Origin of the sequence: Parabacteroides sp. 20_3 (genome assembly GCF_964238835.1) — a bacterium.
Taxonomy (GTDB): Bacteria; Bacteroidota; Bacteroidia; order Bacteroidales; family Tannerellaceae; genus Parabacteroides; species Parabacteroides distasonis.
In genome coordinates, this window is record NZ_CAXSNO010000003.1 from 57,672 (window position 1) to 288,357 (window position 230,686).

The 230,686-nt window shown below is 43.2% G+C and carries 168 protein-coding genes and 3 pseudogenes (2 of these 171 only partly in view); 123 read left to right on the forward strand and 48 right to left on the reverse strand.

Features of this window, described 5'->3' with window-relative positions:
* Nucleotides 1-672, forward strand: the 3' portion of a protein-coding gene (locus tag ACESPU_RS07220) for an ATP-binding protein (protein ID WP_122144405.1). It extends 306 nt beyond the left edge of the window; 672 of the gene's 978 nt are visible here — the last part of the coding sequence; the start codon falls outside the window, past its left edge; the stop codon is at nucleotides 670-672.
* On the opposite strand, the gene ACESPU_RS07225 is transcribed toward ACESPU_RS07220, so the two are convergent.
* Nucleotides 669-1,889 (reverse strand): pitrilysin family protein, encoded by a 1,221-nt coding sequence (locus tag ACESPU_RS07225; RefSeq protein ID WP_057327054.1) that lies wholly within the window; start codon nucleotides 1,887-1,889, stop codon nucleotides 669-671. The genes ACESPU_RS07220 and ACESPU_RS07225 overlap by 4 nt on opposite strands.
* 174 nt (nucleotides 1,890-2,063) lie before the next feature.
* On the opposite strand from ACESPU_RS07225, the gene ACESPU_RS07230 reads away from it, so the two are divergent.
* The 9 genes from ACESPU_RS07230 to ACESPU_RS07270 all read left to right on the forward strand — a co-directional run bounded on the left by ACESPU_RS07230 (nucleotide 2,064) and on the right by ACESPU_RS07270 (nucleotide 14,003).
* Nucleotides 2,064-3,632: an ATP-binding protein gene (locus ACESPU_RS07230; protein WP_373133229.1), complete on the forward strand. Its 1,569-nt coding sequence runs from the start codon at nucleotides 2,064-2,066 to the stop codon at nucleotides 3,630-3,632.
* A gap of 4 nt (nucleotides 3,633-3,636) precedes the next feature.
* Nucleotides 3,637-5,283 carry a M20/M25/M40 family metallo-hydrolase gene (locus ACESPU_RS07235; protein ID WP_373133230.1) on the forward strand — a complete coding sequence of 549 codons (1,647 nt, stop codon included), beginning with the start codon at nucleotides 3,637-3,639 and terminating at the stop codon, nucleotides 5,281-5,283.
* A 94-nt stretch (nucleotides 5,284-5,377) separates the two neighbouring features.
* Nucleotides 5,378-5,989, forward strand: coding sequence for an SIS domain-containing protein (locus ACESPU_RS07240; RefSeq protein ID WP_005860581.1), 612 nt, complete (start codon nucleotides 5,378-5,380; stop codon nucleotides 5,987-5,989).
* Between the two features lie 17 nt (nucleotides 5,990-6,006).
* Nucleotides 6,007-6,936 carry a carbohydrate kinase gene (locus ACESPU_RS07245; RefSeq protein ID WP_005860579.1) on the forward strand — a complete coding sequence of 310 codons (930 nt, stop codon included), beginning with the start codon at nucleotides 6,007-6,009 and terminating at the stop codon, nucleotides 6,934-6,936.
* Nucleotides 6,937-7,009: 73 nt separating this feature from the next.
* Nucleotides 7,010-8,065, forward strand: coding sequence for a tyrosine-protein phosphatase (locus tag ACESPU_RS07250; RefSeq protein ID WP_008773268.1), 1,056 nt, complete (start codon nucleotides 7,010-7,012; stop codon nucleotides 8,063-8,065).
* Nucleotides 8,066-8,188: 123 nt separating this feature from the next.
* On the forward strand, nucleotides 8,189-9,961 hold the full coding sequence (locus ACESPU_RS07255; RefSeq protein ID WP_122379030.1) for a DEAD/DEAH box helicase: 1,773 nt from the start codon (nucleotides 8,189-8,191) through the stop codon (nucleotides 9,959-9,961).
* Nucleotides 9,962-10,081: 120 nt separating this feature from the next.
* Nucleotides 10,082-11,122, forward strand: coding sequence for a S9 family peptidase (locus tag ACESPU_RS07260; RefSeq protein WP_048926900.1), 1,041 nt, complete (start codon nucleotides 10,082-10,084; stop codon nucleotides 11,120-11,122).
* A gap of 27 nt (nucleotides 11,123-11,149) precedes the next feature.
* A complete protein-coding gene (locus ACESPU_RS07265) occupies nucleotides 11,150-12,760 on the forward strand; it encodes a dipeptidase (protein WP_005863888.1) in 1,611 nt (536 codons plus the stop codon).
* 73 nt (nucleotides 12,761-12,833) lie between these two features.
* Nucleotides 12,834-14,003, forward strand: a complete 1,170-nt coding sequence (locus ACESPU_RS07270) for an aminopeptidase C (protein WP_005863886.1) — start codon at nucleotides 12,834-12,836, stop codon at nucleotides 14,001-14,003.
* A gap of 139 nt (nucleotides 14,004-14,142) precedes the next feature.
* Here ACESPU_RS07270 and ACESPU_RS07275 read toward each other — a convergent pair whose 3' ends face one another.
* On the reverse strand, nucleotides 14,143-16,275 hold the full coding sequence (locus tag ACESPU_RS07275) for a S46 family peptidase (protein ID WP_373133294.1): 2,133 nt from the start codon (nucleotides 16,273-16,275) through the stop codon (nucleotides 14,143-14,145).
* Nucleotides 16,276-16,304: 29 nt separating this feature from the next.
* Nucleotides 16,305-17,663 carry a TIGR00341 family protein gene (locus ACESPU_RS07280; RefSeq protein WP_373133231.1) on the reverse strand — a complete coding sequence of 453 codons (1,359 nt, stop codon included), beginning with the start codon at nucleotides 17,661-17,663 and terminating at the stop codon, nucleotides 16,305-16,307.
* Nucleotides 17,664-17,795: 132 nt separating this feature from the next.
* On the opposite strand from ACESPU_RS07280, the gene ACESPU_RS07285 reads away from it, so the two are divergent.
* Entirely contained in the window at nucleotides 17,796-19,883 is a 2,088-nt protein-coding gene (locus ACESPU_RS07285; RefSeq protein WP_217935068.1) for a sensor histidine kinase KdpD, read from the forward strand.
* Here ACESPU_RS07285 and ACESPU_RS07290 read toward each other — a convergent pair.
* Together ACESPU_RS07290 and ruvB are read right to left on the reverse strand one after the other, a co-directional pair.
* A complete protein-coding gene (locus tag ACESPU_RS07290; protein ID WP_287564794.1) occupies nucleotides 19,880-21,376 on the reverse strand; it encodes a lipopolysaccharide biosynthesis protein in 1,497 nt (498 codons plus the stop codon). The genes ACESPU_RS07285 and ACESPU_RS07290 overlap by 4 nt on opposite strands.
* A gap of 11 nt (nucleotides 21,377-21,387) precedes the next feature.
* Nucleotides 21,388-22,413, reverse strand: coding sequence for a Holliday junction branch migration DNA helicase RuvB (ruvB, locus tag ACESPU_RS07295; RefSeq protein ID WP_011967062.1), 1,026 nt, complete (start codon nucleotides 22,411-22,413; stop codon nucleotides 21,388-21,390).
* 128 nt (nucleotides 22,414-22,541) lie between these two features.
* On the opposite strand from ruvB, the gene ACESPU_RS07300 reads away from it, so the two are divergent.
* The 17 genes from ACESPU_RS07300 (at nucleotide 22,542) to ACESPU_RS07380 (ending at nucleotide 44,402) form a co-directional block, all read left to right on the forward strand.
* A complete protein-coding gene (locus ACESPU_RS07300) occupies nucleotides 22,542-23,717 on the forward strand; it encodes a 6-bladed beta-propeller (RefSeq protein WP_373133232.1) in 1,176 nt (391 codons plus the stop codon).
* A 282-nt stretch (nucleotides 23,718-23,999) separates the two neighbouring features.
* The gene (locus ACESPU_RS07305) at nucleotides 24,000-25,568 is read left to right on the forward strand and encodes an ATP-binding protein (protein ID WP_373133233.1); all 1,569 of its coding nucleotides are present in this window, start codon (nucleotides 24,000-24,002) and stop codon (nucleotides 25,566-25,568) included.
* 361 nt (nucleotides 25,569-25,929) lie between these two features.
* Nucleotides 25,930-27,657, forward strand: coding sequence for a tetratricopeptide repeat protein (locus ACESPU_RS07310; protein WP_373133234.1), 1,728 nt, complete (start codon nucleotides 25,930-25,932; stop codon nucleotides 27,655-27,657).
* A gap of 104 nt (nucleotides 27,658-27,761) precedes the next feature.
* On the forward strand, nucleotides 27,762-28,127 hold the full coding sequence (locus ACESPU_RS07315; protein WP_008773255.1) for a DUF3244 domain-containing protein: 366 nt from the start codon (nucleotides 27,762-27,764) through the stop codon (nucleotides 28,125-28,127).
* A 199-nt stretch (nucleotides 28,128-28,326) separates the two neighbouring features.
* The gene (locus ACESPU_RS07320) at nucleotides 28,327-29,979 is read left to right on the forward strand and encodes a glycosyltransferase (RefSeq protein ID WP_373133235.1); all 1,653 of its coding nucleotides are present in this window, start codon (nucleotides 28,327-28,329) and stop codon (nucleotides 29,977-29,979) included.
* A gap of 13 nt (nucleotides 29,980-29,992) precedes the next feature.
* The gene (locus tag ACESPU_RS07325) at nucleotides 29,993-30,748 is read left to right on the forward strand and encodes a response regulator transcription factor (RefSeq protein ID WP_192922584.1); all 756 of its coding nucleotides are present in this window, start codon (nucleotides 29,993-29,995) and stop codon (nucleotides 30,746-30,748) included.
* A 74-nt stretch (nucleotides 30,749-30,822) separates the two neighbouring features.
* Nucleotides 30,823-30,990 carry a TIGR04149 family rSAM-modified RiPP gene (locus ACESPU_RS07330; RefSeq protein WP_122379014.1) on the forward strand — a complete coding sequence of 56 codons (168 nt, stop codon included), beginning with the start codon at nucleotides 30,823-30,825 and terminating at the stop codon, nucleotides 30,988-30,990.
* 62 nt (nucleotides 30,991-31,052) lie between these two features.
* Nucleotides 31,053-32,492, forward strand: a complete 1,440-nt coding sequence (locus ACESPU_RS07335; protein ID WP_229033054.1) for a radical SAM peptide maturase — start codon at nucleotides 31,053-31,055, stop codon at nucleotides 32,490-32,492.
* 5 nt (nucleotides 32,493-32,497) lie between these two features.
* Nucleotides 32,498-33,658: a TIGR04150 pseudo-rSAM protein gene (locus tag ACESPU_RS07340; RefSeq protein ID WP_195205236.1), complete on the forward strand. Its 1,161-nt coding sequence runs from the start codon at nucleotides 32,498-32,500 to the stop codon at nucleotides 33,656-33,658.
* Between the two features lie 18 nt (nucleotides 33,659-33,676).
* The gene (locus ACESPU_RS07345; RefSeq protein ID WP_158532675.1) at nucleotides 33,677-34,852 is read left to right on the forward strand and encodes a 6-bladed beta-propeller; all 1,176 of its coding nucleotides are present in this window, start codon (nucleotides 33,677-33,679) and stop codon (nucleotides 34,850-34,852) included.
* An 8-nt stretch (nucleotides 34,853-34,860) separates the two neighbouring features.
* Nucleotides 34,861-35,718 (forward strand): lanthionine synthetase LanC family protein, encoded by an 858-nt coding sequence (locus tag ACESPU_RS07350; RefSeq protein ID WP_122378770.1) that lies wholly within the window; start codon nucleotides 34,861-34,863, stop codon nucleotides 35,716-35,718.
* Between the two features lie 22 nt (nucleotides 35,719-35,740).
* Complete coding sequence (locus ACESPU_RS07355) at nucleotides 35,741-36,979, forward strand: TIGR04157 family glycosyltransferase (protein ID WP_195205235.1); 1,239 nt, start codon at nucleotides 35,741-35,743, stop codon at nucleotides 36,977-36,979.
* A 25-nt stretch (nucleotides 36,980-37,004) separates the two neighbouring features.
* Nucleotides 37,005-38,384, forward strand: coding sequence for a glycosyltransferase (locus tag ACESPU_RS07360; RefSeq protein ID WP_158532673.1), 1,380 nt, complete (start codon nucleotides 37,005-37,007; stop codon nucleotides 38,382-38,384).
* Nucleotides 38,385-38,512: 128 nt separating this feature from the next.
* The gene (locus ACESPU_RS07365; protein ID WP_158532672.1) at nucleotides 38,513-39,706 is read left to right on the forward strand and encodes a 6-bladed beta-propeller; all 1,194 of its coding nucleotides are present in this window, start codon (nucleotides 38,513-38,515) and stop codon (nucleotides 39,704-39,706) included.
* Between the two features lies 1 nt (nucleotide 39,707).
* The gene (locus ACESPU_RS07370; RefSeq protein WP_057317666.1) at nucleotides 39,708-40,853 is read left to right on the forward strand and encodes a 6-bladed beta-propeller; all 1,146 of its coding nucleotides are present in this window, start codon (nucleotides 39,708-39,710) and stop codon (nucleotides 40,851-40,853) included.
* Between the two features lie 36 nt (nucleotides 40,854-40,889).
* Entirely contained in the window at nucleotides 40,890-43,085 is a 2,196-nt protein-coding gene (locus ACESPU_RS07375; RefSeq protein ID WP_270215465.1) for a peptidase domain-containing ABC transporter, read from the forward strand.
* A 21-nt stretch (nucleotides 43,086-43,106) separates the two neighbouring features.
* Nucleotides 43,107-44,402, forward strand: coding sequence for an HlyD family secretion protein (locus tag ACESPU_RS07380; RefSeq protein WP_122144418.1), 1,296 nt, complete (start codon nucleotides 43,107-43,109; stop codon nucleotides 44,400-44,402).
* 55 nt (nucleotides 44,403-44,457) lie between these two features.
* On the opposite strand, the pseudogene ACESPU_RS07385 reads toward ACESPU_RS07380, so the two are convergent.
* From ACESPU_RS07385 to ACESPU_RS07400, 4 genes and pseudogenes are all read right to left on the reverse strand, one after another.
* Nucleotides 44,458-44,601: pseudogene (locus ACESPU_RS07385) on the reverse strand (MFS transporter); the annotation flags it as partial.
* Nucleotides 44,602-44,704: 103 nt separating this feature from the next.
* Entirely contained in the window at nucleotides 44,705-45,907 is a 1,203-nt protein-coding gene (locus ACESPU_RS07390; RefSeq protein ID WP_122144419.1) for an AGE family epimerase/isomerase, read from the reverse strand.
* Between the two features lie 3 nt (nucleotides 45,908-45,910).
* Entirely contained in the window at nucleotides 45,911-46,828 is a 918-nt protein-coding gene (locus ACESPU_RS07395) for a dihydrodipicolinate synthase family protein (protein ID WP_008773239.1), read from the reverse strand.
* Nucleotides 46,829-46,969: 141 nt separating this feature from the next.
* Nucleotides 46,970-48,178: an ROK family transcriptional regulator gene (locus ACESPU_RS07400; protein WP_121962055.1), complete on the reverse strand. Its 1,209-nt coding sequence runs from the start codon at nucleotides 48,176-48,178 to the stop codon at nucleotides 46,970-46,972.
* Nucleotides 48,179-48,311: 133 nt separating this feature from the next.
* On the opposite strand from ACESPU_RS07400, the pseudogene ACESPU_RS07405 reads away from it, so the two are divergent.
* From ACESPU_RS07405 to ACESPU_RS07440, 8 genes and pseudogenes are all read left to right on the forward strand, one after another.
* Nucleotides 48,312-49,430, forward strand: a pseudogene (locus ACESPU_RS07405) (MFS transporter); the annotation flags it as partial.
* Nucleotides 49,431-49,477: 47 nt separating this feature from the next.
* Nucleotides 49,478-52,753, forward strand: coding sequence for a TonB-dependent receptor (locus ACESPU_RS07410; protein ID WP_122115116.1), 3,276 nt, complete (start codon nucleotides 49,478-49,480; stop codon nucleotides 52,751-52,753).
* A 25-nt stretch (nucleotides 52,754-52,778) separates the two neighbouring features.
* A complete protein-coding gene (gene nanU, locus ACESPU_RS07415; protein WP_005863837.1) occupies nucleotides 52,779-54,344 on the forward strand; it encodes a SusD family outer membrane lipoprotein NanU in 1,566 nt (521 codons plus the stop codon).
* 137 nt (nucleotides 54,345-54,481) lie between these two features.
* Nucleotides 54,482-56,104, forward strand: coding sequence for a sialidase family protein (locus ACESPU_RS07420; RefSeq protein WP_005863836.1), 1,623 nt, complete (start codon nucleotides 54,482-54,484; stop codon nucleotides 56,102-56,104).
* 11 nt (nucleotides 56,105-56,115) lie between these two features.
* Entirely contained in the window at nucleotides 56,116-58,134 is a 2,019-nt protein-coding gene (locus ACESPU_RS07425; RefSeq protein WP_005863835.1) for a family 20 glycosylhydrolase, read from the forward strand.
* Nucleotides 58,135-58,155: 21 nt separating this feature from the next.
* Nucleotides 58,156-60,231: a GDSL-type esterase/lipase family protein gene (locus ACESPU_RS07430; protein WP_005863834.1), complete on the forward strand. Its 2,076-nt coding sequence runs from the start codon at nucleotides 58,156-58,158 to the stop codon at nucleotides 60,229-60,231.
* Between the two features lie 3 nt (nucleotides 60,232-60,234).
* Complete coding sequence (locus ACESPU_RS07435) at nucleotides 60,235-61,425, forward strand: cyclically-permuted mutarotase family protein (protein ID WP_122115119.1); 1,191 nt, start codon at nucleotides 60,235-60,237, stop codon at nucleotides 61,423-61,425.
* A gap of 790 nt (nucleotides 61,426-62,215) precedes the next feature.
* A complete protein-coding gene (locus tag ACESPU_RS07440) occupies nucleotides 62,216-62,413 on the forward strand; it encodes a hypothetical protein (protein WP_227154305.1) in 198 nt (65 codons plus the stop codon).
* Nucleotides 62,414-62,421: 8 nt separating this feature from the next.
* On the opposite strand, the gene ACESPU_RS07445 is transcribed toward ACESPU_RS07440, so the two are convergent.
* The 5 genes from ACESPU_RS07445 to ACESPU_RS07465 form a co-directional block, all read right to left on the reverse strand.
* Complete coding sequence (locus tag ACESPU_RS07445; protein WP_057317288.1) at nucleotides 62,422-63,252, reverse strand: MBL fold metallo-hydrolase; 831 nt, start codon at nucleotides 63,250-63,252, stop codon at nucleotides 62,422-62,424.
* 61 nt (nucleotides 63,253-63,313) lie between these two features.
* Nucleotides 63,314-63,916, reverse strand: coding sequence for a TIGR00730 family Rossman fold protein (locus ACESPU_RS07450; protein WP_158532670.1), 603 nt, complete (start codon nucleotides 63,914-63,916; stop codon nucleotides 63,314-63,316).
* 6 nt (nucleotides 63,917-63,922) lie between these two features.
* Nucleotides 63,923-64,669: a TIGR02757 family protein gene (locus ACESPU_RS07455; protein WP_158532669.1), complete on the reverse strand. Its 747-nt coding sequence runs from the start codon at nucleotides 64,667-64,669 to the stop codon at nucleotides 63,923-63,925.
* A 1-nt stretch (nucleotide 64,670) separates the two neighbouring features.
* Nucleotides 64,671-65,378 (reverse strand): DNA alkylation repair protein, encoded by a 708-nt coding sequence (locus ACESPU_RS07460; protein ID WP_158532698.1) that lies wholly within the window; start codon nucleotides 65,376-65,378, stop codon nucleotides 64,671-64,673.
* Nucleotides 65,375-66,334 carry a 2-hydroxyacid dehydrogenase family protein gene (locus ACESPU_RS07465; RefSeq protein WP_005860460.1) on the reverse strand — a complete coding sequence of 320 codons (960 nt, stop codon included), beginning with the start codon at nucleotides 66,332-66,334 and terminating at the stop codon, nucleotides 65,375-65,377. The genes ACESPU_RS07460 and ACESPU_RS07465 overlap by 4 nt, the downstream gene beginning before the upstream one ends.
* A gap of 84 nt (nucleotides 66,335-66,418) precedes the next feature.
* Between ACESPU_RS07465 and ACESPU_RS07470 the strand changes: the two genes are divergently transcribed.
* From ACESPU_RS07470 to ACESPU_RS07480, 3 genes are all read left to right on the forward strand, one after another.
* Nucleotides 66,419-67,648, forward strand: coding sequence for a nucleoside recognition domain-containing protein (locus ACESPU_RS07470; protein ID WP_005863819.1), 1,230 nt, complete (start codon nucleotides 66,419-66,421; stop codon nucleotides 67,646-67,648).
* A 90-nt stretch (nucleotides 67,649-67,738) separates the two neighbouring features.
* Nucleotides 67,739-68,170 (forward strand): rRNA maturation RNase YbeY, encoded by a 432-nt coding sequence (ybeY, locus tag ACESPU_RS07475; protein WP_044545705.1) that lies wholly within the window; start codon nucleotides 67,739-67,741, stop codon nucleotides 68,168-68,170.
* 28 nt (nucleotides 68,171-68,198) lie between these two features.
* A complete protein-coding gene (locus ACESPU_RS07480) occupies nucleotides 68,199-68,372 on the forward strand; it encodes a hypothetical protein (protein WP_005863815.1) in 174 nt (57 codons plus the stop codon).
* Here ACESPU_RS07480 and ACESPU_RS07485 read toward each other — a convergent pair.
* Both ACESPU_RS07485 and ACESPU_RS07490 read right to left on the reverse strand, forming a co-directional pair.
* Nucleotides 68,345-68,983 (reverse strand): porin family protein, encoded by a 639-nt coding sequence (locus ACESPU_RS07485; RefSeq protein ID WP_048926922.1) that lies wholly within the window; start codon nucleotides 68,981-68,983, stop codon nucleotides 68,345-68,347. The genes ACESPU_RS07480 and ACESPU_RS07485 overlap by 28 nt on opposite strands.
* A gap of 145 nt (nucleotides 68,984-69,128) precedes the next feature.
* Nucleotides 69,129-70,277 (reverse strand): metallophosphoesterase, encoded by a 1,149-nt coding sequence (locus tag ACESPU_RS07490; protein WP_048926923.1) that lies wholly within the window; start codon nucleotides 70,275-70,277, stop codon nucleotides 69,129-69,131.
* A 118-nt stretch (nucleotides 70,278-70,395) separates the two neighbouring features.
* On the opposite strand from ACESPU_RS07490, the gene mnmG reads away from it, so the two are divergent.
* Genes mnmG through deoC form a run of 6 tightly spaced genes read left to right on the forward strand, consistent with a single transcriptional unit; the run spans nucleotide 70,396 to nucleotide 77,545 of the window.
* Nucleotides 70,396-72,273, forward strand: coding sequence for a tRNA uridine-5-carboxymethylaminomethyl(34) synthesis enzyme MnmG (gene mnmG / locus ACESPU_RS07495; protein ID WP_373133236.1), 1,878 nt, complete (start codon nucleotides 70,396-70,398; stop codon nucleotides 72,271-72,273).
* A 44-nt stretch (nucleotides 72,274-72,317) separates the two neighbouring features.
* Nucleotides 72,318-73,955, forward strand: coding sequence for an adenine deaminase (gene ade, locus ACESPU_RS07500; protein WP_048927205.1), 1,638 nt, complete (start codon nucleotides 72,318-72,320; stop codon nucleotides 73,953-73,955).
* Complete coding sequence (gene uvrC / locus ACESPU_RS07505) at nucleotides 73,952-75,787, forward strand: excinuclease ABC subunit UvrC (protein ID WP_048926925.1); 1,836 nt, start codon at nucleotides 73,952-73,954, stop codon at nucleotides 75,785-75,787. The genes ade and uvrC overlap by 4 nt, the downstream gene beginning before the upstream one ends.
* Before the next feature lie 27 nt (nucleotides 75,788-75,814).
* Nucleotides 75,815-76,267, forward strand: coding sequence for a D-aminoacyl-tRNA deacylase (gene dtd / locus ACESPU_RS07510; protein ID WP_005860440.1), 453 nt, complete (start codon nucleotides 75,815-75,817; stop codon nucleotides 76,265-76,267).
* Between the two features lie 2 nt (nucleotides 76,268-76,269).
* The gene (locus ACESPU_RS07515; RefSeq protein WP_005860438.1) at nucleotides 76,270-76,602 is read left to right on the forward strand and encodes a nucleotide pyrophosphohydrolase; all 333 of its coding nucleotides are present in this window, start codon (nucleotides 76,270-76,272) and stop codon (nucleotides 76,600-76,602) included.
* 4 nt (nucleotides 76,603-76,606) lie between these two features.
* On the forward strand, nucleotides 76,607-77,545 hold the full coding sequence (gene deoC, locus ACESPU_RS07520) for a deoxyribose-phosphate aldolase (protein ID WP_057327042.1): 939 nt from the start codon (nucleotides 76,607-76,609) through the stop codon (nucleotides 77,543-77,545).
* A 192-nt stretch (nucleotides 77,546-77,737) separates the two neighbouring features.
* Here the strand turns inward: deoC and ACESPU_RS07525 are convergent, their stop codons facing one another.
* The gene (locus ACESPU_RS07525) at nucleotides 77,738-78,712 is read right to left on the reverse strand and encodes a polyprenyl synthetase family protein (protein WP_057327041.1); all 975 of its coding nucleotides are present in this window, start codon (nucleotides 78,710-78,712) and stop codon (nucleotides 77,738-77,740) included.
* Nucleotides 78,713-78,813: 101 nt separating this feature from the next.
* On the opposite strand from ACESPU_RS07525, the gene polA reads away from it, so the two are divergent.
* Nucleotides 78,814-81,579 (forward strand): DNA polymerase I, encoded by a 2,766-nt coding sequence (gene polA / locus ACESPU_RS07530; RefSeq protein ID WP_158532667.1) that lies wholly within the window; start codon nucleotides 78,814-78,816, stop codon nucleotides 81,577-81,579.
* A 182-nt stretch (nucleotides 81,580-81,761) separates the two neighbouring features.
* Here the strand turns inward: polA and ACESPU_RS07535 are convergent, their stop codons facing one another.
* Complete coding sequence (locus tag ACESPU_RS07535) at nucleotides 81,762-83,939, reverse strand: thiol protease/hemagglutinin PrtT (RefSeq protein ID WP_227154302.1); 2,178 nt, start codon at nucleotides 83,937-83,939, stop codon at nucleotides 81,762-81,764.
* Nucleotides 83,940-84,131: 192 nt separating this feature from the next.
* On the opposite strand from ACESPU_RS07535, the gene ACESPU_RS07540 reads away from it, so the two are divergent.
* From ACESPU_RS07540 to ACESPU_RS07575, 8 genes are all read left to right on the forward strand, one after another.
* Nucleotides 84,132-84,680 carry an RNA polymerase sigma-70 factor gene (locus ACESPU_RS07540; protein ID WP_008773220.1) on the forward strand — a complete coding sequence of 183 codons (549 nt, stop codon included), beginning with the start codon at nucleotides 84,132-84,134 and terminating at the stop codon, nucleotides 84,678-84,680.
* Between the two features lie 73 nt (nucleotides 84,681-84,753).
* Nucleotides 84,754-85,734, forward strand: a complete 981-nt coding sequence (locus ACESPU_RS07545; protein WP_087345158.1) for a FecR family protein — start codon at nucleotides 84,754-84,756, stop codon at nucleotides 85,732-85,734.
* Nucleotides 85,735-85,896: 162 nt separating this feature from the next.
* Complete coding sequence (locus tag ACESPU_RS07550; RefSeq protein WP_005863792.1) at nucleotides 85,897-89,190, forward strand: TonB-dependent receptor; 3,294 nt, start codon at nucleotides 85,897-85,899, stop codon at nucleotides 89,188-89,190.
* 21 nt (nucleotides 89,191-89,211) lie between these two features.
* Nucleotides 89,212-90,735 (forward strand): RagB/SusD family nutrient uptake outer membrane protein, encoded by a 1,524-nt coding sequence (locus ACESPU_RS07555; protein ID WP_373133237.1) that lies wholly within the window; start codon nucleotides 89,212-89,214, stop codon nucleotides 90,733-90,735.
* Between the two features lie 37 nt (nucleotides 90,736-90,772).
* Nucleotides 90,773-93,157, forward strand: a complete 2,385-nt coding sequence (locus ACESPU_RS07560; protein ID WP_158532665.1) for a hypothetical protein — start codon at nucleotides 90,773-90,775, stop codon at nucleotides 93,155-93,157.
* Between the two features lie 137 nt (nucleotides 93,158-93,294).
* Nucleotides 93,295-94,374 (forward strand): acyltransferase, encoded by a 1,080-nt coding sequence (locus ACESPU_RS07565; protein WP_005863786.1) that lies wholly within the window; start codon nucleotides 93,295-93,297, stop codon nucleotides 94,372-94,374.
* 103 nt (nucleotides 94,375-94,477) lie between these two features.
* The gene (gene ychF / locus ACESPU_RS07570; protein WP_373133238.1) at nucleotides 94,478-95,581 is read left to right on the forward strand and encodes a redox-regulated ATPase YchF; all 1,104 of its coding nucleotides are present in this window, start codon (nucleotides 94,478-94,480) and stop codon (nucleotides 95,579-95,581) included.
* 95 nt (nucleotides 95,582-95,676) lie between these two features.
* Complete coding sequence (locus ACESPU_RS07575; protein ID WP_158533063.1) at nucleotides 95,677-96,591, forward strand: TolB family protein; 915 nt, start codon at nucleotides 95,677-95,679, stop codon at nucleotides 96,589-96,591.
* On the opposite strand, the gene ACESPU_RS07580 is transcribed toward ACESPU_RS07575, so the two are convergent.
* Nucleotides 96,583-97,728, reverse strand: a complete 1,146-nt coding sequence (locus tag ACESPU_RS07580) for a helix-turn-helix domain-containing protein (protein WP_373133239.1) — start codon at nucleotides 97,726-97,728, stop codon at nucleotides 96,583-96,585. The two genes, ACESPU_RS07575 and ACESPU_RS07580, sit on opposite strands and share 9 nt — an antisense overlap.
* Nucleotides 97,729-97,931: 203 nt before the next feature.
* On the opposite strand from ACESPU_RS07580, the gene ACESPU_RS07585 reads away from it, so the two are divergent.
* The 7 genes from ACESPU_RS07585 to ACESPU_RS07615 all read left to right on the forward strand — a co-directional run bounded on the left by ACESPU_RS07585 (nucleotide 97,932) and on the right by ACESPU_RS07615 (nucleotide 103,554).
* Nucleotides 97,932-98,900, forward strand: coding sequence for a fimbrillin family protein (locus ACESPU_RS07585; RefSeq protein ID WP_005860423.1), 969 nt, complete (start codon nucleotides 97,932-97,934; stop codon nucleotides 98,898-98,900).
* Between the two features lie 502 nt (nucleotides 98,901-99,402).
* Nucleotides 99,403-100,350 (forward strand): fimbrillin family protein, encoded by a 948-nt coding sequence (locus tag ACESPU_RS07590; RefSeq protein ID WP_048926929.1) that lies wholly within the window; start codon nucleotides 99,403-99,405, stop codon nucleotides 100,348-100,350.
* Between the two features lie 127 nt (nucleotides 100,351-100,477).
* The gene (locus tag ACESPU_RS07595; protein WP_029257165.1) at nucleotides 100,478-100,933 is read left to right on the forward strand and encodes a DUF4252 domain-containing protein; all 456 of its coding nucleotides are present in this window, start codon (nucleotides 100,478-100,480) and stop codon (nucleotides 100,931-100,933) included.
* A gap of 11 nt (nucleotides 100,934-100,944) precedes the next feature.
* Entirely contained in the window at nucleotides 100,945-101,457 is a 513-nt protein-coding gene (locus ACESPU_RS07600) for an RNA polymerase sigma factor (RefSeq protein WP_005863772.1), read from the forward strand.
* Nucleotides 101,450-101,842 (forward strand): hypothetical protein, encoded by a 393-nt coding sequence (locus ACESPU_RS07605; protein WP_048926931.1) that lies wholly within the window; start codon nucleotides 101,450-101,452, stop codon nucleotides 101,840-101,842. The genes ACESPU_RS07600 and ACESPU_RS07605 overlap by 8 nt, the downstream gene beginning before the upstream one ends.
* Complete coding sequence (locus tag ACESPU_RS07610) at nucleotides 101,835-102,311, forward strand: DUF4252 domain-containing protein (protein ID WP_081024254.1); 477 nt, start codon at nucleotides 101,835-101,837, stop codon at nucleotides 102,309-102,311. The genes ACESPU_RS07605 and ACESPU_RS07610 overlap by 8 nt, the downstream gene beginning before the upstream one ends.
* Nucleotides 102,312-102,387: 76 nt before the next feature.
* Nucleotides 102,388-103,554 (forward strand): 6-bladed beta-propeller, encoded by a 1,167-nt coding sequence (locus tag ACESPU_RS07615; RefSeq protein ID WP_048926932.1) that lies wholly within the window; start codon nucleotides 102,388-102,390, stop codon nucleotides 103,552-103,554.
* Nucleotides 103,555-103,589: 35 nt separating this feature from the next.
* Here the strand turns inward: ACESPU_RS07615 and mutS are convergent, their stop codons facing one another.
* From mutS to ACESPU_RS07670, 11 genes are all read right to left on the reverse strand, one after another.
* Entirely contained in the window at nucleotides 103,590-106,175 is a 2,586-nt protein-coding gene (gene mutS / locus ACESPU_RS07620) for a DNA mismatch repair protein MutS (protein ID WP_154396195.1), read from the reverse strand.
* 84 nt (nucleotides 106,176-106,259) lie between these two features.
* On the reverse strand, nucleotides 106,260-106,916 hold the full coding sequence (fsa, locus tag ACESPU_RS07625) for a fructose-6-phosphate aldolase (protein ID WP_005860406.1): 657 nt from the start codon (nucleotides 106,914-106,916) through the stop codon (nucleotides 106,260-106,262).
* 69 nt (nucleotides 106,917-106,985) lie between these two features.
* Nucleotides 106,986-107,549 carry an RNA polymerase sigma factor gene (locus ACESPU_RS07630; RefSeq protein ID WP_048926934.1) on the reverse strand — a complete coding sequence of 188 codons (564 nt, stop codon included), beginning with the start codon at nucleotides 107,547-107,549 and terminating at the stop codon, nucleotides 106,986-106,988.
* Nucleotides 107,546-107,875, reverse strand: coding sequence for a hypothetical protein (locus ACESPU_RS07635; protein ID WP_122370241.1), 330 nt, complete (start codon nucleotides 107,873-107,875; stop codon nucleotides 107,546-107,548). Before ACESPU_RS07635 ends, ACESPU_RS07630 begins: the two co-directional genes overlap by 4 nt.
* A gap of 27 nt (nucleotides 107,876-107,902) precedes the next feature.
* On the reverse strand, nucleotides 107,903-108,127 hold the full coding sequence (locus tag ACESPU_RS07640) for an ATP-binding protein (RefSeq protein ID WP_048926936.1): 225 nt from the start codon (nucleotides 108,125-108,127) through the stop codon (nucleotides 107,903-107,905).
* A gap of 98 nt (nucleotides 108,128-108,225) precedes the next feature.
* Complete coding sequence (locus ACESPU_RS07645; protein ID WP_122370239.1) at nucleotides 108,226-109,377, reverse strand: hypothetical protein; 1,152 nt, start codon at nucleotides 109,375-109,377, stop codon at nucleotides 108,226-108,228.
* A gap of 1 nt (nucleotide 109,378) precedes the next feature.
* Entirely contained in the window at nucleotides 109,379-110,650 is a 1,272-nt protein-coding gene (locus ACESPU_RS07650) for a DNA cytosine methyltransferase (protein WP_009275478.1), read from the reverse strand.
* A gap of 336 nt (nucleotides 110,651-110,986) precedes the next feature.
* A complete protein-coding gene (locus tag ACESPU_RS07655; RefSeq protein ID WP_005860400.1) occupies nucleotides 110,987-111,613 on the reverse strand; it encodes a hypothetical protein in 627 nt (208 codons plus the stop codon).
* 6 nt (nucleotides 111,614-111,619) lie between these two features.
* Complete coding sequence (locus tag ACESPU_RS07660; RefSeq protein ID WP_005863763.1) at nucleotides 111,620-112,693, reverse strand: DUF4848 domain-containing protein; 1,074 nt, start codon at nucleotides 112,691-112,693, stop codon at nucleotides 111,620-111,622.
* 20 nt (nucleotides 112,694-112,713) lie between these two features.
* Nucleotides 112,714-113,076: a DUF3244 domain-containing protein gene (locus ACESPU_RS07665; RefSeq protein ID WP_005860396.1), complete on the reverse strand. Its 363-nt coding sequence runs from the start codon at nucleotides 113,074-113,076 to the stop codon at nucleotides 112,714-112,716.
* A gap of 182 nt (nucleotides 113,077-113,258) precedes the next feature.
* Entirely contained in the window at nucleotides 113,259-114,968 is a 1,710-nt protein-coding gene (locus tag ACESPU_RS07670; RefSeq protein WP_373133240.1) for a tetratricopeptide repeat protein, read from the reverse strand.
* Between the two features lie 412 nt (nucleotides 114,969-115,380).
* On the opposite strand from ACESPU_RS07670, the gene ACESPU_RS07675 reads away from it, so the two are divergent.
* From ACESPU_RS07675 to ACESPU_RS07705, 7 genes are all read left to right on the forward strand, one after another.
* Entirely contained in the window at nucleotides 115,381-115,944 is a 564-nt protein-coding gene (locus ACESPU_RS07675; RefSeq protein WP_087345186.1) for an ORF6N domain-containing protein, read from the forward strand.
* A 24-nt stretch (nucleotides 115,945-115,968) separates the two neighbouring features.
* Nucleotides 115,969-116,526: an ORF6N domain-containing protein gene (locus ACESPU_RS07680; protein WP_008773200.1), complete on the forward strand. Its 558-nt coding sequence runs from the start codon at nucleotides 115,969-115,971 to the stop codon at nucleotides 116,524-116,526.
* A gap of 89 nt (nucleotides 116,527-116,615) precedes the next feature.
* Nucleotides 116,616-119,456, forward strand: coding sequence for a leucine--tRNA ligase (leuS, locus tag ACESPU_RS07685; RefSeq protein ID WP_121956133.1), 2,841 nt, complete (start codon nucleotides 116,616-116,618; stop codon nucleotides 119,454-119,456).
* Nucleotides 119,453-120,331 carry a YitT family protein gene (locus ACESPU_RS07690; protein WP_005860386.1) on the forward strand — a complete coding sequence of 293 codons (879 nt, stop codon included), beginning with the start codon at nucleotides 119,453-119,455 and terminating at the stop codon, nucleotides 120,329-120,331. The genes leuS and ACESPU_RS07690 overlap by 4 nt, the downstream gene beginning before the upstream one ends.
* A gap of 87 nt (nucleotides 120,332-120,418) precedes the next feature.
* Nucleotides 120,419-121,000, forward strand: coding sequence for a non-canonical purine NTP diphosphatase (locus tag ACESPU_RS07695; protein ID WP_009016536.1), 582 nt, complete (start codon nucleotides 120,419-120,421; stop codon nucleotides 120,998-121,000).
* 1 nt (nucleotide 121,001) lies between these two features.
* Nucleotides 121,002-123,332: a two-component regulator propeller domain-containing protein gene (locus tag ACESPU_RS07700; protein WP_373133241.1), complete on the forward strand. Its 2,331-nt coding sequence runs from the start codon at nucleotides 121,002-121,004 to the stop codon at nucleotides 123,330-123,332.
* A 4-nt stretch (nucleotides 123,333-123,336) separates the two neighbouring features.
* On the forward strand, nucleotides 123,337-124,410 hold the full coding sequence (locus ACESPU_RS07705; RefSeq protein ID WP_373133242.1) for an acyltransferase family protein: 1,074 nt from the start codon (nucleotides 123,337-123,339) through the stop codon (nucleotides 124,408-124,410).
* On the opposite strand, the gene ACESPU_RS07710 is transcribed toward ACESPU_RS07705, so the two are convergent.
* From ACESPU_RS07710 to nadA, 4 genes are all read right to left on the reverse strand, one after another.
* The gene (locus ACESPU_RS07710) at nucleotides 124,373-125,332 is read right to left on the reverse strand and encodes a hypothetical protein (protein WP_005863746.1); all 960 of its coding nucleotides are present in this window, start codon (nucleotides 125,330-125,332) and stop codon (nucleotides 124,373-124,375) included. The two genes, ACESPU_RS07705 and ACESPU_RS07710, sit on opposite strands and share 38 nt — an antisense overlap.
* A gap of 35 nt (nucleotides 125,333-125,367) precedes the next feature.
* On the reverse strand, nucleotides 125,368-126,810 hold the full coding sequence (locus tag ACESPU_RS07715) for an MBOAT family protein (RefSeq protein ID WP_272026061.1): 1,443 nt from the start codon (nucleotides 126,808-126,810) through the stop codon (nucleotides 125,368-125,370).
* Nucleotides 126,811-126,831: 21 nt separating this feature from the next.
* Nucleotides 126,832-129,252, reverse strand: a complete 2,421-nt coding sequence (locus tag ACESPU_RS07720; RefSeq protein ID WP_272026057.1) for a TonB-dependent receptor — start codon at nucleotides 129,250-129,252, stop codon at nucleotides 126,832-126,834.
* A gap of 581 nt (nucleotides 129,253-129,833) precedes the next feature.
* On the reverse strand, nucleotides 129,834-130,820 hold the full coding sequence (gene nadA / locus ACESPU_RS07725; protein WP_217773040.1) for a quinolinate synthase NadA: 987 nt from the start codon (nucleotides 130,818-130,820) through the stop codon (nucleotides 129,834-129,836).
* Between the two features lie 696 nt (nucleotides 130,821-131,516).
* Between nadA and ACESPU_RS07730 the strand changes: the two genes are divergently transcribed.
* Nucleotides 131,517-132,047 (forward strand): RNA methyltransferase, encoded by a 531-nt coding sequence (locus tag ACESPU_RS07730; protein WP_005863736.1) that lies wholly within the window; start codon nucleotides 131,517-131,519, stop codon nucleotides 132,045-132,047.
* Here ACESPU_RS07730 and ACESPU_RS07735 read toward each other — a convergent pair.
* Nucleotides 132,039-132,644 carry a DUF4294 domain-containing protein gene (locus ACESPU_RS07735; RefSeq protein ID WP_008778681.1) on the reverse strand — a complete coding sequence of 202 codons (606 nt, stop codon included), beginning with the start codon at nucleotides 132,642-132,644 and terminating at the stop codon, nucleotides 132,039-132,041. The two genes, ACESPU_RS07730 and ACESPU_RS07735, sit on opposite strands and share 9 nt — an antisense overlap.
* Before the next feature lie 119 nt (nucleotides 132,645-132,763).
* On the opposite strand from ACESPU_RS07735, the gene dinD reads away from it, so the two are divergent.
* The 7 genes from dinD (at nucleotide 132,764) to ACESPU_RS07770 (ending at nucleotide 144,409) form a co-directional block, all read left to right on the forward strand.
* On the forward strand, nucleotides 132,764-133,591 hold the full coding sequence (dinD, locus tag ACESPU_RS07740) for a DNA damage-inducible protein D (RefSeq protein WP_005863734.1): 828 nt from the start codon (nucleotides 132,764-132,766) through the stop codon (nucleotides 133,589-133,591).
* A 21-nt stretch (nucleotides 133,592-133,612) separates the two neighbouring features.
* On the forward strand, nucleotides 133,613-134,422 hold the full coding sequence (locus ACESPU_RS07745) for a hypothetical protein (RefSeq protein ID WP_009016541.1): 810 nt from the start codon (nucleotides 133,613-133,615) through the stop codon (nucleotides 134,420-134,422).
* Nucleotides 134,423-134,435: 13 nt separating this feature from the next.
* A complete protein-coding gene (locus ACESPU_RS07750; protein WP_373133243.1) occupies nucleotides 134,436-136,496 on the forward strand; it encodes a ComEA family DNA-binding protein in 2,061 nt (686 codons plus the stop codon).
* A gap of 33 nt (nucleotides 136,497-136,529) precedes the next feature.
* Entirely contained in the window at nucleotides 136,530-137,309 is a 780-nt protein-coding gene (locus tag ACESPU_RS07755; RefSeq protein WP_172514247.1) for a radical SAM protein, read from the forward strand.
* 32 nt (nucleotides 137,310-137,341) lie between these two features.
* Nucleotides 137,342-140,965, forward strand: coding sequence for a sugar-binding domain-containing protein (locus tag ACESPU_RS07760; protein ID WP_373133244.1), 3,624 nt, complete (start codon nucleotides 137,342-137,344; stop codon nucleotides 140,963-140,965).
* A gap of 108 nt (nucleotides 140,966-141,073) precedes the next feature.
* Entirely contained in the window at nucleotides 141,074-141,961 is an 888-nt protein-coding gene (locus ACESPU_RS07765; RefSeq protein ID WP_048926950.1) for a LytTR family DNA-binding domain-containing protein, read from the forward strand.
* Nucleotides 141,962-142,105: 144 nt separating this feature from the next.
* Entirely contained in the window at nucleotides 142,106-144,409 is a 2,304-nt protein-coding gene (locus tag ACESPU_RS07770; protein ID WP_122297652.1) for an outer membrane beta-barrel protein, read from the forward strand.
* 77 nt (nucleotides 144,410-144,486) lie between these two features.
* Here the strand turns inward: ACESPU_RS07770 and ACESPU_RS07775 are convergent, their stop codons facing one another.
* On the reverse strand, nucleotides 144,487-145,593 hold the full coding sequence (locus tag ACESPU_RS07775) for an acyltransferase family protein (RefSeq protein ID WP_158532969.1): 1,107 nt from the start codon (nucleotides 145,591-145,593) through the stop codon (nucleotides 144,487-144,489).
* A gap of 486 nt (nucleotides 145,594-146,079) precedes the next feature.
* Here ACESPU_RS07775 and ACESPU_RS07780 point away from each other — a divergent pair, with 486 nt between their 5' ends.
* The 7 genes from ACESPU_RS07780 (at nucleotide 146,080) to ACESPU_RS07810 (ending at nucleotide 152,864) form a co-directional block, all read left to right on the forward strand.
* Nucleotides 146,080-147,660 (forward strand): hypothetical protein, encoded by a 1,581-nt coding sequence (locus tag ACESPU_RS07780; RefSeq protein WP_227154459.1) that lies wholly within the window; start codon nucleotides 146,080-146,082, stop codon nucleotides 147,658-147,660.
* A 184-nt stretch (nucleotides 147,661-147,844) separates the two neighbouring features.
* Complete coding sequence (locus tag ACESPU_RS07785; RefSeq protein ID WP_048926953.1) at nucleotides 147,845-148,198, forward strand: DUF3244 domain-containing protein; 354 nt, start codon at nucleotides 147,845-147,847, stop codon at nucleotides 148,196-148,198.
* Nucleotides 148,199-148,258: 60 nt separating this feature from the next.
* Nucleotides 148,259-149,818: a hypothetical protein gene (locus tag ACESPU_RS07790; RefSeq protein ID WP_008778942.1), complete on the forward strand. Its 1,560-nt coding sequence runs from the start codon at nucleotides 148,259-148,261 to the stop codon at nucleotides 149,816-149,818.
* A gap of 146 nt (nucleotides 149,819-149,964) precedes the next feature.
* Entirely contained in the window at nucleotides 149,965-150,519 is a 555-nt protein-coding gene (locus tag ACESPU_RS07795) for a DUF5025 domain-containing protein (RefSeq protein ID WP_008778943.1), read from the forward strand.
* Nucleotides 150,520-150,631: 112 nt separating this feature from the next.
* Nucleotides 150,632-151,087, forward strand: coding sequence for a hypothetical protein (locus tag ACESPU_RS07800; RefSeq protein ID WP_005863718.1), 456 nt, complete (start codon nucleotides 150,632-150,634; stop codon nucleotides 151,085-151,087).
* Nucleotides 151,088-151,155: 68 nt separating this feature from the next.
* Complete coding sequence (locus tag ACESPU_RS07805) at nucleotides 151,156-151,314, forward strand: hypothetical protein (RefSeq protein WP_005860331.1); 159 nt, start codon at nucleotides 151,156-151,158, stop codon at nucleotides 151,312-151,314.
* A gap of 104 nt (nucleotides 151,315-151,418) precedes the next feature.
* Nucleotides 151,419-152,864, forward strand: a complete 1,446-nt coding sequence (locus tag ACESPU_RS07810; protein ID WP_048926955.1) for a PA14 domain-containing protein — start codon at nucleotides 151,419-151,421, stop codon at nucleotides 152,862-152,864.
* A gap of 53 nt (nucleotides 152,865-152,917) precedes the next feature.
* Here the strand turns inward: ACESPU_RS07810 and ACESPU_RS07815 are convergent, their stop codons facing one another.
* Nucleotides 152,918-154,597, reverse strand: a complete 1,680-nt coding sequence (locus ACESPU_RS07815; protein ID WP_005860327.1) for a SulP family inorganic anion transporter — start codon at nucleotides 154,595-154,597, stop codon at nucleotides 152,918-152,920.
* Nucleotides 154,598-154,886: 289 nt separating this feature from the next.
* Between ACESPU_RS07815 and rbr the strand changes: the two genes are divergently transcribed.
* A complete protein-coding gene (gene rbr, locus ACESPU_RS07820) occupies nucleotides 154,887-155,465 on the forward strand; it encodes a rubrerythrin (RefSeq protein ID WP_008777696.1) in 579 nt (192 codons plus the stop codon).
* Nucleotides 155,466-155,540: 75 nt separating this feature from the next.
* Here rbr and nadB read toward each other — a convergent pair whose 3' ends face one another.
* From nadB to ACESPU_RS07845, 5 genes are all read right to left on the reverse strand, one after another.
* On the reverse strand, nucleotides 155,541-157,112 hold the full coding sequence (gene nadB, locus ACESPU_RS07825; protein WP_057327032.1) for an L-aspartate oxidase: 1,572 nt from the start codon (nucleotides 157,110-157,112) through the stop codon (nucleotides 155,541-155,543).
* 153 nt (nucleotides 157,113-157,265) lie between these two features.
* Entirely contained in the window at nucleotides 157,266-160,454 is a 3,189-nt protein-coding gene (locus tag ACESPU_RS07830; protein ID WP_373133245.1) for a SusC/RagA family TonB-linked outer membrane protein, read from the reverse strand.
* 16 nt (nucleotides 160,455-160,470) lie between these two features.
* Entirely contained in the window at nucleotides 160,471-162,219 is a 1,749-nt protein-coding gene (locus ACESPU_RS07835; protein ID WP_122378748.1) for a RagB/SusD family nutrient uptake outer membrane protein, read from the reverse strand.
* The gene (locus tag ACESPU_RS07840; protein WP_259013260.1) at nucleotides 162,216-163,217 is read right to left on the reverse strand and encodes a FecR family protein; all 1,002 of its coding nucleotides are present in this window, start codon (nucleotides 163,215-163,217) and stop codon (nucleotides 162,216-162,218) included. Before ACESPU_RS07840 ends, ACESPU_RS07835 begins: the two co-directional genes overlap by 4 nt.
* Before the next feature lie 23 nt (nucleotides 163,218-163,240).
* Complete coding sequence (locus ACESPU_RS07845) at nucleotides 163,241-163,852, reverse strand: RNA polymerase sigma-70 factor (protein ID WP_008778949.1); 612 nt, start codon at nucleotides 163,850-163,852, stop codon at nucleotides 163,241-163,243.
* Between the two features lie 213 nt (nucleotides 163,853-164,065).
* On the opposite strand from ACESPU_RS07845, the gene ACESPU_RS07850 reads away from it, so the two are divergent.
* Nucleotides 164,066-167,080 (forward strand): TonB-dependent receptor, encoded by a 3,015-nt coding sequence (locus tag ACESPU_RS07850; protein WP_005863703.1) that lies wholly within the window; start codon nucleotides 164,066-164,068, stop codon nucleotides 167,078-167,080.
* 16 nt (nucleotides 167,081-167,096) lie between these two features.
* A complete protein-coding gene (locus tag ACESPU_RS07855; RefSeq protein ID WP_036616454.1) occupies nucleotides 167,097-168,764 on the forward strand; it encodes a RagB/SusD family nutrient uptake outer membrane protein in 1,668 nt (555 codons plus the stop codon).
* A gap of 44 nt (nucleotides 168,765-168,808) precedes the next feature.
* On the opposite strand, the pseudogene ACESPU_RS07860 reads toward ACESPU_RS07855, so the two are convergent.
* Nucleotides 168,809-170,186, reverse strand: a pseudogene (locus ACESPU_RS07860) (MATE family efflux transporter).
* A 560-nt stretch (nucleotides 170,187-170,746) separates the two neighbouring features.
* Here ACESPU_RS07860 and ACESPU_RS07865 point away from each other — a divergent pair.
* From ACESPU_RS07865 to ACESPU_RS07915, 11 genes are all read left to right on the forward strand, one after another.
* Nucleotides 170,747-172,516 carry a tetratricopeptide repeat protein gene (locus ACESPU_RS07865; RefSeq protein ID WP_121960721.1) on the forward strand — a complete coding sequence of 590 codons (1,770 nt, stop codon included), beginning with the start codon at nucleotides 170,747-170,749 and terminating at the stop codon, nucleotides 172,514-172,516.
* A 134-nt stretch (nucleotides 172,517-172,650) separates the two neighbouring features.
* Nucleotides 172,651-173,589 carry a glycosyltransferase family 2 protein gene (locus ACESPU_RS07870; RefSeq protein ID WP_129984326.1) on the forward strand — a complete coding sequence of 313 codons (939 nt, stop codon included), beginning with the start codon at nucleotides 172,651-172,653 and terminating at the stop codon, nucleotides 173,587-173,589.
* 179 nt (nucleotides 173,590-173,768) lie between these two features.
* Nucleotides 173,769-175,508 carry a lipopolysaccharide assembly protein LapB gene (locus tag ACESPU_RS07875; protein WP_008778955.1) on the forward strand — a complete coding sequence of 580 codons (1,740 nt, stop codon included), beginning with the start codon at nucleotides 173,769-173,771 and terminating at the stop codon, nucleotides 175,506-175,508.
* 96 nt (nucleotides 175,509-175,604) lie between these two features.
* Entirely contained in the window at nucleotides 175,605-175,967 is a 363-nt protein-coding gene (locus ACESPU_RS07880; protein WP_005863687.1) for a DUF3244 domain-containing protein, read from the forward strand.
* A 26-nt stretch (nucleotides 175,968-175,993) separates the two neighbouring features.
* Nucleotides 175,994-176,872, forward strand: coding sequence for a tail fiber domain-containing protein (locus ACESPU_RS07885; protein ID WP_005863685.1), 879 nt, complete (start codon nucleotides 175,994-175,996; stop codon nucleotides 176,870-176,872).
* Between the two features lie 90 nt (nucleotides 176,873-176,962).
* Nucleotides 176,963-177,901, forward strand: a complete 939-nt coding sequence (locus ACESPU_RS07890) for a glycosyltransferase family 2 protein (RefSeq protein ID WP_373133246.1) — start codon at nucleotides 176,963-176,965, stop codon at nucleotides 177,899-177,901.
* A gap of 177 nt (nucleotides 177,902-178,078) precedes the next feature.
* The gene (locus ACESPU_RS07895; RefSeq protein ID WP_224201869.1) at nucleotides 178,079-179,116 is read left to right on the forward strand and encodes a tail fiber domain-containing protein; all 1,038 of its coding nucleotides are present in this window, start codon (nucleotides 178,079-178,081) and stop codon (nucleotides 179,114-179,116) included.
* 47 nt (nucleotides 179,117-179,163) lie between these two features.
* A complete protein-coding gene (locus ACESPU_RS07900; RefSeq protein WP_008778959.1) occupies nucleotides 179,164-179,550 on the forward strand; it encodes a hypothetical protein in 387 nt (128 codons plus the stop codon).
* Between the two features lie 28 nt (nucleotides 179,551-179,578).
* Complete coding sequence (locus tag ACESPU_RS07905; protein WP_057327369.1) at nucleotides 179,579-185,734, forward strand: RHS repeat-associated core domain-containing protein; 6,156 nt, start codon at nucleotides 179,579-179,581, stop codon at nucleotides 185,732-185,734.
* Nucleotides 185,735-185,780: 46 nt separating this feature from the next.
* Nucleotides 185,781-186,296 (forward strand): hypothetical protein, encoded by a 516-nt coding sequence (locus ACESPU_RS07910; protein ID WP_022193033.1) that lies wholly within the window; start codon nucleotides 185,781-185,783, stop codon nucleotides 186,294-186,296.
* Nucleotides 186,297-186,793: 497 nt separating this feature from the next.
* Nucleotides 186,794-188,371: a PQQ-binding-like beta-propeller repeat protein gene (locus ACESPU_RS07915; protein ID WP_008778962.1), complete on the forward strand. Its 1,578-nt coding sequence runs from the start codon at nucleotides 186,794-186,796 to the stop codon at nucleotides 188,369-188,371.
* Nucleotides 188,372-188,420: 49 nt separating this feature from the next.
* Here the strand turns inward: ACESPU_RS07915 and ACESPU_RS07920 are convergent, their stop codons facing one another.
* Nucleotides 188,421-189,620 (reverse strand): hypothetical protein, encoded by a 1,200-nt coding sequence (locus ACESPU_RS07920; protein WP_008778963.1) that lies wholly within the window; start codon nucleotides 189,618-189,620, stop codon nucleotides 188,421-188,423.
* A gap of 237 nt (nucleotides 189,621-189,857) precedes the next feature.
* On the opposite strand from ACESPU_RS07920, the gene ACESPU_RS07925 reads away from it, so the two are divergent.
* From ACESPU_RS07925 to ACESPU_RS08015, 19 genes are all read left to right on the forward strand, one after another.
* The gene (locus ACESPU_RS07925; RefSeq protein WP_005860303.1) at nucleotides 189,858-190,562 is read left to right on the forward strand and encodes a hypothetical protein; all 705 of its coding nucleotides are present in this window, start codon (nucleotides 189,858-189,860) and stop codon (nucleotides 190,560-190,562) included.
* A 150-nt stretch (nucleotides 190,563-190,712) separates the two neighbouring features.
* A complete protein-coding gene (locus ACESPU_RS07930) occupies nucleotides 190,713-191,117 on the forward strand; it encodes a PH domain-containing protein (RefSeq protein WP_057326764.1) in 405 nt (134 codons plus the stop codon).
* 10 nt (nucleotides 191,118-191,127) lie between these two features.
* A complete protein-coding gene (gene lpdA / locus ACESPU_RS07935; protein WP_122114988.1) occupies nucleotides 191,128-192,474 on the forward strand; it encodes a dihydrolipoyl dehydrogenase in 1,347 nt (448 codons plus the stop codon).
* 36 nt (nucleotides 192,475-192,510) lie between these two features.
* The gene (locus ACESPU_RS07940) at nucleotides 192,511-193,236 is read left to right on the forward strand and encodes a DUF4271 domain-containing protein (RefSeq protein ID WP_008773164.1); all 726 of its coding nucleotides are present in this window, start codon (nucleotides 192,511-192,513) and stop codon (nucleotides 193,234-193,236) included.
* Nucleotides 193,233-193,988, forward strand: a complete 756-nt coding sequence (locus tag ACESPU_RS07945; RefSeq protein WP_029257164.1) for a uroporphyrinogen-III synthase — start codon at nucleotides 193,233-193,235, stop codon at nucleotides 193,986-193,988. Before ACESPU_RS07940 ends, ACESPU_RS07945 begins: the two co-directional genes overlap by 4 nt.
* Entirely contained in the window at nucleotides 193,988-194,374 is a 387-nt protein-coding gene (gene rnpA, locus ACESPU_RS07950; protein ID WP_036630613.1) for a ribonuclease P protein component, read from the forward strand. Before ACESPU_RS07945 ends, rnpA begins: the two co-directional genes overlap by 1 nt.
* Entirely contained in the window at nucleotides 194,374-194,595 is a 222-nt protein-coding gene (gene yidD, locus ACESPU_RS07955; protein ID WP_005863660.1) for a membrane protein insertion efficiency factor YidD, read from the forward strand. The genes rnpA and yidD overlap by 1 nt, the downstream gene beginning before the upstream one ends.
* The gene (locus ACESPU_RS07960) at nucleotides 194,579-195,250 is read left to right on the forward strand and encodes a TatD family hydrolase (RefSeq protein WP_122114989.1); all 672 of its coding nucleotides are present in this window, start codon (nucleotides 194,579-194,581) and stop codon (nucleotides 195,248-195,250) included. Before yidD ends, ACESPU_RS07960 begins: the two co-directional genes overlap by 17 nt.
* A gap of 103 nt (nucleotides 195,251-195,353) precedes the next feature.
* Complete coding sequence (gene tyrS / locus ACESPU_RS07965; protein ID WP_008778966.1) at nucleotides 195,354-196,646, forward strand: tyrosine--tRNA ligase; 1,293 nt, start codon at nucleotides 195,354-195,356, stop codon at nucleotides 196,644-196,646.
* A gap of 413 nt (nucleotides 196,647-197,059) precedes the next feature.
* Nucleotides 197,060-197,890 (forward strand): family 16 glycosylhydrolase, encoded by an 831-nt coding sequence (locus ACESPU_RS07970; RefSeq protein WP_009275446.1) that lies wholly within the window; start codon nucleotides 197,060-197,062, stop codon nucleotides 197,888-197,890.
* Nucleotides 197,891-197,981: 91 nt separating this feature from the next.
* Nucleotides 197,982-200,840, forward strand: coding sequence for a triple tyrosine motif-containing protein (locus ACESPU_RS07975; protein ID WP_008773160.1), 2,859 nt, complete (start codon nucleotides 197,982-197,984; stop codon nucleotides 200,838-200,840).
* A 334-nt stretch (nucleotides 200,841-201,174) separates the two neighbouring features.
* Entirely contained in the window at nucleotides 201,175-204,216 is a 3,042-nt protein-coding gene (locus ACESPU_RS07980) for a TonB-dependent receptor (protein WP_122114990.1), read from the forward strand.
* A 24-nt stretch (nucleotides 204,217-204,240) separates the two neighbouring features.
* Complete coding sequence (locus ACESPU_RS07985) at nucleotides 204,241-205,737, forward strand: RagB/SusD family nutrient uptake outer membrane protein (RefSeq protein WP_005860289.1); 1,497 nt, start codon at nucleotides 204,241-204,243, stop codon at nucleotides 205,735-205,737.
* Nucleotides 205,738-205,851: 114 nt separating this feature from the next.
* On the forward strand, nucleotides 205,852-208,017 hold the full coding sequence (locus ACESPU_RS07990; protein ID WP_373133248.1) for a glucoamylase family protein: 2,166 nt from the start codon (nucleotides 205,852-205,854) through the stop codon (nucleotides 208,015-208,017).
* Between the two features lie 140 nt (nucleotides 208,018-208,157).
* Nucleotides 208,158-210,314, forward strand: a complete 2,157-nt coding sequence (locus tag ACESPU_RS07995) for a family 43 glycosylhydrolase (protein ID WP_048927210.1) — start codon at nucleotides 208,158-208,160, stop codon at nucleotides 210,312-210,314.
* Nucleotides 210,315-210,323: 9 nt separating this feature from the next.
* Nucleotides 210,324-211,718 (forward strand): glucoamylase family protein, encoded by a 1,395-nt coding sequence (locus tag ACESPU_RS08000; protein ID WP_373133249.1) that lies wholly within the window; start codon nucleotides 210,324-210,326, stop codon nucleotides 211,716-211,718.
* 12 nt (nucleotides 211,719-211,730) lie between these two features.
* Entirely contained in the window at nucleotides 211,731-213,986 is a 2,256-nt protein-coding gene (bglX, locus tag ACESPU_RS08005) for a beta-glucosidase BglX (protein WP_373133250.1), read from the forward strand.
* Nucleotides 213,987-214,006: 20 nt separating this feature from the next.
* Nucleotides 214,007-216,283, forward strand: coding sequence for a beta-glucosidase BglX (gene bglX, locus ACESPU_RS08010; RefSeq protein WP_373133251.1), 2,277 nt, complete (start codon nucleotides 214,007-214,009; stop codon nucleotides 216,281-216,283).
* 18 nt (nucleotides 216,284-216,301) lie between these two features.
* Nucleotides 216,302-218,095 carry a family 43 glycosylhydrolase gene (locus ACESPU_RS08015; RefSeq protein ID WP_005860281.1) on the forward strand — a complete coding sequence of 598 codons (1,794 nt, stop codon included), beginning with the start codon at nucleotides 216,302-216,304 and terminating at the stop codon, nucleotides 218,093-218,095.
* Nucleotides 218,096-218,170: 75 nt separating this feature from the next.
* Here ACESPU_RS08015 and ACESPU_RS08020 read toward each other — a convergent pair whose 3' ends face one another.
* Complete coding sequence (locus ACESPU_RS08020) at nucleotides 218,171-218,446, reverse strand: DUF2442 domain-containing protein (RefSeq protein WP_005860279.1); 276 nt, start codon at nucleotides 218,444-218,446, stop codon at nucleotides 218,171-218,173.
* A gap of 179 nt (nucleotides 218,447-218,625) precedes the next feature.
* Here ACESPU_RS08020 and ACESPU_RS08025 point away from each other — a divergent pair, with 179 nt between their 5' ends.
* The 3 genes from ACESPU_RS08025 (at nucleotide 218,626) to ACESPU_RS08035 (ending at nucleotide 221,771) form a co-directional block, all read left to right on the forward strand.
* The gene (locus ACESPU_RS08025) at nucleotides 218,626-219,423 is read left to right on the forward strand and encodes a prolyl oligopeptidase family serine peptidase (RefSeq protein ID WP_009016761.1); all 798 of its coding nucleotides are present in this window, start codon (nucleotides 218,626-218,628) and stop codon (nucleotides 219,421-219,423) included.
* Nucleotides 219,424-219,716: 293 nt separating this feature from the next.
* Nucleotides 219,717-220,172: a hypothetical protein gene (locus ACESPU_RS08030; protein WP_008773145.1), complete on the forward strand. Its 456-nt coding sequence runs from the start codon at nucleotides 219,717-219,719 to the stop codon at nucleotides 220,170-220,172.
* A gap of 696 nt (nucleotides 220,173-220,868) precedes the next feature.
* Entirely contained in the window at nucleotides 220,869-221,771 is a 903-nt protein-coding gene (locus ACESPU_RS08035; protein WP_005860273.1) for a YitT family protein, read from the forward strand.
* Between the two features lie 39 nt (nucleotides 221,772-221,810).
* Here the strand turns inward: ACESPU_RS08035 and ACESPU_RS08040 are convergent, their stop codons facing one another.
* The 3 genes from ACESPU_RS08040 to ACESPU_RS08050 form a co-directional block, all read right to left on the reverse strand.
* The gene (locus ACESPU_RS08040) at nucleotides 221,811-224,633 is read right to left on the reverse strand and encodes a M16 family metallopeptidase (protein WP_373133252.1); all 2,823 of its coding nucleotides are present in this window, start codon (nucleotides 224,631-224,633) and stop codon (nucleotides 221,811-221,813) included.
* Between the two features lie 132 nt (nucleotides 224,634-224,765).
* Entirely contained in the window at nucleotides 224,766-224,990 is a 225-nt protein-coding gene (locus ACESPU_RS08045; protein ID WP_057317236.1) for a (4Fe-4S)-binding protein, read from the reverse strand.
* A gap of 18 nt (nucleotides 224,991-225,008) precedes the next feature.
* Nucleotides 225,009-225,308, reverse strand: a complete 300-nt coding sequence (locus ACESPU_RS08050) for a GNAT family N-acetyltransferase (RefSeq protein WP_036614495.1) — start codon at nucleotides 225,306-225,308, stop codon at nucleotides 225,009-225,011.
* Between the two features lie 195 nt (nucleotides 225,309-225,503).
* Between ACESPU_RS08050 and ACESPU_RS08055 the strand changes: the two genes are divergently transcribed.
* The 4 genes in view from ACESPU_RS08055 to ACESPU_RS08070 are tightly spaced (at most 6 nt apart) and all read left to right on the forward strand, a layout consistent with a single transcriptional unit that may run on beyond the window.
* Nucleotides 225,504-228,761 carry a DUF2723 domain-containing protein gene (locus tag ACESPU_RS08055; RefSeq protein ID WP_008773141.1) on the forward strand — a complete coding sequence of 1,086 codons (3,258 nt, stop codon included), beginning with the start codon at nucleotides 225,504-225,506 and terminating at the stop codon, nucleotides 228,759-228,761.
* Nucleotides 228,762-228,767: 6 nt separating this feature from the next.
* On the forward strand, nucleotides 228,768-229,379 hold the full coding sequence (locus ACESPU_RS08060) for a polysaccharide deacetylase family protein (RefSeq protein WP_349194700.1): 612 nt from the start codon (nucleotides 228,768-228,770) through the stop codon (nucleotides 229,377-229,379).
* The gene (queG, locus tag ACESPU_RS08065) at nucleotides 229,379-230,296 is read left to right on the forward strand and encodes a tRNA epoxyqueuosine(34) reductase QueG (protein WP_121962016.1); all 918 of its coding nucleotides are present in this window, start codon (nucleotides 229,379-229,381) and stop codon (nucleotides 230,294-230,296) included. Before ACESPU_RS08060 ends, queG begins: the two co-directional genes overlap by 1 nt.
* Before the next feature lie 6 nt (nucleotides 230,297-230,302).
* A protein-coding gene (locus tag ACESPU_RS08070) for a S28 family serine protease (protein WP_349194702.1) crosses the window boundary here: on the forward strand, nucleotides 230,303-230,686 show its 5' end (the start). Its footprint extends 906 nt past the window's final position; 384 of the gene's 1,290 nt are visible here — the first part of the coding sequence; the start codon lies at nucleotides 230,303-230,305; the stop codon falls past the right edge of the window.

The following is a 230,686-nucleotide window of genomic DNA, read 5'->3' on the forward strand; positions in this document are numbered from 1 at the left end:
ATCGCTATCGACGAGTTTCAACAAATAGCCAACTACCCGGAAACCAATACGGAAGCATTATTACGCTCCTATATCCAGCAACTGAAGAATGTACGGTTTATTTTCAGCGGCAGCAACAAGCATATGATGAACGAACTGTTCAACAGTGCCAAACGCCCGTTCTTCTCCAGTACGCAAATGATGCCGCTAGCCGCCATTCCCAATAACTTTTACGCTACTTTCATCAAGAATAAATTTACAGAGTCAAATCGTGAGATTAGTGACGAAGCCATTCATTTTCTTCTCACGTGGACACGCACTCATACTTATTATACCCAAACATTATGTAATCATTTATATGCGTCTTTCTTAAAACGCATCCAAGAAGAAGATGTAAGAAACATTTGTAGCGACCTCTTGTCTTCCCAACAAGCTACCTATATCCAATACAGACGATTGCTAAGCCCGGTACAATGGCAATTGCTGATAGCCATCGCGAAAGAAGAGCGAGTGTTCCAGCCCCAGTCTAAAGCCTTTCTCGCCAAATACAAGATCGGCACACCCGCTAATTCCAAGCGGGCGCTAGAGGCTTTGTTGGACAAAGAGATGATCTTCAAGGAAGAGGATTTGCGAAATAGCTGGTATCAAGTGTATGACGTATTCTTGTCCCGATGGCTGCAACTGACGTTTTAATCATAGATTAAGCTAAACAACCGTTCCGGAGCGAACACCTCATTCGCCACGTCTAGGATTTGCTCGGCGGTCAGTTTCTCGATCTGGGCAAAAACCTCGGGGAGAGTATCGTAACGGTTGTAATGGAGGTAGCTTTTTCCTAAGCCAAGGAAAAGGCCCTCCCGGTTATCGCCCGACACACCCAGTTGACCGATTACCTGCTTCTTGGCGGCGGCTAATTGAGTGGCGGACAGTTTTACGTCACGTAAACGGGCTAATTCCTTATGCACCAAACGCATCGCTTTCTCACGGTTCTTCGGGTCTGTCCCGAAATAGATACTGGCTAGTCCGGTATCGGTATAAGAGGTTATATTGGATTCTACGTTATAGACCAAGCCATGCTTTTCCCGCAAGGAGACATTCAAGCGGTTATTCATGCCCGGACCACCCAAAATATTATTCAACAAAAATAAAGGAATGCGCTTTTTATCGTGCATACTGAAAGCCCGGCCACCGATCAGTACATGGGCTTGATGGGTATCTTTATGGATCTGGCGTACGCAAGCCTCGATGGGGTCCGGAGCTTTCCGGATCCGTTCAGCCATAGGGAAAGAGATATCGCTTAAAGCGGATTCCGCTGATTTCAAGATCTTCTTGAAGTCTTTTCGTCCCATCGAGAAGAACACCATATTCTCCGGGGCGTAGAAACGACGCATGAAAGAACGACCGGACTCGGAGTCAAAGCGAAGAAGAGATTCCTCATCCCCTAAGATATTATGCCCGAGGGCATGACCCTTATAAAGCAAGTTCTCAAACTCGTCGAATATAAGTTCCGAAGGACTATCCTCATACGAATTGATCTCATCCAAGATGACATCTACCTCCTTCTCGATCTCCTGTTTGGGGAATTGGGAATGGAAAACCAGATCGGTCAATAGCTCAAACGCCCGGCCGAAATCCTCCTCCATAAAAATGGAATAAACAAAGGTCTCTTCCTTCGTAGTATAGGCATTCAACTCCCCTCCTACGTTCTCCATACGGTTCAGGATATGCCACGCTTTCCGTTTCTCCGTACCTTTGAAGATCATGTGTTCAACGAAATGCGCCAAGCCAAACTCATCCTCGTTCTCATCCCGTGTACCGGCGTTCACGGCGAAACCGCAGTAAGAGACCGGGGAATTAACCGGGAGATGTACCATGCGAAGTCCATTCGGCAATGTATGAGCGATATAATCCATTTTCCTTCTTGTTTGTATCAGCCCGCAAAGGTACGAAAGACTTTCCGGAAAAACATGTACGTCTTTTTCAAAAAACATGTACGTGTTTCCGGAAAAAGACGTACGTGTTTTTTTCGATCTATTTGCCTCCTTGGAAAAAATACCTACATTTGTGTAAATTAAACAGATAAGGCTATGGGAAATATCGTCCGAAAATTACCGATAGGCATACAGAGTTTTGACAAACTACGTACAGAGAACTATTTGTATGTTGACAAGACCGAGTTCATTTATCAAATGGCATACCAAGGTGTCCCTTATTTCCTAAGCCGCCCCCGGCGATTCGGGAAAAGCTTGCTGCTATCGACATTCAAGGCTTATTTCGAGGGGAAGAAAGAATTGTTCCGGGGATTAGCCATAGAGAAACTAGAGACCGAGTGGAAAGAGCATCCGGTACTTCATTTCAGCCTCAACGCCGAGTTGTACGATAGCCGCAAGGCATTGGAGAATATGCTGGAACGCCAGTTGAGGGAATGGGAAAAAATATATGATACCGGAGGAGAGGGTATCACCTATTCCGGACGGTTCATGACCATCATACGAAGGGCGGCGGAGATAACCGGAAGGAAGGTGGTCGTACTGATCGACGAGTACGATAAGCCATTACTTAGGAACCTGCACAACGAAGAGCTACAGAACGAGTTCCGGGAATTATTGACCGCCTTCTATACGGTCCTCAAAGATGCCGATCCTTGGCTGCGCTTCGTATTCATAACCGGTGTCACCAAGTTCGCCCAGGTCGGTATTTTTAGCAACCTGAATCATTTGAACGACATCAGCCTAGCCCCGCAATACGCGGCCCTTTGTGGCATGACATTGCCCGAGATCGAGGCGACTTTCCAGCCGGAGCTTCATGCCTTGGCCGAGGCGAATAAGCTTTCATACGAAGGTACCATCGAGAAAATTACACGCCGGTACGACGGCTACCATTTTGATTTCCGCAGCGGTATCGCCCTTTATAACCCGTTTAGCGTATTGAACGTGTTGAGTAAACAGGTCTTTTACGACTATTGGTTTGCTTCCGGTACCCCGACATTCTTGGCGGAGATGTTACGGAAAACGAATTACGATATACGGGAGCTGGACGGGATCGAGGTGTCCGAGGTATCCCTTTCCGACGATCGGGCGAACATCAATAACCCGGTTCCCATGATTTATCAAAGTGGATATTTGACGATTAAAAGTTACGATGAACGTTTCCGGTTATATACGTTAGGATACCCGAATGAGGAAGTTAAATATGGATTTTTGAATTTTGTCGCCTCCATGTATGCGCATTTACCGGAAACCGAGACTCCTTTTTATATCGGGAAGTTCATCCAAGAGCTGGAGAACGGAAACGCCGAGGCTTTCCTCACCCGCCTAAAGGCTTTCTTCGCCGATATCCCTTACGAGTTGAACGACCGGACCGAGCGTCATTACCAAGTGGTCTTCTACATCGTATTCAAGCTACTAGGGCAATTCACCGAGGCCGAGGTACGTTCGGCCCAAGGACGTGCCGATGCCATCGTAAAAACTCCTCGCTACATCTACGTATTCGAGTTCAAGCTGAAAGGAACAGCGGAAGAAGCGATCCGGCAAATCGACGATCGAGGCGATCTGATTCCTTATACGGCCGACGAACGGGAAGTAGTCAAAGTGGGTGTCGCTTTCGACGCAGCCACTCGCAACTTAGGTGAATGGCTGATTGAAAAAACATTGTAATTCTATGAGAAACATGAAAATAATAACCTGTTTACTAACAATCACTTCCTTGGTTTTTACCGCTTGTGGAGGAGGAAGTAATGATATAGAGAAAGCGAAAAGCGTAGCGACCACGGAACATTTAAAGCGATACACCGAGGCCATCTCGCATGACTCCTGCCAAGGCCGTAAACCATTCTCGGAAGGGGCCGAACGAGCGGTGAACTATATCGCCCGCCAAATGAAGGAAGTCGGCCTGAAACCCATCAACGGAGATTCTTATCTCCAACAGGTTAATATCATATCCTCACGTACGCAATGCCCGAAGCCGATGGTCTTGAGTACCCCGGAAGGAAAGATCTCATTGGATTGGCTAGAGGGCTATACCGCTTTCTCCGCACGGATCGAGCCGGAGATCGATATAGACAACGCGGAACTGGTATTCGCCGGCTATGGGATCGTAGCCCCCGAGTATGGGAAAAATGATTTCGAGGGAATCGAGAACCCGCGGGATAAAGTAGCGGTCGTTATCGTAAATGACCCGGGACTCGGAAGCGACAACACGGATTATTTTAACGGTGATATCATGACCTATTACGGCCGTTGGATGTATAAATTCGAGGAGGGCGCCCGACAGGGATTAAAAGGAGTCTTGATCATCCATGAAGACCGGGGAGCAGGCTACCCTTGGTCGGTCGTACGAGCTTCCGCCCAATCTAAGATGTATGTGGACAGCGACAGCGATGCTTATCATTGCCCGCTAAACGGCTGGATCCAATTCAATGCCGCCAAGCAATTGCTAGCCGATAACGGCTACGACATTGACCAACTAATCGAGCAATCTAAATCGCCGGACTTCAAGCCCATCTCCTTGAAATCTACGGTAACCGTCTCGATGAGGAACACCTTCGACCGCCAGCAAAGCCCCAACGTAATCGGTTATATTCCCGGTAGCGGGAACACGGATGAGAGTGTTATTTATCTAGGCCATTGGGACCATCTAGGCTATGGAGCACCGATCAACGGCGACAGTATCATCAACGGCGCTACCGATAACGCCGTAGCCATCGCATGGATGCTCGAGATGGCACGTTGTTTCAATGCCTTGAAAGAGAAACCCCGCCGGAATATCGTCTTCCTCTCCCCTACTTGCGAGGAGACCGGATTCCTCGGTACGAAATACTATGTGGAGCACCCGTTGTTCCCGATCGATAAGATAGCCGCCGTAATCAATCTGGATGTCTTCCCGCTATGGGGCGAGAACAACGATGTCACGATCACCGGATACGGCAACTCCGAGCTGGATGATACTCTAGCCGAGCTAGCGAAGAAATACAACCGTTACATCATGCCCGACCCCGACGCTTATAACGGGATGTTCTACCGCTCCGACCATTTCCCTTTCGTACAAAAAGGCATCCCGGCCATGTTCGCCAAAGGTTGGAACGACAACCGCAAACAGGGTAAGGAGTGGGCCAAAGAGCATATCGCACGCTATTGGGCGGAAACGTACCACAAACCGACCGACCAGACCCACCCCGACACGGATGATTACAGTGGTCTGTTACAAGAAGTACAATTATTCTTCGACCTCGGTTATAAACTGGCGCAAGATACCGGATACCCGAAATGGAAACCGAAGTCAGAGTTCGCAAACGTCTTAAAAAGATAAATTGTCTGATATAGATGATGCCAATATCAGTAAATATAAATACTTTCGCGATCGTTATTCAGGCAGGAATGCCGTAAAACAATCAATCAACAATATGGTAAACGAAAATATCACCTCTTTATTGGAGCAGGAAGCGGAAGCGGTTCGCAACATACCCGTTACGCCCGGATATGAGGAAGCGGTATCGCTTATAGTGAAACATGTACACGACCTAGGTGGAAAACTGATCATGAGTGGAATGGGTAAAGCCGGGCAAATCGCCTTGAATATCGCTACCACCTTTAGCTCGACCGGTACACCTGCTTTTTTCTTACATCCCAGCGAGGCACAACACGGAGATCTGGGAATCGTATGCAAGAACGATATCATGTTATTGATCTCCAACTCAGGAAAGACACGTGAACTGGTGGAATTGGTAGATCTCACGAGGGGTTTGGTGCCAGACATGAAATTTATCGTTATCACCAGTAACCCGGATAGTCCTCTAGCCGCCGAGGCGAACGTATGCCTGTTGACCGGCGCTCCCAAGGAAGTTTGCCCGTTAGGCCTTACGCCGACTACCTCCACGACCGTTATGACGGTAATAGGCGATATCCTCGTGGTCGGAACCATGAAGCGTATCCATTTCACCAACAAGGATTACGCCAAGCGCCATCACGGGGGCTACTTAGGCTCCAAGAGCCGTGAGCTAAGCAAGAATGAATAACAAACCAGTATATAGTCATGAGAAAAGTCTTTGGTATAGGAGAAACCATCCTCGATATCATTTTCAGGAACGACCAGCCACAGAAGGCCGTTCCCGGTGGTTCCGTTTTCAACGGATTGATATCATTAGGTCGATTGAATGTCCCCGTATCCTTTATCAGCGAGCTGGGCAACGACCGGGTTGGCGACATGATTCGGGATTTCATGGAAGATAACCACATCACGACCGAGTTCGTAGACCGTTTCCCCGATGGGAAAAGTCCTATATCACTCGCTTTTCTGGACGATGATAAGAACGCTAATTATATCTTCTACAAGGATTACCCGGCGCAACGGCTGGAGGTGCCCCTGCCTAAGATCGAGAAAGACGATATTTTCGTGTTTGGCTCTTATTATTCCCTGAACCCGGTCTTGCGGACTCGTATGGTAGAATTTCTGCAATACGCCCAAGAACGGAAAGCGATCATCTATTACGATCCCAATTTTCGCAAGGCACACGCTCATGAGGCGATCCGCCTCATGCCTACCGTACTGGAAAATCTGGAATTCGCCGACATCGTCCGGGGCTCGGACGAGGACTTCCAGAACCTTTATGGCAAGAGCGACGCACAGGAGGTTTACAAAGAGCATATTCAGTTTTATTGTGATCGTTTCTTAACAACTCACGGGGCAAACGGAGTCAATCTCCACACCCGTAATTTCACACGACATTTCGATTCCCCGCAAATCCAGCCGCTTAGTACCATCGGCGCCGGCGACAATTTTAACGCGGGTATTATCTACGGACTTCTAAAGTATGACGTACGCCATGCCGACCTTCCCTCTCTGGATCAGGATACTTGGGGAAAAATCATCCGCTGCGGAATGGACCTCGCCTCCGAGGTTTGCCAAAGCTATGATAATTATATATCCAAGGAGTTCGCGGCGAAGTATGTTAGTCAGTCTTAAATATCATTAATGAAGAAGCGGGAAAAACTTGTTTTACTATCTTTGTAAGGAAAGCTTATTATAATAGAAGACAATGTTAGGAAAGATTCTCTCTCTATTCGCCAGTGTGATCCTGTTAGTGGGTTGTTCCTCTAACGCGCCCGACATACGAGCTATTTGCCTACGTGATGACATCGGAAATTACGTGATAAAATGGGAAACCGATCCGGTAATGGAGGGGATTGTCAAGATGACCGTGTCCGACAACCCGGATCTTTTCACCAACGAGTCCCCGATCATTTACGCCAACATCAAGGATGGCGTGGCTACTTACATCACGAACGATAATATATCACGTAAGTATTTCCGCCTTTCTTTTAATGATAAATACGCACGGATCATCGGGGCACGCTCGGCGGTTATGGATAGTGTACAGAATTTCCGGGATCTAGGCGGTTATACCTCTACAAACGGGAAGACGGTGAAATGGGGCAAGGTATTTCGCTCCGGCGAGTTAAGCAGCTTGAGCGAATGGGACTCCATCCGATTGGATAATCTAGGGATCAAGACCATCATCGACCTCCGTACGAACCAAGAAACCCTCACCGCCCCTATCAAATATACGAAAGCAAATATCCTGCAAATCCCCATCTCGGTCGGCAAGATCGCCGATGCCCCCCAACGTGTTATCGAGGGACGAATGCGGAAAGGAGACGCCGGGGTATATATGGAAGACGAGTACCTGCAATTCGTGACAGATAATACCGATCAGTTCGCCAAGGTACTGGAACAGTTCCAGAACGAGGATAATTACCCCATTCTCATCAGTTGTTCCTACGGAAAGGATCGTACCGGGTTTCTCACCGCCATGTTACTCGCCGCCTTGGATATTCCCCGGGACGCCATCATGGAAGACTACTTGACATCCAATCAATATATCGATACGAGTCATTTAGCTGATATCGTGAAACATCTCTCCACAGACGCCCAAGAAAGCATTACGGTCTTCCTTACGGCCAACGAGGGACTCATGGACTTGGTTTTTAACAAAATCAAGAAAGAGTATGGCTCTACCGAAAAATATTTATCCAAAGGATTACGTCTTACTGATAAGAAACGTGAAAGGCTAAAAGATATATTACTTTATTGATATGAATCCGAATTATTTACGTACCTTTGCGGCCACTGAATATTATCATATATACACAATCGCATTTTGAAAACATTTGAAGAATTAGGAGTTGCCGCACCGATATTAAAGGCAATTCAAGAGATGGGCTATGAATCGCCCATGCCCGTACAGGAAGAAGTGATTCCTTTCTTACTGGGAGAAGATAACGACGTAATCGCATTGGCACAAACAGGAACCGGTAAGACAGCCGCTTACGGCCTGCCGATCCTGCAAAAGATCAATGTATCTCAATATCAACCTCAAGCGCTTATCCTTTGTCCGACACGCGAGCTTTGCCTACAGATAGCGGACGATTTGAACGATTATTCTAAATACATCGATAACCTGAAGGTTCTCCCTGTATACGGAGGTTCCAGTATAGAGAGCCAGATCAAGGCACTGAAGAGAGGCGTACACGTGGTAGTGGCTACCCCGGGACGTTTGATCGACTTGATGAACCGCAAGACGGTTGATTTAAGCAACGTAAAGAACGTCATCCTCGACGAGGCGGACGAGATGTTGAACATGGGTTTCACCGACAGTATCAACGAGATCTTGGCGGCTATACCGGAAAACCGAAATATGCTGCTCTTCTCCGCTACCATGCCGAAAGAGATCGCTTCTATCACCAAGAAATACATGAAGGACCCGAAAGAGATCGTCATTGGCAGGAAGAACGAGGGAAACAAAAATATCCGCGATATCTATTACATGGTTCGTGCGCAGGATAAATATCTCGCGTTGAAACGTCTAGCCGATTATTACCCGAACATCTACGGTATCATCTTCTGCCGTACCCGTAAGGAGACACAGGAGATCGCCGATAAATTGATTCAAGACGGTTATAACGCCGACTCCTTGCACGGCGAGCTGAGCCAAGCGCAACGTGACTACGTGATGCAGAAGTTCCGTATCAAGAATATCCAGTTATTGGTCGCTACGGACGTAGCCGCACGTGGTTTGGACGTGGATGACTTAACCCATGTAATCAATTACGGTCTGCCGGATGAGGTAGAATCTTATACCCACCGCCGCGGACGTACGGGCCGTGCGGGAAAAACGGGTATCGCTATCTCTATCTGCCACGTAAGGGAAAAAGGCAAGATTCGCGAGATCGAACGGATCATCAACAAGAAATTCGACAGGGGCGAGATGCCTACCGGTGAGCAAATCTGTGAGAAGCAATTGTTCAACTTGGTAGACCAAATCGAGAAAGTGAAAGTGAACGAGGAGGAAATCGCCAGTTTGATGCCTTCTATCTACCGTAAATTGGAATGGCTGGATAAGGAAGATATCATCAAACGTGTCGTATCCTTGGAGTTCAACCGGATGATCGACTATTATAAAGATAACGATGATATCGAGGTTGTAGACGAGAACGCTCCCCGAGAGAGAGGTAAACGGGGTGGCAGAGGCGAAGCGGAAGAAGGTTACACCCGTTTCTTTATCAACTTCGGAAAGACAGACGAGCTTACGCCTCCTCAACTTATCGAGTTAGTCAACAAGTGCGTACCAGGCAAGGTTCGTATCGGTCGTATCGACTTACGTGATAATTTCTCATTCTTTGAGGTAGAAGAGGGAGAAGCCAACCGTGTCATGGACTCGATGAACGGCTTCGAGGTAGACGGACGACGTATCTCCGTGGAACCGGCGCAAGCGAAAGGCGAGGGAGGAAAAGGTGGACGTAGTCCTCGTGGAGGCAGTCGTGGAGGCAATGGCTTCCGAGACAGACGGGATAGCGGTAGAGGAGGCAGAGACAGCCGCCGGGAAAGTGACCGTGGAGACCGTGGCGGCAGACGTTCCAGCCGTAGTGACGACAAACCGAAGCGCAAATTCTATGAGGACACTCCTCGTAGCAGGAAGAAACGCAAGTAACATACAACTTATACATAATTTATCAAAGAAGCGTGGTTCGTTTATTACGGATCACGCTTCTTTTATTGTATATTTACAGCCGGAAAATCACAGTCAATCACAAATTCAAAGATAAGTCACATGAAGACACTGCTTAAACATCTTTCCTGCTTTTGCCTCTTCTTTATATTCGGAGCAAACTATGCCATAGCGCAAAACTACCAACATGATTTTGACCAAGTCGTAAAGAAGGTAGATGACCTCCTATGGTACGAGAAAGTGGGCGACATCGCCCATATCGACAAAGTCTACCTTTGCGGCCCCGCCCGCTGGAAAGAAACGAATCCTACCGGGATGAGCGCCGGAAACGAACTGAAATTCTGGACTTATATCTTCATCCCTAAAAGTGTGGATCCCGACAAGAAATATCCTTTGATCGTTCTCCCGCATAGTGGTGTACATGCGGATTTCAACACGTATTACGCCCATATCGTCCGGGAACTGATCGCCCAGGAATACATCGTGGTCTCCGCTGAATACCGGGGTAGCACGGGGTATGGCAAGGCTACTTACGATAATATCGATTACGGAGGATTGGAAAACGAGGATGTCTACGTTAGTCGTAATTATATGGTAGAGAATTTCGATATCGTAGATGCCAATCGTATCGGTATCATGGGATGGAGCCACGGGGGAATGATCACACTGATGAACCTCTTCACCTACCCCGGTAAATATAAATGCGGTTTCGCCGGAGTACCGGTAAGCGACGTGATCATGCGCATGGGATATTCCACCGATGATTATCGGAAAATCTTCTCCGACGAGGGCCATATTGGGAAGACTCCCCGGGAGGATATGGCGGAATACAAACGCCGCTCACCGGTCTGGCACGCGGAAAAACTACAAGATCCCCTGCTCATCCATACCAATACTAGCGACGATGACGTGAACGTAGTGGAAGTAGAGCATATGATACGCGCTCTCAAGGCCGAAGGAAAGAAGTTCGACTACAAAATATTCGACCGTGCTCCCGGTGCCCATAGCTTCGACCGGACCGACACGAAACAAGCTTCCGAGATACGACTCGGCATCTACCAGTTCCTCGCCAAGCATCTAAAACCCAATAAGCCATTCAAATCCGTAAAAGACGTACGAAAAGCGGCCTACAAATTTAATTGATACAAACATCTAAATAACACAAGAAAGATGAAGAAACTTTTTACCTATGTTCTTATGCTTTGCGCCAGCCTATCCGTTTCGGTAGCGCAACAAATCCAGTATCCGGAGCCGATCTTGAACCCGGAGAGTTGTACGAGTATCATGGTCGGCAAAAAAGCCTCGGCGGATGGCTCCGTGATGACTAGCCACACCTGCGATAGCAATTACCGCACTTGGATGGATATCGTACCTTCCGCCTCGTACGATCACGATACGACAACCACGGTCTATACCGGACGTATGCATACCGAATATGCCGAGGGAACCCGGGGGATGATTGCGAAAGGAACACTGCCCGAAGCGCGGTCTACGTATCAATTCCTCAACACGGCCTATCCTTGCCTGAACGAGAAGCAACTAGGCATCGGGGAAACAACAATCACCGGCCGGAAAGCCCTTGTCAACAAGAAAGGTATGTTCATGATCGAGGAACTTCAGCGAATCGTCTTACAACGTTGCACGACCGCCCGTGATGCCATCCGTGTGATGGGCGAGTTGATCGAGAAATACGGATATGGCGACTGGGGCGAGTGCCTTACGATAGCGGATCCAAAAGAGGTATGGCATTTCGAGGTCTTCGGCGAGGGTCCGGATAAGATCGGTGGCGTATGGGCGGCGATCCGTATCCCCGACGATCATGTAGGCGTATCGGCGAATATCCCGCGTATCTCTAAGGTCGATCCGAAAGATACGGACAATTGCATGGCTTCCGCCAACGTATTCGAGGTAGCCAAGCGCATGGGCTTCTGGGACGGAAAGAAACCGTTCCGCTTCTGGGAAGCATATGGAGGCGGAAATTATTCCGGTGAGATGAAATCCTTCAGTATCCGTGAGTTCTTTATATTGAATAAATTAGCGCCTTCCTTACGTTTATCGTATGACGCGGAAGAACTTCCCATCAGCGTAAAGCCGGACCGGCAAGTATCCGTAACGGATGTGATGGCTCTCCTCTCCGAAACGTACGAGGGTACGGAATACGATATGACCCAGAACTTGAAAGTAGCCGTAAAGAAAAAAGATAGTAACGAGACCGATACGGTTATCAGTCCGGTAGCCAATCCTTGGATGACTCGGGATATGGTGAACATGTTGAATGGGTTAAAACCGGACGCCGTAAAAAGCTACCGTTTGGTTGCCGTACCACAATGCTCCTACTCTACCGTGATCCAGTTACGTGACTGGTTACCCAATGCAGTAGGCGGCGTGGTTTGGATGGCCTATGATAATCCCGGACAAAGCCCCCGCATCCCCATCTTCTGTGGGACGAAAGATCTCCCGGCTTGCTTCAAGGTTTGCGGACAGCACCGTTACCGGGAAGATGCCGCCGTATGGGCTTTCCGTCGTGCCAATAAACTCGCTACCGTACGTTGGGGAGCGACTAAAGATCGTATGAAAGCATCTATCGCCCATTTTACGGAGAAAGGGCAGACAGAACTTCCTTTCGTAGAGAGCCGTTACAAAGAGATTCTTACCCAACAAGGTGAGGAGGCCGCAAAAGAATACCTAACCGGATATACCGCCGATTTCGCCGGAGCCACGATGCTACGCTGGAGAGAAATGGGAGACTCATTCTGGACCCAATTCGAAAGAGGCTTCTAATCACCACATCCGATAGTAGAGACGAGGCACACCCCGTCTCTACAATAATAATATAAACTTAAATTCATATACAATGAGAACATTCATTCTATCATGCGCCTTAGCGTTAGGTTCCTTGAGCACATTCGCTCAAGGCTACCAATTTACGGATGTAGTAAAGGTACCCGCCACGCCAGTCAAGAATCAAGCATCCACGGGAACCTGCTGGTGCTTCGCCACGACCTCTTTCATGGAGTCGGAATTACTCCGTATGGGAAAAGGGACGTACGATCTCTCTGAGATGTTTATCGTCCGCCAGAAATACATGAACCAGTTGCAGGATAATTATGTCCGCCAAGGCAGAGGTAATATCGGTCAAGGAAGTCTCTCCCACACCTTCATGAACGCTTTCAACCAAGTAGGTATCGTTCCGGAAGAGGTGTACTCGGGTATCAACTACGATTCCGACCGGCACAATCATGCCGAGATGGTAAAATACATCAAGGCGATCGCAACGACAGCCGTGGACATGAAGAAACGCAGCCCGGAATATTACAAACTAATCGATAACCTATTCGATACCTACCTAGGCAAGCTTCCGGAGAAATTCACTTATCAAGGCAAGGAATATACCCCGAAGACATTCGCCGCCTCCCTAGGGTTGAATATGGACGATTATATCGAGCTGACAAGCTTCACGCATCATCCGTATTACCAGAAATTCGAGGTAGAGGTTCCCGATAACTGGGAACATGCGCAAATGTATAACCTCCCGTTGGATGAGATGATGCAAGTCGCGGATTATGCTTTAAATAATGGTTACACGGTATGTTGGGATGGCGATGTGAGCGAGAAAGGCTTCTCTTTCAAGAATGGCGTGGCGATCAACCCGGAGGTAAAGAAGGTGGAAGATTACTCGACTACCGACCGTGCCCGCTTCGAGAAAATGGACGAGAAGGAACGTCTGGAGGAAGTCTACAAATTCGAGAAACCTTTCCCGGAAGTAAACGTCACCCCGCAGGTCCGTCAAGAAGGCTTCGAGGCATTCGTCACCACCGATGACCATTTGATGCACCTTACCGGCATCGCCAAGGATCAAAACGGCACGAAATATTATATCACGAAGAACTCTTGGGGAACCGAGCGTAATACTTTCGGCGGATACTTGAACATGTCCGATAGTTTTGTCCGTGCCAAGACGATCTATATCATGGTACATAAGGATGCGATACCAAAGGCAATCAAGTCTAAATTAGGCATTTAGAACTTTCCTATCGTATAGGATATTACAATGCCCATCGTAAGGTTGTTAGAATAGGCATTCAAAGCACCTTACAATGGGCATTATTAGCTCCTTAGAATGGGCATCTGCGGAAATCACGGATGCCCATCTCTTTTTTCTCTCATCGAACCAGCTTCAACTCCTCAATCAACCTTGGGCATTTACCCCATTTATCGATCATGAAAAGGACATAGCGGATATCTACGCCGATGCAACGTTGCAAATCCGGTTCAAAAGCGATATCACCACTCATCGCCTCCCAGTTACCGTCGAAAGCAAGTCCGATCAAACGGGCGTTTTTATCGAATACCGGGCTACCGGAATTACCACCAGTGATATCATTGTTCGAGAGGAAGCACAGCTGCAATTCCCCTTTTTCATTCGCGTAAGGTCCGAAATCACGGCTACGAACCAGATCCAGTATCTCCGGTTGTACCCAGAACTCATCGCTCGTCGGGTCCTCTTTCTCTAGGATACCTTTATCCGTTGAGTAATAATTGTACCATGCGGCATCATAAGGACGATACCCTCCGATAGAACCATAGCTTAAACGCATCGTGAAATTAGCGTCGGAAGACAAAGCTTTCTCCGGATACATCTCCTTCAAGCCAGCGAAATACAAACGTTCTCCCTTAGCGATATCATACTCCGCATCGCCCATCAACTGCTGTAACTGGAAGATAGACACCAATACGGACAAGCTCAGTTCCGCCGCCGGGTCTTTTCTCAATTTCTCATATTGCTTCGGATTTCTCAACATCTCGGCGATCTTGTCGTATGACAATAAGGAAGTCTTCTTAAATACATCCGCCGCATATTTCTCATAATTTCCTTTATACTTCTTATCAATGCTCGTATAAATATCCGGCAAGAACTCCGAAGATACACGTTCTTTCGCGATCTTAATCATCGCGGCCAATACCTTCTGATCCAAAGACGGTTCGTAATCCTTGAAGAACGGTTGGATACGATCCTCTAAAAAGACAGTAATCTCTTCCGGAGTAGCTCCGTTTATATCCACCGATTGCACCATACGAGCCAAACGAATAATCTCCGCTCCACTGGAAAACGCCTCATTCAAATAGGTCAACGCCTCCCTATACTTATTGGTCGAGGTATATCCTTTTTCCAACAAATTCAAGACCTCGCCATATTTAGCGCCCCGGGCTTGATCTTTCGCTACCCAATCAGCAAAAGCCGTCTCTTCCGCACGTTTACGTTCGATCACGTTTAGATTCGCCAATCCTTTATTCATACCGATCGAGTTCTTCCAATAATTGGAGCTTCCCGCATATTTGGAGGCATATTTGATACGTACGGCGTCGCTAGCCGACATAGCCTCTTTCCAGATGCCCTGCTTGATGCCACGCACCTCGATACGGGGCTTATTACTATTCTCGATACGCTGTTGTACGCCCCAAGAACACAAATAACGATCCGTGCTTCCCGGAAAACCGATTGTCATGGCATAATCCTTATCTTGATAACCTTGCATAGACACCTCAGCTACATATCTCGGGGTATAAGGCTTATTATTCGCATTGTATTCCGCCGGTTTATTATCTGCGTTGGCGTACACACGGAATACGGAAAAATCACCGGTATGGCGGGGCCACATCCAATTATCCGTATCCCCACCGAACTTACCGATAGAACTAGGCGGAGCGAAAACCATACGCACGTCACGATAAACATCGTATACCACTAAAAAATATTTGTTATTGCTATAGAAAGGAACGACATCAGCCGCTAGGAACTCATTATTTCCCACAGAGTCACAAATCACACGACCGATAGAATCGGCGGCGGATAAACGCTGGAACTCGTCCTCTATACCGGCGATCTGGCTGTTAATACGATCGCTCACGTCTACCGTCTCTTTCAAATAACGTACCGACAAACCCGGGACCGGCAACTCCTCTTGCTTGCTTTGGGATACAAAACCATCCTTCAAATAATCATGTTCCACGCTGCTCAATTGCTGGATAGAACCGAAACCACAATGGTGGTTCGTAAAGATCAAGCCCTCGTCCGAAACCGTAATACCCGTGCATCCGCCACCGAAGATTACCACGGCGTTCGCCACGCAAGGATCCGTCTCACTATACAACTGATCATAGGATGGGGTAAAACCCAACTCGGCCATTCTCGCCAAATTCTGCTTATTCAATTCCTTCAGCACCCACATGCCCTCATCGGCATATAACTGGCCGGAAGCGGCTAAAAGCAACAAAGCCGCCCACACTCTTTTCATCAACTTCATTCTTCTCTTATTAGTCTAAATTATTCGATTAGTAACTTAATGTTTTTTACCTCGACACGGGCCGACAACCATTCTGTAATCTTTTTACGCTCAACCTCTTTCACCTTCGTCTTACTCTTCAGATAAACCAGCATGACCGTATCCGGTTTCGCCGTCTCCGTATTCACGATATAGGTATGCGAGCAAGAAGCCTCTGCCACAAAGGGGAACAACACTTTCATTTCCGGGATCAACTCGGATGTCAGACGCCCATAACTCTGATATTTGTCAACCTGCCGTTTTAAAGAATCGATCTGGATGGTTTGCACACGCAACACTTCTTCGCTATTCTTATACAAATCCTGCATCAACAGGCTCTTCAGCTCGTTGATATCCGTCGCTTCCTGGCCAAAGCCCTGCTGTACGATCAAATGGACATTTTTCAATCCGTATTTTGGCATCTTGGCTTTTGCGTTCGCGATCATCTCGTCTGGTACGGTTTGTCCGATCAACACCACTTTTACCTCTTTCTTCTCGCTTGTATCCGTAATCACCTTACTCAATATTTGCGTATTCGGGAAACTCAGTTCTTCGGTGACAAACGTTCGTACCCTCTCATTAAAATAACTGCTACGGATTAAGTTATAACTCAAGAAAAGACTGGGTACGATCGTAAAGAATACGATAATACCGACATAGCGGGTCACGATCTTTTCCCGTTGTTTATCCAAGAATACTTTCTTCGGATACTTCAATAAACGTACCACCACATAAGTAGCCAAGCTAATAAATACCGTATTGATAAAATACAGATAGAAAGCGCCGAAAAAGTAATATAAATTACCACTCGCCAAACCGAATCCAGCCGTACAAAGCGGAGGCATCAACGCCGTGGCGATAGCCACACCCGGGATCACGTTTCCCTTGCTTTTCGTAGAGCTAGCGACAATTCCCGCCAGACCGCCAAAGAAAGCGATCAACACGTCGTATACCGTGGGCTGCGTACGGGCAAGCAACTCGCTTTGGGCCTCACTGATCGGTGATATAAGAAAATACAAGGTAGACGTTATTACGCTGAAGACCGTAGCCGTGGCAAAATTACGGAACGATCGCTTGATCAAGTCGAAATCGGAGATACCCAATCCCAAGCCGAATCCCATGATCGGTCCCATCAGCGGCGAGATCAACATCGCGCCAATAATCACGGCCGTAGAGTTGGTATTTAACCCAAGAGAAGCGACAAACGTAGCGAAAATAAGTACCCATAAGTTCGTCCCCTTAAACTCTATCCCCTTTTTAATGGATTCTATCGTCTCCAGCTCATCTTCCTTTTCCTGCCGGACATCAAAATTACGGACGAAAAAATCCATAATCTGTTTATGTAGCAATCCTTTTTCCATGCGGTATTAATCTTGTCCCATATTTATGCAAAGATATTCCAATTGTTTGTTTTTCTAACTATTTAATAGCTTTTTTATGGTGAGATTACGTATATTTGCATTTACAATACAACAACAAGAGATCCTATTTGTATGAAACGATATCTAATGCTTTTATGCTTATTGTTTACGTCCTTTGTCGTTTCATCTCAAACGACAACGCCAGACTCGCTTAAAAGCGCCTTGCAAAAAGCAACCTCCGAACGCTCTAGACTGGAAATCCTTACCAATTTAATGGATATCTCACGAAACGATGACATATTAGTAAACGCTAAACAACTCTATCAGGAGGCCTTAAAAGCGAATGACAATTACTATAAGGAAGCGGCGTTGACCGAGATTCTCCGATGTTATATCAACACGGACCAAACCGATAGCGCTAATACCTACATCGCCAAGGCCGAGCAGGAGCTAAAAGGAGAAGCCAGAGCCAGCCTCGTGTCGTTCATGAAAATGATCCAAGATACGCGCGTCATATTCTACACATCCGGTGAACCGAGAAAGAAAGTCCTCATGAATTGCCTATTCAAGCTGGAAGAACCTGATAAATTATCTCCCTACGAGAAAATAGCCTGCAATTATATACTTGGTATGGCTGTCAGCAACAGCATTATGGAAGAAAATATGCTTAAGGAGGACTTTAAGCAAGGAAGAGAATATTTCGACAATGTTCTGGCCGAGGCGGAAAAACTGCCCCTACGATATGCGTACAATTTCTTGCCTAACACCTATTTCATGCTATGCGCTTATGCGAGTAACCCTCAAGAACGAGGACAATATGCTACCCGTTACCTAAATACGATCTTAGGTTACTCTAACATCCCGGAGATGAGGAAACGTCCTTACGCAGTCAACAAACGTCAATTATTAAGCGCTTATTCAAACCTTGCCATTAGCGCCGAGGCTATTGGAAAGGATTTGGCGACCTCTTATTACCGTAAGTTCATGAATCTGCTGAAGGCTTATCCGGAATCAGCTAGCGCCGCCCCGGAGTATGAGCTCTACTACACCTCATCGAATTATTACCTAGGTATTAAGGACTATAAGAAATTCATTGAGTTCAGTGACTCTTTGATCAATTTCTCCAAACAGATACCGCTTTACAAGGAACATGTAATCGCCTATGTGTCCGCGAAAGCTGCCGCTTACGACAGCCTCCGGATGTACAAGGAAGCCTATGAGACATCCAAGGAATACGCTGTATTGCTAGACACCTTACGTATGCAAGAACTCAGGAAGAAAATGGAAAATCTGGAGATCGAGAAAGGGGCGAACGAGTTGGTGATCGAAAAGAGATCATTGGAATTGGAATTACAGAAAAGCAAGAAAGAGAATTACCTGTATATATCCTTATTGCTTCTAGCTTTATGCGCCGTGTTCTATATCTTTTTCCGGCTAGGCAAAATGAGATCCCTCTATCGGGCATTGCAGAAGTCTAACGAGCTGGTCTTGATAGCGAACCAGAAAGCACAAGAAAGCGAGGAGATGAAGACCGCCTTCATCCGGAATATGTCGCATGAGATACGGACTCCCTTAAACGCAATCAACGGTTTCTCGGAACTCATCACCAACGACGATATCTCCATGGACGAGAAACAGGCTTTCAGCCGTATTATCTATGAAAACTGTTACCACTTGACTTCCATGCTGAACAATCTCCTTGAGATCGCCCAGCTCGATAGCGGCAATGATTCCCTTCCTCTTGTTCCCACACGTATCCATGAGCTTTGTTTACATGAGATGCAACAGGTAAAGAAATATCAAGAGAAGCCGGAGATCAACTATGTGGTGGAAGGCGATAAGGAGAATGATATGATCTTGACCAACCGTGCTTATTTCAGTTTGATCATCTCGCATCTGCTGGCAAACGCGAATAAATTCACGGAGAAAGGAAGCATCACGCTTTCATACCATCTGGATAGCGGAGCCAATTTAGTGACCTTGTCGGTAACAGATACGGGTTGCGGCATCCCTCAAGACAAACAGGAATGGATATTCGAGCGTTTCACGAAGACCAATGATTTCATTCCCGGCTCTGGCCTGGGGCTTTACCTATGTCGCTTGATCGTTAACCGGCTAAACGGTAAGATAAAGACAGATCCGTCTTATACGAAAGGCTCACGCTTCGTTATCACAATGCCAATCGCCACGCCGTCCAAGCCCTCCGAACCTACCGATTAACGGAAGAAACGTCCTACGTACGGAAGTTCTCGTAAAGGTAAATCCCTTTTAACCATAAATGCGATGAATACGCCTAATAAGATCGTGCGGTATCCCAACCGGAGCCATTCAGACTGTATCGGCAGTGCCATGCCTGCCACGTATAACACCGTCGCCACTCCGAAATAAAGAAATGCGGATTTCAAGTCGTACTCGATCGGGAATTTCTTTTGTCCTACAAAATAGGATAAAAGCATCATCAATAAATTACAAAAGAACGATGCCCACGCACAAGCCATATAACCGTACGAGGGACCGAACAGCAAGATAATAGAGACCGTGGCCACACATCCGATCGTGGAGAAATAGGCGCCCCATCGTGTCTGGTCAATCAGCTTATACCATAAGGAGAGGTTGAAATAAATACCGAAGAACAACTCGCCCAGCATCACGATCGGCACCACCCGTAATCCGGGATAATAGGCCGGCCCGACAAAGTACTTCAAGATATCGATATAGAACATTACCCCGAGGAAGATAAACAAGGCGAATATGATGAAATATTTCATCGCTTCCGAGTAGGCTTTCTTATTATCATCGCTCTTGTTTTTAGCGAAAATAAACGGCTCATAGGCATACCGGAAAGCCTGCGTGAACATCACCATCACCACGGCGATCTTGAAGCATGCGCCGTATATACCCAATTGCTCGTTCGCGTACTCCTTATCATCAAACAAGAATGGAAACAGGATCTTATCTGCCGTCTGGTTAAAGATACCGGCAATACCTAGAATGAGGATCGGGAAGGAATAACGCAAGATTTGTTTCAATACCGTTCCGTCTACTTTCGCCCGTATGCCCGGCAAGATATCCGGGATCAAAAGCAATAAGGTTATCAGTGTCGTAAACACGTTCGCCACGAATACATAGCCTACCCCATAATCCGGACGATAGAACCAGCTTATCGCCTCCGGATAGTGCGAATGCAACCACGGACAAGTGATCAAGAAGAATATATTCAAGATAATATTCAAGAAAATACTCAGCAACTTAATCCCGGCGAAACGCCATGCTTTCCCCTTATACCGAAGATAAGCGAACGGAATGCAACAAAAAGCGTCTACCGCCACGATACCCGCCATCATCCCGATATACTCCGGATGGTCGCCATATCCCAAGCCGGCACTAATAGATGGTAACAAAGCGAAAACCGCTACGCTAAACAGCGCCGAACTTCCCAGCAAGCAATACAGCACGGAAGCATACACCCGCATCGGCTCTTGCTCCTCTTTCTTATTGATGAAACGGAAGAACCCCGTCTCCATGCCATAAGTAAGCAAGACCAGCAACAGGGCTGTCCAACCATATAAATTCGTCACGATCCCATAATCCCCTGTTCCGGCCAACACACGTGTGTACATCGGCACCAACATCCAATTCAGGAAACGCCCCACTATACTACTCAACCCATAAACCGCTGTCTCTTTAGCGAGCCGCTTCATTCCTCCTGCCATATCGTATCTGTCTAATCAAATAAAAAACCTTGTTCCCCCACCCGGCTACGTCCCAGATGGGTATAAGCTAAATCGGTGACCTCACGGCCACGGGGCGTGCGTTTGATAAAGCCCTCTTTGATCAAGAAAGGCTCGTACACTTCTTCTAGCGTTCCGGGGTCCTCGCCCAAAGCCGTGGCGATCGTCGTTAATCCGACCGGGCCTCCCTTGAATTTATCAATGATCGTCGTCAGCAACTTATTATCGATCTGATCCAAGCCATACCGGTCTATATTCAACGCCTCCAGAGAGAAGCAAGCGATCGCCTTATCGATATCTCCGTTCCCCTTCACTTGAGCGAAATCACGCACACGGCGCAATAAAGCGTTGGCGATACGAGGCGTACCCCGGCTACGGGAAGCGATCTCCCTTGCGGCGTTCAACTCACATTTTACATTCAAGATATTAGCACTACGGAGCACGATCTTCGTCAGCGTCTCCATATCATAATACTCCAAGTGCATATTGATACCGAAACGGGCACGCAGCGGACTAGTCAGCAAGCCGCTACGGGTCGTAGCGCCAATCAATGTAAACGGAGCCAAATCGATCTGTATCGAGCGGGCGCTCGGTCCTTTATCGATCACGATATCGATCCGGTAATCCTCCATAGCGGAATACAGGTATTCCTCCACGATCGGGCTCAACCGGTGAATCTCATCGATAAAAAGCACGTCGTTCTTCTCCAGCGAGGTCAATACCCCGGCCAGATCTCCCGGCTTATCCAGCACCGGCCCCGACGTGACCTTGAAACCAACCCCCAACTCGTTCGCTATAATATTCGACAACGTCGTCTTTCCCAACCCGGGAGGTCCATGCAAAAGCACATGATCCAGCGCCTCCTTACGCATGCGGGCAGCCATGACGAACACCTTCAGGTTCTCCACCACCTTCGCCTGCCCGCTGAAGTCACGGAGCGAAAGCGGCCGAAGCACGTTCTCGTACTCTCGCTCGTTTTCCGGCATCCGGGCATCCCTTATATCAAAATCATCTTCCATATTCACGTTCATTGTCTTGCAAAGATAATGTTAAACAACACATTCACGAAAATAGATGTATAAAATATTTTTCTGACAGTGAGAAAAGCATATGTTTGCTAAAGGGACACCTTTAAAAACATACTACCATGAAACTTATACTCACAATCTCTGCGATGATCCTGTTCCTGATAACGGGATGCGAAAGTGGCAAGCAACCGGCTAACGACTTTTTAACCGTGGATATCACGGCAAATTATCCGAAGAAGGAACTGATTCTTCAAGACTTTTTGGATGTGGAATACATCCCATTAGAAACGAATGAGGAGTTCATAACCTCAGCCAGCATGCAAGCCATCGGCAAAAATCTCATAATCCTTAGAAACAAGAACGGACAAGACGGAGATATATTTATCTTCGACCGGACCGGAAAAGGCCAGAGAAAAATCAACCGCAGCGGCCAAGGTAGCCAAGAATACACGAATATCGGGTCTATTGCCCTCGATGAGGAGAAAGGTGAGCTGTTTATCAACAACTACTACTCGAGCCAGTTTATCGTATACGATCTGTCCGGAAACTTTAAGCGAACTTTAAAGTACGATAAAGATTTTAATTTCAATAGCGGGAAGATATACAATTTCGATCAAGACAACTTAATCTGCTACGATGAGATTGGTAATTATAAAAATCTGAGAAAAAGCGCATTTTGGCTCCTGTCCAAACAAGACGGAAGCATTGTCAAGGAAATCGAACTCTCTTATGAGCATAAGATATCACCGTTTTTATCGAAAGGAGGTTGGGCCGCAGGACCTCGTAATACCGAATTAATTTCCCAAAATGGAAGTTGGGTCTTAGTAGAGCCATCTACAGATACGATTTATAGTTATTCGCAAGATCACTCTATCAAACCCTTTATCGTAAGGACTCCACCTATCCGCTCGATGGCCCCGGAAGTATTTCTTTATCCAAGTATTCTTACCGACCGGTATTATTTCATGCAAACAACAAAGAAACAATGGGATTTTGAGAAAGAAACCGGATTCCCCAGAACCGACTTGGTATATGATAAACAAGAGGACGCTATCTTTGAGTGTGTCGTATATAATAACGATTTCGTAGATCAGACACCCGTTGATATGTGGTACGAACACGGAATACTAAAGATCATCAATAACGATGGGATCGCTTTCATAAAGAAACTAGAAGCCAATGAGTTGGTGGAAGCCTACGGGAAAGGTAAGCTGAAAGGCCGCTTGAATGAGATCGCAGCGGGATTGAATGAGGAATCCAACCCCGTGATTATGGTGGCTAAGTATAAGGAATAAAAACTTCTTACTTATTGTCTATTTTTCCAGACTTGTTTTTTATTCGTACATGTTTTTCGGAAAACACGTACGTGAATTCCCAAAAACACGTACGTGAATCCGTGAAAACATGTACGTGTTTTTACGGAAATCCGACAAGCACATTTATCCATCTTACTATCAGTGAGTTATAAATCGACTTCATAGTAAGATATTATTGTTGAAAATTTACTTCTAAAGATACGGTTCCTCTCCTATATTTTATGTAACTTTGCTTATAAGTCGCATAAAATATAGGACGATATGAACCAGACAATTTATCCCATCGGCATACAGAACTTCGAGAGCCTTCGCAAAGATGGTTATCTCTATATTGATAAGACCGCCCTAATCTACCAATTAGTAACAACCGGACGATATTATTTCCTCAGCCGCCCCCGACGCTTCGGGAAAAGCCTGTTGCTGTCCACGCTGGAGGCCTATTTCCAAGGAAAGAAGGAGCTGTTCGAGGGACTGGCAATGGAGAAATTGGAAAAAGACTGGATAAGATACCCCATCTTACATTTGGATTTAAATGCGGAGAGATATTCTGACCCTGAGGCATTAGAGAGTATATTACGACGTTATCTGAACCTTTGGGAAGACCTGTGGGGGAAAGACGAGAGAGAGATAACACCATCCGATCGTTTCACCGGCGTGATACGCCGTGCCTATGAGAGAACAGGACGGAGAGTGGTCATACTGGTAGACGAGTATGACAAGCCTTTGCTACAGGCGATCGGGAATCTGGAGTTACAGGAGGCCTACCGCTCTATACTGAAAGCGTTTTACGGCGTTCTGAAGAGCATGGACGGATATATCCGCCTAGCGTTCCTGACCGGCGTGACCAAGTTCGGCAAGGTAAGCGTATTCAGCGACCTCAACAACCTCATGGACCTGTCGATGGATAATCGGTACGTCGAGATATGCGGCATCACAGAGAAAGAGATACATGCCTATCTGGATGACGAAGTGAAGGAACTGGCTGATACCCAAATGACGACCTACGAGGAAACCTGCCTAAAACTCAAGCAACGCTATGACGGATACCATTTCACCGCCAAGTCCGAGGGTATATACAATCCATTCAGCCTATTGAATACCTTCGCTAAGATGGAATTCGGAGACTACTGGTTCGAGACCGGAACACCCTCCTACCTCGTGGAGCTGCTCAAGCACACCCATTACGACCTCTACGAGATGGCCAACACGGAGACCGACGCCGATGTGCTGAACAGCATCGACTCCGCCTCGAACAATCCCATACCCGTCATCTACCAAAGCGGGTATCTGACCATCAAGGGCTATGATCCTGAGTTTGGCATTTATCGACTGGGTTTCCCGAACAAGGAGGTGGAAGAAGGTTTCGTCAAATACCTACTTCCTTTCTATACGAGCATACAAGCCTCTAAGACCCCCTTCGAGATCGGACAGTTCGTACGGGAGATACGGTCTGGCAATTACGACGCCTTCTTCCACCGCCTCCAAAGCTTCTTCGCCGACACACCCTACGAGGTGATCGCCGGGCAAAAGCCGGAGCGAGACACGGAGCTGCATTACCGGAACGTCCTCTTCATCGTCTTCAAGCTGGTCGGCCTGTACACGCAAGTGGAGTACCATACCTCGAACGGGCGTATAGACCTCGTATTGCAAACCAACCAATACATCTATATCATGGAGTTCAAGCTCAACGGAACCGCCGAGGAGGCCCTGCGGCAGATCGAGGAGAAAGGCTACGCCCTACCCTTCGCCGGAGACGACCGGGAAGTCTTCAAGATCGGCGTGAACTTCTCTTCCGAGACCCGCAATATCGAGAAGTGGCTGGTTGGGTGAAAAAGTCATGTTTTTATCCAGATATACTTACTTTGCCGATACAGTATATATCCTATGCCCGGAGAAGATATACTTCAAGTGGCATCGAAGTATATCTTCTCCCCCAAAAGGCTCCTCAAGTGAATAACTAATCATTTCCCAACTCGTAAGCTTACGGCTACCCCTACTCGTAAGTTATTCACTTGACAAACCGTAAGTTATTCATTTGACAAGCCATACGCAGATGGTTTACATCTAGCGCAACAATCTGTTATTCAATGCATTTACAACAGAAATAAAAACCGTTCAAAAAAGTCGGACTTTCCAGCCGGAATATCCTCGCCTTTTTGTATTATCTTTATCGCCAACAAATAATACGCAGATGAAGAAAAACATTGTTTCCTTGTTAATTCTAATACCTATTATATGGATCTCTTGCGACGGGATGGGCCATCAAACCATAGACTTCCGAAAAATAGAGAACCTTATGCCCCAACATCCGGATAGCGCCTTAATGCTCCTTGAACAAATAGAGAACAAAGAAAAGCTATCCCGAAAAGATAAGGCACATTATTATTTATTGCTGACGGAAGCGCAAGACAAAACTTTTGTTAAGCATGAAACCGACTCGCTGATCACGATCGCAACGGATTATTATGAGGAAACAGACGATCTGGAACGAAAAGCGAAAGCTTGGTTCTATAAGGGACGGATCAATCAAAACCTAAATCATCCATTGAAAGCGCAAGAGTGTTTCTTAAATGCCTTACAGAATGAGGAGCAGATTGAAGACCATGCATTACTGGGGAGGATTAATAACGGTATAGGAATGCTTTATACCCAACAAGATGTATATGAACGAGCCTTGCTTTATCAGCAAAAGGCGGTCATGCATTTCAAGGCAATATCGGATTCTATCGGTCAAGTCTATGCACTTCGAGATCTGGGACGCATTTATGAGATAATCCACCAAAAAGACAGCGCTATCGCCTGTTATTCTAAAACTCTCGATTTGATGGTGAGCAGGAAGGTGCTCTCTGTTTATTCCGAATTATCGAGTCTATATGTACAAACAAAGACATACCCGGAAGCGGAACGTCTACTCCGTGAGATCATGGCAAACAAGCAGGCATTGGGAAATGATATTTATCCGTTCTATTTGACACTAGGCGAATATTATTATCAATGCGGTCAATTAGATTCAGCAAAGATCTATTTAGAACAATGCTTGGAAAAAGCGGTGCGATTGGACACGAGAGCGGGGGCTGTTTATCATCTATCCCAAATAGCCCTATCGACAAAACAATGGATCCTTTATGCGGAGTTGAGTCAACAATATGAAAAGATGCGTGACACACTCAACCAAGCAGAAGTCACGAATATGATTAGAAGCAAACAAGCTCTTTATGATGAACAGGATAAACAAAAATCCTTAGCGGAGGAACGAGTAAGAACGGCCTATGCGAACCTACGGATGGCCGTAATCAGTCTTATTGCTCTCTGCATAATTCTACCAACCACTTATCTTTTGTTTAAGTACAAGAAAAGACAAAAAGACCTATTGAAAATCCAAGAAGAAAACCGGGAAAAGATTTTCTCTTATGATAAAACAGTCCTAGCATATGAAAAACAGATAGAGCATAATGAACAAATCATAGAGACATTAAACAAATCTTTACAAGAGAAAGATCGAGAACAGGAAGAACTCAAGAAAGAGCTGCGGCAGGAGTTCGAACAAAAGAACCAAGCATTGTATGCCCAAAAAGAACATCAGATTGAATTATTACAGAACCTAAAAAATTCATCTGTTTATAAAAACTTTCATGAAAACGAGGAATGGAAACCGTCTACCGAGGATTGGGAAGAGCTGTTTCAGCTTATAAACGCTATTTATCCGTCTTTTGCACAAAAACTTCAAGAAGCTTACCCTAAAATACCGATACAAATGGAACGGTTATGCTATTTAGTGAGAATCCATGTGAAACCCTCACGTCTTTCTATGTTATTAAACCATAGTAATATATCAGTCTTACGGAAAAGACTTTATCTGAAGATGAGCGGCAAAACAGGAAAAGCCTCCGATTTCGATCTATATATCAATGACCTATAGTCAGTGTTAGAAAATGAACAAAAACGAAAATGCCAATTGTTCATCCATGTTCATTGTTATTAGAGAATAAAGCTTTTCTTTTGCAAAAAGAAAAACAAAATATTATGAAAACAAAATTATTAACCTTATTGATGCTATTTGGCCTCTTTTCGCCACTGTCTGTTTATGGAGATAATGTACCAACTAAAGGCAAATGGCATGACGATTATTATCGCTCTGTCACTCCTGCTCCTCCAACAGTATCCATCGACGGAAATCTATTGAGCATACATTTTATCGATGCTCTAGATGATTTGACTGTTCAAGTTGTAAATGAACAAGGAGCTATCCTATATAACGAAGTAGTCTCCGGCGAAGCAGGTGAATGTGTATCCATCTCTTTAGATCAGGCTGGCACAGGATGCTTTTATGTAGTGTTAGAACATCGCCTAGGGCAGCTTATGGGAGAATTCATCATACAAAATAATTAGGTATTATTCTTTATCATATGCAAGCTTCAGGATTAAACAGTATTATATAGTTGATCCATCACTATTGTGATAATCACTGTACAGTGCCCCCAATGATACGTTTTTCCTGGATGCTTGCATTGAATTATGTTATTAGGAACTCTAAGTGTAACCTTACAGAAATACTAAGTTTGTCATTAATCAAGAACTAATACATATTATGATAATCTACGACCCCAAAATAGCGATTCTCCTTATAGCCTTTAATCGATCAAATATAAAGCAAGTATTTGATCGTATCAAAGAGGTGAAACCGAGAAGACTATATATAGCAGTAGATGGATCAACTAATGACACACAGTGTAAAATATGTAAGGAAACAACGTCCATTGTTTCCCACATTGATTGGGAATGCCAAGTATTTAAACTATATCAGGGAAAAAATCAAGGATACGACAAACACTGTTTTCATTCGATTTCTTGGTTCTTCGAGCAAGAGCCCGAAGGAATCATACTAGAAGATGACTGTGTACCCTCTCTTTCATTCTTTGATTTTTGTACGACATTACTAAAAAAATTCAGAAATGACGAACGCATCGGACATATATCCGGAAGTAATTATCAATTCGGTAAAAACAGGGGAGACGGAACTTACTATTATTCTAACTTAACCCACGTATCCGGATGGGCTGGTTGGAGACGAGTTTGGCAAGAGCACTGCCTTAACGAAAACAAGTACGATCTTTTTAACCAACTGGATTACTTATCAAATTTACCTTCTCACGCTCCATTCCAATATCGCTGGAACAGGCTCTTCAATATAGCAAATCACAGTAATGAACATTTTTGGGAGGTAAAATACGCATACACGAACCTTATCAATAATCGATTATCGATCATTCCAAACAAAAATTTAATAACAAAGATCGCATATTATGACAAAATGCCCCATGCTATAAAAAATCATCCATTTACCAACATCAAAAACGAGGAAATCGACCATATTGTTCATCCATCTTTCATCTGTCCGGACATAGAAGCCGATTTATATTCACAAACCAAAGAATATAATACATCTTTCGAGGAACTGTATATGCCTAAAGAATACTTTTACTTAAAAGAGCACTTTGTCGCCGCAATCCGAAATAATCATATACATCCTAAAATTCCACAGATCATTCATCAGATCTATGAGGATTTAGCGGGACCACCTCCTTCTTTAGTCGAGATCTCCCAATCATGGAAAGAGCTAAATCCCGATTGGGAGTATCGGTTTTGGAATAAAAATGATATTGAGACATTTTTGAAAACCTATTATCCGGAATTTATTCCGGCCTATAATGCTTTTTCACATAATGTACAACGCTGGGACGCAATCCGGTATTTAATACTTTATAAGTTTGGTGGTCTATATGTAGACATGGATTATGAATGTACGGAAAATATCACCCCTATATTATGTAATACAGAATGTGCCATGGGATTGGAACCGGAAGCTCACGCTGTCCGTATCCATGTACCTTACATTGTTGGAAATGCTTTTATGGCAACAGTTCCGGAGCATCCTTATTTCAAAGAGTTGATCGATGCAGTTTTTTATGATAACACAAAAGCCGGAACATACACTGATTCAGTAGAATTAATACTTAACACCACAGGCCCATTTCTAACAACTCGGATATATGATAATAGTAAATATCAGGAACGGATTACGTTAATTCCGGCAGAACTCATCGCTCCTATAACTCATTCAGATATAAGAAAAATCATGAAAGAGGAAACATCTATGACTATTGAGAGCAAAGTTGAAAAATCATTTGCGATACATTATTTCTTCGGCAGTTGGCATGAGCAAACTAAAGAATTAACCTAAAAATAATATGATTATGAATACCTTTGAAGATCTTTTTTCCGAATATGCTGGGAGAATAACAGATACCGTTAATGAGCAAGAGTCTGTATTTATTCAATACTGTAAACTATTCTCTTCTATTATCACCGATAGCTTCTACGTATTGGATATAGTTCAAAAGCAATTTTGCTATATCAAACCCGATAATCTATTCTTATGTGATCATTCTGTGGAAGAAGCGATGAGGCTTGGCCATGATTTCTATACACAGATAATCCATCCTGATGACTTGCCTTTATGGACAAACATACTTAAGATCATTCCTCAATACCTAGACCGAAAAGATAAATGGAATGAAATAGATTATTTTTCTTGTACCCTTCGTTTGCTTCGCAAATATTCTTTTTCATCACACTTCCTATCACAAATGGTATATCAACGGATGAAACCTATTTGTCTAAATAACAATTTACGTTACCTTATTTGTATTGTAGAAAACTCTACAGATAAAAAGGCTGGAAATTTATTCTTACATAACAAAGACAAATCAACATACGAAGAATACAATTTCATTACCAGACGATGGAAACAAGATAAAATAGAAATACTTACAGAACGTGAGAAAGCAATACTTATGCTTGCTCAACAATGTAAAAACACTGTAGAGATCGCAAATGAATTATGCAAAGGGCAACATACTATAAGAAATCAAATAAAAGCATTATTTAACAAACTAAAAGTTCACTCTATGCAGGAAGCATTACAAATATCAAAAAATAGACTTAAGTAGGCTATTTTTACATGAAACAACACTATTAATTTTACGAACGATAATAGTATCGTCTAACTTAACAAATCAAGAAAATGAAAAATTTAGGTAAGCTTAAATTAAAACAGCTAAAAAAAGAAGAATTAGAGCGTCGAGAAATGAATGCATTAAAAGGTGGATGTAGTTGTGGAACGGCCTGTGGATGTGGTTCCGATGGTTCATGGTCTGGAGGTAGTAGTTACCAAAATAATTACGGATACTAATCTAATTTCATCGATAACCGTTAAAATTATCGGTTATCGATGAAACTTTAAACATTACAGCCATGATTAAAACACTGATTTACACAACAGAAAATAATAACTCTTATATATATGATCACAAATCTAGATTATCTATGCTGATCCACCCTGATCTTAAAAAAGCTCATGAAAATCCAGCAGAAGCGGATACATATTACTTAAAAAAATACGAATATTTAAAAAGACATGGTCTTTTTTCGGAACCTAAACCGAGTACCTTTGGTTCTTTAAACGAATCTATGATAAAAGAAAGTATAACTAAAACCTCACAAATCACATTTGAAGTAACAGATTTTTGCAATTTAAATTGTCTATATTGTTCATTTGGAGAACTATACGAAGGTTTTGATGAAAGAAATATAAAAAATATAGACATCAATTATGCAGAAAAAATGTTGAAATATATTTTTAAACTCAAATCTACAAGTAAAACAAAAAATTTAATTATTGCTTTTTACGGAGGAGAGCCATTGTTTAATGGAAAATTCATAGAGAACATAATCAATATTGTAAACACTTTAAATTACAAAAAAGAAATAAAGGTAGAATATAGCATGACAACAAATGCTACATTAATTCACAAATATGTTAAATTACTCGTAAAGTATAACTTTGAATTACTTATTAGCTTAGATGGTAATGAAAAAAATCATAGCTATAGATATTACCGAAACAACAAAAAAAATTCATTCCATAAAGTAATTGAAAATATAGACATGATTCAAAAGGAATATCCCGAATATTTTAAGAATCATATAAGATTTAATGCTGTATTACATAACAGAAACTCAGTAAAAGAAATATATGAATTTATATATGGAAGATATAAAAAAATACCACGTATAGCTGAATTAGCATTTGATGATTTAAAATCAGATAAAAAAAGTGATTATAATAAATTATTTCACAATAAACTTGAAAGCGAAAATGTTTTTAAAAATGAAAATACAGATCTTTTAGACATAATGCATACAGAATTATCCACCTATAAAGAACTCACTAATTTTTTAAAATACAATTCTTTAAATTTTTATATATCAAATATAATATCTTTATTATATGGAGTAGAAAAATATTTACCGACAAGCACTTGTCTACCAGGAGGTAAAAAAATATTGATGACAACTAATAATAAGTTATTACCCTGCGAAAGAGTTAACTATAAATATGCAATTGGAGAGATTAATAAAGAAGTAATATTAGATATTCCAAAAATAACACAACGATATAAATTTTATTTTGACCATATCAAAAATGTTTGCAAACATTGTTATTCAAATAAATTTTGCAATACATGTTTATTTCATATAAAAGGTATAGACAATGTAGATTCCAAAGAATTTATTTGTGAATATTTTTGTAATTCAAAAGAATTTACAAATAGATTACATCGAATTTTTTCTTTCTTAGAAAAATATCCAAATGATTTTTATCAAATAATAGAAAACGAAGTAATTTTATAACATTCATGGACATAGAAAATGATTATTGGTTTACAATCGAACCATATGTATTTATCAATATTGCTAATAATTGCGCATTACTATATAATACATATGATGGAAAAATATTAATAAGCAAAAAAGCAAAAGTAATTGAATTACTAAATACTTTTTTACAAAAAAAAGACTGTGGAGTTATTCTATTAAAACGAGATCTTTATCACAATTCTGATATTTTTGATTTCATCACTGATCTGAGAAATAAGTATATGGGAGATATTATTGACATTAGTTTTTCAAAAGGAAAACCTATTCAGATATTACCATATTACAACCTTAATTACAAAAATGAATTATACAAAATACACAATTTTTCACCTTATAAAAGTATCTTAGAAAAACTATCTGAGATTAGTATTTATATAGATCAAACAAGTAAAGCTGTAGATCTTGTTTCTTTTTTACAAACATTACCAGAAAATGTAATCATTAATATTATCAGTAACAATAATGAAATAGATGATAATCAATACTTTTCTTCTTTTTTAGAAAAACACAATTCATCTATAAATATTGTATGCTCATATTCAAATATTACATTATTAAACTTATCAAATACAGATAATTTATATTACAAAATAACAGTAAATTTCCCAATAAATACGAAAGAATGGGATAATTCTATACAAATATTATCCAACAAGAATTTCTCATTTGAGTATATATTAAATATATCATCTTTAGAAGATTATGAAATGGCAGAAAGACTTATTGATCAATTCCAAATCAAAAAATATATCTTCAAACCAATATATACAGGAGGTAATATTGATTTCTTCAAAGAATATGTTTTTCTTACGGAAGATGATATTTTATCAACTACTATGTCTATAAAAGATTTTTTTGCTAATCAATCTATAAATATTTACGAATTTGGAAAAATTAGTATTTTACCAAATGGTGATGCTTTTGCCAATTTAAATCATCCAGTATTAGGTAATATATACACACACAGTATTTCTGAAATAGTACAAAAAGAAGTAGAAGAAGGTATTTCTTGGTTTAATATTCGCAATAAAATTCCATGTAATACCTGCATTTATCAATGGCTTTGCCCACCACCATCAAATTATGAAATAGAAATTGGACGTATGAATTTGTGTCATATAAATACGAATTGCAACTAACATTCAAAAAATTCAATCATGAGATATTCTTATATATTTTTAGGATTATTTTTATTTATCATATCTGGATGTATAAAAGAAAAAGAACAATCAGATAATGATTTTATAACAATAGATATTACAGATAATTATCCCTTAAAAGAGCTAATCCTACAAGATATTATGGATGTAGAATATATAGCTTTAGAAACAAATGAAACTTTTATATGCCAAGGTTTTGTACAAAATATTGGTAAAAATATCATATTGGTAAGAAATTACAACAGAGATGGAGATATTTTTATTTTCAACAGAAAAGGTAAAGCATTAAAAAAAATAAACCACTTAGGACAAGGGGGTGAAGAGTATACTTTTATTTTAGGAATCACATTAGATGAAGATAATAATGAGATGTTTATTAATGACAATCTTAGCAGAAAAATATTGGTTTATGATTTAGAAGGGAATTTCAAACGAAGTTTTAAACATAAAGAAGGTACTATGTATGATAAAATATATAATTTTGACCAAGATAATTTATTATGTCACGATGGATATTCTAGTAATAATGGAGAAGCAAATGAACAATCTTTTATGCTTATATCAAAATCCAATGGAAATATTACTAAAGAAATTAGAATTCCATTTAATAAAAAAATACTAACTGCTGTACTTTTACAAGACCCAAAAAATGGAATGACATATGGAGCTACCCCATCTTCTGACTATCCAATAATTCCTATTCACAATAATTGGATACTTATAGAACCTTCATCAGATACATTATTCACATTTTCTTCTGATTTACAATTAAAACCATTTATCATAAGAAAACCATCTATTGAATCTATGAATCCGGAAACATTTCTTTTCATAAGCAGTGTCACTGATCGCTACTGCTTTATGGAAATTGTAGAAAAAAAATATGATTTTGGATTACAAAAAGGCTTTCCTCGCACTAATATAGTATATGACAAACAAGATAATTCTTTGTTTAAATGCATTGTATATAATAAAGATTTCTCAGACAAAAAACAAGTATATATGAACTCAATCCCTGTAAATTGCGACATATTAACTTGGCAATCTTTAAATACTGAACAACTAATTGAGTCTTATAATAAAGGTAAATTAAAAGGTAAATTAAAAGAAATAGCTGCAAATTTAGAAGAAGATTCAAATCCAGTAATCATGTTATTAAAACATAAAAAATAATTTAAACAATGACATCAAAAACAGAAATAGAATACGATTTACAGAAAACATCAGATATACTTATACTCAATGGAACATTAACAGAATCTCCCGGATTAATACATGGAAAAACAGGGATTGCTATATTTTTTTTCCATTATTCACAATACACAAAAAACATGTTATTTGCAGATTATGCTATGGATATAATTTATGAAATACAAAATCAAATTCATTCTAATAGTCTTGCTAATTACGAAAATGGAATAGCTGGTATAGGTGTAGGAATTGATTATCTAATTCAAAATAATTTTTTGACTTCAGAGGATGATATTTATGAAGATATTGATGAAAGAATGTATAGAGCAGTCATGTATGATCCTTGGCAATCTTTCAATATGTATGATGGATTGACTGGGTATGGAAGATATTGGATTATGCGATTAGGTTATCAATCACCCTCTAAATACGCAAAAGAGTGCTTAACGCATATAATAATAAAAATCAAAGACAATTTATCCAATATTTCTCCAGATGAACAAACAGATATATACTGTTTTTTACATGATTTACAAAAAACATCAAGCTTTAGTAATTGTACCGACATTTTAAAGCAATGTTACAAATGGGATCTATTCTCATCAAAACATATTAATAGATACTTTCCTCATCTAAAAAATCATATAATAGGCAACAAAGCACGAATAATTAAATATTATAACTATTTCACAAATCCACAGCATAATGACAATATCAATAACAACTTTTATTTAGATACAGAAATATCACCAAAATCAATGGGTATTCTTGACGGTTTTGCAGGTAAAGGATTGTTGCAATTAACAACATTAAATTCATTAAATACCAGATGGATGCAATTATTATAAACTACTAATAAAAATATCATTTATGAATTTATACATATTTAACGAAACCCGTAGAGGAGCTATTTTTGGTATAGGAACCTATATTAGAGAATTAGTCATTGCCTTAAAAGATAGCGACATTCATATTTCTATAATAAATTTAATGTCAGATAAACCACAAATACAAATAGATAATATCGATGGAATAAATTACTGGTATTTTCCAAATCCAATATTAGAATTGAGAACATTAGACAATCAGAAGCAAAGGGAATTATATTTCAAAAATATAGTTTACTTGCTAAAAATACATATAACAAATGAAAAAGAATTGATATTTCACATAAATTATCATCAATGTACAAGCCTTGCAATTGAATTAAAAAAAATGTTTAATTGCAAAATAATTTCAGTTGCACATTTTTCCGAATGGGGATTTATTATTTTTGACAACAAGTACCAATTAGAACACCTATTAAACAAAAATAACACAGATAATTTTGCTCTAAATTTCAAAAAAACAATTGAAGAAGAAAAGAAAGACTATTTAGTAACGGATCATACTATTTGTTTATCAAATTATATGCAAAATATATTATGTCAATATTACAAAATAAAACCATCAAAAATATCCGTAATTCAAAATGGATTAAGCAACATTAAAAACATATCAATAAAAAACAATTCTTTACGCAAAAAATGGCATTTACAAAGTAAAGAAAAAGTAGTCCTCTTTGTAGGTAGAATTGATCAAGTAAAAGGAATACGTTATTTAATAAGGGCTTTTTATGAGGTATTAAAAACAGATCTTAATTGCCATCTGATAATAGTTGGGAATGGTGATTATGATACCTTTTTTCAAGAAGCTAAGAATATTTGTACAAGAATCACATTCACTGGGCTCTTAGAAAGAACAGATCTATATGAATTATACCAAATAGCCAATGTCGGTGTCGTACCTTCCCTATTCGAGCCTTTTGGTTATGTACCTGTCGAAATGATGATGCATGAATTACCCATCGTCGCAACCGCCACATCAGGATTGAACGAGGTAGTAGACGAATCTTGCGGATTGAAAGTACCATTAATAGTATCTCCTAATAATGTAGAGATCGACACCTCTTTGTTAGCACAGAAGATCATCTACCTATTACAGAACCCGAAAGAAGCGAAACGACTCGGGAAGAACGGTCGTAAACGGTATTTGGAGAAATATTCCTCGGAAGTATTCGGGAAAAACATGATCGCATTTTATAAATCCTTATTCCAAGAATGTAAGTAATAAACAACTAGCTTGATACTATTATATGAATACGCTCAATCAAATCGACATATCGATCATTATCCCGATATATAACGTAGAAAAATATTTGACGGTTTGTATCGACTCGTTGATGAACCAAGGTGATCTACGCATGGAGATTATCTTGGTTAATGACGGCTCGACTGATTTGTCAGGGGAAATTGCTGATGAATACGCTAAAAAAGAGGAGCGTATCAAAGTGATTCATCAAGAGAACGGGGGAGCATCCGCAGCCCGCAACGTTGGTTTGGATATTGCCACGGGAAAGTACATCGCTTTTTTGGATAGTGATGACTGGATTAAAGATGAATCATTATCTCTTTTATATGATGAGGCCGTGAAATATCATGCCGATGTCGTGATGGGAAATATGTGGCTATGCCATCAAGACGGAAGTATGGATAAACCTTTTAAATGTATTTCCAACGGATCTATAAAAGAATTGCTTTCCGGTAAAGAAGGTTTCATAGAATTAGTCAAAACGTGTTTCTATTTGCCTACACCCGTCAGATACATATACAATAGGAAATATCTGCATAAAATACAGGCTCGTTTTGAGGAAGGCATCATGCATGAGGATGAATTATGGTGTCCCATCGTCCTTTGCCAAGCGGAGAGGATGGTTATCACCAACATTGAGTTTTATTATTACCGCCAGAACGAAGAATCGGTCATGCATACGACAAGCCTAGCCCGAAGGCTGAAATCATTATTTCAAGTTACTGAGGGATTGATTAAATTCTCTGATCAATTTGTTTCCTCTAAGACGAGCGTTGACTTGAGAAGCTGGTGGTATGTAAACATCCTCAGGCTTTATTCCATGGCCTTCACACTACTTCCCAACATAAAAGATTCCTCATACATAGTACACAAACATTATCTGGATCGATTTTGGAGGGATTGCGGGCAAATGATTCCGGAATCTATACAAAGATGCAGAAATTATTACTACAAGGCAGAAGCCGGGCTGAAAGAATATACGGATTGGCGTGTGTCTGATTGGGTAGCAGGCGTAGATTGCCAAATAAAGGCTGGTAAAAAAGTGATGCTCGTATTCAACACGATAAATGGGGAAGATCTACAGTTGAAAATAGAGGATGTACCCGTTGATTGGGTGATAACCACCGACAGGAAATATTTCCAACAGGCGACTATAGTCGTTTTCCACCTTCCCACATTGCATTATGAGCTAGAGAATGATCTGGATAAGTTGGAAGGACAAACATGGGTCAGCTGGCATCTGGAGTCCGAAAAGGATGATCCGGGAATTAACGACCCGGAAATAAGCGAACTATTCGATCTTTCGATAAGTGACCCACAAGATAGCGAGGGTGAACAACATCCATTGCTAAGACTGTGCCGAAATTATGTAAATAATGGATAGAATTCCATTCATCGCTATAAGTTTTGAGCAAAAAGAAGAGATCACGAGAAAAAATAACCTATTTTTGTAATTAGGCATGATTGAGCGAATGTATCGCCCTAAGTGTTTAACCTTAAATCGTAAGAATAATGAAATGGATAATCACAATTTCAGCGATCCTTCTCTTTGCGTTAGCGGGATGTGGAAAAGATAAACAATCAACAAATGAACTCATCACAGTTGATGTTACAAAGAATTATCCTGAAAAGGAATTGACACTACAGGATTTCATGGATGTGGAATACATCCCGTTGGAAACAAATGATGAGTTTGTTACCCAAGGCAAAGTAATGGCCATTGGTGCAGAAGTTATATTAATAACCAACTGGGCCAACGACGGGAATTTGTTTGTTTTTGACAGAAAAACCGGCAAAGCCTTGAAGAAGATAAACAGGAAAGGGCAAGGTGGCGAGGAATATATAGGTATTACGGAGATTGTTCTGGATGAAGCAAACAAGGAAATATTTGTCATAGCCTATACCGGAAGTAAAATCTCAGTATATGATCTAGACGGAAATTTTAAAAGGAGTTTCAAAGCCGCAGGTACGGAATCTCATGTAAATACATTTAATTACGACCGGGAAAATTTGATCTCTTATGTACCGGATAATAGTCTGGAAAACCCGTCAAACGCCATACCTCCATATTATTTAATCTTTTCCAAACAGGATGGAAGTATCACCCGGAAAATATCAATTCCTTTTGATGAAGTTAAAAGCCCGGTCGCAAGAGACGGGGAAAACTGGGAGAACTGGGCCGCTCCAGTTCCAACCGCCATGTATCAAATAGTTCCAGATCATACCAATTGGGTACTTATGGAGACATCATCCGATACCATATACCACTATTTGCCGGATGCTAATACGACAATCCCCCTTATCGTAAGAACCCCCTCCATACACTCCATGGATCCTCCTGAAGTATTTCTTATACCAACCGTTTTTACCGACCGTTATTATTTCATGAGCCTGTTGAAAGCGGAATTTAATTTTGAAACAGGGAGAGGGTTTCCAATTTCCGGTTTGATGTACGATAGACTGGAAAATTCTTTATTCATACCTAAAATATACAATGGTGATTATACCAGCAAAAGAGAAGTGGATATGACGTCGAGACCTTTAGATCCGGAATTCGTAATCGGACAGTCATTGCAAGCCCACGAACTTGCCGAGGCTTACGGGAGAGGAGTACTGAAGGGCAAACTGAAAGAGATTGCGGCTAAATTGGATGAAGAGTCCAATCCGGTGATTATGCTGATAAAACACAAGAAAAATAAATACTAGCATGAAAGTAAATTTAATTTCAGCAGTCCTCCTCTTTGCCTTAGCGGGATGTGGAAAAGATAAGCAATCGACAGACGAGCTTGTCACGATCAATGTTAGCAAAGATTACCCAGAAAAGGAGCTAATCCTTCAGGATATTATGGATGTAGAATATATTGCGCTGGAAACAACTGACGAATTTATCACACATGGTAATGTCATGGATATCGGCGAAAAATTTATAATAGTAAAAAACAACACAAACGACGGGAACATATTCATTTTTGACCGGAAAACGGGGAAAGCTATACGGAAAATAAACCGTTTAGGACAAGGTGTCGAGGAATATCCGGGGATTGCAGGAATTACACTAGATGAGGAAAACAATGAGCTATTTGTTACACATACAGGGAAAATATCAGTATATGATTTAAACGGGGACTTTAAAAGAAGCTTTAATTTCCTAGACCCCGAGAGTGACTACCTTAAGGTTTTTAATTATGACAAGGATAATCTGATCACTTATGATAACAAAGGCTATGGAATGGTGGCAGACCAACAGCCTTATCATTTGATTATCTCAAAGTATGACGGAAGTATTATCCAGAAAATTACAATTCCTTCTAAAGAACAGAAAACACTGGTTATATTCGGAGATAATGATCAAAAAGTAATTCCTACTTTTTTTGCTACAACCGCCACTTCCGATAATTGGATACTTATGAATCTCTCATCCGATACCCTATATTCCTATTCGCCAAACGGTCATATTAAGCCTTTTATCGTGAGGACACCCTCTATATATTCCATGGATACAGAAATATTTCTTTTTGTAGAGGGGGTGACAAGCCGTTATTATTTTATGAGAACCGTAGAAAAAAAACTCGATATTAAAACGAGAAAAATACCGGTGAGTAGGTTGGTATACGACAAACAGGAAGATTCTATATTCAAATATCAAATATATAATACTGATTTTTTATATCAAAGACCGATCTATTGGATTTCATCTATTAATCAAGATATTGCGAACTGGTATCCCTTTGATGCGCCTGAATTGATTGAGGCTTATAAAGAAGGGAAGCTCAAAGGCAGGCTAAACGAAATCGCAGCGAAATTAAATGAGGATTCCAATCCCGTCATAATGCTGATCAAGTATAAGAAATAAGAACTAAATCATGTCTATATCCTAATGTTTTAATTTATGCTAAGATCGTTTCCACATTATCAGCAATTGGATTCTATGGACTGTGGTCCTAGCTGCCTCCGTATGATCGCCAAGTTCTATGGCCGTGTGTACTCGATCCAGAACTTACGGGAGAAAGCCTTCATCACCCGGGAAGGAGTCTCCATGCTGGGTATCAGCGAGGCGGCGGAAGCGATCGGGTTCCGAACACAGGGCGTGCGGATCACGGTGGAGGAATTGGAAAAGGAATGTCCCCTACCCTGCATACTGCACTGGAACCAATGGCATTTCGTGGTTTGCTACAAGATAAAGAAAGGGAAGTTCTACATAGCGGACCCGGCGGCGGGACTTATCACCTATACGAGGGAGGAGTTCAAGCGGTGCTGGGTCAGTACCAAGGTGGACGGGCAGGATACCGGGACGGCGCTCTTGCTGGAACCGGGGCCGGAGTTCTACGGGATGGAGGACGAGGAGAGAGACAGGAAACGTAACCTCGGATTCTTTTTCCGATATATATCGCCCTACAGAAGGGAGATGGCACAGCTCGTGCTGGGCATGGTGACAGCCAGCGTACTGCAACTCATCCTGCCTTTCCTCACGCAGAGCTTGGTAGATACCGGTATACGGGACAACAACCTAGGTTTCATAACCTTGATCCTTATATCGCAATTGGTGATCTTTATCGCCAAGCTATCCGTGGACTTCATACGGAGCTGGATATTGCTGCACGTAAACACGAGGATCAATATCGCCTTGATCTCCGATTTCCTCGCCAAGCTGATGCGCCTGCCCCTGCATTTCTTCGATACCAAGATGGTGGGCGATATCATGCAGCGCATCGGAGACCATGACCGCGTCGAGGCTTTCATGACGGGGACATCCATCAATACGCTCTTCTCTTTCGTTAACTTCATCGTGTTCGGGTTCGTACTGGCCTATTACGACTGGACGATACTGGGACTCTTCTTGGTAGGTAACGGGTTATACGTGGCGTGGGTACTCGCCTTCATGAGATGGAGGAGGGAGCTGGACGTAAAGCGTTTCTCGCAGGCGGCCGGGGAGCAGAGCAACCTATTCCAGCTTATCACCGGAATGCAGGAGATCAAGCTCAATAATTGCGAGACCAAGATGCGCTGGAAATGGGAACGGATACAGGTAAAACTTTTCAAGATAGGGATCAAGGGATTGGCGTTACAACAATATCAGCAACTCGGGGCGGTCTTTTTCAACCAGACCACGAACATACTCATCTCCTTCATCGCCGCACGGGCCGTCGTGCAAGGGGATATGACGCTGGGTATGATGATGTCGGTGACCTACATCGTGGGGCAGCTCTCTTCGCCTATCGAGCAATTGATCGATTTCTCACGGTCCTTGCAGGATGCGAAGATCAGTCTGGAGCGGCTCGGCGAGATACACGGGAAGGAGGACGAGGAACAGGCAGGCGGGATAAGGCTGAATGTTCTCCCCGATGACAGGACGCTGCGGCTGGAAAATCTCAGCTTCAGCTATGACGGGGCGGACAGGGATTACGTGCTGGAGGATATCAACCTGACGATACCCCATAACAGGGTGACCGCCATCGTAGGGGCCAGCGGGAGCGGGAAGACAACTATAGTAAAACTTCTGCTCGGTTTTTACAACCCCAACAAGGGGGACGTGAGGATCGGCGATACCTCCCTCAGGAACCTAAACCCGCACGTATGGCGTAGCAAGACCGGTTCGGTTATGCAGGATGGTTTTATCTTCTCGGATACGATCGCCAACAACATCGCCCCCGGCGAAGAGGTGGTGGACAAGGAACGCCTGCTTCATGCCGTGACGGTGGCGAATATCCGGGATTTCATCGATTCGCTCCCGCTGGGCTATAATACGAAGATCGGCATGGAGGGCAATGGAGTAAGCCAAGGGCAGAGGCAACGGATCCTGATCGCCCGGGCGGTGTACAAGAATCCCGACTTCATCTTCCTGGACGAGGCCACGAACGCCTTGGACGCAAACAACGAGCGGGAGATCATGGAGCAGTTGCACGCCTTCTACAAAGGACGGACGGTGGTGGTCGTGGCGCATCGACTAAGCACGGTACGTGACGCGGACAAGATCGTGGTGCTGGACAAGGGACGCATCGTGGAGGAAGGGACGCATCAGGAACTCACGGCCTTGCGGGGGACTTATTATAAGTTGGTGAAGAATCAGTTGGAGCTTGGGAATTGAGAATTGAAAATTGAAAATTAGTTGGAGAAGAGAAATAAGGACATAGAACTGAGGAGCGAGGAGGTACAGGAGGTGATGGGGCAAGTGCCGGCCTGGATCGTACGGTGGGGGATAACGCTGTTATTCCTCGTGGTCGTGACATTGCTGGTGGGAAGCTGTTTCTTCAAATATCCTGACGTGATCACGGCAGACATGACATTGACGGGGCAACATCCCGCGACGGCGGTAGTGACACGGGCGGCGGGAAAGATACAGGAGCTGCTCGTCAGGGATAATCGCCCGGTAAGGCAGGGGGATTGGCTGGCGGTCATAGAGAATCACGCCGACACGGACGATGCCATCTATCTGGATAAGGCGTTGGAACGATCCGGAAGCGACGTGGATAGCTTGGACAAGGCATTATCAAAGTACAAGGAGCTATCGCTGGGTGATATGCAAGCGGCTTACTCGGGACTACTCTCGGCGCTCCATGCCTGCGTCAATTACAGGGAGATCGATTATTATCCGCAAAAAATGACCTCCATCCGCAAACAGATAGCGTTGTATAAGGCTTACTATAACGAGACCGAACGGCAGCGGAAGACCCTCTCGGAGCAATTCGCCTTGACAAGGCGGCAATACGCCCGGGATTCATTATTGTATAGCCGGTCCGTGATTTCCTCCTACGAGCATGAGACCGCACGGGCTTCCCTGCTGCAAAGCCGTTATTCGCTGGAAGGGGCGGCAGCCTCGGCCGAGAATCTCCGGATACAGATCGGGGAGCAAGAGCAATCCTTGCTGGATCTGACGCTGGAGCGGAGCGAGAAAGAATTTACGCTACGGCAGGAATTACAGACCGCCCGGGAACAATTGCTGAACAGCATGAACGAGTGGAGGTTACGTTATTGCCTCATCGCCCCGGTAGGGGGTGTCGTAACTTTCACTAAGTACTGGAATGAGAACCAGTATATCCCATCCGGAGAGGTGGCTTTCACCGTCGTGCCGCAAGGCGAGGGCCGGCTGGTGGGGAAGGTGCGCATACCGATAGCACGCTCGGGAAAAGTCCGGAGAGGCCAGCGGGCGATCGTCCGTTTCTCCAATTTCCCGGATCAGGAGTTTGGAGTGGTAAATGGCGTGGTATCGAATATCTCATTGGTCCCCACCGACGAGTACTATACGGCGGATATCGATTTTCCAGAGGGTCTGAGAACCAATTACGGTATCGACCTGCCCGTCTCGCCCGAGACGCAAGCCTCCGCGGAGATCGTAACGGAAGAATTACGCCTGATCGAACGATTCTTCCTCCCGATCAAACGGATCGTGAAAGAAGGATTTTAGTGTAATATTATCCTTTCTTTCCTATGCGTTTATCACAGATGTCACGAGTGACAGAGTTCGCCGCAGACTCTAGTTCCACGATATCCACCATCATAGCTGATTTCATGGTTGATAGCATCTGGCGATCCATATAGTTCAGTAAGGCGACAACCCATAGTAAACCGACTACGATCCAAGGATATAATTTCTTATTTTTCATTTGATTGAGGAAAATAAAAAGGAAAACAAAGCCTTAGAAACATCAGGAGCCACGGTTGTGACCCCTGATGTCAATTGACCAATTTTCAGTATTTTAGATAAAGTTATTTAGAAAGAATTTCGTCGCAGAGTAAACTACATTTGAGAAGCATTCTAGGAATGTGGAACGGACCTTTGAATAGATTGCCTTTGGCAGATTGAGAGACACTACCATCGAAGTGTAGGTAGCCATACCATTCCCCATATTCTTTGTCGGGGAGATGATTAAATGTGTAATCGTTTATTAGTTTGTGCATTTCGAGATATTTGGCGTCGCCAGTCGCTTGGTAGGCGTAAAGCGTAGCGATAACCGCCTCGCATTGTGGCCACCAAAACTTCATGTCGTGCCAATACTCTTGGGGAGGGAAGTTTTTGCAATCCTTGAAATAGTTGATTCCGCCGTACGTCTTATCCCAGCCCCAGTCCCAAGACCAGTTGAGGATTTGTAAACCCATCTCTTTCAGTTGGGGGTCCCATCCTCGGTATTTGGCCTCTTCCAAGATAAACCATGCGGTCTCGATGGAGTGGCCGGGATTGATGGTACGCCCGGCGATAGAGTCGATAAACTCACCGTTGGGTCCTACTGTCTCCAAGATAGCCTTGAATTCGGGATGCATGAAATCACGGCGTAACTCGGCTATGGAATCATCGATTTGTTGTGTAAGTATGGGATCGTTTATGGCCTCACGGATGCGTGCCGCCGTATCGATCAGTATCATGCAGAAAGAGTGGCCTTTCGCCACGAGACCTTCACGAAATTTAGGCTCCAATAATCCCGGGGTATTCTTATAGTGCAATACTTGCTTGAATAAGTTCACGGCCTTCTCGGCATAGCCTTTGTCGCCTGATGCCAATGCATAGTGGGCCATGGCGATCGCCGCGAAAGTCTCGGAGAATACGTAACGGCGTTTACGTACAGGGATGCCTGCCGCTGTCACCTCGAAGAACATACGTCCGTCCGTATCAAAACAATGTTTCTCGATGAAATCGATACCGTTTTTACAGGCTCTCAGCCATTCTTCGTTCTTCTCAATGTGATTATAGGCATATGCCAAGATAAAGGCGAATCGTCCTTGGAACCAAACGGATTTAGTGGAGTCCATCAGAGTACCATCCCGGTCTATGCAAGTAAAGTAACCGCCGTTCTCTTTGTCCAGTCCGTATTTCATCCAAAAAGGAAGAATATTGGAAAGAAGCTCATTCCGATAGGTCTTGCCCCAATAAGCTAGATATTCCGATGGATTAGATAAGTTGTCAAACGCTGCCATACCTTAGAATTTATTACATCTTTCAAAGAAATTGATAGCCTCTAATTCCGCTTTCATTGCGGCCTCTTCTTCGTCCGTCATATTCCGGAACGGGGTACGGTTCTTGCCGAGATCTAATCCGATCAATTTCATGATGCGTTTTCCTCCGACGATATTACCACGGTAATTGCAGATAACATTAATAACCTCCTGAGAGAAGTTTTGTCTCTCGCGAGCTGTCTCTAAGTCACCGGCTGCCCAAGCCTCTAGGATACCGGTTAATTCTTTTCCGTTATAGTTTGTGGTACCACCGATACCTCCTTGCGCTCCACCCATCGCAAGGCAAGGAAGAATCGTTTCATCCTGTCCGTGCAACATGTCGAATTTACCATCCTTGTATAAACGACATTGATTGTATTCGTATAAGCTCTCGTATGTATATTTGATACCGGCGAAATTAGGGATACGCCCGTCTACTGCTTTTAAGAAATCCAGCATAGGGAGGAAAGCGTTGTTAAACGCAGGGATATGATAGTAGTAAAACGGTAAGGCAGGAGCGCCGCAAGCGATCTCCTCGCAGTACTTTACCAATTCCTCAATTCGACCGATACGAGGGAAAGGGGTAGCCATAGCGCCAATACCCCAAGCGCCGATCTTTTGAGCATGTTCCGCTAAATTACGACTAGACTTAACGCATGTGCTACCTACGTGCACAATTACCTTAAAGCCTTCCGGAGCTGCTTCCATCCATTTCTCGGCCAATTTCATGCGTTCTTCCTCTGTCAGCATATAACCTTCTCCGGAAGAACCATTGATGAACACGCCTTTCAGTCCGTTTTTCACAAGAAGTTTCGCATAAGCTTCAATTGGCTCGTAATTAACTTCCCCGTTCTCATGGAACGGAGTGAAGGGAGCATCGATCAGTCCTTTAATTTTATCCATACCTGCGTTATTTTTATGAGTTTTAACCTCTGATTTTAATTACGATGCAAATATAAATAAAATATTTTAATAATAAACCAATATTTTATCAAGAAAATGAAATAATTATTTGATTTTTATTTAATTCCTTTGAAATGGTTGTTAAATCATACCTAGAATTTTAGATCGAGATAGCAGGCAGGCCCCTAATATGCCCGCTCTTTCACCTAATTTGGATACTTTGATCTGTGTATCACGGGTTACCAAGTTTAAAGAGTACTTCCTAACGGCACTTTTAATAGGTAGACTTAAATATTCTCCCGTTTGCGACAAGGGCCCACCCAGTACGACCAGTTCTGGATTGAAAATGTTCATCAATCCTGCTATTCCTTTACCTAGATTAAAACCGATCTCCTCCAGTATCTCAATAGATAGCATATCCTCTTTGTGAATAGCGTCGATCAAGTCAGAGAGTCCGATGTATTCCCCGGCATCGATTTTACTGGCCAATATGGTGTTGCTACCCTCTTTATACCGCTCAAGGAGGGTACGGTATAGGGCAGAACCGGAAGCTCCAGTCTCGAGGCATCCTTTTTTACCGCAATGGCAAAGAATCTCATTCTCGAAGAAGCTGAAGTGCCCAAATTCTCCGGAGAAGCCTGATTTCCCGAAATAAACCTTGCCGTCTATGATGATACCGATACCTAATCCCCAAGATATATTGATGAATAGGATATTTTTTTCTCCTTTTACGACTCCTTGAAGATATTCGCCGTAAGCCATGGAACGGGTGTCATTCTCTATATAGATCTTTATATGTAGTTTTTCCTCAAGGATTTGAGACAAGGGCTTCTCCTCAAAGTAAAAAATGCTATAGCTATATCCGGCGAAAGGATTTACCCGTCCGGATATATTAATGCCAATGCTTAATATCTTTTCCCTTGGGATCGGCAACGAGTTTATAAATTCATTGATACATTCGCAAAGATGGTCTAAAGCGGCTGGTGTGTTTTCGAGTGTATAAGGGATATTCTGCTCAATGCGGATCTTATCTCCCTTAAAATCTAATATGGCTAGATTCAGTTGATCTTTCAGTATATCTACGCCCACAAAATAGCCGGATGCGGGATTGAGCCCGTAAATACTAGGCTTACGCCCTCCGCTAGTCTCTTGTTTTCCAAAGTCGAGTATATAACCGTCCTCTTGTAATTCGCTAATTAGCTTGGTGACGGTGGGGATACTGAGATTCATTTCTTTACATACCTCCGCTATAGTAGCGTCTCCATTGGCCATATAATAATGTATGATCTTCTTTTTCAGAAGGCCACTACGAGTATTGTCATCGGACGAGAGCAAGAACTTAGTTGTCATGGTTATACCTTTATTGAGTGATTAGGGCAAAGGTACAATAAGTTTTTTCAAAAACTAAGCGTAATAAAATAAAATTTTTTCATAAGGAGCTATCTTAATTGTAAGAATTTGTAATAGAAGTTGAATGACATAGTCTGCGGCGAACTTCGGACGTTTGATGGCAGTCTTCCTCTGGATCTACGGATTCATGAGCCCTGTAGCCGGTATGGTGGCAGACAGGGTAAACAGGAAGTGGCTAATCGTGGGTAGCTTATTTGTCTGGTCCTTCGTGACTTTGATGATGGGGTATTGCACGGATTTCAATCAGATCTATTACCTACGTGCCTTGATGGGGGTCAGTGAGGCCCTGTATATTCCTGCCGGATTATCGCTTATCACAGATTATCACCAAGAGAAAACACGGTCATTAGCCGTAGGTATCCATATGACAGGTCTATACGTAGGCCAAGCCTTGGGAGGATTCGGAGCTACGGTGGCCAGCGCTTATACGTGGGAAACGACTTTCCATTGGTTTGGTATCATCGGCATCGCTTATAGCGTGGTCTTGATCATCTTCTTACACGATAAGAAAGATCATGTCGAACAAGCCGTAAAACTGGAAAATTATCCGAAAGAGAATCCGATTTCCGGTGCGTTTAAAGGATTAGGGATGTTATTCACGAACATCGCTTTTTGGATCATTCTTCTTTATTTCGCCACGCCGAGCTTACCGGGTTGGGCGACAAAGAACTGGCTCCCTACCCTATTCGCTGAAAATCTCTCGTTGGATATGTCCGAGGCCGGTCCGTTATCTACATTCACGATCGCTATCTCTTCCTTTATAGGGGTAATCGCCGGAGGTATTTTATCCGATAAATGGATCCAGCGGAATGTCCGGGGACGTGTATACACAGGCGCCATTGGTTTGGCATTAACGATACCCTCTCTCCTATTACTAGGATTTGGGCACAACTTCCCGATGATTATCGGCGGTGGTCTTTGCTTCGGTATCGGTTATGGTATATTCGACGCCAATAATATGCCTATCCTTTGCCAATTCATCTCCCCCCGTTATCGGGCTACAGCCTATGGAATTATGAATATGACCGGTGTATTCGCCGGAGCCGCCATCACGGATATACTAGGAAAATCTACCGACGCTGGTAATCTTGGCCATGACTTCGCCATGCTAGCCGGATTGGTACTCATCGCACTTTTAATCCAAGTGATCTTCTTACGTCCGAAAGTCGCTAATATGACCGACGAATGCTAATTAATCTCATCCAATAAACTAAATAAACAACAAAAAAGTAATTCATTATGAAGAAGAATCTACTGCTCTTAATGCTTGCGCTCCTACTTCCGGCATTTATGTACGGACAAGAGCAGACAGTCTCCGGAACAGTGCTGGATACCTACAACATGGGTGTCCCCGGTGCGTCTATCGTTGAAAAAGGCACGACAAATGGAACGATTACCGATTTCGACGGTAATTACACTCTCACCGTATCCAACAAGAACGCCACATTAGTATTTTCTTTCATTGGGTACAAGACACAAGAAGTTCCTGTAGCCGGAAAGGCCAAAGTAGACGTGATCCTACAAGAAAACGCCGAACAGCTAGACGAAGTAGTGGTAACCGGTTACGGTGGCTCACAAAAGAGAGCGACCTTGACAACCTCTATCTCTAAATTGGATAACGCCGTACTGGAAAATGCAGCTATGGCCAATGCCGGACAATCTTTACAAGGTACGGTTTCCGGTTTACGCGTAGTAAACATAAGTGGCCAGCCGGGTAAAGACCCCAATATCGTACTTCGTGGTGGAGCTACCATGACCGGAAAAGACAATGGAGCTTTGGTAGTGGTAGACGGTATCGTTCGTAACTCTTTGGCAGATATCAACCCTTCAGATATCGAGTCCATCCAAGTATTAAAAGATGCTGCCTCAACGGCCATTTATGGAGCACGTGCGAATGGCGGTGTAATCCTTGTCACGACCAAACGGGGAAAAGAAGGCGTAGCTTCCGTTTCCTATAAATTTAAAGGAGGAGCAAACTTCGCCCGTACAGGATATGATTACTTGAACGCAGAGGACTATATCTATTATAATCGCTTAGGATACAAGCGAACCGGACGTTCGGGTATCGATAACCAAATGGGCTATGGAGTTGGTAACGATTTATTCGACATTCGCTATCTAGATGACACGACGAAAGGTCTGTTAAACGAAGGTTGGCAACAAATGACAGATCCCAATGATCCTACAAAGCAACTTTTATTTAAGGATTATTCAGGCCAATTGAAAGATGCAGCTTTCAAAGACCCCTCATTCACGCAAGATCATTATTTGAACATTACAGGCGGTAACGATAAGGGTACTTTCGCTGCTAGTTTAGGTTATTACAAAGAAGATGGTTTGATCAAAGGTACTAGTTACGAACGCTTCTCCGGAACGTTAAACGGTTCCTATAAAATATTCCCGATCTTAACTGTAAACGGCGGGGCGACTTACACTTGGTCTCGTACGCCGGGATTATGGATCGGTCAATACGAGTTCTTCTATCGTACGATGAGCCAACGCCCAACTTGGAACCCCTATATGGAAGATGGATCTCCCGCTTCCGGTTTCGGTACCGGTGATGGTAATCCTCTTTACTACAAGGACAAGCTAACGAATACAAATGGAATCCGTCGTTCAACATACAACATAGGTTTCGATTTGCAAATCATTCCCGAGAAATTAGTATTAAAGGCTAATAGCGCTTTGTATCACGTAGATAATCAAACGGATAAATTTGATAAAGCCTATCAACAACAGAACTCTAGCACACCGAACCTAACGCGCCAGGCTGAAGCGAAATATGTAAAGGAAAATCAACAGCAACATAGTGTGACCTTGACATATTCTGATAGTTTCAAGGACAAGCACAATTTGGAAGCCATGGTCGGCGGTGAGTATTTCAATTGGCATCAATATACGTTAAACGCCAAGACTCAAAATTCACCTTCGGATGATATCCCAACCTTGAACGCAGGAAGTAACCGTACGTATTCATACAGTTACAAACAAGGCTATCGTATCCTTTCCGGCTTCGCTCGTGTAAACTATAACTACAACCTCAAATATCTGTTGTCTGTTGTAGCTCGTTATGATGGTATCTCCAAACTGAGCGACCACCGTTGGGGTTTCTTCCCGGGTGTCTCCGCAGGTTGGAACATCATGGAGGAAGATTTCTTCAAGGACTCCAAATTAGCGGATATTATCTCGAACCTGAAACCACGTGTCAGCTATGGTGTAAACGGTAATGTAAACGGATTAGGCTATTATGACGTATACGGTAGTTACGGACAAAAAGACAAAGACGGAAATATCATAACAAACTACAACAATTCCGTTGGTTTTTACAATGACCAATTGGTTAATAGCGGTTTACGTTGGGAGCAAAGTAAGTCTTTCGAAGTAGGTCTGGATATAGGTTTCTTCAATAACCGCTTAAGCTTTATCTTAGACTATTATAACCGTACGACTTCCGATTTGTTGACTGATCTGGATTTGCCTAATTACACGGGATTCAAAAGTATCAAAACCAACTTAGGAACACTGCGTAACCAAGGTTTTGAGATGGAGGTAAAAGCTAACATCTTAAATAATGTAGGAGGTTTCAGTTGGGACGTAACAGCTAACTTATCTACGGTAGCCAACAAGATCATCAAGCTTCCGGCAAACGGAAACGAGAACAACCGCCAAGGTGGATACCAAGTATGGGATCCGAAAAAAGGCGAAGTCGTTTGGGTTGGCGGAAAACAAGAAGGAGGAAAGCTGGGTGACTTGTTCGCATTCAAGCAAGATCACATTTTCAAAGATTGGGATGACGTAAAAGCAAACGCAAATAATCGTTATGACGCCATTGGTGAATTATATGGTCCAGCGGCATGGGAAGCCCTGAAAGACAAAACCGGAAAACAACAAATCGAGCCGGGTGACGTATGTTGGGCCGATTTGAATGGTGACGGTGTCATCAACAATCTAGACCGTGTGAAGGTAGGCAATATCTTCCCGAACGTAACAGGAGGTTTCTCTACCACCGTTTCTTACAAGGATTTCTCTTTATACGCCCGTTTCGACTACGCATTAGGCCATACATTGTATAACGACTTGGCCGCACGCTCTATCGGACAATACCAAGGTTCATTTAACATCATCGACATGGTTAAACAAAGCTGGTCTGAAGAGAACACGAATACGGATATCCCGAAATTCTACTATGCGGATCAATTGAGCAAAAAGAATATCACCCGCTCCAACAACGGACTTACGGCTGTAGATAACAACAGCTCACGATTCTATGAAAAGGGTGATTACTTGGCACTTCGCGAGATCACATTGACATGGAACTTACCGAAAAGATGGATCAATAAAGCGTTTATGTCAAACGCCTCTGTTTATGTCACCGGACAAAATCTGTGCTACTTTACCGGTTATTCCGGAGTATCACCAGAACCAGCCGTAGATACCTATTATGGTCAAGGCATCGACAATGGTAGATATCCGACTCCTAAGACTGTCCTTATGGGTGTATCTGTAACTTTCTAATTAACGCATAAAAATTAAACATCATATGAAAAAGATATTTATAACCTTTATGGTGGCTGTGTCCTTGTTGACATTCAATCGATGCACCTCGTTGGACATGGAGCCAGTCAGCAGTATTTCCGATGCTAACTATTGGAAATCATCGGACCAATTCAAGGCATTCAATACAGGTCTGCATTCCTTGCTTCGCTTACGTAGCTATAATATATTCGTACTGGGTGAACCACGTGCCGATATTTATGGCGACCAGCCTTTCGGAGGTGAAGCCACTCAAGGCGTAGAACGATATCCGTATAATACGATCAACGCTGAATTTACGGGCATCAGCAATTTTGGAGATTTCTATGAGACAATCAACCAATTAAACCTCATGATCCGTAAGACCAACGAGACTACCTTATTAGATGAAAATGAGAAGAACTACTTCTTAGGTGAAGCATATGGTATGCGTGCGTATATTTATTTCCATCTATTACGTTCATGGGGAGATGTAATTTTGGTAACCGAACCTACTCTAGGTAACGAACTGGATATCTCTCATTTGGAAAAAGCGGCGTCTCCAGCAAGTGAGGTCATGGACCAGATCAAGAAAGACATTGACGCTTCCGTCAATGCTTTCGGTAGTGATTATTCTTACAAATATGGAAAAGGCTACTGGTCTAAATCAGCCACATTGATACTAAAAGGTGAAGTTTATTTATGGAGTGGTCGCCAAATGGGTGGAGGTACAGGAGATTATTCTACCGCCAAGGCTGCTTTGCAAGATCTTCAACAAAACGGCAACCTAAAGCTACAGGATAAGTTTACTGATGTATTCGCCTATGGGAATAAGGAGAATAGCGAGATCATCTTCGCTTTCAAGAGTATCAAAGATGAATTCACCATGTGGAAAGATTATAATTGGCGAAACAACATGGTTCCGCAACGTGAATACATGGCAAACTATTGCGATGAATCAGGAACCCCATTCATGGAAATTCCGGGTTATAATTTCCACGGTTTAATGCGTTACCAAGTTAAGAAAGATCATTACTGGAAAACTTTCCGCGAAAATGATTCCCGTCTGACAGGAACCTTGAAAGCTGTTTATCAAAAACAGGAAGACGGAAGCATAAAGTACATCGCTCCATTCGCATACAAATTCCAAGGAACAACATTGGAGGGTAGCAACGAACGTAACTGGCTGGATGATTATCCTATTTACCGTTATGCCGATGCCCTGTTACTACTAGCCGAGGCTAAAGCTCTCTTAGGAGAAGATCCTTCCACGGAGATCAATGCCGTACGCGAGCGTGCTTACGGTTCTGAATATTTCAACGCACATAAAAACGAGGTCGCTTATCCGAATGACAAGGGAAGTTTCTATAACGATAACCCATTTGAGGGGGGCGATGAGAACGTGATGGAAGCTATATTGAAAGAACGGCTGCGCGAGTTCTTCTTCGAGGGCAAGCGTTGGTATGACTTGAGACGTTTCGGTAATCAATATGTCTTGAAATACACGACCGCACAAGAGTCCCGTCTTTTGTGGCCGATCAACGAGGATGCATTGACAAACAATCCCGCATTGAAACAGACTCCCGGATACTAATCGTACATAGGTTTAAGGCGATTGGATATAACTAGGTTTTTGGCACGAATTCCAAAGGGGCTTTGTTCATATGAATGAATATCGCTACCTTTGGAATTCACATATCTATTAATTTCAACCTACAAACAAAAAACATCATGAAAAAAACTTTCCTGTATTTCTGCCTTCTTTTCATCGTACAAACGGCTTTTGCGGCAGACAGTCTTTATGTGCGAGAGCAACAAATCCCCATCTTGATAGACCGGATCGACAATGTACTTTACGAGATGCGGATACCGGCCCAAAAAGGGGATGTATTAAACGAGATCACGATACAGATCGGAGACAATGTCAATCTGTCGGACATCCAAGCGATACGTCTATTTTATAGCGGAGTGGAAGCTCCATCCCGCAAAGGGGAACATTTCAGTCCCGTTACGTACATATCCAGCCATATACCGGGAAATACCCGTAAGGCTCTTGAATCTTATTCCGTACGGCAAGATGAGGTTACCGCCCCCTTGTCGCGCACGGTAAAACTAACCTCTAAACAACCGATGCTTAAAGGCATCAATTATTTCTGGGTAAGTATCCAGATGAAGCCAGAGACTTCCTTATTGGCAAAAGTAGCGACTACGATACCTAACGCCCAGATCAACAACAAACCGATCGACATCACTTGGAAAGGAAAGGTGGACGAACGCCATGTAGGTATCGGCGTACGCCAAGCCGGGGATGACGGATCGGCGGCCTTCCGCATCCCGGGATTAGTGACGACGAATAACGGAACATTACTCGGAGTCTACGATATTCGCTATAATAGCAGCGTGGACCTGCAAGAGAAAATCGATATCGGAGTAAGCCGCAGTACCGATAAGGGACAAACTTGGGAACCGATGCGAGTAGCCATGACTTTCAAACAAACGGATGGCCTGCCCCACGGACAAAACGGCGTGGGAGACCCATCGATCTTGGTAGACGAAAAGACCAATACGATCTGGGTAGTAGCCGCATGGACGCATGGTATGGGTAACGAACGGGCTTGGTGGAACTCCATGCCGGGAATGACACCGGACGAGACCGCCCAACTTATGCTCGTGAAAAGTGAGGACGATGGTAAGACGTGGAGCGAACCGATCAACATCACGTCTCAAGTAAAAGACCCGTCTTGGTATTTCCTATTGCAAGGCCCGGGACGAGGCATCACGATGCAAGACGGTACTTTGGTCTTCCCCATCCAGTTTATCGACGCTACCCGTGTGCCCAACGCCGGCATTATGTATAGCAAAGACCGCGGGAAAACATGGCACTTGCATAACTTAGCCCGCACGAATACCACGGAGGCGCAAGTTGCCGAGGTAGAGCCGGGCGTATTGATGCTAAATATGCGCGATAACCGGGGCGGTAGCCGTGCCGTAGCCACGACAAAAGATTTAGGCAAGACATGGACAGAGCATCCTTCCAGCCGCAGTGCCTTGCAGGAACCCGTTTGTATGGCCAGCTTGATCAAGGTAAACGCCAAAGACAACATCACCGGCAAAGACCTTTTACTCTTCTCCAACCCGAATACGACAAAAGGGCGTAATCATATCACGATCAAGGCGAGTCTGGACGGCGGACTTACTTGGCCTACGGAACATCAAGTCTTATTAGACGAGGCCGAGGGCTGGGGATATTCCTGTCTCTCCATGATCGATAAGGAAACGGTTGGAATCTTCTACGAGTCAAGCGTGGCGCATATGACCTTCCAAGCCATTAAGCTAACAGATCTTATTCCTTAGAGAAACAATCTATGAGATCAATACTGAATCTTATTCTTATTGTATATATAGGCATTTCCGGGTCTTTACAGGCCCGGAATCCTGTTTTATTGCCCTTGCCCCAAAAATACGTCCGGACAAACGCTTCGTTCCATCCGAAGGAAATCGCGGTTTCTTCCGAAGGGAAACTCCGTTCCATCCTAATGGAATTCTTGGAGGAGCTGCCGGTAAGCGTCCAACCGGACAGCCGATACAAGATAGAGGTTTCCTTGGTTGACAAATTGGACGGAATCCCCCTCAACTCCGAGGAGGCTTATCAACTAAGCGTCTCTTCCCGGGGCATAACCATCCGGGCAGTGTCCGAGCAAGGGGCTTATTGGGCGATACAGACCTTACGCCAACTGACCGAGCGACGAGGAAACCAATATTCCATCCAAGGTTGCGAGATCACCGACTGGCCTGCTTTCCGCATACGAGGATTCATGCAAGACGTAGGGCGGAGCTATATCTCCATGGAAGAACTGAAACGGGAGATCGAGGTACTTTCCCGCTACAAGATGAACGTATTTCATTGGCATCTCACGGAGAACCAAGCTTGGCGTCTGGAGAGCAAGATCTTTCCGATGCTGAACGACAGCTGCAATATGAGCCGTATGCCCGGAAAATATTACACGATCGAGGAGGCAAAGGAGCTGGTTCGCTTTTGTAAAGAACATAACGTACTACTCATCCCGGAGGTAGATATGCCGGGACATAGCGCCGCTTTCATACGGGCCTTCCGTCATGATATGCAGGGCAAGGAGGGTATGGCGATCTTAAAACTATTGATGGATGAGGTTTGCGAGGTATTCGAGGAGGTTCCTTACTTACATATCGGTACGGACGAGGTAAAGTTTACCAATCCGAAGTTCGTACCCGAGATGGTCGCTTATATCCGTGCGAAAGGGAAACAAGTGATCTCTTGGAACCCGGGATGGAAGTACAAACCGGGTGAGATCGACATGGAGCAAATGTGGAGTTACCGGGGAAAAGCACGACCGGGCATTCCTGCGATCGACTCCCGTTTCCATTATATCAACCATTTTGATACGTTCGCCGACTTAATCGCCTTGTACACCAGCCGTATTTACAATGAACCGCAAGGAAGCCATGATTTGGCGGGTACGATCCTTGCCGTATGGCACGACCGGATCGTACAGCCGGAGGACAAATTGATCCGGGAGAATAATTTGTATCCGAATCTATTAGCGATCGCCGAACGTTCTTGGTTGGGCGGCGGCTATCAATATTTCGATAAGAACGGAACGATGCTGCCTATCGATCCCGATAACGAGGAGCATAAGGCATTTGTCGATTTTGAGCGGCGGATGTTATGGCATAAAGAACATCATTTCCAAGGATACCCGTTCGCCTACGTCAAGCAAACCAACGTGAGATGGCGTATCACCGACCCTTTCCCGAATGATGGGGAACTGACCCGCTCTTTCCCTCCGGAAAAGGCGCTTCAGACGCAATATACCTATGAAGGGAAAAGCTACGGCACGCACGACGCCATCGGTGCCGGAATCTACCTGCGCCATGTCTGGGGACCGCTGGTTCCCGGTGTCTATAAGGACCCGCAGCCGAATCATACCGCTTACGCATGGACTTGGATCTATTCGCCCAAGACGCAAGACGTAGGGGCGTGGATCGAATTCCAGAATTACGGGCGCTCGGAGATGGATCTTCCTCCCTCACAAGGGAAATGGGATTATAAAGAGAGCCGTATCTGGGTAAATGATCAAGAGATAACGCCCCCCGTATGGACCGCTACCCACCGGGAGAAGTCCAATGAGATCCCACTGGGGAACGAGAACTGCGTAAGCCGTAAACCAACCCCGGTCCATCTGGAAAAAGGCTGGAACAAGGTGTTCATGAAGCTTCCGGTCGGTACGTTCAATACCCCCGAGGTCCGTCTGGTGAAATGGATGTTTACGTTCGTTTGCGTCACCCCGGATGGAGAGAAAGCGGTGGAAGGACTGGTTTACTCTCCGGATAAACAACTTAAATAACGTCTAATTCGGTTGAATGAAATGAGAAAAATAATAGGAATCTTATCCATCTTCCTCGCTTTCGCATTTATGAGCCAAGCGCAAAAGATCAAGGTGGCTTGCGTAGGTAATAGCGTGACCTACGGCTACGGAATCAAGAACAGGGAAACAAACTGCTACCCGGCCCAATTGCAACAGATGCTTGGAGATGCCTACGAAGTGGAGAACTTCGGGCATAGCGGGGCTACTTTATTAAACAAGGGATATCGTCCTTATACCCAACAAGAGGCGTATCAAAAGGCACTGAGGTTTGCCGGGGATTACGTGATCATCCATCTGGGATTGAACGATACGGACCCTCGGGCATGGCCGAATTACCGGGACGATTTCGTTCGGGATTATCTTTCCTTGATCGAATCCTTCCGGAAAGCCAATCCGAGATGCAAGGTATGGGTTTGCCGTATGACTCCGATATCTCACCGCCATTCTCGTTTTAAATCCGGTACAAGAGACTGGTACTGGATGGAGCAAGCGCTTATCGAAGAAATCGCCCGGATAGCCGGCGCAACCTTGATCGATTTGCAGGAAGGATTATATGACCGTCCGGATCTATTGCCCGACGCATTGCATCCCAACGCTGAAGGTGCCGGTATCTTGGCCCGCACCGTTTATGGGGCGCTAACCGGCGATTACGGAGGATTACAGCTTCCTGCCATCTATTCGGACCGGATGGTCTTGCAACGGGATCAACCGCTTCCTATATCTGGCATCGCCAACCAAGGGGAGAAAGTAACCGTTACCCTCGCCGGACAAAGGAAGGAGACCGTAGCCGGTACGAACGGGAAATGGACTGTCACGCTCGATCCCTTACGGGTAAGCGGGAAATCCTATACCTTAACGGTTTCTACCCCCAGCCGCACGCTGAACTATCGGGATGTAGTAGCCGGGGAAGTCTGGCTATGCTCCGGACAATCCAACATGGCGTTTCGGGTAAACGAGAGCGTAAAGGAAGAACAACAGCAACAATTGGATTACGCGAAACAACACTCGCAAATCCGTTTATTCGACCTAAAGCCCCGCTGGGAGACCTACGCCGTGGAATGGGACGCTTCCGTACTGGATTCATTGAACCGCCTGCAATATTACCACGACGCCCAATGGGAAGTATGCGACACGCGGAATACCGCACGCTTCTCGGCCATAGGATTTGCCTTCGGGCGTATGCTGGCCGATAGCTTACAAGTACCCATCGGATTGATATTGAACGCTGTTGGCGGCTCGCCTACGGAGGCATGGATCGACCGGAAAACACTGGAATTCGAGTTTCCGGATATCTTACAGGATTGGACGAAGAACGACTTTATCCAAGATTGGGTACGTGAACGGGCGGCCTTAAACATCAAGCAAGCGTCCAACCCGCTCCAACGCCATCCGTATGAGCCTTGTTATCTGTTCGAGGCGGGTATCCAACCCCTTCATCGATATCCCATCAAAGGGATTATTTGGTACCAAGGAGAATCGAACGCCCATAATATGGAAGTACACGAACGATTATTCCCGTTATTGGTGAACAGCTGGCGCCAGAATTGGAACGCAGCCCTGCCTTTCTACTATGTCCAACTATCCAGCATAGACCGCCCGAGTTGGACTTGGTTCAGGGACAGCCAACGCCGCCTGGCGCAAACCGTATCGAATACGGGTATGGCCGTTAGTAGCGATCGCGGGGATTCTTTAAACGTTCACCCTACCCGAAAAAAAGAGATTGGCGAACGACTGGCACATTGGGCCTTGAACAAGACCTACGGACATAACGTAATCCCATCCGGCCCTTTGTTCCGCAGCGCAACGTTTACCGATAACGCCGCCTATATCACTTTCGATTACGCAAAGGGCTTGAGAACTTCCGATGGGGACCCCATCCGTACATTCGAGATCGCCGAGCAGGAAGGACTTTACTATCCGGCGCAAGCCGTGGTAGAGAACGGGAAAGTAAAGGTGTGGAACGATCAAGTGACTCACCCGAAGCTGGTACGCTACGGCTGGCAACCCTTCACGAGAGCGAATCTTGTAAACGAGGCGGGCATGCCGGCCTCTACGTTCCGGGCAATAAAAGAATAAGCTATGCATAATAAACAACAAATCACCGGCTGGTTGTTCCTCCTGCTACTCTGCGTAGCGGGATGCGGCCAACCTGTATCTAAAAAACAGAACACCATGATAAACTGGACAAAATTACCGGATCTACCGGGAGCAGCCGATACGGCTTCCCTTGGCGTTTCCGCCCCGTTCGCCGGCATCCATAACGGCGTATTGATCGTTGCCGGAGGTTGCAACTTTCCGGACAAACCCGTCACCGAGGGAGGAGCCAAGCGATATTATAGCGAGATATTCGTCCTTCTTCCCGAAGGCTGGAAAGAGATCGACCGACTGCCTCGTCCCGTCGCCTACGGCGCTACGGTTTCCACCCCGGAAGGTATCGTTTGCATCGGAGGAAACAACAGTGATTCTTCCTTGGTCGAGGTCTCCCGCATCTCCTATAACCCCACGAAAGGAGAGGTAGCGGTTTGCGCCTTACCCTCCTTACCGTCTCCAATGGATAATCTCTCGGCTGCTTTTACCGGACAGGAGATTTACGTAGCAGGGGGAAATGAGAATGGACAGCCCTGCCATACCTTCTTACGCCTCAACCTCGCGAATATCGAAAAGGGATGGGAACAACTACCGGACTTCCCGGGAGCAGCCCGTGTACAACCGGTATTAGCGGCCGGAGAAAGTCCCAACGGCACACGTATTTATCTAGCCGGAGGCTTCCAGCCCATCCTAAACGAAGAGGAACCGATCGTCCCGACGGATGTATTGGTATTCGACCCGGCAACTTTTACCTGGCAACAAGAGACCGTTCTTCCCCCGTTTAAGGACGGAACGAACCGTACCCTAACAGGAGGCTGTGCCGTGACTTTCCAAACGGATAAAATCTTATTTATGGGAGGTGTGAACTACGATTGTTTCTTAGCCGCCATCGCCCGACCGATCCATTTAGCGAAAGCGGAGGCGGCGCGAGATTCAGCGGCCATTACCCGCCTGCAAGCCGAAGCCAAGGCCTATATGCACCATCCGGTAGAATGGTACCGATTCAATACCACCTTACTTCAATACGACCTATCCACGAAAGCATGGAGCGATCTGGGCGAATATGAGCAGTTGGCCCGTGCCGGAGCGGGAGCGGTTATCCAAGATGGCCGGTTAACTATCATCAACGGAGAATTGAAACCGGGTATCCGCACGCCGCAAGTGAATCAAGCGAAATTATAATAGGGATTTAGTGGGATCGCTGGTAAGTTTGCCAACGATCCCTGTTTACTTTTTCCACCCGATTTTAAGTATCCGGAGTCTATTTAGAGCATACGTATCCCAAGGTAAATCCTAGACAATAAGCACGTAAATAATGTTCTTATATAAATCATTGAACATAAACACCTTAAAAAGACAATTATACTTTCCGCGAAACACGTACGTGTTTTTGGAAAAAGTCGTACATGTTTTTCGGGAAACACGTACATGTTTTTACTGAATCACACGACAGGAAACAAGAGCGTATATGGAAATATACAATAAGCCTACCTTAAAAATAAGTATACGATAACCTACACATCCGGATACGCCTCAAATTGCAGCACATTATTGGCCATGATGGGAAAAGAAGATATCGCAATCATAGATATGCACTCCTCTCTATAAAGGGCTTACCCAAACCGATTACGAATGCCAAGAGGGTGACAGTGGGGATGCATGCATGAAGGAGGGGGCTATTCCACCTTTACCTATAATAAATATATAGGCTACTATTGGCCTGCATCAGTCAAGATCGTTTTCGTTTCTCCCTCGGCTAGATACGGGCTCTCGTTTGCTATTAAATTTCCTGTTCCAAATCATGTACGCTCATCAATCTGATGGAAAAGCACATCTTCATTCCTAAGTGCTTCTTTAAAACGACTAGCTTAAACCATCGTTTTAGCTATTCGTTTTCATCACTTACAATTCTGGTAGGTAAAAATACGCTCTTTAACAACGTACAATGAAAGATAATTACAAAAGTCGGATTATGAAGAACTTATTTAATTACTGGTTTAAGACAAACAAGAAAAGCTTGTATGATCAATTAGGGAAAGAATTCAATGTCAGCGGCTTCCGTGTATATAAGTTAGCACACGGAAAAACCGCTTACTCTCATATGGATAGATTAATATTGGAGAAATTGCTTGAATTGAAGATTATCAGTGAAATCGGGTTCAGAATCTAAAGGTCCCCTCATTTCATACTTTCTTCTTTATAATTTATACGGACACCATAATTCGTATACACCCGGTCTAACCCCAACATCCCACTCGGATTAGGTTCGCCTTGCACTTTTCCGAACAGGATATCCTCGCTCATCGTGATCATGTCTTTTACCCGTTGAGGGGTTTCCTTGTTCATTCCGAAATAATGTCCGGGGTAGAGGTATTTGATATCATATTTCTCGATCACCGCACTCATCTTCTTACAAGTAGATATGAGCGTAGAGAAGTCAACTCCCAGCAATAGATTACCGGAGCCGAACGAATCGCCGCTAAAACCATAAGCGGCATCCTTATCCACAAAAGTGGTTGAGCCGGGAGTATGCCCGGGAGTAAAGACTATCTCTAGGATACGCCCACCTAAATCTAGGATTTCACCGTCTTCAAGGAAACAAACTTTGCCTTTATAATTCGGCATAAATTCCGGTATACCTATCGTATCAGCCGGATTGATATAAATCTCCGGGAAATAATCGATAGCCGAGCCTGTATGGTCCGGATGCACATGCGTGGCGACCAGCGTAACCGGCTTATCCGTGATGGAAGCCACGAGCTTATCCAAATCCTTGATCTTTGTTCCGGCATCAATCAAGATCGCTTTCGTTTCTCCCTCGACCAGATACAGGCTCTCGTTCGCCATTAAATGACCTGTTCCAAACCATGTATGCTCATCAATCTGATGGAAAATCACATCTTCATTCCTAAGCACTTCCTTCTCCTCGATACCCGCCGTCTGTGCCTGGCAGAACAAAGCGATCCTTGACAGGAGCAACAACATCATTAATAAACCTAGTTTTTTCATTATCATATTCATTTTTAATTGTAGAGACGTAGCGTGCTGCGTCTCCTTTCGCCTAATAGTATTAAATCGCCGCGATCTTCCGAAGGCTTGCGTCCCATTTCGGCTCGGCGTGGATGAGACGGATAGCTTCTTCCGGCGTGTCGGCTACCGCCCACATCTTGGCGTGCTGGGGACGCATGAAATTCTCGTTCATGGCGTTCCTCAAGAGTTCCAACAAGGGATCATAGTAATGATTAATATTGAGGATTACGATCGGATTGAGGTAGAGACCGAGTTGTTTCCAAGTGATGATCTCCAGAAGTTCCTCTAATGTACCGCATCCACCGGGAAGGGCGATCACCGCATCCGAGAGGTTTGCCATGAGCTGTTTACGCTCGTGCATCGTCTCAACCTCAATCAACTCGGTCAAGCCTTTATGATACCAATCCTGCTCCACCATAAAATGGGGGATAACGCCCGTTACCGTTCCACCAGCCGCTAACGCAGCGTCGGAGACAGTGCACATCAAACCGATATTCCCGGCACCATTGACTACCCGTAGTTTTCGCTCTCCCAAAAGACGCCCCAATTCCTTGGCGGCGTCAAAATAAACCGGGGGAATCTTCGTGCTGGACGCGCAATACACGCAAACAGACGAGATGTTATTTATCTTCTTTTCTTCCATATCTTTTTATTCTTGATTTATATCGTAGCCAAATAAGGCGAAATCCCCCAGACAAGGATCATCGGGGAAGACTTTCGCCAATGCGTCCGTTATCTCACGGGCCGTACGAAGGGTAGCGGTTTTTTGGCCTGTCAAGCCCAAGCGCAAGGAGATCTGGTGCACATGCGTATCCAACGGGATGATTAATTGGCGGGGATGCACGGCTGTTCTCCAGATACCGAGATCGACGATACCATCCGTACGCACCATCCAACGCAAGAACATCGCCAGACGCTTACAAGCGGAAGTCCCGTGCAAGACCGGAATGCCATTGAGATCAGCAAAAAGTTGTTGCAACCGCAAGATAGGATCTTCGCAAGGACCGGCGGCGGCCATAGCGTCTTCCATACAGTCGTAGGTATCGTATATATCCTTTAGGCGACAACAAAGGAGATGCAGATCATGATAGGTATAAAAACGGTAAAAGGTATCCCGCCCGCAAACCGGGCGGTTCCGTAGGGGAGCGAAAGAAATCTCTCCGGTACGGATAAACTCGTAAGGACTTTCGCCCATCAGCCGGTGTAGCTCTTCCGCTTTTTGGAGAATATGCGCCCTGCGACCGTAAGAGATCCACGCCGTCAGGAAAGCCGATATCTCAATATCTCGTTTCTCCATAAACCGATGGAGGAATCGCACCGGATCATCCTTGATAAACGATTCCGTATTGTACGTTTTCGCCCATTCACGAAGTAAAGAGATGGTCTTTGTATCCATGTTATTTCTTCTTTAGAAAATATTGCCGCTCGGGTTCCGGATAATGCTCGATAGCGTAACGAAGCGCCGTACGAGGAAGACGAGTAGCGTTGCGTTCCAAGAAATCGGTAAGCGTCTGCCGCTCCTTTTTGCCGACCTCACGCAGCATCCACCCAACCGCCTTATGCATCAAATCGTGTTTATGATCGATCAACCGTTCGGATAACTCCAAGGTATCCCCAAAATCATTCCGACGGATAAATGCCCACGTAGAGACGATCGAGATCCGTTGTTCCCATAAATTCTCGCTTTCCGCCAAACGGTAGAGGAGGGAACGATCTTTGTCCACCAAATACTCGCCGACGATATCCCGACAGGTCAAGTCTACCAAATCCCAGTTATTGCAACGCCGCATATTCTTCAGATAGAATCGGAAGATGGCTTCCCGCTCTTCCGGCATCACTTTCCGATCCTGGAAACGATAGACCAAAATCAGCAAGGCACATAGACGTGCCTCATGCCACGGACTATCCAGCAACAGCTGCAGCTCATCGAAAGGAGTCGCCTTATTAGCCTTCGCTATGCTGCGGGTTTGCGGGACAACCACCCCGAGAAACTGATCGCCCTCGCCATATTGACCGGGACCAGTCTTGAAAAAACGGCTCAAATGAACCGCCTTCTCGGGTGTACCGACCGACTGTAGCTCGGATAGGATAAACGCCGCCGTCATGGCCGGAGTACCCGTGATACGGGACGATCGCCCTCCAAGAACCCGATCACGTTGTTGCATACCGTGCGTGCCATAATGATACGGGTTTCCATCGTCTGGGTGCCGATATGAGGGGTTAATACCACGTTGTCCATTTCCAATAACTCGGGGAGAGGATAGTCTCCAAACTCGAATACATCCAAACCGGCACCATGAATCGTACCTTCTCGCAAGGCTTTTACCAAGGCATGCTCGTCCACCAACGGGCCACGGGCCGTGTTGATCAGGATGGCGGAAGGCTTCATCTGCTTGAACTCTTCCTCGCCGAGGATATGATAGGTATCGGGGGTATAAGGGGCGTTCAAGGATACGAAATCGGCTTTCGCCAGAAGCTCTTCCTTGGAGACGTAGGTAACATTCAATTTGGTCTCGTCCTCGATGCAAAGCTGACGGCGATTGTGGTAGATCACATCCATGCCCAAAGCATTCGCCCGTTTCGCCAAAGCCTTGCCGATACGTCCCATACCGATAATGCCCAAGGTCTGTCCGGTAACCGGCATACCGAGGTTCTCCAGTACACCGACCTTCATGTCCTTACCAAGCGTACGCAGCTTACGATCACATTCCGTGATACGCCGGGCGGTATCCAGCATCAAGCCTAAAGCGATATTGGCGGTAGGGGCCGTGACAGGATCAGGCGTATTCGCTACCGTCAAGCCTTTCTCGAGGGCGTAGGCCACATCGATATTATTATAACCAACGGCGTAGTTAGCGATCAGCCGCAATTTCGACGCATGGTCGATCAACTCTTTGTTTACCGGGAAATCGAACATGGAGCAGAGCACATCGTACTCCGGTATCATCTCGAAAACCTCCTCATACGTAAAATCTCTTCCTTCGGGAAAGGTTACCTCGTACTTACTTTCCAACTCGGTAAATCCCTCGCGGAACATGTCGTATGTCACTAATATCTTCATCTTGGATCTATTTGTTATTCAAAAAGCAAAAATACAAATCAATTGGCAATTAATTCCTAAATTTGTGACCAATATATATTTATTATGGTACTAAACTATATTTGGATCGCTTTTTTCTTAATCGCTTTTGTAGTGGCTATCGGTAAATTGGTCATTGGTGGGGATACCGCCGTTTTTACCGAGATTATCAACGCTTCTTTCGCTTCGGCCAAGACGGGTTTCGAGATTTCGTTAGGATTAACGGGGATCTTGTCGCTTTGGCTGGGCATCATGAAGATCGGCGAGAAGGGGGGGGTGATACAAGCGTTCGCACGATTGGCGGCTCCCGTATTCAGCAAGCTTTTCCCGGATATCCCAAGAGACCATCCCGTGACCGGTTCTATCTTCATGAACCTATCGGCAAATTTACTGGGACTGGATAATGCCGCCACGCCAATGGGATTGAAAGCCATGCAACAGTTACAGGAATTAAACCCGAATAAAGAATCCGCCAGCAACTCCATGGTGATGTTCTTATGCATCAATGCCTCGGGACTGACCTTGATCCCGATCACCATCATGATGTACCGGGCGCAGTTAGGAGCGGCGAATCCATCAGACGTATTCCTGCCGATCATGCTTGCTACATTCACATCAACCCTAGTCGCTATTTTAGCGGTTTGCGTACGGCAGAAGATCAATATCCTCCAACGGAACCTAATCCTGTTTTTCGGGGGACTGGGGTTATTTATCGGAGGCCTGGTATGGCTATTCAACTCGATGGAACAGGAGCAAGTTTCCTTGTATTCGACCTTATTCGCCAACACGCTTCTTTTTACCATTATCTGCGGATTTATCATCAGCGGCATGCGTAAAAAGATCAATGTATATGATGCTTTTATAGAGGGGGCGAAAGAAGGTTTCCAGACTGCTATAACGATTATTCCTTATCTGGTAGCTATCCTAGTAGGTATCGGTGTCTTCCGGGCTTCCGGAGCGATGGATTTCATCATACAAGGCGTTCGTTTCGGCATTGCTTCGATAGGACTCAACACGGATTTCGTGGAAGCGCTACCTACCATGTTGATGAAACCGTTAAGCGGGAGCGGGGCTAGGGGCATGATGCTGGACGCCATGAACACGTATGGAGCGGACTCTTTCGTCGGTCGCCTGTCATCCATCGTTCAGGGCTCTTGCGATACGACATTCTATGTAGTCGCTCTTTACTACGGTAGCGTAGGTATCCGTAATACCCGCTATACGGTACAATGCGCCTTGTTAGCGGATCTGGCCGGGGCGATAGCGGCGATAGCGATGGCTTATCTGTTCTTTTAACATTCTATACAATCAATAGATTTGAAATGAATCTATTTAAAATCGAATGATTACATTTGTAACGAAATTTCAATACGATAAATAGACCTTATGGCAATAGCATATTACGCCGAAGATATCGAGCTTCCGGCAATCAAGAAAAGAGTGGTTAGCGGCTGGGTCAAGGCAGTGGCCGAGACATACGGAAAGAAAACGGGAGATATCAGCTATATCTTCTGTTCCGACGAGAAGATATTGGAGGTAAACCGCCAATATCTCCAACACGATTATTACACGGATATCATCACCTTCGATTATACGGAAGGAAATAAGATCTCGGGTGACCTGTTCATCAGCCTCGATACGGTCAGGACAAACGCCGAGACATTCCACACGGATTATAACGAGGAACTCCACCGTACCATCATCCACGGCATCCTGCACCTTTGCGGTATCAACGACAAAGGTCCCGGCGAGCGGGAGATCATGGAGGAGAACGAGAACAGAGCGTTAGCGATCTTGCCGGAGGAATGTCGGGGATAAAACATCAACCAATCCCAAAAACACAAATATGAAAACAGAAGACATACCTTACGATTACACGTATTGCTACGCCACGGACGAGCAATGCCCGAAAGCAGTTCATTGCCTACGTAGCCATGCCGCAAGGCTGAACGAGGAACAAGCGATCTCTCTTAATTCACGATTTACTGGAGATCAGAAACGCCATCCTAGATTGAATTGAATAACCCCATTATGATCTTTTCCCCTAAAATGATTGCTTCCACCTAATGAGTATTCCGGCTCCCTAAAGAAATGAGTACATCCTAAATTATAATTGGCGGAGATGACTAATCCCATGTCAAAGGTATAGCCAAGCCCCATTGAAACGGAGAAATCACAATTCCGGATCTCTTCTTTTTTATCACCGGAGAAATCGTACTCGCTCTGGTGCACCGGAGTAGGACCCGAGACGAAAATATAATTCGAAGCTTTCGCCCTTACATTAAAGCCAACTTGTGGGCCCGCAAAAAGATGGAATCCTCGATACAAATAAAATTTAGCGTAAATAGGAATATTTAAATAATCCGCCTTTAGCCGGGCTGTCTCGCCTTTAGCGTTTTCTTTTTGGTAACCTTGCATAGAATAATAAACACCCGGTTCTAAAGCAAACAGTTTACTAAAACGTATTTCCTCCGCCACACCAATATTTAACCCCGGACGCATGTCCGCAAAACTTTCGGGATAAGTATTTGCCAAATTCAAGCCAATCCTAGGAATAAAATGGAACTCTTGAGCATCGGCTCGCGACAAAGAGAAAACAAACAAGATAAACAGTAATACAACTTTTCTCATAACTCCTACATTTAAAACATATCTATATTTATAGATGATTTAAGATACATAAAAGTTGCACTCCCTATCTCATTACTTCACATTAGGGGAGGCACTTCTTCCTCCACCATGATGGTAGCAGCCTTGACAGCTCAAGCACCAAATATTACTCGATCAACAACGGTTCCTGTTTTCCCGAATCATATACGACAAACATAGAGCCGTCTTTCTCGATCATGACGCCACGGCCTCGTTCCTTCTCCTTGTTTTCTTGATTATCGACATTCACGGCAATCACTTTATAATGATAGAAAGTCGTGATATCATCGAAAATGGTATGACCTACAAAGATGCGGTTCACATTATATTTCTCTAATATTTTCCGCAAATCATCCCGGTCTAGCGGATGATACTTATCCGCACTACGTACCATACCCCGATACCAGATCGGTCCATACGTAGCGAACATAAAAGAAAGATCGGAGCCTTTATCTATATTACGTTCTTTTTTCGTCAAGAAGAGACCATCGCTCACGATCTCATTCACGGTAGGGATATCGTAATTCCGGTCTAAAAACTCCTTGCTCAACCCGGCATGGACAAACAGGTTATCTCCGACCACTTGTATCGAGTTACGAGTTTTCAACCAATGTCCCAACTCGCTTTTCTGCCAAAGCTCCGGATAGCTCATTCCTAAAGTATCCGCCAATTGAGTATATTTCTTCTTCGTATATCGCAAATCATTTCCCAGAACCATGGTCTCATGATTTCCGATTAAGAAAGTCACTTTTCCACCGGCATCCTCCGCTTCTTTCTCCAATTTGTAGATCAACCAATAGATAGGGAGTACATCCACGCCCCGGTCAAAGACGTCACCGATTATTACCAATTGGTTAGTCCCGAAAATCCAATTATAGTCCGCATCGATCACTTTTCCCGCCTTTAACAGGGAGGCGAAACAAGACCAGTTCGCATGTGGATCTGAAAGAACAAACGTCTTCTCTGGTTGCACATCTTTCCATTTCGGACGAGAGATGGAGTGTATGGTTACCGGAAACAATCTCTCCCCGTTATCAGAAAACACCTCGAATGAAAAGGTGGTAGGTATACTTTTATAATGCTTATCCAATAACCGGCCTTTCCCGTCTACAGATATCGCACGCATACTACCATCATCCGCTTTCAATAGATAGGGACCATCGATCGATAACTTCTCGATCGCTTGACGAGGTTTCTTATCTTTCCCATAAACCGGACTGAAGCAAGAGGTCAGTAAAACAAGGAAAACAAGGATACGGCATTGAATAGAATTCATAGCAGCTCAAATCTTTAGTTCGTTAAACCTGAAAACAATGTATGTATTTATTATACAAATATAAACGAATTCTTTCACGAACACTCACTATCTTCGCGTAAAATAAAAGGGAATAAAAATGACTTTCAATTACGATGTAATAGTAGTAGGCGCAGGACATGCCGGCTGTGAAGCCGCCGCCGCCGCGGCGAATCTAGGATCAAAGACGCTTTTGATCACGATGGACATGAACAAGATCGCCCAGATGAGTTGTAACCCGGCAGTCGGGGGAATCGCCAAAGGACAGATCGTACGAGAGATCGACGCGCTAGGCGGATATATGGGAATCGTGACCGACCAGACCGCTATTCAATTCCGTATGTTAAACCGTAGCAAAGGACCGGCCATGTGGAGCCCGCGTGCCCAAAGCGACCGTGCCCGTTTTATCGATTGCTGGCGGGGCATACTGGAGAATATGCCGAATCTATCCATCTGGCAGGATATGGTTCAAGAACTGATTATCGAGTATGGACAAGTCTGCGGCGTTCGTACGGGAATGAATGTCGTATTCCGTGCCGGAGCGGTGGTGCTTACGAACGGGACCTTCCTAAACGGCCTGCTTCATATCGGAAGAACCCAGATACGGGGCGGACGTATCGCCGAGCCTGCGGCGACCAGACTTACCGAGCAACTTATCTCTTTAGGTATCCAAACAGATCGCATGAAAACCGGAACACCGGTCCGTATTGATGGCCGGAGCGTTCACTTCGATGAAATGGAGGAACAACCGGGGGAAAACGATTTCCATAAGTTCTCTTACATGGATACCAGTCATCGTAAATTAAAACAATTGAGTTGCTGGACTACCTTTACGAACGAGGCTTGCCACGATATATTACGGGAAGGTCTCCCCGACTCTCCTCTTTATAATGGACAGATCAAAAGTATCGGTCCCCGTTATTGTCCTAGTATCGAAACGAAAATCGTGACGTTCGCCGACAAGACGCAACATCAACTATTCCTAGAGCCGGAAGGCGAGACCACGCAGGAATACTACCTAAATGGCTTCTCCTCTTCCCTACCCTTGGATATCCAGCTTCGTGCGCTCCAAGCGATCCCCGCTTTCCGTGACGTGCAAATCTATCGTCCCGGATATGCGATTGAATACGATTTCTTCGACCCGACTCAGCTAAGACACAATTTGGAGACCAAACAAATCCGAAATCTTTTCTTCGCCGGACAGATCAACGGGACTACCGGATACGAGGAAGCCGGCGGACAAGGTTTGGTAGCGGGTATCAACGCCCACATCAATTGCCACGGCGGACAACCTTTTATCCTCGGAAGGGATGAGGCTTATATCGGTGTCCTTATCGATGATTTGGTAACAAAAGGCGTAGACGAGCCTTACCGTATGTTTACCTCTCGTGCGGAGTACCGCATCTTACTGCGCCAAGACGACGCAGATATGCGACTCACCGAGAAATCCTACCAAATGGGATTGGCCAAACAAGACCGCTACGATTTACTGCGAGAGAAAAAAGAGAGCCGTGACGCTATCATCCGTTTTGTGGAGACCTACTCCGTAAAGCCTCAATATATAAATAGCGGTTTGGAGAAACTGGGCACAGCCCCCCTATCCCATGGTTGCAAATTATTCGATGTCGTACTCCGTCCGCAGACTACCTTAGAGAACCTAGCGGATCTAGTTCCGGCCCTTCGTGCGGAGCTGGACAAAGTCCCGGCCTCTCGTAAGGAAGAGATCATCGAGGCCGCCGAGATATTGATTAAGTATAGCGGCTACATCAAACGAGAGCAAATCATAGCGGACAAGATAAACCGCTTAGAGAATATCCGGATCAAGGGTAAATTCGATTACAATTCTATCCAGTCTTTATCTACGGAAGCCCGCCAGAAATTGACCCGGATAGACCCCGACACGATCGCTCAAGCGAGCCGTATTCCGGGTATTTCCCCTAGCGACATCAACATCCTTTTGGTACTGCTCGGAAGATAAAACACGAAATGTTCCACGTGAAACATATTAAAGGAGATATTCAAATGAATGAAGCTAAAACACTGGTTATACGAGGAAATCTGGTAGATATAATCAACAGGCGCACCTTCGGGGCAGAGATTTCAATCCTAAACGGGCATATCGGAAAGGTAATCCCTACCGGACAAGATGAGGGATCTTACCTCCTCCCCGGCTTTATTGACGCGCATGTCCATATAGAGAGTAGCATGGTAACCCCTGCGGCATTCATTCACGCAGCCGTACGCCATGGCAGTATCGGTGGCGTGGCGGACCCTCATGAGATAGCGAATGTAATGGGTATCGAAGGAGTCGAATATATGCTCGACAACGCGAAAGGGATTCCTTTCTACACATGGTTCGGTATCCCGTCTTGCGTACCGGCTACGATTATGGAAACATCCGGTGCGATCATAGACGCAGACGAAACCGCTCGTTTGTTGGAACGAGAGGATCTACACTTCTTGGCTGAGATGATGAATTACCCCGGAGTCTTAAATAAAGATCCGGAAGTTATGCGCAAAATAGAAGCCGCGAAACAAGCGGGTAAACCCATCGACGGACATTATCCCCTAGCAACAGGCCCCAAGCTAAAGGCATATATCGAGTCTGGTATTTCCACCGATCATGAAACCATCTATCTAGAAAAAGGCCGTGAAAAATGTGAGCTTGGGATGCATGTCCTTATTCGGGAAGGAAGCGCGGCGAAAAACTTTGACGCACTTCATCCGCTATTGAAAGAGTATCCCGAACAAATCATGTTCTGTACGGATGACGCGCATCCTTCGTTTTTAAACAAAGGACACATAAATAGGATGGTAAAAAAATCGCTGGATTTAGGATATGATCTATATGATGTATTACGGGCCGCTTCCTATAATCCGGCCATGCACTATAAAATTCCCGCAGGTTTCTTACGAGAGGGAGACTCCGCCGATTTTATCCAAGTAAACAATTTAAAGAATCTAACCATACAGGCAACCTATATACAAGGAACCTGTGTATACGATGGAGAGAAATGCACGCTTCCTTTCCACAAACCTATACTCCGCAATAATTTCCACACGAAACCGATCCCATTAGAAAAGCTAGCGGTAAAAGCGAAAGGAAAACAGATGCGTGTCATTGTTTGCGAAGACCGCGAATTAATCACGAAAGAAGAACTATATCCTGTACATACATTCGATGGATTTGTAGAATCAGATACAGAACGAGACATTTTAAAACTCGTCATTCTAAATCGCTATCAAACGGCTCCTCCCGCTATTGCCTTTATAAAAGGAACAGGGCTCAAGCTCGGTGCCATCGCTCAAAGTATTTCCCACGATAGCCATAACATCATCGCTATAGGCGTAACCGATTTCGAGCTTATGCAAGCGATCAATGCGGTAATAAAGGCTAAAGGTGGAATCGCAGTAAGCAGTATGGACGAAGTCACTCTCCTGCCCTTGCCGGTAGCGGGATTGATGAGCGACGAATCGCTGGAGGAAACAAGTCGCCGTTACGAAGAGATCGAGGAAAAGATCAAGCGATTAAAGACCCCGATGGATTCATTACAAATGACGCTTTCTTTTATGGGATTGCTGGTGATCCCATCCTTGAAACTTAGCAACAAAGGTTTGTTCAATAGCGAGACATTCCAATTTACTCCCCTATTCGTATGATAGCCGATAAAGACGAACATATCAAGACGATCCTATCGGTCATTCCGGAAAAGCCGGGATGCTACCAGTATTTCGATGAAAACGGAACGATTATATACGTCGGCAAGGCGAAGAACCTAAAACGACGGGTATCCTCTTATTTCAACAAGGTACATGACAGCAATAAGACACGTGTGTTAGTCAAACAAATCCGGGATATCAAATATATAGTCGTCGATACGGAAGAAGACGCGTTACTACTGGAAAACAACCTCATCAAACAGTATCGTCCCCGCTATAACGTATTATTGAAGGACGACAAAACCTACCCTTCCATCGTGGTAAAGAACGAGTACTTTCCCCGGGTTTTCCAAACCCGGAACATCGTTCGGGACGGATCGCAATATTACGGTCCTTATCCCTCTTTGTTCACGGCGAAAGTGATGCTACAGATGCTAAAGGAACTTTACCCTTTACGCACTTGCAAATATCCCCTCACTCCCGAATCCATCGCACAAGGACGCTATAAGGTTTGTCTGGAATACCATATCAAGCGTTGTAAAGGGCCTTGTGAAGGCTTGCAATCATTGGAAGAATACCAGCAAAATATTTCCGAGATCAAAGAGATTCTGCGAGGCAACATCTCGCAAATTAGCAAACACCTCTATGAGGAGATGCAATCGCTCGCTGCCGAGCTCAAGTTCGAGGAAGCGCAAAAGATCAAGGAAAAATACGAAGTCATCGAGAACTACCGTTCTAAATCTACGGTCGTAACCCCGATGCTACATAATATAGATGTATTCACGATCATAGAGAATGACCATTCCGCTTATGTGAACTTTATGCATATCGGAAACGGGGCGATCGTACAAGCCTATACATTCGAGTATAAAAAACGATTGGACGAGACCAAGGAGGAATTGTTAAGCCTCGGTATTATCGAGATGCGGAATCGTTTTAAAAGCACCGCCCGGGAGATTATCGTACCCTTCAAGCTGGACATGCAGCTAGAGAATGTCACTTTCACCATTCCCCAAAGAGGGGATAAAAAGAAACTGCTCGATTTATCCGAGATGAACGTCAAGCAGTTTAAGGTAGACCGCTTGAAGCAAGCGGAAAAGTTGAATCCGGAACAACGGAATACCCGTATCTTGAAAGAGATCCAAGAGGCCTTGCATCTGGAAAAACTGCCCGCTCATATCGAATGTTTCGATAATTCAAACATACAGGGAAGCGATGCGGTAGCGGCTTGCGTGGTATTCAAGATGGGGAAACCGTCCAAGCAGGAGTATCGTAAATACAATATAAAGACCGTAGTCGGTCCGGATGATTACGCCTCCATGAAAGAAGTCGTCCGTAGGCGTTACGGGCGAGCGATCGAGGAGCAATCTCCCCTACCCGACTTGATTATAACAGACGGTGGAAAGGGGCAAATGGAAGTGGTTCGCTCGGTGGTAGAAGATGAATTAGGCTTGTCCATTCCAATCGCCGGACTAGCGAAAGATGGTAAGCACCGAACCTCGGAGTTATTATTCGGGTTCCCACCCGTAACCGTTGGCATGCGTTTGGACAGTCCGCTATTCCATCTACTTACCCGGATACAAGACGAGGTACACCGTTTCGCCATCACTTTCCACAAGGATAAACGAAGTAAGACCCAGACAAAATCCGAATTAGACACCATTAAGGGTATCGGTGAAAAGACAAAAGTATTACTTTTACGTCACTTTAAAAGCGTAAAACGAATCAAGGAAGCAAGCTTCGAGGAACTGAAATCCGTGATTGGCGAGGCGAAAGCCAAGGCACTACAAGAGGGACTGGATGGAAAGCGAACAGAAAGCGAACAAAAATAGAACAAAAGCGAACAAAAAGCGAACAAGATGAGAACAGTTACACAACGTGTGCAGCACGCTTCCGTCACGATAGACGGACAGCTTAAGTCCAAAATTGGAAAGGGGCTATTGGTATTAGTCGGTATCGAGGACAAGGATACGCAAGAAGACATTGAATGGTTGGCAAAAAAGATCACCAACCTACGCATATTTGACGATGAAAACGGGGTCATGAACCGCTCGGTTATCGAAGCGGGAGGCGAGATCATGGTTGTCAGCCAATTTACCTTACACGCCTCTACGAAAAAAGGGAACCGCCCCTCCTACTTAAAAGCGTCTAAACCGGATATCGCCATTCCGATGTATAAAGCTTTTTGCGAAGAGGTAGGGCTTCAACTCGGAAAACCTGTACAAACCGGAACATTCGGAGCTGATATGAAAATTGAACTTTTAAACGACGGGCCGGTTACTATTATTATCGACTCTCAAAATAAAGAATAAGTATGGCAGATATAACTTTACAACAAGCCCAGCAAATGGTAGACTCTTGGATCAAGACCTATGGGGTCCGTTATTTCAATGAGCTTACCAATATGACCATCCTCACCGAGGAAGTGGGCGAGCTAGCCCGGATCATGGCACGTACCTACGGTGAGCAGTCTTTCAAGGAAAGTGACAAACACCGGGATTTAGGCGATGAAATGGCAGATGTCTTATGGGTACTGCTTTGCCTCGCCAACCAGACCGGAGTAGATCTTACCGCCGCTTTCGAGAAGAATCTCCAAAAGAAAACAGACCGAGATAAAGAACGACATATAAACAATCAAAAACTATAAGCATATGGCACATCATCACGATTGCGAATGTGGACATGATCATCATCATGAACATGAACACGAATCAAATTCCGTACAGATAGACCGTTATCATGAAGCTTTCAATAAGTTTGAGCCGGCCCTGCCGGATACCCAGACCACCGAGGCTGTAAACGCTCTTTTAGAGAAACATTTCCAAGAAAACTTTACACCGGAAGTATTGAAAACGATTCATGGTTGCATCGACTTGACCTCATTAACCAGTCTGGATACCAAAGAAAGTATCTGGAAGATGGTAGACACGGTAAATGATTTCGAGGGAACTCGTCCGGATGTCCCGAACGTAGCCGCTATTTGCGTCTATCCCCTATTCGTGGAAACGGTTAAGCAGGCACTTACTGCACAAGAGGTTAAGATCGCGTCGGTTGCCGGAGGTTTTCCATCCTCACAGACATTTACGGAAGTCAAGATCGCCGAAACGGCCATGGCCGTCATGCAAGGAGCCGATGAAATCGACGTTGTCATGAACCTAGGCTATTTCATGGAAGACAATTTCGAGGAACTGACGGAAGAATTACAAGAGATCAAAGAGAGCTGTCGCCACGCCCATTTAAAGGTAATCCTAGAGACCGGAGCTTTAGTCACAGCGGAGAACATCCAAAAGGCATCCATCCTAGCCATGTATTCCGGTGCGGACTTCATCAAGACCTCCACGGGTAAAGGATACCCGGGAGCCACTTTCGAGGCCGCCTATACCATGTGCAAAGCCATCAAAACCTACCATTCCATCACCGGAAACAAGGTTGGCATCAAGATCTCCGGAGGCGTACGCACGGCGGAAGACGCAGTTCGATATTATACGATCGTAAAGGAAATACTGGGCAACGAATGGCTGAACAAGGATTTGTTCCGTATAGGAGCGAGCAGTCTGGTCGGTGATATAGAAAAACGACTCGGGAAATAGTCCATTCTAATTAAACCGGGCGCAGATGACTTAGAATCCTGTGTCCGGTAAGCACTCTCAAAGTAAGTTAACTTACCTTGGCATCGAAGTTAACTGACTTCGTCAAGTAAGTTAACTTCATTGGCTATTGAAGCATACTTACTTTTTTACTAACAAGAGCCATCTCTCTACAACTAATAGATAAAGGAATTTCTATTTGGAGCGAGTCATAATATAATCCGCCAACTGGATCAAGGATATCCGAGCCTCGGATTCCGGAAGCCTCAAAAGAACATCGACCGCCTTATCATGATATTCCTTCATGCGGGCCTCGGCATATTCGATTCCACCATTCGCCTTGGCGAACTCGATCAAGGAATCGACATTCTCCGCCGCGAAATCCTTCCGTAAAATCATATCCAAATAACGGGCGGCCTCCTCTTCCCTACCCTGCCGCAAGGCATATAATAATGGAAGCGTAACCTTACCCTCACGAATGTCATTTCCCGTCGGCTTACCGATATTCGCCTCCTTGAAATAATCAAAGATATCATCCTTGATCTGGAAGCAATACCCCAGATACTCGCCAAACTCACGGCAAAGAGCGATCACCTCCGCAGAGGCGCCCGATGAAATGGCCCCAATCTCCGTGCAAGCGGAAAGCAAGGTAGCCGTCTTCTTCTTGATAACTTGCAGATAACAATTCTCGTCTAAGATACTCTCCTCGGCAGTCTCCAATTGCTTGATCTCACCTTCGGACAAGTCTCTGCCTAAATTAGAGATAATCCCGACAATCCGCAAATCGCCGGTTTGTATGGAACGGATCAAAGCGGTAGAAAGCACATAATCACCGACCAACACGGAAATACGGTTATCGAAGATAGCGTTCAATGAGGGAACGCCACGACGTTGCTTCGTCTCATCGATCACGTCATCGTGAATCAATGTAGCGGTATGCAAAAGCTCCAGCAAAACAGCGGAATTGATCGTGTTATCCGTAACCTGTCCACAGACCTTGGCGGTAAGGAGCACCAATAACGGACGCACATGCTTCCCGGTAGAATTCAGTATAACGTCGATAGCCGATTGTAACCGGGTCGTCTCGCTGCGTAGAGATGCCTCGAAATCCTTATTGAAACGTTCAAATTCAGCGGAAACCGGTTCTTCTATTTTCCTTCTTTCATCCATAATTCCATGCAAAGATTCGCAAAAGTAACAAAAACTATCGAGTAAGCGAGTTTTTTCGTACATTTACCCAGATTTTGTCCCACTAAAACGTGTTAAAAGTAATGAAGTTATTCCTTATAGATGCGTATGCGTTAATTTATCGCTCCTATTACGCCTTCATCAAGAATCCGCGTATCAACTCCAAGGGTGTGAATACCTCCGCCATTTTCGGTTTTATCAACAGTCTGGAGGATGTATTAAAACGTGAGAACCCGACTCATATAGCGGTGGCCTTTGACCCGAAGGGACCGACCTTCCGCCATGAGGCCTTCGAGCAATACAAGGCACAACGGGAAGAGACGCCGGAAGTGATCCGTCAATCCGTCCCTATCATTAAAGAAATCATAGAGGCTTACAATATTCCGATTCTGGAAGTACCCCGCTACGAGGCGGACGATGTGATCGGCACCGTGTCCAAACAGGCGGAGAAGGAAGGCTTCGAGGTGTACATGATGACGCCGGATAAAGATTACGGCCAATTGGTGTCCGAACATATATTTATGTATCGTCCGAAATTCGGAGGCGATTACGAGATCATGGGCGTGCCCGAGGTCTTAAACAAGTACGGCCTCACGAGTACGGAGCAAGTGATCGACTTGCTGGGACTGATGGGCGACGCTTCCGATAATATCCCCGGCTGTCCGGGTGTCGGCGAGAAGACCGCTCAAAAACTACTGACCGAATTCGGAAGTATCGAGAACCTGTTAGCGAACACTGATAAGTTGAAAGGCGCGCAAAAGAAGAAGGTAGAGGAGAACGTCGAGCAAATCCGTTTCTCCAAATTCTTGGCGACGATCAAGACGGATGTCCCTATCGAGTTCGATGCCGCCCGTTGCGTTCGTGAAAAGCCAAACGAAGAGCGGCTGACTGAGATTTACACAGAATTGGAATTTAGAACATTTATTAACAAACTAAGTTCTGAGCCGGTCAAAGCCGCTCCGAAAGGTCCCGTTCAAGGCGATTTGTTCGCGATTTTTACGCCCGAGAGTACGGAAGAGCCCAAAAAATCGATTCTCACGGACTTAAAGTCCACCCCCCATAACTATTATTTAACTGATACAGAGGAAAAACAAGCCGATTTAGCCCGCTTTTTATTGGGTCAAGAATTTTTCGCTTTTGACACGGAAACCGATGGCATCGATCCCTTGAAAGCCGGATTGGTCGGAATGTCGTTCGCCGTGAAAGAAAACGAGGCTTGGTATGTCCCTGTTCCCGCCAACTCAGTAGAGGCGGCGAAAGTAGTGGAACGCTTCTCCCCTGCCCTGCAAAATCCGAAATCATTAAAGATCGGGCAAAACATCAAATTCGATATTTTGGTACTTCGTAAATACAACGTGAAGGTAGCCGGTCCTCTGTTCGATACGATGATCGCCCATTACCTGCTAAATCCGGAATTACGGCACGGAATGGATTACCTAGCGGAGACCTACCTCAAGTACCAGACCGTCCACATCGAGGAACTGATCGGCCCAAAAGGAAAGAACCAGTTATCGATGCGAAACGTACCCGTGGAGCAAATCGCCGAATACGCCGCCGAGGACGCGGACATCACGCTCAAGCTAAAGAATTATTTCGCACCCGAGTTAAAGAAGGAAGGACTGGAATCCCTCTTCACCACGATCGAGATGCCATTAATATATGTATTAGTGGAAATGGAGGCCACCGGCGTCACGCTAGACACGGTAGCGCTCAAGCAATCCTCCGGAGAATTGACCACATCCATGAACAAGCTGGAGCAAGAGGTTTACGAGCTGGCCGGCACGGAATTCAACATCAACTCCACGAAACAGGTCGGCGAGATCCTTTTCGACCGCTTGAAGCTGGACGAGAAAGCGAAGAAGACCAAAACTGGCGGTTACAGTACCAGCGAGGATGTATTGGAGAAACTTCGCAACAAGCATCCCATCATCGGCAAGCTTCTTGAATACCGCGGACTTAAAAAATTATTAAGTACCTATATCGACGCTCTACCCGAGTTGATCAATCCGCAGACCGGAAAGATACATACCTCTTTCAACCAAGCGGTAACATCTACCGGACGCCTCAGCTCTACCAATCCGAACCTGCAAAACATTCCGGTACGGGACGATCTGGGCCGTGAGATCCGTAAGGCATTTATTCCGGACAATACGGATTGCCTCTTCTTCTCGGCCGACTACTCCCAGATCGAGCTTCGTATCATGGCCCACCTGAGCGGTGACCCGCATATGATCGAGGCTTTCCAAAGCGGAGCAGATATCCACGCCGCCACAGCCGCCAAGATCTACGGAATCCCGGTAGAAGAAGTAACCAGCGATATGCGCCGGAAGGCGAAAACCGCCAACTTCGGTATCATTTACGGCATCTCCGTCTTCGGGCTCGCCGAGCGTCTGGGTATCCCTCGTTCTGAGTCCAAGGAACTGATAGACGGTTATTTCAGCACCTACCCCCGCATCAAGGAATACATGGAGGAGAGCATCAAGGTAGCCAAGGAAAAAGGATACGTAGAGACCATTTTCAAGCGCAAGCGTTTCCTTCCGGATATCAACTCACACAACGCCGTCGTACGCGGCTATGCCGAGCGAAACGCGATCAATGCCCCTATCCAAGGGAGCGCCGCCGATATCATCAAACTAGCGATGGTACGCATTTACGAACGCTTTGAGGAAGAGGGATTGAAAAGCAAGATGATCCTCCAAGTACACGATGAGTTAAACTTCAATGTCTACAAAGAGGAAGCCGAGGAGGTAAAGAAAATCGTGCTGGAGGAAATGGAAAACGTCATGAAACTACAAGTCCCCTTAATCGCCGATTGCGGCGAGGGAGAGAACTGGTTGGAGGCGCATTAAAATAATGCCGGAATTCCCCTTAAAAAAACATGTACGTGTTTTCCGAAAAACATGTACGACTTTTTCCAAAAACACGTACGTGTTTTTTTAAGACCATAACAGCCTAAGTAAAAACAACAGGGTGTCCTAAATCGCCGGAAGCTTTTTAGGACACCCTATTTATTAGTGATCAAAAGGAACTCTTATTGCTTATAAATCTTCTTAGAGATTATTCCATCCGCCGTCTTTATACGTAAGATATAATGCCCGGAAGGTATCGACAAGGTAGTCGTATATTGTTTCCGGCTATCTATGGTAGTTCCCCAGACAGACGCGCCGTCGTAAGTATAAAGCATCATATTTTCTATCGCCACATCCGATTGAACCGATAATAGGCCGGAAGCGGAATCAAACGCATATTCCAAATCCGAGACAGACGGCTCGGTAACCTCATTAGAAACCACTAGCGAACCATCGATCTTTAGGCAGAACGTACGATAGCTTTCACGGATATCCGTATACTTGGTTTCCCACAGCTCACTCAAGTCACCTTGGTAAGTAGCCATTACGGCAAGCATATCACCAATACCCCAATCAAACGAGCCACTATAAGATACCGTCTGGCTCTTCCCTGCCGGAATCTCCAGCCAATTATTCACCTCCCAACTGTAATCGTCTATCGAGAGATTAGGATCTCGCACGTAAAGGCCGGCCGTACCTTGGAAATTCGTTTTTTGCTTGTTATAGAAAGTCACCTCAAAGGTAGCGGTCCCACTTTCCGCATCATACTCGACCTTTACAGGATCGGCGGTCAAGCTATTCCGTGCCTGTGAGAAAGAAATAACGCTATCCTTCACATCCAACAAGATATAATCATACGGATGATTTACCGAACGGATCGGACGTAAGATGCTATCTCCTTCCATTCCTCCCAGTACGTACATATACAGAGTAGCCGTAGTATCCGGGATACCTAGGGACTCACAAAGGAAATCTTTCGTTATATAATTACCTAGCTGAAAGTCCGCGATCGTATCTAAAAATGCCGCTTCGCTAACAGGCAACTCCACCGCCTCATTCTCTTCGAAAAAGGCTAATGTATGGACATAGCTCCCATCTTGCCCCAAGTTAAATAGGTTATAAGTAATCGGAAACTTCTCACCAAGCTTGATACTTTCAATATCTTTAGTACCCAAAGAACTGATCGTTAACAACTTCACAGGCTTCGAGTCATCAGACGGTTTGCGGATACCCGTGATCATGGCTTGGCGTTCATTGTAAGTACGTAAATTATCGCCAATCGCACCTAACTCAAAATATCCACTGCCAAACCAGCCCGTATTTAAATGGAAAAGTCCGCTCCGATTATAGCCATCGCAAACAAATGCCCATTTATAGGCCAGATTATTTTCTCCGCTACCTCCTTCATAATAAACCGGACGTTGAGCGGCTAGTTCCGTTTTGAGCAGATCCGTCCATTCTTTTCCGGAAAAGAAGGTCCTATCATACAATTGTATATTCTTATCATATCCAAAATTATTAATGAAAGCCTTCCGTACATCTTCTTTATTAGCCCCCATATCCCATTCATAATTCATATAGGCAGCCGCTCCACAATGAAAAATCAGCGTGGAAACAGCCTCTATCTCATCCCAAGAGGAAGACTCATCAAGAGTAGCAGGCATATTTTCCCAATCATACGTTGTATGCCCAAAATTAGCGGAAACAACCAACGTACTTCCCGGATTCTTATAATTTACGTTACCCATACCGCTTTTCGGATATTGATAATAATTCATGATCTGCGCCATAGCGACACCTTCCCCACCCGCAAAAGTTAGAACATCATTGACAACTGGGCACATCTCATTGTAGGGAGCATCATCCTTCCATTCCGTTTTAATCAAAGGGATCACCGCCTCTGGAAACCGTGAAGAAGCCTCAACACTATCCACCGCTAGAGGCATCCCGGACCGTAACGCCTTTACATAATGGATATACATACGCATAAAATTCTCCATCGTAGCGGACAGACCTTTCTCCGGCAAAGCCCCCTTATCGGATATACCCAATAACTGCTTTCCACGATCTTCTCCGGATACGATTACAAAACCTTGGTTATCCCCTACGTTATACAGGTAAAGTAAGGCATTCTCCACACTCGAGGAACGTAATTTAGAAGGGGCCTCGATGCCTTCCTCCGTCCCTACGTAGGCCAACTTAAACTCAGGAAAAGAACCGGCCCTCAACACCGAGGTATTCTCCATCGAATACTGTTGCTGGGCAATCCGGAGCGCTTCGGCCGAACCTATCGGATCAGCTGAAAGTGTTTGTACACATAGCGTAGCACAAGCTAACAAAGCCAAGTAGACGTGTTTCATTGACATAAAGTTTTGAATGAATATTAAATACTAATACATACAAAGTTATCAAAAGCTTTCAAATTCTTTCTATACATAGGCAAGTCTCTGCGATAATTCATGCTAGAAAATTATGACAAATTAGCCATATGTATACATATTTCATCATATTCTCTTATTTTTGCGGAGATAAGGATCAGTAAATCTAATGGTATGATGAAAAATATCGATGATATCTTTCTTTTACAACGAATCAAAGAAGATGACGAGGCGGCATTCAAATATCTCTTCGACACCTACTTCACCGCTGTGTATCGACTTTCTTTTTTCTATATAAAGAAAGATACGTTATCGGAGGAAATAGCATTGGATGTATTCACGGCCCTTTGGGAGAAACGAAAGACAATCGAGATCAAATTATCCATAAAAGCTTACCTCCTCACCTCTGCCCGTAACCGGACCTTAAACTATCTCCGAGACCATGAACAAGAGCTTTACACGGAGAATATATCCCTTTTCGAATCCGCTATCGAGGAATATCCTCTCGAGATGAAAGAACTGGAACAACTGATAAACGAAGCCATTTATGCCTTACCGGACAAATGTAGGGAAGTCTTCTTAAAAAGCCGTATGGAGAATCGTTCTAACAAAGAAATCGCCACGGATATGAATATCACGGTAAAAACCGTAGAAGCCCAGATAACCAAAGCGCTCAAACATATTAAAGCTCATTTAGGGAAAGGCTATCATTATCTTTTCTGAAAAAATTTCATTCGAGACGTTAGGGTTCTTTTCCAAAACCGTGTCTCTATTATAAAAGGCTAATTTCGGTGTAATGGAAAAAATCATACCATGGGGGCTACTTATAGCTCAATTAAAACACGAATCCACCCCGGAACAAGATGTATTGTTCGACGCATGGATAAAAGAAACGGATAACGCCGAGTTATTCGTCGACATCACCTTGCTCTGGGACAAAATACAAGAAGAGGTATCGGAAGCGAAACCGGATCTGGCAGTTTCTTGGGAAAAGATGCAAACTCGTATACATGCGGGCCAACATAAACAAAGAAATTTACGCCGGATCAAGTACTCAGTTATCTCCATCGCTGCCAGTATCTTATTACTGTTAGGTATCGGTTATAGCTATCAATTCGTACGGCAATATAATACAAATCAATATTATTCCGCCTTGAACGGGAAATCCAGAATAATCTTACCAGATAGCTCTGTTGTCTGGCTAAATACCGGCTCTACCCTTCAATATGCCTCTTCGTTCATCCATAAACGGCAATTAGTTCTGGAGGGAGAAGCCTCCTTTGAGGTCACAAAAGATAAAAGGCACCCGTTTATCGTCTCCAGCGGAGACTTAAAAGTAAAGGTATATGGAACGAAGTTCAACGTATATTCCTACCCGAACGATAATAACGCGAAGATCGCCCTTCGTAGCGGATCGGTATCCGTATCACTAAAAGACGGAAAGGAAGCCTTTCTAAGCCCGGGAGAGATCGCAAGGATCAATAAAAAGGAGCAGACATTGAAGATTGAACAGTCGGATGTGGAGCTAGAGACATTCTGGGCAAAAGAATCAGTATTCTTTAAAAGTAAGTCGCTCGGCTATATCTGTAAATATCTGGAAAGATGGTACAACGTGAAAATCAATGTCGATCCAAAGATAGCCGAGAGTCAATTCTATACGTTCACGGTAAAAGATGATTCCTTGGAAACGATATTACGAACTTTGTCTAAGATTAATCCGATAAAATATACATTCGATGATAACAACCGTGTAACAATAAGTAGTGTAGAACCTTAAATTATTTTGCCTATGAGTATATGACAAAAGACAAAAGGCATAATTTGATTATGCCTTTCGGGGGCATCGCATGCCCTCATAAACGAAAAAAAACGTGAGTTATGACAAAAGTTGGCGCTTTCCGTAGCTCACAGATTCTTAATCTTTTATTAATACAAAAGTATGAAAAATTATTCCATCTTTAAACATTCATTTTGCACTTTATCATTATTTATAGTGATGCTCCTCCATGCGGGAGTAACCTATGCGCAAGAAAAGCTTCGTATTTCTTTCTCTAATGTCTCTCTGGAAGAGGCTTTGAAAAAAATTGAGTCCGCAAGTAAATATACCTTTTTCTATGATGACAAGAGAACGGATCTTTCTCAGAAAGTCTCCGCTAACGCAAATGGTCAAAGTATAGAGGAGGTCCTCAATGCTATGTTAAAAACCACAAATCTCACCTACGAGATCGATAACCGCCAGATCGCTCTTATTATTAAAGAAAAGAATGGTATATCGCAAAAGAGCAAGAAGATTTCCGGTGTGGTAAAAGACGAGAATAACGAACCGGTTATTGGCGTCAGCATCGTTCAACGCAATACCACGAACGGAACGATCACGGATTTGGACGGACGTTTCTCTATGGAATTACCGGAAAACAGCTCGATAGAGATTTCGTATGTCGGCTATGGAAAACAAATTATCCCGGTAGCGAACAAGAGTAATTTCGATATCGTCTTGAAAGAAAACTCCTTGAATCTGGATGAGGTAGTAGTCGTTGGTTATGCCAGCCGCAAGGTTGAGGATATCACCGGAGCCGTTTCCAATATCCGTGCGGACAAGACGAATATAGGAGGAGCCTCTACTTCGGTGGATCAAATGCTTTCCGGTCGTATCTCCGGTGTACAGTTCAAGCAAAACACCTCTCAGCCCGGTGGTGGCGGTAAGACGATTATCCGCGGGCGTAACTCTCTTTTCTTAAATACGGACCCCTTATATGTAGTAGATGGTTTCGTCGTAAACACACCTAGCGCTCCTAGTAGCGGAATGGCGTTCAACGCTCCGGACCGTGATCCGTTGAACTCTATCAACCCGAACGATATCGAGAGCATAGCGGTCTTGAAAGATGCCGCCGCCACCGCTATTTATGGTGCTCAAGGCTCTAATGGTGTATTTATCATCACGACCAAAAGAGGTAAACAAGGTAAAATTCGCATATCCTATGATGGATATGCCGGCGTACAAACTGTCGCTAACGAGTATGACGTCATGAACGCACAACAATATATGCGATACAACAACGCTTTCAATTTGACCAGCTTTACCGAACAAGAGATCAATGCGGCGCAAGCCACGAATTGGTTTGATCAAGTAACCAGAAACGGCTTCTTGCAAAGTCATAATGTAAACCTTTCCGGTGGTTCCGAATCACTTAAATATTATTTCTCCCTCGGATATTACGGAATGGACGGTATCGTGAAAAATACTGGAATGGACCGCTATACCGGAAGAAGTAATATTGAGTATAAGAAAGATAAATTCACCTTCAGTTCCAATATTTTCGCTACCCATATCTTGGATACGAACCAGCCGACGGAAGGTGGTACCCGTAATTCCGTCATCTCCTCCTCCATCGCTTTCGCCCCCAACGTAACCGTACGGGATCAAAACGGAGCGTATAATAAAGATCCGAACAATGATTTTATCGCCAATCCGGTTTCTTTATTAGACATAAACGATAAGATCTATACGGACAAATTAAATTTCAGCGCAGGCGCTTCTTACGAGGTATTACCCGGATTGAAACCGGAGATCAAGCTTACCTACGACGTACAAAACGCCCACCGCAGCTTCTATGTACCGTCGACAACCGCATATAATGGAAACTTTACGCACGGAGGAACCGCTAGCCAAAGTTCGATGAGAAGTACCGGTATCTCCTTCGATGGCTTACTTCATTATGATGCCGTATTCAATAAAAAACATCACGTAACCGGGTTGTTAGGATACGAGTATTACCAACGGGATAACAATTATTTCCGTGCCGAGAACTCAGGTTTTGGTACAGATGCCACACACGAAAACAATCTAGGTGGTGGAAACGCTCCCAAGATGAGTTCTTCCAAAGATCGTCGTAAAGATATCTCCGGTTTCGGACGAGTCGATTATTCTTTCGATGATAAATACCTCGCTACGGTAACGTTAAGACGTGACGGATCTTCCGTATTCGGTGGTAATAATAAATATGCTTATTTCCCGGGCGTTTCAGTAGGTTGGAAAATAGACAAGGAAGATTTTATGGCCGGAGCCGCAGATAAGGTCGATATATTAAAACTCCGTCTGGGTTACGGACAATCCGGTAACTCGGGTATCGATCCTTACCAATCTCTTTCTAAGTATGATATGACAACGAATGGCATTCTCGGACAAAACAAAGTATCCGGAGCCACGCTAACGAATTATATGGAAAATCCGGACTTGAAGTGGGAAACTACCTCACAGGTCAACTTGGGTATCGACTATGGCTTCTTCAGCCGTTTATCGGGTAATCTGGATTTCTTCGTGAAAAATACGAAGGATATGTTAGTTCAGGTTTCACAATCACCTATGACCGGCCATAAATATCAATGGCAGAACGCCGCCTCCATGCGAGTATGGGGTCTTGAGTATAGCTTGAACTCAACCAATATACAAACCCGGGATTTCGAATGGGATACACAGTTGAGTTTCTCTTGGACAGATAATAAGATCACGGATTATAACGTAACCGACGAAAGCACGGTAGCGGCGTTGAATACGATCGGTGTTATCAAGGGAGAGCGCACGAACTCATATTATACCTACGTCATCGACGGCATCGATCCTTCCAGTGGCTCGTATCGTTTCAAGGATTTAGATGGAGACGGTTCTATCACGGTCAAAGACAAAGCGATTCTCGGGACTCCGGATCCCCGGGTAATCCTAGGCTTCGGCAATACATTCAAGTATAAGAACTTCGCTTTAGATATCTTCTTTAACGCTAATTTCGGCAATAAGATGTATAACTACTCAGCGATGAACTTCACGCTGCCGAATACTTTCGAGACTTCCAACTATATGGTAGATGCCATGAATTATTGGTCCGAATCCAATCCGAACTCAGATATAGCGGCCAACCGTGCGAATGGAAATGGTAATGCCCTTTATAATTCCCGCTGGATTGAGGATGCTTGGTTTATCCGTCTACAAAACGTAACCTTGTCTTATAACTTGGCTTCTATCCCTTCACTTCGTAAGATATTCCCGACGGCTAAGATATATGTGCAGGCACAAAACTTGTTCCTGATCACCCCTTACTCCGGCTTGGACCCGGAATTAGCGAATAACGCTTATATGTCCTCTTCCGAGAATCTTCCCGCATTCCTTCCCGGTAGCGTAGATATGAACGCATATCCCCCGGCACGGACATTCACGGTTGGTCTTAACTTTAGTTTCTAACATTAAAAACATACATTCAATATGATACGTAAACATTCTATCCAATATATTTTACTTGCCTTGTTAGCTGGCAATCTCGCTTTTACTTCTTGCTCTGATTCCATGGTAGAAGAAAAATTGTTCAGTCAGATCGGAGACGGTAACCTTTCCGATATCGAAGGCGCTCGTTTATTGACCAATGGTATTTACGGATATGTACAGTATTTCAGTTACTTCGGGGGAAATAATTGGCTAATGAATGTTAGCTCTTACTCCGATGAGTTTTTCTGTAATTGGGGTGGTACGCCTGAAACCGGATGGGGAGGCGCACAAAACTTCCTCAATATGGATGCCGGACATGCTATGTCGGAAACAAACTGGAATAGTGTCTACAGTCTTATTACGCAATGTAATGAGGTAATCACTAAATATGGGGAATCCACAGAACCGGAAATTATCCAGTATGTAGCTGAGGCTCGCTTCTGGAGGGCTTTCTCGTACGACAAATTATATCATTTATTCGGTACGGTTCCTTTGGTTACAGGTAGCCAAGATATCAAAAACGGCATTGCCCGGGCTTCCCAAGAGGAAATGGAATCTTTTATCGAGACTGAATTGGCTGATGTAGAGAAGGTCTTGCCGGAAACTTATTCCTCTACGGATTATGGCCGTCCCACCTCATGGGCTGTCAAGGCTACATTAGCCCGCTATTACTTGAATAAGAAAGATTGGAAGAAAGCTTCCATCTATGCGAAAGAGATTATCGACAAGGGAGGTTTCAACTTGGTTGATTATCAAGATATATTCTCCAAGAATCAAAATGATGAAGTCATATTGGCTATTAATCATATAGCGGAGGCTAATCATGGAAACAAATACGTAGCCTTGGTATTGGAGGCATCCATCCGCGACGCCCTTGGCATTACCGGAGTATCCGCTTCCAACGGATACGGTATGGCCGTACCTTTCTTCCGAACTTTCGATCCGGACGATAAACGCATCACACCTTATAATCCAGCTACCGGCAAAGGTATAGCCGTATCCGGAATCGTTTATAAGAGTGATGGAACGCCGGTTTATGGTACTCCCGAGGAACCCAAAAGCGTAGAGGAACAACTAAGTCGCATACTTACGTTCAAATGGGAGGTGCAAACGAATATTCCATTAGGAGAGGATGCCTCCCTAAATGTTCCCGCATTGCGTCTTGGCGAAGTTATGTTAACCTATGCGGAGGCCGAGAATGAATTAGGCCATTTGGAGGAAGCGAAAACCTATGTCGATAAAATTCGTAGCCGGGCGGGTTTGGAGAATCTCCCGGCAAACTTAAACATGGCATCCATGCGTGACGCCATTCTCGATGAGAGAGGTTGGGAATTGTACCATGAAGGCTATCGCCGTGAGGATTTAGTGAGACACGGCAAGTTATTGGAGAAAGTAAATGAGAAATATCATTATTATTTTGGTAAAGATATGCCATGGGAAAATAATAATGACCGGATATTGCAACCGATCCCGACAAATGCGTTACTTTTAAACCCGCTGTTGAAACAAAATCCGGGATATTGAATCCGGAATCTAATTAAATAACTCAAATTCTTCGATCATGAAATTATGTATATTATTAGCGAGCATCCCCCTTTTCCTTAGCTGTAACGCACCTAAGGCTCCCCAAGCATTCAGCTTGGGGAAAGAGGTTGGTCAATTACCTAATATCCAAGGTAAGAAAAGAAACGGGAACTATTTATATGTTACCGCCGGAAATAACTTATATTCCATCGGTAACCAGTATGGAGATTTCCCGCCGGCAGGTTTCCACGTACCCGGTGAGATGAGCGGTATATGGCAACATCCGATCAAGTTACTGGACGGCTTTACCTTATCCATACAGGATGGGGCAAAATCCATCGTTTTGGATAAATGCGATTCTTTTATCACGTACCCGTTAGCCACCCAATTCAAATATGACGGGGCCGATGATTTGGAAATTGTACGTACGGATTTTGTTCCGGATAGCCTTCCGGTATTGGCCGTAGAGTATCAAGTCCGTAATAAAACGAATCAGCCGAAAGAAATCCTTTTATCACTTACCGCCGATACCGATCTATCTCCGGTCTGGTTAGGTGAACGTAGTGGAATGACGGATACCAGAGACCAATATACCGGTTTGATCCATAATACGGTTTTCGCTAAAGACAGCTTAAACAATTGGTTCGTCGGCGTTACTTCCGATCAAGATAGCTTATCGATCGACGATTTGGGAAATAGCCCGGTACAAGGCCAAGGGATTTCCGTGAAACTTAATACACCCCGTTTAAACCTTGCGGCCAACGAAGTGAGGAACATCCGTTTCTTTATCTCCGGCTCCATGAAAAACGAGACCGAGATACAAGAGAACCTTCGGGTAGCGAAAGAGAATCTAAAAGACCTGTATGAGCAAAAGAGACTACGGTATGAGGAAATAGACCGTACCGCCGCTATAACCATACCGGATACTTTACTTATGACCGCCTACCAATGGGGTAAGTACAATAGTGATTGGTTGGTTCGTGATGTCCCCGGTTTAGGGAATGCCATGAGCGCCGGACTTCCGGATTATCCTTGGTTCTTTAGTAATGACCAATCCATCACGTTCAAGGCCCTAGTCGGAACCCGTGACCCGGGCTTATTCTACAATTCCATGAAAATGATCAAGGAGGTATCGGACAAGTTCAATAATAATACAGGGCGTATCGTCCACGAGTTCTCTACCAACGGGGCGGTCTATGATAAAGGGCGTATGGAAGAATCCCAAGAGTTTATCATCGCCACTTGGGAAATATTCAAATGGACCGGGAATATAGATTTCCTAAGAACCTATTATGAGCATGGGAAAAAGGTATGGGAGTTTTTACAGGAGCACGATACCAACCATAACTTATACGTGGAAGGCCCCGGAGGAGTGGAGATCAAAGGACTGAATGACGAGATGTTGGACGTAGCCGTTCATACCCAGACATTCTTGGATGTTATGTCACAAGCGGCAGCGGTATTAAATGAACCGGATTTATCGAAAGATTTCGCCTCTAAAGCGGAACAATTGAAGGAAAAGATCAACGAGGATTGGTGGAGTCCGTCCGAGAAACGTTTTGCCGATTTTATCTCGGATCAGCAAAAAGCCGTTCAATTGATCGATATGGCGCTTCAAGAGCGAGTGATCCCCAACCGAAATGAATGGGCACGGAAGGAACTAACAGCCTTGAAAGAGCGGATATTGAAAGGGGAGCATAAGGAAAAAGGCTTTACGGTATTCTATAATGCTTCTTGCCTCTTACCGATCAAGGAAGGCATTGCCGATCGGGATAAAGCTCTTCAAATGTTGGACGAGGTATCTTTCTTTACGAATAAGTTCGGTATTTACGTGGCAGGTATCGCACGACCGGATGATATCACGCTGGAGGAGTGTTCCGTGGCCGACCGCCTCAATGGTGATTTCAATTACAATGAGGCGATCATGCAAGGGGCGACATCCAGCTTAGCGATAGCGGAGTGCCAATACAGGGGATTTGAGAGTGCCCGTAAATATATCCGGCAAATCCTGAATAATTTCAGTTTCGCTACACCCGGAACGACTTATGAGGTTTCTCCGGATTACGGCATGTTCGTGCAAGCTTGGAACGTTAGTGGCTACAATATTCCATTAATACACTACGTATTCGGCGTAGACCCGATGGCTTATAAAAAAGAGATAAATATTAAGACCGATATCCCGGAAGACTGGGAGTATGCCAAACTTGATAATTTGTTAGTGGGTAATAATCAGTTAAGCATTGATTACCAGAAATCCGGACAACAAAAATCTTTTGTTATCTCTTGTACAGAAAACGGGTGGAACCTACATTTTACCATACCAGTCAACTGTAAGTCTATCAAGATAAATGGAAAAGAGATACCCGCTAACTCCGGATCAATTGATTTAACTGGCATCAAGAATACAATCGAACTCATATAGCCAGATCAAAATAATTAATTATGGCATTACTGTAATATATTTGTAATGCCATAATTAAAGCAAAAGATTGTTTTAAATACTCTTGTCTAAATTTCCATATTAATTTCCTACATTTACAGACTTAATGTAACGAAATTATGATTAACACTTTAACATCTTTGCGATTTATATTCGCCATGATGGTTTTTGGGGCGCACTGTTATGTAATAGATAATCACTTCGATATCCATTTTTTCAAGGAGGGATTTGTAGGGGTTAGTTTCTTTTTCATGCTAAGCGGTTTTATTATAGCGTACAATTATCAAAAGAAATTTAGTGAGAATAAGATAACCAAACGCACTTTTTGGGTAGCACGCATCGCCCGTATTTATCCCTTACACTGGCTGACCTTATTGATTGCCGTCGCTTTAGGAAACTATGTAATAGCATCGGGAACTATAGATTGGTGCAAGCATTTCCTCGCCTCACTCACATTGACAAACGCCTATATACCAAAAGACAATTACTTTTTTTCATTCAACAGTCCTTCGTGGAGTTTATGTTGTGAACAGCTTTTCTATATTTGTTTTCCTTTCCTTATAGCATTCACGAAAGACTATAGAAAGTTACTTAGCACTTTCTTGATTTGCGCGATATTGAGCGTTGTCGGTATGTATTTTACTCCTATGGAAAGTATAAAAGGATATTGGTATGTTAATCCAATCACCCGACTTCCGGATTTTATAGCCGGGATGCTATTATTTCAATTATACGACCATTTGAAAACTAAAAACATCACCTCCAGCCAAGGAAGTATCATAGAGATCGCGTCAATAGCATTATTCTTAAGTTTCTATCTGTATGCCGCTGAAATCCCCAAAGTATACCGATACTCCTGCTACTACTGGATTCCCATCGCGTTTATCCTAATAAGTTTTTCCCTGCAAAAAGGTATGGTCTCACGACTCCTATCGAACCGCCTCTTAGTGATTGGCGGAGAAATCAGTTACAGTTTCTATTTGATTCATCTTTTTGTACTGCTCTCTTATGCTAAATGGCAAAAAGAAAGCGACTTTCATATAGACTGGTACATCTCGATCCCGCTTCTATTTTGTGTCATAATCCTGTTGAGCCTGCTTTCTTACTACTATTTCGAGAAGCCTATGAACAAACTCGTTAAAACATTATTAAGCAAACAATCGATGAGGCAACCGGTTAAGCATGAAGAGAAAGCCTAAGAAAATAACCGTATCAGCCTAAAATTGATTATCTTTGCGAACTCAAAACAAGTCGCTTGGGGCGACTATATAACAGATTGATAATAAAAAATACGATAATAATATGGCATTACAATGTGGCATTGTGGGACTTCCGAACGTAGGAAAGTCTACCCTTTTCAATTGTCTATCCAACGCGAAGGCACAATCAGCGAACTTTCCGTTCTGTACGATCGAACCGAATGTAGGCGTGATCACCGTACCCGACGAGCGACTGAATAAACTAGCGGAAATCGAACATCCGCAACGAGTGATCCCCACCACCGTAGAGATCGTGGATATCGCCGGATTGGTGAAAGGAGCGAGTAAAGGCGAGGGACTGGGCAATAAGTTCTTGGCTAATATCCGTGAGACAGACGCTATCTTGCACGTATTGCGTTGCTTCGACGACGATAATATCGTGCACGTGGACGGACGTGTAGACCCGGTCCGTGATAAGGAGATCATTGACTATGAGCTTCAGATCAAGGATTTGGAAACGATAGACAGCCGTATCGCCAAGGTGCAGAAACAAGCGCAAACCGGAGGTGATAAGCAAGCCAAGATCGCTTACGAGGTACTTTGTAAATACAAAGAGGCTTTAGAACAAGGAAAAAGCGCACGTACCGTTTCTTTTGATACGAAAGACGAGGAACGCATTGCCCACGATTTATTCTTGCTGACGGATAAACCTGTCATGTATGTTTGTAACGTGGATGAGGCTAGCACCGTAAACGGCAATAAATATGTAGATGCCGTACGCGAGGCGGTTAAAGACGAGGATGCCCAGATTCTAGTAGTCGCCGCTAAGATCGAGAGCGAGATCGCTGAGTTCGATACCTATGAGGAACGCCAGATGTTCTTACAAGAGATTGGATTGGAAGAGTCCGGCGTAAGCCGTTTGATTAAATCGGCTTATAAATTATTGAATCTGCAAACCTTCTTGACCGCCGGACCGGACGAATGTCGTGCGTGGACGTTCCATAAAGGCTGGAAAGCTCCTCAATGCGCCGGTGTTATTCATACGGACTTCGAAAAAGGATTTATCCGTGCCGAGGTGATCAAGTACGAGGATTATATCGCTTATGGCTCCGAGGCTGCTGTTAAAGAGGCCGGAAAGATGAGCGTTGAAGGTAAGGAATATGTTGTGCAAGATGGAGATATCATGCATTTCCGTTTCAATGTATAAAGAGTAATCGAAATAAATTATATCTTTGAAACCGGGTAAAATAGCGTAAAGCTAATTTTACCCGGTTTTCTTATATCCTTTAAATCTATATGTATATGAAACGTTTTCTCAATTCTGTACTTTGTATGTGTATCGCCGCTTTTTGTACGCATGCCCAAAAAAAGAATGTGACTAGTGTGCTGGAAGTGATGGACATTACGACCGGGCAACGTTCCGTTGTCAAGGAATTCCCTTTTTTAATCGAGGCACCTAACTGGACTCCGGATGGCAATTGGCTTGTATATAATAGTGGAGGAAAATTATATAAGCTCTCTCCGGAATCTCCGGGCGAGCCGCAATTAATCAATAGCGACTATGCGACCCGTTGCAACAACGACCATGTGATCTCCGCAGATGGCAAACAAATAGCGATCAGTAACGGAACGAAAGAAGATGGCCGGTCGCGTGTCTATACCCTGCCTTTCGAAGGAGGTGTTCCCCGGTTGATTACCCCACTCGGTCCTAGCTACCTACACGGGTGGAGCCCCGACGGAAAACAACTCGCTTATTGCGCTGAAAGAAACGGTAATTTTGATGTTTACGTCATTCCTTCCCTAGGCGGAGAAGAAAAACGTCTTACGACAGCCGAAGGTTTGGACGATGGCCCCGAATACTCACCTTGCGGACAATATATCTGGTTCAACTCCGTACGTACCGGGCTTATGCAAGTCTGGCGCATGAAAGCGGATGGTTCCGAACAAACCCAAATGACATTCGATGAGACCCGTAATTCTTGGTTTCCCCACATCTCTCCGGATGGAAAACAAATCGTTTTCATCACCTATACAAAAGGAGATCTGGAACCCGGACAGCACCTCGCCAATAAAAACGTAGAGTTACGCCTTATGCCGGCCGAGGGCGGAGAACCTAAGACTTTAGTCAAACTATTCGGCGGCCAAGGTACCATAAACGTAAACTCTTGGGCACCCGATAGCAAACGATTCGCTTTCGTCAGCTACCGGTTAAATTGACTCGTTCCCGTCTCTCCTGTATTCGGAAGGAATAACCCCCGTCTGCTTAATAAACGCACGACGGAACGTACTGATAGAATAGAAGCCCGAACGTTCGGCTATCTCTTGTATACTGGCCAGAGGTTCGGCTTCCAATAGACGTTTACTTTCCTCTACCCTGAAATGGTTTACGTAATCCGAGAAGGAACAACCTAGTTCTTTATTAAACAATTGGGATAGATAAGAACGGCTCATCGGGAAGATCCGCTGTAAATCCGTTAAGCGCAAATCTTCCCGTAGATAGGGCTTTTCACGTTCAAACCACGCCTGTACTTCCTCAACATACCTTTGGCGTATGATGCCTTTCTGTTCCTCACTACCTTGATCATCATCCGTATCCTCCTCCAAATCGGGTAATCCCCATCCGCTCTCGAATGTGTGATCCAAATGGATAACCTTTAGGAACAAGGCCTTATAAAAGAAATAGTACCATAAAACCAATAAAAACGTTTTGTCGATTACATATAGGCTAACCCGATCCGTAAACAACAATACCAAATAAAAAATATACATAGAAGAAAGGATCAGCATGGTCTTTTTCAACCAGTCCAGATCATAATCTTCCGGGTCCGATACATTTTCCCTTAAATACACCTTAAATCCCTCACTATAGCGCAAGATCAGATAAATAGGAACGATCATATACAGAAGCGTGAAAAATAAAATCAAAAGCCTTATAACCACATCCAGATTCAAGGTATCGAATACCTCGCCAAAAGAGTTATAACGATGAATATTTCCACCGGATAGCCGGTAAATCAAAAAAGAAATACCCAATACCCATATCGGACTGGTAAAAATAAAGAAACGGCGAACGGTCATATAGCAAGGTCGTAACACTTCTATCACGTAACAAGCCAATGTAGCTACCACAATACATCCCATAATCAGCACATCCGGATGAAATATCTCTTTTGAATCCTCTAAATACAGGTTAACCGATACTCGTACCGCCGCTAAAAACGCCCATAATAACATACTCCACCCCAAAATCTGTTTTGCCCTATTCTCACGGGCCCGTAGTAGCAGGGTAATACCACCAAAAACACAAAAGCCTAATATCTGTAAGCTTAGTAGAAACTGAATTTTATCCAACATAATAACACTACCTCCTATCTATTAAACAATACGCCCCCCGAATGTTCTTTTTGACCCCTCAGTTAACAATATGAACGCCTTAGACAATTTGAACGATCTAATTTTATACGATTTCACCGACGTTTTAGACCGTATGCACCTCCCTTTCCCCTTAACCACCCGATATTTGCATCCAGAAGTTTCACACAAAAATAAGTAAAATAATGAGAAATTTAGTACTCTTTACCAGTATGATTTTAAGCTTTTGGGGTTGCTCCAACGACAAAGACTTCGGAGGTCTTGAGAATATCGGCTGGAATGAAAAACCACTCCAAATAACGACTCGTATCCTAACTACAAAATCCACCAATTTTATACAAGAATTTAAAGAAGGCTCTATGCTCGGACTACAAATCACGTCCGGTACAGTCGACGATTTATACAATGGCATATCCACTTATAAAAACGTAAGCGTAAAAGCTTATAGAGTGAATGGAAAAATCCGGTGGCAACAGAGTCCGGAAGTGATCCTCGACTCTAATGAAGCTACGATATACGCATATTATCCATATCAAGAAGATATAAATTTTAACGCCCGGCAGATACCTGTTAAACTGGCCCCGAACGCATTGGAGACCGATGATTATATGTATGGAACCCATGCGATCGGACAAAAAGCAGTCAACAGTACCTCGCCACTTGTATTACTCAGCATGAATCATGCCCTATCGCTTATATCTTTCCAGCTGAACCTAAGCAAAGGCAAGACAGGTGCCTTTATTATAAGTTCCGTTCAAGTAGGAAATAAGCCCGGTGGAACAACTTTAGTCAGCGAAGGAACCCTCGATATCACGACAGGCGATATCATCGGTTCTACCGCCCGTAGCACGTCCGCATCCACGGTATTATCCTTGACGAATCCAGTTACCCTCATCAACGAGAAATATTGTGATCCTATGCGGCTCATGGTAATTCCACCTTCCGGCACGATCGGAACCGGAGACGTGGAGACCTTATTCACGATCAACGGAGAAACCTACAAATTTGACATACCCGCTAACACCCAATGGGAAAAAGGGAAAAAATATTTATATAAGCTAAGCTTTAACGGAAGGTCGTTACAATTGCGAGACGTCTCTATCACAGACTGGTTACCGGGTAACGACGAAGGATTGATTGGCAATATCATGTAAGTTTTTTATGTTGTGGTTATTAAGGTGTAATGCCGTGGCAAGCTTTGATCCGTTTGCCACCGGCAACTACACTGAAAATAACAATTGGCTCTATCATTCCGGCGAATTAGACCATCGGCGTCACTACCCGTACGATGTGTTTTTCACTCAGCCGACTCTATATATTCTCTCAATAAGAGAAACAACGGGTCTCGTCCAAATACCCTTTTACATTCAAGGGCTATCATTCCCTCTCAACTTATCGCCAAAAACACTCTTCTATTTGACTATTACAAGAACGAGACCCGTTTAATAATATCTTTATATCTCTTGGATATATTGATTATTATAGTATACAATAAAGCAGGTTACTTTGCGTATTAAGAGGATAAAACAATCGTTACTATATAATATATAAAAATATCATTTTATAACAGGAATGATAATTAATAGTAATAGAATAATAAACTATATTGGCTCAAATGTTTATTGTTTGAAAGGTTCCATTAAAACATTAGACAAAATGAACAAATTATTATTAATTACGATCTTGTTAATCATCTTTACCGGATGTCATGAAAATCAGCAGTGGATGTCCAAAGAGAAATCAACCACACGAAAGTCAGTTCTTGAAATGACCACCCGGTCCTATACGGCAGGTTCTTCAGTATTCACCGAAATTCTGCCCGAAGGGTCCGAAATAGGATTATTTATAACCTATGGTAATCAAGACAGTTTATATAAAGGCGCATCTCTTTATAAAAACGTAAAATCAAAGGCTGTAGGCTCATCAAAAGGTTCTTTAAAATGGAAACAAACACCGCAGGTATTCCTCAGATCTAATCGACCAGTCATGATCTACGCTTACTCACCTTATAAAGTACAAATACCGTTAGATCCCACTTCCATACCGATCAAAATATCCCCAATCGCGGCGGAAACCCCCTTTTATAAATATGGGAGGCTCTCGCAAGGTCAAAAAGAGGTTAACCGTAAATCTCCGCTCGCGAAACTCTCCATGAATTACGCGTTATCACTTCTCTCTTTCGAAATATATCAAGATTCGAACATTAACGGGCTATTCAAGCTAACCTCCATACAGATCGGTAACCGTGCGGGAGGTAATACCTTGCAGTATACCGGCACAATGGATATCGTAACCGGAAATATCAAAGGAACTCCCGGGGCACACAAGGCCACTTTACTTACAATAGATCCATCCGTAACTTTACGACACGCGAAAGCGGAGGAGCAAAATATCCGTATAGTCCCTACCTACTCTCCTATCCGGGAAAAAGAAGTTGAGGCGATCTTTACGATCAATGGGAAGACTTACAAATACATCATTCCGGAAGGCACCTGTTGGAATAAAGGATATAAATACTCATACAAATTCTACTTCGATGGTAAGGAGATTAAGTTTCACGACTTAGTTGCCTGCATTTGGATACCTAAGTTGAATAAAAAATAATTCTTTTTTTGCCTATTTTTGTAACAAACAAATCCCTTATCCCGTCTTCTTTGTGAAAGCCCCCACTCTAAGGCGCACGGACGAAGGGCGATCCAAAAACATAGTATTAACGAAAAAGTCAATTACAATGAAAAGATTACTAGTGTTACTGGCCATCCTCCTTATCAGCCAAGTAGGATACGGGCAGCAGAAGATGGATCAATTATTCAATGCTTTCCGGGGTGAAAGCGATGTTACTTCCGTAAATATCGGAAACATAACGATGAAGCTAGCCAGCCTGTTCACCGAGACAATGGGAGTAAACGGTATAGAGATCCTTGAATTTGATAATTGTGCCCAAGAGGTGAAAGACCGACTGTCTACCGCCATACGGAACCTGAGAGATCCTGATTATGAGACGATGGTTACGGCAAATGAAAGGGACAGTCGCACGAAAGTTCTTGTCAAAATAAAAGAGGATATGATCCGTGAACTGGTCATATTCACGACAGGAAGCGACAATGCGTTAATCCGTATCAAAGGAAAGATCAGCCCGTCCGATCTAGACCGGGTAATCAATGAGCACAAAACTGGAAATTATTAAGGGCGATACTGATGGACGTTGATGTTTTTAAACAACGGTTCCTACCCTTTCATCCTAAACTCTATCGGATCGCTTATGCCTTATTAGACAATAAAGCGGATGCGGAAGACATACTTCAAGATGCCTATTGCAAATTATGGAATAAAAGGGATGAGCTGGGAGATATCCAGAATCCGGAAGCATTTTCCATAACATTGGTCAAAAATCTTTGTCTGGATTTCCTGCGCTCGCCCAAAGCAAGCCGAAGAGACAACGAAGAGGCATTGGAGACCGTTCTATTAACGACCGACTCCTCGCCGGAAAAGGAATTGGAAGAAAAAGAGGATATCCGGCATATACAGGAACTGATCGAGCAGCTCCCCGAGAACCAGAGGCAGGTAATCCGCCTGCGTGGTATTGAGGATTGTTCCTATGAGGACATTGAACAGATTACAGGGCTTAGCTCCTCTAATATAAGAACATTACTTTCCCGGGCACGCAAATTGATCCGGGAGAAACTAGAAAAAGCAAGTTGTCATGGATGATAAAAAGATAGATGAACTAATAAACAAGGCACTCCAAGAGGATTTAGCCTTACCGGAGGGACTTTCCGAAAGGCTGGAACGACGAATCGACTTCCTAGCCCAAGAAGAGGTATCTCCCCGAGTCTCACGAAGACGTTCCTTCTATTGGATAAGCGGAATCGCCGCCGCTATTCTTGGCGCCCTATTCCTCATCTTCACGGAGACAAATCGTCCGGCTCCCACTATGGCCGATACCTTTACCGATCCTGAAGAGGCAGCTGTCGTAGCCCAAAATGCCTTGGCGTTCATGTCTAGGAATTTAAACAAAGGTCTCGGGCAGGTCAATGAAGCCGGTCAAGAGATCACAAAAATAAACAAGATCGTAAATAAACATTTAAATGATTAATACAATGAGACTCAAACAACTATATACAATACTGCTTCTCTGCTGCGTGAATATCTGTTTTGCCCAGAACAAGCTTTTCGACAAATATGCGGATATGGACGATGTTACTTCCGTATATATCTCCAAGAAGATGTTTCAGATGATGCCGGTCATGGAAACCGCCGGACTCAACCTTGCCAATCTGAAAGGGAAAATAGAATCCCTGCAAATACTCACCACCCAAAAAGCGGATTTGAGGGAACGAATGCGAGGGGAGCTCAAAGCCTTGATCGGAAAGGACCATGAGGAACTCATGCGAGTAAAAGACGGAAAGACCAAAGCCAATTTCTACGTCAAGCAACAAGGAGAACTGATACAGGAGTTGATCATGATAGCCGACATGGACGATGGGGGTTTCAGCGTCATGCAATTGTTAGGGCGTTTTACGCTCCAAGATGTGCAGGAAATTACCAGTGAGATCAACAAATAATTAGGATAATTTCGTGAAAACCATCGGCTTTTTATAGTATCTTCACCACCATAAGTTAAACAAAAATCATACGCGTATGAAAAGATTCATTTTTACAGGGATAATCATCCTGTTTGTTATGGCTGGATGTGGAGGCGACCATTCATCGACCGATGGTCTTATAACCGTGGATGTAAACGATAGTTATTCAACCAAAAAAGAGTTGGTCCTTCAAGACTTCATGGATGTGGAGTATATTCCGCTGGAAACAAACGATGAGTTTATCAATCGGGCATGCGTGCAGGCGGTTGGCGAGAAATACATAATCGTGACAAACTTTTACGATGATGGCAATATTTTCGTATATGGCCGGAACGGAAAAGCTATTCGCAAAATAAATCGCAAGGGACAAGGTGGAGAAGAATACGTGTCTATGAGATCGGTTTCGTTAGATGAAGAAAACGAAGAGATTTTCGTAAATGATTTTCATGCGAAAAAGATAAGGGTTTATGATTTGGAAGGAAATTTCAAACGAAGTCTGAATCAAAGAAGCGAGAAAAGTTCGTTTTACGTGGAAATGCTTGATTATGACAAGGACAACTTGATTTGCTATGATAAGTTTAATTTTGAGGTACCGTTCTTGCTTGTGTCGAAGCAAGATGGAAGTATAACGAAAGAAATCACGGTTCCATATAAAGAGAAGCAATTATTCCATATCGTTGAAAGACTTTATGATAAAGGAGAAACAAGAGCAGCTGGACCAGGTCCGTATAACAGTATAATTCCTTTTAAGGGTAATTGGATTCTATTTGAGGCCTCTGCAGATACGGTCTACACCTTAATGCCTGATTACAGTTTGCGCCCGCTTATCGCACGAACACCCCCTATCCACACCATGGATCCGGGCGTTTTCGTCGTCTTAAGATTGATTTCCGATCGTTATTATTTCATGGAAAGCGTAACGAATATATATGATTTTAACACAGGAGAAGGTTTCCCGAGAAAGTACTTCGCATACGATACGCAAGAAAAGAAATTTTTCAACTATATCACATACAACGATGATTATTCTTATAAGAAAGAAATCTATATGGTGACATTTCCTCCCATCAATTCAAAAGGCGAATTGTGTTCTACCATCAATGCTTCCGATCTTTGCCAGGACTATAAAAGGGGAAAGCTGAAAGGCAAACTAAAAGAGGTAGCCGCGACATTGGAAGAGGATGACAACCGGGTGGTAGTGTTGGTGAGACCTAAAAAGTAAACGATTACCAATCATCGGTAATACGATCAAGCGGATTATTTCCCCGTAATAATCCGCTTAATCTCACTCAGTTTGTTCAAGGCTTCCAAGGGGGTAAGATTATTCACGTCCAAGTTCTTGATCTCATCCCGTACTTGGCTCAACACCGGATCATCCAACTGGAAGAAACTCAGCTGATACCCCTCGGCGGCAGACGCGATCGCTTTTACAGGTTTACCCCCGATGCCTTCCTGACGATTCTCGGACTCCAACTGCTTCAAGATCTCATTCGAACGCTTCACGATGCTTTTAGGCATACCGGCCATTTTCGCCACGTGGATACCAAAGCTATGCTCGCTTCCTCCCGGTATCAACTTACGCAAGAATATCACCTTATTCCCTACTTCCTTGACCGATACGTTATAGTTCTTGATCCGCTTAAAGGCACGCTCCATCTCGTTCAGCTCGTGGTAATGGGTAGCGAACAGCGTCTTCGCCTTCGCATTCGGGTGCTCATGAATATATTCCACGATCGCCCAAGCGATCGATATGCCATCGTAGGTACTGGTACCCCGGCCTAACTCGTCGAACAGTACCAAGCTCCGGGAAGTCATATTATTCAATATATCGGAGGCCTCATTCATCTCTACCATAAAAGTAGACTCACCCACCGAGATATTATCCGAGGCACCTACACGGGTAAATATCTTATCCACGATACCTATATGGGCGCTCTCGGCCGGAACAAAGCAACCGATTTGCGCCATGAGCGTAATCAAGGCTGTCTGACGCAATAAGGCGGACTTACCGGCCATATTCGGACCCGTGATAATGATGATCTGTTGTTTCTCGTCATCCAGATAGACATCATTGGCGATATAAGGTTCTCCCAAGGGCAGTTGTTTCTCGATTACCGGGTGGCGACCTCCCTTTATGTCGATCTTGTCGGAATCACTCACGATCGGACGGATATACTTATTCGCCTCCGCGGCCTTGGCGAAAGATAAAAGGCAATCGATACGCCCGATCAAGTTCGCGTTCATCTGGATAGGCGGAATATACTCCGTCAAGGCCAATACCAGCTCATTGAAAAGGCGGGTCTCCAGAGCAAGGATCTTTTCTTCCGCCCCTAATATCTTCTCCTCGTATTCCTTCAACTCCTCGGTAATATAGCGCTCGGCGTTCACCAAGGTCTGTTTACGGATCCAATTCGCCGGGACTTTATCCTTATGGGTATTACGTACCTCTATATAATAGCCGAAGACGTTGTTGAAAGCGATCTTCAAGCTTGGGATACCCGTCAATTCGATCTCGCGCTGCTGTACCTTCAACAAATAATCCTTGCCGGAATAAGCGATGGCACGCAAGTCATCCAATTCCTCGTTGACCCCCTTCGCTATAATTCCTCCCTTATTGACCAACGAAGGGGGATCGTTATTAATCTCTTTCTCAATCCGGTCGCGGATCAAGGCGCAAGCGTTTAATTGCTCCCCGATCCGGCATAAGCTGGGTTCCTCACTCGCCATACATGCCTCCTTGATCGGCTCGATCGCACGAAGCGCGACCTTTAGCTGAACCACCTCACGAGGAGATACACGGCCGACAGCCACCTTGGAGATAATACGTTCCAAATCGCCGATCTGCTCCAACTGCGTATCCAGCAACTCCTTTGTCTCCGGTTCACGGAAGAAATAATCCACGACCTCTTGGCGTTCTTGGATCGGTTTTACATCCTTTAGCGGGAATAGTATCCACCGGCGAAGCATACGAGAACCCATCGGCGAGATCGTCTTATCGATCACGTCCAACAAGCTTGTTCCCTCATCGTTCATCGTACCCACCAGTTCCAAGCTGCGTACCGTAAACTTATCCAAGCGGACGTATCGATCCTCCTCGATACGGGATAAAGCGGTGATATGGGAAATATGCGTGTGCTGGGTCTGGTCCAGATAATACAGAATCGCCCCGGAAGCGATAATACCTAATTTCAGATGTTGTACGCCAAAACCCTTCAGGTTCTTCGTCTCGAAATGCTTCAACAGGCGATCCTCGGCAGCCGAGGTCGTAAAGATCCAGTCATCCAGCTCAAAGATAAAGAAACGAGGACCGAAAGCCTCCTCGAAACGTTTCTTGTTTCCTCGTTCGATCAAGACTTCCTTCGGGGAAAAGTTATTGAGTAATTTGTCGATATAGTCTATAGAACCCTCCGCCGTCATAAACTCGCCGGTAGAGATATCCAAGAAAGAGATACCACATACCTCCTTGGCGAAATGGATAGAGGCCAAGAAATTATTCTCTTTATGATTCAGTATATTATCATTGATGGAAACACCGGGAGTCACCAATTCCGTAATACCCCGCTTCACCAGTTTCTTCGTCAACTTAGGGTCTTCCAGCTGGTCGCAAATAGCCACACGCTTTCCGGCCCGCACCAACTTCGGCAGATAAGAATCCAAGGCATGATGTGGAAATCCCGCCATCTCGACATGCTGCGCCACGCCATTCGCACGTTTGGTCTGTACGATACCCAGTATTTCCGCGCCAATCACGGCGTCCTCGCCATACATCTCGTAAAAGTCTCCAACCCGGAATAAAAGGATAGCGTCCGGATGTTTCGCTTTTATATCGAAATACTGCTTCATCAAAGGGGTTTCCACAACTTTTGCCACGATAGTAATCTTTTAAATGCGTTTACAATTTATCCGCACAAAGGTACTATTTTTTTTCTATCCGTTTACTTTCTTATAATCCGCTAGAAAAGTAGCCAGCCCACTATCCGTTAACGGGTGTTTCAATAAGCCTTTAATGGCGGACAAAGGACAAGTAGCCACATCCGCCCCGGCCTCCACGCATTGGATGATATGCTGGGTGCTACGGATAGAAGCCGCCAATACTTGGGTATCATAATCGTAATAATCATACATTTCCACGATCTTACGTACCAGCTCTATCCCGTCGCTGGCGATATCATCCAAACGCCCGACGAACGGCGATACATACGTAGCCCCGGCCTTAGCCGCCAATAACGCCTGACCGACAGAGAAAACCAGCGTACAATTCGTACGGATGCCTTTTCTGGTGAAATATTTTATCGCTTTAATCCCCGCTTCGATACAAGGTACTTTAACGACTATATTAGGATGTAAAGCTGCCAACTCCTCCCCTTCTTTTATCATGCCCTCTAAGTCGGTAGCGATTACCTCGGCGCTTACATCCCCGCCCACGATCTCGCAAATTTCCAAATAGTGTTTCCGTTGATTTTCCACCCCCCGGATTCCCTCTTTCGCCATTAAGGACGGATTAGTCGTCACGCCATCCAATACTCCCAATTCATTCGCTTCCCGGATTTGATCCAGATTCGCCGTGTCAATAAAAAACTTCATAGCTTTACACTTTAATGTTACGTATTTATATAACCCTTCTGATTCGCTATTAGTTCTAAATCAACCGCCTCAATCGCCTACTAATTCGATATACAAGTCGTTAAGCCATTTGCGGAGATGTAAGACGGCGTATCTTTTCCGGGACAGAAGCGTATTCACCGGAACATCCGTCGCCTCGGAGATCTCCTTAAAAGAAAAGCCTTCCAGCTCGGTCAACTCAAAAACCGTACGCTGCTCATCCGGCAACTCCGCTAAAGCGTTCTCTAACTCCTCCCATACCAAGGAACGGATAAAATCCATCTCAGGGGACTGATCCTCATCCATCAGCCACTCAGAAATCTCATTCATAAACCTTCCTTCCGAATCTTCCCCTTGCTTATAGGGCATTGGCTCCTCCGTATGCTTCCTGCTACGATCTATGATCTGGTTCCTCGCCACGGAATAAAGCCAAGCAGATACTTGCCCTATCACGGTACCCTCCGAGTCTGTTTTCAACAGTTGGTAAAAAACATTTTGTAAGATATCCTCGCAATCCTCTTTGGAGGGGACTCGTTTAGAGATAAAACTCTTTAGCTGAGATTGGTATTTCCTGAATATATCCGATATAGGTATATTTTCAGTCTGCCGTGTCATTCTTTCTCCTCATTAAAGCCATTCATCCATCTACGAATAAAGGCTTTTTTCTCCTCCAGAGATACATGTCCCATCCGCTCATGAAAACGCCTATGCTCTTTCCACCAATTCACATTCCGGTTACCCATGAAACCGAAGTGATGCCAAGGTCCCCCAAACAATAGGCGTGTCAATACCATCAAGCCTGCCGCCTGCCAGTAATTGATAGTCGTCCAGCCCGTGATAGACGGGATCAAGGCATTCCACAACAACATAACCACTGCTACGATCGCCGCGAAGACAGCGATAAATATAACGACGTGCGTTATTTTTCTCCATGCGTTCATATTACTTATCTGATTTTTTATTCGTTTTTACTTTGTGGTCACTAACTCAATCGCCTTAGCAGGACATATATGGACACATTTCCCGCATCCTACGCAGTTTTCCAGATATTCCACGGAAGCCAGCAGGCAGTGTCCGTTATCGATCATCTTCAACACATCGCGCCTACATCTATCAACGCAACTTCCACATCCTGTACAATCATATGAGGCTATCTCCAAAGAGAGTACCTCCTTCTTTTTATGCCAAAACATCTTTTCTTCTCTTTTAATTATTAAACTTCATTCTCGAGTCAGACATGTCCTTCTATTTAGGGAGACGATCGAGAAGAAAAGATATTTTATGAGAATACTTATTTTACAGACAAAGTATATTTCCTATCGATCCATTCGGCCAATGAAATACCGCCCAATTCTTCGATAGTCTCTTTCCTTTTATAAGGTTTTAGTTGATGAATACGTTTCCAAATATCATTAAGCCAGACCTCATATCGGTTAGGCAACATAAGTTCTGGACGGAATTCCGATATATCTAAGTCTAAATCATCACTATAAAGAAGATAGTTCTTTATTAAAGTCGCAGATTCTAACAACTCACCAACCACATGCGGTAAAGGAAAAGGCAGAAGTTCATCATTCAGTTTCAATTGTTGGCCCCCTGCGGAAAAAGTGTCCCGCATATGAAAATTAACAACAGACCGGCGCGTACATAACCATAAGGCAGCATTCTCATAATTCCCACTCACTACTTCCGGGAATAAAATAAATATCTCCGCTTTTAGTCTCTTATTCCTTTCCGGATCCGCATATTCTCCATTATCCACCCACAGGCTTATATTCATATCCGTATGCTCCTCCAAACTTTCCTCAGCGGAAGTGCCCAACCACCAAGGCATAGCTTTCTTTTTGGCTTTAATGGCTTTTTCCCTATAATATTTTCGAACGATCTCTATAGAATCCGGAGCATTCCTTAATTGATCATAAGCAACTCCCATCTTACTAAAAATAGTCTGCTCTTTCGTTAATTCCATATTAATCAAATAACGGGGAGAATGGGTAACAGCTATATCGGAGAGACAATCCTCATAAGGACGGCACTTAAACTCCGCCGTCTTACCTCCCAGTTTGCCGAAGAGCATATAGATATTTTCTACATTCTTATCACGTGTAGACTCCACGATGCTACTTCCCGTAGATGTCCAATGGTTCTCTTTTGTAGATTTTACCTCAACCCCATAATATTTCTCCGCGATAATATCTGGAAAATATTGGGCGGAAACCAAGCGTATCTCCTCCACACGGAAAGGAGTTCTACCGCAAAGTTCTTTCATCACGTTCACTACTACATTTTCCAGTTCCTTACTCTTACAATCGCAATACGTACCCGGAATAGCAGCTGCTTTTTCATTCAAGTATGATTCCAGCATAAACATAAAATCCGCAAAAGCCTCATCCGCTTTTTGAAGATTTCTATTACGCACAGTAATAATATTCTCCTCTTCCATATTATCTCTTTTTAAAATACAACGGCCATAAAGTCTGTATGCGATTCGCTATATGATACGCTAATACTGGAGGAACCGCGTTACCGATCACCTTATAAGCGCCTGAGGCACTTAACTCAAAACGTGTACTGTTCTTTTTATGGGAGACAAACGTATAATCCGGCGGAAACGTCTGTATCAAAGCACATTCTCGAGGAGTTAAGCGACGTTCTTGTAAACCGGCGTCTAATTCTTCCGTAATAACGCCCCCATGCTCCCGGGATAAACGACGGTATTCTATATTTCCATGATGCTCGGAACGAATCGTCGGGCCAATATTATCCAGCGCGATCTCCTTTTGACCTTGACAATGAGCTCCCATATATTTCGCCTGTGAATAATACCGCTGGGATGGATCTTCTGTCCTATCCGGTTCCTCCAATCCTACAAATACATCCCGACAAACCACCGGTGGCAATAGTTTCTTATCTTCCACGGTGCAAGCATGTGTCGGACTCGGATAAGGATCGTAAGCTTTGGGTATCTTCTCCTCTTGAAGCGCTCTTAAAGCCTTAACCTTTAACGCGGACTTACGTATCCCGATAAAAATCACACGCTCTCTAGACTCCGGAACCCCATAATTGCCCGCATGTAAAACTTGAGGATCTAAAACAATATATCCATCCCCAGCCGCATGGGCGAAGTCTCTCTGAATAATACTTTTCACGTCTCCCAGATTCACCAGTCCCTTCACGTTCTCCGCGATAAATATCTTGGGTCTCGTAATATCGATCACCTGCTTCATCCAATAGTAAAGTTTACCCCTCGTCTCTTCCGAGGCCTCATCGTCCTCACGCAATTTCCCGGTATGATCCTTATTCGACTCAAATCCCAGACGTTTACCAGAGACACTGAAATCCTGGCAAGGAAAACCTCCCGTGACGACATCTATATTTTTAGGGAAAACTTTTTTCCCCGCTCGATGCTCTTTCACCAAGTCTACGATACTCTTTGTATTATAAACGTTTTTATCATATCCGAATCGATCCATATATTGAAGCCAAGCGGTTTGTGCCTCTTTCAATATATCATTCGCAAAGACCGTTCGAAAACGATTCTTCTGTAAACGAACCCAGTGTTCATCGATAACCTCTTGAACCCAGGTACTTTGAGGAGATATAGACTTACGATGACATATAAAATCCCCCTCGAATCCTAAATCCATGCCCCCACATCCAGAGAACAGGGACAAGACCCGTAGTTCATTTGATGTATCAACCTCCTTTTCACTCATTTTCATATTCGATCCTTACTATAAGATATGCTTAAAGAACCACAAATTTACGAAGAATTTCAATTTTTTTGTTTTCATAGTCAATTGATTTTGATTCGGCATCCACTATTGGATAGTTTGTCAAAGATAGTTCTTAATCACGAGAGAGACAATATCGCAAACAAAAAATGCCTCAATAATTCTTGAGAATCTATATACATTATACAAGCAAAAGCCATGCATAGAATTATCTCTCTACACATGGCTCTTTTCACGTACTCTTTTCTTATAGGCAGTTATTCATCTTTGTTTTGGTTCCAAATAAAACATTATGTGTTTCTATACTTTATTATTCTATCATTTCAAAACAAAAGGAACATATACAGAGAGCATCAAATCCGAAAGATGTCCACGACGGCCATTAGCCGGTCCGTTATTGAAATGCTTCAAGGTATTGAAACAGCCATACTGATAAGAAAGGCCGAACTCACAATGCTTGCTTAAACGATATCCCACCTTCGCCATCACGGACAGGTCAAACACGGCTTGTGGCTGTACATAAAGCGTAGGAGCGATACCGACACCTAAATGGAATTTCTTGGTAAAACGCCAATTCCAACTAGCGGCTACGGAGATAGGCATCACAAACTCATCGAAAACATCAGCTTTCTTAGAAACATATATACCATCCTCTATACTTTCATAATAAGGAAAATACTTCGTCGTTTCCATCTTCTGAAATCCCATCGTAATATCCAAATCATAAAAGAATTTCTGTTCCGGAAGGAATCGAAAGCGATAACCGATCATACTATTTAACTTATAATCGTGCCGATAAGACCAATTTGATTCATCACCCCAAGTAGTTCGTTTCCAACTATCTTGTAAAGGAAATCCAACACCGGCACCTACTAATAAGCCATGCTCAATTTGGGCGAAAGTAGAAGTAGAAACCAATAACAGTAAAAATAAAATTTTTTTCATAAATTATCACCAGTCTTCTTTTAAACTTATTTTTGCAGTCCCTTTATTACTTTCAGGCATTTCATCTGACCAAATTTCCATTCGTCCAGAAAACTCAAATCGAGGAGGAGTTACGATTGTAACTGAGTTTCTTGGATTTTCACCAACATGCCCTAACATACCTCCTTGATCCTTAGCTAAAAGTTTATTATATACATCTGTATGTAAAAGAATTGTTACCCCATTTTTATTCTGATAATTTTTAATTGAAACATTATATACTTCAAAACCACTTCCTGACCCTGAAGCTGTAAGACGTAGTATAATCATTGTACGGTGTTTTTTCCATAAAACTTTCTTTTTTTGACTAAGATAATCAAAGCCCAATGACAAATAATTTTTATTTTCAATAGTTTGTAACTCTATAAATCTTGGAATAGCTCGAACCTTTACATAATCACCACCTGGTATTTGATATTTACTTTCAGCTAGGTTTATATCATTCTTTTCATTTGTAGCTTCATTATTACCATACAATGATATCCCTGATCCGAAATATTCCTCTAAAGCCTTATATACAGGAGCATGTGCTACACTATCTCCTATCAAAAACACCCCTCTTCTATTCACAAAAGAACTATATGTAGAACCTTTTAATTTATAATGCGCAATAAAATCTGTAGAATCATAAGGTTCAAACATGAAAACATCATCATATTTTTGTTTGAATTCTTTGATTTGATGAGCAGGCCAAGGTTGGCTAAGATCTTTCTCATAATTGTCTACAATAAGCTCCTGTTCTTGATCTGCTTCTTGCATAAGTTGCCATTGACTTACGAAACCTGCCCCCGAGAAAATATTATTTCTCTCTTCTTCTGACATATCATTCATCTCCCAAAGCATCGCATTAAAGACGGAATCATTCTTGAACTGAATACATTTATCTCCCGCATAATCTACAATTTGGAAATCTGCTTCACCAACAAAAGCCTTTGTTTGTAATCCTGTCGTTTCAGCAACATTAATCAATTCCGCATCATTACTACATGATATCATCAATAAAGTACATGCAGATGCTAAAAGCACTGTCTTTTTGTCCATACTTCTAAAATTTGAATTATTTATAAATTAAAAAAACCTTCTGCGTAGTTTTCTGAATCTGATATATAAAGTCCATAAGATCCAGAAGTACATTCATCTAATGAGATAATACTAGAAGAAACATCTTGTGTATCCACTATCTCCTCATAAACGATATTTCCATTCGCATCCACAACAGATACTCGTACCTCTCCTATATATTCTAAAAACTCCAAAGACAAAACTTTTGAAGTTTCATCTATGTCTGCTTTTATAGGTACATCCAAATTTACAGATCGCTGTTTTTTCTTAAGATGACCATGTAAAGGCACATGACCTGCAAAAGATGGAATACAAATTGAAAAAATAAACAACACTGTTAGTAGCCATTTTACATTTTTCATAATCTCTCTTTTTTTGTTATGTTTCGGTTGCAAATCTAGAGATTATATATGATCTAAAGGGGTTAAATTATGTAATCCACATAGACAAAGAAAAAAACGTAAACACTTGACAATCAAATACTATAAAAACAAATACATAGACAAACAATCGTAGAGCCCCTTAAATGAAGGTTTATTACATACTAAATATTAACAAGAGATTCATACAATCCTTGTTTACCTTCCCAATTTAATTTCTTTCGTACTCGCAAACGTGTACGATCGACGGAAGTAGGAATAATATTTAAAAGGATAGATATAGCTGTTGAATCAAGTTTAAATAATGTAAGGAAACAAAGATGCATCTCCGATGGTGACAAGCCTGCATCCTTCAGTACCTTTATAACACTAGGGTAAACTTCCATCATCAAAACTTCAATATCAATCCACATTTTTTCGGAAACGGGTGCTTCAGAATGATTAGGCTGCACAGTTTGAGATATTTTCTTTATTTTTTTAGCTAAATTACTATTGAGAATTTTAGATTCTCTTAATTCGAATAATCGAGATCTCAAGCTATCTACCTCTTTCTGTACATTTTCATATTCCACTTGCATTTTCACCGAAGAATACTGAGTATTTTGCAATTGGATTAGTTCATCACTCTTTCTCCGAAGTTCTGCATATAATTGATATATGCTTTGATTCAAAGTATTAATTTTTTCTTGTTGTTTTAAAAGTGAACGATTCTTTCTTCTTATCGTAGCTAAATAGACAATAATGAGTAAAGCACATAAAAATAACAATATCAATATAAAAGTATAATTCCTTTGCCCCTTTAATAGTAATCTTATATTTTCATTATGCAATTTCAAATGTTCATATTTTTGTTCTGTATCATATATATCGACAGATTTACTTATATTCATAAGGGAATCCTCTGCTGCTACATATTCTTCATAAAAAGACAAAGCTCTTTTATAATCATCTCTTTCTTTATTTATTTTATAATAATGATAAGCAATAGTAGCCGGTACAAAATCATTATCTATGGATACACTATTAGCCTTTTGAAGATAATTTTCCGCTTGTTCTAAATTTCCACGCTTTTGCTCAAGATCTGATAAGGTCAAATAATCCGAAGCAGTATCACTCGAATCCTCTTTTATGCTCTTCAATAAATATTTTTCAGCTAAATCATATTTTTCCAAAACATTAAATATATTACCTAGACCATTGTATACATAATTTCTAACCTCATCTACTCTCAAGGAATCTATTATCACTTCTGCTCGCTTCAATATAGTTAAAGCTAAATAATTAGAATCAACATCCATATAACTCCTTCCCTCATTCACAAACGAACGCACATAGCTTTTCATATTACCGGCCAATCGAAAATACCGTCCGCTCTCCTTATATTTTTTTGCAGCTAACACATAACGATCATCCAGTTCATACAAATCCCCCATATAACTACAAATATACCCGGCACGATTATAATCCTTAATCGCCAACGCTACTTTCAGCGCATCGGAGTAAGTCCTCATTGCCTTCTCGTACTCCTTATCCTCCACGTACGAACGCCCCAGATAAAGACCGATCTCAGCCTCCTCTTCCCGCATCTTTTTCTTTTGATAGTATTTCAAGGCGATCTCAAGCTGGTTCGTATAAGGCATCTCGTCCTCTATTTTATCGGCGGCACGTGCGTATAACATACACCAACGGGCTATCAGACGGGGACTCATCTCTTCTGGGAGCGGAATGGAATCCAATGTAGTGATTACACTATCCGGATAAGCATCAAACAGGCGTTCCGCCTGATTGATCAAACGGATTTCCTCAGATTCATTTTGGCATCCTACCACAAGGAAAGTCAAGGAAGTTAATAGTATATATATAAATGACTTCATCCTTTATTATAGATAAGCAAAATTAAATATTTTTAATTCATAAACAAACGATAGAACAACAAAATAACAAATACAAGAAGAAAAAAAACACAATAAGTCCATGCAAAGGTATCAAGTTATATATACATGAATATCAGTGATATAAAAACATCATCATGTTTTCCGGAAAACACGTACATGTTTTTCCGAAAAGTCGTACGTGTTTTTCATAAATCACGTACGTGTTTTTCCCGGAAATCTTATAAGGAAAATAAAAACACATAAAAAATAGACAATAAGCCGGATCAGCAATAATTCATTGTACAACTTACAAATACAACCAATCATAAATATCCAACTAGCTTATTGCTTATCTCAATTATTTTACAAACCTTTGCGACCATTACTACAATATTAAACTAAAATCTTTACTATGGAATTACAAACGATACAAAACAAGATTCACGAGATCAGAGGTATGAAAGTCATGCTGGATTTTGATCTGGCGGAAATGTATGGAACGGAAACTGCCCAATTGAAACGTGCGGTCAGACGTAATATAGAACGCTTTGAAGGAGATGATTTCATGTTTGAGTTAACCAAGGAGGAACTTTCAAGATGCCAATTTGGTATCTTGAATAAAGGAAGAGGTAGTAATTTCAAATATAAGCCTTTTGCTTTCACGGAATTAGGGGTGGCTATGCTTAGTAGTGTGCTAAATTCTAAAACTGCCATAGAAATCAACAGAAACATTATGAGAGCCTTTGTCGCTATCCGGAATTATACCTTACAAACTATCACTAGTTCCATCGAAATTAAAGAACTACAAGAACGTATCAAATCTCTTGAAATGGCTAATGAGGAAACCCTTTGCGCTATCAATGATCTCAGTGAAGACACCCAAAAGTCTTTGGATGATATTTACATAGCTCTTTCCGAACTGGCTACAAAGAAAAAGAACAATGCTAAAAAGCCTAAAATTGGTTATATCAAATAAAGTAAACTAATAAGTTCTTATACTATGGAATTACAAGCGATACAAAACAAGATTTATGAGATCAGAGGGCAAAAAGTCATGCTGGATTTTGATCTGGCGGAAATGTATGGAACGGAAACCGCCCAATTGAAACGTGCGGTCAGACGAAACATAGAACGCTTTCCTGATGATTTTATGTTCACATTAACAATTCAAGAATTTAACAACTTGAAAAACAATATGGTATGCCAAATTGGCATCTCAAAGAAAGGAGGTAACCAATATGCTCCATTCGCTTTCACGGAGCAAGGTATAGCAATGCTTTCTTCTGTACTCAGATCCGATACAGCCATTAAAGTCAATATCTCTATCATGCGTGCTTTCGTCGGTATACGACAAATAATAAGTTCTTCCTCCCCTTTGCTTGAACTCCAACAAGAAGTAAAGGAACTCAAAGCGTATATCGAAGAAGCATTTGCCGATTACAACGACATCAACGAAGATACCCGTACGCAACTTGAGCTAATCAATCTGTCACTCGCTGAGTTACAAGCGAAAAGAACCGAGAATCAATCTCGCCCCCGGATTGGTTACGTGAAATAAACAGTTCATGTAAATAACTCATATAAAATAAATAAATTCACTAACTTTGTGGCCTTAAATAGAAAACGATACAAAAACGATAAACGATCATGGAGTACAATTTCAGAGAGATTGAGAAGAAGTGGCACGACTACTGGATTGCCGAAAAGGTTTATAAAGTCGAAAAGGACACGAATAAGCCTAAATACTATGTATTGGACATGTTCCCCTATCCTTCCGGTGCGGGATTGCACGTTGGCCACCCGCTCGGTTATATAGCTTCTGATATTTATTCGCGTTTCAAACGTTTGCAAGGTTTTAACGTATTGCACCCGATGGGTTACGACGCTTACGGATTGCCCGCGGAGCAATACGCCATCCAGACCGGCCAACATCCGGAGATCACGACAAAGAATAATATAGCCCGTTATCGGGAGCAATTGGAAAAGATCGGTTTCTGCTACGATTGGAGCCGTGAGATCCGTACCTGTGATCCCGAATATTACAAATGGACGCAATGGGCCTTCATCCGGATGTTCAACAGCTACTACTGCAACGACGAGAAGCAAGCCCGCCCGATCAGCGAGTTGATACAGGCTTTCGAGACCAGTGGTACGGAAGGTCTGAACGTAGCTTGCGGAGAGGAACTTAGTTTCACCGCCGAGGAATGGAAAGCCAAGAGCGATAAAGAAAAACAAGAGATATTACTCAACTACCGGATCGCTTATCGTGGAGAGACCATGGTAAACTGGTGTGCCGCCTTGGGTACCGTATTAGCGAACGATGAGGTCGTGAACGGTGTTTCCGAGCGTGGAGGCTATCCGGTGGAACAAAAGATCATGCGCCAATGGTGCTTACGTGTATCCGCTTACGCACAACGCCTGTTGGACGGATTGGATACGATCGACTGGACGGATTCCTTGAAAGAGACCCAAAAGAACTGGATCGGACGCAGCGAAGGTGCCGAGGTTCGCTTCAAGGTAAAAGACAGCGACAGGGAATTCACGATCTTTACGACCCGTGCCGATACGATGTTTGGTGTTACCTTCATGGTATTAGCTCCGGAAAGCGAATTGGTTCAACAATTAACTACGGCAGACCAAAAAGCGGAAGTAGACGCTTACCTAGATCGCACCAAGAAACGTACCGAGCGCGAGCGCATCGCCGACCGTCAGGTAACCGGTGTATTCAGTGGTTCCTACGCTATTAACCCGTTTACGGGCGAGGCGGTTCCCATCTGGATCAGCGACTATGTATTGGCCGGCTACGGTACGGGAGCGATCATGGCGGTTCCGGCGCACGATAGCCGCGACTACGCTTTCGCGAAGCATTTCGGACTGGAAATCCGCCCCTTGGTGGAAGGTTGCGACGTAAGCGAGGAAAGTTTCGATGCCAAGGAAGGTATCGTATGCAATTCTCCGAGAGCCGGCGTTACTCCTTATTGCGATCTTTCCTTGAACGGACTGACGATCAAGGAAGCGATAGCCGCTACCAAGAAATACGTAAAAGATCACGATCTGGGACGTGTGAAGATAAACTACCGCTTGCGCGACGCTATTTTCAGCCGCCAGCGTTATTGGGGCGAACCGTTCCCGGTATATTACGACGCCGATGGCATGCCTCAGATGTTGCCGGAAGAATGTCTGCCCCTGTTGCTGCCGGAAGTAGATAAATTCTTGCCTACCGAGACGGGCGAGCCTCCATTAGGACACGCCGTTAAATGGGCTTGGGACACGGTAAACCAAAAAGTCACCGAGGTATCGAAGATCGATAACCAGACGATCTTCCCGCTAGAGCTTTGTACGATGCCGGGCTTCGCCGGTTCTTCCGCTTATTATTTGCGCTATATGGACCCGCATAATGATAAAGCCTTGGTAGCTAAAGACGTGGATGAATATTGGAGAAACGTGGATTTATATATCGGTGGTACGGAACACGCTACCGGCCACTTGATTTACAGCCGTTTCTGGAATAAGTTCTTGTTCGACTTGGGTATCGTTTGCGAGGAAGAGCCGTTCAAGAAATTGATCAACCAAGGTATGATCCAAGGACGCTCGAACTTCGTGTACCGCATCAACGGAACCAATAAATTCGTTTCCTTGAACTTGAAAGACCAATACGAGGTCACCCCTATCCATGTAGACGTAAATATCGTATCTAACGATCTGTTGGATATAGAGGCTTTCAAGAACTGGCGTCCGGAATACAACGACGCGGAGTTCGTATTGGAAGATGGTAAATATATCTGCGGATGGGCGGTCGAGAAGATGTCCAAATCCATGTTCAACGTAGTGAACCCGGATATGATCGTTGAGAAATATGGTGCCGATACCCTACGTTTGTACGAGATGTTTCTAGGCCCGTTGGAGCAATCCAAGCCTTGGGATACGAACGGTATCGATGGCGTACACCGTTTCTTAAAGAAGCTTTGGGGCTTGTTCTTCGGCAATACGGATACCCTGCAAGTTACCGATGCCGAGCCTACGGCCGACGAATTGAAATCCTTGCATAAGCTGATCAAGAAAGTAACGTTCGACATCGAGCATTTCTCATACAACACGTCCATTAGCGCCTTCATGATTTGCGTGAACGAGTTAACGAGCTTAAAATGCAGCAAGCGCGCCATCTTGGAGCCGCTGATCACTTTATTGGCTCCGTTCGCTCCTCATATAGCGGAAGAGCTATGGCATCAATTAGGACATGATACGACCATCTGCGATGCCCGGTGGCCGAAACACAACGAAGAATATCTCAAGGAGAAATCCGTTGTTTACGCGATCTCATTCAATGGTAAAGCTCGCTACAACCTAGAGCTACCGGCGGATATTTCTAAGGAGGACGCCGAGAAAGCGGCTTTGAATCATGAGAACTCAGCGAAGTGGATGGAAGGCAAGGCCGTTAAGAAAGTTATTGTCGTTCCCGGCAAAATCGTTAATATCGTAGTGGGATGAACTTAAAACTCACAAAAATCTATTTTTCCGTACAGGATTATCTAATGATCCTGTTCGGAACTTTATTATACGGATTCGGATTCAACGCCTTTATCCTTTCCAACGAGATCGTGACAGGTGGGGTAAGTGGTATCTGTGCGTTGATCTTCTTTGCCTCCAATGGATTGATCCCGGTATCCGTATCTTATTTTGTCATCAACGTAGCCTTGTTGGTGGTAGCCTTAAAGATCCTTGGTCTAAAATTCTTGATAAAAACTATTTTCGGAGTTTTCTCACTCTCGGCTTCTCTCTCTCTCTTCGAGTGGCTGCTGAAAGGACAACCTATACTGCACGACCAGCCGTTTATGGCTATCATAATCGGAGCGTTTATGTGTGGTGCCGGACTAGGATTGGTATTCTCGGCGAACGGTAGTACCGGAGGTACGGATATTATCGGTGCGGTAATCAATAAATATAAGAATATATCGATCGGACGTATCCTTCTGTTTTGCGATTTCTTCATCATCAGTTCCTCTTTCTTCCTGTTCCATAACGTGGACAAGATCGTTTTCGGTTTCGTGGAGATGGTCATAAGCAATTACGTTCTCGACATGGTATTGAACGGTAACCGCCAATCCGTACAATTCCTCATCTTCTCCCAGAAGTACGACGAGATAGCGGATCGCATCATCCATGACTTAGGCCGTGGCTGTACGATACTGGACGGCGAGGGCGGTTATTCCCGCAAACCCGTCAAGGTAGTCGTACTACTCGCCAAGAAATCCGAATCCGTCTCCATCTTCCGGATCGTGAAACGGATAGACCACCAAGCGTTCATCTCCCAAAGCATTGTCCGAGGGGTATATGGTGAGGGGTTCGATCAGATAAAGACTTAAAAAAGAATATACAAACAATTTAAAGCATTTCCATACGTTATATATCTACCGTATAGAAATGCTTTCTTATTTAATAGATTACGAAATATGAAACTTGTATTCGCGACAAATAATCAACACAAACTGGACGAGGTCCGCAAGATAACCGCCGGATACGCGGAAATCATAAGTTTATCCGATATAGATTGCCATGACGATATCCCCGAGACGGCAGATACCTTAGAGGGAAATGCTTTGCTAAAAGCCCGCTATATCAAGGAGAAATTCGGATATGATTGTTTCGCTGACGACACGGGATTAGAAGTCGAGGTATTGAATAATGCTCCGGGAGTCTATTCGGCTCGTTACGCAGGAACAGGGCACGACTCGGAAGCTAATATGAACAAGCTGTTGTCCGAAATGAATCATAAAGAAAACAGAAAAGCACGTTTCCGCACGGTCATAGCTCTAGTCCTTGACGGAAAAGAATATACCTTCGACGGTATCGTGAATGGCTCTATCACTACCGAAAAACGCGGAGATAGCGGATTTGGATACGATCCTATATTCATGCCTGATACCTATACACAAACTTTCGCCGAGATGGGTAACGATACAAAAAACCAGATCAGCCATCGTGCGAAAGCCGTCATGAAGTTAACATCATTTTTATCTGATTACAATTGTTAATATGAGACATATACTTACTATCATTCTATTTTCATTTTTTTCATTCACTGTATTAGCCGCTAATTTTAATACAACCGGATGGAAAACGTATCTTTCTTACAATAACACAAACAGCGTAGAGGAATCGAACGACCAAGTATTTGTGGTAGCGGAAGGATCTCTTTATACGTATGGAAAAGATGATAATAGTATTAAGCAATATTATAAAGGAAACGGATTAAATGATAATACGATTTCTTTGATCCGCTATAATAAACAAACAAAATCACTCCTTATTATCTATGATAATTCAAATATAGATATACTTGAGGGAGGAGTGGCGACAAATCTACCTTATCTGTCAACCAGTACGTCCATAAGAGACAAACAAATCAATTCAGTATTGGTACATGATGAATATGCCTATTTATCGACAGCATTTGGTATCGTCGTGGTCAATATGGCCAAAAAGGAAATAAAGGATACCTACAAGCTTTCCTTAAATATAACATCGTGTGCCATACAGAATGGCAATATATATGCCTCTACAACCAATAAAGCAGAAGTATCTTCGGGGATTATATACGCCTCATTAAAAGAGAACCTACTGGATAAGGCAAACTGGAAGCCCTATGGATTATCAAACCTTTCCGATAGTCATACGATCTCAGCTATCGCTTCATTCAAGAATACCTTGTTCTACTTGGTCAGTCAGCAAGGTATCTTCTATGAAAACAATGGAGAGCTTTCCCGAATAATAAATAGCTCAACCCTAAAATACATGAAAGTAATAGGCGAAAAATTAGCATGTATAGATAACTCAAGGGTTTTCATCGTATCCGATACACAAAAGTTTGACCAAATAAACTTAAGTATCAATGACATCAGTACCTATCAAACAGACAAATATTGGATAGCGGAAGGAAGCAAAGGGCTACGTTCCATCCAACGGAAAGGCTCAAATAGTTTTGAGGCTCTTAATGAACCTATCATTTTAGACGGACCTTACAGCAATAGCGCATTCGATATTGTTTGTAAAAATGATAAAGTATATATGATCATAGGAGGTAAAGACCTCCTAAATGGTAAGCGCTTCGACAAAGGAGGTTATATTCTTACATACGATTATGATAAATGGTCTTTTATCGATCCTAAAGAAGCCCAAAAGAAACTCAATTTACCAAGAAATCCACGAGACTATACAAGTATAGCCGTAACGACCGACGATTCTAATGATGAGATCGTATACGCCTCTTCTATGGGTGATGGCGTTATCCAATATAAGAATGGAACTCCCGTCCAGTCATACAATGAAAAGAATGCCTTTAAAGAAACCGCAGGAGGCTATGGGTCCGGTTATTGTTATATAGATGGACTGGCCTTTGATAAAAATGGAAATTTGTGGATGACAAGCTCAGAGGTTAACCATGCGGTACTTGTTCTTGACAAAGCAGGAGCATGGCATCGTTTGGATATCGAGCAACTTAGAGGAGTTTATACAATAAACGATATACTTATAACCTCCACTAACGACAAATGGATTTATGTGCCTCGTAACACCCCTAAACTTGTAATGATACCGAATAGCGAGTCTTTAGATGAAGTTTCCTCGTATGAGTTTACTACACTTATTGATACCGACGGAAAAGAATTGACTCCTAGTAATTATGCATGCGTAGCCGAGGATAAGGATGGATATATCTGGGTTGGTACGAATCGGGGAGCCGTATACTTCACTAAACCTAGGATCTCTTCCGCTGAGGATAAAGCCGCTACACGTTGTACAAGGGTAAAATATACCAATGAGGAAACTGGTAATCTCGCTTATTTCTTAGATAACGTTGTTGTCACGACCCTAAAAGTAGACGCAGGTAATCGAAAATGGATTGGAACCAAAGGAAATGGCGTCTATGTTCTAGATAATGATAATGAGACAATCGTTTATCAATTTAATACGACCAATAGCCCGCTCCTTTCCGATAACATATACGATATAGAGATAAACGATAAGACCGGTGAGGTTTTTATCGGTACCGATAAAGGACTAAATTCCTATCAAGGAGAAGCTTCGGAAGGTAAATCTGATTACTCGGAGATCTATGCATATCCTAATCCGGTACGTCCCGAACATATGGATAAAGTAACGATTGTAGGATTAATGGATAATTCGAATGTAAAAATCACGGATTTAAACGGAAATATTATTTATCAAACTAAATCCTTGGGGGGGCAAGCTATCTGGAATTGCCGGAACGCAAGCGGATCACGTGTAGCGACAGGCGTATATCTTGTACTAGCTTCCACAGAGGAAGCCTCAGAGAGCGTTGTAACAAAAATCATTGTAGTCAAATAGAACAATGAATCAATCAGAGAAAGTTTTACTCAACTCCAGATTAATAAATCAAGTAAAAGAAGCGAATAATTTTGATTTTATTCGCTTCTTTCTTGCGTATTCTGTCATGTTCAACCATTTCAGCACACTGACAGATACTGATCCTTTTTGGTTTGTTAGCGGAGGATTTCGAGTGAAAGGTTTCTTTATTATTAGTGGATTTCTTGTTATGTTTAGCTTCTTACGTACGCCTAATACCCGGATTTTTTTCCGTAAACGTATTCAACGTATTATGCCCGCCTACAGCTTGACTATTTTATTATGTGCCTTAATCGGATTATTCCTTACTTCCTTATCCTGCAGGGAATACCTCACCTCTTCTAGCTTATACACCTATCTTATCTGTAATTTACTTACATTTAACTTTTTATCGCCGGATTTACCCGGCGTATTCGATACCAATCCTTTACAAGCGATGAATGGGTCTTTATGGACTATCAAGGTTGAATTCATGCTATATATCACCATACCCATTATCTATTGGTTACTGAAAAGATATAACAAATTAATATGCCTACTTCTTATTTATATCTTATCTTTCATCTACTCGACAACGTGTAATTATTTAGATGATATGACACACAACCCTATTTATGAATTCATGAAAAGACAATTCCCCGGACAAATGATGTACTTTTGTTCTGGTATTATCATACTTGCCTATTTCCCTATTTTTCGAAAATATATGAGATATTTGTTCCCTGTCAGCCTATTTCTTTTATTGGGTAGAGAGTATCTGTTGCTGAGTATTTTCGAGCCTATCGCTCTAGCCTCTATCATTATCACGGTAGCTTATGGATTCAAGTGGTTACATGTATTCAATCGGATGGGAAATTTCTCGTATGGTATTTTCTTGATTCATTTCCCGATCATCCAAATATTCATTCATTACGGACTTGATCGGTATAGCTTTATATTGACATTGGCTCTTACCACTATCCTTAGCACCGGATTGGGTATGTTATCCTGGAAATACATAGAGAAACCTTGTTTATATCATCCTAAAAAGAAAAACCAGATGAACGCAATGATCGGATGATCTGATCTGTTATCTTCTCCGCTCCTTTCCGGTTCGGATGGATAGCATCATAAAAATCCGACGTATCCAATAGCTCCATACAGTCGACGATAAGGATAGAATCAAACATTTGAGTAAACATTCGCAAAGCTCGTTGTTTCTCCGCTACTGTAAAAGCTGTTATATCCGGGTTATACGGCATGACAACCAGACAATAAATAATACCCCTATCCCTAAAATAAACGGAAGAACGCTCTATTAACCTTTTCCATTCAGGAGTGATTTGATATGCCTCGAATTTATTTTCTTCATTCTGTTCTTCTACTTTCCGTTTATAGACAGATTCATTTCTATCAGACATCGTAGAGTTTGGATAACGTAAATCAGAGGTTATAATTCCGGGGATAACATCATCATCCAACTTATTACGCAGATAAGTAGTCAAGCCGGAGAATAAACAATTTCGAGCCACATAATTATAGTATAAATTCGGTTCACTTAAAGTTTTTTCTAAAGCAGGAAGTAATTCACAGGTAAAACCATCCATTTTATATCCATACATATGTAGAGCTACCCGGTTGGGATCATCCAATTCGATCGGGCCACGTAATTGATCTAAATCCACACACTGTACAACTACTTGAACAGAAGATGGTAAATAGGAATAATACAAGGCACTCTCACTCAATCTCTGACCGGTAGAGGTAAGATTATATACACAGGGATTTCCTCGTAACTCTGCTTCTAACTTGTATCCGTTCACACCACTCATACCGCGGCTATTACCTAAAATGACAAGATCCGGACGCTCTTCCGGATTATTTAACGTACTCCATATAAGTCGTGTTCGTACGTAGTCGTTAGGCAATAATCGATAGAGATAGGGAGTGATCTGATTGAACAAAAACAACAAGATCCCCAGAAACAACAGGAATCTTATCATACTCTTTATTTGTTTATGCGTTGGTTTCATACTTGCTAGAATTGAAAATAAATAAAGCTAGAAGCGTTATTTCCGAAGAAATATATACAAAATAAGAGGATCGCATATAAAGTATATCGTATATATATACTTCGTATTTTCCTAATATCAAATCCAAACGGCTGTTTCCGATTCATCCACTCGATCACTAACATACAAGTAATGAAAATAAGCGATAATAAAGCAGAAACATTATTGGCCCCACTTACCTTAGGCACACGGAATAAAGAAGAGGAGAACAGATCATATATATAATCGAATGCCATTGATATATTCTCAGCCCTAAATAGAATCCATCCGATCACCACGAAGCCAAATGTAACCAACATAGACACAACGTTTGATGGTATCAACCTTATCTTTACATATTTCTTTAGTATCAACAATGCTATACATAGCAAACCATGGTAAACACCCCAAGCCACAAATGTCCAGTTCGCTCCATGCCAAAGACCGCTCAAGAAAAATATGATCAAGATATTCCGAATATGTCTAAAGAAACCATTATGGCTACCTCCCAAGGGAATATATACATAATCTACGAACCAAGTATTCAACGAGATATGCCAACGTCTCCAAAATTCGGCTATATCTAAAGAAAAATAGGGATACCGGAAATTTTGCCTCAACTGTATCCCAAACAACTTGGCTGTACCTATAGCGATATCTGAATATCCGGAAAAATCTCCATAAATCTGGAATGAGAACAAAACGGCTCCCAATAGCAAAGTACTAGCCGGGTAATTTCCATAGTTCCCGAATATGTCATCTACGACCAAGGCACAATTATCGGCTATCAGGATTTTTTTGAAAAACCCCCACATCATTTGTCGTATCCCATCTACAGCGTCGTTATACTCGAAGCTGCGAGGTCTCTCAAATTGTATCAACAGGTTAGTAGCCCGTTCGATAGGACCGGCCACCAACTGAGGGAAAAAACTAACAAATGCGAAAAAGGAAACGATATCTCTTGTTACCGGTAATTTACCTCTATACACGTCAATCGTATAACTTAAGGCTTGGAATGTATAAAAACTAATCCCGACCGGTAATAAGAGAGAAAGCGTAGAGATGTGCAATGAAATCCCTATATAAGAGAAAGCATCTATCAAACTATCCACAAAAAAGTCGTAATACTTGAAGAAAGAGAGTATCAGTAAGTTAAATATGACATTCGCAGCCACGATACCTTTATCGAACCAGCGAGGTATCTTCCCTGCCCTCGTACGTACTTCCTCTATTCCTATCCCACTCAGCCAACTACAGAAAGAGGTAAGGGCTATCAATACCAAGAACCGGTAATCCCACCACCCGTAAAAAAGATAACTAACTACGACTACAAATAAATTCTGTAGTCGCAGTCGCTTTCCGAAGACAAGCCAATACAGTAAAAATACGATTGGCAAATAAATCAAATATTCAATCGAATTAAATAGCATAATAACCGCGAAGATATAATACTAATGCTTTATACCCTCGAACATCTCCGAGCGATCTTCTTTCGCTTGGGTGGATTTGGCCTTGAAACTATTAAATGTCCAACTCAACGTCAACGTGATTTGTGGATATTTGGGTTTGATACGTGTCAGGGAGCGTAAATCCGCTGTTTGGATATCGCTGATATATTTGGCAGAACGGAAAATATCCCGGAAAGCTAAGGTAGCGGTTAGTTTTCGGTTACATAGTTGCTGGCGAACGGCTACGTTCGCATACCAATAAGCGTCCGTACGGCCCTGCGTCGTTACGGAAGGGCCTACAAAACTACCATCCAATTGGATACGGGTGTATTTCCCCAGATTAAACAGGTTATTCCATAGGATATCGTAATTGGTGCTTGAGGTCGTATTTCCACCGGCGGCCTGTTCGTTCTTCACCTTATAGTGATAAACGTTTCCGTTGACCGTGGTATTCCACCAACGTACCGGATGCAGGCTGACGCTTAGCTCGATACCTGTTGAATAATCATGTCCTACGTTTGACATCGAGTCTAAGGTTACACCGGCTGAATAAGGTACGCGCAACCGCTCGATCTTATCTTTCCGATACCGATGAAAGGCGGTAGCGGATACCGTATTTTCCCCGAAATTCTTCCGGTAGTTCAATTCAAAGGAGTTGATGTACTCCGGACGTATATCCGGATTACCGATCTCGGCCGTATAAAAGTCGCGATACGTAATATAAGGCTCCATATAGAAAAGCTGCGGACGTGTGGTACGACGGGAATAGGAAGCCAACAAGCGATGCTCATTCGGGAACGTATAGCCCAAATGCACCGATGGGAAAAACTCAAAACGATTCTTCGTACGATCCGCTCCCTCCACGGAACTTCGCAAGACCGTATGCGTATGCTCTCCCCGAACGCCGGCTTGCGCCTCTAAATTCTTCCACGTATGGGAAAGAATCGTATAGATAGAATTCACCCCTTCTTGAAAATAAAACGTGTTGTAGATATCGTCACGCCAAAAGAACGTTTGTCCCTTGGGGTCCCACCATTCCATATTGTAATCGCCGTCTTCCAGATAAGAATAATATTGGTAACCCGCCTCTAGCTTACCTCCTTTCCCGAAAGGCAAGGCGTAATCCAGATTGATACGCATCGTTTCCCGGTGCTCGGCCTCATAAGCACGGTGCCCCTGTTGGCGTTGCCCTTCCAAGGACATCAAGTCGTTAAAGAAATATTCCAAGGCATGGCCGCCATATTTGTAATAAGCACTACCGGAAAGCTCGTGTCCCTTATCGTTGAACTTATGCTGTACCGCCAGACTTCCCAAACCTATATTCTCATCATTATCATAATCATCTATGCTTCGATAATCTTCCGTCACCGGAGAGCCGCCCGCTACCGAACGGGTTTCCTTATAGTTCATCTCTCCCTTACGCTTATTTCCGCCATAGCCGCCCTCCAGATCCAACGCGATGGTTGTCTTGGGAAGATTCAGGCTCCAACCGCCTTTCATCGTATAATGATAGCTGTTTCCCGTACGAGGCCCGACGGAATGCGAGGTAGTGGTCTGATCGCCCACCACCGTCATCTTCTCTTGGTCGAAATCACTCTTGCGCAACCGGTCTGTCCACTGTCCGCCGATGTACCAACGGGAACGCTGATGTTGCTGTGCCAACAAGAAATCGACATGGCGGGAAAGCCACGTACTTCCCGAGAGATTCACCATCCCACTCAATCCCCGCTGGGAATGCTTCTTCGTGATAATATTAATGATACCCACGTCGCCTTCCGTATCATGCTTGGCGGAAGGTGTCGTGATAATCTCTATATTCTCTATATGCCCGGCCGGGACTTGCTCCAAAGCCTGTGTACCCGAGAAGACACTCGGCTTACCATCTATGTAAACCAAAAAGCCGCTGCTTCCACGAAAAGTAACATCGCCTTCCGCGTCTACCCGTATGGAAGGCGTATTCTCTAATATATCCACGGCGGAACCGCCTCCTCCCATCATATTAGAAGAGGCCTCGACCACTTTCTTATCCAACTTATAAACCAATTGGCGTTTCTCGGCCACTACCTCCACTTCGGCGATACCTACCTCCAAAGGACTCATCATCAACTTACCTAAATCCACCGGAGACGAGGCATCCAAGATGATATCATTCTTTGTAAACACATCATATCCCATCAGACGGACCATGACCACATAATTACCCGGAGCCACCTTAGTAAACGAGAAACGTCCTTGATCGTCCGGAAAAGTCTGTTGCAAAGGTTTTTCACTTCCCATCGTAAACAGAAATATATCCGCATAATTAATCACTTGATTCGTAGAGGCATCTATTAACTGCCCCTTAATACGGGCATCCGGAGAAGTAGCCCACGAGAGCGCACAAATCACCCATAATAAGGCCAACATTAGTCCTATCTTTTTCATGATATTGAGAATTACAATTAGATTTCTACACAAAAGTAACTAAATTCAGAATGTTACGGTAATTAATAGCGATCATTCTTGATATATTCTTTCCCGGGATCGTCCGAGTTCGAGTAGCGAAGCAGATGGTTTCTTCCTAGCGAAACAAAAGTTTCTATATGGGAAAACAGAAGTTTCTTCAGTACAAAACTTTAGTTTTCTTCTATGAAAACAAATGTTTTCCATGTGTAAAACTTTTGTTTTATACCATAAAAAACCACAAATACTTATATATTAATATTTTATCTATATAAAGAAAGGAAGAAAAACGGACTGATTATATACGTAGAGTGTAGAAAATTCCTTTGACGGCATGGCAAAGACACTTACTAAAAGCGGGAAATGATGGTAGATAAAGACTTACTATTGTAGATGTTTTCCTATCTACAACAATAGGATAAATATTTTAAAATCAAATGATTATAAGGATAGTTGTAGATATTGTACATAATTTTGATTATTTACATATAATAGACCGGGCTTAGCTTTTATATCACTCAAGTCCGGCCTATCGGTTGAGACCTATCCCGCATTTGTTTGGATCAGAGTCCCAGCTTCTCAGAGATCTCCAACATCTTCTTGATCGGTTTGATGGCCTTCTTCTGTACTTCCTTGTCCACGAATATCTCCGGCATCTCGAACTTCAAGCAATTATATAGCTTCTCCATCGTGTTCAAGCGCATGAAATTACATTCGTTGCAAGCGCAAGTACTGTCGTTCGGAGGAGCCGGGATGAATTCCTTATCCGGACTCTGCTTGCGCATCTCGTGAATAACGCCACTTTCCGTCGCTACAATGAATTGTTTCGCGTCGGACTTAATGGTATGCTTCAGCAAAGCCGCGGTCGATCCTACGAAGTCTGAGACCTGTATAACCGGCTGCTTGCATTCCGGATGGGTGATCACTTCCGCGTTCGGGTACTGTTTCTTCAAAGATAAGATCTTCTCCAATGAGAATTGCTCATGCACGTGGCAAGCGCCATCCCAAAGCAACATATTACGTCCCGTGATGCTATTGATATAATTACCTAAGTTACGATCCGGACCGAAAATCATCGGTGTACCTTCCGGGAAGCTCTCCACGATCTGGCGGGCGTTCGTGGAAGTAACCACCACATCCGTGACCGCTTTCACGGCGGCGGTCGTATTCACGTAAGAGATTACCGTATGACCGGGATGTTGCTTGACGAACTCGGCAAACTCCGGAGCCGGACAACTATCCGCCAAGGAGCAACCGGCATTCAAGTCCGGTACCAGCACTTTCTTATCCGGACAGAGGATCTTCGCCGTCTCTCCCATAAAGTGAACCCCACAAAGCACGATGATATCCGCCTTCGTCTTAGCCGCCCATTGTGCCAAGGCCAGACTGTCTCCCACATAGTCCGCTATATCTTGTATATCGCCTGTTTGATAGTAATGCGCCAAAATAATCGCATTCTTCTCTTTACGTAACTTGTCGATCGCTTCCTTAAGGTCTAAATCCTTAGGAACGGGCGCATCCATGTACCCGATTGATTGGTTTGTCAACATAGCCTTATATATTAATGATTCCTGTTTCTACTGCTCCCAATAGGCTTTTCACTATATATAAACAATATTATCCACAGAAAGTATTACTGATAATCTTCATCTTATCTAGTTTATCAACCTATTGTTCACAAAGCACAAAGGTATAAACTTTCTTCATTTATAGAAATAACAAGAAAGATTCTTATCTTTGCTGTCGATGGATGAGCTGTCGTGAACCATCAAGAGTTATCCACAATCATTATATTATATTCTTATTAATCTTTAATTTTAAAAATAAATATGATGAATATGATAGGCTGTTGAAATGGTTAATACATTTTTGTTACAATCTTTGGTTATTGACTTATTAAAGTCTGTGAACGGTTTATCAAAAGGATACCAACAGCATGGATGTCTATCTATAGATTGTAATTCTTATAGTTATAGACTTTATGAATATTTAGCTGTTTATTGTTGATAACCTTGATTGTGAAAAAATAGATCCTCCAGCAAGGCTGTCAATAGGTGTATAAGGGCTGTTGATAGCGCGTAATAAATAAGTGGCTTATTCATTTGCTAATTTGAGAAAGGGGGGTGTATGGACAAGTATTTGAATAAAGCAAGAAATATTTTTCATTTTATGTCCACTACTTATTAATAGCTTTTCAACGGCATATCCACGGATATTCGCTACTTTTGCGGTCAAAGATATTTGTTATGCGAAAATTAAAAGTAACCGAATTGAACCGCCTGACTCCCGAGGCTTTTAAGGAAAGTAAGAAGATACCTTTAATCGTTGTTTTAGACCATGTTAGAAGTCTAAACAACGTGGGTTCCGTGTTTCGTACCTCCGATGCTTTCCGGGTAGAGGCTATTTATCTTTGTGGTATTACGGCTTGCCCTCCGAATGCGGAGATCCATAAGACCGCTTTAGGAGCGGAAGAAACCGTAGATTGGGAATATTTCAAGGATACCCCGGAGGCTGTTGATAAACTGCGCCAAGAGGGGTATACGGTATGTGCCGTAGAGCAAGCGGAAGGTAGTGTCATGTTAGATAACTTGCAGTTAGACAAAACAAAGAAATACGCTATCGTCATGGGTAACGAGGTAAAAGGCGTTCAACAAAATGTGGTTGATAACTGTGATATATGTATTGAAATACCTCAATACGGTACAAAGCATTCCTTGAACGTATCGGTTACTACCGGTATCGTGATCTGGGATTTCTTCAAGCAACTATCAGATTAAACCATTCTCAACCAATACGACGACCCGTTCGGTCATGGCATCTTTACCTTTCGGGTCGTATTCCGATTTCAGACTGGCTCCGAACATTCCGGCGAAGAAATTCCAAAAGCCCGCACGGAAACTTCCTAGATAGGCTTTCAATAAATTGTAACTGGATTGATTACATTCCCTATCGATCAGTTTGATAAGTAGCTTACCTTGCGAGAAGGATAATTTTTTTAGTTCCGGTTTATATTGGGCGAACAACTCTTTCTCCATCCGTTTCAAGTGGGCTTGGCGGGCCTTGTCATTCGGTAAGGTTTCCATGTATTCGTAGGTCTCTATCAACGTATCATACACCATCTTGGCATAGGGCAAAGTACGCTTTACGTCTCGTACTAACTTATTGTACTTCGCTTGTTCACGCTTATTCTTAAACTTAACTTGAGGATATATGAAAACTTCCCGAAGGTTGACGACAGCCATTGTATCACCTTCATACAGTTGAGCTTTCTGATAACCTTCCGGAACAATATTTGTCTTTACCGCCTGCGCCATCCCTTTAAAGCTACAGAGAGCGAGTAGAGCCAAAATACAATATATCCCTTTTCGTATCATATACCGCGAAAATATAAATACTGCGTGACTCTCAGCATCATTTATCTGTTAATAACTTGCTAAATGAATATAAAACATTACATTTGCGCAATTGACAACAACTTAAGAATATATTAACTATGAAGAAAGAAGAAATTACCGCCCTATTCGGAAAATTCGAATCCATTTCATGTGAGGTAGAAGGCATAGAATGCTGGAGTGCCAGAGAGTTACAACCTCTATTAGGATATGCCAAATGGGATAACTTTATCAATAATGTAGTGGTGAAAGCCAAAGAAGCGTGCCGGAATGCGGGAGAAAATATAGAGGATCACTTTCCCGATGTCGGGAAAGTGATTATTGTGGGGCATGGTGCTGAGCAACAAATAAATGACATCTTATTAACACGCTACGCATGCTACTTAATCGCACAAAATGGTGATAGTCGTAAACCACAAGTAGCTTTCGCTCAGACTTATTTTGCGGTACAAACCCGTAAGGCCGAGGTGATTGAACAACGCCTATTGGATTGTGAACGCTTAAAGGCCAGAGAAAAATTAAGTCAGACTGAAAAACAATTATCCGGAATCTTATACGAAAGAGGTATTGATAATAAAGGATTCGCGATTATTCGTTCTAAGGGAGATCAAGCTTTATTCAATTTAAGTACACAGATGTTGAAAAAGAGAATGAACGTCCCCACGAATAGACCTATCGCTGATTTTTTACCGACTATAAGTATAAAAGCTAAAGACCTAGCGACTGAAATGACAAACGTAAATGTGCAAGCGAAGGATCTATATGGACAATCTCCTATTGAAAAAGAACATATTGATAACAATACTGCTGTACGTGATATGTTATTGCAAAGGGGGATTAAGCCTGAACAACTTTCTCCTAATGAGGATATTAAAAAGGTACAGCGTAGGATAAATAAGGATAATAAGAAAAACTTGAAGAATAAGTAGAAACCATACAAAATCTTAACTATGAAATATCTATTGCTATCCCTGTTTGCGGGGGTATTTTCATTGTATGTACATGGTGTTGATAACTTACGTTTACCGGATGTTCGTAGCGTGGGAATGGGAGGGAATGTGGCGACGCAATCTATTTTATTCAATCCGGCCCTTATTGTCGATAAAGAGAAAAAATCTATTCACTTAGAATACTTTAATCGGTACATGTTGAAAGAACTGGGTACGATGTCCGGTAGTTTTTATTATCCGAATCAACTATTATCCGCAGGTGTTGATATCTCTGTTTTCGGGTTTGATAAGTACAGGGAGATGATGGTTCGTGTGCTGGGAGGAAAACGCTTGGGGGATCAATGGGCGTTAGGGCTTGGAGTTCACTATAGTTTCTTGCAAACTGATCTATTGGAAAATACAAGATCCAGACTGTCAACAGATATTGGAATCACTTTCTCTTCTATTGATAAGTTGTTAATAGGAATGTTAATAATGAATTTTCCTTCTGTTTCTATAGGAGATAAAGATATTGAAATAGAAGATTTTAATTATTATTTAATTCAAATAAGTTTTCAATGGGAGATTATAAACAGTCTGTTAATTACAGGAAGTGTAGGAACGGAAAATGAAAACCTAGTTGTTGGAAACTTTGGTCTTGAATACACCGCTTTCGATTCTTTTTTTATTCGTGCCGGAATACAGACCGCTCCTCTCCTGCCCTCTTTAGGAATTGGTTATAACTTTTCTTGCTTTACGATAGATGTAGCCTCTATTTACCATCCGATTTTAGGGATGAGTACCGGTCTTGGTTTATCATTCTCTTTTTAAATGATACTTAGCTATGAAACGATTGTTTATAATCTTGTCGATAATCCTGTTGATAAATAGTTATTACGCTAATTCTCAAATAGAATATTCTGTTGATAAGTGGATGGAGTATGTAGAGGAACTAGCCTTGGAAACCGAGGATACGGAGCGTATCGAAAGTTTGTATGCCGATTTATCTTATTTAACTGAGCATCCTTTTGATTTGAATGCCGTGACGGAAGAACAACTGAAGCGATTACCTTTTCTATCCGATCGCCAAATCGAGCAGCTACTTTCCTACCGGAAACGATACGGAAATATGGTTAGCATCTATGAGTTGAAGAATATAGAGGATATCGATTTTCAGACGATATCTCTTCTCCTTCCATTTGTTTATATAGGTGATAATCTTGTTGAAAAACGGTTACTTACGGTTAAGAACCTGTTGAAATATGGTCGTAATGAATTACAAATCAGGTATGATCAATGTTTTCAACAGAAAAAGGGATATGGTGAACAAACGGACAGCATACTTTCGTTATATCCAAATCGTAAATATAGAGGAGAACCTTTCTATCACTCCTTACGTTATTCCTATACTTTCGAGGATCGTTTACAAGCAGGCTTCGTAGCCGAGAAAGATGCGGGCGAACCTTTTTGGAACGCATATCATAAAGGATATGACTTTTATTCCGCACATCTATTCCTAAAAGATATCAACTGGTTAAAAAGCTTGGCTATAGGGGATTACAAGATGTCTTTCGGACAAGGTCTGGTGATTAGCAATGACTTTTCTCCTAGTCGTACGGCAGTAGTCGCTCAAGCGGAGCGAAGGACAAATGGCTTCCGTAGGCACTTCTCAACCAATGAACAGGATTTCTTCCGAGGGGTGGCTAGTACGATCACGATTAAAAACTTGGATATAAGTGTTTTCTATTCGTACCGGAAAATGGATGCGGCCGTAGATAGCTTGACATTCACCTCATTAAAAACGGATGGACTTCATCGTTTACAACGGGATTGGGAAAAGAGGAAAATGATAACGATGCAGGTATATGGAGGAAATATCCGCTATGCTACATCTCATTTTCATGTAGGTTTAACGGCTCTCTCCTATTCATTCGGTAAGTTTAAGATGGACCCCGATCCAAAACCTTATAATTTGTTCTATTTCAGAGGTTCCAACAATTTCAACATCGGTGTTGACTATATGTTGAAAAGTAACCGTATTAAGTTTTATGGCGAAACTGTCCTTTCGAAAAACGGAGCTATTTCTACCTTGAATGCCTTGCAGTTAACACCCGCTTCTTATATATCTTTCTTGGTATTATACCGTTATTACGACCGCCGTTATCAAGCTTTGTTTGGAAATGCTTTCTCGCAAGGCTCTACGGTTCAAAACGAGCAAGGGGTTTATATGGGATTGCAATTAACCCCGATCGCCCGCTGGAAATTATCCGTTTATGCGGACTTATTCCGTTTTCCTTGGTTGAAATACGGGATAGACGCTCCTTCCGGAGGACAGGAATATATGGCTCAGATAGATTATACCCCTAGTAGAAACTATTCAGCTTATCTTCGTTATAAATACCGGCAAAAAGAAAAGAATGGAACTTTTGAAAATGATAATTTATTGAGAATCAATTCTTATAAACAACATCGTATTCGTTTTCAACAGGTTTATAACTTTTCTTCTCCTTTTATTTTTAAGACTTCCTTAGATGGTATTCTATTCGATGATCCTATAAAGAAACTTAATAAAGGAATTATGATATCCCAAAGTATAGGCTGGAAGCCCACTACCCTACCTCTTCAAATGGATGGTTATCTAGCGTGGTTTCATACGGATGATTACAATAGCCGGGTCAGTTCGTATGAGAAGAATATATTGTATGCCTTTAATATGCCCTCTTTTTATGGCGATGGGATGCGGTTTGCCCTTACCTTTCGTCTGGATATTTGGAAACGTTTATCCTTGTCTGCGAAACTGGCTCACACCCATTATTGGGACAGGGATTTGATAGGTACTGATACGGAGGAGATAAGCGGTTCTGATAAAACAGATCTTTATGCTTTGCTTCGCTGGAAATTTTAGAGTAGATTTGCGTGGGTAAAAACAAACAGCGCTATGTCTACAATTCTTTTTGATAAAATAGTATTTGGCCCGATACATAGTCGGCGTCTAGGTGTCTCTTTAGGGATGAATTTACTTCCTACAGACGGGAAATTATGCTCTTTTAATTGCATTTATTGCGAATGTGGATTGAATGAGAATCATAGGACCCATAGTAAACTGCCTACTCGTACGGAAGTGAGGGAAGCCTTGGAGCAAAAACTAAATTCCATGAAAGCGGAAGGGATCACTCCGGATGTAATTACATTCGCCGGAAACGGAGAGCCTACGATACACCCGGAATTCGGTGGAATCATTGATGATACGGTCGCTATCCGGGATCGGTTTTTCCCTGACGCTAAAATCGCCGTGCTTTCTAATTCTACAATGCTCCATAAAGAGGAGGTCTTTCAAGCCTTGAATAAAATAGAGGATAACATATTGAAACTGGATTCTGTATTAGACAGTCGGATTCGGCAGATAGATGTACCTAATTCTCCGGCGTTTAATTTCGAGTCTTTATTAAAACAATTATGTCGTTTTAACGGAAACTTGATTATACAGACCATGTTCTTGAAGGGGGAATTAAACGGGGAATCGGTTAATAATATGACAGAAGAGGAGATAGCGGGCTGGATTTCCGCCTTAAAACAAATCCGTCCGAAACAAGTCATGATTTATACGATAGATAGGGAAACCCCGGTTAAAGCTTTGAAAAAAGCTACTAAAGAAGAATTAGATGCGATTGCGGAGCGGGCCCGGAAGGAGGGTTTTGACGTGACGGTATCTTATTAAACTAACTAATTTAGAGAAACACAATAAGTAGTATGAGAACATTCAGTAAAAAGAAAAAATTGCCTCGACTCTTGACGTTCTGTGGAGCGGTAGCGGTCTCAGCATTGCTAGGAGGATGTGGGCAGAGTGGTGTTCCGGCGGAATCTTTCGATCGGTCGGATTATTATACCAGAGGTATCGGTTCGTATCCGGGAGATCCGGGGGAGGATTTCTCTCCTTCATTACGTCCGGATCATTCCACGTATCGTAACATAGCTCTTTTGCGTAGCGCTTACAACTCCTCCAGTTATGATTACAATCTAACGGCTCAACTGGTGACGGATGGTGTTATTAGCGATAAACAGCCTCAGTATCTGGATCTTTCCACACAAAATGGGGAGATTGCTCGTCGTGAGCGTGAGTGGATGATCGATCAAGGTCCTTATTCTCGTAATGCGGTTACGGGCGAGGATGCCTATTTCTTGTTCACGCTGAATAACTGGAAAGAGAAAGCCGACAAGGTACAATTTCGCGGCAGCGTGGCTTATGACGAGAATAAGATTAAGGATGGATATGAGATTGTTTGCGAGGGATCGAATGATGGAAATACTTGGACGGAATTGGCTGCCTTAAAGGGTAAAGGTATGCCGGGTAAGGCCAGCAAATATAAGGCCCATTCGGACCCGAATAAGAATAGCTGGGATCCGGGTACGTTGCCCACCCGTATGTTGAATGAGACTTTGACATTCGATCAACCGGGTGAATATGCTTATTATCGGATGCGATTGAAAATGGAAGGTGCCGCTTATTGGGCATTCTTCGAGATGAATTTCTATAACCAAGATAAGTTGATAGATTTGCTTCCTTCCAAATTCTTTAATAGCGCTTGGATGAGTGCCACGACAGGAGAGGAGTGGGTCTATGTAGACTTGGGTAGCCAATCCGAATTCGACAAAGTAAAATTACATTGGATCAATAAAGCGATCAAGGGTAAGATTCAAGTTTCCGACGACGCGAAACAATGGGTTGACATAGCGAATCTTCCGGGTGGAGATGCTAATCTGGATGAGATCAAGCTAAAAGGAAAGGGCCGCTACGTACGGGTATGGATGGAGCAACCGGCTAATGACGGACGCTATATCTTAAGCGAGATAGAGGTGATGGGTAAAGGTGGCTTGCTTGCCCAACCGGCTGCTGCTCCGGCTTCTACAAAAGACGAGATCCGTTTGTCGGGCGGAAACTGGAAAGTACAACGAGCTTCCGAGGTAACCGCTTCTGGTGAGGAAATATCGAAACCTTCTTTCTCTCCGGAAAATTGGATCGTGGCGACCGTACCGGGAACGGTATTGAGCAGTTATAAGAATATCGGAGCTATCCCGAATCCGAATTACGCAGATAACTTGATGCAGATATCCGAGTCATTCTTCAACTCTAATTTCTGGTATAGGGATGAGTTTGAGGTACCCGAAGGATTCAAGCAAGACCGTTTGTTCTTGAATTTCGATGGTATCAACTGGAAAGCGAATGTATATTTGAACGGTAACAAGATCGGCCGTATCGAGGGAGCGTTTATCCGGGGTGTATTTGACGTTACAGACAGGGTCGTACCGGGTAAGAACGTTGTCGCGGTGGAGATCATCAAGAATGAGCATATCGGCGCTATCAAGGAGAAATGTGAGAAGAATACGGATTTCAACGGTGGTATCTTAGGCGCTGATAACCCGACCTTCCACGCTTCGATCGGTTGGGATTGGATCTCGACGATCCGTGGTCGTAATATCGGTATTTGGGATGATGTGTACTTGACTTCTACAGGCAAGGTAACGATTCAAGACCCGTTCGTACAGGTTGTATTACCGTTGCCGGATACGACTTCCGCTACCTTGACTCCGGAAGTGATCGTGAAGAACCATGATGCCGCTCCCGTGAAGGGTATATTGACAGGAAAGATCGGTGATATCACTTTCGAGCAACCGGTGGAATTGGCCGCCAACGAGGAGAAGAGCGTTGCTTTCGACCCGAATACCTTTAGCCAATTGAAGGTTCAGAATCCACGTTTGTGGTGGCCTAAAGGGTACGGATCTCCTTATTTATACGACGCTAATTTCACCTTTAAGGTAGGTGATAAGGTATCCGACTCTGAGGATTTCAAGGTAGGTATCCGACAAATGACCTTCAATGAGAATAATAGTATCTTGAGTCTCTTTATCAATGGTCGTCGTTTTATAGGCCGTGGCGGTAACTGGGGATTTGGTGAGTCTAATCTGAATTACCGGGGTCGTGAGTACGATATCGCCGTGGCTTACCATGCCGATATGAACTTTACGATGATGCGTAACTGGGTAGGACAGATTGGCGATAAAGAATTATATGAGGCTTGCGACCGTCATGGTATCATGATCTGGCAAGATTTCTGGTTGGCGAATCCTTCCGACGGACCCGATCCTTATGATCCGGAGATGTTTATCGCTAATGCTGAGGATTATGTGAAACGTTTCCGTAACCATGCCTCTATCGGTATTTATTGCGGGCGCAACGAGGGCTTCCCGCCGGAGCAGATCGACAAGGCTTTACGCCGTATCGTGAAAGAGGATCATCCGGGCTTACATTATATCTCCAGCTCGGCGGATGAGGTGGTAAGTGGCCATGGCCCGTACCGTGCGCTTCCTGTTAAAGAATACTTTAGCTTGAAGAATGGTAGTGATAAGTTCCATAGTGAGCGGGGTATGCCTAACGTGATGAATTACGAGAGCTTGGTTCGTACTTTCTCTCCGGAAGCGCTTTGGCCGCAAAACGCTCAATGGGGACAACACGATTATACGATGGAAGGCGCCCAGTCTTGCGCTTCTTTCAACGCTATCATCGAAAAGGGCTTTGGCAAGCCGAACAACGCCAAGGAATTCGCCGATCTGGCTCAGTGGGTAAACTATGATGGTTACCGGGGTATGTTCGAATCGAGAAGCTTGAACCGTAAGGGATTATTGCTGTGGATGACGCATCCGGCATGGCCTTCTATGGTATGGCAGACCTATGACTATTATTTCGAGCCTACCGCCGCTTATTTTGGCTGTAAGAAAGCTTCCGAGCCTTTGCATATCCAATGGAATCCGGTTACGGACGAGATCGAGGTAGTGAACTATAGCGCCGGCGTACGTAATGGTTTGACGGCAAAGGCTCAAATCATCAATATGGACGGTTCTATTTCATGGGAAAACGAGGTTTCCGTGGATAGTAAGGAAGATACGACCAACAAATGTATGAAACTGGATTTCCCAGCTAGCGTATCCAGCGCTCATTTCGTCAAGTTGACGTTGACCGAGAACGGTAAGATCGTATCGGATAACTTCTATCTGCGTGGCGTAGAGGAAGGCAACTACCAAGCTCTGCGTGAGATGCCAAAGGTTACTTTACAATCCAACGTGACAACCAATAAGGGTAATGACGGTACTTGGACCGTTATCGCTACCTTAGAGAATACTTCATCCACCCCGGCTCTAATGATTCGTGTGAATGTAGTGGGCGAGAAGGATGGCGAGCAATTCCTCCCCGTCTTCTATAGCGATAACTATTTCTCATTGCTCCCGGGCGAGAAGAAAGAGATCAACATCCATTGGAAAGATGTAGATACGAGAGGCGAGACTCCGAAGGTGGTTATCTCCGGTTATAATGTAGAGTAATAGATAGATTAATCCTCTAGGTCAAAAGATTTTGATCTAGGGGATTTTTTATATCCAAATGCATACCTTTGTGAAAATTTTATCTTTAACTACATGTGAGAATTGAATATGAATTTGAAGGAATATCTTAATAAACCTACGTACGCTATAGATAGACCATGGGTGATCGTTCTGTTAAACTCGATGGTAGTGGCGTTAATACTCGCTATTTTCGAGCCTTTTCACTATCGGCTAAATAGCGTGATACAGTTTTGGGTATTATGGTGTTTCGTAGGCTTGACATTTATATTTTCTGTTGTCGCTTTTGTCTTGTTTCCTAAATTATTCAAACGTTTTTATGATCCTGAACGATGGACTATTGGTAAAAACTTACTACATTGTTCCTGCTTTTTGTTATTTTTGGGACTCGCTTGTTTCATTTATGACTATTACTTCTTGATGCGAATGGACTTTTGGAGTGATTTAGATACGACTATTTTTTATAAAATGTTGCTTATAGATGTGTCAGCGGCGATCACGATTGTTATTATTCCCCTTATTTTCGGATTTTTCATTATAGAGAATAATGCTTTGAAACGTAATTTGCAAGAAGCGAAAAGGATGAATAAACTATTATCCGAACGAAATATACAAGAAGAGAAAGGGGGTGATGCCATAATCCTGTCCGGCGATACAAAAGAATCGATTTGCGTACTTCCGGATAATATTATGTATATGGAATCTTCTGGTAATTATGTAGATGTCTGTTATAGAGAGGAAGGGAATATGAAGCATAAACTTCTCCGTTCCACGATCAAGCAAATGGATGAGATGATGGAGAAATATGGTTGTTTTGTCCGTTGTCACCGGGCTTATATCGTAAACGTGAATAAAATCATGAACATAAACGGTAATGCGCAAGGCTACCGTTTGAATTTGGAGGATACACAACAAGAGATTCCTGTCTCACGTACCTATCTAAAAGACTTTAAGAGTTTTCTTAATAAGGAAAACTAGGTTGTATTTTATCCCTAAAACTTGTGATAAGGCACAGATTTCCATGTTTTATCACCAAATCTTGACATCTATCCCTATTGTTTGACTGGCTTTTTTACCCACTTTATATTTGCTGAAAAATCAATTGCAAAAATAATCAGCGATATGGAAAAGTCAGTAGTAAAAAAGATTCTTATTAATGTTATGTTGTTATTATTTGTGGCTGTCAATGGATCGGCGCAATTTATCACCGGCTCAATTACGGATCGTCAGGGTTTACCTGTGGAATTTGCTAATATAGTATTGTTATCTGTTCCGGATTCTTCTTTCCTTCAAGGTACGGTTAGTGATGAGAGTGGTAGTTTTCGCATTCAAACAGGAGATTCTATATCTATACGAACTTATGTGATCAAAATATCTTCGATCGGTTATCAAACCATCTACCGAGATACACGAGCCGGTAATATGGAAAATATCGTTTTGTCGGATGAGGCGATCTTGTTGGATGAGGCCGTTGTCATAGGGAAACGACCGGATTTCCAGATCAAAGACGGTACCTTGACAACCCGCATAGAAAACAGCCTGCTAAGCAAATCCGGGACAGCGAACGACGTATTGAAGTATATTCCCGGCATACAAGGCAAAGAGGGGGAGTTTCAGGTGTTCGGTAAAGGTATTCCTGTTATATATATCAATGGACGTGAAGTAAGGGATCTCTCCGAACTGGATCGTCTTAGCTCTTCTGAGATTCGTCAAATAGAGGTGATTACTAATCCGGGATCACGTTATGGGGCGGAAGTGAAATCGGTTATCCGTATTAAGACTATAAAGCGTGAAGGTGAAGGGATGAGCTTTGAGGCTCGCTCTACTTGGGGACAGTCGCAAAACACGGATTTTACGGAACAATTGAATTTAAACTACCGTCATAATAATCTGGATGTATTTGCTATGTTTCAATATGTGCATAACAACTATTTGCTCATCAATAATGTAAGTCAGCAAGTATATGTCGATACGCTTTGGCGGCAAGAGAATCGGATGGAGCAGCATTCATTGGATAATGATTACCGGGGAGAGCTGGGAGTGAATTATCAAGTTAACGATAACCATTCTTTGGGTGTCCGTTATATAATGTCTGCCTCTCCAGAAAATAAAATAAGGGGACAAACAGAAAGTCGGATTGATGCCAATGATGATTTCTATGACTATTTATTGAGCGAGAGTTATAGTACGACCGTGAAACATCCAGCTCACCAAATCAACGTTTATTATTCGGGAGCCGTAGGGAAGCTTTCTTTGGATTTCAATGCGGATATGCTAAGGAGCGAAGCGAGGACAGGAAATGAGGTAATAGAAAACAGTCAAGAGCAAGAAAGTCGTATCGTGACCTCCACTAATAATGTGGACAATAAGTTATACGCCGCTAAATTGATTGCTTCCTATCCATTAGCAGGTGGTAATTTGAGCCTAGGCTCGGAGTTTACCAGTACCCGCCGTACAGACTTATTTACTAATCCACAGGAAATCCTTCCTACAACTGATAGCCATATCCGGGAAGATCGTGCGGGAGCTTTCGCTGAATATAGTAAGTTTATCCGTATCGCCTACCTAAATATGGGTTTGCGTTATGAACATGTTTCAACAGAACGTTCCTATGATAATTTTTTTCCAAATGTCTCGTTATCCACGCAAATAGGAAAACTACAAACCCAACTTGGTTATACGACGAAAACGAAACGCCCTACTTACGCTCAATTGTCAAGTAATATGAACTATATCAATCGGTTTACCTATATGAACGGTAATCCGGCGTTAAAACCTACAAACCTACACGATATCACTTTATCAGGCAGTTATGATTGGTTTCAATTTATGTTGAGCTACCAGAGAGAAAAAGACGTTATTCTTTATATGACGGATCAATATGAGAAAAATCCCGCTATAACGATCATTACGCATCGTAATTATGACCGGATTGATAACGTATCGGTGTTTTTGATAGCGTCTCCTATTATAAAGAAGTGGCATCCTCAACTCACGATAGGTTTACAGAAACAATGGATGGATATTGAGCATAATAGTAGGATGCTTTCTATGGATAGACCGTTGTTTATCGGCCGGTTTAACAATGGAATTCAATTTCCTTATGGATGGACACTACATGTAGATTTGTTTTTTCAGGGTAAAGGTGATTTCCAAAATATTTATATCAACAAGAACGTGTTTATGATGGATGCCTCGCTCACTAAGTCTTTCTTTGATGACCGTCTTTCCTTTAATCTACAAGGTATTGATCTTACGCATGGGCGTAAAGATGGCAACGTGATTTATAACAAACACATGGATCTGACGGTGAATAATGTAACCGATAGCCGTGAGGTACGACTGACCGTTCGCTATAAGTTTAATACGACCAAAAATAAGTATAAGGGAAAAGGAGCCGCTGAGGAGGAAATAAGAAGGCTCTAAGAAACCCGTCTCTATGGGGTATTTCTCATTTATATAGTAGCCTCGATCACTACGAGGCTACTATATGAATATTGCTTTTATAGCTTTATATAAATCTTCTTCTTATACAAGAAATATCCCGGTATCCAGTTTAATACCACGAAGAAGATAGCCCAAGCCAGCGATCCTCCGAAATCGCCGAATATCGGCCTGAACAGATCCATATACATAAAGGCGGAGATACCGCTCATTCCCAGCAATACGGCCAATATATCCCCTTGTACATACAGATACAACGGGTTGATACCGAACGACTCAAAGAATAACGTCCATTTCTTCTTCCCGTTTATACCGATGATCCAGATTAATAAAGCGAGAAATAAGGAGGCGAATCCGCAAGTTACCAAGACAAACGTGCTACTCCATATCTTCTTATTGATCGGGCAGCCGTAACTTAGTAAGAAACCGATAAAAAGAATAATCGTACCGAAAATGAAGATATTACGGATAATCAACTCATTGTTCTTTTTACAATCCTGTATTACCTTTCCTACGTAGAAACCGAGTAATACATGCGCTATGCTACCGATGCAGCTCAAGAGCCCTTCTGGATCAAAGGCGATCCGTGTACCATCTGCCATATCATCGTGATACATATGCGATGTACCGAATAAAGTTCTGTCCACGATCGCTATAATGCTATCCTCCGACATTTCCATACTATGCGTGAAACCTAGTAATGCCCAGTAAAATATCAATATACCAGCGGCTACCTGCAAAATATACTTATGATTAATCGCTAATCCTATCAACGACCCGAAGCCGTATGCCAGCGCCAACCTTTGCATCACCCCAAGGATACGTAAATTCTGGAAATCGGTAAATCCATTGTAGCAAACATGCCCGAACAGATTCAGCCCTAATCCCACGAGGAATATCAATACCGTGCGTCTCAATACTTTCGTCACGCTTTCTTTCGACAGCTTGAAGTTATATTTCCGAAGTGAGAAAAACATGGAGACCCCCATGATGAACATAAAGAACGGAAATACCAAATCGGTGGGAGTGAGGCCGTTCCAACGTGCATGCTCTAAAGGCGTATATACATACTTCCATGACCCGGGGTTGTTTACCAAAATCATCCCCGCGATCGTAATTCCCCTCATCACGTCGAGGGATAGCAATCTTCCGGATTGTTGTGCCATATTGATAGTAGATTAAAAAGTTACCAATAAAAGTCCAAAGATAATTGAATTTCCTACAATATCCCTGCCTTCGGGAATACTGTTTTTAGTATATTGAAAATCAGATGTATAAAAACATGTACATGTTTTCGGAAAAACACGTACGTCTTTTTTCGGAAACACGTACGAGAATTTATGAAAACACGTACGTGTTTTTCCAAAAAGATGATGGAGATATCCAAGCGATAAGAATTTTATACAATAAGCCTAATAATCAATTATTCTTTAAGGTTTGATGAAAAATATGCCTATCTTGCGCATAGAATCTAAAGATAGGAACCAATGAGGCATTTGCTTATTTTGATATCGCTATTATCCACACTCTCATTTATAGGTTGTCGAGATGAGAGCGATGCCATATACCTAATCGATCGTGCGGAATCCTTGTTGAAATCCGATCCGGATAGTTCCCATATCCTATTGGATAGCATAGCCGTGCCCGATAATTTGAGTGATAAATTATTGGCTCGTTGGTGTATGCTATCCGGTAAAGTGGCGGACACGTTATATACGGATCTGCCCTACGTACAGCAATTGCGGCGTGCGCAAGCCTATTACGAGTCGCACGGAACGGGGCAGGAGCAAGCGAGGATCGGTTTGTACTTGGGGCGTTCGTATGTGGAGGATAAGGATAACGAGCTGGCTATGAAGGCTTATTTACAGGCGTTGGATATCGCTTTACGTTGTCATGACTATAATCAAGCCGGGTATATTTGTAGCTATATGGGAGACTTGTATCATTTTGACGGTGACTATTTATTAGGAAAAGATAAATATAAAAAAGCGGAACAGTACTTTCGAAAGGTCGGAAATATGCGGAGCGCAGCTTTCGCTTTGCGGGATGTGGGACGTATGTATGTTTTTGCGGATTCGTCAGAGGTCGGGTTGAGATATTTGCTAGAAGCTGATACTATTATAGCGGAACTAGGGGATTCTTCTGATATAGGATATATATCCAATGGGATAGGAAATGTTTATAGTGTGTTAGGCAATATAGAACTCGCTAAGCAATACTTATGGAAATCAATAAATGTTTCTGAATTGGATAATGCTCCAGACTATTCCGCTTTAGCCGGTGTCTATATAGAAGAAGGAGATTTCAAGAATGCTCGCCTATGTTTAGAGCAAGCGAACATCATACCAACCCTAAATGAAAATACGCATATCTCCATAATTTATAATTATTATGAACTGGAAAAAGCAGAAGGTAATATAGAAAATGCTTTAACCTATTTAGAGCAATATAATGAAGCCGCAGATTCTATCTTAGCATTACAAAATAAAGCGAATATCGTAAAGACAGAAAAAGAGTATAATCATTTAAAAATATCGTTAGAAAATACCCAATTAAAGGTGGATAAACAATGGACTTTTATACTTCTTGTTACTTCTATTACTGTTTGTCTATTATTGTTATTCGTTTATCAGTTGCAAATGAATAAGAAAAATAAGAGAATATATGTCCAGCAAATCGATATTGAGCAAAAGAATATTGAATTATTGAAACTGCAGAATAGCTTGAATATAAAACAACTTGAGCTTCAGGATTTATTCGATAAGTTATCAAAAAAAGATGAATTACTCAATATATCTGATTCTAGAGCGAAGTTAGAGGAGCGATATGAACGAACGAAACAAGAAGAAAAATCCATTATCCAGAGAATCGCAGAACAGCGTAATAATCTGTTTTTATCATCTATGATAGCAAGGAAAGTGATTAAACTATCCCAAAAAGTAATTCCTGGTACGACAAAATCCCCTCTTTCAGAAAAATATTGGCGAGATATTATTACTCAAGCAAATGAGGTCTACCCATCTTTAGAAAAGAAATTCTCTGAGTTCAATATGACTCTTGCGGATTTACGCTATTGTTATTTAGTTTTATTTCATTTAGATACGATCAGTGAGGCTATTCTATTAAACATTCAGCCGGATTCTGTAAATAAGCGTCGCCAACGTGTACGTCAGAAGCTAGGAATTATAGGGGAGGAGCTAGATTTGTATACCTATATTATTAATATGATGTAACTTTTTGTTTATTAGATAGATATATGTATATATCCATGAAATGTTTGTCCTATTCATGAATTTATAATTTATTAATTATCAGTAAATTATAAATTGAGTTTGTCCGTCACTTATTAGCCCTTTTTCTTTGTTATTCGAGCTATTAGCCTGTTCTTCGCATCCAAATCAAAAAATGAGATGAGAAATGAAATTATTTAAATTTTTATTTGTAGTAATGTCTTTGTTAAGTGCTATTCCCTGTTTTGGTAGGCGGGTTCACTTAGATGGTAACTGGAAGCATTCAAAAAAATCTATTCTCGTAGATTTGCCTATGGACGCTTCTATTGAAGAAGCTAGTGGAGAACTGATAGTGAACTTCCATGAAAATGTAGGTAATGTGCGTGTTATCGTTACTAGTTCTACGGGAGAAGTGATCTATAATGAAATGGTACAAACGAGTACTATGCCATCTTTGGTAATACCTTTAAAAGATCAAGAAAAAGGTGTGTTGCAAATAACAGATGGTTATAACAATGTATATGGATTCTTATTTCTATAGATTTTATTAATTAAAATATTAATTATAAATAATAGTTATTATGAAAAAATAATTAAAATAATGTTTTCCTTATCAGTATTATTATTAATGTCTTGTGTAGAGGAAATAGATTATAGTTTACCAAGAAATGAAGTAAGCCGTAATATTACCACTGTTAGTAGTGATACAATAACAAATCATGAATTATTAGAAGAATTTAGTAAGGCATTAGCTTATAGTTTAGATTCTTCAATAGAATTAAGGCGTATTATTAAAAATGAAGCTTTAAAGATGTTTGATTATGATTATGATGTATTATATTTATCTATTAATTCTTATAGATTAACTTCTGGAAAAACGGTTGATGAATTAATGAGCTTGTATATGGATATAACTAGATTAGAAAAAATAAAACAATTATTTTCAACCTTAACTATATTTGTACCAGAATTGCCTGATAACAGTTTTTCTGCTGAACTTTGGAATGTGGAGAGTGAAGTTCCATATACAGCTTTAAGAGTTAAAAATAGTAATGATGTAATGGGCTATGGAGTAAATAAAGAATTCTTAATACCATCAAATGAAATTCCTAAATATCCTATTGTAGTAGTGAAGTTAAATGAAAGAGTGGTTTCTGTAAATAAGGCTCAAAGGAATTTGTCACCGATGAGTATTATAAATCCTGATATTGTATTCTTTAGTGATGTATTTGATAATACAGAGAATGCTTCTTCAGTCATACAGAATAGAAATTTTTCTAGTGGTGATACTAGAGATCGCACAGGATCAATACCTGAAAATATGAAAAAGGTTTATGAAGCCTACGACGTATTTGCTGCAACAAATGAATGGCCGAGAGATTATATATATTATGGCTTGACTCCTCAACAGCCAAAAGGACCTTTCAATCGAGATTTTAAGGAAAGTTTGGTGTATTTTAAATTATTAGGAGATCCACGTACAGTTATGAACAAAATTTGTGATCAAAGTGAAGATCCTAGAATTGATGGAAATACTCATCAAGAAACAGGAGGTGGTCGTCCCGGAGGTAGTACTATTCTTACACCATGGACAGACGGATCACTTGAATTTATAGTAAAAGTGTATGTTGCAAATCAAGCTGGTATAGGTAATGAATATATTAACAATTTTATAGTTAAACCATCTGCATTGTTTAAAATAACACCAAAAGATCCGCTTAGTAGTAAATTCGAAGTTAAATCAATAGAGTTAACAGATGGAATAGCTTTGGACCTTCCATTATTCGAATGGAATATAGAGAATTATGGTGCAATAATAAAAATAGCGATAGAAGAACTAGATATTAGTGAAACTATTCAAAGTGTAGAATCTTCAACAGCTACATTTGCAACTAATTTTGGATTTGATCCATCTTTTGGAGAAAAAGTAAAGATTGGTTTAAAATTTGGAGCTACAGCAACTACATCAAAAACAGTTTCATATACAGTTACTAAAAGTTTAGCTAGTGATGAATTAGGTCAAGTTATTGTTAATTTTGAAGATAAAATTCTAAAATCAAAGAAGAATTTATCAACTGGAAGGGATTGGAAACCTGACTATACAGATAAATATAGGACTGGATGGTATCAATTAGCACTAAGTCCATTAAAATATAATTAATTTTTGTGGTTTGATATTTTTTTGACTGTAATATGTAGAGATAATCTTAAAAATAATATCTATATTTAAGATAGAATGTACGAACTGATTCTGTTAAAGTAGGTAATTGATAAATAAGAATTATATTTATATAAAATTATTGTAATATGAAACAGGTAATCTATTTTTTATTTAGTATGTTATTATTTTTGTCTATATCTTGTAATAAAGGTGAAGATATTTCTTTTGAAGAAACTCCTTACTATTTGGGGTACTTTGAAGGAAAGGTGAATAGTCAAGATATTTCTATAGCTAATCAGTCGAACTCTCATTCTTTTATTGATCATGGAAATTTTTGGCAGGAGGTAAATACCGATTTAAGCGGTTTCTATTGGGAGATACCATTAGGAGTGCATATCTCTGACTATCCTTATCCTATGCTGAGGATCTCATTGATTCCATTGAGAGAAGGAGAATATCTGATCGATAAGGGTAAATTATTGAATGAAGAGATAGAATCTACTGTTAGGATCACGAAAGATGACGCTAAAATAGTGTATCATCCACTGAAATCTTCATTTCGGATACAAGTGGATAGTATTCGTTTTCATGAGGGAAGTGGTACCCCTTATATTGAAGGGAAGATGGAAGGCATCCTATATAATATAGAGAATTCGGAAGATTCGATCGTCATAAAAGATGCTATATTCGGAATACACTAACTTGGAGCCGAATAATGATATAGAAGCAATATTTAGATTGAATGGGAGTTCTATATCATGATATGTCGAACTTTTATTCAATCTAAATATTAATATTAATACCTTGTAAGTAATGAAGAAGTTGTTTGTTCTGTTAATATTGCTTTTATCTTTTGGTCGATCGCAGGCCGCTGATATAGAAGCTCGTACCGGAATACTAGGAGGAGATGGATGGGGGCTTCAGACGGGGGCGTATATAAACTTTCCACAATCACGGTTGTTTTCTATACAAACGGGATTGTTGCTGCATACCGCAGGGAATTCGTTTTCATATGGAGATGATTGGAATATTGATTTTTTTGTACCCGTGTATGCTTCTTTTCATATTCCGTTGAGCGATAAAGTGAATCTCCGATTAAATGCGGGTGCTTACACCGGTAGTGGTGAATATTGGAATCTGGGAGCTACGGCGGCGGCCGGTATAGAGGTAAAAAGATTTTATGTGGGAGTGAACTATTTCCAGAATTGTGTCAATGACCGGGATTTGAAATTGGGGTTGTCGGTTGGATATAAATTCACATTATTTTAATCTTTTATATATTTTGAGGATAGGGGTATTTGAGCGTTTCCTGTCTTACGATAAAAACAACGAGAATTATGGAGTCAACAAGTAAAAAACAGAATACCCCTAAACTTTGGTACTGGGGGGAACCTAAAGGAGGAATGAGCCTTGAGGATTGTGAGAAAATAGTAAAAGAGATCCCGCATTTTGACAGGAAAACCCGGCTTGCGGATATGTATATAGCTTTTGTTTGACAGCAAGGGTTTCATTGTGGCATTTAACATAAAGAAGAGAGCCTGTTTTTATACATCGCTCTCTTTTTTTTATAACTTAGCCCCCAATTACTAAATCGAAGAACATGAAAAAGACTTTTTTATTAGCGATAGCCTTGTTGTGCTTTTGCGCCCCGATGAGCTTATTCGCACAAAAACAGCTTGCTTTCAAGGATGGGAAATTCAAGATCGTCCAATTTACAGACATTCATTGGGATCAGAAATCATCTAAATGCGCTAAGACAGTCGCTACGATACAATCCGTATTAAAGGCGGAGAATCCGGATGTGGCAATGCTGACGGGCGACGTGGTGACAGCAAACCCCGGTTTGGAAGGATGGAAGTCGGTGATCGGGATCTTTGAGGAGGCCAAGATACCGTTTACGGTCATGATGGGAAATCATGACGCGGAGATCGTCCCCAAGGACGAGATTTATGCCATGCTTAGTAAATCACCTTATTTTATGGGCGAGAAGGGACCGGGTGATATCCATGGAGCCGGAAACTATGTGGTACCGGTCTACAGTTCGGACGGAAAGAAACCGGCGGCCTTATTGTATTGTATCGACTCCAACGATTATCCTACGCTGAAGGATTATGGCACGTATGATTGGATTCATTTCGACCAGATCCATTGGTATCGTGAGCAAAGTATGCGCTATACCAAGGAAAATGGCGGCAAACCGTTGCCAGCCTTGGCTTTTTTCCATATTCCTCTGTTGGAATATAATGAGATCGTTGGGGCGGAGACTACATTAGGACAGAAAGAAGAGGGAATCGCCTCTCCCAAGATCAACACGGGCTTCTTCGCTTCCTTGGTGGAAATGAAGGATGTGATGGCTACTTTTGCCGGGCACGATCATGATAACGATTATATAGGAATGTTATATAATGTGGGGCTAGCTTTCGGGCGTGTATCCGGATGGGACGCTTATGGAGATTTCGAGCGGGGTGGCCGTATCATTGAATTGCGTGAGGGCAAGTTTGAGTTTGATTCATGGATTCGTACCTCGTCCGGAAAGGAATATACGTATTATTATCCGTCTGGCCTGACCTCTAAGGATGAGGAAACGATGGAATTCTTACCCGCCAAAACGGTAGAACCTAAAAAGCACGGGGTAGCTTATACCTATTATGAAGGTAAATTTAAACATACGGATCAGATCGTTTCCGGGACAAAAGTGAAAGAGGGTACGATGAAAAATATCTCTATTCAGGAGGCTCCGGCCAAGGATCATTTCGCTTATGAGTTCCGTACGTTGATAAATATCCCTGAAAAAGGTGTATATCGCTTTTATACGTATTCGGATGATGGTTCCAAACTATTTATAGACGGGAAAGCTATTGTTGATAATGATGGCTCGCATAACGCTCGTATAGCGAAAGGAAAGGTGGCGTTAGACGCTGGTTTCCACGAATTACGTGTTTTGTATTTCGAGGATTATATGGGCGAGGCCTTGGAGGTCGGGGTTTCCAGCCGTAAAATAAAGGAAGCTGTCTTACCAGAGGACTGGTATTATTTACCGGAATAAATATCCAGTTGTAGAGACGCAGCATGCTGCGTCTCCCACTGTCTGATAGTATCTTAGTCTTGTACGGCAGCTTTCGCTTTCTCTACTGCCTCATTGATATTACTGCAAATATTTTCTGCGCCAATCTTCTTATCGAATCCGGATTTTGTTAATACACGATGTACATGTTCATTGACCCCGGAAAGTATCATATGGATATGCTCTGCCTCGGAAAGACGGAAAAGACTTTCCAAGTTATGCAGACCGGTAGAATCTATGAACGAAACCTTACGCATACGGATGATGCGGACTTTCGGTTTATCTCCCATACTTTTCATGATGCCGTCGAACTTATTCGCTACGCCGAAAAAGAACGGACCATCGATCTCGTATACCTCTACACCTTTAGGCAGGGAGAGGACTTCCTCGTCATGATGAATCTCGCCCTCGTCGGAAAGATCGATCTCATCCGTGGTGACGGATACATGCGTGGTCTCGGCCACACGGCGCATAAAGAATAACATGGCGATCAAAAGACCGATCTCGATAGCGATCGTAAGATCAAAGATAACCGTCAGGAAGAAAGTCACCAACAAGACGGATACGTCGCTTTTCGGGTTTTTCATCAAGGAACGGAACGTACGCCACTCACTCATATTATAGGATACGATGATCAATACGCCAGCCAGACAAGCCATTGGAATGTGTTTGGTAAGCGGTCCGAGGAAAAGCAAGATCAATAATAATACGATGGCGTGAATAATACCGGCAACCGGAGTTCGTCCACCATTATTTATATTGGTCATTGTGCGGGCGATGGCGCCGGTCACGGGAATACCGCCAAAAATAGGAACGATGATATTCGCCGCGCCTTGGGCGATTAGTTCCGTATTCGAATTATGCTTGTCGCCTGTCACACCATCCGCTACCGTAGCGGATAATAAAGACTCGATAGCCCCGAGGATAGCGATCGTAAAGGCGGAGGGAAGCAATAAGTTGATAGTTTCCATATTAAACGTGATCGGAGCCGGGGCTGGCAAGGAAGCGTTAATAGTAAACCGGTCTCCAATCGTCTCGATACCTGTAATACCCAAATGATTACGCATAATGTAAACAACGATCGTCATGATGACGATAGCGATCAAGGAACCCGGAATTTTCTTCGTTAGCCTCGGGCTTAACGTAATGATCAGGATACTAATGATACCGATAACGAATGCCCAAGGGTTAACCGTATCGAACGCCCCGAAATATGCGATCCATTTAGAGATGAAATCGGCGGGGACTTTATCCATAGTCAATCCAAATAAGTCTTTCATTTGTGTCGTGAAGATAGTGATAGCGATACCACTCGTGAAACCTACGACAATCGGGTAGGGGATAAACTTAATCACGGTACCGAGCTTCAACACGCCCATCAATACCAGAATAATACCCGCTATGACGGTAGCGATGGCAAGCCCTTCGATACCGAAGTTCTGTATAATGCCATAAACGATCACGATAAACGCTCCGGTAGGTCCGCCGATCTGTACGTTGCAGCCTCCTAAAAGGGAGACAATGAATCCACCGATAATAGCCGTGATCAATCCTTTTTCCGGACTTACCCCGGAGGCGATACCAAAAGCGATGGCGAGTGGTAGGGCAACTATGCCGACAATTATACCCGCCATGAGATCCGTCATGAACCTCTCTTTGGAATAATTTCTCAGCGCCGTAAAGAGCTTGGGCTGAAAATCAAATTTGTTCTTCATTTTTCTTCTTGCCTGTTTGATTTGAGGATGCAAAGTTAATAAAATAAAGAAGATGCAAAAAATCTAAAGACGCATTCCGATTTTGTGTAAACAATTTAGGAGGATTTGTTGTTTCATAATATAAAGGTAGAGAAGTTGCTCCTTGATAAATAAGTGATATCTATCTCCCGATAGATATTATTTAATGTTTGCGTAATCGATGTTTGGAAACAAATTCTTACTTTTGATCGGTCATAAGAAAAACGATATACAAAACAGACTCATTAATTTACTACATAAAATTAGCATTATGGAAAAAAGTATTAAAGGTACACGTACCGAGCAGAATTTATTGAAATCATTCGCCGGAGAATCTCAGGCAAGAAGTCGTTACACATTTTTCGCTAGCGTAGCCAAGAAAGAAGGTTACGAGCAAATCGCAGGTGTTTTCATGGAAACAGCCGAGCAAGAGAAGGAACACGCTAAACGTTTCTTTAAATTCTTGGAAGGTGGAATGGTTGAGATTACCGCTTCTTATCCTGCGGGCGTAATCGGAACAACCGCTGAGAACTTGGCAGCCGCGGCAGCTGGTGAGAATGAGGAGTGGGCTGAATTGTATCCTGAGTTCGCTAAGATCGCAGAGGAAGAAGGTTTCCCCGCTATCGCTGTAGCTTTCAAGATGATCGCTAAGGTAGAGGCAGAGCATGAGAATCGTTACCGTAAGTTATTGAATAATGTAGAAACAGGTACGGTATTTGAGAAAGCTGAGGCTATCTTGTGGCAATGTCGCAACTGTGGTTTCGTATTCGAGGGCAAGAAAGCTCCGGTTAACTGTCCGGCATGCGCTCATCCGCAAGCTTATTTCGAACCGATGAAACAGAACTATTGATAATTAAAAGTTGAGAATTGAAAATTGAGAATTAACATAGTTAGTAATTCTCAATTTTCAATTCTCAATTTTCAATTATTTAACCGGCGGATAATCAATCGTATAATGTAATCCCCGGCTCTCTTTCCGTTCCATCGCTTGACGAGTGATCAAATAACCTACATTGATCATATTACGCAACTCACATAATTCACGGGATGCCTTACAACGTTTGAAAAGGCTCTCTGTCTCCTCATATAAAATATCCAAACGGTTCCACGCACGGATCAAACGTGTGTTACTACGAACGATACCTACATACGCTTCCATGATCTGGTTTACCTCTTTCATGCTTTGAGTGATCAATACACGCTCTTCATTGGTGATCGTTCCCTCATCGTTCCATTCCGGTACATCTTGGTTAAACTCATAGCGATCCATGACGCTTAATGAGTGTTTTGCCGCGGCGTCGGCATATACAACTGCCTCGATCAATGAGTTTGAAGCTAAGCGGTTACCACCGTGCAGGCCGGTACAAGAACATTCTCCGATCGCATATAGGCGACGGATGCTGGATTGCCCGTTTAAGTCTACCTTGATACCTCCACATAAATAATGGGCCGCAGGGGCTACCGGGATGTAATCTTTCGTGATATCGATCCCTAAGCTGAGGCATTTCTTATAGATATTGGGGAAGTGTTTCTTCGTCTCTTCCGGATCTTTGTGCGTCACGTCCAAATAGACATGGTCTTCACCCCGTTGTTTCATCTCGCTATCGATCGCACGGGCTACGATATCACGGGGAGCCAAGGAAAGACGGGGATCATATTTATGCATGAACTCCTCGCCGCCAAGGTTTCTCAATACAGCTCCATATCCGCGCATCGCCTCGGTGATGAGGAAAGAGGGACGGTCGCCCGGATGATACAAGGCGGTCGGGTGGAACTGGATAAACTCCATATCTTTTACGGAGCCTTTCGCGCGGTAAACCATGGCGATACCGTCTCCGGTAGCTACCAGCGGGTTTGTCGTATTCCGGTAAACGGCCTCGCAACCGCCTGTCGCCATAACGGTTATCTTTGACAAGAAAGTATGTACCTCGCCCGTATCCTCGTTCAATACATAGGCACCGAAACATTTGATACCGGGGGTATGGCGGGTGACGATAATGCCCATATGGTGCTGGGTGATAATCTCTACCGCATAATGGTTCGTGAATACGGTGATGTTGGGATGGTTGTTTACCGTTTCTATCAAGCTCGTCTGTATCTCGGCTCCCGTATTGTCGGCATGGTGCAGGATACGAAACTCGGAGTGTCCTCCTTCTTTATGCAGATCGAATTCTCCGCTTTCTTTCTTATCGAAATTAACTCCCCATCGGATAAGCGCCTCGATCTGGGCAGGGGCCTCGCGCACGACTTTCTCCACGGCTGCCCGGTCACTGATCCAGTCGCCGGCGATCATCGTGTCTTCTATGTGCTTCTCGAAATTATCTACTTTCAAGTTGGTTACGGAAGCGATACCTCCTTGTGCGAAATATGTGTTGGCTTCTTCTTGTCCGGCTTTACAGATAAGTGCTACGCTCTTGCCCTCATTGGCTACTTTCAGAGCGAAACTCATACCGGCGATTCCTGAGCCTATCACTAAGTAATCGAATCTTTGTACCATGTTTTCTACTGTTTAGGCTCACAAAGTTAGGGATTAACTGATTAGGTTGTTCCTTTTGCGCTTGCTTTTCGTACAAAATAAATATTGACTACAGGTTTCCCGGATAGAGCCTTGCGGGTTGTGTTACTGCAACCCGGCTTGCAGTGGAGGCCTTTAGAATTGGACGGATAATCCCAGCGTGAAGGTACGGGCTACAGGATAGATGGAAGTGGTCTCGATACCGGGTTCTACGCCATTCACGTTGATATTAGCGGGATCGCCTCCGGTATATCCGGTAAGTGTAAATACATTATTTACCGAGAAATAGCAGCGTAACGATTGAATCCATTTATTGTCTGGGAGAGGAATTTTATATCCCAAGGTCAATTCTTCTAATTTCAGGAAATTACCGTTCTCAAGAAAATAATCGCAATAGATCTTGTCTCCCTTGATGGCGTTGTTACGGGTATAAGCATCTTCTAAAAGATTGGTAACCGGTACGTTTTGTAGCCCGTAGTACATTTGTTTCAGATTCAACAGGTCGTACCCCAGCCAAGAGGTGAAAAACAATCGTAAATCAAAATTCTTCCAAGTAAACGTATGGCTGAAAGAGAGCTGCACTTTCGGTACGCCGTTGCCGATAAAATTCTTGTCTTCCTCGGTTCGTTCCGTGGTCGGGATCTTTCTCCCGTCTTTGCTCCATACCAAGATATTACCCTCGGAGTCGGTTCCGGCATAGCGCCAACCGAAAAAGGAGCCGATTGGCTTTCCCTCCTCCAAACGAATAGCCGGGCCGGGTAATCCGGGGGTGGGAAGATCATACAGATAGGTATAGCCTAGTTTGAACTGATTGTTGGAAAGACTTTTCAGCGTACTGCTCAATAGGCTACCCGTGAGGCTTGCCGAATATTGAAAATTCTTTGTACGCACAGGTAGCCAATTCATTTCCCATTCCAATCCTTTGGAGTCGATAGTGCCTACGTTTGTCGTGATATTATCATGGATCATGGGAGGCTTGATCGCGTTGTAGACAAACAGGAGATCTTTTGTCGTACGTTTGAATAGATTCAAGGAGAGCATGAGGCGGGAGTTGAATAAGATCGCCTCGGCGCCTATGTTGGTATGCAGGCTTTTTTCCCAGCGTAAATCCGGATTGGGGTTATTGCTAGGTCCGAATACTTGTATCCATTTGCCATCTACCATGACTTTACCCGCTCCGGCGTACGTCTCTAGCGATTGGTAAGGGGAGAAATTATGGCGGCCCGATACCCCGTAACCAACCCTGAATTTAAGATCGTCCAACCATTCCGTTTGGAAGGCGGGTAACTCGCTCAAGCGTATACCACCCGAAAGGGCAGGGAAGTTGCCCCATTTATGATTCGCCCCGAATTTACTGGAACCTTCCCTGCGAAACGAGGCGGAAAGCATCAATAAGTCCCGGTAGGAATAATTAAACCGGGCAAAGACACTGATCAACTTGCTGGAATTCTTGAATGAGCTTAAGGTTGCTTTTCCATCGGTAAGGTAAGAACCGGTGCCTATGTTGTTCCATGTGAAGAAGTCGGTAGGAAAGTCGGCATTTCCGGCGTTCATTCCCGAATGATCCCAACGTTGGAATGAATAGCCTATCATCGCTTTGACCGTGTGCTGGTCCCACGTATTATCGTAATGATTGGTCCAGTCTAGCGTCCGGTTTACATATTTGGAAGAGGTACGATCCGCTCGCCCTTTCCGGTTATTGTCTACGGATTCTTTGGCCCGTGAGGTCCAATAGACATTTTCCTCACTCTCTTCCCGGTTCTCGGCGAGCATAATGGTGGAGTAAAAAGGTTTGCTCCAGTTGATCCGTGCGGTTAGCGAGCCGGTCATAAACTGGTTCTCTTGTTGCCGGTTTTCCTCTTTTAGTGAGGCTACGGGATTATCCCGCTCGAAACCGGAAGGATAGAGATACTCCGTCTCCTCCTCATCGGTATAGATCGGGGCGGTAGGATTGGCTAGCATCGCCTGTTGGAAAGCTGTATGGTTACCTAGGCGCAAATGTTGTTTTTTGTAAGCGAGCGATACGGTTAGCTCCAGATAGCCGGAGAGGAGGTTTTGGCTGATATGGGTACGTAAGGCGTATTCCCGGCGGGAGGATACAATGTCTAGTCCTTGTCCGTCCCTGTAATTCATGGAGATACGGAACGCCCCGCTTTTCCATCCGTTTTGAATGGATAAATCATGATTTTGTTCCAAGGGGCAGGAACGTATCAAAGCGGCTTGCCAATCCGTATGGTACCCTAGATCAGCGTCTCTCCCGGCTGCTACAAAGGCTTCGGGCGAAAGGACACGAGGTCTATTATATTCGTGAGCGGCCGCTAGGTAGGTTTGGTAATTGGCCTGCAACTTATCCGAGCTTTTACCGCTTTTGGTCGTTATCAAGATCACTCCGTTAGCCCCGTTCGATCCGTAAATGGCGGCGGAAGATCCGTCTTTTAATACCGATATGGAGGCGATTTCGGCTAGTGATAAACTATTCAAGGATACTCCGGGTACCCCATCTACCACGACTAGCGGATTGTTTCCGGCCAAAATAGACCCGGCGCCCCGTATCTGTATATCCGGTATCGAGTTTATATCGGACAAGGAAGATCCCGAGATGCTCATTCCGGCGATCAATCCTTTGATGCCTTGGATGGGATTGTTGACCTTCCCGGATAAGAACCGTTCCGAGGATACATAACCCACGGCTGATGTCAGCTCCTTGCGTGCCAAGGTTCCGTAGCCGATCGCTACTACCTCGTCCAAATTAAAGACGGCCGGTATCAATTGGATCTGTAAATGACGGTTATCGGGCCCTACCGTCCTTAGCTCCGGCTTATAGGCCAGATGGGAGATTTGTAGCCGGCACGAATCCTTATCCGTAAAGAAGCGGAAATACCCTTCCTCATTCGTTAGTCCTCCTTTACCGGAAAGAAGGTCGATTACCGAGACAAATTCCATGGGAGACCCTTTCTCATCCGTGATATAACCCGTAACCGGGACTGGATAGGGCTTGGGCTTCCTTGTATCGATCTTAGGCATCAACAAGATTTGTACGTCCATGATCTCATAGCGTATCCCGATCGGTCCGCATAGCCGGTCTAGTATTTTACGGATATCCGGCGAGGTTATTTTCTCATTGATTTTCTGTTTCATATCCAACTGAGTCTCGTTGTATAGGAAAAGATAAGGGGATTGTTGCTCTATTTTCCGCAATACATCCCTTAATTGAGTCCCATGTTCATTCAAGGTGATGGGAACCTCGATCTCTTGGGCCCGTGTATGCGGGACGCAAAGGAACAGAGCCGTTATTAAGAATGATATGTATATCTTGATTTGCATAGGGTGAATTAAACGGTTAATAGATATATCCTTCCGAGCGTTTCAATAAGGGATTGGCCGATATCGCCCGGGCAGGTATCGGATAGAACCGGCGATAACTATCGGAGGGTTGCTTATCCCACCAGATACCGGTCGTGAATAGGCCGAACCGGTTTAAATCGGTACGTCTTCGTTTCTCCGCTAGAAATTCACGTCCCCATTCATCCAATAATTCCTGTGCGGTAAGGACGGAGCCATCTTCCGGATAGCGTACTTGTTCCCAGTCTTCCGGCGCATAGTATCGTTTGCGTATCTGGTTCAAGATCGCCTCGGCCTTGGCTGGATTACCCAGACGAAAGGAAACTTCCGCCAGCGTATAATAAACCTCTGTTAGCCGTAACACTACCAGATTATTCGCCATCAGCCCCACGTCTCCGGATGGATAAAGCGGATATTTCACGATACGGATACCTGTATTCTCCTCGCCGGTCTTGATATTGGATGCGAGGGAGGTGAATCTTTTATCTCGTATGATCCACGGCGTATCGGAAGATAATTGTTTATCTGTGAGCGCTTTCTTTTCCGTATCGGATAGATGGTCGGAATAACGTGCTACTTGATCTATGAAAATGAGGGGGTAATTTCCCCATTCCTCGGCACCATACTGAAGCTGGTCGCTATTGTATATCTGTTGGGGTCCGAAGAGGAATAATCCCTCGTAAATGCCTTGTGAGAGTACCTTGAAGTTCTTCTTGCGGAGATCCGTATCAGGAAATTTGGAAAACGTGCGTCCTAACGTATAAGGGTAGGGCTTGCCGGATGGATCGTAAGAGGGACTGAGGTGACAACCATTATAGGCCGCCGGCAAATCCTTGCCACAGCCGAATCGTTCGGGCGCTTGGTAGTGCATAAAAAACAGATAGTAAAAATCGTCATATCCTACTTGCCGGGACTGGGGATAAGACCAGATTAATTCCGGACAATCTTGATTGCCCGCGTTCCATAAATCAGTCCATTCCGAGGTGAGAGAGTAAGTGCCGAACTCTCCGTTGATAATCCGTTCGCAAAGCGCTCCGGTCTGTTCCCACATCGGTATATTGATATACCAAGACGCGTTAAAATAGAGCCTCATCAATAATACGGCCGCCGCTCCTTGGGTGATACGTCCCTCGTAATTCTTAGAGGGTGCTTTGGGTAAATCGGGGATGGCGTTTAATAAGCTCTCTTCTATAAAGTGGAAATTTTCTTGTGGGGTAGCCGAACCGACCTCTTCCTCTGTCGTGAGGGAGATCGCGGGGATGCGGAACGCATCCAGAAGTAAAAGTTGGAAATAAGCCCGTAAAGCGGTAAGCTCGGCGATATGCTGCCGCTTGTCGGACTCTGCGAGTCCGAAGTTATCATATGATAACTCTTGGATATCCGCCAATGTATTATTACAATATCCGATACCTCCGTAGCAAGCGTTCCACATTTGCTCACTGTTTTTCTCGTACGTGTCCCATGTATGTTGGTGGATCATACGCCATACGCCCCCGTCTTCCCAATGCTCTCGTTTTTGGGTGATCACGAGCTGATCCGCCGATAACTCTTGCAGCCAGAAAGAGAAATTAGTCTCCGCCCATTTCGCATGCTCATAAGGACGGAGTACGGAGGCCATTAAGGATTCATAATCCGTATAATAATCCTCTTTCTCCAGCTGGTCGTATAGGTCTTCTTCCAGATCGAAGCAGGAGAAGAGCAGCGGGAGAAAAAGAAAGGTTAACAGCAGTGGCGCGTATCTCTTCATTGAATAAGAATCAAGTTCGTACCCGTGAGTTTATTGGTTTGTTGTAATACGGTTTCTAATTTTTGTGTCTTTAGAAAAGCGCCGGAGAAACGTTGATCATCGTTTTCCGGACGTGTGTATATGAGTGAGACCTTATAGGTTTGTTCGATCAAGCGTACGATTTCATCTAGGGAAGCGTTATCATAAAAGATGATCCCTTTTCTCCACGAGGTAAGCCGTTCACTATCAACTTCCGTTACCGTATAATGTTCGTCATTCACGAAATAATCGGCTTTTTGGTTCGGATGCAACTGTACCAATTCTTTCTCATGCGCGTTATTCAGGCTCACCTTTCCTTCTACCAAGATCACGGAGATCTCGTTTCCTTGATCGGAGGTCTGTACGCTGAAAGAGGTTCCCAGTACCTTGACCGATAAGCCGGAAGCATCAACTATAAAAGGCTGCTCGCTATTGGGAGTGACCTCAAAAAAGGCTTCTCCTCTGATTTTCACTTCTCGTACGGAAGAGGCGAATACCTCCGGATAGCTTAGCTCGGAATTCTCTCTCAAATAAACGGAACTACCATCGGGTAAAAGGATCGAACGATCCTCTTGCTCAGCTATAATCGTTTGCCATTCGGCATTTCCTGTTCCCGCTTTTCCGCCTTGATTCAAGAAATAGACGGTAACTCCGGATACAAGCAATAGTAAGACCACCGCTGCTATCGAGAACCATATTCTTCGGGAAGAAGTTGAGACCAAAGAAATAACCGGTGCCTCTTCGGTTTGCGATTGAGATTCCGAGGGCGTGATGATCGAAGCGATCCGATTCCATTTCCGGTCCGTTTCCGGATCGGCTTCAGTCTCTTCCAAAGGATTCCATTCGGCGGTTCGCTTCCGGAAAGCGGCCTCCCATTCCTTTGAGACATGGATGGCTTGAAGCAACTCCGCTTCTTCCTCCGGGGTCGCCTTGCCTTTCAGATACCGTGTAATTATATGTTCGAATCGTTTATTCTCCATTTTCCTGTTTTACTAAATCTGTATTACCATTTCCAAAGACTAAGGAGCGTTCCCAGTAATAAGGCATAACGCCTTAATCCATCCCGGAATCGTTTCAAGGCACGGGTAATGTGTTTCTCCACCACTTTCTCCGTAATAGCCATATGTTCCGCTATCTCCCGGTTTTTCAAGCCATTCAGACGGCTGAGAACGAACGCTTCCTTGCATTTGGGCGGTAGTTCCTCCATAATCTGATCGATCGAGTCGGACAGTTCCTTTTGGATCAGCAAGGAGGAAGGGTCGGGTACGAAATCCGCTGCGTATAATCGCTCGGCAGTCTCGGTATCCGGTATCCGTTGCTGTACCGAATCGGCTATCTGACGGTGTTTTAAATAGTTTAGACAACTATTCCTTACCATCATGAAAAGAAAAGAGGCCAGCGAGATGTTATCCAGCAACTCCCTTCTTTCCCATAGTTTCAAGAATACATCCTGTACGATATCCTCCGCCTCGTTTGTATCGTTGGTGTATTTCTGGGCAAATGCCTCTAAACGGGGAGAGAACTTGCGAAAAGCGTATTCGAACGCCTTTGCGTTGCCCCCTCTGATCTTATCGAAAAGAAGACGATCATCCGTTAGATACAATTGCTCACACATACCACTTTAGATAAAAGATTGAGGCAAATGTAACAAAAGTATTCTATTTTATGATCAAATCAATTTATTATATAACAACTAGGCCCGCTTTTACCCGCCCTTTATTCCTGTAAGATTATTTTATGTCCGAGAAGGGGGGGATTCCCCCTCTTGGTTGTTTTATCAAGCAAACGAAATAAATAAAATTAATTTAGTAATCTTAAATTGTAAAGCATGAAAAAGCATTTCTTCTCTTTGCGGGAAAGAGGTCTGTTCCTACTTCTTTTGGGACTTTTTCTTTCCTTTAGCAGTTATGCTCAAGACATTACCGTAAAAGGTGTAGTGAAAGACTCTAAATTCGGTGATCCGATTATTGGAGCTAGTGTCCTTGTGAAAGGAACAACGAATGGTACGATTTCCGATATGGACGGAAATTTCACGTTGGCAGCTCCGAAAGACGGGACTCTGACCATCTCTTATATCGGTTATAAATCACAAGAGATCCCGGTAAATGGACAGCAGAACCTGAATATCATTCTGGACGAGGATGTAGAGGCGTTGGACGAGGTGGTAGTAGTAGGTTACGCTACCGGTAGCAAGCGTACGATCTCCGGTGCGGTAGAGCGTATCAAGAAAGAGGATATGAACCAAGGTGTGGTGAATACGCCGTTGGAATCCTTGAAAGGTAAGGTTGCCGGTGTGGTAATCTCCAAGACGGGTGGCGACCCTGCCTCTAAGCCTTCTATCCGTGTACGTGGTACGACCTCTTTGTCCGGTGGTAATGATCCCTTGGTGATTATCGATGGCGTATTCGGTGATTTGAGCATGTTGGACGCAATCGCTCCCGCCGACATCGAGACGTTCACGATCTTGAAGGACGCTTCCGAGACCGCTCAGTACGGCTCACGTGGTGCCGCCGGTGTAATCGTAGTGACTACGGTGAAAGGTAAGAACGGTATGAAGACGTTGAGTTATAACGGCAACTTCGGTATCAGTAATGTTTATAAGAACTTGAAGATGTTATCCGCCGATGAGTTCCGCTCTACGGCGAAGGCGTTAGGCATGACTCCGCTGGATATGGGAGGTAATACGAATTTCTTCGACGAGATCGAGCAGTTGGGTTATACGCAGAACCATAACATCTCTTTCGGCGCGGGTAACGACGATTCGAATTATCGTGCTTCTGTAGGCGTGATCGATCAACAGGGTATTATCAAGAATAGCGGTATGAAGAATTATACGGCTAAACTGGACGCTTCACAGAATATGTTCAACAATAAGTTGAAAATCGAGTTCGGTATGTTCGGTTCCTTGAAACAAGTGGATTATACGAACGATTATGAGAAAACTTTCTATTCGGCCGCCACTTACAACCCAACCTTCCCTACGCATAAGAATGAGGATGGCAAATGGGATGAGGATCCCTACGCGAACGAGATCCAGAACCCGCTGGGACGCCTTGAGATACAGGATCGTGAGAAGAACGCTTACGTGAACGTACACGGTAAATTGACTTGGACGATTTTGGACGGGTTGAAACTGAGCGCATTCGGCTCTTATACGTATAACGTGAAGGAGAACATGAAGTATATCCCGAAAGATTTGAAAGCGATTACGCAGACTTCCGACGCTCATGGTTACCGTGCGGATAATAAGCAGAATATCTTGATGGGTAATATCCAGTTATCCTATAATAAGGATTTGAATGAGAAACATCATATCGACGCTTTGGCCTTGGTAGAGGGACAAAAATATCATTATACGGGATTTAGCGCCGGTGCCCGTGGCTTTGAGACGGATTACTTCGGTTATAACAATCTGAAAGCGGGTGGTACGGTGAAATACGGAGACGTGACTTCTTTCCAAAACGAGAATCGTCTGGCCTCATTCATGGGTCGTTTCAATTATATGTATGACAACCGTTTTATCGCCACCGTGAACTTACGTGCGGACGGTTCCTCTAAATTGGGTATGAATAATAAATGGGGCTTCTTCCCTTCCGCTTCCGCCGCTTGGGTGTTGAATGAGGAGGCTTTCTTGAAAGACGTGGATTGGCTGAGCCAGTTGAAACTACGTGCGGGTTATGGTCTGACCGGTAACCAAGATGCTATCGAGGCTTATAACTCGTTGGCTTTGATGAGCCCGAACGGTGTGACTTCCGTCAATGGAAATTCTACCGCTACCTATGGCTTTACACGTAACTCGAACCCGGACTTGCGTTGGGAGGTGAAAAAGACATTCGATGTGGGTGTGGACGCTGGTATCCTCGATGGCCGCTTTACGTTGACCGCCGATTGGTATACTTCCAAGACTACGGATCTGTTGTATAAATACGCAGTTCCGGTTCCTCCGTTCGTATATCCGGAATTATTGGCGAACTTGGGAGAGATGACCAACTCCGGCGTGGAATTGGCTGTAAGCGGTGGTATCGTGAAGACAAAGGATTTCGATTTCAACATGGGCGTGAATTTCTCTTACCAGAAGAATAAATTGAACTCCTTGAGCGGTTCTTATATGGGACAAGAGTTGCAGGCGAAACAATATATGGATCTGTCCAGTATGAGTGGTGCCGGTTTCGTAGGAAACAACCGTGTGGTTTATCAGATGGTAGGCCAGCCTGTCGGAGTGTTCTACATTCCTCGTTGCTTGGGCTTGACTCCGGCTTTGGATGAGAATGGAAACGCTATCGAAGGCCGCTATATCTACAACTTGGATCAGACGATCGATGGAAAAGAGGGTTTGGATACCAATGATGGTGGCGACCGTTATATCGCCGGACAAGCCATGCCGAAATATTATCTGGGAATGAACTTCAGCTTCCGCTACAAACGCTTTGACTTGATGACGCAGATGAACGGCGCTTTCGGTCATAAGATCTTCAACGGTACATCGCTAGCTTATATGAACTTGAGCCAGTTCCCTACATACAACGCGTTGGCTAAGGCTCCGGAAAGCAAGATCTACGACCAGTCGATCTCTGATTATTGGTTGGAAAAGGGCAATTATTTGAATATCGATTATATTACGTTGGGTTACAACATCGATTGCAAGAAGATCGAGAAATACGTGAAGAATATCCGTGTGACATTCTCGGTGAACAACGTGGCTACGATCACGGGTTACTCCGGCTTGTCTCCGATGATTAACAGTACGACGGTCGATAAAGATAATAATGACCTAGGTATGGATAACAAACGTTTCTATCCGTTATCCCGTACGTATTCATTAGGTTTGAGTGTTAACTTCTAAATCCATTTAAAGAGTCATGAAAAAGAAATTTATATATAGCTTTATGATAGCCGCTGCCGCCGCGGCATTTTCTTCCTGTTCTAATTTTTTGGAAGAGCGTCCTACAGACGCGTTTGATGAGGAGACCGCGTTCCAAAGCCCTACGTTGGTCTATGTAAACACGGTTGCGAGCCTGTACAATAATATGTTCAAGATCATGGGTAACGACCGTCATGTATATGACTTGAATACCTTCTCCAGCGATGAGGCTATGCTTCCTTGCCGTATCGGCGACTGGGAAGATGGCGGTTTATGGCAGAATATTTTCTTACACCGTTGGGGCACGATGAATGATTTGACCAAGAACTCTTGGGATTTCTTGTATGAGCAGATCGGAAAATGCAACCAGAGTGTTGATAAGTTGCAAGCCTTTGCCGAGGAACAACCGGACGTGGAATATTTCAAGGTTTATCTGGAAGAGGTCCGTGCGGTCCGTGCGTTTTTCTATTATGAGTTGTTGGATTTGTTCGCTCGTGTTCCGTTGGTAACTTCCTCTACGACACCGATGTCTGAGGTAAAGCAATCTGAGCGTAGCGTTGTATTTAACTTTGTCCGTTCGGAGTTGGAGGAGGCGTTGCCTTATCTTTCAGATAACCGCAGTAACCAAAAAGGTGAGTATTACGGACGTATTACCAAGCCGGTGGCTTATATGATCTTGGCTAAGTTGGCGTTGAATGCGGAGGTTTATGCGGACGACAATTGGACGGACGGCAATCGTCCGGCTGGAAAGAACATCAAGTTTACCGTTGACGGTAAAGAGATGAACGCTTGGGAAGCTACGATCGCCTATGTGGATAAGCTGGAGGCTTTGGGCTATAAATTGCAGGGAAACTTCTCGGAGAATTTCGCCGTAGCGAACGAGACCTCGGTTGAGAATATTTTCACGGTTCCTATGGACCCGGTCGCTTATCCGGACGCTAAGGACTACAATTTGGTACGTACCCGCCATTATGATCATGCAACCGCTTACGGCCAATCCGGATGGAATGGCTCTTGCGCTACGGTGAAGGCGATGAACGTGTTTAAGTTCGGTACGGCGGATGAGGATCCTCGTTGTAAGCTTACTTATTTTACAGGCGAGGTGACCGGCCCGGATGGAAAGACGATCTATACGGAATGGGACGGACAGAAAGTGCCTTTGAAATATGAGCCGAACGCCCCGAAGGTATATATGGATGCCTCCGATGGTTTGTTGGTGAAGACCGCCGGAGCTCGTATGGCTAAATATGAGTTCGACCAAAATGCTCAGGATGGTGGAAACTTGCATGGAAATGACTGCGTGATCTTCCGTTTCGCCGACGCGTTGCTGATGAAGGCGGAAGCCAAGATTCGTCTGGGACAGAATGGAGACGATGAGGTGAACCAAGTTCGCAACCGTGTAGGCGCCAAACCGCTACAAAACGTAACGCTGGATACGCTATTAGACGAGCGTATGCTTGAATTAGCTTGGGAAGGCGTACGCCGGCAGGATTTGATCCGTTTCGGCAAGTTTACCGAGGCTACGGTAGACCGTTATGTAGGCGTGAAACATTCCGCCAGCTCGCTGGATTATCAAGAGGATAAGACGGGATATACAACGGTATTCTCCATCTATGCCGATATCCTTAGCCTGAATCCTAACTTGACACAGAATCCGGGATATTAATACGATTCATTTTAATCTTTAAGGCTTTATCAGGGGGCTGTCCGTTATTGGGCAGCCCTTTCTTCTTTTTGCTTGATTTTCCCTAGGTATCTTCGGGAATTTCCATATAAATAACAACGTACAGCAAATAGCGGCCGTGGCATCCGATACGGCTTCTGCCGCATATACGCCGGTTACCCCCATAAAATTAGGTAATAGTAATGCCAAAGGAATCAAGAGGATTACTTTACGAAGCAAGGCGATAAAGATAGATATCTTAGCTTGTCCCAACGCTACGAACATATTCTGGCAAGCTCGTTGTAAGCCAAAAATCGTCATACCCGCCAAGAAGATGGGCATGACCCAACGGACGGTATCGATCAACTCCTCGTCGCTTGTAAAAGCGGAGGCTACGGTTGAGGGGAATAAGATCATGAATAGCATGAGTATCAAGTTGAAAGAGAACATAACGATTAGCACGATACGAAAACAATCTTTCACCCGCTGTTTGTCTCCATGTCCGTAATTATAGCTTATGATCGGTACGAATCCTTGGGCGAAACCGGTCAGCGGTACGCTAGCGAATTGCATGGCACTCTGTAAGATAGCCAATGCGCTCACATAGATATCACCAAAATTTTTCAAACTACTATTCAAGACGAAACCCACCAGACTCTCCGTGCTGGCCATGATGAACGGAGAAATTCCCAAAGCGAACATCGAGAGTACGATTCTTCGGTCCAGTCTCATATACCGCCTTTCCAAAGGCAAGGAGGCACGTCTTGAGAAAAGGAAGCTCAATACCCATATGGCACTGCAAGCTTGTGATAGGATCGTGGCGAGCGCGGCGCCTTTTACCCCCATATCCAACCAGAAAATGAAGATAGGGTCTAATACGATATTCAATAAAGCCCCGATCAAAACCGAGCACATAGCGATAGACGGACGCCCTTGTGCGTTGATAAAGGCATTCAAGCCCGTGGATATCTCGACAAACAGAGTGCCCAGTAAATAAATAGAGAGATAATCCACCGCATATCCTAACGTATATTTTGATGCTCCCGTAAAAAGCAGGATCGGTTCCATGAAGGTATAGGTGATGAGGGAAGTGAATATAGTAAATAGGATAAGCAATATAAATCCATTTCCCACTATTTTTCCGGCCCGTTCCCGGTCGCCCTGCCCGAGAGCGATAGCCGCTAACGGCGAACCTCCCGCTCCCACGATAGCGGAGAAAGAAGAGATCAAGATCACGATGGAGGTGGTCACCCCTATACCAGCCAAAGCGTTTGTCCCGATCTCGGGAATATGCCCGATATAGATACGATCTACGATATTGTAAAGTAGGTTGACAAATTGGGCCGCTACCGCCGGAAGCGCCATTTTGAAAACCAGCGGTAGCATACGTTCCGTACCTAGCCTAGCCTCGTATTTGTTCTTCATATTCAATCGGGATTTCAATTAAAATGGCTGCAAAGTTACAAGAACTTGTTGGATTATATAATCGAGTTCCATAAATTACCAGTTAATAAAAAACACTTAATATCTACCACATCTACAATTCCTTCTTATATGCCTTATAAATAAACATCTTATATAGTGGTTGTAGATAGAAAATATCTACAATTATCATTCTTTATCTACCATGTTTTGATAGAAAACGCAAGAAACCAAATTATCGTTTAGGTTCGTGTGTCGTAGTGCCTATATATGTAAAAGTAGTTTCTATTAGGGAAAACAAAAGTTTCGTGCTGAAGAAACTTTAGTTTCTATATAGGGAAACAAAAGTTTTCTGCTTGATAAACTTTTGTTTTTTACCATAAAAACTGCAAATGCTTATATGCTAATATTTTAAATACATAATACAACTAGTAGATACGTAGTGTGCCGCGTCTCCTTGCTGGCTGATCGTATCTCAAAATCACTATTGAAAAACAAATATTTTAGTGGTATTTATAAAATAAATTTTATAACTTGCGTTTAAGTTGTAAACTGTAATCTAAATGAAGAGAACACTAGGACTGACTTTGCTACTTTTCGCTACCCTTTTTTCTTGTATGCGCCAAGAAAAACCATTACCTGCGGAATTATCTCGTGCGGAATCTGTGATGTGGGAGCATCCGGATAGCGCATTATCTATATTACGTTCTATGCCTCAATCATCACTCTCTAGCGGAAAGAACTATGCTACTTGGGCGCTATTGTTGGCACAAGCCCGGGATAAGGTATATGGTAAACGCCTTCCGGATTCGTTGAATATCCCTTCCTCGGATAAGTTGGTTCAAGATGCGATGGATTATTTCGAGAAAGAGGATGACTTGAAAAGGATGGCGCAAGCGTATTATTATAAGGGACAATTATTGGAGGATCAGAAAAAGTTAACGGAAGCGATACCTCTCTTTTTAAAGTCTAAAGATATAATGACAAGGTTGGATGAGCCGCTTTTTACTTATCTGATCTGCCAATCATTAGGAAATACGTATCGTTATCAAGATCTTTATGAAGAATCGTTGGTACAATTAAAGGATGCTTATCAATACGCATTACGATCAGGAAATGGAGAACGGATATCTTATGCTCTATCGGAGCTGGGAAGAACTTATGTGCATATAAATGAGATGGATAGTGCCTTATTCTATTTTGGTAAATCATTGGAAAATGCTAAAAGATTAGGAAATTTAGAACTTGAAGCTATGGCTATGGGAGAGCTAGGCGTTGTTTATAATGAGTTAAGTCAAGGAGAAAAAGCTTTACATTACACTAGAAAAGAGCTTGACTTATGTTTACAAGTATCTTCCTTACATAAGCTTCCTCAAATATATTACAAGATAGGTAGTGCTTTTTGGAGTTTGGGGCAACTAGACTCAGCAAAGGTCTACTTTCAGAAATCTTTAGAAACGGACAATTTGTATACGCTAAGTGAAGCCTATGAAGTGTTATATTATATATGTGTAGAACAAAAACTTTACAAGGAGGCCATAGAATATAATAACCAATATCTTATTTACTCAGATTCGCTACAGGTAATAAATCATGCTGGAGAATTGGCTGAAATTCAGGCTCGGTATGATCATGAGAGATTGTTGAACATAAATAACCAGCTAAAACTAGAAAAAACGAATCAAGAGATAATCGGCTTGTTTGTCACTGCGGTTCTGTTGATTCTTATAATAGTCTATCAATATCGTGTATTGCGGAAGGAAAAATCTTTAGCGCATGCTAGAGAGCAAATACGAATTTACAAGGAATCGATAAGAGAGAATGAGAATCGTATAAAAGAAAATGAGCAATTGATCGCCACGTTAAATAATAAACAGCAGGAAATCGACGAGATTGTTTCAGAGAATAAAAGTTTATTGGATCAAAATGCGGAGTCCCATAAAGAGATAGAGAAATATGAAGAGCTACTGAAATCCTCATATAAGAAACTAGATGAGCAATTACCTTATTTCGATAAATTGAAAGACCTAAAAGAGCATCCTAAATATCTGAAGGATGCAGATTGGTCATTAATCATAAACTGGACAAACTTGCAATACCATCAGTTCTATACACGGTTAGAGAAAGATTTCCCTGATTTCTCCGAATTAGATAAGCGATATTGCTGCTTAATCAAGATGGGGTTCAGTTCTTCCCAAATAGCTGTTTTTGCGAACTCTCTCCCCGAGTCTGTATCCAAACAGAAACAGCGTATCAAACAGCGTATCAAAAAAAGCAAACAAATACCTTCCGACGTAAGTTTCTTACTAGATCAATATCTCAAAGAGTACTAAAAACAGGGGATGTCCATATGCGTGTTTTTAATTTATTGATTATCAGTGTTATCTGGTCTTGATTTGTCCATGTGTGTTCCTTGACTATGTATGAAAATGAGTCTACATTTGTGCTAGACTTTTATACAAAAGATATGCGTTTATACTCCATTATTATTCCTGTTTATAACAGGCCGGATGAGCTTGATGATCTGTTATCAAGCCTTTGCAAGCAAACCTATGTCCATTTTGAGGTTATCGTGGTGGAGGATGGTTCGGAGATACCGGCGAAAGAGATTGTTGGGCGATACCAAGGGCGATTGGATCTTCATTATTATGTGATCTCGAACTCCGGCCCGGGTATGGCGCGTAATCATGGCGCTAGGCAAGCGCGTGGCGAGTATCTGCTCATACTGGATTCTGACGTGGTACTACCCTCCACGTGGCTTGAGCATATACACGACTCGTTGAATCATTATCCGGTGGATGCGTTCGGTGGCCCGGATAAGGCGCATGCCTCGTTTTCCCCGATCCAGAAGGCGATCAATTACGCCATGACCTCATTCCTGACGACCGGTGGTATCCGCGGCGGGAAGAAAAAGTTGGATAAATTTTATCCCCGTAGTTTTAATATGGGAATAAGGCGGGATGTATATGAGTGTCTGGGCGGTTTTTCCGGCATGCGATATGGTGAGGACATTGATTTTAGCATACGGATCATGGAGGCTGGTTATCGGACCCGGCTATTTCCTTCGGCATGGGTTTATCATAAAAGGCGGACGGATCTCATGCAGTTCTTCCGTCAGGTGCGTCATTCGGGGGAGGCCCGGATCGCATTGAACCGGAAACATCCCGGCTCATTGAAGCTGGTACATTGCTTACCGGCATTATTCACGTTTTCAGTCTGTCTATTGGTTATCGGCTCATTCTTTTGCTGGTTGTTTCTGGTGCCTCTTATTATTTATGCCCTTTTATTGTTTGTAGACGCAATGTTCCGCAATAAATGTGATTTACGTGTAGGGTTGTTATCTGTAATAGCCTCTTTTACGCAATTGTTTGGATATGGAGTCGGTTTTTTGAGAAGTATTATTTGAAAATTCATTTAAATGGAGGGGTATGCACAGAGGCTATTGAAGGATACCAAACTAAAGGAAAAGATTTTTAGTTGAGTAGTAGGCTTAAAGAAGATATTTTTTTGTGGCAAATGAATATTTTTATTGATATTTGTGGATAAATTTTATAACTTGCGTTTAAGTTGTAAACTATAATCTAAATGAAGAGAACACTAGGACTGACTTTGCTACTTTTCGCTACCCTTTTTTCTTGTATGCGCCAAGAAAAACCATTACCTGCGGAACTATCTCGTGCGGAATCTGTTATGTGGGAGCATCCGGATAGCGCATTACTCTGTCTTTCCTCTTTGGATAGCTCAATCATGAATGAGCCGGAAAATATACGTATGTACCATGCTTTGCTTAAGATTAAAGCTAAAGATAAGCTGTATATTCCTCATGAATCAGACTCTTTGATTAAATCAATAGTTCAGTATTATGAGGACTATGGGACTCCAGATCAATTAATGGAGGCATATTATTATCTAGGAAGTACATACCGGGATATGGGAGATGCCCCAAGAGCGGTGAGAGCTTTTCAAGATGCTGCGGACATAGGGAAAGATAGTAAGCGATATGATATATTAGGACGGGTTTATGAGCAGATGGGATATCGACTGGCATATCAAGGTTTGTATGATGAGGCTCTCGAAGCTTATAGGAAATCGTATGAATACAAGATGTATGATAAAGGAAAAGGAGAGGTGATCGCATTGAGGAATATTGCTCGGATCTATAACGCCAAGCAAGATACAGACAGTGCTATATACTACTATCAATCTGCTTATGAGAAGGCATTGTTATTAAATGATCAATCGAGAATAGATAATGTACTAAGGGAATTGAGTAGCATCTATATAGATATGGGAAAATATGATTTGGCTAAAGATTTGTTCAGTAAGGTTTCAAGTATGAAGAATCAAGCAAATATATATTTTGGATTAGGTTGTATATATGAAAGTTATAAGCAAATAGATTCAGCTCTATATTATTTTGAGAAAGCAAATGAGTATGGGAATATCTATATGAAAAAAAATACGTATAGAATCTTATCCAAAATAAAAAACCAAGAAGGAGACCGTAAATTAGCCTTGAATTATGCGTATAAATGTATAGAACTGTCTGATTCAATTAAGAATCAAACAAAAACGGAAGCTGTAGCAAAAGTTAACTCATTATATAAGTATCAGCATACAGAAAAGGAGAATGTTCAATTGAAAATAGATAATGAAAAAAGAAAAATTCGCAATTATCAATTTGCATTATTTGTTGTTTTAATTATTTTCTTTAGTCTATGTTATATATATGTGTTAGAAAAGAAGAAAAAAGCAGCGATTGAAAAGGAGAAAAAAATACGTCTATTGAAAGAGAATCAATATGCGGAAAGTTTGGATTGTATTGAATATAATAATAAGAAAATTTCATATCTAGAGGAACTTTTGCAGCAATCGGAGTGTCAAAGAGATAATTTTAAAAAGCAACTTGTGCAATCTCAAAAGGAATTATTAGAACTATCAAACCGAAAGATTCTTACTTCTCAAAATGAAAAAAGTTTGCTTGAAATAGCTTTTCGAAAATCCGAAGTCTATCGGTTATTTCATGAAACAAGTAATAATACTGATACGGAAATTCAGAATAAGGATTGGAAGGAGTTGAGAAAAGAGATTGATACAACCTATTCAAATTTCACCGCTCAATTATATGCTTTATACCCGCAAATCTCAGAGTTAGAACTCCATATTTGTTATTTGATAAAAATATCCATGCCCGTGAAGGACATTGCAAGGTTAGTTGGACGCTCGACTCCTGCAATAACAGCATCCCGGATTCGTCTCTATAAAAAGATTCATGGAACAGAAGGTACCGCAGAAATGATGGATAAATTTATCGCTGATTTATAATAACTTAATCGCTGTAAACAAAAAGTAAATAAGAAGTAAATCCTATTTTGCTTATAGATTTCTCATAGAGACTATTTTTGTTTATAAAAATAGATAATGAAAAAGAGAAGTTTTATATTGGGATTAGTATTTCTGATGTTTGTTTCTTCAGTTGTGTATCCGAATAGAGTGAAGGATACTGAACAATCTTGGGAAGAAGAGGAAGATCGTTCTATAATATCTTCTCCTACATTATCAATAGATGAAAATAATATTTACATCCATTCTAATAAATTATTGGATGGACTTAATGTGAAAATTATAAATATAAAAGGAAATGTACTTTATAATGACATCATAACTGTTTCTTCTGAGATAGAATATCCTATTTCTATAGATTTTTTGCTGAATGGTGATTATAAGATATTTATCTCAAAAGGAAATAATTATTTGGTTGGATATTTTGATGTGTTAAAATAGATATTATCAACTTAAATCTTTAAATCATGAAAAGATCTGTATCTTTATTAGGCATACTATGCCTATTCGTATCGTTTAGTGTCCAAGCCCAGTACACGAACATACAGACGTGGGGACAAAAATTGTATTATAACGGGAGTGATTATCCGGGTACATTTTTGAAATTAAAAGTTGCGGTCGCTAATCCTCGTATCTCAGGAACAGGAGGAAAGGTCGTTTTCTATGATTCAGAAAGCTCCCAGTATAATTATATAGAAGTAAAGGGGGTTTATCAATCTTCGGATGCTCGGTTGAAAACCAATATCACTCCCTTAAATAGTGGATTAGGAACCATATTGGGGTTAAAACCGGTATCTTACAATTGGAAAAGTGAGACATCGCAATTGAGATCAGCAGAAGCCGTACCTTCTAAAGCTTTTGGTTTCTTGGCACAGGAGGTAGCTGAGGTTATGCCAGAGATTGTGACGTTAAGTTCCACAGGTGATAGCTTGGTGGATTACACGGCTGTTATACCCGTTTTAGTACAGGCTGTAAAAGAATTGGACGCTACTATCCAACAACTGGAATTGCAATTGGATGAAAAAGCTAATTTGTCTGATTTGCAGAATAACAAGAATTTGACGAGTAAGTCTTTGCTCTCGAATGCGGTAATGAATCAAAATACGCCGAATCCGTTTAATTCTACCACGAATATATCCTTTACGATCCCTACATCCGCACGTTCCGCTTTTATCTCTATTTGCAATTTGCAAGGAACTCAAGTTAAGAAATTCGATATCGCTACCCGGGGAGAAGGTAGTATAATGGTAAGCTTTTCTGATCTAGGTGTCGCAGGTATGTATATGTATTCTTTGGTAGTAGACGGACAGTTGATCTCAACGAAACGTATGCTATTGGTACAATAATATTTATTTCTATTGAAGCTATAGTTTTTTTGATAAGATTGAGTGATACTGTCTGTTGAGGGTATCCTCAATCTTTTTTATACAAAAGATATGCGATTATACTCCATTATAATTCCTGTTTATAACAGGCCGGATGAGCTTGATGACCTGTTATCAAGCCTTTGCAAGCAAACCTATGTCCATTTTGAGGTTATCGTGGTGGAGGATGGTTCGGAGATACCGGCGAAAGAGATTGTTGGGCGATACCAAGGGCGATTGGATCTTTATTATTATGTGATCTCGAACTCCGGCCCGGGTATGGCGCGTAATCATGGCGCTAGGCAAGCGCTTGGCGAGTATCTGCTCATACTGGATTCTGACGTGGTACTACCCTCCACGTGGCTTGAGCATATACACGACTCGTTGAATCATTATCCGGTGGATGCGTTCGGTGGCCCGGATAAGGCGCATGCCTCGTTTTCCCCGATCCAGAAGGCGATCAATTACGCCATGACCTCATTCCTGACGACCGGTGGTATCCGCGGCGGGAAGAAAAAGTTGGATAAATTTTATCCCCGTAGTTTTAATATGGGAATAAGGCGGGATGTATATGAGCGTCTGGGCGGTTTTTCCGGCATGCGATATGGTGAGGACATTGATTTTAGCATACGGATCATGGAGGCTGGTTATCGGACCCGGCTATTTCCTTCGGCATGGGTTTATCATAAAAGGCGGACGGATCTCATGCAGTTCTTCCGTCAGGTGCGTCATTCGGGGGAGGCCCGGATCGCGTTGAACCGGAAACATCCCGGCTCATTGAAGCTGGTACATTGCTTACCGGCATTATTCACGTTTTCAGTCTGTCTATTGGTTATCGGCTCATTCTTTTGCTGGTTGTTTCTGGTGCCTCTTATTATTTATGCCCTTTTATTGTTTGTAGACGCAATGTTCCGCAATAAATGTGATTTACGTGTAGGATCGCTATCCGTAATAGCCTCTTTTACGCAATTGTTTGGATATGGTACTGGGTTCCTTAGAAGTATTATTTGAATGTTTATCTATTTATATTTTAGAACAACTTATATGAAAACAACAAGACTTTTTTCTTTCTTAATTTTAATTAGTTTAGTATCAAACGCAAATGCTCAACTCCGGGTTCTTTCAAATGGACGAGTACAAGCAGGCCTTTTAAAAGACAATAATGAGGACTTAGGAAATGTAACCTCTATGCAGATATATGGTCGGATAGGGGATGCACGCGCAGGTTCGAAATTAACATTTGGTGATTTTGGACAATATGCAAATCAAGGTTGGAATGTGTTTGCTGGAGAATATGGAACCACGGATACGGATCAACTTTGGTTGCATGGGAAATTGGGTATTTATATGACTACAAATGGTTATGCTAACAATGTCGTGGCGTATTACAATCCGGCTAGTAATACTAATTTCGTGTTCAATACGAATCTTCGTGTGAATGGAGTGAATATAACTTCAGACGCTCGCTTGAAGGAAAATGTAGAGTCGCTGCAAAATCCATTAGCTCTTTTAGAGCAAGTGAATGGGGTCTCTTATTCATACAACCTCTCTACACTTGAGGAGAATAGGGAGCAGGATGAGTCTAAGTTCTCTGCCACATTGGATAATGGGATATCGGGAAGTTCCTCCGATTCAGAGGAGATTATGGATGCCGCTACTATCGCAAAGATAAATAGAGACAAACAAATCCAAGCAGAGATAGATCGAAGAGAGGCAGCGGAGGCTAGTCGTAAACGAATTGGTTTTTTGGCTCAAGACATACAAAAGGTATTACCCGAACTTGTACAAACGGATGAAAACGGGATGATGTCTATAGATTATATAGGTTTTATTCCGCTTATCGTAGAAAGTATCAAGGAGATGCAACAAACGATCCAACAACAGAATGAGGTGATTGATAATTTGCAAGCTCTACTATCGCCGGAGGTACAATCTCAATTACGTTCGAACACGACTTCCACAAGTAATATAAGTGCTGTGGATGGCGCAAAATTATATAATAGGGAAGGTGCATCTGTCTCTTATACCTTACCGGCGACGTTTGTGTCTGCTAGTCTACAGATATTTGATGTCACAGGTAAACCCGTGAAAGTTATTAAGTTGGATAATGGAAGTAGTAATGTGGTAGAAGTAAGCCGTTCGGAACTTGGTTATGGAACGTTTATTTATACGTTGTTTGTGGATGGGAAGAAAGCGGATACTTTGAAGAAGTATGTAAGTCTGTAATCTCAAGGAATTAAAAATAGAAATAACAGAATCATAAATTCTTTGATATGAAAGAGAGAATCGTCTTTTTTACATGTATCGTATTGACTTGCTTATTTTCCCCGTTATCATCACAAGAGGTTGACACGAGAAGCTGTGTGAGTACTTATACAAATCAGACAGTTTCATCAAGTGTATCAGTTTTGGGCTGTAATACGTTGGCTGTCCAAAATGTAACCGTGGCAAGTAATGGTAATTTATCTCTTTCCGCTCCGGCGCAAATTACGATTAATGGGCCTTTTGAGGTAAAGTCTGGCGGAATTTTGAATATTAGGCAATCCCAACAAATGATATTTACTTATACTTATGATGCGTCAGGAAATAGAACAACACGGCAATTTAGTGCGATGGCTTCATCTTTGGAGGCCGTTCCCGTAGACCAAGAGGAGGATTGATCAAAATATAATTTAAGTATACTTATAGATGAAATTAATATATTTATATACGATAGGGATATTTATCATGTTTATGTCCCCATCTTCTTATTTATGTGCCCAAGGAGTTGCTGAGAATAATCAATTTTTCGATTGGAAGGAAAGTGATTACAAGGCTTATGAGGATTCTTTATTGAAGGCTTTATATCCTCCGGTTATAGCGAAAACTGCAGAAAATCCGGAAAGGTTTTCACAGCAACCTCAGGCTTTTGTTCCTAAAGCCATATCTGATAATACTTACGTTCCGACTACAGTTACAATAGATAAATCGAAAGCTGTAGGAGAGATACCGATACAAACAGGTGTTTCCCCGACTGGAGCTAAAACCTATACGGTTCCCATACAGGTTTATCCGGGTATAAATGGATTTGAACCCCAATTATCATTGGCTTATAATAGCCAGCAAGGAAATGGCATCGTTGGTATTGGATGGGGTATTGGCGGTGTGCAATCGATCATGCGTACGAGTAGGAATATTTATTATGATGGTAAGCCCCAAGGAGCTTTACGTACGAAAGCGGATGCGTTCGTGTTAGACGGGATGCGTCTTATAAAGATCTCAGAGAATGCGACAACTATTAATTATGAGTCCGAGCAAGGCAATATAAAAGTAAAAGCTTTTTTGTCCGGCGATGTCGTGAAATATTTTGAGGTATTTTATCCTAATGGAACCAAGGGCATATTTGGATATGCCTCAAATACAAGCAATAAGATCTTTTATCCGATAGTTTCTTTGTCTGACTTGCGAAATAATCAGATCCTATATACTTATGTCGAGCAAGAAAACCATTACAGATTGACAAAAGTTGCTTATAATGGTGCCTCTGTGGAATTTCAGTATCAAGCCTCACGACCGGACCCCTTGGTCTCTTTTATAGGGGGGCTTAAGACAGGGGAAAGCTACTTGCTGGCTAAAATCATCAGTAAATTAGGCTCTACTGCGCTTTGTACGTATAGCTTGAGCTATAAAAACCAGAACAATAGCTCAGTTTTAAGCCAGATAGATTATTCCGCCTCCGGGCAATCTCTGAACCCTATAAAGCTTTACTATGGAGAAGGCATAACAGATGGGTCTTATGATAATGGTTCTGTCACACAGCTATATAATTGGTATGAATCAACGGATCCTGCTCGTATCAAGGTAGTGAAAGGAAGGTATGATTATGCGTCGGGGGCAGATGGTTTGATCTCTTTGCCTAATGAGAATCCCTATTGGGAGCATTACAGACATTCGACGGCTTTTCAGCATTCCCAGAATAGATATGACAATAAATTCACCGGAGAAGAGAAAATCTATCTTTATGCCGGATTGAATAGCGAGTACGCTTCCCCCATGCCCAATCTTACGACCGGAGCTAATTTTATCGATATCTTTTGTGCGGATTTGGAGGGAAAGCAAGAAGAGCATATCATAAAAGTAAACAATGGCGTTTCCGGTGATAATGATCAAGTGACTTTCCGTGTATATAGGGCCAGTTTGACTGTGGGATTGGTATCTAAATATACACGGACTTTTAATTTCCCGACCGTATTGACCGATGCGGATGGGGCAAAGAGCATACATCCTAAGTTTTATTATACAGGGGATTTCAATGGGGATGGAAAACAGGAAGTACTAGCGGTCTCTTGCCATCATCCTTTTGGAGAGACCAGTAAGACCTCTAAATGCTATATATTTGATTTGGAAAGTGGTAAGGTCTTATATCAGAGTTACTTGTTTCCCTATAACGTTAATTTTGTAGGCACGGAGCAGCCTGATCCTGAGGACGCATTTCAGAAAACAGATAGACTTCTGGTATTAGATTATGATGGAGACGGGAAAAGTGACATCGCTCTTATTAATGACTCCGGGGTAAATATATATACTTTTGATGTTTCCGGTAGTACTTGGACGGGCCGAAAAGTCTCTACTTATACCGGATTAAAAAAGGTGGATCTAAAAGATCGCTCGCTGTTGCTGGGGGAGATCAACGGAGATGGGCTTATGGATTTGCTGGTATCTCCGAAAAAAAAGGATCCAGTCTATACGTGGGCCGCTTATAACTCGATGGGAGATGGACAATTTTATAAATCCACGTTTGCCGGTACTCAAAACTCGGGGATTTCTACGGATGGCTTTTTGCTACAAGATGTAAACGGGGATGGTATGACAGACTTGATCCGGTATCATAGCTCCGGTTTCTTCACTTACCTCGCTAAGAAAAATAACGTGGGTTCGGTTGAATGTGCCCAAAATTATACATCGAAATCAATCTTGATCCCGACTAATATAAACAGTCATAATTATTTTAGTCAATTGGTCAGCTTGAAGAATGGAGTGGTTACAAAATATTCATTCAAGAGGAATGACAATAAAGGCGTTTTGGCCACGGGTATGGCGAATAGTTTGGGAGTGGTCGAAAAGAACACATACCTGTTGATGAATGAGGAGGCCATATCTTCCGGTACTTATGCTAAGGGTGCGAACGCTGTTTTCCCGTATGTGGACATTCAAGAGTCTATTCCTGTCATAGCCTTTTCCAGTACTTATATGAAAGGTAACCGGGTTGATAATTTCACTTTCACGTACCGAGGTGGTGTTATTCACCGCCAAGGATTGGGGTTTAGGGGATTTGAGAGTATATTCCGTACGAATTTGAAAGGGCAGCTTACGGAGCAATATTTTGATCCTTATAAATATGGCATATTGAAGAGTGAGGTTTCACCTGAGGCGAAATTGACCTATAATTTTGCCGTTAATGTTCAAGCCAATAAAACGGTCAAGATACGTTTAAGCAATAAGACAGAGCAGGACTTGCTTAAGGGTATTACTGCTACTACCGCTTTTGTATATGATACTTATGGAAATGCGACGCAAGAGACTATCACTTACACTGGGGGTATTACGGTAAAAAAGGCGAACACATTTTATAACAATACGGCAGAGAGTGGATATCTTATTGGTTTCTTGACCGATCAGAGCGTGACTACTACTCGTAATAGCAGTACTTATACCGAGCGAATGAATATTCCTTCGCATACGAACGGCTATGCGAATAGCAAGGTGTTCTATAAGAATGGAAATAAAGCGAAAACTTACGAGTATGTTTATGATACTCCGGGTAATATCACAAAAGAGACGCTATTCTTGTATGGTTCGGATAAAGGGCTGAAGACCGAATATGCTTATGATACGAACGGTCGATTGAAAAAGGTGACAAACCCATTAGGACTTGCAAATGAGTTTTCTTATAATACGGAGGGGCGTATGTCTTCTGAGAAGGACCACCGGGGAAAGTCTACGGCGCATACGTATGATCCATTTGGTCGGGAGACAAGTGTCACGTTCCCTGATAATACTACCGCTACTGTATCTTACGGATGGTCGGAGGAAGGGACAAACGCTTTGTATGCCATAACCCGTTCTGTGACGGGTAAACCTACTACTAAAAGTGTATATGATGCGTTGAATAGAGAGGTAAGAACGGCCGAGACTCGTTTTAATGGCAGTTTTCTAAAAACGGATAAAATTTATGATAGTTATGGAAGGGTGCAAAAAGTCTCTCGTCCGTTTGCCGGTAGTTCGGCTACGGCTTGGAATATCTATAGTTATGATACGTATGATCGCTTAACCGCTATATCGGAACCTTCCGGAAGAAAAACGACTCATGGTTATAGCGGCAATAGTATAACAACGGTGGAGGATGGAATCTCTGTCAAGCGGACGTATGATGCGTTGGGCAATCTTATATCTGTGGTAGACCCAGCAGGAACGATTACCTATAATCTGCGTCCGGATGGACAACCTTCTTCTATCGTCGCACCGGGTAACGTGACTACTTCATTTGGTTATGATGGTTTCGGCCGTCGGACTAGCTTGGGCGATCCTAGCTCTGGTACGACAACTTATGCTTATGACGCATCCGGCAACCTATTGAAAGAGACGAACGCAAATAATAAGGTTATCAATTACACATATGATACGTATAATCGCCTTAAAACGGCGACTTTACCAGAGTTTACGACTACATATACTTATAATGGCTACGATGAGTTGACGAAGGTCTCTTCTTCTGTCGGAACTTCCATTGATTATGTATATGATGCGTTGGGTCGTCTGTCGAGCCAGACAGAGACGGCGGTAGACAATAAATATTTACGAAAGGATTATACCTATAACGGAGGAAATGTAAGCTCTATTAAGTATACGTCTCAATCCGGAGTTTTGACAACCGAGAATTATAATTATGCGAATGGTCATTTAGTTGAGACCAAGCTGAATAACCAAACATCCATATTTAAGCTCACGAAAGAGAATGACATGGGGTTACCTACCGAGGTACGCTCCGGTGCCTTATCTCGTACCTATGGATATGACAGTTATGGATTCCCTACTTCCAGGAAGATACAGAAAACAGGGGTGACCACATTCCTCCAGAATATGGAGTATGTTTTCGATCCTGTTAAACGGAACTTGACTTACCGGAAAGACATTAATGTATCCCAAGAAGAGAAATTCTCTTATGATAATCTTAATCGTCTGACTTCCTACAAAGGGCTTATGGCAACTTATGACGCGAAAGGAAATATCTTAACCAAAGGGGATGTCAGTGGTACATTCGCATATAATACAAGTGGCAAGCCTTACGCCATATCTTCCTCTAGCGTGGCAAATGGTATTATGTCTTCCGCCACACAGGTTATTAGCTATACCTCTTTCAAGCGTCCGAACGCTATTACGCAAGATGGTAACGTGGCCTCGTTTACCTATAACGGCAATCAGCAGCGTGTGAAGATGCAGGTGGCTAAAGGGGGTAGCCGTTTGTTGACCCGCTATTATTTGGGGGATTGCTATGAGATCGATGAGACTCCCTCGGGTAATAAGGAGAAGCTGTATTTGGCGGGAGAGAATTACTACGACGCTTCGGCGGTATTGGTGAAGGATCATACGAATAGCTGGAAACTTTATTATATAGGTCGTGATTATCTGGGAAGTATCACGGATATCATCACCGAGGCAGGGACGAAATACGCGAGTTATAATTTTGACGCATGGGGTCGCCAACGTAACTCATCCAGTCACGTTTACATCCCTTCGGGGCAGGAGGTAGAGTTGTTCCTTGGTCGTGGCTACAGTGGCCATGAACATCTTAAGGAGTTTGGTCTGGTAAATATGAACGCCCGCCTGTATGACCCGGCTCTGGGTCGTTTCCTCGCTCCTGATCCGTTTGTCCAGATGCCGGACTTGTCCCAGAACTTCAATCGTTACAGCTATGCCATGAACAACCCGTTGAGGTATGTGGACGAGGATGGAGAGTTTATCCATATTATAATAGGTGCGGTTATCGGAGGAACAGCAAATTTGATCTATAAGGCTGTATCGGGTCAACTTCATAGTTTCAAGGATGGATTTGCCGCATTTGGTATTGGAGCCGCCGCCGGAGGTTTGGGGGCTGCGACTGGTGGGTTGGCCTTTGCCGCTGCTGGAGGTGCCGCCGGGGGAATCGGAGGCTTTTTGGCTGGAGCCGCCGCAGGTTCGGCGAGTACGGCGGTGATGATGCCTGTCCAAAGTGCGGGTAACTCGTTGTATTTCGGGGACCAGTTTATGAGCTTGAAGGATTATGGCTTGGGTATTTTGGGTGGTGCCTTGACAGGTGGAATCGGAAACGGTATGGTTGCCGCCTTGAAAGGTAATAACTTCTGGACAGGTAAGGACGTTAAATTCGGACGGACGATCTTCTCGTTCAAGAACACGGCGACAAGACCGGCACCGGAGATGAGGTTGATGGAGGCATCTACTCCTTCAGTAAATGTAGAGCGACCAAATCTAACTGCTACAGGAGATAAAATATCTGTGGCTAATGATCATAATACTTATACTGTTTATCAAGGAGTTGATGCAAATGGAGATGTACGTTATATAGGGATTACTAGCAGAAAGCCAGAAGTTAGATTCTCAGAGCATTTGAATTCAGGGACGAATAGGGCTACACTTGATTATAGACCGATACAAGGAACTGGGAACTTAAATAAGTTAGATGCTAGAATAATGGAGCAGAAATTGATAAATCGATATGGAATGCAGAAGAATGGAGGTTCTTTATATAATTTAAGAAATGAGATAAAACCTAAGTTTTGGGATAAGCATGGAATAGGTAAGTATTAATTTATAAAAATATTATCTTTACTGCAAAAAAGAAACTTGTGATAATATGGCAAAACGAATAGTGACAAAAATGGGAGATATTTTTTGTGTAGAAATAGATAATGGTTATAAAAGATTTTTTCAATATATCATTAATGATATAGAAGCTTTGAATAGCTCTGTAATACGAGTTTTCAAGACCCATTATCCCATGGATTATAGGCCGATTATAGAGGAGATTGTGATGGATGAGGTAGAGTTCTATGCCCATACGGTTTTACGTGCAGGGATAGTTTATGGGGCTTGGTACAAAGTTGGCAACTCAAAAGAGATAGGTGAAGGTCATAAGGATGTTCTATTTGGAACAGCTAGTGATGTCCGAGTTCTTCCAAACAAAGAACTTGAGTTTGTCAGTCCTTCGGAGAATTGGTATGTATGGCACATTAATGAACCTCCTTTGTTTGTAGGTAAACTTACGGAAAAGTATAAGGATTTAGAACAAGGTGATGTAATGTCTTATGTTTCTATAATTGATAGGTTGAGAAATGGAAGGTATATGCGTAAATGTCAAGGGAATGGATAGTTATGAAAAGAAACAGTGAATATAAATAATATGAAAGAATAGATAGTAGAATGGCTTTTGAATTTATGCCGTAACGAGGTAATACCAGAAAATAATGTAACATTAAATTTTGGTGTTTTTGAGTCTATATTAAAAAATAGGCTGTTTCGTGATAGAAAATGAGACAGCCTATTTTTTTGTTTGAGTTTTGTATATGTACTGATGCCGAGCTTATTTCTGAACTTTAATAAGTGTAGTTACACTATACAATCTGTTGATATATCTATCATCATAGAAGGCTTATCGGTGGAGCCGCCGCAGGTTCGGCGAGTAGGGTGATGATGATGCCGGTTCAAAGTGCGGGTAACTCATGATTTACAACCCACTATTGATAGAATACGATCAGGAAAGTTGTTTACGTTTCGTCATGATGGATCAACCTAATTATAATAATGTGACTTGTATTTCGTTAGAAAAATATCAAAAGTGAAATTGTATCAAATAATTATTGTGGAGATATGAGGGTCATCAAAATTTTCTTGCTGTTTGTTTGTTGTATTTCATTAGATGTACAATCTCAAACATTTTTGTCGGACACATTGGGTATCAATGAGGATGGCTCTGTTATCATTGCTAAAAGTTTGGCTTTACCCGGCTGGATTCTTGGAGTGGATGTGGATTCGACGGATAATTTGCTTTTTATCCGGTATCGGAATTTGTCGAAAAATGAGACTTCCTTGAAAAATAAGGGGGGAATATCCGTTTACTCCTTGGCTGATCAGAGGATGCTATGGCAACGTCCTGTCAATTATTTTAATCAAGATCCAAAGTTGACTTCAGAGGGAGTTTTGTTCGTGACAATGGGGAAGGCTACATCGTTGCTGGATTTGAAAACAGGTAATGAGGTTTGGAAGAAAAAGAAAATGATTCCTTATTGTGTGGACGCTAAGAACCGGATGTTTTTGGCTTATAAAGGCAGTTATATGAACGGGGTGTCTAACGAGTTGGAAGGCCATAGCCTTGCGACGGGAGAAAAGATGTGGAGCCGGAAAATGAGCCATGTATATGGATGGAATGAGAGTGGTTTACTGGATGACTCTACTCGATTGATTGTCTCGGATGGGATTCATCTGGTTCACATGGGAAATGGGGAAGGGCCGAGTTATGCCATGCCGACTGGGGCAAGTGATTATAAAGAGGCCGTCGCTCTTGGTGCGCTCGGTGTGGTGACGGGTGTCTTAACCGGTTTTGCAGCAGTGCCTACCGGGCCGAAGAAGGTGATGGAACTGGTATCGAATGTTTTATCGGACGACACGGTTTTTTACGTGGCAAGCCGGGAGAATTTGTTTTGTCTGGATCGGCAGTTGCAACCTAAATGGGGGTATCCGATACCTGATGGAATGGGATCTCGCTCTCATTTGTTTGCGAGAGGAGATAGCCTTTATATGATTAATATGGGAACAGGGTATCGAAATACTATTTTTGATACTTCTGAGGCTTATGCTCACGAATACTTAAGACTGAAGGTTGGCTGGCCGTTTATCGCCTGCTTCGATAAACGAAAGGGGGAGAAGGTTTGGTTTCGCCAGCTCTCGGATAAGAAAGAGATGGTGGAGGAGTTTGATATAAATTGGGAAGAGGATGCTCTGATGGTGTTGTTTTCCGATCATATCCGGAAATACTCGTTATCTGGGGATTCCTTATTGAGTGAGGTATCATGGAATACCGAAGTAAACGGGAAGTTATTATATCTTACCAATTCTTCTTATTTCTTGCAGGATTTTGAGGATAGTACATCTTATCAGCGATATAAACGCCCGGATTCGATTTATTGTTTGGTTACAGATAAGAATGAAATGGTTGAGCTAGACCAACAACTGAATGTTTTACAAACTTATCCTTTGTCTAGGTTACGTCCATTCAGGGATTTACCAAATGGGGATAATTTGATATTCTTGGGAGACAAAACATTGTGGGTTAATTCAAAGGGTGAAAAGAAAGCTTATTTACATACCTCATCCAAGATGTTTAGGGTAGGTGAAAAGTTTTTCATCTATAGTTTGGATGGTAAAAAGATATATGAATTTCCTTTATAATTAGGGGATATCCAAAGGCGGGTTGGATTGGTAAGTCGTATACAAATGCTTACATGGATAGAATCCCTGTTTTTGACAATGTATCCAAATAGTTTATTATATAACTATCAATGTTTTTAGGTTCTAGGGTATCCCTTGTCCAAGAAACTTGCTTTCCTGTTTCATCAATTTCTTTTTTAGCCCTATACAATAAATCGAAGTCACGCAGTAAAGATATTTTGGAATGTATATATAGTTGACTTAAGCATTGGATTACTTCTAAGACAGTTCTTCTTTTGTGATAATTTTCAAATAAGAGAAATCGAAGATAGTTCAAAAGTATGTATTCTTTGTTAATATCTAAATTGAACTCACATATAAGAATATCCATTCTTTTCCTTAGATCCTTTTGATTATCTATACAAGGTATCTGAGAAGCGAAGTCTTGCATGTTCTTGTTGACAAAGTCTGCTTTTATCATATTTTTAGACCAGGTTATCCATTTTTCATCAATTTCCATATCAAATACTGTCATGGCAAGTATCTCGAGGGTGTTTGGTACTTTATTTAATATTGCGGTGGGATTATAGAATGTGGATGTACGCAAATCAAAACGTCTCATAGCGTACAAAAGTTCTTCAATACTTTTATTTAGGTCTAACTTCGGAAAGACTTTGACTGGTATGGTGAAAAAAGCCATGTCTTGCTTTATCTCAAAAATACATTTCTCGCTCAGATAGCGATTCACATTTTCGATATGCTGTTCTTTGTCTTTTATTGATTTAGGTATATAATAAGGAATAATCATGCAAGTGAACCAATCTTCTTTTCCTTCATTCTTTAAAAGGCAAACCTCAATTCTGAAAAGTTTTCCCTCTTTTATGCATTCGAATGCTGTTTGGCTGACCTTTTTGGGTGGACTATCCCAAAGATAGAGTCCCAATCCTTGAAGTATGTATTTTCTTAATGTCTTTGGTCTCTTATAATTGTTGATAAAAGTCAATGTCAATGTCAGAGGTAAAATAAATATGAAGGGAATCAATGAGATTGCGATCAGTAGGTCCAATGGAATATTTCCGGATATGAGACCTGTAATAATTAGAATAGCCATACAAGGTATACAAAGGATAGTCACTAAAGAAAGTGAATATAGTAACCATCCTTTCAAGGTCAGAAACTCTAGATGAGTAAATTTACCCAAATCATGTATTATTAATTGTAGGTATTGTTTGATTGTAGAGATTGATATCTTATTTTCTTCCAGTTCCATTATGCTTGTTTAATGTCTATATTAATTACAAAATTACAACATATCCTTTATAAACTGGTATATTTCATGTAAATATGTAATAGATTACTTCATAGTTATGGTTAAATGTATTGTCAAGAAAGATATTTTGGCTATTTTTAATTTTTACCTTCTGAACATTTAGGGGTTCACTCTGTTTTAACAAAGCATTGGATATCCGGCATGTATTTAGTAGTGAATTAATTAAACGTCAAAATTATGAAGGTGAAAATATTATACACGGCTTTAATCTCATTGATCGCGGGAGGAGCGATGGCGCAAGATTGTACGTTCTTCTTTCCGCAAACAGAGGGAACGGTATGGGTCCGTAAAGGATATGACGCGAAGGGAAACTTACAATCTGTTATGAGTTATCAAGTGGATGAGGTGGAAACATTGCCTTCCGGCCAAGAGGTGGAAGCGGACTACGTATATACTAATCCCTCCGGTACGATCGTGAACAAAGGAGATATCAAGGCATACTGCCAGAATGGAGAATTTTTCCTCGACTCGAAAGAGACGCTCTCTTATCCGGGAGTGGTATCGGAAATGAATACGAATGTGGATATCACGGAGAACTTTATAAATTACCCAAATCCGTATGCGGCTAATTTCGATAAGAATAACGTGTATTTCGACGAGGCTTCCGTAAAGATCTACGATAAGAAGAACCGGAAGAATCGTAAGGATATGGCCATTAAGGATCGTGAGTTTATTAAAACGGAAAGCATAACAACTCCTGCCGGTACGTTCGATTGCGCTAAGGTAAAATATAATATCGCTACACGTTCCCCTAAATCAAAGGAGACAATCACTGGGTATGGCTATGAGTGGTACAGCCCGAATGTAGGCTTAGTGCGTACGGAACAATATGATAAGAATAACGTATTACAATCCTATACGGTATTGGAAGAATTAAAATAAAAAGGCGACTACAATCTTATGATTTGTATTAACCGGTTTAAGTGGATACGCTGTTGCTGAGAAGTGACAGCGTATTTTCTTTTATGGGAAAGATTGGGCAATTTTCTTTTTGTTTGACGTTTTTCGTTAACTTGCGGCAAATTTCGAAAAATGGAAAGAGAATATAAATCAAAAGTGGGATGGTGGTATCATCTGGTGATTATCATGGTGGTAATTGGTTGTGTGGCTGCGTTTTTGCGTACCAATATATCGGTTATAGTGGGTATGATGGTCGCTGCGTTGGGGGTGCTTCATGTTTTCTTTAATACGTATTACCGGATAACGGAAGATGATATGTTGATAGCGCATTGTAGTATTTTCCCGGAGAAGAAGATCGCTATCGCTGATATAGAGGCGTTGGAATCTACCGTGATGCCGGTGTCTAGCTACGCCCTTTCGTTGGATCGGCTGATCATATGGAGCAATGGGAAACCTTGGATGCTCATATCTCCGACCAACCGGGCTGATTTTATCAAACAGTTGAGAAAGATTAATCCTAATATACAACTTAAATAGATCTAATAGTATGAAATACGATGTCGCTATAATCGGTGGAGGTCCTGCCGGTTATACTGCCGCGGAGAGAGCGGCGCAGGGTGGGCTTTCCACGATTCTTTTTGAGAAAAACGCATTGGGCGGGGTTTGTTTGAATGAGGGATGTGTGCCGACAAAGACGCTTCTTTATTCCGCTAAGACGTATGATAATATCAAGCATGCTTCCAAGTATGCGGTGAAAGCGGAGAATCCTTCTTTTGATCTCCCGAAAATCATCGCCCGTAAGAATAAGGTCGTGAAAAAGCTGACAGCCGGTATCCGTATGAAAATGACGGAGCATGGCGTGGTGATGGTTACGGCGGAAGCTTGTATCCAAGGGCGTGCGGCCGACGGGACGATTACGATCGCCGCCGGAGAAGAGCTATACGAGGCTGCGAACCTTTTGATCTGTACGGGATCAGAAACGGTAATTCCTCCTATACCCGGATTGGCGGAGACGGAATATTGGACGAGCCGGGAGGCGTTGCAATCGAAGGAGCTTCCGGCCTCTTTGGTGATAATCGGTGGAGGCGTGATCGGTATGGAGTTCGCTTCTTTCTTCAATAGCCTTGGGGTAGAGGTACATGTCGTGGAGATGTTGGATAAGATATTAGGCCCGATGGATCGTGAGCTGTCCGAAATGTTGCAAGCGGAATACGCTAAACGGGGGATTAAGTTTTATCTAAGTCATAAAGTGACCGGGGTGCATGGAACCGAGGTTTTTGTAGAGAAAGACGGGGAGACATTCACGTTGCATGGCGATAAGGTCCTTTTGAGTGTAGGGCGTCGTCCGGTTACGAAAGGTTTTGGCTTGGAGATACTGGCTCCGGAGACTTTTCGTAATGGGGTGAAGGTGAATGAGTACATGCAGACTTCCCTGCCAAATGTATATGCTTGCGGTGATATTACCGCTTTTTCCTTACTGGCGCATACGGCAGTTAGCGAGGCGGAGGTGGCCGTGGATCATCTCTTGGGCAAATCGCGCCCGATGAGTTATAAGGCTATTCCGGGTGTCGTTTATACGAATCCGGAGATCGCCGGTGTCGGGAAGACAGAGGAGGAGTTGCAGGCAGAAGGTATTTCGTATACCGTGAAAAAAATACCGATGGCATTCTCTGGGCGTTTTGTCGCGGAGAATGAGATGGGGAATGGTGTTTGTAAGTTGATCTTGTCGGAGGATGAGACGTTGATCGGTGCCCATATGTTGGGTAATCCGGCCTCGGAGTTGATCGTGATCGCCGGAATCGCTATTGAGAAGGGGATGAAATCGGATGAGTTAAAGTCGTTTGTGTTCCCGCATCCTACGGTAGGAGAGATTATTAAGGAAGCGCTTTATTGAAATAATTATGTACCTTTGTGCCGATAATAGCGGCACATGGGTACATTTGAAGGATATGTAGGGATTCGTTTGTGGGACGGACAATTGGTGGACGATGTGGTCTTTAGCCTTTTGTTCGTCTTATTTATGTGTTTTGCGTTGGTGTTCCGTACCAATTATCGTTTATTCCTGAAGATGATGCGTGATGTGGTATATGTGAAAGAACGTCAAAATTTATTTGAGGTAACGAGGGGGAGCGAATGGCTCTTCCGGAATTTCATGACGTTTCAAGCCTTGTTTCTTTGTAGCGTTTGCCTTTTTGCTATCGCTAGGGCATATGGGTATTTCAACCATTTGCTAGAAAATACGGTGTTGATATCTATTGGGTTGATAATGATGGTATTGATGCTGTTTTATTGGTGTAAGCGCTGTTTCTATTATTTATTGGGGGTTGTTTTTACGGACGCTCCGAAATACAAGTTTTGGAAGACTAATTATAACGCTATTATAGGAGCGTGGGGGATCTGTTTATACATTCCGGCACTTTGGTTGGTATTCGTGGGGAGCAGTATACAGATTCCTGTTTTGTTGTTTGTATTTTTCTATATTCTGTGTCGTTTTGTGATAATTTATAAGACCATACGGATATTTCACAGGAAAAATAGCAGTTTTTTATATATTAGTTTGTACCTTTGCGGCCAAGAAATATTGCCTTTAGTTTTTCTGTATGAAGGCATTATTTATTTGTATAACTTTATCGAGTCAAGTACTCTATGGCATTGAATATTAAAAAATTATTGGTATCACAACCGAAGCCTGCATCGGAGAAATCACCATATTTCGATATTGCAGAAAAATACGGTGTGGAAATAGATTTCCGCCCGTTCATCAAGGTTGAACCTTTATCTTCCAAGGAGTTCAGGCAGCAACGAATCTCGGTTTTGGATCATACCGCCGTTATTTTTACGGCTCGTACGGCTATCGATCATTTCTTTCATTTATGCGAGGAATTGCGTGTGGCTATCCCGGAAACGATGAAGTATTTCTGTATGACAGAGGCGATCGCTGTTTATCTCCAGAAGTATATCGTTTATAGAAAACGTAAGATTTTTTATGGTCAGACCGGTAAGGCAGATGATTTGGTGACTGTTATCGCCAAACATGCGAAGGAGAAATACCTAGTACCTGTTTCCGATGTACATAAAGATGATCTATTCGCTTTGTTAGACGCGAAGAAAATCAACTATACGAAAGCGGTGATGTTCCGTACGGTGAGCAATGATTTCGCGAAGGACGAGAAATTCGATTATGATATGTTGGTTTTCTTTAGTCCGTCGGGTATCTCTTCCTTATTGAAGAACTTCCCGGATTTCAAGCAAGACGATATAAAGATCGGCTGCTTTGGCCCTACTACGGCAAAGGCTGTTAAAGATGCGGGTCTGCGTTTGGACGTTGAGGCTCCCACGGTGGAAGCCCCTTCTATGACTGCTGCTTTGGATTTATATCTGAAAAAACAGCAAGACGGTAAAAAATAATGACGACAAAAAGGTATACCCTTTCAAAAGAAGAACGCCTGTCGTGGAAACGTTACATTGACCTATTATTCGAAAAAGGACAATCGTTCGTGGCGTTTCCACTGCGGGTCGTTTATTTACCGATGGAGGAAGAGATGCCTGCCCGTGCTTCCTTCTTAGTGAGTGTACCGAAGAAAAAATTTAAGAGAGCCGTAAAGCGTAACTTGATCAAACGACAGGTACGTGAGGCTTACCGGGTTCGTAAATATGATTTACTGGAACCGTTGGAAGCGAAGAATAAGGGCATGTTAATCGCTTTCCTGTACCTCGATAAAGAGATCCATCCGTACGCTGTGATGGAAAAGGCAATGAAGAAAGCGATCCATATCCTTCGGGATAAAGAATAATGAGACGCTTTTTTACCACATTACTCTTATTGCCGGTTTATTTCTACAAATATTGTATCTCTCCTATGACACCGGCTTCGTGCAGGTATACGCCCACTTGTTCCGAATATGCGGTGCAAGCTTTGAAGAAATATGGCCCTGTGAAAGGATTGTATCTTGCGGTTAAACGAATACTTCGTTGCCATCCTTGGGGTGGGAGCGGTTATGATCCGGTTCCGTAACGCCATGGGTTATTATGATATACATACGCATCAGATGCCTTTCCATAAGGAGGATATCGCGATTATAAATAGGATCGTGAGTCCAATGGGTGATATGCAGCCGGGTCCACTTCTTGATACGGTTATTCGCTCATATGGTATCCATCCGTGGTATATATATAATGTAAAGGAGCAGATGGACCTACTTAGGGTATTGGTGTCTGGTTCGGGAGTCGTGGCGATCGGAGAGGCTGGACTTGATACACTGGCCGAATCTCCAATGGATTTGCAAAAAGAGGTGTTTCTGGCACAAGCCAATTTAGCGGAGGAAACACATAAGCCATTAATCATCCATTGCGTAAAAGCGTGGGCGGATCTCATTGCCTGTAAAAAGGCCGTGAAACCGGAGATGCCTTGGATTATCCATGGCTTTCGAGGTAATGGTGAACTTGCCTCCCAATTGGTTCGCTTGGGGTTTTATCTCTCTTTTGGAGATCGTTTTAATCCATCGGCTTTGCGTGCCGCATGGCCTGATTTCCTTTTCTTGGAGACCGATGATAAATCGATTGATATCCGCAGGGTCTACCAAAATGTAGCGGAAGCGTTGGATATTCCGGAAGAAAAGCTGCGGATTCAAATCGCTAAAAACGTTTCTATCTTCCACCTAAACGGATAATTATCAATTATCAATTTTCGATTCTCAATTAAAAAGTCGTACCTTTGCCTCGTATGAGATAAAGTGACAAATATATTAATGTAATACGATATAAATTAATACGATGAATTTTGTAGAAGAATTAAGATGGAGGGGCATGATCGCTGATATGATGCCCGGGACGGAAGAGCAATTGCAGAAAGAGTTGACATCGGCCTATGTGGGGATCGACCCAACGGCAGACTCTTTGCATATCGGACACTTAGTAAGTGTGATGATGCTGAAGCATTTCCAACGTGCCGGTCATCGTCCTATCGCTTTAGTGGGTGGCGCTACCGGTATGATCGGTGACCCGTCTATGAAGTCTGCCGAGCGTAATTTGCTGGACGAGGCTACTCTTCGTCACAATCAGGATTGCATCAAGAAACAATTGGCTAAGTTCCTTGATTTTGACTCCGACGCTCCTAATGCCGCTAAGTTGGTGAACAACTATGACTGGATGAAGGGTTATTCTTTCTTGAATTTTATCCGTGATATCGGTAAGCATATTACCGTGAACTACATGATGGCTAAGGATTCAGTGAAGAAACGTTTGAGCCGCGAATCCAGTGTAGGTATGTCTTTCACCGAGTTTTCTTATCAATTGCTACAAGGCTACGATTATTTGTATTTGTATGAGCATGAGGGTTGCCGCCTACAGATGGGTGGTACTGATCAATGGGGTAATATCACGACTGGTACGGAATTGATCCGCCGTACGTTGGGAGGGGAGGCTTATGCCTTGACTTGCCCGTTAATCACGAAGGCTGACGGTGGTAAGTTCGGAAAGACGGAATCCGGTAATATCTGGTTGGATCGTCGCTATACTTCTCCGTATAAATTCTATCAATTCTGGTTGAACGTAAGCGACGCTGACGCCGCCAAGTATATCAAGATCTTCACGGACTTGAGCCAAGAAGAGATCGCCGCTTTGGAGGCGGAGCAAGAGGCCGCTCCTCATTTGCGTCCGTTGCAGAAACGTTTGGCGAAAGAAGTGACTGTTATGGTTCACTCTTTGGAAGATTATGAGGCCGCTGTCGAGGCTTCCAATATCTTGTTTGGTAACTCCACGCACGAGGCTTTGTTGAAATTGGATGAGGACACATTACTAGCCGTATTCGAGGGTGTTCCTCATTTCGATATCTCCCGTGATGAATTGGCCGCAGGAATCAAGGCTGTTGATTTGTGTACTGAAAAAGCCGCTATCTTCCCTTCAAAAGGTGAGATGCGTAAATTGGTACAAAGTGGTGGCGTAAGTTTTAACAAAGAGAAATTAGCGGAGGTTGATACTGTAATCGACTGTTCTTCACTGCTTGACGATAAGTATTTATTGGTTCAAAGAGGTAAGAAAAATTATTATTTGTTGATCGCAAAGTAAAAAAATAATCAAAAAATTTGCAAGGTAAGATTTTATTCTTACCTTTGCATCGCTTTAGTAAAGCAATCGGATTGTCTCATGGTGTAATGGTAGCACTACAGTTTTTGGTTCTGTCTGTCGAGGTTCGAATCCTCGTGAGACAACTCAACAATCCAGAGAGAGGGATGTCAATTGTGGCATCCCTTTTTTATTTTGTGACATTTTCTCGTATAGATAGCTTATCCGATAAATCCCTAGGGAAAATGGGGTAGTACTTACTTTGGCCATGAAGTATATCTTCTCTGCCACTTGAAGTATATCTCCTGTGGTATTCGCAGTATAATTGTGGGGATAACCTTGCGATGTGTTTTTCATCTACACTTTTATTTATTTTTCATATATTTGTGGAAATTCTGATTTAAATCTATATTGTTATGTCACGTTCATTTCTTTTGTTTGGTTTTATCCTATATAGTGTTTTCTTGAGCAGTCTGGCGAATGCTAGTGATATCGATTTGTCTGCACCCATGGATAAAGGCGGGTGGAAATTGATATGGAGTGAGGAGTTTGACTATACGGGATTTCCTGATTCTACGAAATGGTCTTATGATACGGAAGGTAATGTATATCAATGGGGAAATAACGAGGCTCAATATTATACATCCGGCAGAAAGGAGAACGCTTGGGTCTCGGATGGGGTGTTGAGGATTACGGCCTTGAAAGAACCGATGGAAGGTCGTTCATATACATCGGCTCGCCTGATTACGAAAGGAAAAGGGGATTGGTTGTACGGACGTTTTGAGATTCGGGCGAAACTCCCGACTGGACGAGGGACATGGCCGGCCATCTGGATGCTTCCAACGGATTGGGAATACGGGGATTGGCCAAAAAGCGGGGAAATAGATATTATGGAAAATGTGGGCTATGATCCCGACACGATCGTAGGTTCTTCGCATACGGAAAAATATAATCATGCGATCGGAACTCAAAAAAATGCTAAAATTGCGTGTCCGGATTGTTATAAAGCGTTTCACGTGTACGCCTTGGAATGGGAGGAAGATGAGTACCGGCTTTATGTAGATGATCAATTATACTTTACATTTAAGAACGAGGGGACAGGCTATGAGGTTTGGCCTTACGATAAACGCTTTCATATCTTGCTGAATCTGGCGATCGGTGGGAATTGGGGAGGCCAAAAGGGTATTGATGATTCTCTTTTTCCACATGTGTTCGAGATTGATTATGTAAGAGTTTATAAGAAGTAGGGTGTAACGTGATGTTTTTTTATTTACTTTTGTGGTACATAACATTCTGTACTATATAGTGAAGGAGATACTTAAGAGGACGTTGGTTCGTATGTTGATTTGTTGCGTTATTGCCTTGTTATTTTGTATAACGGGGAATGCGAAGGTACCCTATATTCCTAAAATCATCAATTATTCCGTAAGCGATTACAAAGCGGGAAACCAGAATTGGGCCGTCTCCCAAGGCCCGGGAGGAAAGATGTATATTGGTAATAACCGGGGGCTTTTGGTTTTTGACGGTATTCACTGGGATCTTGTGAAATTACCGAATAATCTAGGTGTCCGTGCTTTGTATATATCGAAGGACGGACGTATTTATGTCGGCTCTTTCGAGGAGTTCGGGTATTTTGAGATGGATGATGAGAATGATCTGATTTATCATTCACTCAGTTCGTCTGAGATGAACGTCTATCTTAATAATGATGAGTTCTGGACGATTAATGAGTATAAGGGTGAGATTTATTTTCAATCATTCCGGAGCTTTTTTATTTATGACGGGGAAAAAGTAAGAAAAGGTGTATCTGACCTGTCCCCATTGTATATTTTCACATTGGACGATCATCTATACGTTCAGTTCATGGAGGGAGGAAGCTTTTGTCGAATGGATGACGGCCAGTTTACAGAGTTACTCTCGAAAAAGGTTTTGGAGGATGATGTGGTTTCGGTCTTGCCATTTGATCATCAGCTATTATTGGTCTCGGCTCGTAGTGGATGTTTTATCTATGATGAGGTGCGTAAAAAATTGTCTGTGTGGAATACACCAGCCAATGAGATATTAAAGGAAGGGATCGCAAACCGGGGAGTCATGATGAAAGATTCTACTTTTATTGTGGGTACGATTTCTAATGGGGTTGTAGCGATTAATAAGCAGGGGGAAACTTTGTGGCATATCAACCGGGAGAATGGCTTGATTAATAATACGGTATTGAGAGTATTTGCTGATAATTCGGATAATTTATGGGTTACATTGGATAATGGTATCGCGCAGATACATGTGAATTCTCCGATCTATTTTTATGAACCGCTTGAGGCCCAGATTGGTATGGTGCATGATATGGTGATAGAGAAGGGTATTGTTTATTTAGCTACGAACCAAGGTCTTTATGCGTTATCTGAGAATGATAGTTATCCAACCTTGATTCCCGGTACTCAAGAACAGACATGGTATATCTCCGATGTCGGAAATCAACTGATTGCCGGACATAATACAGGTACCTTACAGCTAGAGGGCCGAAAAGCTACTCAGATACCGGGTCCCAATGGAGGGGGGACCGCATTACGTAAGACAATTATCCATGGAAAGGAAGTTTTACTCCAGATGTCTTACCGTCCACTCAGTGTTTTCACCCGGGATATGGTTACTAATCGTTGGAAATTTAGCCATAATGTAGAAGGATTCTCTAATTTGATCAAATCGTTTGAGGTTGACCCTACCGGCAATATATGGGCTAGCCATATGTATAAAGGTATCTATCGTCTTCGCTTGAATGAGGATTTGAGGAGCGTGAAAGAGATGGAGTATATCGGAAAACTGGAGGAAGGTAATGAGAGTGGTACGATTAATGTAATGAAATTACGCGGACGTATTGTTTTCTCGGATGGGAGTAAGTTTTATACTTATGAGGATTTGACTGGAAAGATCGTTCCTTATGATTTGTTGAATGAGGATTTTCCCGAGTTAAGCGATACCTATCGGGTTGTTTCCTTGAATAATGATTTATATTGGTTTATCCGGAATTCGGAATATGTATTGTTAGGATATGAGTCCGGGCGATTCCAGTTAAAACAGCGTATTCCTTTTACTTTGTTTGATAATCCGACCATAGAGGATAGGGGAAATATTTATGTGGCTTCCGACGGGACGTCTTATTTTTGTCTAAACGGGGGGATCGCTCGTTATGACAGATACCGGAATTATGTGGATACGACTCGAGTTCCATTAAGTTTGTCGCAGGTAAGGGCCTATAATCGGCATGAAAATGAGTTCGCTCCGCTCCCTTGCAAGGGAGCGGACGCACCGGAAGCCGGTGCGTCCGTATTGAGTTATAGCTATAATACGATTCTTTTTAAGTTTTCGTATCCGGATTTTACGGGGCGCCGTTTCCTGATCTATTATAAACTGGACGGGTTTGATAATGAATGGATAGAAGGCACCAGTAATTTTCAACGGACTTATTCTAATTTACCGTATGGTAATTTTGTGTTACATGCGGTTGTGAAAGACGATCGAGGAAAAGAGCTATCTTCTCTGTCTTATCCATTCAAGATCGAACGTCCATTTTATAGCTCTTGGTGGGCGCTGATCATCTATTTTGCTTTGTTTTTATGTATACTGGTCGTATTAGTGAGAATGTATACGATGTGGATTGTCATGCGTGAGAAAAAAGTTAACGAGGAGCAAAAGAGATTGCAAGAAGAGCAATTGAGGGCGCAAGAGCAATTAATTGTCAAGCTAGAGAATGAAAAATTAGAAAATGACCTTACTTATAAGAGTAAGGAATTAGCCAGTGCTACTTTGTCTGTTATCTCTCATAATGATTTCCTTGAAGGTCTAAAAAAGGAAATACAAGCTCAACAATTATCGGGAAGTTATACGAAACGATTCTTCGATAAGCTCATCCGCATGATCGAAGAGAATATATCAGGCGAGGATGAATGGGCCATTTTCCAGACTAATTTCGATCGTATCCATGAAAAGTTCTTTACGAATCTAAAAGAGCGGTATCCCGATTTGACTCCGGGCGATTTACGATTATGCGCTTTATTACGTTTGAATATGCCAACTAAGGATATGGCTCGTATGCAAAATCTTTCCGTACGTGGTATCGAGGCGGCGCGCTATCGATTGCGTAAAAAACTAAATCTACCGGAGGGCCAAAGCTTGGTAGATTTCATGATCCAGTTCCACTAAGATATTTCATAGTTATGAATGAAAAATATCATAACTATGAAATAAGAAAATCATAACTATGAGTTTTCCTTGTCATTTTTGTTTTCCCATATTTAGTGAAATGTGTTTAGTAACATATAATGTTCTCCTTTTGAATTAACAAATGTATTATAACTGAAAATAAGACAATTAATATGTATTGCAGTAGTATAAAAGTAGTAATTTTCTGCTTGCGCAAGGCTTGCAGTAGTGTTGAAGTATACAAAAATTTGCCCTTTTTTAGGTTTGGGTGTTCATTTGCTTCAAATTTAATAATGAGTGTAAAAACAAATGTTCAACTTTAAAACTAGAATGAATGAAAGCTAAATTAATGCTTTGTTTATGCCTGTTACTTGCTGCGACTACTATGTTTGCGCAGAATCTGACAGTTACTGGTGTGGTAACTGAAAAGGCCACAGGATACCCGGCTATCGGGGTAAGTGTTTTGGTTAAGGGTACGACGAATGGTACCATAACCTCTATGGATGGAGACTATACTTTGAGTAATGTTCCCAAGAACGCAACTTTAGTATTTAGTTATGTAGGTATGACTACACAAGAAGTCCCGGTTAACGGACAGACTGTAGTAAATGTTCTTATGAATGAAGATACGCAAAACTTGGAAGAGGTAGTTGTTATCGGTTATGGTACGAGTAAGGCTAAGGATTTGACAGCTCCAATTGCCGTGATCAAGGCTGATGAGATTACGAAACATGCGACATCATCTCCGATGAGTGCTTTGCAAGGAAAAGTGCCGGGTGTGCAGATTACGAATAGTGGCCAGCCAGGTTCCGGTCCTTCCGTACGTATTCGTGGTATCGGTTCTATGAATACGGATAGCCAACCTTTGTATGTTGTAGATGGAATGTTCTTTGATAATATTGATTTCTTGAATAATAGTGATATTCAAGATTTGTCTATTTTGAAAGATGCTTCTGCCGCTTCTATTTATGGTGTACGTGCGGCGAATGGCGTAGTCTTGGTTACGACAAAGAAAGGTGCGTTGAATCGTCCTGCTACGGTTACTTATGATGGTTATGTTGGCTTTCAAAAGGCTACGAATGTATTGAAAATGGCTAATAGTGAGCAATATGCGACTATGATCAGTGAGATGGGTAATGAAACCTTACAGGCTGTTGTAAATAACGCTAAAAATGTTTGGGGAACACTTCCGAATACAAACTGGTATGATGAGATCTTACATACAGCTTTAACTCACAACCATTCTTTAGACATTTCTGGAGGTACTGAAAAAGCTACTTATTCTGTGGGTACCTCTTATTTGTATCAAGATGGTATCTTGGATTCTAAAAATGATTACTCTCGTTTCAATTTGCGTACGAAAGCGGATTATAAGGCTTTTGATTGGTTGAAAGTAGGAGCTAACGTTGTTTTGAGCAACTCTACGCAAAACTTGCCAAACGGCGAGGTTTGGTTAGCAGCTTTCCGTACACCGGGTATTATTCCTGTATATGATGAAAATAGCTCCTTGAATCCGTATCCTACGAAATATGGTTCTCCTGCCCAAATCGGTTTGAGTGAGTATTACTACAATCCGGTTGCTCAAGCGGAGTATTATGATTCTAAAAATTCAATGTTGCGCGTAATGCCTTCTTTCTATGCGCAATTCGACTTCTTGCCGGAGAATAAGTTATTCTTTAAAACGGCTTATAGTCAAGATATCAATGTTATCCAGACAAGAGCTTATACTCCAGAATTTTTGGTTGGTGGAACTCAGTTGAATTCGACTCCCCTTTTGAATAAGAAGAATGATATTTATCACAGTTGGATTTTAGATAATACATTGACCTATACAGATACGTTCGGTGATCATGGTTTAACCGCGATGTTGGGTCAATCCGTACGTGAAGAGAACTGGCGTAACCTATGGGGAGAAGCTACAGGTGTTCCGGGCGGACACGAGGAATATTACTATTTGAATCAAGGTAATGCGGATGGACGTAAAACTGGCGATGACGGTACGACTTATCGTGGTGTTTCTTGGTTCGGTCGTGTATCTTATGATTATAAAGGCAAATATTTATTGTCTGCTACAATGCGTGCCGATGGTTCTTCCAAATACCAAGAGAAATGGGGTTATTTCCCTTCTGTAGGTGCTGCTTGGAATATTTCAGAAGAAGGATTCATGAAAGATCAGAAATGGGTTGATTATCTGAAATTACGTGCGAGCTGGGGTAAGTTAGGTAACGATAAGGTTGCGGCTAGTGATGGTTTCGCTTCCATTACGCAAGATATGGGTACCTCTGGTATATTTGGAGGAAGCGCTGTTCCTGGTTATACGAACTTGGTTTATTTTAGTTGGTTAGGTTGGGAAGTCGTGAATGAGACGAACGTCGGTTTAGATTTTCGTACGTTGAATAGCCGTTTGACAATAGAGGCAGACTGGTATTATCGTTTGACTCAAAATGCCGTGATCGATGCTCCTCTGCCAATGGGTGCCGGTAACTTATTAGGTAACAGAGGTGAGATTTTGAATACAGGTGTTGAGTTGTCTTTTAACTGGGCTGATAAGATCGGTAAAGATTTCTCTTACTACATTGGAGCAAACTTGACAACCTTGCACAATGAGGTAAAAGATTTGAATGGTTTATCTTATTTATATGGTGGTTCTGCGGAGTTCCGTACGATTTCTCAAGTTGGTGGTGAGTTGAATGCTTACTATGGATATGATATTGAGGGTGTTTATCAGAATGCCGCAGAGATCGCTGCTGATCCGATTGCTGTAGCAAATGGTTTGGAGCCCGGAGATTTCAAGTATGTTGACCAAAATAAGGATGGTAAGATTGATAATAAAGACCGTGTAACATTGGGTTCTTATATCCCGAACTTCAATTACGGTATCAACTTAGGATTCTCTTACAAGAATTTCGATTTCTCTATGGTTATGCAAGGTGTAGCTGGAAACCAGATCGTAAACCGTAAACGTGGTGACCGCCGTTGGCACTCTGAATTGAACTATGACTTAGATCAGTTCGAGAATCGTTGGACAGGTGAGGGTTCTACTAACGAATATATGTCTGCGAAAGGTTCTGTAAAACCTTGGAATATCTCTAACTTTAACTCATTCTATGTAGAAGATGGTTCTTATTTCCGTATTCAGAATGTACAAGTTGCTTATACATTCCCGAAGAAAGACTTTGGAAAATTCAAGATGCCGAGCATTCGTTTGAGCTTGACTGCTGATCGTCCTTTAACTGTTTTCAAGGCAAACAGCTTCAGCCCAGAGTTGGGTAGTAAGAACGAGAAAGGTGAGATAGCATCTTCTTCTTATGGATTTGATGAGCGTGTATATCCTTTAGCATCTTCTTATACGTTAGGTCTTCGTATTATTTATTAATCTTTAAATGCTAATCAGAAGTATATGAAAAATATATTAAAAAAACAGATTTTATGGGCTATCCCTTTAGCCTTTTCATTGCTGACATCCAGTTGTAGTGATTACTTGGATAAGCTTCCAGAGAATACTGTAGAGGTAGAGGGTATTGATTATACGAATAAATCGAATATGTATATGCCTGTTTCCGGTGTATATGCGACCGCTCGTGGTTATCTGGGGTCTTGGTCCTCGTATGGATGTATCATAGTTCGCGGTGACGATGTGAATAAAGGAGGATCTCCTACGGACCAGATTGAGTATGAGTATGCTAGTAAATTCCAGTATGATCGTTTGACTACTTTCTGGGCATTAAGTGGCCTTTGGGGAAACTGCTATTATGTTGTCTCTACTTCTAATTCAGCATTGGAGTCTTTAGAGAATTATGCTAAACATTTGACGAGTGAGTCAGACAAGCAATTAAACGCTCAATATGCTGCTGAAGTTCGCTTTTTCCGAGCATATGCTTATTTCCAGTTGGTAAATTTGTTTGGCGATGTGCCTCTTTTGTTAGACAATCAAGAACTGAATGTATTCAAGAATACGAAAGAGGATGTAAAGAAGTACATTTATGACGAGTTGGATTATTGTATAGCAAACTTACCGGCTATTCGTCCGAATGAGTCTGAGCATCCGGGAGCGGTTACAAAATATACCGCTGAGATGTTGAAAGCGAAACAGAAGATGTATGATAATGAATGGGATGAGGTATTGGCCTTGACCGAGGATATCGTCAATAGCGGAAAGTTTGAGTTGTATAATGACTTCTATGAGTTGTTTAAGATTCCGGGAAAATTGTGTAATGAGTCTTTGCTAGAGTATCAATTTACTGACTTTGGAAATGGAAGTGGTGATATCGTTTCTTCTGACAACTGGTTTGCGTTCCAAGGTCCTCGTGGAGAGGCTCCTATCTCTGGATGGGCATTTATTGAGCCGACTGAGAAAATCCGTAATTTATTCTCTAAACGTGGTGAAGCGGTTCGTGCGGAAACAACGTTCCTCATGACGGATGCCACTACTCGTGACGGTGATTATATTCCTGTCGCTCAACCGGGTGAACCGACTGCTTATAATGGAAAGGCTTATACACCGGCTAATCAAATGACTCCGGGACGTACTGGATATGGCGATAATAATAATATCCGTGTATTCCGTTATGCTGATGTGTTGTTAATGAACGCTGAGGCTAAAGTTCGTAAGGGACAAAATGGAGACGCTCCATTAAACTTGGTTCGCGAACGTGCTGGTTTAGCTCCGATTGCAAATGCGACTTTGGATCAAATTCTGGAAGAGCGTCAAGTTGAGTTGGCATTGGAATGGGGCGAACGTTTCTTCGATTTAGTCCGTACGGACAGAGCCACTCAAGAACTTCCGGGTTTTGTGAAAGGAGAAAGCGAATATTATCCGATACCACAGGATCAAATTGACTTGAATCCTAACTTAGAAGCTGAGCCTGTGCCTTTTGAGCCGGAAGTAACAGAGTAATATAAGATTCTCATTATTTACTAGACCTTTGTAGTTTGGCAAGGCGGTGTCAACCCGTTTGGCACCGCCTATTTTATCTCAAATCATATCTTTATTTATATAAATATCAGCATCATGAAACACATCGCATTACTAACTACTCTCTTATTATCCGCCAGCTTGCAAGCGGTGGAGAAACCTTACGACTATGTTTTCTTCGAGAATAGCTTGATGAAAGGGGATTACTTTTATTCTCAAGCGAAATATACCTCACCTTCTTGGATTAAAAATGCGAGACATCATCTTCCGGTTGCCGGCTCTGTCGCTTTTACGCCCGGTAATTCCTTGGAGCTTACCTATGTATCCGCTCCCAGTGGAGATTGGTATAGCGAGATACAATATTGCCCGGTCCGTGGCAATGACTTCTTTCGTGAGCCTTCTACGCTCTCTATGCAAGTGCAGTTGAGAGAGAGCATGAATGCTGCCGCTCTTCCCAATATCGCTATTCGTTATGCGGACAGCACGTATACCCAATACCTAAACCTGAGAAATTATCTGAAAGATACACGTCCCGGCGTATGGCATTCCGTATCCATTCCTTTGAAGGATTTCGGATTAAACGCCGTGAACGATACGAACATCAAGAAATTAGCGGCTGTAGCCCTTCGTCCCGGTACGGCCGATGGAAACGAATATACGATTTATCTGGACGATATAGAGCTTTTGCCGGCTTCCCTTCCGTCGGTAAGTGCCTTAAACGCTCCGGTCTTGCAGGAAGCCAAGGCGTATGAGCGTCATATCGATATCAAATGGATTCCTCAATCGAAGGAGGATATAAAATACTATCGCATTTACCGTTCTTTCGACGGGATCACTTACCAGCCGGTCGCTGTCCGCCGCCCTTGGATGAATCGTTATACCGATTTCTTGGGAGAGGTTGGTAAAAAGGCTTATTATAAGGTGACGGTCGTGGATTATGCGCTGAATGAATCCAATGATTCCCAGACAGTATCGGCCACTACCTATCCAATGACGGACGAGCAATTGCTGGATATGGTACAGGAAGCGAACTTCCGTTACTATTGGGAGGGAGCGGAGCCAAATAGCGGTCTTGCCCGTGAGAATATTCCCGGACGGAATGATATGATCGCTACCGGGGCTTCCGGCTTCGGTATCATGGCGATCGTGGCGGGTATCGAACGGGGATTTATCACCCGGGAAGAGGGCGTACAGCGTTTCTTGAAAATCACTTCTTTCTTGGAGAAAGCGGATAAATTCCATGGGGCGGTCTCTCACTTTATCGATGGGACAACCGGGAAGACGGTCGCTTTCTTCGGCCCGAAAGATAATGGAGGTGATTTGGTGGAGACCTCTTTCTTATTCCAAGGACTGTTAACGGCTCGTCAATATTTCAACCAAGAGAATGACAAGGAGAAACAAATCCGTAAGAGCATCGATAATCTATGGAAAAACGTGGAATGGAGCTGGTATAAGCAATTTAAGGACAGCCCATATCTATATTGGCACTGGTCTCCAGATCAGGCGTGGGTGATCAATCATAAATTGATCGGCTGGAATGAGACCATGATTACCTATATGTTGGCTATCATGGGGCCGAAATACGGAATCTCTCCGGAGATGTATTATAGCGGCTGGGCCAGCCAAGAGGAGTATGCGCAAGAATACCGTGCCGATTGGGGGCGTGTAGAAGATGGTAAGATGTATACGAATGGCAATACTTATTATGGGGAGAACTTGAAAGTAGGTGTCTCTAATGGAGGTCCTCTTTTCTTTATCCATTACTCCTATCTCGGGCTGGACCCACATAAGTTCACGGATAAGTACACGAATTATTTCGAGAACAACCAGAAAATGGCAAAGATCAATCAACGGTATTGTATCGAGAACCAAGGGGGGTATGTAGGTTATGGAGAAGATTGTTGGGGATTGACCGCCAGCGATTTCGCTTGGAACTATCAAGCTCAGGAGCCGATGCCGCACAGGGATAACGGAACGATGGCACCTACGGGCGCTCTGGCTTCTTTCCCTTATACGCCGGACGCTTCCATGAAAGCCTTGCGGAATTATTATCGTAACCATGGCAGCTTCTTATGGGGTGAGTACGGTTTCCGGGATGCTTTCAACTTGACTGTAAATTGGGTATCTCCCTTATTTATGGGATTGAATCAAGCGCCTGTAACGGTTATGATCGAGAATTACCGTACGAATCTGTTGTGGAACCTTTTCATGAGCCATCCGGATGTCCAAAAAGGTATCCAAAAGATTCAATCCATAAAATAATAATGCGACAAAAAACAACAATAACTTATCTTGAACATAATATGCTGGCATATAATAGAATAAATAGGGCTATCGCTTCTTGGAAAAAACATGTACGTGTTTTCTCGGAAACATGTACGTCTTTTTCGGAAAACACGTACATGTTTTTCCGGAAAGACGTAGGAGTTTCTAGCGCTTCCTTAAAAGCCTACAATAAGTGTATGCTCGTATCACTCCTTGCCTCTTTCTTCGCGGTCTCTACCGTAAACGCTCAAGTAAACGAGCGGGGAGATTCCGTGATCGTGATCAAGGGGCAGGTAAGCGATTACTATATTACCGTATCCCAAAAACATTTTCTGGAAGGTACGATTACCGGACCGGACGGCAAGCCCTTGGAAGGCGCTACGGTGATGTTCACGGCTAGCCCGGTTCATTATACCACCGATGCGACAGGCTATTATAAGATACAAGCAAGTCGCTACGATCATGAGTTATTCGTGTATTATCCGGGGATGAAGTACGCTTATCGCACCTTTGGCGATAACGATACGAAAATAGATATCCGGATGGAGGCGGATCCTCGTGATGTACGGGTAAAAGCTCCTCAGCAAGCCACCCGCTGGTTCGACGCTACGGCCGATCATCCCTCTACCTATTGCAACCCGATGAATTTGAGCTACTGCTTCCGGGCGAATCTGCCGGATTTGGTGAAGAATGGCTCTTTCCGCTCTACGGCCGATCCGATGATGGTCATGTATAAAGGGGAATATTTCCTTTTCGCCACGAACCAAGCCGGATTCTATTATTCCAAGGATTTAAGCAATTGGGAGTTTGTATTCGCCGGTTTCCAACGTTATCCGGAAGATGACGACTTGTGCGCTCCGGCGGCTTTCGTAAGTGGAGATACCTTGTTCTATACCGGTTCTACCTATGCGGGATTGCCTATTTGGTATAGTACGAACCCGAAAAGCGGAAAGTTCAAGCGGTATGTGGAGAAAACGGCTCTTCCTAGCTGGGACCCGGCATTTTTGCTGGATGATGACGGACGTTTGTATATGTACTATGGTTCAAGTAATGAGTTCGCTTTGAAGGGAGTGGAACTGGATCGCCGTGATTTCCACCCGATCAGCAAGATCCAAGAGATCATGATGCTGCGCCCGGAAGAACACGGATGGGAACGTTTCGGGATGAACAATGACGATAGTACGACTTTAGCGCCTTTTACGGAAGGAGCTTTCGTGACCAAGCATAACGGTAAATATTATTTCCAATACGGTGCGCCGGGAACGGAGTTCAAGGTCTATGCGGATGGTGTCTATGTATCCGACAAGCCGATGGGCCCGTTCACCTACCAGAAACATAACCCGATGAGCTATAAGCCGGGAGGTTTCGTACAAGGTGCCGGTCATGGTGGTACTTTCGAGGATGCGTATGGCAATTACTGGCATGTGGCTACTTGCATGCTTTCTTTGAAATATAAGTTTGAGCGTCGTATTGGTTTGTACCCTACGGCATTCGATAAGGATGGCGTGATGTATTCGAACACCGCTTTCGGGGACTATCCTTTGCTTACGCCGAAAGGGAAGGTCGATGATATCGCGAATACGTTTTCCGGTTGGATGTTGCTATCGTATGGAAAACCGGTGATGGCCTCTTCCATGGATAGTACGTTAGTACCAGAGAATGTAACGGATGAGAGCATGCGTACTTTCTGGTCCGCCCGCTCGGGAGAGCCGGGTGAATGGCTCCAGATCTCTTTAGAGGGATTGAAAGAGGTACGTGCGATCCAGTTGAACTATTACGAGCATAGAGCCGTACAGCATAATAAGGCGATGGACTTGTATCATCAATATCGTATTTATCATTCTATAGATGGACAAAATTGGGAATTGGTAGTCGATAAGAGCGATAACGACAAGGACGTTCCGCACGACTATATCGAGTTGCGTGAGCCTTTGAAAACCCGTTATTTGAAAATAGTGAACGAACATGTGCCTTCGGGCAACTTCGCTATGTCTGGATTTCGTATTTTTGGAAATGGTTTGGGAGAAGCTCCCGCCGCCGTTAAGAACTTAAAGGTGGAACGCTCAAAAGCGGATAAGCGGAATGCGATGATCACTTGGGAGCCGGTAAAAGAGGCGTACGCTTACAATATCTATTATGGTATAGCGCCGGATAAATTGTACAACAGTATCACGGTACTGGGAGATACGATGTACGATTTCAGGGGCTTGGATAAGGATACGGACTATTATTTCTCGATCGAGGCATTGGGAGAGAGCGGCCGTTCACCGATGAGTAAAGTATTGAGACGATAACTATTTTAAATGTATATATCTATGAATACCTATTTCCGTACAGGCGTTGTTACCCTGTTGCTTGGCTTTTCGTTGACCGCTTGTCATGAGGCCAAGAAAAGTGACACATCCGCAGAGTCTACGCCCAATGAGCGTAAGTTGGATTTTCAGTCGGATGATGAATTCTTGACCTATATACAAAAGGCTCACTTTAATTATATGTGGGAAGGTGCGGAGCCTACCTCCGGACTGGCCTGTGAGCGTATCCATACGGATGGCGTGTATCCTGAGAACGATGCTGATATCGTGACCACCGGAGGTAGTGGTTTTGGCATCGCCGGGCTGTTGGTAGGTATTGAGCGTGGCTTTATCACCCGTGAGGAAGGTGTGGCCCGTTTTCATCAAATCGCTGATTACTTGGCGAAGGCCGATCGTTTCCATGGGGTCTGGCCTCACTGGATGCATGGACCTACGGGTAAGGTAAAGCCTTTCGGCCAGAAGGATAACGGAGGCGATTTGGTAGAGAGCGCTTTCTTAATGCAAGGTCTCTTATGCGTACGCCAATATTTCAAGGACGGTAATGCGAGCGAGAAAGCGTTGGCCGCGAAGATTGACCAGCTATGGCGTGAGATGGAATGGACATGGTATTTGAACGGGCAGGATGTATTGTATTGGCATTGGAGCCCGAATTACGCATGGGAGATGAATTTTCCTTTGGAAGGTTACAATGAATGTCTGATTACTTATATTTTGGCGGCGTCTTCGCCTACGTATCCGATCCCGGCTTCCGCTTATCATAACGGATGGGCTCGTAAAGGGGGGATCAAGAGCGATGCGGTCGCTTACGATTTACCTTTGATCTTGAAACATAATTATGCCGAGGAGTACGGCGGCCCGTTGTTTTGGGCGCATTATTCTTATATCGGCCTATGTCCGGTAGGCTTGTCGGATCGATACGCTAACTACTGGGACTTGAACCGGAATCACGTATTGATCGATTACCGTTATTGCGCGGAGAATCCGAAGGGTTTCAAGGGATATAGCGACGCTTGCTGGGGATTGACCGCCAGCTATTCCGTGAAAGGCTATAACGCGCATATGCCTTCCAACGATCATGGGGTGATTACGCCGACAGCCGCCTTGAGCAGTTATCCGTATACACCGGAGGAATCCTCGAAGGCATTGAAGCATTTCTATTTCAATCTGGGAGATAGCATCTGGGGTAAGTATGGTTTTTACGACGCTTTCAGTGAAGGCGAGAATTGGTATCCGCATCGTTATCTGGCGATAGACCAATGTACGATCACCCCGATGATCGAGAATTACCGTACGGGCCTTCTGTGGCGTTTGTTTATGAGCTGTCCGGAAATCCAGGACGGTTTGAAGAAATTGGGTTTCACGATCCATAATGCGAGAGAATCTTAATATTTAAATAACATGAGAAAGATTATATTATCATTCGCCGCTTGTTTGGCACTTGCGGCATACGGACAAAAGCCCGTTCAAGATACGAGAGCGATGGATACGTTTATCGATCAGTTGATGGGTAAAATGACTTTGGATGAGAAGATCGGACAGCTGAACTTGTCCGGTGGGGGTGTTCCCGGCATCTTGAGTGGCTCGGAAGGTGCGGACGAGACGATTCGTCGGGGCTGGCTGGGTGCTACGGGAGGCTCGGAGCTGGAGACGTTCCGTAAATTGCAGGAGATAGCGGTTAAGGAATCTCGCTTAGGAATTCCGCTTTTGTTCGGACTGGATGTGATTCATGGATATCATACGATCTTCCCGATCCCATTGGCTTTGTCTTGTAGCTGGGATACGACGTTGATCGAGCAAAGTGCCCGTATCGCCGCTATCGAGGCCAGCTCAAACGGTGTGACATGGACGTATTCCCCGATGGTGGATATCGCCCGTGACGCTCGTTGGGGACGTATCGCCGAGGGTAGTGGAGAGGACCCTTGGTGGGGTGGAAAGATCGCCGCCGCCATGGTGAGAGGCTATCAAGGAGATGACTTGACGAAAGAGAACACGATCTTGTCTTGCTTAAAGCACTTTGCCTTGTATGGCGCTTCCGAGGCCGGTCGTGATTATAATACGGTGGATATGAGCCGTATCAAGATGTTTAATGAGTATTTCCCGCCTTATAAAGCGGCTGTAGAGGCTGGTTGTGCCACGGTCATGTCTTCCTTTAATTTGGTAGAGGCGATTCCGGCTACGGGTAACCGTTGGTTGTTGACCGATTTGCTTCGTGATCAATGGGGATTCGATGGGTTTGTCGTTTCCGATTATAATTCGATCGGCGAGATGACCAATCATGGTTTGGGTGATACGCAGACCGTATCGGCCTTGGCTTTGCATGCCGGCTTGGATATGGATATGATGACAAATGGTTATATCACGACCTTGAAGAGGTCGTTGGAAGAGGGCCGTGTGTCTCAAGCGGATATTGATCAGGCTTGCCGCCGTGTATTGGAGGCGAAATATAAATTAGGCTTGTTCGAGGACCCTTATCGCTACTTGGACGCGGATCGTGCGAAAAAGAATACGTTCACGGATGAGCATATGAATACGGCTCGCCATATCGCCGGTAAATCCATTGTCTTGTTGAAGAATGACAAGGGTTTGTTGCCTTTGCGAAAGACAGGGACGATCGCCGTGGTAGGCCCGTTGGCGGATAAGAAGGTTGAGTTGTTCGGGACATGGTGTGGTATCGATACGGCGAAGTCGGCTTCCGTAGTGCAGGCTGTGAAGGAAATGGTTGGCAATAAGGCCCGTGTGATCTTCGCCAAGGGATGTAATTTGACGAACGAGCCGATGTTGGCGAAAGCCAGTGGCTTGAAGGTTGATCCGGTGGAGAATACCCGTTTGGTGAAGGAAGCGGTTGAGCAAGTGAAAGATGCGGATCGTATCATCGCCGTAATGGGTGAGCCGAATAACTGGTCCGGAGAGGCTTGCAGCCGTGCGGATATTAGTTTGCCGGAGAGCCAGAAAGAGCTGTTGAGAGCTTTGTTGGAGACCGGTAAACCGGTGGTGTTGGTCTTGGCGAATGGCCGTCCGTTGACCTTGGAGTGGGAGGATAGCCAATTCTCCGCGATCGTTGAGGCTTGGCATGGAGGTTCCGCCGCGGCTCGCGGATTGGTGGACGTATTGTTCGGCGACGTGAATCCTTCCGGTAAATTGACGACTACATTCCCTCGTAGCGTAGGCCAGATTCCTTTGTATTACAATGCTAAGAAAACAGGCCGCCCAATGAATCCGGATGATCATTTCACTTCTAAATATCTGGATATCACGAACGATCCTTTGTATCCGTTTGGCTATGGCTTGAGTTATACGACTTTCTCTTACGGTGATCTTCAGCTGGATAAGACGAGTGTGCAAGGAGAGAACGGTGTATTGACCGCCAGCGTACAGGTGACGAATACGGGCAAGCTAGAGGGCGAGGAAGTCGTACAGTTATATATCGGCGATCCGGCTGCCAGCATCTCCCGTCCGATGAAAGAGTTGAAGAACTTCCAGAAGATATCCTTGAAACCGGGTGAGAGCCGAAAAGTCTCTTTTACGATTACGCCGGAAGACTTGAAATTTTATAACAGCGCGTTGGAATACATCTGGGAACCGGGCTTATTCAATATCTACGTAGGTACGAACTCCCGGGACGTGAAATCGGCGCAGGTAACTTGGAACAAATAATACATATACGAATACGAATAATGAAAAGGTTAACGACTTTTATCGCTGGTGCGGCCGTTGCCGCTACCTTGGGGGGATGCCAGCAGCCCGCTGTAAGCGGTTGGAAAAGCTTCAGCGGCGACAAAAATATTGAACGCCGTGTAGATTCTGTGCTCTCTTTGATGACCTTGGAGGAAAAGGTGGGGCAGATGGCCCAATACTCCTGTAACTGGGATGTGACCGGCCCGGTTATGACGGGGGATTATGAGACTTTGCTGAAACAAGGTCTTGTAGGAAGCTTGTTTAATGTATATACGGTAGATGGCGTACGTAAAATGCAAGAGATGGCTCTGTCCGAGAGCCGTTTGAAGATACCCGTATTGTTTGGTTATGATGTCGTGCACGGCTATCGTACGATTTTCCCGATGCCGTTGGCGGAATCCTGCTCTTGGGATTTGGAGCGGATGCGTAAAAGTGCGGCGATCGCGGCGGATGAGGCGAGCGCTTCCGGTATCGCTTGGACGTTCGCCCCGATGGTGGATATCTCCCGGGATGCCCGTTGGGGACGTGTAATGGAAGGTGCCGGTGAGGACCCGTATTTGGGAAGTCTGATTGCGAAGGCCCGTGTCGAGGGTTTCCAAGGAGGAAACGATTGGCGTTCGTTGGCCGACGTAAATACGGTCTTGGCTTGTTGTAAGCACTTTGCCGCTTATGGGGCCGCTGAGGCCGGACGTGATTATAATACGTCTGAGTTGTCGCAAAATACATTGATGAATTATTATATGCCGCCTTATTTAGCGGCTAAGGAAGCGGGAGTCGCTACGTTCATGGCCTCCTTCAATGAGATCAACGGAGTGCCCAGCACGGGTAATAAATGGTTGATGACCGATTTGTTACGTAAGGACTGGGGCTTCAATGGTTTCGTGGTTACCGATTATACCGGTATCAATGAGATGGTAGCCCATAGTATCGTGCGAAATGATAAGGAGGCGGGAGAACTGGCCGCGAACGCCGGTATCGATATGGATATGACAGGTGGCATCTACAGCCAATATCTTGTACAATCCGTGAAAGAGGGCAAGGTCTCGGAAGAGAATATCGACCGTGCCGTGGCGAGCATCTTGGAGATGAAGTTCCTCTTGGGCTTGTTCGATGATCCATATCGTTACTTGGACAATGAGCGTGAGAAGAATACGATCATGAAGCCGGAGTTTTTGCAAGAGGCTCGTGAGACTTCCGCTCGCTCGATCGTCCTTTTGAAGAATGATAATAACTTCTTCCCGATCTCGAAGGATAAGAATATTACGGTAGCCTTGATCGGCCCGATGGTAAAAGATAAGATCAACCAGAATGGCGAGTGGGCTGGCCGGGGTGAGCGTGAGGAGAGTATCTCTTTGTTCGAGGGTCTGACCGAGAAATATGCCGGTACGAACGTGAAGTTCATTTATGCCGAGGGATGTGATCTCTTGACTGATGATTCATCTAAATTCGCTGAGGCGATCGCTACGGCTCGCCGTGCGGATATCGTATTGGCGGCTATGGGCGAGGATTTCAACTGGAGTGGCGAGGCGGCTTGCCGTACGGACTTGAAATTGCCGGGCGCTCAACAAGCCTTGTTGAAAGAATTGAAAAAGACGGGTAAACCTCTTGGTTTGATCTTGGTGAACGGACGTCCTTTGGATCTTTCTTGGGAGGATCAGCATGTCGACGGTATCTTGGAGGCTTGGTATCTGGGTACGATGGCAGGTCATGGTATGGCCGATGTGATCAGTGGCGATTATAATCCGTCCGCTCGCCTGACGATGTCTTTCCCTCGTACGGTAGGTCAATTGCCTCTGTATTACAATCAGAAACCGACAGGCCGCCCGGTTCCTCCGGAAGCTCCGGATACGGATTATAAATCCAGATATATGGATGTGCCTAACACACCGTTGTATCCGTTCGGTTATGGCTTGAGCTATACGACTTTCGCCGTGAACTCTATGAAGCTGGATCAGAACTCTTTCACGAAAGGGGGTAAGATCACGGTAACGGCTGAGGTAGAGAATACGGGTAAGGTGGATGGCGAGACGGTCGTCCAGATGTATATCCGCGACTTGGCGGGTAGCGTGACCCGTCCGGTTAAAGAGCTAAAAGGTTTCGAGAAGGTGGCTTTGAAAGCGGGCGAGAAGAAGCAAGTCTCTTTCACGATTGACGAAGCTTTGCTGGTTTTCTATGGTATCGATATGCAGAAGAAAGCCGAGCCGGGTGATTTCACGGTTTGGGTAGGCTTGAATTCTACCGACGAGGCGAATCAGTCTTCTTTCTCTCTGCGGTAAAAATTAATACATATCAACATGAAACTATTATCAAAATATATCTTTTCCGCTCTATTCTTGGCTGCTTCCGGAGGTTCCGCCACCGCTCAATCCATGCGGGCGAATACGTATTGTAATCCGCTTAATGTGGATTATACGTATATGATTTATAACTCATCGAACAACCTGTCTTACCGTTCGGGCGCGGACCCCGCTGTCGTAGAATTCCGGGGCGAGTATTATATGTTCGTAACCCGTTCGCATGGCTATTGGCATTCGAAAGATTTGTTGAACTGGGATTTTATCACTCCCGGTAAAAACTGGTATCCTCAGGGTTCCAACGCTCCCGCCGCTCATAATTATAAGGATTCCGTGCTTTATGTGATGGGTGATCCGTCCGGCTCCATGAGCGTTCTTTATACTGATGATCCGAAATCGGGTAATTGGAACGCTACTCCTGCTATACTCCACGACCTACAAGACCCGGATTTATTCATCGATGATGACGGACAAGCTTATTTATTCTGGGGCTCTTCCAATGTTTATCCGCTTCGGGGCAAGAAACTGAATAAGGATGACCGTTTCTTGATCGAGGGCGAGACGGTCGAGCTTTTCGGCTTGGATATGCCGAAGCACGGCTGGGAACGTTTTGGCGAGAACCATACCGATACGGTATTGGGGGGCTATATGGAAGGTGCTTGGCTGACCAAGCACGACGGTAAATATTATATGCAGTATGCCGCCCCCGGCACGGAATTCAACGTATATGCCGATGGTGTTTATGTGGCGGACTCCCCATTAGGTCCGTATAAATACCAATCGCATAACCCGGTAAGCTATAAGCCCGGTGGTTTCATGAATGGTGCCGGACACGGAAGTACCTTGGTGGGGCCGGGTGGCAACTATTGGCATTTCGCCTCTATGTCTCTCTCGGCTACGGTGAATTGGGAGCGTCGCCTCTGCATGTATCCTACTTTCTTCGATAAGGAGGGCATTATGTATTGTGATAATAACTTCGGTGATTATCCGCATTACGCTCCCGCCGAGCCGGGAAAGAAAGGAGAGTTTACGGGGTGGATGTTGCTTTCTTATAAAAAGCCGGTGAAAGCTTCCTCGTATGCGGAGGGTTCCGCTCCCGCCGCACAAGGATTCACGGAATCGAACCGTCCCAAGACTTCCGCCAATTTCCTTCCGGCCAACTTGACGGATGAGGAATGTAAGACATTCTGGATGGCTCGCACGAATGGAGATACCGAATGGGTAGAGATCGATCTGGAGGCTCCCGCTATGGTATATGCCGTGCAAGTGAATTATCACGATCATCAATCGAATATGTATGGACGTATTCCCGGTTTACGCCACCGTTATGCGGTGGAAGGCTCTTTGGACGGGCAGGATTGGGTAACGTTGGTGGATCGCCGGAATAATTATAAGGATGTCCCGAATGACTACGTACAAGTGGATAATCCGGCTCGTGTCCGTTATGTCCGTTATAAGAATATAGAGGTCCCGACGCCTCATCTGGCGATCTCGGACTTGCGTGTGTTCGGTATCGGTGAGGGCAAGAAACCTGCGACGGTGAAGAACTTCAAGGTCGTTCGCCAAGCGGATCGCCGTGACGCTATGATCACTTGGGACGCTGTCAAAAACAGCCAAGGCTACAACATCCGTTGGGGCATCGCTCCCGATAAACTATACAATTCATGGCTCCTATACGGAAAGAATGAATTACTTTTAAAGAGTCTGTCCACCGACCAGCCTTATTATTTCACCATCGAGGCATTCAACGAGAACGGTGTATCAGAAGCGACAAAAATACAGGAAGCCCAATAATCTTCCGGTATCATTTTCAAATGTATTTTGTAGAGATAGGACAATCTGTCTCTACAAAATACATACAATATTCGATTATTTACTTACTAACGGGTATTTATCTGGATTTGCTATGATAGACAAGCTCAAATCTACATCTAAAGCATCCCAACGAATCCGCTCACGTCCTAATAGTTGGACATTAAACACGTCATCTACGGCAGCACGTTTGAACCATGGGAATTTGTCGTAAGGTAAATAATATTCCCGATCCTTTACCCACAATATTAAGCCATTGCGGGAAATATGTGTTACCTCAGCTCTATTATTTGCCGAAGTGGTTGTTCCATTTGTCTTTGATAACTCGCTCATGTTCAATTATTGTTTGAATTAATCAAATCCATTTATTAGTATAGTCCTTGGACTCATATCCTATATCCTTTTATTGCAAAAGTAATTTTAATCTTGATATTATACAACGCCTTAACAGACTATTTAATTATATTTGCGGAAGTTATCGATCTAAGTAGATAGTATTTACATTTGAATATATGATTATGAAAACACTTAGAAGTATTTTTTTTCTGTCTCTTTGCCTTCTTCTCTCCGTTGCTGGATATGCTGGTGATAAGGCTAGTTTTTTGAAAAAGCAGTTTACGGCTCGTGATGGTTATCAATTGAATTATCGGGTTCTGTATCCCCGAGATTATAATCCGGCGCAGAAATACCCGGTAATCCTGTTCCTGCACGGAGCGGGCGAACGAGGGTCGGATAATGAGGCCCAATTAATACATGGTGGCGATATGTTCGCTTCTTTCGAGAATCAAACCAAATATCCGGCTATCATTATAGCGCCTCAATGCCCGGCCGAGAAGACTTGGTCTGAATATAAGGGATTGAACGCCGGAAAAGAAGGAAAGCGTTTCTATCCGTTGAATGCTCCGGCCACACAATCGATGGCCGCCGTCAAGGAATTATTGGATAGTTATATAGCGGAAGGTAAGGTCGATACGAAACGCATTTACGTAACCGGCCTATCAATGGGAGGTATGGGCACGTTCGATATCGTGATGCGTTACCCGAACCTGTTTGCCGCTGCCACCCCGATCTGTGGTGGAGCAAATTTGCAACGTTTGGCAAACTTTAAGGGCAAGACGGCTTTCAGTATTTATCATGGCGGCTCCGATAGCGTAGTCGATGTACAATTCTCCCGTGACGCTAATGAAGCATTGAAGAAAGCAGGAGCTGATGTCCGTTATAAGGAATTTCCCGGTGTAGACCATAACAGTTGGGATAACGCTTTCGCCGAACCGGATTATCTGGCTTGGATGTTCCAGCATAGCTTGTAAAAACAGAGGTATCATCTCCGGATTTTTTACTTACTAGACATTATTTATCCTCTATAGGTTGGATATCCGGAAAAAGAAGTATATTTGCAATGCTAAACATTTTAAAACCAGAAAGCAGAGTAGAATACCTGCTTCTATTCGGTTGCAGGCATTTTTTTGCCTGTAACCGATCCGATATGACGGTTCCGTACCCCCGTGGAGTGCATTAATGTGCCTCCAGCTTTCTGGTAAAGTGTTTAGCAACGGGTCAGGCGGGACCGTTCTTTTTTCCGCCTGCTTAATGCTAATATATTATGGAAGTGGAAAACATTTATCCCGTAACTGAACCTGTCGGTTCAGAGCAAGACGCTCCGGTTTCGAACATGGAAATGTTGAGTGATGTATTTTTTAAGGAAGAGGCACGACGCTTGAAAGAAGCTTTCTGTTTTGAGAGAGATGCGGATGATTTCGATTATCTGAACCATCAGTTACAAAGCGTGAAAAATCTGTTGGTAGGCCTAAAACTGCCGTGGATACAAATAGCACCAATTTTGTACAGATGTATGGCCGTTTATCTGCAGCGTCCCGATCAACATGTAAGTAATATGAAAGTTCGCTACCTGTCAACGCAATTGATGGATGGGGTTTTGCTTTTATCCCAGAACGGACGGCTCATCAATGACTTGCTCATGTTTTTCGACCGCCAGCTTAAGGATATTCAACGCTTGCGGGAAGAGAAGTGTGAGGAAATGGAGAATGTGAGATTGTAAGTCTATATTTGCAGCTCATACATACTTGGTTGTAGAGACGGGGCACGCCCCGTCTCTACAATTGGATGAAAGGGCTTATGCGTGTTCTGGTTAGAATATCAATGTGACAATTTGTAAACTGAAGTCCTTGAGAATCGATTATTTCGGGCCAAAGTACGTCTCGCTCCTAAAAACGAAAGAAAAAAACAGCAATCGTCTATCCGCTAGTGACTTGTTGAAAAACGGCCTTTTATTCTAGCGAAATAAATTCATCCTATCTCATATCTTATGCCTTATGGCCCAGTCGTTAGGGGGCAACAATGCCCATTATAAGGTAGTCATATCGCCCATTATGACCATATGTGTAGCCTATCGTGACTATATGTGTGGGTTTACGCCTGTACAGGCGTGGGTGAACGGGACTATATGTGTAATCTAACGAGGGTATTCTTATCGAAAAACGGGTCTTTTTGTGTGGAAAAGGCGTATAAATGCCTGCTTTCTCCTTCATGTTCTCGTTTATAGAGCTTTTCTAAATAAAGGTGATGTTATATAAAAGGGGTTATTACTGATAAATAGTTAACATTCCTTGGCTTTTGCTTACGTCTCTGTAAATAGGGGAAAGTGAACCATTATATTTCCGGCTAAATATAAGGTGAAGCATTTCCTATCAATAACTTTCATTACCTTTGCGCCCGCTAAAAATAAACAAATGAGATGAAATCTACTTTATCAATTTCTTCCTTATCCAGACAAGTCCTGCTTCGGGAGACACGGGACTATTTAATGATCGCTCTTGGGATGATCCTTTACGGTATCGGATGGACCGTTTTCCTTTTGCCGAATGACATTACGACAGGTGGAGTGCCGGGTATCGCTTCCATTGTTTTCTGGGCTACGGGATTTCCCGTTCAGTACACTTACTTCCTCATTAATGCCGTCTTGCTGATGCTTGCCTTGAAAATATTAGGTTTTAAGTTCAGTATCAAGACGATCTTCGCCGTGTTTACGCTTACTTTTTTCTTGTCCCTTATCCAGGAGCTGACAGCCGGGATGCATTTATTACAAGATCAACCGTTTATGGCATGTGTGCTGGGAGCCTCCTTCTGCGGAAGTGGTATCGGTATCGCTTTCTCCTCGAACGGTAGTACGGGTGGAACGGATATTATTGCCGCTATCATCAATAAATACCGGGATATAACGCTGGGACGGGTCATGATGATCTGCGATATGATTATTATCACCTCCAGTTATTTCGTGCTAAAGGATTGGGAGAAAGTGGTATATGGTTTCGTAACGTTATATGTTTGTAGTTTCGTGCTGGATCAGATCGTGAACAGTGCCCGCCAGTCCGTGCAATTCTTTATCATCTCGAAGAAGTATCAAGAGATTGGTAAGGAGATTAATGCGTTGCACCGAGGGGTTACGGTGATCGATGCTACCGGGTTATATACGGGGCAAGAACAGAAGATGATGTTCGTGCTCGCTAAAAAACGGCAATCCACTACGATTTTCCGTATCATTAATGATATTGATCCGACCGCCTTTGTATCCCAAAGCGCCGTAATCGGGGTTTATGGGGAAGGATTCGATCATTTTAAACTAAAGAAATCAAAGTAGAGACGGGGCACGCCCCGTCTCATCCCCTCAAAATAGTAACTAGGGTTGCATGATAACTTCTACCCGGTTACCCTGTCCCAAAAGCTTTTGGGCGAATGCCTTTATCTTCTCGGGAGTCAGCGCCTTAACAATCGACTCATAATCCGTATCGGTATCAAATCCTTTATAATAATAATCATCCAATACGTTCAACCAATAGCTGTTCTCCTGCAAGACTTCCGCATGACGTTTCAGCAGGTTATCCTGTGTTTTCTTGAAATCTTCTTGACGAGGGCCTACCTCGGAAAGCCGTTTCAACTCATTGCGGACAATCGTGTTCATCTGCTCCCACTTGGCCGGGTCTGTATCGAAGAATATCTGTAATGTCGTTCTTCCTTCCGGGAAAGGTGAGATTCTAGCGGATACACCGACGCCATACGTTCCTCCTTCTTTCTCGCGTACCTTCTCATAATATACCAAGTCCATAACTTGTTTCAATGCGGTAGCGGTGATGATATTCTCCAGATTGTACTCCATCTGTCCGGTATAGAGGTTGGCTACCGTTACTTTCGGGATTTCCATGGAGCGGTTGAATCGATTCATATAGTCTCCCTTACGCATCGATGGAACCTCCGCCGGATTTCCCTTCTCAATTTTTCCTTGAGATGGCAATGTCGCTAAATACTGCTCTATATACGGACGGATACTATCGATCTGGATATTACCTACAAACGTGAATACGAAACCGGAAGCATCCGAGAAGCGTTCCTTGCGCATCTCCATGATACGAGGATAACTGATATGTTCGAAATCTTGTGGACGAAGACGTGACGCACGAGGATTATCTCCGTAAACCGCTTTAGACAAAGAGTCGCTGAAAGCGACCATCGGATTTAACTCCATATTCTGCAATTGCGCTTTTGTCCGTGTCTCGAAAGATGCGTAGGCCTCCTCGTCCATGCGGGGAGCCGTGAAGCTAAGGTAAATTAACTCGAATAAGGTTCGCAAATCGGAAGGAGCGGCCATTCCGTTCACGTTCTCGCTATCTTGACTGAGCGATAGGGCGCAAGATACCTTCTTTCCGGCCAGACGCTTACTTAGATCCGTGGCGGAGAAATTACCCAATCCACCGATCTCGATCACGTCATTGAAAACTTTTAAGTTATCAATATCCTTCGTGCCGAATAAAGTGCTTCCTCCCGGGCTGGTAGCGGTCATGATGATCTCGTCCTTCTTGAATTCGGTAGGCTTCAATACCACCTTGATACCATTGCTTAAGGTAAATACTGTCGCTCCGAAGCGCTGGCCGGTCTTTGTCTCCGTGATCTGGCCCGGGGTCGGCAAGGTCGGGACTAAAGGCTCGTTGGAGACTGTTTCCTTATAAGGCTCTACCGGCATCTGTCGTGCTTTGAGGAACGTACGGAGCAGGTTCTCCTCGGTCGGGTATTTTATACCTTCTTTATCCGGTCCGGTTAACCCGATCACGATATTATCCTCTCCGATCATATCTTGGATATATTGGTTGACTTGCTCTACCGGGATATTCTGGGCGATCTGGTTCAATAGCGTGTATTCCATCTCAATGCCCGGGATATAACCGCCGTTGGTGAAATGGTTCACGTATTCACGGACATAAGCGTCGTTCTTTTGGTTATTCCGCTCGTTGTAAGCGGACTCGTATTGTTTCAACACGTTGATGCGTGCCCGTTCATACTCGGATGGCGTAAAGCCATATTGTTTTACCCGTTGAGTCTCTTTGACAAGCGTGGTCAGTGTGGAATCGATCTCGCCTTCCTTGGCAAGAGCGGCTACGGTCCATGCTCCCTTGCTTTTCGCGATCATGAAATTATCATCGTCGTAGGCTTCCGCATAGATAAACGGAGGATTCGCTTGATGCAAGATGTCATCGAAACGCTCGTCCATGATCGACGCGCATATTTGCTGGATATAGTCCTTTACCAATCCGGCAATCGTACGATTCAAGTCGTTGGGCAATTTATCGTGTTTATAGAAGATATAAAGGATCGTATTGGATGCCTCCTTGTCTTTGGCGATCGAGATCAGAGGTAGATCATTGTCGGGAACCGATACTTGTTCCCGTTTTGCCGGGTTGACCGGGGCAGGGACATCGGCGAACATCTTTTTGATCGTTGCCTCCACTTGATCTACATTTACGTCTCCCACGATGATAATCGCTTGCAAGTCCGGACGATACCATTTTTTGTAGTAAGCCCTCAACTCGTCCGGCTTGAAGTTCTCGATCACGTCGATCGAACCGATCGGCATCCGGTTCGCGTAACGGCTTCCCGGGTACATCTTGGGTAGTTGCTGCTCCCATAGACGAGTCTGGGCATCCTGTCGGGTACGCCATTCCTCACGGATGACCCCACGTTCTTTCTGGATAGCCGAGTCGGTCAAGGCTAGGAACCCGGACCAATCGTGAAGGATCAATAAGCAAGAATCAACCACGCCGCTTTTGTTGACAGGGGCGTTGGTAATCATGTAGACGGTCTCATCAAAGGAGGTATAGGCGTTGAAGTTTTCCCCGCTGCGCATACCTACACTCTCGATATATTCGTCCATCCCGTTATTCGGGAAGTTCCTACTGCCGTCGAAAGCCATATGTTCCAAGAAGTGAGCCAAACCTCGTTGATTGTCTTCCTCTAAGATGGAGCCTACGTTTTGGGCGATGTAAAAGTCTGCCCGGTCTTTGGGCTGATCGTTGTGACGGATGTAGTAGGTCAATCCGTTACTCAATTTCCCGTATCGAACCTTTGGGTCGATCGGAAGCGGTTCGGGTTCCTGCATCTCTTGTGCCATCACTTGTGTGAAAGCGACGAAACAAAGCAGGATTGCCGTTAAGATAGAATGTCTTTTTATCATATTTGTTTCATTGATAGTGAATCTAGATCACAAAACTAGCAAAAAATCATAGAAAGAGGCCCTTATGGCGAAAAAAGGAGTATCCGATGCGGAATACTCCTTTCTATCAAGATGAAACAAGCGGGGGGTGCCTCATTTCACCTCTTTATTCATTCGGTATGTCAACGCGCCAGACGGACATTGCTTGATTTGGGCAATTAATTCCGCGGTTGTTGCGTTCTCTATCTGTATCCAGGGCCTCTCCTTCGGCTTATAGACATCGGGAAGAGTCTTTACACAGATACCGGCATGTTGACATAACTCCGGTTGCCAGATAATGGTGAGTTCACCATTCGTATATTCGATCTTCTTTCCCATATAATTTTGTTATAAATATTAAACATGTATACCTCTCATTACGATGCGTTTCCAATCCGGATGCTTCTGGATATATCCAGCTACGAACGGACATAACGGAACGAGACGTAAGTCTTTCTTTTCGATATCCAAGAGCACTTTCTCCACCAATTGGCTACCAATTCCTTTACCTCCAAGCTCCATGGGAACCTCAGTGTGGGTGAGATAAATTACCCCATCCTTATTTTTTATATACTCTATTCTGGGAACGTATCGCTCTATATGAAATTCATATTGGTGGCGTTCTTCATTATCAATTAGTTCATAATTTTCTTTCATCTCCCTATAATTTTAATACTCAACTATTCTATTAACACTTGAGTGATAAGGTTTGTTTAATATAATTCTAATCTATTCTATATAATTTATAGGGGAATGGAACGTTAGGTATTAAACGTAAATGATTACCTTTGCGGCCGACTGCCCGTGTGGGTATGCAAGTAGAAACAATTAATTATCACACTTATACAAAGTATGGGAAAGTACAAACTAATCAACAACGTGTTGGGGTGGGTCGTTTTTTTGATCGCTTCTACCGTTTATCTGATGACAATGGAACCCACCGCCAGTTTCTGGGATTGTGGTGAGTTTATCTCTTCGGCATACAAATTGGAAGTAGGCCATCCGCCCGGAGCTCCTTTCTTCATGTTAACAGCCAATTTATTTACGCAGTTCGCCTCGGACCCTTCCAAGGTGGCGGTGATGGTCAATACGATGTCCGCCCTCTTTAGCGGCCTGACGATCTTATTCCTTTTCTGGAGTATTACTCATTTGGCTCGTAAGATTATCGTGGAAGACGATAAGATGATGTGTCTGGGACAGATGATTACGATCATGGGTTGTGGTTTGGTAGGTTCTTTGGCTTATACGTTTAGCGATACATTCTGGTTTAGCGCCGTGGAGGGCGAGGTATATGCTTATTCTTCCTTGTTTACCGCCTTGGTATTCTGGTTGATCTTGAAATGGGAAGAAGCCGCCGATCGTCCGCATGCCGATCGTTGGATCGTGCTGATCGCTTATTTGATGGGTCTGAGTATCGGTGTCCATTTGCTGAACTTATTGTGTATCCCGGCTATCGTGTTGGTATATTATTATAAGAAATTCCCGAATCCTACGATGAAGGGTACGCTGATCGCTTTATTGGTGTCGTTCGCTATCGTGGGCTTGATGATGTATGGTGTCGTACAAGGCTTGGTTGAGGTTTGTGGTTATTTCGAGCTGTTGTTTGTCAATACGTTCGGTATGCCGTATAACTCGGGTGTATATGCGTTCGTGATTATCTTGGCGGCTTCCTTGATCTGGGCGATCTGGGAGACGATGCAAGACGAGATCCATCCGGTGCGGATGAAGATATCCTTTATCCTCTCGATCGTATTGTTGGGTATTCCGTTTATCGGTAGCGGTTACGTGATCGCCGTGATCCTCACGGCGGCCTTGACGGCTTATTTGTTCATGAGCAAGAAGGTAAATATCAAGATGCTGAATACGATCTTGGTCTGCTTGATGGTAATCGTAGTGGGTTATTCATCCTATGCCTTGACATTGATCCGTGCGACAGCCGATACGCCTATGAACCAAAACGCTCCGCAAGATATCTTTACCTTGCGTACTTATTTGGCTCGCGAGCAATACGGTAAGACTCCGTTGATCTACGGTCAGACCTATGTCTCTGAGGTGAAGCGTGAGAACCAAGGCGGTACTTGCGTACCTGTATCGAAAGAGGGTGAGCCGACTTGGAGCCGTGTCATTAAGAAAGATAAAAACGAGAAGGATCATTATTATATCTCTCGTTACGATACGGAATACGAATACGTGGATGAGTTGAGTATGCTTTTCCCCCGTATGTATAGTAGCGACGGACGTCATGTGGCTGCTTATAAGGAGTGGGCACAAGTGAAAGGTACACCGGTGAAGTTCAACCGTTGCGGTGAGATGGTGACGGTGATGAAACCTACATTTGCCGAGAATTTGCGTTATTTCTTCGCTTATCAGCTGAATTTCATGTACTGGCGTTATTTCATGTGGAACTTCTCCGGACGGCAGAACGATATACAAGGTAACGGTGAGGTCTCGAATGGTAACTGGATAACCGGTATTCCGTTTATTGATGAGGCTTTAGTGGGCCCGCAAGAGGATATGCCGTTCGATATTATCAACAATAAGGGGCATAACGTATATTATATGTTACCGCTTCTATTGGGTATCTTGGGGCTTCTATTCCAAGCTTATGCCGGAAAGAAGGGCATTCAGGGATTCTGGATCACGTTCTTCTTGTTCTTTATGACGGGTATCGCGATCGTGCTTTACTTGAACCAGACGCCGTATCAACCTCGTGAGCGAGACTATGCGTATGCCGGATCATTCTATGCGTTCTGTATATGGATCGGTTTCGGTGTGGCGGCCTTGGCGAAAGGATTGCAGAAGTATGGCAAGTTATCTCCGGTGATAGCGGGTTCTGTCGCTACGGTACTGTGCTTGTTGGTTCCTATCCAGATGGGTGCGCAGAACTGGGACGACCATGATCGCTCGAACCGTTATGTTTGCCGTGATTTTGGTGCGAACTATTTGGAATCTTGCGAGCCGAACGCTGTCATATTTACGAATGGTGATAATGACACGTTCCCGTTGTGGTACGCACAGGAGGTGGAAGGTATCCGTACGGATGTACGTGTATGTAATACGAGCTATTTGCAAACCGACTGGTATATCAACCAAATGAAGAAGCAAGCGTACGAGTCCGATCCGCTTCCAATCTCTTGGCAACCGGAGGATTATGTGCAAGGTACTCGTGATGCCGCTTATGTATTCCCGATGACGGATAAGTCGATCGATCTGAAGACCGCTCTTGATTTCGTTCGTAGCAACGATCCGAAGTTTAAGAAGATCCCGGGTATCAATCAAGAATTAGATTATATTCCTGCGCAGACATTGACGATGGGGGTAGATTCCGCCGCGGTTATGGCTGCTGGCGTGATCGATACCGCTAACTTGCCGTATTTGCAGAAAGAGATGAAGATTGACTTGAAAGGCAAGGATGTCTTGGGTAAGCAAGAGTTGATTATCTTGGATATGTTGCAGACGAATGACTGGAACCGTCCGATCTATTACGCGATTACCGTAAGCCCGGATCAGTTCGTGAAATTGGATCCGTACTTCCAGCAGACCGGTATGGCTTATCAGATCGTTCCGATGGAGACACAGGGAACTGTTCGTTCGATCAATACGGAGAAGATGTATGACAACGTGATGAATAAGTTCAAATGGGGTGGTGTCAATACGCCGGGTGTGTACTTGGATGAGAATGTAATGCGGATGTGCAAGAGCTATCGTATCGCGTTGTTCAGTAAGTTGGCTGCCGCTTTGGTCGCTGAGGGCAAGAATGAGAAAGCACTGAACGTATTGGATAAGGCGATGGAAGTATTGCCTCCCGAGAATGTTCCGTTGGATTACAGCGCTCTTTCCTTGGGTGAGCTGTATTACGAGTTGGGCCAGAAGGAGAAGGCGGAGATGGTTTATAAAGGTATAGCGGACAATGCGTTGCGCAGTATAAACTGGTATTTCCGTTTGCGTCCGGGGCAATTATCATCTGTCGAGAGTGATTTAGGTCATAACTTGGCGGTTCTCCAAGAGGTATTGCGTGTAAGCAAACAATACAATCCGGAGTTCGCTAAGCCTTATCAAGAGGAATTTGATAATTACCGTATGGCGTACGGATCAGTGGCAAAAGACTAACAAAGTATGTTTATAGAACAACCGCCTTGGTTTTACAGGGCACTGTTCCCGGGGGTAACTTGGCGAATACCGGCAGAGAAGAAGTGTGTGTATCTCACCTTCGACGACGGCCCGATTCCCGAGGTTACCCCTTGGGTTTTAGATATATTGGATACGTATGGGATCAAGGCTACCTTTTTTATGGTAGGGGATAATGTACGTAAGCATCCCGAGGTCTTCCAGATGGTGATAGATCGTGGGCACCGTGTCGGTAACCATACGTTCAACCATATCCAAGGTATCAAGTTCTGGACGAAGAATTATTTGGCGAATGTGGAGAAGGCAGCCGAATATATTCCCAGCACTTTATTTCGGCCTCCTCATGGGCATATGCGTTTTCCGCAGGTAGTATGGCTTCGCCGTCATTATCATATCGTGATGTGGGACGTGGTCACCCGTGACTATAGCCCTCATATGACTCCGAACGGTGTCTTCAACGTGGTAAAGAACTATACCCGTAATGGTTCTGTTATCGTCTTCCACGATTCCTTGAAAGCCGAGCGCAATATGCGTGAGGCAATGCCCCGGGCTGTCGAATGGCTCTTAAAAGAAGGCTACGAGTTTAAAGTTTTTGAATAATGGGTATCTCCCAGTTTATAAAAGATAAAGCTATGGAATTAGGCTTTTCCGCTTGCGGTATCGCTGAAGTAGCGAAGGCCGGGAGCGAGGAGGCTTATTTTGACCAATGGATCGCGGAAGGCTACCATGCTGGAATGAAATACATGGAGAATCATCGGGAAATTCGTCTCAATCCGGATGGCTTGGTGGAAGGTGCCAAATCAGTTATCTCAGTAGCCTTGAATTATTATCCGAAAGTTCTCCGGAATCCGGCGGAACCTTATATCTCGTATTATGCGTACGGAGAAGATTATCACGGGGTCGTAAAGGATAAACTTCGCCAATTATGGAAAGCGATAACCGAGCATCATCCCTCCAACAATGAGGCCCGTGTATTCACGGACTCCGCCCCTCTGTTAGAACGTTATTGGGCTTGGAAAGCCGGTTTAGGATGGATCGGAAAGAATACGAATCTAATCATCCCGGGCAAAGGCTCTTTCTTTTTCCTTGGGGAGATCGTGACAACTTTGGTAGTCGATACCTATGATTCCCCCAAAAAGAATCACTGCGGTTCCTGCATCCGCTGTTTGAACGCTTGTCCTACCGGAGCCTTGGAAGGGCCGAAACGTTTGAATGCCCGTAAATGTATCTCTTATCTTACGATCGAGCATCGTGGAGAAATCCCTGTAGAGCAAGCCGTCCTTTTAGGTAACCGCGTCTATGGATGCGACACCTGCCAAGCCGTTTGTCCTTGGAACCGCTTCGCTATGCCTACGGCAGTAGCAGCCTTTCATCCCACCCCTTCTTTGCTCTCTCTTAAAAAAGACGACCTCAAGGCATTGAGCCGTGAGGATTATAATCGTATCTTTGCGCATTCGGCGGTGAAACGCGCCAAATATGAGGGATTATTACGAACAATACAATATCTAAAAGACTAAATTACCATGAGAAGAACATTTAACTTCTTGCTTCTTTTCTTCCTGTCGGTGATGACGGTAATGGCCGCTCCCGGAGATTTACAAGAGAAGCTTGCCGCCCTAAAAGGAATTAGTGGCATTGAAAAACTTCAATCCGATCATTATCCGGAGAAATATGTAGTACGTATCACGCAGCAGGTCGATCCGAAAGACCCCGCCGCCGGAACATTTACGCAACGGGTTATCGTAGGCCATGTAGGTTATGATCGTCCTACCATTATCGTGACCGAAGGATATGGAGCGGCTTATGCGCTCAATCCGAAATATCAGGAAGAACTATCTAAACTATTGAATGCGAACTTAGTGTTTGTGGAGTATCGTTATTTCTTGGAGTCGACGCCGGAACCTAAA

Bases quoted from the DNA above. Each gene is read 5' to 3' on its own strand.
- ACESPU_RS07615 (WP_048926932.1), top strand. From the start codon at position 102,388: ATGAAAAGATTCATTTTTACAGGGATAATCATCCTGTTTGTTATGGCT.
- ACESPU_RS07730 (WP_005863736.1), top strand. From the start codon at position 131,517: ATGCGAAAATTAAAAGTAACCGAATTGAACCGCCTGACTCCCGAGGCT.
- ACESPU_RS07550 (WP_005863792.1), top strand. From the start codon at position 85,897: ATGAAAAATTATTCCATCTTTAAACATTCATTTTGCACTTTATCATTA.
- ACESPU_RS07855 (WP_036616454.1), top strand. From the start codon at position 167,097: ATGAAAAAGAAATTTATATATAGCTTTATGATAGCCGCTGCCGCCGCG.
- rnpA (WP_036630613.1), top strand. From the start codon at position 193,988: ATGACGACAAAAAGGTATACCCTTTCAAAAGAAGAACGCCTGTCGTGG.
- ACESPU_RS07670 (WP_373133240.1), bottom strand. From the start codon at position 114,968: ATGAAGTCATTTATATATATACTATTAACTTCCTTGACTTTCCTTGTG.
- ACESPU_RS07290 (WP_287564794.1), bottom strand. From the start codon at position 21,376: ATGGCAGGAGGAATGAAGCGGCTCGCTAAAGAGACAGCGGTTTATGGG.
- queG (WP_121962016.1), top strand. From the start codon at position 229,379: ATGGGTATCTCCCAGTTTATAAAAGATAAAGCTATGGAATTAGGCTTT.
- ACESPU_RS07845 (WP_008778949.1), bottom strand. From the start codon at position 163,852: ATGTGTGAGCAATTGTATCTAACGGATGATCGTCTTCTTTTCGATAAG.
- ACESPU_RS07250 (WP_008773268.1), top strand. From the start codon at position 7,010: ATGTTAGGAAAGATTCTCTCTCTATTCGCCAGTGTGATCCTGTTAGTG.
- ACESPU_RS07235 (WP_373133230.1), top strand. From the start codon at position 3,637: ATGAGAAACATGAAAATAATAACCTGTTTACTAACAATCACTTCCTTG.
- ACESPU_RS07660 (WP_005863763.1), bottom strand. From the start codon at position 112,693: ATGGACAAAAAGACAGTGCTTTTAGCATCTGCATGTACTTTATTGATG.
- ACESPU_RS07595 (WP_029257165.1), top strand. From the start codon at position 100,478: ATGAAAAGATTACTAGTGTTACTGGCCATCCTCCTTATCAGCCAAGTA.
- tyrS (WP_008778966.1), top strand. From the start codon at position 195,354: ATGAATTTTGTAGAAGAATTAAGATGGAGGGGCATGATCGCTGATATG.
- ACESPU_RS07540 (WP_008773220.1), top strand. From the start codon at position 84,132: ATGATGAAAAATATCGATGATATCTTTCTTTTACAACGAATCAAAGAA.
- ruvB (WP_011967062.1), bottom strand. From the start codon at position 22,413: ATGGAAGATGATTTTGATATAAGGGATGCCCGGATGCCGGAAAACGAG.
- ACESPU_RS08015 (WP_005860281.1), top strand. From the start codon at position 216,302: ATGAAACTATTATCAAAATATATCTTTTCCGCTCTATTCTTGGCTGCT.
- ACESPU_RS07480 (WP_005863815.1), top strand. From the start codon at position 68,199: ATGAAAACAGAAGACATACCTTACGATTACACGTATTGCTACGCCACG.
- ACESPU_RS07320 (WP_373133235.1), top strand. From the start codon at position 28,327: ATGATAATCTACGACCCCAAAATAGCGATTCTCCTTATAGCCTTTAAT.
- ACESPU_RS07895 (WP_224201869.1), top strand. From the start codon at position 178,079: ATGCAGATATATGGTCGGATAGGGGATGCACGCGCAGGTTCGAAATTA.
- ACESPU_RS08025 (WP_009016761.1), top strand. From the start codon at position 218,626: ATGATTATGAAAACACTTAGAAGTATTTTTTTTCTGTCTCTTTGCCTT.
- ACESPU_RS07410 (WP_122115116.1), top strand. From the start codon at position 49,478: ATGAAGAAGAATCTACTGCTCTTAATGCTTGCGCTCCTACTTCCGGCA.
- ACESPU_RS07275 (WP_373133294.1), bottom strand. From the start codon at position 16,275: ATGAAAAGAGTGTGGGCGGCTTTGTTGCTTTTAGCCGCTTCCGGCCAG.
- lpdA (WP_122114988.1), top strand. From the start codon at position 191,128: ATGAAATACGATGTCGCTATAATCGGTGGAGGTCCTGCCGGTTATACT.
- ACESPU_RS07460 (WP_158532698.1), bottom strand. From the start codon at position 65,378: ATGACGGCGGCGTTTATCCTATCCGAGCTACAGTCGGTCGGTACACCC.
- ACESPU_RS07345 (WP_158532675.1), top strand. From the start codon at position 33,677: ATGAGATATTCTTATATATTTTTAGGATTATTTTTATTTATCATATCT.
- ACESPU_RS07535 (WP_227154302.1), bottom strand. From the start codon at position 83,939: ATGAAACACGTCTACTTGGCTTTGTTAGCTTGTGCTACGCTATGTGTA.
- ACESPU_RS07545 (WP_087345158.1), top strand. From the start codon at position 84,754: ATGGAAAAAATCATACCATGGGGGCTACTTATAGCTCAATTAAAACAC.
- ACESPU_RS07270 (WP_005863886.1), top strand. From the start codon at position 12,834: ATGAGAACATTCATTCTATCATGCGCCTTAGCGTTAGGTTCCTTGAGC.
- ACESPU_RS07695 (WP_009016536.1), top strand. From the start codon at position 120,419: ATGAAACTTGTATTCGCGACAAATAATCAACACAAACTGGACGAGGTC.
- ACESPU_RS07920 (WP_008778963.1), bottom strand. From the start codon at position 189,620: ATGGAACTGGAAGAAAATAAGATATCAATCTCTACAATCAAACAATAC.
- ACESPU_RS07225 (WP_057327054.1), bottom strand. From the start codon at position 1,889: ATGGATTATATCGCTCATACATTGCCGAATGGACTTCGCATGGTACAT.
- ACESPU_RS07265 (WP_005863888.1), top strand. From the start codon at position 11,150: ATGAAGAAACTTTTTACCTATGTTCTTATGCTTTGCGCCAGCCTATCC.
- ACESPU_RS07445 (WP_057317288.1), bottom strand. From the start codon at position 63,252: ATGAAAAAACTAGGTTTATTAATGATGTTGTTGCTCCTGTCAAGGATC.
- ACESPU_RS07340 (WP_195205236.1), top strand. From the start codon at position 32,498: ATGGACATAGAAAATGATTATTGGTTTACAATCGAACCATATGTATTT.
- ACESPU_RS07245 (WP_005860579.1), top strand. From the start codon at position 6,007: ATGAGAAAAGTCTTTGGTATAGGAGAAACCATCCTCGATATCATTTTC.
- ACESPU_RS07835 (WP_122378748.1), bottom strand. From the start codon at position 162,219: ATGAAGAGATACGCGCCACTGCTGTTAACCTTTCTTTTTCTCCCGCTG.
- ACESPU_RS07715 (WP_272026061.1), bottom strand. From the start codon at position 126,810: ATGCTATTTAATTCGATTGAATATTTGATTTATTTGCCAATCGTATTT.
- ACESPU_RS07890 (WP_373133246.1), top strand. From the start codon at position 176,963: ATGCGATTATACTCCATTATAATTCCTGTTTATAACAGGCCGGATGAG.
- ACESPU_RS07875 (WP_008778955.1), top strand. From the start codon at position 173,769: ATGAAGAGAACACTAGGACTGACTTTGCTACTTTTCGCTACCCTTTTT.
- ACESPU_RS07315 (WP_008773255.1), top strand. From the start codon at position 27,762: ATGAAAACAAAATTATTAACCTTATTGATGCTATTTGGCCTCTTTTCG.
- ACESPU_RS07610 (WP_081024254.1), top strand. From the start codon at position 101,835: ATGATTAATACAATGAGACTCAAACAACTATATACAATACTGCTTCTC.
- ACESPU_RS07310 (WP_373133234.1), top strand. From the start codon at position 25,930: ATGAAGAAAAACATTGTTTCCTTGTTAATTCTAATACCTATTATATGG.
- ACESPU_RS07630 (WP_048926934.1), bottom strand. From the start codon at position 107,549: ATGACACGGCAGACTGAAAATATACCTATATCGGATATATTCAGGAAA.
- nadA (WP_217773040.1), bottom strand. From the start codon at position 130,820: ATGTTGACAAACCAATCAATCGGGTACATGGATGCGCCCGTTCCTAAG.
- nanU (WP_005863837.1), top strand. From the start codon at position 52,779: ATGAAAAAGATATTTATAACCTTTATGGTGGCTGTGTCCTTGTTGACA.
- ACESPU_RS07925 (WP_005860303.1), top strand. From the start codon at position 189,858: ATGAAGGTGAAAATATTATACACGGCTTTAATCTCATTGATCGCGGGA.
- ACESPU_RS07805 (WP_005860331.1), top strand. From the start codon at position 151,156: ATGGAGTCAACAAGTAAAAAACAGAATACCCCTAAACTTTGGTACTGG.
- dinD (WP_005863734.1), top strand. From the start codon at position 132,764: ATGAAGAAAGAAGAAATTACCGCCCTATTCGGAAAATTCGAATCCATT.
- ychF (WP_373133238.1), top strand. From the start codon at position 94,478: ATGGCATTACAATGTGGCATTGTGGGACTTCCGAACGTAGGAAAGTCT.
- ACESPU_RS07690 (WP_005860386.1), top strand. From the start codon at position 119,453: ATGAACTTAAAACTCACAAAAATCTATTTTTCCGTACAGGATTATCTA.
- uvrC (WP_048926925.1), top strand. From the start codon at position 73,952: ATGATAGCCGATAAAGACGAACATATCAAGACGATCCTATCGGTCATT.
- ACESPU_RS07525 (WP_057327041.1), bottom strand. From the start codon at position 78,712: ATGGATGAAAGAAGGAAAATAGAAGAACCGGTTTCCGCTGAATTTGAA.
- ACESPU_RS07590 (WP_048926929.1), top strand. From the start codon at position 99,403: ATGAACAAATTATTATTAATTACGATCTTGTTAATCATCTTTACCGGA.
- ACESPU_RS07585 (WP_005860423.1), top strand. From the start codon at position 97,932: ATGAGAAATTTAGTACTCTTTACCAGTATGATTTTAAGCTTTTGGGGT.
- ACESPU_RS07720 (WP_272026057.1), bottom strand. From the start codon at position 129,252: ATGAAAAAGATAGGACTAATGTTGGCCTTATTATGGGTGATTTGTGCG.
- ACESPU_RS08000 (WP_373133249.1), top strand. From the start codon at position 210,324: ATGTATATATCTATGAATACCTATTTCCGTACAGGCGTTGTTACCCTG.
- ACESPU_RS07560 (WP_158532665.1), top strand. From the start codon at position 90,773: ATGAAATTATGTATATTATTAGCGAGCATCCCCCTTTTCCTTAGCTGT.
- ACESPU_RS07710 (WP_005863746.1), bottom strand. From the start codon at position 125,332: ATGATAAGATTCCTGTTGTTTCTGGGGATCTTGTTGTTTTTGTTCAAT.
- ACESPU_RS07515 (WP_005860438.1), top strand. From the start codon at position 76,270: ATGGCAGATATAACTTTACAACAAGCCCAGCAAATGGTAGACTCTTGG.
- ACESPU_RS07760 (WP_373133244.1), top strand. From the start codon at position 137,342: ATGAGAACATTCAGTAAAAAGAAAAAATTGCCTCGACTCTTGACGTTC.
- ACESPU_RS07605 (WP_048926931.1), top strand. From the start codon at position 101,450: ATGGATGATAAAAAGATAGATGAACTAATAAACAAGGCACTCCAAGAG.
- ACESPU_RS08060 (WP_349194700.1), top strand. From the start codon at position 228,768: ATGTTTATAGAACAACCGCCTTGGTTTTACAGGGCACTGTTCCCGGGG.
- ACESPU_RS07750 (WP_373133243.1), top strand. From the start codon at position 134,436: ATGAAACGATTGTTTATAATCTTGTCGATAATCCTGTTGATAAATAGT.
- rbr (WP_008777696.1), top strand. From the start codon at position 154,887: ATGGAAAAAAGTATTAAAGGTACACGTACCGAGCAGAATTTATTGAAA.
- ACESPU_RS07280 (WP_373133231.1), bottom strand. From the start codon at position 17,663: ATGGAAAAAGGATTGCTACATAAACAGATTATGGATTTTTTCGTCCGT.
- ACESPU_RS07940 (WP_008773164.1), top strand. From the start codon at position 192,511: ATGGGTACATTTGAAGGATATGTAGGGATTCGTTTGTGGGACGGACAA.
- ACESPU_RS08030 (WP_008773145.1), top strand. From the start codon at position 219,717: ATGGAAGTGGAAAACATTTATCCCGTAACTGAACCTGTCGGTTCAGAG.
- ACESPU_RS08040 (WP_373133252.1), bottom strand. From the start codon at position 224,633: ATGATAAAAAGACATTCTATCTTAACGGCAATCCTGCTTTGTTTCGTC.
- ACESPU_RS07775 (WP_158532969.1), bottom strand. From the start codon at position 145,593: ATGGCACAACAATCCGGAAGATTGCTATCCCTCGACGTGATGAGGGGA.
- ACESPU_RS08035 (WP_005860273.1), top strand. From the start codon at position 220,869: ATGAAATCTACTTTATCAATTTCTTCCTTATCCAGACAAGTCCTGCTT.
- ACESPU_RS07305 (WP_373133233.1), top strand. From the start codon at position 24,000: ATGAACCAGACAATTTATCCCATCGGCATACAGAACTTCGAGAGCCTT.
- leuS (WP_121956133.1), top strand. From the start codon at position 116,616: ATGGAGTACAATTTCAGAGAGATTGAGAAGAAGTGGCACGACTACTGG.
- ACESPU_RS07485 (WP_048926922.1), bottom strand. From the start codon at position 68,983: ATGAGAAAAGTTGTATTACTGTTTATCTTGTTTGTTTTCTCTTTGTCG.
- ade (WP_048927205.1), top strand. From the start codon at position 72,318: ATGAATGAAGCTAAAACACTGGTTATACGAGGAAATCTGGTAGATATA.
- deoC (WP_057327042.1), top strand. From the start codon at position 76,607: ATGGCACATCATCACGATTGCGAATGTGGACATGATCATCATCATGAA.
- ACESPU_RS07790 (WP_008778942.1), top strand. From the start codon at position 148,259: ATGTTTTCCTTATCAGTATTATTATTAATGTCTTGTGTAGAGGAAATA.
- ACESPU_RS07885 (WP_005863685.1), top strand. From the start codon at position 175,994: ATGAAAAGATCTGTATCTTTATTAGGCATACTATGCCTATTCGTATCG.
- ACESPU_RS07850 (WP_005863703.1), top strand. From the start codon at position 164,066: ATGAAAAAGCATTTCTTCTCTTTGCGGGAAAGAGGTCTGTTCCTACTT.
- ACESPU_RS07665 (WP_005860396.1), bottom strand. From the start codon at position 113,076: ATGAAAAATGTAAAATGGCTACTAACAGTGTTGTTTATTTTTTCAATT.
- ACESPU_RS07700 (WP_373133241.1), top strand. From the start codon at position 121,002: ATGAGACATATACTTACTATCATTCTATTTTCATTTTTTTCATTCACT.
- ACESPU_RS07470 (WP_005863819.1), top strand. From the start codon at position 66,419: ATGGTACTAAACTATATTTGGATCGCTTTTTTCTTAATCGCTTTTGTA.
- ACESPU_RS07840 (WP_259013260.1), bottom strand. From the start codon at position 163,217: ATGGAGAATAAACGATTCGAACATATAATTACACGGTATCTGAAAGGC.
- ACESPU_RS07680 (WP_008773200.1), top strand. From the start codon at position 115,969: ATGGAATTACAAGCGATACAAAACAAGATTTATGAGATCAGAGGGCAA.
- ACESPU_RS07425 (WP_005863835.1), top strand. From the start codon at position 56,116: ATGAGATCAATACTGAATCTTATTCTTATTGTATATATAGGCATTTCC.
- ACESPU_RS07975 (WP_008773160.1), top strand. From the start codon at position 197,982: ATGTTGATTTGTTGCGTTATTGCCTTGTTATTTTGTATAACGGGGAAT.
- ACESPU_RS07285 (WP_217935068.1), top strand. From the start codon at position 17,796: ATGAAACGATATCTAATGCTTTTATGCTTATTGTTTACGTCCTTTGTC.
- ACESPU_RS07350 (WP_122378770.1), top strand. From the start codon at position 34,861: ATGACATCAAAAACAGAAATAGAATACGATTTACAGAAAACATCAGAT.
- ybeY (WP_044545705.1), top strand. From the start codon at position 67,739: ATGGCAATAGCATATTACGCCGAAGATATCGAGCTTCCGGCAATCAAG.
- ACESPU_RS07455 (WP_158532669.1), bottom strand. From the start codon at position 64,669: ATGGATACAAAGACCATCTCTTTACTTCGTGAATGGGCGAAAACGTAC.
- ACESPU_RS07900 (WP_008778959.1), top strand. From the start codon at position 179,164: ATGAAAGAGAGAATCGTCTTTTTTACATGTATCGTATTGACTTGCTTA.
- ACESPU_RS07785 (WP_048926953.1), top strand. From the start codon at position 147,845: ATGAAATTATTTAAATTTTTATTTGTAGTAATGTCTTTGTTAAGTGCT.
- ACESPU_RS07770 (WP_122297652.1), top strand. From the start codon at position 142,106: ATGGAAAAGTCAGTAGTAAAAAAGATTCTTATTAATGTTATGTTGTTA.
- dtd (WP_005860440.1), top strand. From the start codon at position 75,815: ATGAGAACAGTTACACAACGTGTGCAGCACGCTTCCGTCACGATAGAC.
- ACESPU_RS07870 (WP_129984326.1), top strand. From the start codon at position 172,651: ATGCGTTTATACTCCATTATTATTCCTGTTTATAACAGGCCGGATGAG.
- ACESPU_RS07600 (WP_005863772.1), top strand. From the start codon at position 100,945: ATGGACGTTGATGTTTTTAAACAACGGTTCCTACCCTTTCATCCTAAA.
- ACESPU_RS07755 (WP_172514247.1), top strand. From the start codon at position 136,530: ATGTCTACAATTCTTTTTGATAAAATAGTATTTGGCCCGATACATAGT.
- yidD (WP_005863660.1), top strand. From the start codon at position 194,374: ATGAGACGCTTTTTTACCACATTACTCTTATTGCCGGTTTATTTCTAC.
- ACESPU_RS07635 (WP_122370241.1), bottom strand. From the start codon at position 107,875: ATGAACGCATGGAGAAAAATAACGCACGTCGTTATATTTATCGCTGTC.
- fsa (WP_005860406.1), bottom strand. From the start codon at position 106,916: ATGAAGTTTTTTATTGACACGGCGAATCTGGATCAAATCCGGGAAGCG.
- ACESPU_RS07645 (WP_122370239.1), bottom strand. From the start codon at position 109,377: ATGGAAGAGGAGAATATTATTACTGTGCGTAATAGAAATCTTCAAAAA.
- ACESPU_RS07375 (WP_270215465.1), top strand. From the start codon at position 40,890: ATGCTAAGATCGTTTCCACATTATCAGCAATTGGATTCTATGGACTGT.
- ACESPU_RS07815 (WP_005860327.1), bottom strand. From the start codon at position 154,597: ATGAAGAACAAATTTGATTTTCAGCCCAAGCTCTTTACGGCGCTGAGA.
- ACESPU_RS07240 (WP_005860581.1), top strand. From the start codon at position 5,378: ATGGTAAACGAAAATATCACCTCTTTATTGGAGCAGGAAGCGGAAGCG.
- ACESPU_RS07985 (WP_005860289.1), top strand. From the start codon at position 204,241: ATGAAAAATATATTAAAAAAACAGATTTTATGGGCTATCCCTTTAGCC.
- ACESPU_RS07995 (WP_048927210.1), top strand. From the start codon at position 208,158: ATGTTTTTCCGGAAAGACGTAGGAGTTTCTAGCGCTTCCTTAAAAGCC.
- ACESPU_RS07450 (WP_158532670.1), bottom strand. From the start codon at position 63,916: ATGGAAGAAAAGAAGATAAATAACATCTCGTCTGTTTGCGTGTATTGC.
- nadB (WP_057327032.1), bottom strand. From the start codon at position 157,112: ATGGTACAAAGATTCGATTACTTAGTGATAGGCTCAGGAATCGCCGGT.
- ACESPU_RS07420 (WP_005863836.1), top strand. From the start codon at position 54,482: ATGAAAAAAACTTTCCTGTATTTCTGCCTTCTTTTCATCGTACAAACG.
- ACESPU_RS07440 (WP_227154305.1), top strand. From the start codon at position 62,216: ATGAAGAACTTATTTAATTACTGGTTTAAGACAAACAAGAAAAGCTTG.
- ACESPU_RS07395 (WP_008773239.1), bottom strand. From the start codon at position 46,828: ATGGATAAAATTAAAGGACTGATCGATGCTCCCTTCACTCCGTTCCAT.
- ACESPU_RS07735 (WP_008778681.1), bottom strand. From the start codon at position 132,644: ATGATACGAAAAGGGATATATTGTATTTTGGCTCTACTCGCTCTCTGT.
- ACESPU_RS07765 (WP_048926950.1), top strand. From the start codon at position 141,074: ATGAATTTGAAGGAATATCTTAATAAACCTACGTACGCTATAGATAGA.
- ACESPU_RS07355 (WP_195205235.1), top strand. From the start codon at position 35,741: ATGAATTTATACATATTTAACGAAACCCGTAGAGGAGCTATTTTTGGT.
- ACESPU_RS07390 (WP_122144419.1), bottom strand. From the start codon at position 45,907: ATGGCAGCGTTTGACAACTTATCTAATCCATCGGAATATCTAGCTTAT.
- ACESPU_RS07650 (WP_009275478.1), bottom strand. From the start codon at position 110,650: ATGAGTGAAAAGGAGGTTGATACATCAAATGAACTACGGGTCTTGTCC.
- bglX (WP_373133251.1), top strand. From the start codon at position 214,007: ATGAAAAGGTTAACGACTTTTATCGCTGGTGCGGCCGTTGCCGCTACC.
- polA (WP_158532667.1), top strand. From the start codon at position 78,814: ATGAAGTTATTCCTTATAGATGCGTATGCGTTAATTTATCGCTCCTAT.
- ACESPU_RS07705 (WP_373133242.1), top strand. From the start codon at position 123,337: ATGAATCAATCAGAGAAAGTTTTACTCAACTCCAGATTAATAAATCAA.
- mutS (WP_154396195.1), bottom strand. From the start codon at position 106,175: ATGAAGCAGTATTTCGATATAAAAGCGAAACATCCGGACGCTATCCTT.
- ACESPU_RS07830 (WP_373133245.1), bottom strand. From the start codon at position 160,454: ATGCAAATCAAGATATACATATCATTCTTAATAACGGCTCTGTTCCTT.
- ACESPU_RS07970 (WP_009275446.1), top strand. From the start codon at position 197,060: ATGTCACGTTCATTTCTTTTGTTTGGTTTTATCCTATATAGTGTTTTC.
- ACESPU_RS07905 (WP_057327369.1), top strand. From the start codon at position 179,579: ATGAAATTAATATATTTATATACGATAGGGATATTTATCATGTTTATG.
- ACESPU_RS07435 (WP_122115119.1), top strand. From the start codon at position 60,235: ATGCATAATAAACAACAAATCACCGGCTGGTTGTTCCTCCTGCTACTC.
- ACESPU_RS07655 (WP_005860400.1), bottom strand. From the start codon at position 111,613: ATGAAAAAAATTTTATTTTTACTGTTATTGGTTTCTACTTCTACTTTC.
- ACESPU_RS07800 (WP_005863718.1), top strand. From the start codon at position 150,632: ATGAAGAAGTTGTTTGTTCTGTTAATATTGCTTTTATCTTTTGGTCGA.
- ACESPU_RS07490 (WP_048926923.1), bottom strand. From the start codon at position 70,277: ATGAATTCTATTCAATGCCGTATCCTTGTTTTCCTTGTTTTACTGACC.
- ACESPU_RS07255 (WP_122379030.1), top strand. From the start codon at position 8,189: ATGGGCTATGAATCGCCCATGCCCGTACAGGAAGAAGTGATTCCTTTC.
- ACESPU_RS07795 (WP_008778943.1), top strand. From the start codon at position 149,965: ATGAAACAGGTAATCTATTTTTTATTTAGTATGTTATTATTTTTGTCT.
- ACESPU_RS07640 (WP_048926936.1), bottom strand. From the start codon at position 108,127: ATGTTTTGGCATAAAAAGAAGGAGGTACTCTCTTTGGAGATAGCCTCA.
- ACESPU_RS08020 (WP_005860279.1), bottom strand. From the start codon at position 218,446: ATGAGCGAGTTATCAAAGACAAATGGAACAACCACTTCGGCAAATAAT.
- ACESPU_RS08055 (WP_008773141.1), top strand. From the start codon at position 225,504: ATGGGAAAGTACAAACTAATCAACAACGTGTTGGGGTGGGTCGTTTTT.
- ACESPU_RS07330 (WP_122379014.1), top strand. From the start codon at position 30,823: ATGAAAAATTTAGGTAAGCTTAAATTAAAACAGCTAAAAAAAGAAGAA.
- ACESPU_RS07365 (WP_158532672.1), top strand. From the start codon at position 38,513: ATGAAATGGATAATCACAATTTCAGCGATCCTTCTCTTTGCGTTAGCG.
- ACESPU_RS07865 (WP_121960721.1), top strand. From the start codon at position 170,747: ATGAAGAGAACACTAGGACTGACTTTGCTACTTTTCGCTACCCTTTTT.
- ACESPU_RS07915 (WP_008778962.1), top strand. From the start codon at position 186,794: ATGAGGGTCATCAAAATTTTCTTGCTGTTTGTTTGTTGTATTTCATTA.
- ACESPU_RS07580 (WP_373133239.1), bottom strand. From the start codon at position 97,728: ATGTTGGATAAAATTCAGTTTCTACTAAGCTTACAGATATTAGGCTTT.
- ACESPU_RS07300 (WP_373133232.1), top strand. From the start codon at position 22,542: ATGAAACTTATACTCACAATCTCTGCGATGATCCTGTTCCTGATAACG.
- ACESPU_RS08050 (WP_036614495.1), bottom strand. From the start codon at position 225,308: ATGAAAGAAAATTATGAACTAATTGATAATGAAGAACGCCACCAATAT.
- ACESPU_RS07400 (WP_121962055.1), bottom strand. From the start codon at position 48,178: ATGACAACTAAGTTCTTGCTCTCGTCCGATGACAATACTCGTAGTGGC.
- ACESPU_RS07880 (WP_005863687.1), top strand. From the start codon at position 175,605: ATGAAAAAGAGAAGTTTTATATTGGGATTAGTATTTCTGATGTTTGTT.
- ACESPU_RS07675 (WP_087345186.1), top strand. From the start codon at position 115,381: ATGGAATTACAAACGATACAAAACAAGATTCACGAGATCAGAGGTATG.
- ACESPU_RS07930 (WP_057326764.1), top strand. From the start codon at position 190,713: ATGGAAAGAGAATATAAATCAAAAGTGGGATGGTGGTATCATCTGGTG.
- ACESPU_RS07465 (WP_005860460.1), bottom strand. From the start codon at position 66,334: ATGAAGATATTAGTGACATACGACATGTTCCGCGAGGGATTTACCGAG.
- mnmG (WP_373133236.1), top strand. From the start codon at position 70,396: ATGACTTTCAATTACGATGTAATAGTAGTAGGCGCAGGACATGCCGGC.
- ACESPU_RS07430 (WP_005863834.1), top strand. From the start codon at position 58,156: ATGAGAAAAATAATAGGAATCTTATCCATCTTCCTCGCTTTCGCATTT.
- ACESPU_RS07575 (WP_158533063.1), top strand. From the start codon at position 95,677: ATGAAACGTTTTCTCAATTCTGTACTTTGTATGTGTATCGCCGCTTTT.
- ACESPU_RS07810 (WP_048926955.1), top strand. From the start codon at position 151,419: ATGAAAAAGACTTTTTTATTAGCGATAGCCTTGTTGTGCTTTTGCGCC.
- ACESPU_RS07360 (WP_158532673.1), top strand. From the start codon at position 37,005: ATGAATACGCTCAATCAAATCGACATATCGATCATTATCCCGATATAT.
- ACESPU_RS07555 (WP_373133237.1), top strand. From the start codon at position 89,212: ATGATACGTAAACATTCTATCCAATATATTTTACTTGCCTTGTTAGCT.
- ACESPU_RS07745 (WP_009016541.1), top strand. From the start codon at position 133,613: ATGAAATATCTATTGCTATCCCTGTTTGCGGGGGTATTTTCATTGTAT.
- bglX (WP_373133250.1), top strand. From the start codon at position 211,731: ATGAGAAAGATTATATTATCATTCGCCGCTTGTTTGGCACTTGCGGCA.
- ACESPU_RS07325 (WP_192922584.1), top strand. From the start codon at position 29,993: ATGAATACCTTTGAAGATCTTTTTTCCGAATATGCTGGGAGAATAACA.
- ACESPU_RS08045 (WP_057317236.1), bottom strand. From the start codon at position 224,990: ATGGGAAAGAAGATCGAATATACGAATGGTGAACTCACCATTATCTGG.
- ACESPU_RS07980 (WP_122114990.1), top strand. From the start codon at position 201,175: ATGAAAGCTAAATTAATGCTTTGTTTATGCCTGTTACTTGCTGCGACT.
- ACESPU_RS07370 (WP_057317666.1), top strand. From the start codon at position 39,708: ATGAAAGTAAATTTAATTTCAGCAGTCCTCCTCTTTGCCTTAGCGGGA.
- ACESPU_RS07335 (WP_229033054.1), top strand. From the start codon at position 31,053: ATGATTAAAACACTGATTTACACAACAGAAAATAATAACTCTTATATA.
- ACESPU_RS07260 (WP_048926900.1), top strand. From the start codon at position 10,082: ATGAAGACACTGCTTAAACATCTTTCCTGCTTTTGCCTCTTCTTTATA.
- ACESPU_RS07565 (WP_005863786.1), top strand. From the start codon at position 93,295: ATGATTAACACTTTAACATCTTTGCGATTTATATTCGCCATGATGGTT.
- ACESPU_RS07990 (WP_373133248.1), top strand. From the start codon at position 205,852: ATGAAACACATCGCATTACTAACTACTCTCTTATTATCCGCCAGCTTG.
- ACESPU_RS07960 (WP_122114989.1), top strand. From the start codon at position 194,579: ATGATCCGGTTCCGTAACGCCATGGGTTATTATGATATACATACGCAT.
- ACESPU_RS07230 (WP_373133229.1), top strand. From the start codon at position 2,064: ATGGGAAATATCGTCCGAAAATTACCGATAGGCATACAGAGTTTTGAC.
- ACESPU_RS07910 (WP_022193033.1), top strand. From the start codon at position 185,781: ATGGCAAAACGAATAGTGACAAAAATGGGAGATATTTTTTGTGTAGAA.